Annotated in this window: 149 protein-coding genes, 1 pseudogene and 2 riboswitches; of the genes and pseudogenes, 82 read left to right on the plus strand and 68 right to left on the minus strand. The window is 72.1% G+C overall.

Translation table 11 applies throughout. The features are described 5' to 3' along the window. Window positions 1–97: 97 nt before the first annotated feature. Window positions 98–1153, minus strand: coding sequence for a chitinase (locus ABD437_RS33240; RefSeq protein WP_344652927.1), 1056 nt, complete (start codon window positions 1151–1153; stop codon window positions 98–100). 387 nt (window positions 1154–1540) lie between these two features. Here ABD437_RS33240 and ABD437_RS33245 point away from each other — a divergent pair, with 387 nt between their 5' ends. The 5 genes from ABD437_RS33245 (at window position 1541) to ABD437_RS33265 (ending at window position 5397) form a co-directional block, all read left to right on the plus strand. Then, entirely contained in the window at window positions 1541–2041 is a 501-nt protein-coding gene (locus ABD437_RS33245; protein WP_344652928.1) for a GNAT family N-acetyltransferase, read from the plus strand. 59 nt (window positions 2042–2100) lie between these two features. Next, window positions 2101–2985: an alpha/beta fold hydrolase gene (locus tag ABD437_RS33250; protein WP_344652929.1), complete on the plus strand. Its 885-nt coding sequence runs from the start codon at window positions 2101–2103 to the stop codon at window positions 2983–2985. Window positions 2986–2995: 10 nt separating this feature from the next. After that, window positions 2996–3424, plus strand: coding sequence for a hypothetical protein (locus tag ABD437_RS33255; RefSeq protein ID WP_344652930.1), 429 nt, complete (start codon window positions 2996–2998; stop codon window positions 3422–3424). A gap of 86 nt (window positions 3425–3510) precedes the next feature. Continuing rightward, the gene (locus tag ABD437_RS33260) at window positions 3511–4641 is read left to right on the plus strand and encodes an MBL fold metallo-hydrolase (RefSeq protein WP_425558299.1); all 1131 of its coding nucleotides are present in this window, start codon (window positions 3511–3513) and stop codon (window positions 4639–4641) included. A gap of 360 nt (window positions 4642–5001) precedes the next feature. Beyond that, entirely contained in the window at window positions 5002–5397 is a 396-nt protein-coding gene (locus tag ABD437_RS33265) for a hypothetical protein (RefSeq protein ID WP_344652931.1), read from the plus strand. A gap of 11 nt (window positions 5398–5408) precedes the next feature. Here the strand turns inward: ABD437_RS33265 and ABD437_RS33270 are convergent, their stop codons facing one another. From ABD437_RS33270 to ABD437_RS33285, 4 genes are all read right to left on the minus strand, one after another. Continuing rightward, a complete protein-coding gene (locus ABD437_RS33270; RefSeq protein WP_344652932.1) occupies window positions 5409–5870 on the minus strand; it encodes a pyridoxamine 5'-phosphate oxidase family protein in 462 nt (153 codons plus the stop codon). Between the two features lie 12 nt (window positions 5871–5882). Beyond that, window positions 5883–7925 carry a GGDEF domain-containing protein gene (locus tag ABD437_RS33275; RefSeq protein WP_344652933.1) on the minus strand — a complete coding sequence of 681 codons (2043 nt, stop codon included), beginning with the start codon at window positions 7923–7925 and terminating at the stop codon, window positions 5883–5885. Window positions 7926–8033: 108 nt separating this feature from the next. Beyond that, window positions 8034–9014: a S66 peptidase family protein gene (locus ABD437_RS33280; RefSeq protein WP_344652934.1), complete on the minus strand. Its 981-nt coding sequence runs from the start codon at window positions 9012–9014 to the stop codon at window positions 8034–8036. After that, window positions 9011–9532 (minus strand): YbaK/EbsC family protein, encoded by a 522-nt coding sequence (locus tag ABD437_RS33285; protein WP_344652935.1) that lies wholly within the window; start codon window positions 9530–9532, stop codon window positions 9011–9013. The genes ABD437_RS33280 and ABD437_RS33285 overlap by 4 nt, the downstream gene beginning before the upstream one ends. Window positions 9533–9573: 41 nt before the next feature. Here ABD437_RS33285 and ABD437_RS33290 point away from each other — a divergent pair, with 41 nt between their 5' ends. Beyond that, the gene (locus ABD437_RS33290; protein WP_344652936.1) at window positions 9574–10350 is read left to right on the plus strand and encodes an NAD-dependent epimerase/dehydratase family protein; all 777 of its coding nucleotides are present in this window, start codon (window positions 9574–9576) and stop codon (window positions 10348–10350) included. Here ABD437_RS33290 and ABD437_RS33295 read toward each other — a convergent pair. Beyond that, a complete protein-coding gene (locus ABD437_RS33295; protein ID WP_344652937.1) occupies window positions 10340–11305 on the minus strand; it encodes a Gfo/Idh/MocA family protein in 966 nt (321 codons plus the stop codon). The two genes, ABD437_RS33290 and ABD437_RS33295, sit on opposite strands and share 11 nt — an antisense overlap. Window positions 11306–11314: 9 nt before the next feature. After that, entirely contained in the window at window positions 11315–12460 is a 1146-nt protein-coding gene (gene nagA / locus ABD437_RS33300) for an N-acetylglucosamine-6-phosphate deacetylase (RefSeq protein WP_344652938.1), read from the minus strand. Between the two features lie 184 nt (window positions 12461–12644). Here nagA and ABD437_RS33305 point away from each other — a divergent pair, with 184 nt between their 5' ends. After that, window positions 12645–12941: a DUF3263 domain-containing protein gene (locus ABD437_RS33305; protein WP_344652939.1), complete on the plus strand. Its 297-nt coding sequence runs from the start codon at window positions 12645–12647 to the stop codon at window positions 12939–12941. Between the two features lie 7 nt (window positions 12942–12948). Here ABD437_RS33305 and ABD437_RS33310 read toward each other — a convergent pair whose 3' ends face one another. Together ABD437_RS33310 and ABD437_RS33315 are read right to left on the minus strand one after the other, a co-directional pair. After that, window positions 12949–14694 carry a sensor histidine kinase gene (locus ABD437_RS33310; RefSeq protein WP_344652940.1) on the minus strand — a complete coding sequence of 582 codons (1746 nt, stop codon included), beginning with the start codon at window positions 14692–14694 and terminating at the stop codon, window positions 12949–12951. 37 nt (window positions 14695–14731) lie between these two features. Next, window positions 14732–17101 carry an AAA family ATPase gene (locus ABD437_RS33315; RefSeq protein WP_344652941.1) on the minus strand — a complete coding sequence of 790 codons (2370 nt, stop codon included), beginning with the start codon at window positions 17099–17101 and terminating at the stop codon, window positions 14732–14734. 126 nt (window positions 17102–17227) lie between these two features. On the opposite strand from ABD437_RS33315, the gene ABD437_RS33320 reads away from it, so the two are divergent. The 6 genes from ABD437_RS33320 (at window position 17228) to groL (ending at window position 25954) form a co-directional block, all read left to right on the plus strand. Further along, window positions 17228–20038 carry a CocE/NonD family hydrolase gene (locus ABD437_RS33320; RefSeq protein WP_344653073.1) on the plus strand — a complete coding sequence of 937 codons (2811 nt, stop codon included), beginning with the start codon at window positions 17228–17230 and terminating at the stop codon, window positions 20036–20038. Beyond that, window positions 20035–20880: an ABC transporter permease gene (locus ABD437_RS33325; RefSeq protein WP_344652942.1), complete on the plus strand. Its 846-nt coding sequence runs from the start codon at window positions 20035–20037 to the stop codon at window positions 20878–20880. The genes ABD437_RS33320 and ABD437_RS33325 overlap by 4 nt, the downstream gene beginning before the upstream one ends. Window positions 20881–20978: 98 nt before the next feature. Beyond that, a complete protein-coding gene (locus ABD437_RS33330) occupies window positions 20979–21770 on the plus strand; it encodes a sporulation protein (RefSeq protein ID WP_344652943.1) in 792 nt (263 codons plus the stop codon). A gap of 103 nt (window positions 21771–21873) precedes the next feature. Then, a riboswitch (SAM riboswitch) is annotated at window positions 21874–22004 on the plus strand. 10 nt (window positions 22005–22014) lie between these two features. Next, window positions 22015–23286 carry a threonine synthase gene (gene thrC, locus ABD437_RS33335; RefSeq protein WP_344652944.1) on the plus strand — a complete coding sequence of 424 codons (1272 nt, stop codon included), beginning with the start codon at window positions 22015–22017 and terminating at the stop codon, window positions 23284–23286. A 440-nt stretch (window positions 23287–23726) separates the two neighbouring features. Further along, window positions 23727–23933 carry a cold-shock protein gene (locus tag ABD437_RS33340; protein ID WP_035848198.1) on the plus strand — a complete coding sequence of 69 codons (207 nt, stop codon included), beginning with the start codon at window positions 23727–23729 and terminating at the stop codon, window positions 23931–23933. A 392-nt stretch (window positions 23934–24325) separates the two neighbouring features. Next, on the plus strand, window positions 24326–25954 hold the full coding sequence (groL, locus tag ABD437_RS33345) for a chaperonin GroEL (protein ID WP_344652945.1): 1629 nt from the start codon (window positions 24326–24328) through the stop codon (window positions 25952–25954). Between the two features lie 156 nt (window positions 25955–26110). Here groL and ABD437_RS33350 read toward each other — a convergent pair whose 3' ends face one another. Further along, the gene (locus tag ABD437_RS33350) at window positions 26111–28621 is read right to left on the minus strand and encodes a S8 family serine peptidase (RefSeq protein WP_344652946.1); all 2511 of its coding nucleotides are present in this window, start codon (window positions 28619–28621) and stop codon (window positions 26111–26113) included. Between the two features lie 95 nt (window positions 28622–28716). Here ABD437_RS33350 and ABD437_RS33355 point away from each other — a divergent pair, with 95 nt between their 5' ends. Further along, window positions 28717–30441, plus strand: a complete 1725-nt coding sequence (locus ABD437_RS33355) for a glycerol-3-phosphate dehydrogenase/oxidase (RefSeq protein ID WP_344653074.1) — start codon at window positions 28717–28719, stop codon at window positions 30439–30441. Window positions 30442–30450: 9 nt separating this feature from the next. Here the strand turns inward: ABD437_RS33355 and ABD437_RS33360 are convergent, their stop codons facing one another. Beyond that, window positions 30451–30621, minus strand: a complete 171-nt coding sequence (locus tag ABD437_RS33360) for a hypothetical protein (RefSeq protein ID WP_344652947.1) — start codon at window positions 30619–30621, stop codon at window positions 30451–30453. A 222-nt stretch (window positions 30622–30843) separates the two neighbouring features. On the opposite strand from ABD437_RS33360, the gene ABD437_RS33365 reads away from it, so the two are divergent. Then, on the plus strand, window positions 30844–31380 hold the full coding sequence (locus ABD437_RS33365; RefSeq protein ID WP_344653075.1) for a type 1 glutamine amidotransferase domain-containing protein: 537 nt from the start codon (window positions 30844–30846) through the stop codon (window positions 31378–31380). A 213-nt stretch (window positions 31381–31593) separates the two neighbouring features. On the opposite strand, the gene ABD437_RS33370 is transcribed toward ABD437_RS33365, so the two are convergent. Together ABD437_RS33370 and ABD437_RS33375 are read right to left on the minus strand one after the other, a co-directional pair. Beyond that, window positions 31594–33039, minus strand: a complete 1446-nt coding sequence (locus tag ABD437_RS33370) for an aminotransferase-like domain-containing protein (protein ID WP_344652948.1) — start codon at window positions 33037–33039, stop codon at window positions 31594–31596. Window positions 33040–33319: 280 nt separating this feature from the next. After that, window positions 33320–34981, minus strand: a complete 1662-nt coding sequence (locus ABD437_RS33375; protein WP_344652949.1) for a DNA repair helicase XPB — start codon at window positions 34979–34981, stop codon at window positions 33320–33322. A 233-nt stretch (window positions 34982–35214) separates the two neighbouring features. Here ABD437_RS33375 and ABD437_RS33380 point away from each other — a divergent pair, with 233 nt between their 5' ends. Next, window positions 35215–35961, plus strand: a complete 747-nt coding sequence (locus tag ABD437_RS33380) for a L,D-transpeptidase (RefSeq protein ID WP_344652950.1) — start codon at window positions 35215–35217, stop codon at window positions 35959–35961. 16 nt (window positions 35962–35977) lie between these two features. Here ABD437_RS33380 and ABD437_RS33385 read toward each other — a convergent pair whose 3' ends face one another. After that, on the minus strand, window positions 35978–38341 hold the full coding sequence (locus ABD437_RS33385; protein WP_344652951.1) for a helicase-associated domain-containing protein: 2364 nt from the start codon (window positions 38339–38341) through the stop codon (window positions 35978–35980). Window positions 38342–38429: 88 nt separating this feature from the next. On the opposite strand from ABD437_RS33385, the gene yidD reads away from it, so the two are divergent. Both yidD and ABD437_RS33395 read left to right on the plus strand, forming a co-directional pair. Next, complete coding sequence (gene yidD / locus ABD437_RS33390) at window positions 38430–38894, plus strand: membrane protein insertion efficiency factor YidD (RefSeq protein WP_344652952.1); 465 nt, start codon at window positions 38430–38432, stop codon at window positions 38892–38894. Between the two features lie 63 nt (window positions 38895–38957). Then, a complete protein-coding gene (locus ABD437_RS33395) occupies window positions 38958–39143 on the plus strand; it encodes a hypothetical protein (RefSeq protein WP_344652953.1) in 186 nt (61 codons plus the stop codon). 3 nt (window positions 39144–39146) lie between these two features. Here ABD437_RS33395 and ABD437_RS33400 read toward each other — a convergent pair whose 3' ends face one another. Beyond that, the gene (locus tag ABD437_RS33400; protein ID WP_344652954.1) at window positions 39147–39422 is read right to left on the minus strand and encodes a hypothetical protein; all 276 of its coding nucleotides are present in this window, start codon (window positions 39420–39422) and stop codon (window positions 39147–39149) included. After that, a complete protein-coding gene (locus ABD437_RS33405) occupies window positions 39419–39601 on the minus strand; it encodes a hypothetical protein (protein WP_344652955.1) in 183 nt (60 codons plus the stop codon). The genes ABD437_RS33400 and ABD437_RS33405 overlap by 4 nt, the downstream gene beginning before the upstream one ends. Before the next feature lie 394 nt (window positions 39602–39995). On the opposite strand from ABD437_RS33405, the gene ABD437_RS33410 reads away from it, so the two are divergent. Further along, complete coding sequence (locus tag ABD437_RS33410) at window positions 39996–40619, plus strand: HAD family hydrolase (protein WP_344652956.1); 624 nt, start codon at window positions 39996–39998, stop codon at window positions 40617–40619. Here the strand turns inward: ABD437_RS33410 and ABD437_RS33415 are convergent. After that, window positions 40606–40866 carry a hypothetical protein gene (locus tag ABD437_RS33415; protein ID WP_344652957.1) on the minus strand — a complete coding sequence of 87 codons (261 nt, stop codon included), beginning with the start codon at window positions 40864–40866 and terminating at the stop codon, window positions 40606–40608. The genes ABD437_RS33410 and ABD437_RS33415 overlap by 14 nt on opposite strands. A gap of 158 nt (window positions 40867–41024) precedes the next feature. Here ABD437_RS33415 and ABD437_RS33420 point away from each other — a divergent pair, with 158 nt between their 5' ends. Next, a complete protein-coding gene (locus ABD437_RS33420; protein ID WP_344652958.1) occupies window positions 41025–41411 on the plus strand; it encodes a cold-shock protein in 387 nt (128 codons plus the stop codon). Here ABD437_RS33420 and ABD437_RS33425 read toward each other — a convergent pair. Genes ABD437_RS33425 through ABD437_RS33445 form a run of 5 tightly spaced genes read right to left on the minus strand, consistent with a single transcriptional unit; the run spans window position 41408 to window position 46678 of the window. Beyond that, a complete protein-coding gene (locus tag ABD437_RS33425) occupies window positions 41408–43399 on the minus strand; it encodes a hypothetical protein (protein ID WP_344652959.1) in 1992 nt (663 codons plus the stop codon). The two genes, ABD437_RS33420 and ABD437_RS33425, sit on opposite strands and share 4 nt — an antisense overlap. A 50-nt stretch (window positions 43400–43449) precedes the next feature. Then, window positions 43450–44280, minus strand: coding sequence for a 1,4-dihydroxy-6-naphtoate synthase (locus tag ABD437_RS33430; protein WP_344652960.1), 831 nt, complete (start codon window positions 44278–44280; stop codon window positions 43450–43452). A gap of 17 nt (window positions 44281–44297) precedes the next feature. Continuing rightward, window positions 44298–44906, minus strand: coding sequence for a futalosine hydrolase (gene mqnB / locus ABD437_RS33435; protein ID WP_344652961.1), 609 nt, complete (start codon window positions 44904–44906; stop codon window positions 44298–44300). After that, window positions 44906–45373 carry a hypothetical protein gene (locus ABD437_RS33440; RefSeq protein WP_344652962.1) on the minus strand — a complete coding sequence of 156 codons (468 nt, stop codon included), beginning with the start codon at window positions 45371–45373 and terminating at the stop codon, window positions 44906–44908. The genes mqnB and ABD437_RS33440 overlap by 1 nt, the downstream gene beginning before the upstream one ends. Before the next feature lie 21 nt (window positions 45374–45394). Further along, window positions 45395–46678, minus strand: coding sequence for an MFS transporter (locus ABD437_RS33445; RefSeq protein ID WP_344652963.1), 1284 nt, complete (start codon window positions 46676–46678; stop codon window positions 45395–45397). Between the two features lie 224 nt (window positions 46679–46902). Here ABD437_RS33445 and ABD437_RS33450 point away from each other — a divergent pair, with 224 nt between their 5' ends. From ABD437_RS33450 to ABD437_RS33460, 3 genes are read left to right on the plus strand one after another with little or no spacing between them, the layout of a single operon-like run. Beyond that, window positions 46903–47784, plus strand: a complete 882-nt coding sequence (locus ABD437_RS33450; RefSeq protein ID WP_425558302.1) for a DUF3027 domain-containing protein — start codon at window positions 46903–46905, stop codon at window positions 47782–47784. Beyond that, a complete protein-coding gene (locus ABD437_RS33455) occupies window positions 47784–50726 on the plus strand; it encodes a sacsin N-terminal ATP-binding-like domain-containing protein (RefSeq protein ID WP_344652965.1) in 2943 nt (980 codons plus the stop codon). Before ABD437_RS33450 ends, ABD437_RS33455 begins: the two co-directional genes overlap by 1 nt. Further along, complete coding sequence (locus ABD437_RS33460; RefSeq protein ID WP_344652966.1) at window positions 50723–52042, plus strand: TolB family protein; 1320 nt, start codon at window positions 50723–50725, stop codon at window positions 52040–52042. Before ABD437_RS33455 ends, ABD437_RS33460 begins: the two co-directional genes overlap by 4 nt. Here ABD437_RS33460 and ABD437_RS33465 read toward each other — a convergent pair. Next, the gene (locus tag ABD437_RS33465; protein ID WP_344652967.1) at window positions 52039–52362 is read right to left on the minus strand and encodes a type II toxin-antitoxin system VapB family antitoxin; all 324 of its coding nucleotides are present in this window, start codon (window positions 52360–52362) and stop codon (window positions 52039–52041) included. The genes ABD437_RS33460 and ABD437_RS33465 overlap by 4 nt on opposite strands. A 198-nt stretch (window positions 52363–52560) precedes the next feature. Between ABD437_RS33465 and ABD437_RS33470 the strand changes: the two genes are divergently transcribed. Further along, window positions 52561–53925 (plus strand): cryptochrome/photolyase family protein, encoded by a 1365-nt coding sequence (locus ABD437_RS33470; protein ID WP_344652968.1) that lies wholly within the window; start codon window positions 52561–52563, stop codon window positions 53923–53925. Here the strand turns inward: ABD437_RS33470 and ABD437_RS33475 are convergent. After that, a complete protein-coding gene (locus ABD437_RS33475; RefSeq protein WP_344652969.1) occupies window positions 53912–54832 on the minus strand; it encodes an aldose 1-epimerase family protein in 921 nt (306 codons plus the stop codon). The two genes, ABD437_RS33470 and ABD437_RS33475, sit on opposite strands and share 14 nt — an antisense overlap. A gap of 84 nt (window positions 54833–54916) precedes the next feature. Here ABD437_RS33475 and ABD437_RS33480 point away from each other — a divergent pair, with 84 nt between their 5' ends. From ABD437_RS33480 to ABD437_RS33490, 3 genes are read left to right on the plus strand one after another with little or no spacing between them, the layout of a single operon-like run. After that, window positions 54917–55543 (plus strand): UdgX family uracil-DNA binding protein, encoded by a 627-nt coding sequence (locus tag ABD437_RS33480; RefSeq protein WP_344652970.1) that lies wholly within the window; start codon window positions 54917–54919, stop codon window positions 55541–55543. Between the two features lie 46 nt (window positions 55544–55589). Further along, a complete protein-coding gene (locus ABD437_RS33485; protein ID WP_344652971.1) occupies window positions 55590–56492 on the plus strand; it encodes a zinc-binding dehydrogenase in 903 nt (300 codons plus the stop codon). A 14-nt stretch (window positions 56493–56506) separates the two neighbouring features. Further along, window positions 56507–57475, plus strand: a complete 969-nt coding sequence (locus tag ABD437_RS33490; protein ID WP_344652972.1) for a quinone oxidoreductase family protein — start codon at window positions 56507–56509, stop codon at window positions 57473–57475. On the opposite strand, the gene ABD437_RS33495 is transcribed toward ABD437_RS33490, so the two are convergent. Together ABD437_RS33495 and pdxH are read right to left on the minus strand one after the other, a co-directional pair. Next, window positions 57456–58748, minus strand: a complete 1293-nt coding sequence (locus ABD437_RS33495) for an MFS transporter (RefSeq protein WP_425558300.1) — start codon at window positions 58746–58748, stop codon at window positions 57456–57458. The genes ABD437_RS33490 and ABD437_RS33495 overlap by 20 nt on opposite strands. Next, window positions 58745–59404: a pyridoxamine 5'-phosphate oxidase gene (gene pdxH, locus ABD437_RS33500; RefSeq protein ID WP_425558301.1), complete on the minus strand. Its 660-nt coding sequence runs from the start codon at window positions 59402–59404 to the stop codon at window positions 58745–58747. Before pdxH ends, ABD437_RS33495 begins: the two co-directional genes overlap by 4 nt. A 283-nt stretch (window positions 59405–59687) precedes the next feature. Between pdxH and ABD437_RS33505 the strand changes: the two genes are divergently transcribed. The 3 genes from ABD437_RS33505 (at window position 59688) to sepH (ending at window position 63719) form a co-directional block, all read left to right on the plus strand. Beyond that, complete coding sequence (locus tag ABD437_RS33505) at window positions 59688–60791, plus strand: citrate synthase 2 (protein WP_344652973.1); 1104 nt, start codon at window positions 59688–59690, stop codon at window positions 60789–60791. An 84-nt stretch (window positions 60792–60875) separates the two neighbouring features. Then, window positions 60876–61985, plus strand: coding sequence for a phosphoserine transaminase (gene serC, locus ABD437_RS33510; protein WP_344652974.1), 1110 nt, complete (start codon window positions 60876–60878; stop codon window positions 61983–61985). 150 nt (window positions 61986–62135) lie between these two features. Beyond that, window positions 62136–63719, plus strand: coding sequence for a septation protein SepH (gene sepH, locus ABD437_RS33515; RefSeq protein WP_344652975.1), 1584 nt, complete (start codon window positions 62136–62138; stop codon window positions 63717–63719). A 125-nt stretch (window positions 63720–63844) separates the two neighbouring features. Here sepH and ABD437_RS33520 read toward each other — a convergent pair whose 3' ends face one another. Further along, window positions 63845–64651, minus strand: a complete 807-nt coding sequence (locus ABD437_RS33520) for a thioesterase family protein (protein WP_344652976.1) — start codon at window positions 64649–64651, stop codon at window positions 63845–63847. Between the two features lie 80 nt (window positions 64652–64731). Between ABD437_RS33520 and ABD437_RS33525 the strand changes: the two genes are divergently transcribed. Beyond that, entirely contained in the window at window positions 64732–65724 is a 993-nt protein-coding gene (locus ABD437_RS33525; RefSeq protein ID WP_344652977.1) for an aldo/keto reductase, read from the plus strand. On the opposite strand, the gene thpR is transcribed toward ABD437_RS33525, so the two are convergent. Then, window positions 65712–66227, minus strand: a complete 516-nt coding sequence (thpR, locus tag ABD437_RS33530; protein WP_344652978.1) for an RNA 2',3'-cyclic phosphodiesterase — start codon at window positions 66225–66227, stop codon at window positions 65712–65714. The genes ABD437_RS33525 and thpR overlap by 13 nt on opposite strands. Window positions 66228–66311: 84 nt before the next feature. On the opposite strand from thpR, the gene ABD437_RS33535 reads away from it, so the two are divergent. From ABD437_RS33535 to ABD437_RS33560, 6 genes are all read left to right on the plus strand, one after another. Continuing rightward, window positions 66312–66752: a MarR family winged helix-turn-helix transcriptional regulator gene (locus ABD437_RS33535; RefSeq protein WP_344652979.1), complete on the plus strand. Its 441-nt coding sequence runs from the start codon at window positions 66312–66314 to the stop codon at window positions 66750–66752. Then, window positions 66749–68017 carry an MFS transporter gene (locus tag ABD437_RS33540; RefSeq protein ID WP_344652980.1) on the plus strand — a complete coding sequence of 423 codons (1269 nt, stop codon included), beginning with the start codon at window positions 66749–66751 and terminating at the stop codon, window positions 68015–68017. The genes ABD437_RS33535 and ABD437_RS33540 overlap by 4 nt, the downstream gene beginning before the upstream one ends. Window positions 68018–68040: 23 nt before the next feature. After that, the gene (locus ABD437_RS33545; protein WP_344652981.1) at window positions 68041–68427 is read left to right on the plus strand and encodes a hypothetical protein; all 387 of its coding nucleotides are present in this window, start codon (window positions 68041–68043) and stop codon (window positions 68425–68427) included. Window positions 68428–68489: 62 nt separating this feature from the next. Continuing rightward, window positions 68490–68795: a DUF2530 domain-containing protein gene (locus tag ABD437_RS33550; protein ID WP_344652982.1), complete on the plus strand. Its 306-nt coding sequence runs from the start codon at window positions 68490–68492 to the stop codon at window positions 68793–68795. A gap of 71 nt (window positions 68796–68866) precedes the next feature. Next, the gene (locus ABD437_RS33555; protein ID WP_344652983.1) at window positions 68867–69817 is read left to right on the plus strand and encodes an ATP-binding cassette domain-containing protein; all 951 of its coding nucleotides are present in this window, start codon (window positions 68867–68869) and stop codon (window positions 69815–69817) included. Continuing rightward, a complete protein-coding gene (locus tag ABD437_RS33560; RefSeq protein ID WP_344652984.1) occupies window positions 69814–70641 on the plus strand; it encodes an ABC transporter permease in 828 nt (275 codons plus the stop codon). The genes ABD437_RS33555 and ABD437_RS33560 overlap by 4 nt, the downstream gene beginning before the upstream one ends. Here ABD437_RS33560 and ABD437_RS33565 read toward each other — a convergent pair. The 3 genes from ABD437_RS33565 to ABD437_RS33575 all read right to left on the minus strand — a co-directional run bounded on the left by ABD437_RS33565 (window position 70623) and on the right by ABD437_RS33575 (window position 76995). Continuing rightward, window positions 70623–73886 carry an AfsR/SARP family transcriptional regulator gene (locus ABD437_RS33565; RefSeq protein ID WP_344652985.1) on the minus strand — a complete coding sequence of 1088 codons (3264 nt, stop codon included), beginning with the start codon at window positions 73884–73886 and terminating at the stop codon, window positions 70623–70625. The genes ABD437_RS33560 and ABD437_RS33565 overlap by 19 nt on opposite strands. A gap of 105 nt (window positions 73887–73991) precedes the next feature. Beyond that, window positions 73992–74750: a DedA family protein gene (locus tag ABD437_RS33570; RefSeq protein WP_344652986.1), complete on the minus strand. Its 759-nt coding sequence runs from the start codon at window positions 74748–74750 to the stop codon at window positions 73992–73994. Window positions 74751–74832: 82 nt separating this feature from the next. After that, window positions 74833–76995, minus strand: a complete 2163-nt coding sequence (locus ABD437_RS33575; RefSeq protein ID WP_344652987.1) for an MMPL family transporter — start codon at window positions 76993–76995, stop codon at window positions 74833–74835. A gap of 216 nt (window positions 76996–77211) precedes the next feature. Between ABD437_RS33575 and ABD437_RS33580 the strand changes: the two genes are divergently transcribed. Continuing rightward, on the plus strand, window positions 77212–77799 hold the full coding sequence (locus ABD437_RS33580; protein ID WP_344652988.1) for a TetR/AcrR family transcriptional regulator: 588 nt from the start codon (window positions 77212–77214) through the stop codon (window positions 77797–77799). Window positions 77800–77849: 50 nt separating this feature from the next. Here the strand turns inward: ABD437_RS33580 and gabT are convergent, their stop codons facing one another. The 4 genes from gabT to ABD437_RS33600 all read right to left on the minus strand — a co-directional run bounded on the left by gabT (window position 77850) and on the right by ABD437_RS33600 (window position 81267). Further along, window positions 77850–79244, minus strand: a complete 1395-nt coding sequence (gene gabT / locus ABD437_RS33585) for a 4-aminobutyrate--2-oxoglutarate transaminase (protein WP_344652989.1) — start codon at window positions 79242–79244, stop codon at window positions 77850–77852. A gap of 73 nt (window positions 79245–79317) precedes the next feature. After that, on the minus strand, window positions 79318–80517 hold the full coding sequence (locus tag ABD437_RS33590) for an esterase-like activity of phytase family protein (protein WP_344652990.1): 1200 nt from the start codon (window positions 80515–80517) through the stop codon (window positions 79318–79320). Between the two features lie 70 nt (window positions 80518–80587). Next, complete coding sequence (locus ABD437_RS33595) at window positions 80588–80896, minus strand: DUF202 domain-containing protein (protein WP_344652991.1); 309 nt, start codon at window positions 80894–80896, stop codon at window positions 80588–80590. Further along, the gene (locus tag ABD437_RS33600) at window positions 80893–81267 is read right to left on the minus strand and encodes a YidH family protein (RefSeq protein ID WP_344652992.1); all 375 of its coding nucleotides are present in this window, start codon (window positions 81265–81267) and stop codon (window positions 80893–80895) included. Before ABD437_RS33600 ends, ABD437_RS33595 begins: the two co-directional genes overlap by 4 nt. A gap of 194 nt (window positions 81268–81461) precedes the next feature. On the opposite strand from ABD437_RS33600, the gene ABD437_RS33605 reads away from it, so the two are divergent. Next, entirely contained in the window at window positions 81462–82091 is a 630-nt protein-coding gene (locus tag ABD437_RS33605; protein WP_344652993.1) for an ACT domain-containing protein, read from the plus strand. 245 nt (window positions 82092–82336) lie between these two features. Continuing rightward, window positions 82337–82807, plus strand: coding sequence for a DUF4870 domain-containing protein (locus tag ABD437_RS33610; protein WP_344652994.1), 471 nt, complete (start codon window positions 82337–82339; stop codon window positions 82805–82807). Window positions 82808–82867: 60 nt separating this feature from the next. Here the strand turns inward: ABD437_RS33610 and rpsD are convergent, their stop codons facing one another. Further along, entirely contained in the window at window positions 82868–83482 is a 615-nt protein-coding gene (rpsD, locus tag ABD437_RS33615; protein WP_344652995.1) for a 30S ribosomal protein S4, read from the minus strand. A 63-nt stretch (window positions 83483–83545) separates the two neighbouring features. Here rpsD and ABD437_RS33620 point away from each other — a divergent pair, with 63 nt between their 5' ends. Genes ABD437_RS33620 through ABD437_RS33630 form a run of 3 tightly spaced genes read left to right on the plus strand, consistent with a single transcriptional unit; the run spans window position 83546 to window position 85965 of the window. Then, the gene (locus tag ABD437_RS33620; RefSeq protein WP_344652996.1) at window positions 83546–84355 is read left to right on the plus strand and encodes a DUF2470 domain-containing protein; all 810 of its coding nucleotides are present in this window, start codon (window positions 83546–83548) and stop codon (window positions 84353–84355) included. Window positions 84356–84409: 54 nt separating this feature from the next. Further along, complete coding sequence (locus ABD437_RS33625; protein ID WP_344652997.1) at window positions 84410–85132, plus strand: GNAT family N-acetyltransferase; 723 nt, start codon at window positions 84410–84412, stop codon at window positions 85130–85132. Further along, window positions 85129–85965, plus strand: a complete 837-nt coding sequence (locus ABD437_RS33630) for a lysophospholipid acyltransferase family protein (RefSeq protein WP_344652998.1) — start codon at window positions 85129–85131, stop codon at window positions 85963–85965. Before ABD437_RS33625 ends, ABD437_RS33630 begins: the two co-directional genes overlap by 4 nt. On the opposite strand, the gene ABD437_RS33635 is transcribed toward ABD437_RS33630, so the two are convergent. Further along, window positions 85891–87366, minus strand: a complete 1476-nt coding sequence (locus ABD437_RS33635; protein ID WP_344652999.1) for a glutamate-cysteine ligase family protein — start codon at window positions 87364–87366, stop codon at window positions 85891–85893. The genes ABD437_RS33630 and ABD437_RS33635 overlap by 75 nt on opposite strands. Before the next feature lie 123 nt (window positions 87367–87489). Between ABD437_RS33635 and ABD437_RS33640 the strand changes: the two genes are divergently transcribed. Both ABD437_RS33640 and ABD437_RS33645 read left to right on the plus strand, forming a co-directional pair. After that, window positions 87490–88185, plus strand: a complete 696-nt coding sequence (locus ABD437_RS33640; protein ID WP_344653000.1) for a DedA family protein — start codon at window positions 87490–87492, stop codon at window positions 88183–88185. 83 nt (window positions 88186–88268) lie between these two features. After that, entirely contained in the window at window positions 88269–89462 is a 1194-nt protein-coding gene (locus ABD437_RS33645) for a DivIVA domain-containing protein (protein ID WP_344653001.1), read from the plus strand. Between the two features lie 22 nt (window positions 89463–89484). Here ABD437_RS33645 and ABD437_RS33650 read toward each other — a convergent pair whose 3' ends face one another. Both ABD437_RS33650 and ABD437_RS33655 read right to left on the minus strand, forming a co-directional pair. Then, window positions 89485–89712 (minus strand): DUF397 domain-containing protein, encoded by a 228-nt coding sequence (locus tag ABD437_RS33650; RefSeq protein WP_344653002.1) that lies wholly within the window; start codon window positions 89710–89712, stop codon window positions 89485–89487. A 156-nt stretch (window positions 89713–89868) separates the two neighbouring features. Then, a complete protein-coding gene (locus ABD437_RS33655; protein ID WP_344653003.1) occupies window positions 89869–90411 on the minus strand; it encodes a DUF1707 domain-containing protein in 543 nt (180 codons plus the stop codon). A gap of 199 nt (window positions 90412–90610) precedes the next feature. Here ABD437_RS33655 and ABD437_RS33660 point away from each other — a divergent pair, with 199 nt between their 5' ends. From ABD437_RS33660 to ABD437_RS33690, 7 genes are all read left to right on the plus strand, one after another. Next, window positions 90611–91984, plus strand: a complete 1374-nt coding sequence (locus ABD437_RS33660; RefSeq protein WP_344653004.1) for a sensor histidine kinase — start codon at window positions 90611–90613, stop codon at window positions 91982–91984. Continuing rightward, window positions 91981–92661 (plus strand): response regulator, encoded by a 681-nt coding sequence (locus ABD437_RS33665; RefSeq protein WP_344653005.1) that lies wholly within the window; start codon window positions 91981–91983, stop codon window positions 92659–92661. The genes ABD437_RS33660 and ABD437_RS33665 overlap by 4 nt, the downstream gene beginning before the upstream one ends. Before the next feature lie 118 nt (window positions 92662–92779). Further along, a complete protein-coding gene (locus tag ABD437_RS33670; protein WP_344653006.1) occupies window positions 92780–93685 on the plus strand; it encodes an MHYT domain-containing protein in 906 nt (301 codons plus the stop codon). A gap of 144 nt (window positions 93686–93829) precedes the next feature. Further along, window positions 93830–94972, plus strand: coding sequence for an MHYT domain-containing protein (locus ABD437_RS33675; protein WP_344653007.1), 1143 nt, complete (start codon window positions 93830–93832; stop codon window positions 94970–94972). 87 nt (window positions 94973–95059) lie between these two features. Continuing rightward, on the plus strand, window positions 95060–95800 hold the full coding sequence (locus ABD437_RS33680; protein ID WP_344653008.1) for a DUF4230 domain-containing protein: 741 nt from the start codon (window positions 95060–95062) through the stop codon (window positions 95798–95800). An 11-nt stretch (window positions 95801–95811) separates the two neighbouring features. Further along, on the plus strand, window positions 95812–97314 hold the full coding sequence (locus ABD437_RS33685) for a fused MFS/spermidine synthase (protein ID WP_344653009.1): 1503 nt from the start codon (window positions 95812–95814) through the stop codon (window positions 97312–97314). Between the two features lie 42 nt (window positions 97315–97356). Beyond that, window positions 97357–98652 carry an NAD(P)/FAD-dependent oxidoreductase gene (locus ABD437_RS33690; protein WP_344653010.1) on the plus strand — a complete coding sequence of 432 codons (1296 nt, stop codon included), beginning with the start codon at window positions 97357–97359 and terminating at the stop codon, window positions 98650–98652. Window positions 98653–98702: 50 nt separating this feature from the next. Here ABD437_RS33690 and ABD437_RS33695 read toward each other — a convergent pair whose 3' ends face one another. The 3 genes from ABD437_RS33695 to ABD437_RS33705 form a co-directional block, all read right to left on the minus strand. Continuing rightward, complete coding sequence (locus ABD437_RS33695) at window positions 98703–98888, minus strand: hypothetical protein (protein ID WP_344653011.1); 186 nt, start codon at window positions 98886–98888, stop codon at window positions 98703–98705. A gap of 82 nt (window positions 98889–98970) precedes the next feature. Continuing rightward, window positions 98971–100260, minus strand: a complete 1290-nt coding sequence (locus tag ABD437_RS33700; protein WP_344653012.1) for a hydroxyacid-oxoacid transhydrogenase — start codon at window positions 100258–100260, stop codon at window positions 98971–98973. Next, the gene (locus ABD437_RS33705) at window positions 100260–100745 is read right to left on the minus strand and encodes an acyl-CoA thioesterase (protein ID WP_344653013.1); all 486 of its coding nucleotides are present in this window, start codon (window positions 100743–100745) and stop codon (window positions 100260–100262) included. Before ABD437_RS33705 ends, ABD437_RS33700 begins: the two co-directional genes overlap by 1 nt. A gap of 258 nt (window positions 100746–101003) precedes the next feature. Between ABD437_RS33705 and ABD437_RS33710 the strand changes: the two genes are divergently transcribed. Next, window positions 101004–101714 (plus strand): winged helix-turn-helix domain-containing protein, encoded by a 711-nt coding sequence (locus ABD437_RS33710; RefSeq protein ID WP_344653014.1) that lies wholly within the window; start codon window positions 101004–101006, stop codon window positions 101712–101714. Window positions 101715–101757: 43 nt separating this feature from the next. Here ABD437_RS33710 and ABD437_RS33715 read toward each other — a convergent pair whose 3' ends face one another. Together ABD437_RS33715 and ABD437_RS33720 are read right to left on the minus strand one after the other, a co-directional pair. Next, window positions 101758–101916, minus strand: coding sequence for a hypothetical protein (locus tag ABD437_RS33715; RefSeq protein WP_344653015.1), 159 nt, complete (start codon window positions 101914–101916; stop codon window positions 101758–101760). Window positions 101917–101931: 15 nt separating this feature from the next. After that, a complete protein-coding gene (locus ABD437_RS33720; RefSeq protein ID WP_344653016.1) occupies window positions 101932–102633 on the minus strand; it encodes a hypothetical protein in 702 nt (233 codons plus the stop codon). Window positions 102634–102837: 204 nt separating this feature from the next. On the opposite strand from ABD437_RS33720, the gene ABD437_RS33725 reads away from it, so the two are divergent. Together ABD437_RS33725 and ABD437_RS33730 are read left to right on the plus strand one after the other, a co-directional pair. Beyond that, window positions 102838–104358, plus strand: coding sequence for an AI-2E family transporter (locus ABD437_RS33725; protein WP_344653017.1), 1521 nt, complete (start codon window positions 102838–102840; stop codon window positions 104356–104358). 357 nt (window positions 104359–104715) lie between these two features. Next, complete coding sequence (locus ABD437_RS33730) at window positions 104716–105849, plus strand: family 8 glycosyl hydrolase (RefSeq protein ID WP_344653018.1); 1134 nt, start codon at window positions 104716–104718, stop codon at window positions 105847–105849. Here ABD437_RS33730 and ABD437_RS33735 read toward each other — a convergent pair. After that, window positions 105846–107849 carry a protein kinase domain-containing protein gene (locus ABD437_RS33735; RefSeq protein WP_344653019.1) on the minus strand — a complete coding sequence of 668 codons (2004 nt, stop codon included), beginning with the start codon at window positions 107847–107849 and terminating at the stop codon, window positions 105846–105848. The two genes, ABD437_RS33730 and ABD437_RS33735, sit on opposite strands and share 4 nt — an antisense overlap. A gap of 311 nt (window positions 107850–108160) precedes the next feature. On the opposite strand from ABD437_RS33735, the gene ABD437_RS33740 reads away from it, so the two are divergent. From ABD437_RS33740 to ABD437_RS33755, 4 genes are all read left to right on the plus strand, one after another. Continuing rightward, window positions 108161–109291: an ABC transporter substrate-binding protein gene (locus ABD437_RS33740; protein WP_344653020.1), complete on the plus strand. Its 1131-nt coding sequence runs from the start codon at window positions 108161–108163 to the stop codon at window positions 109289–109291. Window positions 109292–109355: 64 nt separating this feature from the next. Further along, complete coding sequence (locus ABD437_RS33745; RefSeq protein WP_344653021.1) at window positions 109356–110204, plus strand: ABC transporter permease; 849 nt, start codon at window positions 109356–109358, stop codon at window positions 110202–110204. After that, window positions 110201–110998, plus strand: coding sequence for an ABC transporter permease (locus ABD437_RS33750; RefSeq protein ID WP_344653022.1), 798 nt, complete (start codon window positions 110201–110203; stop codon window positions 110996–110998). Before ABD437_RS33745 ends, ABD437_RS33750 begins: the two co-directional genes overlap by 4 nt. Then, entirely contained in the window at window positions 110995–112035 is a 1041-nt protein-coding gene (locus ABD437_RS33755; RefSeq protein WP_344653023.1) for an ABC transporter ATP-binding protein, read from the plus strand. The genes ABD437_RS33750 and ABD437_RS33755 overlap by 4 nt, the downstream gene beginning before the upstream one ends. 3 nt (window positions 112036–112038) lie before the next feature. On the opposite strand, the gene ABD437_RS33760 is transcribed toward ABD437_RS33755, so the two are convergent. Together ABD437_RS33760 and ABD437_RS33765 are read right to left on the minus strand one after the other, a co-directional pair. Beyond that, the gene (locus ABD437_RS33760) at window positions 112039–112854 is read right to left on the minus strand and encodes a LuxR C-terminal-related transcriptional regulator (RefSeq protein ID WP_344653024.1); all 816 of its coding nucleotides are present in this window, start codon (window positions 112852–112854) and stop codon (window positions 112039–112041) included. Next, window positions 112851–115334, minus strand: coding sequence for a sensor histidine kinase (locus tag ABD437_RS33765; protein ID WP_344653025.1), 2484 nt, complete (start codon window positions 115332–115334; stop codon window positions 112851–112853). The genes ABD437_RS33760 and ABD437_RS33765 overlap by 4 nt, the downstream gene beginning before the upstream one ends. Before the next feature lie 543 nt (window positions 115335–115877). On the opposite strand from ABD437_RS33765, the gene ABD437_RS33770 reads away from it, so the two are divergent. Both ABD437_RS33770 and ABD437_RS33775 read left to right on the plus strand, forming a co-directional pair. Then, window positions 115878–117380: an expansin EXLX1 family cellulose-binding protein gene (locus tag ABD437_RS33770; protein WP_344653026.1), complete on the plus strand. Its 1503-nt coding sequence runs from the start codon at window positions 115878–115880 to the stop codon at window positions 117378–117380. Between the two features lie 164 nt (window positions 117381–117544). Then, on the plus strand, window positions 117545–117997 hold the full coding sequence (locus ABD437_RS33775) for a GNAT family N-acetyltransferase (RefSeq protein ID WP_344653027.1): 453 nt from the start codon (window positions 117545–117547) through the stop codon (window positions 117995–117997). 12 nt (window positions 117998–118009) lie between these two features. On the opposite strand, the gene ABD437_RS33780 is transcribed toward ABD437_RS33775, so the two are convergent. Continuing rightward, window positions 118010–118768, minus strand: a complete 759-nt coding sequence (locus ABD437_RS33780; RefSeq protein ID WP_344653028.1) for a PP2C family protein-serine/threonine phosphatase — start codon at window positions 118766–118768, stop codon at window positions 118010–118012. A gap of 333 nt (window positions 118769–119101) precedes the next feature. Between ABD437_RS33780 and ABD437_RS33785 the strand changes: the two genes are divergently transcribed. Next, window positions 119102–119488, plus strand: a complete 387-nt coding sequence (locus ABD437_RS33785; RefSeq protein WP_344653029.1) for a hypothetical protein — start codon at window positions 119102–119104, stop codon at window positions 119486–119488. Here ABD437_RS33785 and ABD437_RS33790 read toward each other — a convergent pair. After that, entirely contained in the window at window positions 119413–120090 is a 678-nt protein-coding gene (locus tag ABD437_RS33790; RefSeq protein ID WP_344653030.1) for a histone deacetylase, read from the minus strand. The two genes, ABD437_RS33785 and ABD437_RS33790, sit on opposite strands and share 76 nt — an antisense overlap. Window positions 120091–120122: 32 nt before the next feature. Between ABD437_RS33790 and ABD437_RS33795 the strand changes: the two genes are divergently transcribed. Then, entirely contained in the window at window positions 120123–120599 is a 477-nt protein-coding gene (locus ABD437_RS33795; protein WP_344653031.1) for an SEC-C domain-containing protein, read from the plus strand. 2261 nt (window positions 120600–122860) lie between these two features. Here ABD437_RS33795 and ABD437_RS33800 read toward each other — a convergent pair. The 6 genes from ABD437_RS33800 to ABD437_RS33825 all read right to left on the minus strand — a co-directional run bounded on the left by ABD437_RS33800 (window position 122861) and on the right by ABD437_RS33825 (window position 131981). Beyond that, the gene (locus ABD437_RS33800; RefSeq protein WP_344653032.1) at window positions 122861–123391 is read right to left on the minus strand and encodes a hypothetical protein; all 531 of its coding nucleotides are present in this window, start codon (window positions 123389–123391) and stop codon (window positions 122861–122863) included. Window positions 123392–123412: 21 nt separating this feature from the next. Next, complete coding sequence (locus ABD437_RS33805; RefSeq protein ID WP_344653033.1) at window positions 123413–124858, minus strand: HAD-IB family hydrolase; 1446 nt, start codon at window positions 124856–124858, stop codon at window positions 123413–123415. Beyond that, window positions 124855–127140: a glycerol-3-phosphate 1-O-acyltransferase gene (locus tag ABD437_RS33810; RefSeq protein ID WP_344653034.1), complete on the minus strand. Its 2286-nt coding sequence runs from the start codon at window positions 127138–127140 to the stop codon at window positions 124855–124857. The genes ABD437_RS33805 and ABD437_RS33810 overlap by 4 nt, the downstream gene beginning before the upstream one ends. Beyond that, the gene (locus tag ABD437_RS33815; protein ID WP_344653035.1) at window positions 127137–128585 is read right to left on the minus strand and encodes a wax ester/triacylglycerol synthase domain-containing protein; all 1449 of its coding nucleotides are present in this window, start codon (window positions 128583–128585) and stop codon (window positions 127137–127139) included. Before ABD437_RS33815 ends, ABD437_RS33810 begins: the two co-directional genes overlap by 4 nt. Window positions 128586–128602: 17 nt before the next feature. After that, a complete protein-coding gene (locus ABD437_RS33820) occupies window positions 128603–129904 on the minus strand; it encodes a hypothetical protein (RefSeq protein ID WP_344653036.1) in 1302 nt (433 codons plus the stop codon). Between the two features lie 109 nt (window positions 129905–130013). Beyond that, window positions 130014–131981: a UvrD-helicase domain-containing protein gene (locus ABD437_RS33825; protein ID WP_344653037.1), complete on the minus strand. Its 1968-nt coding sequence runs from the start codon at window positions 131979–131981 to the stop codon at window positions 130014–130016. Between the two features lie 75 nt (window positions 131982–132056). Here ABD437_RS33825 and ABD437_RS33830 point away from each other — a divergent pair, with 75 nt between their 5' ends. Then, window positions 132057–134300: a GmrSD restriction endonuclease domain-containing protein gene (locus tag ABD437_RS33830; protein ID WP_344653038.1), complete on the plus strand. Its 2244-nt coding sequence runs from the start codon at window positions 132057–132059 to the stop codon at window positions 134298–134300. Here the strand turns inward: ABD437_RS33830 and ABD437_RS33835 are convergent. The 3 genes from ABD437_RS33835 to ABD437_RS33845 form a co-directional block, all read right to left on the minus strand. Beyond that, a complete protein-coding gene (locus ABD437_RS33835; RefSeq protein ID WP_344653039.1) occupies window positions 134291–136327 on the minus strand; it encodes an MMPL family transporter in 2037 nt (678 codons plus the stop codon). The two genes, ABD437_RS33830 and ABD437_RS33835, sit on opposite strands and share 10 nt — an antisense overlap. 87 nt (window positions 136328–136414) lie before the next feature. After that, on the minus strand, window positions 136415–137875 hold the full coding sequence (locus ABD437_RS33840) for an alpha/beta hydrolase (RefSeq protein WP_344653040.1): 1461 nt from the start codon (window positions 137873–137875) through the stop codon (window positions 136415–136417). A gap of 24 nt (window positions 137876–137899) precedes the next feature. Further along, window positions 137900–141076, minus strand: a complete 3177-nt coding sequence (locus tag ABD437_RS33845) for an AfsR/SARP family transcriptional regulator (protein WP_344653041.1) — start codon at window positions 141074–141076, stop codon at window positions 137900–137902. Between the two features lie 78 nt (window positions 141077–141154). Between ABD437_RS33845 and ABD437_RS33850 the strand changes: the two genes are divergently transcribed. After that, window positions 141155–141754, plus strand: a complete 600-nt coding sequence (locus ABD437_RS33850) for a SecDF P1 head subdomain-containing protein (protein ID WP_344653042.1) — start codon at window positions 141155–141157, stop codon at window positions 141752–141754. On the opposite strand, the gene ABD437_RS33855 is transcribed toward ABD437_RS33850, so the two are convergent. Continuing rightward, complete coding sequence (locus tag ABD437_RS33855; protein WP_344653043.1) at window positions 141741–142145, minus strand: hypothetical protein; 405 nt, start codon at window positions 142143–142145, stop codon at window positions 141741–141743. The genes ABD437_RS33850 and ABD437_RS33855 overlap by 14 nt on opposite strands. A gap of 176 nt (window positions 142146–142321) precedes the next feature. On the opposite strand from ABD437_RS33855, the gene ABD437_RS33860 reads away from it, so the two are divergent. From ABD437_RS33860 to ABD437_RS33875, 4 genes are all read left to right on the plus strand, one after another. Continuing rightward, window positions 142322–143308 carry a glycoside hydrolase family 6 protein gene (locus ABD437_RS33860; protein WP_344653044.1) on the plus strand — a complete coding sequence of 329 codons (987 nt, stop codon included), beginning with the start codon at window positions 142322–142324 and terminating at the stop codon, window positions 143306–143308. A gap of 58 nt (window positions 143309–143366) precedes the next feature. Continuing rightward, window positions 143367–145382, plus strand: coding sequence for a methyl-accepting chemotaxis protein (locus ABD437_RS33865; RefSeq protein WP_344653045.1), 2016 nt, complete (start codon window positions 143367–143369; stop codon window positions 145380–145382). A 62-nt stretch (window positions 145383–145444) separates the two neighbouring features. Beyond that, window positions 145445–146227 (plus strand): SDR family oxidoreductase, encoded by a 783-nt coding sequence (locus ABD437_RS33870; protein ID WP_344653046.1) that lies wholly within the window; start codon window positions 145445–145447, stop codon window positions 146225–146227. Continuing rightward, window positions 146224–147291 carry a TIGR03885 family FMN-dependent LLM class oxidoreductase gene (locus ABD437_RS33875; RefSeq protein ID WP_344653047.1) on the plus strand — a complete coding sequence of 356 codons (1068 nt, stop codon included), beginning with the start codon at window positions 146224–146226 and terminating at the stop codon, window positions 147289–147291. Before ABD437_RS33870 ends, ABD437_RS33875 begins: the two co-directional genes overlap by 4 nt. On the opposite strand, the gene ABD437_RS33880 is transcribed toward ABD437_RS33875, so the two are convergent. Continuing rightward, window positions 147288–147833 (minus strand): hypothetical protein, encoded by a 546-nt coding sequence (locus ABD437_RS33880; RefSeq protein WP_344653048.1) that lies wholly within the window; start codon window positions 147831–147833, stop codon window positions 147288–147290. The genes ABD437_RS33875 and ABD437_RS33880 overlap by 4 nt on opposite strands. Window positions 147834–147843: 10 nt before the next feature. Further along, complete coding sequence (locus tag ABD437_RS33885) at window positions 147844–148701, minus strand: ATP-grasp domain-containing protein (protein WP_344653049.1); 858 nt, start codon at window positions 148699–148701, stop codon at window positions 147844–147846. A 24-nt stretch (window positions 148702–148725) separates the two neighbouring features. On the opposite strand from ABD437_RS33885, the gene hrpB reads away from it, so the two are divergent. Beyond that, window positions 148726–151194 carry an ATP-dependent helicase HrpB gene (gene hrpB, locus ABD437_RS33890; protein ID WP_344653050.1) on the plus strand — a complete coding sequence of 823 codons (2469 nt, stop codon included), beginning with the start codon at window positions 148726–148728 and terminating at the stop codon, window positions 151192–151194. Here hrpB and ABD437_RS33895 read toward each other — a convergent pair. Further along, on the minus strand, window positions 151184–151909 hold the full coding sequence (locus ABD437_RS33895; protein ID WP_344653051.1) for a TetR/AcrR family transcriptional regulator: 726 nt from the start codon (window positions 151907–151909) through the stop codon (window positions 151184–151186). The two genes, hrpB and ABD437_RS33895, sit on opposite strands and share 11 nt — an antisense overlap. 189 nt (window positions 151910–152098) lie before the next feature. Here ABD437_RS33895 and ABD437_RS33900 point away from each other — a divergent pair, with 189 nt between their 5' ends. From ABD437_RS33900 to ABD437_RS33925, 6 genes are all read left to right on the plus strand, one after another. Next, window positions 152099–154258 carry an MMPL family transporter gene (locus tag ABD437_RS33900; RefSeq protein ID WP_425558303.1) on the plus strand — a complete coding sequence of 720 codons (2160 nt, stop codon included), beginning with the start codon at window positions 152099–152101 and terminating at the stop codon, window positions 154256–154258. Between the two features lie 118 nt (window positions 154259–154376). Continuing rightward, entirely contained in the window at window positions 154377–156788 is a 2412-nt protein-coding gene (locus ABD437_RS33905) for a putative bifunctional diguanylate cyclase/phosphodiesterase (RefSeq protein WP_344653053.1), read from the plus strand. A 72-nt stretch (window positions 156789–156860) separates the two neighbouring features. Then, a complete protein-coding gene (locus ABD437_RS33910; protein WP_344653054.1) occupies window positions 156861–159188 on the plus strand; it encodes a helicase-associated domain-containing protein in 2328 nt (775 codons plus the stop codon). Between the two features lie 69 nt (window positions 159189–159257). Next, on the plus strand, window positions 159258–159800 hold the full coding sequence (locus tag ABD437_RS33915; RefSeq protein ID WP_344653055.1) for a PadR family transcriptional regulator: 543 nt from the start codon (window positions 159258–159260) through the stop codon (window positions 159798–159800). Next, window positions 159797–160588: an ABC transporter ATP-binding protein gene (locus tag ABD437_RS33920; RefSeq protein ID WP_344653056.1), complete on the plus strand. Its 792-nt coding sequence runs from the start codon at window positions 159797–159799 to the stop codon at window positions 160586–160588. The genes ABD437_RS33915 and ABD437_RS33920 overlap by 4 nt, the downstream gene beginning before the upstream one ends. A gap of 3 nt (window positions 160589–160591) precedes the next feature. Then, on the plus strand, window positions 160592–162007 hold the full coding sequence (locus ABD437_RS33925; RefSeq protein ID WP_344653057.1) for an FtsX-like permease family protein: 1416 nt from the start codon (window positions 160592–160594) through the stop codon (window positions 162005–162007). Here ABD437_RS33925 and ABD437_RS33930 read toward each other — a convergent pair. After that, complete coding sequence (locus tag ABD437_RS33930) at window positions 162004–162678, minus strand: maleylpyruvate isomerase N-terminal domain-containing protein (protein WP_344653058.1); 675 nt, start codon at window positions 162676–162678, stop codon at window positions 162004–162006. The genes ABD437_RS33925 and ABD437_RS33930 overlap by 4 nt on opposite strands. Before the next feature lie 70 nt (window positions 162679–162748). On the opposite strand from ABD437_RS33930, the gene ABD437_RS33935 reads away from it, so the two are divergent. Together ABD437_RS33935 and ABD437_RS33940 are read left to right on the plus strand one after the other, a co-directional pair. Beyond that, entirely contained in the window at window positions 162749–163399 is a 651-nt protein-coding gene (locus ABD437_RS33935) for a PadR family transcriptional regulator (protein WP_344653059.1), read from the plus strand. Between the two features lie 192 nt (window positions 163400–163591). Then, entirely contained in the window at window positions 163592–170773 is a 7182-nt protein-coding gene (locus tag ABD437_RS33940) for an AAA domain-containing protein (protein ID WP_344653060.1), read from the plus strand. 53 nt (window positions 170774–170826) lie between these two features. Here ABD437_RS33940 and ABD437_RS33945 read toward each other — a convergent pair whose 3' ends face one another. Continuing rightward, on the minus strand, window positions 170827–171273 hold the full coding sequence (locus ABD437_RS33945) for a MarR family winged helix-turn-helix transcriptional regulator (RefSeq protein ID WP_344653061.1): 447 nt from the start codon (window positions 171271–171273) through the stop codon (window positions 170827–170829). A gap of 177 nt (window positions 171274–171450) precedes the next feature. Then, complete coding sequence (locus ABD437_RS33950; RefSeq protein ID WP_344653062.1) at window positions 171451–172134, minus strand: transglycosylase family protein; 684 nt, start codon at window positions 172132–172134, stop codon at window positions 171451–171453. Window positions 172135–172315: 181 nt separating this feature from the next. Beyond that, a riboswitch (cyclic di-AMP (ydaO/yuaA leader) is annotated at window positions 172316–172465 on the minus strand. Between the two features lie 324 nt (window positions 172466–172789). On the opposite strand from ABD437_RS33950, the gene ABD437_RS33955 reads away from it, so the two are divergent. The 4 genes from ABD437_RS33955 to ABD437_RS33970 are packed head-to-tail and all read left to right on the plus strand — an operon-like array spanning window position 172790 to window position 177910. Next, window positions 172790–174283, plus strand: a complete 1494-nt coding sequence (locus tag ABD437_RS33955; RefSeq protein ID WP_344653063.1) for a glycoside hydrolase family 6 protein — start codon at window positions 172790–172792, stop codon at window positions 174281–174283. A 52-nt stretch (window positions 174284–174335) separates the two neighbouring features. Then, window positions 174336–175112, plus strand: a complete 777-nt coding sequence (locus tag ABD437_RS33960) for an MBL fold metallo-hydrolase (protein ID WP_344653064.1) — start codon at window positions 174336–174338, stop codon at window positions 175110–175112. After that, window positions 175109–175780: a DedA family protein gene (locus tag ABD437_RS33965; protein WP_344653065.1), complete on the plus strand. Its 672-nt coding sequence runs from the start codon at window positions 175109–175111 to the stop codon at window positions 175778–175780. The genes ABD437_RS33960 and ABD437_RS33965 overlap by 4 nt, the downstream gene beginning before the upstream one ends. A 6-nt stretch (window positions 175781–175786) precedes the next feature. Further along, a complete protein-coding gene (locus tag ABD437_RS33970; protein WP_344653066.1) occupies window positions 175787–177910 on the plus strand; it encodes a phage holin family protein in 2124 nt (707 codons plus the stop codon). Between the two features lie 33 nt (window positions 177911–177943). Here the strand turns inward: ABD437_RS33970 and ABD437_RS33975 are convergent, their stop codons facing one another. From ABD437_RS33975 to ABD437_RS33985, 3 genes and pseudogenes are all read right to left on the minus strand, one after another. Then, complete coding sequence (locus tag ABD437_RS33975; protein ID WP_035848384.1) at window positions 177944–178132, minus strand: hypothetical protein; 189 nt, start codon at window positions 178130–178132, stop codon at window positions 177944–177946. A 73-nt stretch (window positions 178133–178205) separates the two neighbouring features. Next, window positions 178206–178871, minus strand: coding sequence for a GOLPH3/VPS74 family protein (locus tag ABD437_RS33980; RefSeq protein ID WP_344653067.1), 666 nt, complete (start codon window positions 178869–178871; stop codon window positions 178206–178208). A 2-nt stretch (window positions 178872–178873) separates the two neighbouring features. Beyond that, window positions 178874–180227, minus strand: a pseudogene (locus ABD437_RS33985) (BTAD domain-containing putative transcriptional regulator); the annotation flags it as partial.

Genomic DNA, 180227 nt, shown 5'->3' on the forward strand with positions numbered 1-180227 from the left:
CCTGGCCACCCGCTACGCGAAAAGGATGGCCTACTACCAGTCAGAACTCATGCTCGCCGCGATCGTGCTCTGGCTGCGATGACTTACAGGACACTCGCTAGCCGGCGTCCGCGGTGCCGAGGAAGGCCTTGGTGAACGCGAACGGGTTCGGTGCGTTGCCCGCGCACGCGTCGGACTCGGCGTCGGCCTCGACGCCCGTCGGGCAGGGCCGGTCGCGCGTGATCGCCCACATCGAGAAGAACGCGGCGCCCTTCTCCCGTGCGAACGCGCCGACCTTGGCCGCGTCCTCCAGTGAGAACACCTCGGTGGCCGGTGAGTTCACGCCGATCAGCGGTGTCACCGCGATGCGCTTCCACGCTTCGGCCTCGCTGAGCCCGAACACGTCCCGGATCGTGCCGACGGCGTTCGTCATCGCCTGGGTGGCGTAGGTGCCCATCATCCCTTCGGGCTCCGGGGCTGCCCAGCGCCCGTAGTCCATCGCCATCACGTTCACCGCGTCGATCCGTGCGTTCGCCGTCGCGGCCGCGGTCAGGATGCGGATCGGGCTGGCGGTGAAGCCGCTCGGGTTCACCGGCAGCGTCAGCGAGACGTCCAGCTTCTTCCCCGCCGCCGCGGCGTTCTTCTGCAGCACGGCGATCGCCTGCCCGCGCCGGACGTGGCCCGGCGTGTCCCCGAGTTCGTTGCCCTCGACGTCGAAGTCGACGGCGGTGGCCGAGTACAGGTCGATGACCCGCTGGTAGGCCTCGGCCAGCGCGGGGACGGAGCTGCAGACGGCGGCGAGCTCGTCCCCGGCCGCGCCGCCGAACGAGATCCGGATGTCGCCGCCGGCGGCCCGGAAGTCCTTGACCCGCTGGATCACCTCGTCGTCGTCGATCGCGAGGTCGCCGTCCCAGCTGGGATTACATCCGTCTTTGGCGACGACGAAGCCGAGTATGTACCTCGACAACCCTGCCTTCATCGACCCGACCAGGTCGAACGGCGGGTAGTAGCCCACGTCGATGTACGGCTCGAACGGTGTCTCCGGTACGGGGAGCGGCGAGGCGGACGGGCTCGCCGCCGCGACCGGTGTCGACGCCGGGGTGGCGTCGCCCGGTTCGGTCAACTGTCGGTAGGCGGTGAAGGTGCCGACGACCAGCACGGCAACGGCGCCCACCGTGGCGGCGACGCGGAAAGCGGCGCTGCGTGGGCGCTTGTGCCGACCGCCGCGGCCGGGCGGAATCGGCGCCCCCGACGGTTGCGGCGACGAACCTCCACCCGCGCCCCACCCGACCGGCGCCACACTCACCGGCACCGAACTGACGGGTGCCGAACCCAGCACCCGCCCCGAACCGACGCGCGCCGAGCCGACGGACGCCGAACCCACGTGCGCCGAACCCGCCGGCGCCCAACCGACCGAGGCCCGGCCGCTCGCGGCACCCCTCGAACTCGGCGGCCAGCCGCGCTCAGAAGGGTGCATGGCACAACATGTTACGCCGCGTATCACAGCTGATTCCCATACGTTCAGGAACCTCTAATGTTTCGGCGCTGCAACGATGGAGCCGTGAATCATCGTGTGCGTCGGCTCCGTTCCGAGGATTGGCGGGAGCTCCGCCGGCTCCGCTTGGAGGCACTGAAGGATTCGCCGCTGGCGTTCGTCGAGCAGTACGACGACGCGCTGGCGCTGCCGGACAGCGCGTGGCAGGAGCGGGCCGCCTCGGTCGACCGGGTGACGTTCGTCGCCGTCGACGCGGACGACCGGCTGGTCGGCATGGCGGGGATTTTTCGCGAGGAGGCGGCGTCGGCGATGCTCGTCGGCATGTACGTCACCCCGGCGCACCGGGGAGGGGGCGCCGCTGCGGCGGTGATCGGCGCGGCCGTCGGCTGGGCGCGCGCCGAGCCGACCGTCGACCAGGTACGACTCTTCGTGCTCGACGTCAACGAGCGGGCCAAGTCGTTCTACCGTCGCTTCGGTTTCACCGAGACCGGCGGCACCATGCGGTACCCACCCGACCCGAGTTACCTGGAGCTGGAGATGGCTGTCAGCGCTCTATCAGCGTCCTAACAGGTCGCATCCGCACACTGATCCTCGAGCGTCGGTGAAGGCGAAGGGGAGCGCCGGTGATGAGCGAGGAAATCAGGAGCACCGTCCGGTCGGCCGACGGTACGGCGATCGGGGTGCTCAGCACGGGAGAGGGGCCCGGGCTCGTCGTCGTACCGGGCAACAACCGCCGGGCCACCCACTACCGAGCGCTCGCCGAGGAACTCGCCGAGGACTACCGGGTGCACGTGATCGATCGGCGCGGGCGCGGCGAGAGCGGCCCGCAGGGGCCGTTCTACAGCATCGAAGCCGAGGCGTCCGACGTCCACGCGGTGTTACGCGAGACCGGCTCCGACCTGCTGTTCGGGCACGGCCACGGCGGGCTAGTGGCGCTGCACCTCGCGCTCTGGCGCCCGGTCGACGCGCTCGTCGTGTACGAGCCGACGGTGAGCATCTCCGGTTCGTTCGACGCCGGCTGGGTGCCGGAGTTCCGTCGCCAGCTCGCCACCGGGCGGCACGGCGCGGCGATGGCGACGTTCCTCAAGGGCACCCGGATGGTGCCGCTGGGCAACGCGCCGATGATCGTCTACCGGGCGCTGGCCGAGCTGCTGCTCCACGGCGACGAGGGTGCCGAGACCAGGGCGATCATGGCGACGACCCCGGCCGAGGTCGACGAGATCGCCCGGCTGGACTCCGACGGGCGGCGGTACGCGGCGATCCACTCGCCCACCCTGCTGCTGGGCGGCGGGCGTTCGGCCGACTACCTGAACACCGCACTCCGCCGGCTGCACGAGCTGATGGCCGACTCCGAGTTCCGCGTCCGCCCGGAACTCGACCATTACGCTCCCGACTACTTCGCCCCGCGTGTCGTCGCGCAGGAAATAGCCGCGTTCATCACGAACCGCAACGCGGCACGCGTCCAACTGGGTATCAAAGGCGCGCTCGGGTCGCTGGTGGGCGAACACTAAGCTGCCCGGTATGCGGCAGCTCTCGATGGTGCTCGTCGTCGGGCTGCTACTGACGTCCGGCTGTTCGGCCCTGCGGTCCGTGCCGTCCACCGAGACGCACATCGTCTCGTTCGAGCTCGAGACCGTGCGCCCGTCCACCTACGTCGACATGAAGGCCAGTTACTCGCTGGAACCGCTGGCCGACAAGAAGAACACCGCGTTCGGTGCGTCGTGGAACAACGAGCTCACGTTCCACTACCCGGACGTGAGCCGGCTGACGTTGCTGGGCGAGGTGCGGGTCAAGGACAAGCCGCTGATCCCGCCCCCGAAGGCCGCGGTCGAGCTGCGGTGCCGCATCAAGGTCGACGGTGTCCTGGTCGCCGAGAACACCGGGTTCACGGTGTCGTGCACGCACACGATGACGGCGGGGCGGCAGCAGCGCTCCACGAAGTCGACGTGATGTGACCTACGTCGCGATCCGGTATCACGGCACCCGGTGACCCCTCTTGTTCGTTGTGCGACCGGTTAGTCGGAGGAGGAACCACCTTGTCATCGAATGAAGCGCCTCGCGGTGGGTCCGGTCCGTTATTCGCCGCGTTAGCCGTCACCGGCGTCGTGGCGTCGCTGGCCTGGGCCGCTCGGGACATTCCGTCCGCGCTCGGTGGGCGCCCGACCGGCGCCCGGCTGGAGCGGATGCGTCAGTCGCCGCGGTTCCGGGACGGCGCGTTCCAGAACGAGCAGCCGTCGACGCTGGCCGCCGTGCCCGGCGGTCGCGGCATGATCGGCGAGATGCTGTTCGGACGTCAGCAGCGGCGTCCGCGCAAGCCGGTGCCGATCGTCACGCCCAGCGTCACCGAACCGGCCGCCACCGGTCTGCGCACCACCTGGCTCGGTCACGCCACCGTGCTGCTCGAGATCGAGGGCCGTCGCGTGCTGTTCGACCCGGTGTGGAGCGAGCGGTGCTCGCCGTCGTCGCTGGCCGGCCCGCGCCGCCTTCACCCGGTGCCGCTCGACCTCGGCTCGCTGCCCCCCGTCGACGCCGTGGTGATCTCGCACGACCACTACGACCACCTCGACGAGACGAGCATCCGGGCGCTGACCCGGCTGCAGGAGGCCTCGTTCCTGGTGCCGCTCGGCGTCGGCGCCCACCTCGAGCGGTGGGGCGTACCGGCCGAGCGAATCGTCGAACTCGACTGGGACGAGACCGCCACGATCGCCGGTCTCGGCTTCACCGCCACCGCGGCCCGCCACTTCTCCGGCCGCCTCCGTTCCGACAACGCCACGCTCTGGGCCTCGTGGGTGGTGGCCGGAACCGACCGCAAGGTGTTCTACACCGGCGACTCGGGTTACTTCGAGGGCTACGAGACGATCGGCGCCGCCCACGGACCGTTCGACCTGACGCTGGTGCAGATCGGCGCCTACGCACCGTATTGGCCGGATATTCACATGACGCCCGAGGAGGGTGTCGCCGCGCACGTCGCGGTGAACGGTGGTCTGCTCGTTCCGGTGCACTGGGGCACGTTCAACCTGGCGCTGCACGACTGGTCCGAGCCGGTCGAGCGGTTGCTCACCGAGGCCGACGAGTGCGGCGTCACGGTCGCGGTTCCGCGCCCCGGCGAAGCGATCGACGTCGACGCGCCGCCGAAGCCCGACGGCTGGTGGCGCTCCATCGCCTGACCACCGGATTTCTCGGCTCCTGAACTCGCACCGCCCCCGCGCCTCCCCTCTCCGCGCGGGGGCGGTGCTGTATCCGTGCACCGGGGGCCGGGCGGTGCGGCACAGCGGCCCGCCGCCCGCCGGAGGGGCGGCCGCGGCCACCGTTCGGTGGCCGTCCGACTGAGGGGATGGGGTCACAGCTGACCGGATGGGGGAGCAGGCGGGGCTGCGCCACCTAACTCCACTACTTAGCGTAACTAGTTGAATCCGGACGGACCCGGATCGGGGCTAGGGGGAGGAATCGTGTCGAAGGGGTTACATCGTGCGAGGCGGAGACGGACCCGCCCGGACTCGCGGCGCCTCGGGGGACGCGCCGCGATCGTGGCCGGCGTGGTGGTGCTGGCCACGATCGTCGTCGGTTTTCCGCTGGCCGCCGCTCCGCGGACGGCGACCGGCAGCACCACCGACGGCGCGGCCGCGGACTGCGTCGCGGCCGCGGTGGGGGCGAACCTGGTGCGGATCATCTGTGGTGTCACCGACCTGAGCCGCGACGGCGACTCGGTCTACGTCGGCTGGCGGACGACGAGCGGTGGGGTCCGCTCGATCTACCACCGCGAGGGTGCCGGCCGCACGATCTCGGTGGCCGGCTACGCGCCGACCGCGGGCGGCGAGCCGCCGCACCGGGTGCTCTGGCGGGTCTGCCGCGACCGCCAGGCGCCCTGGCGGGACACGTGTTCGGAGTGGCGCACGGTCTGGGCGTCCCCGACCGCGGAGTAGCGGGGGAGGTCCTAGGCCCGTTCAGTGCGCTGGACGGGCCGACCGGGCCGCCAGAGTTCGACGACCATCACGTTGCGCTCGTGATCGACCGACGTGAGGACGGCGTCGAGGAGGTCGACGCGGAACAGGTGGAACGGCTCCGGCGGCTTCCGCTCGTCGAGGTACGCCTTCGTATCGACGACCTCGGCGGCGACGCCACTGATCTTGGCGTCGCCGCCGTCCATCGTCCCGTCACCCGGGTTGGCGTGCAGCGCGAGCCGGCCGTCCCGGCGCAGATCGAGCGCCTTGCGTGCCTGCCACATCGAGCCGAGCGTCAGATCGGGGCCGTAGAAGTCGATCTCCGTGCCGCTGACCCGCGGTGATCCGTCGGCGCGCAGTGTCGCCAACACGTGGTGCTTCGTCGCGGTGAACCGCGCTTTGATCTTCTCCGCCAGGTCCGGTGCCTCGGCGGAGAACTGCTCCCAAGTCGCCATGACGGCAGTCTGCTAACGAACCCTGACAGTTTCCGGCAGGGTTTCGAGCGCCGTCACGATGTCGGCCCGCACGGTCGCCACCAGCTCGTCGACGACGGCCTCGTCGAAGCCGATCGTCCGGTCGTCGGCCCGGGAGGCCGGCGGCACCTCGCGGACGCGGCTCTCGGCCCAGGTCAGGCAGGCCGAGATGATCCGCGAGCTGGCCGGGTGGCAGCCGGGGGCGTCGAGCGCCTCGATCAGCGCGAGCATCTCGGGGTCGGTCGTGTCCGACGTGGGGTGCAGCGCGGTGCGGTCGGTGCGTGACAGCGCCGGCGAGCGCAGAGCCGCCACGCGACCGGCCGCCACCACCAGACGGAGCTGGAACTCGTCCAGTCCGACCCGGTCCGCCACCTGGGCGCACAGTTCCGCGACCACGCCGGAGCCGTCGAACCCGTCGGTCGGGCGGACCGTACGAGCGGGGGTGCCCGGGGCGGGCTCGAGCGGCGCCTCGGCGATGGTCGAGGCACGCACCACGCGGTTCCGACCGGTCGCCTTCGCGTGGTACATCGCGCGGTCGGCGTCACGCATCAGCGCCTCGTCGTCGACCAGGCCGCTCGCGGACGCGACGCCCAGCGAACCGGTGACCGGCACCAGGCAGGTCTCGGACACCTCCACCGGCTCGGAGCAGAGCGCCGCCCGGAGCCGTTCGGCCAGGATCGCCGCACCGGTCTCGTCGGTGTCCGGCAGCAGCCAGACGAACTCCTCGCCGCCGAACCGCGCGACGACGTCGCCTCCCCGCGTGACGGCCTGCAGCCGGGCCGCGGCCTGCATCAGCGTCAGGTCACCGGCGTGGTGCCCGCGCTCGTCGTTGATCTTCTTGAAGTGGTCCAGGTCGAGCACGACCAGGGCGAGCGGACGCCCGGTCCGGCGGGCCCGCGCCACCTCGGTGCGCATCGTGTCGTCGAAGAACCGGCGGTTGTGCAGGCCGGTGAGCGGGTCGGTCACCGCGAGCCGCTCCTGCTCGCGCAGCGCGGAGGCGAGCTGCCGAGCCAGGTCGGTGCGGTCGCGGGTGACCAGGTACTGCCGCACCATCAGCCCGGCGACCACCACCAGGCCGACGACCAGCGCGGCGTAGTTCCCGCCGTGCTCGGCGAACTCCAGCGTCAGGCCCACCGAGGCGGCGGTGCCGGCGGCCAGCAGCGGGACGACCGTGAGGTCGCGGCCGACCGCGAGGCGGACGGCGTCGGGCTCCCGGTGCCGGGCGGCGACCACGCCACCGAGCGCGAGCAGCACGGCCGCGAGCTGGTAGCCGTTGTCGAGCCAGCTGCCGTCGTCGTAGGTCTGGTGGATCCGGCCGTACATGTAGAGGCAGTCGGTGACCGCGTAGACCAGGTACGCCCAGCCGGCCAGGCGCACCGAGACCGGCAGCCGGCGGTGGCCGGAGAGACCCAGCGTCAGCAGGCAGACCAGCACCAGGATGTCGGCGAGCGGGTACGCGGCGGTGACCACGAGCGAGAGGCCGGCGGTGTCGGTGAGCTGCGGCGCGGCCAGCAGGCGCCAGCCGAGCGCGCCGAGACCGACGAGCACCAGGGCGACGTCGAACAGCGCCCGGCCCCGGCGGGAGCGGTGGCCCTGCCCGAACGCCATGAAGAAGCCGGGGAGCACGACCAGGAACTGGGCCAGGAAGATGGCGTCGGAGACCGACGGGTACGAGATGTCGGGGTAACCGAGCCAGATCGCCTCACCGGCGAGCCAGAACGCGAACGAGACCGCGAACGCGATCCACGCCCGCCCCGTGCGGCTCTCCTTGGCCCGACGCCGGGCGGCGGTGGCCGCGGCGATCGCGGCCACCGCGATCGGCACCAGGAACAGCGCGTTGGCGACCGTGCGCAGCGGCGAGTGCTCGTCCCGAGCCACCCAGTTGAACACCGCGTAGGCGACGAGCCAGTACAGGCCGCCGATGGCCGCGAGACGGACGACGCGGTCCCCGCGGATCAGCCGCATCACGGCGACGCCGGGGCTGGTCTCGACGGGGTCGTGGCTCAACCCCTCGCGTTCCGCGGCGAACTTGTCCATCGCGACTCACCCATCCCCCGAACTCGGCGGGCGGTTGCCCGGTCGAGATCCCCATCGGCGTGTCGCCGTGCCCGCACGAGTGTTCCCGGGGCGTCTCCCGGTTGCGCGTCAGTGGCGGGTGAGCACGATCTCCACCGCGCCGGGCTCGGCGGCCAGGTAGCAGGAGCCGCCGACCGGGAACGTGTAGAGCGGGTTGGTGTGGCCCACGTCGACGTTCGCCAGCACCGGCACGCCGGCCAGCTGCGGAGCGGTGGTGACGACGTGCCGGAGCACCTCCTGCGTCATCCCGGTCCGCCGCAGGAACCGCCCGACGACCAGGCCGCGCACCGCGATGCCGGTCTGCAGGAGCGACGTGAGGCGACGCGCGAAGTCGTGGACGCTCGATTCGAAGTCGTCCTCGACGACGAGGATCGCCCCGTCGACCTCGGGCCAGTACGGAGTGCCCTGCAGGAGGGCGACAGTGCTCAGGTTGCCACCGACGAGTGGGCCGTTGGCGGTGCCGGGCTGCAGCACCCACCAGCCCTCGTTGCGCGCGGGTGCCTCCCGCTCGGCCAGCCGGTACCACTCGTCGTCGGTCCAGACCTCGGCCGGAACCCACCCCACCGGGGCCTCGCCGAACACCGCGCTCCGGAACGCCTCGATCGTGGCCTCGTTGTGGTCGCGCATCCCGAACGTCGAGAAGTGCGGCCCCGAGTACGTGACCAGGTTCGACCGCGCCAGCAGCGCGCACTGCAGCGCGCTGATGTCGGAGAACCCGCAGAGCACCTTCGGGTTCGCGCGGATCAGCTCGTAGTCCAGGTGGGGCAGCAGCTGGTTGACGTGGTAGCCGCCGATCACCGTCAGGATCCCGGCGACGTCCGGGTCCGCGAACGCCTCGTGCAGGTCGGCGACCCGACCGGCGACCGGCCCGGTGCCGAGCGGCCCGGTCTCGTCCACGTGGGCGCCGAACGTGACCCGCACTCCGAACTCCGACGTCAGCCGGTCGATCGCGGCGCCGCGGGTGGCGTCGGAGATGAGCTGGAGCGACGACGACGGCGCGACCACCCGGAGCTGGTCGCCGGCCGTCAGCTTGCGCGGGACCGTGGTCATCGGCCGAGTCCTTCCAGCACTTCCGCGGTTTCCAGCCCGGCCAGCGTGGCGCCGGACACCCGCAGCTTGGATTCGCGCCGACCGCTGCCGATCACCAGGCTGCTCCCGGCGGCCACCGCCGCGTCGACGAGCACCGGCCAGTCCGACGGCAGGCCGAGCGGGGTCACGCCGCCGTAGGCCATCCCGGTGACCTCGACCACCTCGTCCAGCGGCGCGAAGGACACTTTGCGGACGTCGAGGTGCCTGCGCACGAGCCCGTTGATGTCGGCCCTGGTCGTGGCCAGCACCAGGCAGGCCGCGTACTTCACCACGCCACCGCGCTTACCGGCGACGACCACGCAGTTGGCCGACTCCTCCAGCGGCTCGCCGTACCGGGCGCAGAACGCCTCGGTGTCGGCGTCGGTAGGGTCGATCGCCGCCACCCGGACGTCACCGAGCGGTTTCACGGCGGCCGCGACCGGCGGCGCCAGCAGTTCGAGGTGGTCGGCCGCGGGTAGCCAGGTAAGCGTCTCAGGCATGCTGCAACCCAACCACGAAAGCGTTCGGCGAGAGGAACCCCATGGCCGGAGTAGTGCTGGTGACCGGTGCGGCCGGGCTGATCGGCACGGCGCTGCGCACCCGGATGGGCCGGCCGGGGCGGACCCTGCGGCTGCTCGACGTGGCTCCGCTCGGCGACGCGGCGCCCGGCGAGGAGACGGTGCGTACCTCGATCACCGACGCCGACTCGGTCGTCGCCGCCTGCGAGGGTGTGGACGCGATCGTGCACCTGGCCGGGCTCGCCGGCGAAGCACCGTTCGCCGACATCCTGGCCGTCAACGTCGAAGGCACCCGGAACGTCTTCGAGGGCGCGCGCACGCACGGGGTGCCCCGGGTGGTGCTGGCCAGCTCCAACCACGCGGTCGGCTTCGCGCGGAAGGGCGCCGGGCCGCTCCCCGCCGACACCCCGTTCGCTCCCGACACCTGGTACGGCTGGTCGAAGACCGCGAAGGAGTCGATGGGAGCGCTGTACCACCACCGCTTCGGCATCGACGTCGTCTCGCTGCGCATCGGCACCTGCCGGGCCAAGCCCTCGAACACCCGGGCGCTGGACACCTGGCTCTCGCTCGACGACGCGGCCCGGCTCGTCGAGGCGTCGCTGAGCACTCCCTCGCCGGTCCTCACCCAGGTGTGGGGCGTCTCGGCGAACACCAGGCGCTGGTGGTCACTCGCCGAGGGCGAGGCGATCGGCTACCACCCGCAGGACGACGCCGAGGTCTTCGCGGCCGAGGTCACCGGCGACCCCACCGACCTCGTCGGCGGCCCGTTCACCACGGCCCCGCTGGGCGTCAAGCAGTGAACGACGCGCGGACGCGGTCGAGCGTCCGCGCGATCGACAGCGTCTCGTCGAGCGTCATCAGGTCGGACTCGGTGTGCCCGGCGCGGATGCGGCGCGCCACCTCCTCGGCCTGGAACGTGTAGCCGTTGCCGGGGAGCGTGAACGTCTCGTGCCGGGGCTCGGCGTCCCGGTGGTGCAGCGTCAGCTCGGTCGCGCGGAAGAACAGCGGTGCGAGCTCGATGCGACCGCGGGTGCCGGTGATCTCGGCCCGGGTGGGGGTGTCGCCGCGCAGCGAGCAGTGCAGCACCGCGACCGCGCCCGACTCGTAGCCGAGCAGGATGCCGGTGTTGGCGTCGACGCCGGTCGCGGCCTTGCCCGCGGTGGCCAGCACGGTCGAGGGCTCGCCGAGCAGCATCGAGGCCAGCGAGACCGGGTAGACGCCCAGGTCGAGCAGGGCGCCGCCACCGAGCTCCGGCGCCCACAGCCGGCCCTTCGGGTCGTAGGCCGCGGCGAAGCCGAAGTCGGCCTGCACGGACACGAGCTCGCCGATCGCGCCGTCGTCGACCAGCTCGCGCAGCAGCGCGATCGCCGGGTTGAACCGGGTCCACATCGCTTCCATGGCGAACACGCCGGCGGCGCGGGCCGCCGCGACGACCTTCGTCGCCTCGTCGGCGTCGAGGGCGAACGGCTTCTCCACCAGGACGTGACGCCCGGCGGCGATGCAGGTCAGCGCGGCCGCCGCGTGGCCGGAGTGCGGCGTGGCCACGTAGATGACGTCGACCCCGGCGTCGTCGGCGAGCGCCTGGTAGGAACCGTGGGCCCGAGGGATGCCGTGCTCGGCGGCGAACGCCTCGGCGGTGCCGGTGGCCCGGGACCCGACCGCGACGACCTCGTGGTCGGGCAGCGTCAGCAGGTCCGACGTGAACGTGCGGGCGATGCCCCCGGTCCCCAGAATTCCCCAGCGCAGCTTGCTCATATCGCCAGGTTAACGGGGTGCTCGGTGCCAGGCGCCGGAGACCATCACGCCGTCGATCTCCAGGCCGGGGCCGAGCACGAGCAGGTCGGCGGTGAAGCCGGGCACGAGCGCGCCGATGCGGTGGCCGAGCCCGAGCGCGCGGGCCGGCGTCGACGTCAGCGCGGTGACCGCCTCGGCGACCGGCACCCCGGCGTCGACAGTGCGGCGCAGCGCGGCGTCCTGGGTGAGCGTGCTGCCGGCGATCGCTCCGGTGCCCTCGACCAGCGCCACGCCGCCGCGCACCTCGACCTCGCGGCCGCCGAGCCGGTAGCGGCCGTCGCCGGCGCCCGCGGCGGCCATCGCGTCGGTGACCAGCGCGACCCGCTCGGCCCCGCAGAGCCGGAACACCATCGAGAGCAACGCGTCGTGCAGGTGGACGCCGTCGGCGATCAGCTGCACGGTCACGTCGGGGTGTTCGAGCAGCGCGCCCACCGCGCCGGGCTCGCGCTGGGTGGGGCCGGGCTGGGCGTGGAACAGGTGGGTGGCCAGCGACGCACCGGCCTCGATCGCGGCGAGCGTCCGCTCGTAGCTCGCGCCGGTGTGGCCGATCGCGACCTGGACGCCCTGCTCGACCGCGCGCTTCACCAGCTCCAGTGCGCCGGGCAGCTCGGGGGCGAGCGTCAGGACACGCAGGTGCCCGCGGCCGGCGCGCACCAGCCGGTCCAATGCGTCCGGGTCGGGGCCGAGCATCGCGGCCGGGTCCTGTTCGCCGGCGTGCGCGGGGGAGAGGAACGGCCCTTCGGCGTGGATGCCGGTGAGCGTGCCGGCGTCGACCAGGTCGGCGAGGGCCGCGGCGGACCGCACCATCTCGTCCAGCGGGGCCGTGGTGAGGCTGGCCAGCGACGTCGTGGTGCCGTGGGCGCGGTGCAGCGCGGTGATCGCGCCGGCGGTGTCGGGCCGGGCGCCGCCGTAGTCCTGCCCGCCGCCACCGTGGACGTGCAGGTCGACGAAGCCGGGGACGATCCACCGTCCACCCAGGTCGACGACGTCGGGATCGCGGGGGCGGGAGCGCTCCGGACCGCCGACCGCGGTGATCTCACCGGCCGACACCGCCACCCAGCCGCCCTGGACGACGCCGACCGGAAGGACCAGTGTGGCGTCGGACAGCACTGTCATGCCGCTCCTCCGCCAGACCGCAATCGTGACCGTTGGTCATCGTACCTTCGGCCAATTGTGGCCGACCGGGTGATCGGAGCTCACGTCAGACTGTGCACACCGCCCCGTCCGGGGGCGCATCGGTGGCTAGAGTGGGGTCGCTGCCGCTGTTGGCGACGCGACGCGCCGAGGAGACGAAGAGTCCATGGACCACGTGCCGGAGGAATCGGTGCTGACCGAGCGTCAAGAGTCCGGATTGAACGAGCGAGAGCTCGCGATCCTGGCCTTCGAACGGCAGTGGTGGCAGCACGCCGGGGCCAAGGAACAGGCCATTCGCGACGAGTTCTCGCTTTCGGCCACGCGCTACTACCAGCTGCTGAACGCGCTCATCGATCGGCACGAGGCGCTCGTGCACGACCCGATGCTGGTCAAGCGTCTGCGTCGGGTGCGTGCCGCCCGCCAGCGGCAGCGCTCGGCCCGCCGCCTCGGCGTCCGGCTCTAGTTCCGCGCTAGCCGCAGGGCAGGCTCACCCGCAGCCGGGTTCCGGCTCCGGCCTCGCTCTCGACGAGGGTCCGGCCGTGCAGAGCGCGGATGCGGTCGTCGATGCCCGCCAGTCCGCCACCCGGAACCACTCTGGCCCCACCCGGCCCGTCATCGGCGACGACGCCGTGCAGCCATCCGTCGGCCTCGGTCACCTCGATCCGCACCCGGGCTTCGGGCGCGTACTTGGCCACGTTCGTCAGTCCCTCGCAGAGCGCGAAGTACGCGGTGGCCTCCACGGCCGGTGGCTTGCGCCCGGCGTCGACCGCCAGCTGGACGGCCAGTCCGAGCCGGCCCGCCACCTCGTCCAGCGCGGCGCCGAGGCCGTCGGTGCGCAGCACGGTGGGGTGCAGACCACGGGCCAGCGCCTCCAGGTCCTCGATGGTGCCCACCACCTCGTCGTGACAGGACGCCACCACCGAGCGGGCCGGCTCCCCGAGCGCGTCGAGTCGGCGCAGCTGCTCGGCGAGCGCGGCCAACCGCTGCTGGGCCCCGTCACGCAGGTCCTTCTCCAGCCGCTGCCGTTCCGCGGTCTCCCGCTCCTCCACCCGCGCCTGCGCGGCCAGCACCTGTTCGAGCTGGGTGGTGGCCATGGCCTGCAGTTGCGCGGTGAGCAGCGCCTGCGAACCGGCGCGCAGCACGGCGTCGACCATGCCTCGGCGCAGCCGCAGCGCGTCGTCCAGCTCCACCAGGGCCAACGGCTGCCGATCGTCCATTCGCGCCTCGGCCAGCCACCGCCCGGTCGTCGCGGACGGGTGGAGCACCAGGTGGCCGCGCCGGTCGACGTAGCTGCGTTCGGTCGGCACCCAGAACAACAGGCGCAGCCGCGGGTCACGCAGCGCCGCCGCGAGCGCGTCACGCACGGTGGCCACCGACGTCGTCGACGAGGTCATCCGGATCACCCGGTGCGGCGCGTCCACTTCGCGCCAGCGTTCACGCAGTGCCCCGGAGAGCACCGCCAGCGCGAGCACGGCGGAGATCGTGTTCTGCACGACGTAGAGCGAGAGCAGCGCCTCCAGGTCGGTGAACGTCCGGGTGCTCGCGGTGGACGCGATCGCGGCGGCGGCGATTCCGGTGCCGATCAGCACCGGGATCGCGGCCGGGCGTTCGGTGGTGGAGAGCCGGCGACCGCGGCGGACGAGCAGGACGAGGTACCACCCCGCCAGGACGACCTGCAGGCCGATCACCGCGGTGATCGCGGCGTCGAACAACGCGCGGTTGGGCACCAGCGTCGGCCAGAACACGTCGGGGGACAGGTCGTTCCACTCGGGACGGGACACCAGCTCGACGACGAGCTCACCGACGATCAGCACGCCGATCGCGGCGTACACCCAGTAGCGGTCGGCCCGGTCGACGAGGCGGCCGGCCGGATAGGCCAGCACGGCGGCGCCGGAGACGGTCAGGCCGATGCCCTCGGCGTAGAACGCGAACGTCGGCCAGATCCCGCTGTCCCAGATCGCGGTCCAGGCGAAGGCCCCGAACACCGCCCCGACCAGCAGTAACTGACCGCTGCGCTGACGGCTGTCACCGGTGCCGAGCAGCAGCCCGCCGGCCGCTCCGAACACACCGGCGGCCGGTAGCGCGACGGCGGCCGAGGTCAGGTGTTCACGCCAGTAGGGCACCCCGCACAGGAACGTGAGCAGGCCGACGCCCGCCCCCACCAGGGCGGCCCGACCGGTGTGTCCCGGAACCGGTAGGACAGCGCGCATAGACACGGTGCCTCCGATCGTCCGTGCCGCATGATACTTCTCGCTACCGCGCTTCCCGGTGCTCCGCGTACGCGGCCAGGTGCGCGACCTGCACCGGGTCGAGCGACGGGCGCACCCGGCCCCGCGCGGTCTCCAGGTGGGCGGCGGTGACCTCGGCGGTGTCCATCGACTCGCGCATCGCGGCGAGGGCGGCCTCGCGCACCAGCGCCGCGCAGTCCGCGGACGAGAACCCGTCGAGTTCCTTGGCGACGTCGGCCAGCTCGATGTCGGTCGAGAGCGGCACCTTGCGCGACGCGGCCCGCAGGATGTCGGCGCGCGCGTCGGCGTCCGGCGGCGGCACGAACACCAGCCGCTCCAGGCGCCCGGGGCGCAGCAGCGCGGGGTCGACCATGTCGGGCCGGTTCGTCGCGCCGACCACCACGACGTTGCGCAGCCCTTCGACGCCGTCGAGCTCGGTGAGCAGCGCGGCCACCACCCGGTCGGTGGTGCCGCCGTCGGTGGACTGTCCGCGCACCGGGGCCAGCGCGTCCACCTCGTCGAGGAACACCAGCGTCGGCGCGGCTTCGCGCGCGCGCCGGAACAGCTCGCGCACCGACCGTTCGCTCTCACCGACCCACTTGGTGAGCAGCTCGGCGCCCTTCACCGCGAGCACGTTCGCCTGCCCGGTGCCGGCGAGCGCCCGCACCAGGAAGGTCTTGCCGCACCCCGGGGGGCCGTAGAGCAGCACCCCGCGCGGCGGGTCGACGCCCAGCCGGGTGAACGTGTCCGGGTACCGCAGCGGCCAGAGCACCGACTCGGTCAGCGCCTCCTTGACCTCTTTCATGTCCCCGACGTCGTCGAGGCTCAGCGAGGCCACTTCGAGCGTGGATTCGGCCATCGACGTGGGCCGCACCGACTGGGCGGCGGCGTCCAGGTCGGCCTTGGCGATCTCCGGGGTCTCGGCGTCCCGCTGGCGCATCGCCGCGCGGACGCCCGCTTCACGCACGAGCGTCCCCAGGTCGGCGGCGACGAACCCGGGCGTGCGTGCGGCCACGTCGTCGAGCGAGACGTCGTCGGCGACCGGCAGGTTGCGTGTGAACAGCGCCAGCAGGTCACGGCGTTCGGTCGCGTCGGGCATCGGTACCCGGAGCTCGTGGTCGAGCACGCCGGGGCGACGCAGGCCGGCGTCGACGTCCTCGGGGCGGCTGGTGGTGCACACCACGGCCGTCTTGCCGTCGCCGACCAACCGGGCGATCAGCTGGACGAGCACGGTGGCGATCGGCGGCGGGTCGGTGCGCGGCGCGAGCGCCTCGACGTCGTTGAGCAGCAGCACCGTCGGCTGCTGCTGCTCGGCCCGGGTGGCGGCCTGGCGCAGCACGTTGGCGGCGGCGTCCGGGGCCACCGCGGCCAGTCCCGGGCACCAGATCCGGAGCACGGTGGCGCCGGTGGCCTGCGCGACCGACCGCACGAGCGTCGACTTCCCGGCCCCGGGCGGCCCGGTGACCAGGACGCCGAGCTGCACGGTGGTCCCGAGGCGCTCCAGGACCTCGCCGTGGTGGAACGCGAGGTCGAACAGCTCGGTCAGGTGGGCGGCCTGCGTCTTCAGACCGATCAGGTCCTCCGCCGGCCGCGGTTCCTCGTCGGTCGCCGCTCCGGGCTCGGCGAACACCTGCTCCATGCTGTTGTCGACGTCCCGCGAGCGCGCCTTGGCGGCGGCGGGAGCGGCGGCGCCCGCCGCGCCCGACACGCCGGGCGAGAACGTCCCGGCGAAACCCGGGGTGCCGGTCGCGCGCGGAGACGCGGTGGGTCCGCCGACCCGGACGCCGGTGGCGCCGCGGGAGCCCCAGACCCCACCACCGGACGACTCGGACCAGGTGACGATCGTGTCCGGTGTGATCAGCGCGGCCGTCTCCGGCTCGGCGGTGACGACCGTGAGCAGCGCCGCGGTCCAGCCGCTGCCGACCGCGTTGGACAGGCTGCGCCGCGCGCTCTCGACCAGCGGCCGGTGCGGGTGCGCCGGGTCGAGGTCCTGCGGCAGCAGCGACACGTCGTCCCCGCTGGTGACCACCTTGCTCAGCAACGCCAGCCGGAGCATCTCCGGCGAGACGGCGGCCACCACGGTGGCGTCGCCGGACACCGTGATCGTGCGTGCCGCCTGGATCGGCGCGGCGCTGACGTCGACCGGCGCGCCGTCCCGGATCCGCAGGTTGCCCATCGTCAGGTCGTCGGCGAGCAGCAGCCCGCGCGCCGCGTCGCCGACCGCCGCGATGCCGGCCGACGTGCGCTCCGCGCTGCGCAGCAGCACCGGATCACCCGGGTTGAGGTCGAGGGCGGCGAGCACTTCCGGATGGAGCCGCACCACCCCGCGCCGCGCGTCGAGCACAGCTGACCGCAGGCTCGCGGTCAAGGTCAGGGAGGGAGCTTCAGAAGTCACCTTCTAAGTCTGCGTCGTCTGGCAAACGAACCGCTGAGTCGGGGCTGAGGAAGAAGGCGGCTATCCGGAACGCGGACCTACTGTGTGGCTGTGGAAACTGCTTCGGGGGACACCACCCCGCGTGGGATGCCGGGGCCGGCGCGGTCCGGGTGGCGTGCGGTCGTCACCACGCGGCGCGTCGTGACGACGCTCGTCGTGATCGGTGCCCTCGCCGCGCTCGTCGTGTGGATCCGCTGGCCGTCCGGAGAGCCCGTGCGCTCGACCGACGCGATGGTCACCGTGCGGTCGGGGCCGGCGCGCACCGAGCCCATCACGCTCGACACCACGATCTACGTCCCGGAGAGCGCCACCGCGTCGCATCCGGCGCCGGCGATTCTGCTCGCGCACGGCTTCGGCGGCAGCAAGAGCAGCGTGGCCGCGGACGCTCGCCGGCTGGCCGGCCAGGGATACGTGGTGCAGACCTGGAGCGCACGCGGGTTCGGGCGTTCCGGCGGCACGATCTCGCTGGACAGCCCCGACTACGAGGTCAACGACGCCAGGGCGCTCATCGACCGGCTCGCTCAGCGTGACGACGTCCGCCAGGACGCGTCCGGTGACCCCCGGGTGGCGGCGATCGGCGGTTCGTACGGCGGCGCGCTGAGCCTCCTGCTGGCCGGTTACGACCAGCGGGTGGACACGATCGTCCCGCGGATCACCTGGAACGACCTGGCGAACTCGTTCTTCCCGGAGGCCACCGGCGCCGGCCCGGCGGACGGCGTCTTCAAGCGCTCCTGGGCCGGGCTGTTCTTCGGCAGCGCGAGCGGCGGCGGCGTCAGCAGCGTCGGCGACCTGGCCGCGCTGCTCGGCGCCCGGCCGGACGCGAACGGTTCGATCGACCCGACGACCGTCGACGTGTCGAAGGCCGGCGAGCTGGTGCAGTGCGGTCGCTTCGAGCCTTCCCTCTGCCGCGAGTACCTGCAGGTCGCCACCACCGGCCGCTCCACTCCCGCGATCATCGAGCGGCTGCGCCGCTCCAGCCCGTCGACGGTGCTGAACCGGATCAAGGCTCCGACGCTGCTGGTCCAGGGCCAGCAGGACACGCTGTTCCCGCTCTCCGAGGCCGACGCCAACGCGCGTGGCATCGCGGCCAACGGCACACCGGTCCGGGTGGCCTGGTACGCCGGTGGGCACGACTCGAGCGCGTCGACGCGGGAGTCCGAGCGCGTCAACGAGCTGGAACTGTCCTGGCTGCGTCACTACCTCGACGGCCGCGGCCCGGCGCCGTCGGACGAGTTCAGCTACACCACCGCGGGCGCGATCAGCGTCCGGGACACCCGGCCGACCACCCGGGTCTACACGCTGGATTCGTACTCGGCGGTGGAGCCGGACTACCGCGTCCGGGTGAGCGGCATCAGCCCGCAGCCGATCGCGAACCCGCCGGACGGCACACCGGCCGGCGTCTCGACGCTCCCCGGTTTCGGCGCCCTGACCAGCAGTTTCGCCAGCGCGGGCATCGACGTGCCGGGCCAGTTCGCCTCGTACAGCGGCGTCGAGCTGGAGCGCGCGGTCGACGTCGCGGGCGCGCCGACGGTGCGGCTGGCGGCGGCGTCGCCGACCGGTGAGGCCGTGCTGTTCGTCAAGCTCTACGACGTCGACGCGGACGGGCGCGCCACGCTGCCCGGCGGTGCGGTGGCCGCGGTCCGCCTGACCGGGCTGCCGCGGACGATCGACTCCGCGCCGCTGGTCACGGTCTCGCTGCCGATGATCGGGCACCGGTTCGAGTCCGGGCACAGCGTCCGCCTGGTGATCGCCACCGCCGACCAGGCCTACGCCGGCCCGGTCGCGCCGGCCGTCTACCAGGTGGCCGTGCAGGCCAACAGCCTGCACCTGCCCGCGGTGGCGCCGGTGCCGGTCGCGAGCTCGACCGGGCTGTGGACGTGGGTGCTGGTCGGGCTGCTGGGCGCGGTCGTGCTCGGCGTCGTCGTCGCGGTGTTCGTCGTCCGGGCCCGGCGTCGGCGGCTCGACGTCTCGGTCGACCCGGACGCGGCTTCGTCGCCGCTGGTGGTGCGGGGCCTGCGCAAGGCCTACGGCGACGGCTACCTGGCCGTCCGGGACCTGTCGTTCACGGTCGAACCCGGTCAGGTCGTCGGCCTGCTCGGCCCCAACGGCGCGGGCAAGACCACGACCCTGCGCATGTTGATGGGGCTGATCCGGCCCTCCGGCGGCGAGATCCTGGTGTTCGGTCACCGGATCCTGCCCGGCGCGCCGGTGCTGTCGCGGATCGGAGCGTTCGTGGAGGGCCCCGGCCTGCTTCCGCACCTCTCCGGCCTGGACAACCTGCACCGCTACTGGCAGGCCACCGGCCGTCCGGCCGAGTCGGCCCACCTCGAGGAGGCACTCGAGATCGCCGGCCTCGGCGCGGCCGTGCACCGCAAGGTGAAGACGTACAGCCAGGGCATGCGGCAGCGGCTGGCGATCGCGCAGGCCATGCTCGGCCTGCCCGACCTGCTGGTGCTCGACGAGCCGACGAACGGGCTCGACCCGCCGCAGATCGCCGAGATGCGTGCGGTGCTCTCCCGCTACGCCACCGACGGGCGGGCCGTGCTGGTCTCCTCGCACCTGCTGGCCGAGGTGGAGCAGGTGTGCTCGCACGTCGTCGTGGTCAGCAAGGGCACCGGTGTCGCCGCCGGTCCGGTCGGGGAGATCGTCGGCGAAGGGCGGTCGGTGCTGGTGGAGGTCGCCGCCGGTGACCAGGACGCGGCGGTGGCCGCCCTGCGTGCGATGCCCGGCGTCGAGGTGGTGCACCCGAACGGTGCCGGCCTGGTCGTCGAGCTGGCCGGCGCCGAGCGCAGCGACGTCGTCCGCGAGCTGGTCGGAGCCGGGGTCGGCGTCGAACGGCTGGTGGCCAGGCGTCGGCTGGAAGACGTGTTCCTGGAGCTCGTGGGAGAGCAACGATGACCTCGGCAATTCACCGGCCAGGACGGACGCTGCGGTTCGGCGCCGAGTTCGCACGTCAGCTCACCCGCCGCCGCACCCAGATCGCGCTCGGGTTCCTGGTCGTGCTGCCGCTGATCCTGGTGGCGGCGTTCAAGATCGGCGTGCCCGACGACCCCGACTCGGCGCAGGAGGGCAACAGCCTCGCCGACCTGGCCACCTCGAGCGGCGCGAACTTCACGCTGTTCTCGATCTTCGTGGCGTCGAGCTTCCTGCTGCTGGTGGTGGTCGCGCTGTTCTGCGGCGACACGGTGGCCAGCGAGGCGAGCTGGGGGACGCTGCGTTACCTGCTGGCGTCGCCGGTTCCGCGGGGCCGGCTGCTCCGTCAGAAGCTGAGCGTCGGCCTGGCCTACAGCGGGTTCGCGCTCGCGTTGCTGCCGACGGTGGCGATGATCGCCGGGACGCTCGCGTTCGGCTGGGGGCCGCTGCGTACCCAGCTCGGCGTCGACATCCCGGCGGTCGAAGCGCTCGGCCGCATCGTTCTCGCGGTCGTCTATATCGCAATCACGTTGCTGCCCGTAGCCGGACTCGCGTTCTACCTCTCGGTGCGAACCGATGCGCCATTGGGTGCGGTCGGCGGCGCGGTGATGCTCTGGATCATCTCGAATATTCTGGAAGCGGTCACCGCGCTCGGAGATCTTCGCGCGCTGCTTCCGACCCGTTACGGAACGGCGTGGCTGTCGCTGCTTTCCTCACCGATCGAGGCCGAGGACATGGTGAAGGGCACGGTTTCGGCCGTGGCGTACACAACCGTCTTTCTCGCCCTGGCCTGGTGGCGCTTTCTCCGGAAAGACATCGTCAGTTGATCGGCATCCGGTAGTCGCATCCCTGACGAGTCCGCCCCTTTGCGGGGCGCGGACTGCGACCATGCAGCAGACCACCTTCGCACCCAAAGGATCGTGTGATGTTCAAAAAGCTCTCGGCGATGTTCGGCGGCGGCGCGTCCGTCGATACCGTGCTCGCCTCTCCGCACACCCGGCCGGGCGACGTGCTCCGCGGCGAGGTGCGGATCAGTGGCGGCAACGTCGAGATGGTCGTCGACCGGGTGGAACTCGAACTGGTCGCCAAGGTCGAGGTGGAGGGTGAGTCCGCCGGCGGGGACGACTACGAGTACAACACGATGCTGCCGTTCCAGCGCCTGCACCTCGGGCACCGGTTCAGCCTGCAGCCGGGCGCTCGGCACGCGGTTCCGTTCGAGCTCGCCGTGCCGTGGGAGACGCCGGTGACCACGGTCAACGGGTACCCGCTGCACGGCATGCAGCTCGGCGTGCGCACCGAGCTGGAGCTGGCCGGTTCGCTGGACAAGGGCGACATGGACCCGATCCAGGTCAACCCGCTGCCGGCGCAGGCCCGCCTGCTCGACGCGTTCAGCCGGCTCGGTTTCCAGTTCAAGGGCGCCGACCTGGAGCGGGGCACGCTCTACGGGTCGCGGCTGCCGTTCTACCAGGAGATCGAGTACTACCCGGCGCACCAGTACGCCGGTTCGATCAACGAGCTCGAGGTCACGTTCATCTCCGGCCCGCAGTCGATGGACGTGCTGCTGGAGCTGGACAAGCGCGGCGGCTTCCTGACGTCCGGCAGCGACGCCTACAACCGGTTCACCGTGCAGTACGCGGGCGCCGAACAGCTCAACTGGGAGCAGTGGCTCCACGAGCACCTGCAGATCCTGACGCAACGGAGGGGAATGTTCCACTGAGTCATGGCGCCCGCACAGTGAGCCAGGTAACTCCCACCGAGTGTGCGGAATCGATTTGGCTCGCTGGGCGGGCGCCGTAAACTGGGCGTCACAACTTCATAGGAACTCATCCAGAGGGGCAGAGGGATACGGCCCGGTGAAGCCCCGGCAACCATCGCATCCAGCGAATCGCGCACAGCGAGGTAGATGCGACAGGTGCCAACTCCGTCCCGGTTGAACCGGGAGAGATGAGGATGGCCTCGCCATGACGTCGCTGCTTGCTGCCCAGGACACCACCAGCCCCGCTCGCGTGCTGCGCTGCCGGAACTGCGGTGCGGAGTTCCCGCTCATCGCCATCCACGCCTGTGCCGAGTGTTTCGGCCCGCTGGAGGTCGGTTACGACGCCGACGCGCTCGCGTCGGTGACCCGGGAACAGATCGAGGCGGGTCCGCAGAACATCTGGCGCTACGCGCCGCTCCTTCCCGTCGGCCAGAACGCCGACGACCGGGTTTCGCTCAACCCGGGTCTGACGCCGCTGGTCCGCGCCGACCGGCTGGCCGCCGCGATCGGCCTGAACGCCCCGCTCTGGGTCAAGGACGACTCCGCGAACCCCACCCACTCGTTCAAGGACCGGGTGGTCTCGCTGGCGCTCACCGCCGCGAAGGGCCTGGGCTACAGCTCGGTGGCCTGTGCCTCCACCGGGAACCTGGCCAACTCGGTGGCCGCGCACGCCGCCCGCGTCGGCTGGCAGGCCACCGTGTTCATCCCGGCCGACCTGGAGCCCAGCAAGATCCTCGCCTCCGCGGTGTACAACCCCCGCCTGGTCGCCGTCGACGGCAGCTACGACGACGTCAACCGCCTGACCAGCGAACTGCAGGAGGACGACGCGTTCGAGTCGACCGCGTTCGTCAACCAGAACGTGCGGCCGTACTACGCCGAGGGCTCCAAGACGCTCGGCTACGAGGTGGCCGAGCAGCTCGGGTGGCGTCTCCCGGCGCAGGTCGTGGTCCCGATCGCATCCGGTTCGCTGCTCACCAAGATCGACAAGGCGTTCGGCGAGTTGGTGAAGGCCGGCATCGTCGCTTCCCGGGACTGGACGGTCTTCGGCGCGCAGTCGGCCGGCTGCTCGCCGGTCTACACCGCGTTCGCCGAGGGCCACGACGTCGTCCGCCCGGTGAAGCCGACCGGCATCGCGAAGTCGCTGAACATCGGCAACCCGGCCGACGGGCCCTACGTGCTCGACGCGGTGCGCCGTACCGGTGGCTCGATCGCCGCGGTCGGCGACGACGACATCCGCGACGGCATCCGGCTGCTCGCCGAGACGACCGGCATCTTCGGGGAGACCGCGGGTGGCGTCACGGTCGCGGTGCTGAAGAAGCTGGTGGAGTCGGGAGAGCTCGACCCGGACGCCGAGACCGTCATCTTCAACACCGGCGAGGGCCTGAAGACCGCCGACGCGGTCGAGGGCCGGGTCGGCCCCACCCACCGGATCGCGCCGTCGCTGCGCGGAGCGCGTGAAGCCGGTCTGCTCGGCTGAATCCGGACGTCCCGAACGACCCCGTGCCTCAAGTACGGGGTCGTTCGTCCGTCTGGAACTTGAGAGAGTGGTCTTCGTTCCGCGAAACTCGCAATAAAATTGCATAAAGCGGTACGAATAACGCGGTAGGTAGTAGAACTGATTAGTGGGGTCGGAAACGCTGACCGGTATAACCGGGGATAGCTCTTACTCAGACCAGTGAGGCTGGTGGTTCTCCTGGTTTCGGCGCCGATAAGTGCGCGAGAGCAAAAAGTTCCTTGGTGGAACTACCCTTTTCTGAGCGTCACTTTCGTACTGCCTAGAGGTCCGGTACCGTCCTGACCGGTCGTAGTTCTTGCCAGTGTTCGTGCGATCTGCAGTGCGGGGCTCTTGGACGAAGACCCGGAGCGCATGGTCAAGGAGTGCGTTTCGTGGGCACCAGCAAGTGAGGGAAGTGCACAGTGGCGCAGGGCACTGTCAAGTGGTTCAACTCCGAGAAGGGGTATGGCTTCATCGCTGTCGACGGCGGCGCTGATGTCTTCGTCCATTACTCGGCGATCATGATGGACGGGTACAAGTCTCTCGAAGACGGCCAGCGAGTCGACTTCGAAGTGACTCAGGGTCCGAAGGGTCCGCAGGCTGAACGAGTCACGGTCGTCGCGTCCTAGTTCCAGACTTCAGCGAGGCCCGTTCCGGTGGGTGCGACCGGAACGGGCCTCGTCTGTTTTGTTGAGCGGGCCGGCGCTATTCCTTCCGGTCAATTCTTGAATTCCGACGGTTGTTCGGATTCCCGGCCGCTCCTCGCCGAGGGGAGCGTGCGCGCCCGGCGGCCGCCGGTGGGACCCTCCACGTTTGCTTGCACTCGCCTGGGTCGAGTGCTAAACAGGAGATTGGCACTCGGTAGTCTTGAGTGCCAAGGTCGGAGAGGTGAGGCTCCCGGCGCGTCGGTCCGTGCCGGCGCAGTGGGGGGTCGTCCGTCGCGGGCACCGTTCCGACCGTGCAGTCTCCGGTTGTCCTGCGCGGCATCCGGGGGTCCGACACCATCGGAGGACATCACCGAATGGCCAAGTTGATCGCGTTCGACGAGGAGGCTCGCCGCGGCCTCGAGCGGGGCATGAACCAGCTCGCCGACGCTGTGCGGGTGACGCTCGGTCCCAAGGGCCGCAACGTCGTGCTCGAGAAGAAGTGGGGCGCGCCGACCATCACGAACGATGGTGTGTCGATCGCCAAGGAGATCGAGCTCGAGGACCCGTGGGAGAAGATCGGCGCCGAGCTGGTCAAGGAAGTCGCCAAGAAGACGGACGACGTCGCGGGTGACGGCACGACCACCGCGACCGTTCTGGCCCAGGCGCTGGTCCGTGAGGGTCTGCGCAACGTGGCCGCTGGTGCGAACCCGATCGCGCTGAAGAAGGGCATCGAGGCGGCCGTCGCGGCGGTTTCCGAGGCTCTGGGCAACGCGTCGAAGGAGATCGAGACCAAGGAGCAGATCGCTTCCACGGCCTCCATCTCCGCGGCTGACACCTCGGTCGGCGAGATCATCGCCGAGGCGATGGACAAGGCCGGCAAGGAAGGCGTCATCACCGTCGAGGAGAGCAACACCTTCGGGCTCGAGCTGGAGCTCACCGAGGGCATGCGCTTCGACAAGGGCTACATCTCGCCGTACTTCGCCACCGACACCGAGCGGATGGAGGCCGTCCTCGACGACCCGTACATCCTGTTCGTCGAGGGCAAGATCTCGACGGTGAAGGACCTGCTCCCGCTGCTGGAGAAGGTCATGCAGGGCGGCAAGCCGCTCGCGATCATCGCCGAGGACGTGGAGGGCGAGGCCCTCGCCACCCTGATCGTCAACAAGATCCGGGGCACCTTCAAGTCGGTCGCCATCAAGGCGCCGGGCTTCGGTGACCGCCGCAAGGCGATGCTGAACGACATGGCCATCCTCACCGGTGGCACCGTCATCAGCGAGACGATCGGCCTCAAGCTCGAGAACACCACGGTCGACCTGCTGGGCACCGCCCGCAAGATCGTCGTCACCAAGGACGAGACCACGATCGTCGACGGTTCGGGCGACGCGGAGCAGATCGAGGGCCGGAAGAACACCATCCGGGCCGAGATCGAGAACTCCGACTCGGACTACGACCGCGAGAAGCTCCAGGAGCGCCTCGCCAAGCTGGCCGGCGGCGTGGCCGTCATCAAGGTCGGCGCGGCCACCGAGGTCGAGCTCAAGGAGCGCAAGCACCGCATCGAGGACGCGGTGCGCAACGCCAAGGCCGCCGTCGAGGAGGGCATCGTCGCCGGTGGTGGCGTCGCTCTGCTCCAGGCGTCCACCGTCGCGTTCGAGAAGCTGGACCTCTCGGGCGACGAGGCGACCGGCGCGAACATCGTGAAGGTCGCGCTCGAGGCTCCGCTCAAGCAGATCGCGGTGAACGCCGGTCTCGAGGGTGGCGTCGTGGCGGAGAAGGTGCGCAACCTTCCGTCGGGCCACGGCCTGAACGCCGCCACCGGCGAGTACGTCGACCTGGTCGGCGCGGGCATCATCGACCCCACCAAGGTCACCCGCTCCGCGCTGCAGAACGCCGCTTCGATCGCCGGTCTGTTCCTCACCACCAACGCGGTGGTGGCGGACAAGCCGGAGAAGGCCGCGGCCCCGGCCGGCGACCCGAGCGGTGGCATGGGCGGCATGGACTTCTGAGTCCTGCTCTCACCCGCACCACGTAGAGGGCGGGCCCGGGTTTCCCGGGCCCGCCCTTTCGCATGTTCCCGGGCCTTCCGTGCCTACGGCGGGTTTCCGGGCCTACGGCCGGGAGTTCTACCCCGGGAACCCGTCGTAGGCCCGAGAACCCGTCGGTCAGCGGGGGCGGGCGGCTTCGCCCTGGCGGGCCAGGGTGACCGCGGCGGCGGCGTCGACGGTGCCGGCGCCGATGACGTTGCGCGCGCTGCCGCCGCACGTCGAGGCGGTGCCCAGCGTCGCGTCCTCGGCGCTGGCGCGCAGCAGTGCGGCGGTACGCACGATGTCGCCACGCAGCGACGGCGCGGCCTGCCAGACCAGCGCGACCACCCCGGCGACCTGCGGGGTGGCCATCGACGTGCCGGACAGCCGCGAGTACCCGCCCCCGGGCCACGCCGACAGCACGTCCACGCCCGGTGCCATCAGATCGGGCTTGGACTCCGCGTCACCGGGCACCGGGCCGCGGCTGGAGAAGTCGGCGATCACCCTCTTGTCGTCCACCGCCCCGACCGTGAACACCGAGTCGTACCGGCCGATCGGGTCGGTGATCGAACGGCACCGCGCGCCCTCGTTGCCGGCTGCGGCCACCACGAAGATGCCCGCGTCGCGCAGCGCGTCGACCGCCGGTTCGAGCGTGCCGGCGCCGCACCCCTCCACGTCGGGGCAGCCCCACGAGTTGCTGAGCACGTCGGCCGCGCGGGCCGGATCGCCGTCGGTGAACGGGTTGCCCCCGTCCCGGAACGGGGCCAGCATGAACTGCAGACAGTCCAGGTAGAGGCCGGGGTTGCCGAGCGGGCGGGCCAGGTTGGCGCACCCGATCCAGGTGGCGCCCGGCGCCACCCCGACGTTCTTGCCGACCGCGCTGCCCGCGGTGTGGGTGCCGTGGCCGTTCGGGTCGGTGGGCGTGGTGGTGTGGTTCCACGGGTCGTGCCAGCTGTCGGCGCCGCCCCGGTAAGTCGCACGCAGTGCCTCGTGGCGTGCGTCGACGCCGCTGTCGGAGAAGCCGACGACGATGCCGCGGCCGTCGGTGCCCTCGCGCCAGGCCTGCGGTGCCTTGATCGTCTCGAGGTTGGCCGGTGTGCCGGTGAGCGTGCGGGTGTCGGGGGAGCCGGCGGTGGCCGCCTCCGGGATCGGGCGGAGCTCGGGGTTCGGCTGCACCGAGGCCACGTCGTCCCGGGTGGCGAGCACGGCCCGCACGAGCGGGGTGTCGTCGACCTCGACCGCGTTGACCAGGTAATACGACGTCGGGTCGGCGCCGACTTTCCGGAGCGCCGAGAGCAGCGACGCCTGGGTGCGGCGGGCGTGGTCCACCAGGAGGCGGTAGACGGCCGTGCGCCGGGCGGTGAGGTCGGTGGTGGAGTTGCCCACCGAGGTGGTTCCGGCCTGGTTCTTCAGGACGACGAAGAGCCGGTCGCCGTGGAAGCCGTCCTGCCCGGGGCCGAGCCACAGCAGCCCCGACGAGACCACCAGCACCCCGATCAGCGCCCCGGCGAGCACCCGCCCACGCCGCCCGCCCGACCGCCCCGGCGATTCCGCTCCTTCGTCCCCATCCGGCGCGTCATCCGCATTCCGCGCTTCGTCCGGGGCCGGGGCTTCGTCCCCGGGCGGCGTTTCGGGCCCGGCCGGCTCGGTGGGACGCGTGGCGTGGCCGGGACGGGTGGCCCGGCGGGCCGCGATGGCCAGCACGAGCGCGACCACCGCACCGGTGACCAGGGCCAACCACGCGGAGATGCCGGTACCGATCGCGGCCCACTGCGGTACGTCGCTCGGCACCAGCAGGAGCGTGATCTCCTCGGCGTCGACGAAAGCCAGCGGACCGAACGCCGCCACTGCGACGAGCAACGCACCGGGCCACCGGCGGGCCGGGTCGGCACACGCCAGCGCCACGCAGACGGCCGGCAGCACGCCGAGCAGCAACAGCTGGGTGCCGGGCGCGCCGAACGCGCCGGCCAGCAGCGTGAGCGGCACCGCGAGCACCAGCGCGTCGAGCACCAGCCCGGCGACCGGGCCGCCCACCGGCACCCGGAGCGGCCCGGTGCGCCGCAGACGGGACACCAGCACACCGAGCCCGAACGCGGCCAGCGCGGCCGCCGCCACGTCGAGCGGGCCACCGAGCGCACCGACCCACCACCAGGGCAGCAGGACGACCAGCCCGCACGCGACCGCGACGGCCGTACCCACCCGAGGACCCCGCGCCGGCGACGCCACGGGCGCGGACGGCCACCGCCGGAGCGCGAACGCGAGGAGGAGCGCGACGACACCCGCCAGCGCGTCGGCCACCGCGTCGCCGGCCGACCAGGGCACCACCCGCACGAGCCCGAGCAGCGCCGCGCAGCACGCGGCGAGGGCCCAGAGCCGGGCGACCGCGCGGAGCACCGGCCGTTTCACCAGGAGCCAGGCCAGCGCGGCCGGCGCACCGGCGCCCAACGCGACGAGCACGCTCAGCCCCGGCCAGAACGCGCCGGGCACCCGGTAACCACCGATGACCAAGATCTCGTGCGCGACCCAGACGAACGGCGCGACCACGGCCGTGACCCCGACGGCACTCAACCCGGCCAGCGTGACCAGCGTGGGGGCCACCCAGCGGGGGACACCACCGGCCGGACGCGGAGCGGGCACGTTGGGCTGCATGCGCGCACCGTATCGGTAGGGGCCGACATGCCTGGTCCGAGCGGCGGCCGGAGGCGAACGCGACGTACCGTGGACAGGTGAGTCGTGATCCGCAGGTGTCCCGTTTCGCCGCCAGCCAGCTCGGTCCGCAGCAGCGCGCCGACGCACTCGCGCGGCTACGCACGGAGACGTTCGACGTCGTCGTCATCGGCGGGGGAGTCACCGGCGCCGGTGCCGCGCTCGACGCGGCGAGCCGTGGCCTCTCGGTGGCGCTGGTCGAGGCGCGCGACTTCGCGGCCGGCACGTCCAGCCGGTCCAGCAAGCTCATCCACGGCGGCCTGCGCTACCTGGAGCAGCTCAACTTCAGCCTGGTGCGGGAGGCGCTCGAGGAGCGCGGCCGGCTGCTGACGACGCTCGCGCCGCACCTGGTGCGCCCGACCCCGTTCCTGCTGCCGCTCAACCACCACGGCTGGCAGCGGCTCTACTACGGGGCCGGCGTGGCGCTCTACGACACGCTGGGCTCGATCCTGGGCACGGCCCGAGGCCTGCCGCGCCACAAACACCTCTCCCGCACGTCAGCAAGAAGGCTGTTCCCGAGCCTGCGCCGGGACGCGCTGGTCGGCGCGATCCGCTACTACGACGGCCACGTCGACGACGCCCGCTTCGTGCTGACGCTGGCGCGCACCGCGGCGTCCTACGGTGCGGTCACGGCCACCAGCACGCGCGTGGTCGACCTGCTGCGCAACGCCCGCGAGGTGGTCGGCGTGCGGGTGCGTGACCTGGAGAGCGACGAGGAGTTCGAGGTCCGCGCCCGCACGGTCGTGGCGGCCACCGGCGTCTGGAGCGACGACCTGTCGGAGATGCTGCACGAGCGTCCCGGCCTGCGGGTGCGCGCGAGCAAGGGCGTGCACCTCGTGGTGCCGCGCTCGGTGATCTCCGGCGACGTCGGGCTCATCCTGCGCACCGAGAAGTCGGTGCTGTTCGTCATCCCGTGGGGCGGGCACTGGATCATCGGCACCACCGACACCGACTGGGACCTCGACCGCGCCCACCCGGCCGCGTCCAGCGTCGACATCGACTACATCCTCGAACACGTCAACGCGGTGCTCGAACGCCCGATCACCCACGACGACATCGAGGGCGTCTACGCCGGTCTGCGGCCGCTGCTGGCCGGTGAGGACGAGTCGTCGTCGAAGCTGTCACGCGAGCACGCGGTCGTGGAGCCGATGCTCGGGCTGATGCTCGTCGCCGGCGGCAAGTACACGACGTACCGGGTGATGGCGGCCGACGTCATCGACAAAGCCGCCCACCGGCTGCGTAGCGTGCCGGCGAGCCGCACCCAGGACATCCCGCTGATCGGCGCGGACGGCTTCACCGCGATGTGGGCCAACCGGGCCGACCTGGCCCGGCGGCACGGGGCGACCGTCGGCGCGGTGGAGCACCTGCTGGAGCGCTACGGCTCGCTCACCACCGAGCTGCTCGCGAGCATCGACGCGGATCCGCGGCTGGGGCAGCCGGTCGTCGGTGCGCCGGAGTACCTGGCCGCCGAGATCGCGTACGCCGCGTCGCACGAGGGTGCGCTGCACCTGGAGGACGTGCTCACCCGCCGGACCCGGATCTCGATCGAGACCGCGCACCGCGGCCTGGACTCCGTCGAGGACGTGGCCGACGTGCTGGCGCCGACGCTCGGCTGGGACGCCGCCACCCGGCGGCGGGAGGTGGAGCACTACCGCGCCCGGGTGCTCGCCGAGCGGGAGTCGCAGCGGATGCCGGACGACCTCACGGCCGACGCCGCCCGGCTGGGCGCACCCGACGTCCGCAAACCGTCGAAGCGCCCCTGACACGGAGTCCTAGGCCGAGTGCACCTCGTCGAAGATCGAGTGCTCCTGGGCGCCCTCGTGGGCCGGCTCGAGGTCTTCCTCGTTCGAGCGCTTCCGGCCCCACATCGCCGCACCCATGATGCCCGCGATAACCGCAACCGTCAGTGCGGTGAAGAGCGTCAAAACCAGAGGTGTGCTCATAGTGCTCAGCGTCGGGTGTGAAAGCGCCATCGTCAAGCGCCCTGGTCCGTTCGGGTGAGGTCTTCGACCGGTCGTGGGAGCAGGCAACTCTGCGTCGTCGAAGCAATTAATCTGCGTCGGAATTTCGGTCACTGAGCAGTTTCCGTGGTCAGTTTGATGTTGGTTCCACCGGGAAATCGGCTCCGGACGGTAGAGGACGACAAAGACGACGAAAGGCTGACGATGGCTACGCAATTGAACGGTGCCCGGATCGCGTTCGTCGCTGCGGACGGCGTCGAGCAGGCGGAACTCGACCAGCCGTGGGCCGCGATCAGCGACGCCGGGGGACAGCCGGAACTGATCTCGCTCTCCGCGGGCAAGATTCAGGCGTTCAATCATCTCGACCACGGTGACACCCGTTCGGTTGATCGTGATCTGGATGCTGCGAATCCGGACGACTATGTCGCGCTGGTACTTCCGGGTGGAGTAGCTAACGGTGATTTCGTTCGGGCCGATGAGCGGGCTGTGAATTTTGTTAAGAGTTTCTTCACGTCGGGCAAGCCGGTCGGGGTCATCTGCCACGGCGGGTGGGTGCTGATCGAGGCCGGCGTGGTGGAAGGGCGCACGCTCACGTCCTGGCCGAGCCTGCAGACCGACTTCCGGAACGCCGGGGCGCAGTGGGTGGACCGGGAGGTCGTGGTCGACGGGAAGCTCGTGACCAGCCGGAAGCCCGATGATCTGCCGGCGTTCTCGGCCGCGGTGCTGGAGCAGTTGGGCTGAGCGTCACCAGCCGTCGGGGTACCGGTTCCGGGGGCGGGGGCGTGTCCAGGTAAGGCCGGATGTAACGGCTGAGGGTCGGTCGGCGACCGGGGCGGGTGATACCGGCCGCCCCGGTCCGACGTCGGCCAGGGGTGCCGGCCACTCCCGGCGCGGATGAACTGACCGTCCGCGGTGGAGATCACGACGGCCCCACCCGTACTGCGTCGTCAGGCGCTACACGACCGGGCGAAGGTTCGGCTCCCACGGGCCGTGGCGCTCCAGCTCGCTCCACGCGGAGGCGAAGCGGCGCACCACCTCGGTCAAGAAGTCCGCCGGGAAGCAGTACGGCAGCCGCAGGAACGAGTCGTGGCCGCCGGAGACGTCCATCGAGCGCCCCGGGATCGCCTCGACGCCGTGGCGCAGCGCCACCTGGCTGAACACCGCCGCGTCCACCCCCGGCAGCTCCACCCAGAGCGACGGCCCACCCAGCGGGGTGCGCCAGCGCCACTGCGGCAGGTGCTCGGCGAGCAGCGCCTCGATCGTCGCCAGTTGCTCCCGCCGTTCCGGCACGCGTCGCTCCACCAGCGACGAGAGGCCGGGCACGATGCGCGCGGCCACCAGTTGGTCGATGATCGGCGACCCGAGGTCGGCCAGCGCCTTCCGGCGGGCGAGCCGGCTGATCACGTCGGCGGAGGCGCGGGCCCAGCCGACCCGCAGACCGCCCCAGACCGACTTGGACAGCGACCCCAGCTGGATCAGCGTCACCGGCCGGTCGCCGGCCGCGGCGGCGAACGAGGGGAGCGGCGGCGGCACGTCGTGCCCGAGGCTGACGCCGGACAGCGTGTCGTCCGCGACCACGACGACGTCGTACTGGGCCGCGAGCTCGACGATCCGACGGCGGCGGGCGGCGGAGAGCAGCGCGCCGGTGGGGTTGTGGAACGTCGGCATCAGGTAGACGAGGTCGATCGGCGACTCGGCCAGCACCTTCGCCAACGCCTCCGGCCGGACGCCGTCCTGGTCGATCGGCACCGGCACCAGCGTGGCTCCGACCGCGCGGAACACGTCGTAGCAGGCCGGCCAGCCCGGAGCCTCCACCGCCACCCGCGAGCCCGGCCGCAGGTACAGCTGGGCGACCAGGTCGATGGCCTGGTGCGCACCGGTGGTCACCAGGATCTCGTTCGGCCTCGACGGGAGACCGAGGTCGGTGAGGTACCCGGTGATCGCCTCGCGGAGACGCGCGAGGCCGTGCGGCTGGTAGCCGGGGTCGAGCATGGCCTCGGCCAGGTCGTGGTGGAGCACCTCCTCCAGCGCGGCCGGCACCGCGACGTCGGCCATGCCGGCGGCCGACGCGAGTGAGAGCACGCTGCCGGGACCGTCGATCAGACGCTGGAAGAGCTGCGCGGAGTGGCCTCCGGGCACCCGGCCGTCGCCGATCCGGCCGGCTCGGGCGGTACGGGCGATCCGGGTGCCGCTGCCGCGCCGGCTCTCCACCGCGCCCTCGCCGCGCAGCTGGTCGTAGGCGGCCACGACGGTGGCGCGGCTGACCGCCAGTACCGCGGCCAGCCGGCGCTCGGCGGGTAGCGCGCTCCCGGCGGGCAGCGCGCCCTCCTCGATGCCACGCCGGATCGCGGCGGCCAACTGCTGGTAGAGCGGACCGCTACCGACGGACCAATCGCTCAAGACGTGCAGCAAACGATCGTCGTCGGAGAAACTCCGGTCCACCTCGGCGGTCATTGGCACTGTCCATTCCCTCGGATTGGCACCAAGCTTACGGCATTGGACCGGTCCAACAAGAGGAGTGGACTCATGATGCTGGCAATTTTGGTCTTCGCCGTGGTGATCGCCCTGCTCGCGCAGCGCTTCGGCGTCGACAGTCGCGACGGAATGGACTGGCGTCCCTACGAAGAGGCGTCGCAACGAAGGTGAACGTCGGGGTGTCGGCCGGACGGCCGACACCCCGTCAACCGACGTCGGGCAGCGGCGGGCCGATCACGTCGTCGGCGTCGACGATCGTGTACGCGTACCCCTGCTCGGCGAGGAACCGCTGCCGGTGGGCGGCGTAGTCGGCGTCCAGGCTGTCGCGGCTGACCACGGTGTAGAAGTGGGCCTGCCGCCCGTCGGCCTTGGGCCGCAGCACCCGGCCCAGACGCTGGGCCTCCTCCTGGCGCGACCCGAACGTGCCGGAGATCTGGATCGCGACCGCGGCCTCCGGCAGGTCGATCGAGAAGTTCGCGACCTTGGACACCACGAGCGTGTTGATCTCACCGCGCCGGAACGCGTCGAACAGCCGCTCGCGCTCCTTGTTGGTGGTCTTGCCCTCGATCACCGGCGCTTCGAGCTCGGCCGAGATCTCGTCCAGCTGGTCGAGGTAGGCGCCGATCACCAGCACCTGCTCGCCCTGGTGCTTCTCCACCAGCTTGCGGATGACCGGCATCTTCGTGCGCGCGGTGGCGCAGACCCGGTAGCGCTCCTCCGGCTCGGCGACCGCGTACGTCATGCGCTCGGCGTCGGTCATCGTGACCCGGACCTCGACGCACTCGGCCGGCGCGATCCAGCCCTGCGCCTCGATGTCCTTCCAGGGTGCGTCGTAGCGCTTCGGGCCGATCAGCGAGAAGACGTCGCCCTCCCGGCCGTCCTCGCGCACCAGCGTGGCCGTCAGCCCCAGCCGGCGGCGCGACTGCAGATCCGCGGTGAGGCGGAAGATCGGCGCCGGCAGCAGGTGCACCTCGTCGTAGACGATCAGCCCCCAGTCGCGGGCCCCGAACAGCTCCAGGTGCCGGTACTCGCCGTTCTTGCGTGACGTCATCACCTGGTAGGTGGCGATCGTGACCGGGCGGATCTCCTTGCGCTCCCCGGAGTACTCGCCGATCTCGTCCTCGGTGAGCGAGGTGCGGGCGACCAGCTCGCGCTTCCACTGCCGCCCGGCGACGGTGTTCGTCACCAGGATCAGCGTCGTGGCCTTCGCCTCGGCCATCGCGGCCGCGCCGACGAGCGTCTTGCCTGCTCCACAGGGCAGCACGACGACGCCGGAGCCGCCGGCCCAGAAGTTGTCGACCGCTTCCTGCTGGTACGACCGCAGCGTCCAGCCGTCCTGGGCGAGGTCGATCGGGTGCGCCTCGCCGTCGACGTAGCCGGCCAGGTCCTCGGCGGGCCAGCCGACCTTCAGCAGCACCTGCTTGAGACGCCCGCGCTCGGACGGGTGGACGGCGACCGTGTCGTCGTCGAACTTCTCCCCGAGCATCGGGGCGACCTTCTTGTTGCGGGTGATCTCCACCAGCACCGCCCGGTCGAGCGCGTGCAGCACCAGGCCGTGCACCGGCGAGTTCAGCAGCTGCAGGCGGCCGTAGCGGTCCATCGTGTCGGCGACGTCGACGAGCAGCGCGTGCGGCACCGGGTAGCGCGAGTAGCGCACCAGCGCGTCGACGACCGACTCGGCGTCGTGACCGGCCGCGCGCGCGTTCCACAGCCCCAGCGGCGTCAACCGATAGGTGTGGACGTGCTCGGGCGCCCGCTCGAGTTCGGCGAACGGCGCGATCGCCATCCGACACGCTGACGCATCGGGATGGTCGGTCTCGAGCAGTAGTGTTTTGTCCGACTGGACGATGAGCGGTCCGTTAGGCACGCATCAAGTGTCCCTCCTGTTCGCCGCACCCGCAGGTAGCCGGTCGGCTCGGCCGGACTGGCCTCTCTGGAGGGATGAATCACCGGTTCAACCGCTCTGCGTGACCAGTGTTCTACACAGAGCGTCGTGCGAACCGTCACAGACGTCAGCTGACCAGCGAAGATACGGCTGCGACAGAACGGAATGCGTTGGGGACTCGGCATTTGGTGTGACGCACGCGTAACCTTCTGCTCGTGCCTGGACGACATTCATCCTCAGCCGAGACCACGGAACTGATCTATATCGCTGAGGAAGCGCCACGCGGCAAGCACACCCGCAGCCGTGGGCGGCGCCGTCGGGAGAACCCGGCCGGCCGGGCCGCGAAGGTCGCCTTCGCCGGGGTCGCCGCCGCCGCGGTCGCGGGCAGCATCTCGTACGGCGCGGTCTCCATGGTCGCCAGCACCTCCGACAGCAGCAGCCCGTCGGCGCTGGCCGCGCCGGCTCGCGCCGGTGACGACCGGGCGTCCCGCTCCGGCGGCAACTGCGCCCGCACCGGCCCCGGTCAGGCCCGGGTCGAGCAGTACCTGGCCGGCCAGACGGCGCGGTTCGGCCCGATCACGATGGACGCGTCGCAGGACGCGAGCGACTGCGCCGCGATCAAGAAGTTCCAGACCGCGGTCGGCCTCACCACGGTCACCGGCTTCGCCGACGAGGCCACCGCCCAGATCGCCGACCGGCTCTACCAGTCCGCGCCGGCGTCCTGCGGAGCCGAGGACGACGCGACGACCGTGTGCGTCGACCTCTCGCACCAGACGCTGTGGGTGATGAAGAGCGGGTCGGTGGTCTTCGCCCCGGTCGTCGTGCGCGCCCAGGGCACCCCCACCGGTGAGTCGACGATCACCGCGGACTTCCAGCAGCAGTTCCACCTGAGCCTGCTCGACGGCGACGCGGCGAAGGTCACCGACCTGGCCCCCACCGGCGCCGAGGTCCACGTCTTCTAGCCGAGGTCCGCGCCTTCTATTCGGGCGTACGGATGGCGCTCACCACGCGGTGCAGAGCGAACGTGTGCTCGGTCTCGGTGCGGTCGTCCTCGGCACGGAGGTAACCCGCCCCGACCGAGACCGGCCGGACGATGCGTGCGGTGACGCCGCCGTGGGCGTCGACGTAACTGAGCCAGACGCGAGCCCGGTCGCGCGCGGCCTGCTGCAGGACGCTCAGCGCCGCACCCGGGTCGGCCTCTCCGAGCTGGGTGAGCACCGGCGCCCGACGTGCGGCCCGCGCGGCCTCGTCGCCGCGCCGGACCGCCACCGCCGCACCGGCCAGGTAGTCCTGGTCGAGCGAGATCTCGCTCGCGCCCCGCGGAGCACCACGGGGCGGCCGCGCCGGAGCCCGGCGCGCTTCGGGCCAGCCCAGGACGAGCCCACCGCTGGCGTCCTCGGCCGCCGGGACGTACCCGCAGGCACGGAGCGTCTCGATGACCCGGTTCACCGCGCTCGAACTCACCAGCACGGAGTCGGCGATGCGGCGGAGGTTCAGCTCGACGCAGCGCCGGTCGGCCAGCACGGTGGCGAGCAGCGCCGGATCGTCGCTGCGCAGGTACGCCGACGCCGCGCCGACACGCAGCCCGCCGTGCCGTCGCGCGACGTCGTCGATCAGATACGTGAGGGACTGCGGAACCGGCGTCCGCGACCGCTGGCTGAAGAACGCCTGGAGGTCGCTGCCGGAACGGCCGGCGTCCAACGCCCGGCGGACGCTCTCCGGCGTCACCCGGTACACCGTGGCGCCACCGGCGGACTCGACGTCCGCGACCAGCGCCATCTCGGCCGAGAGCGCGGGCTCCAGCGGCCCCGGGGCCACCACCGTGAGGTCGGCCTGCACGAGCACGTGGTCGACCGGCTCCGGCAGCAGACCGGCCAGCACCGCGACCGGATCGCCGCCGGTCACCACGGCCTTCCCGAACGTGGTGAGCGTCGTCTGCGCCAGCACGCCCAGCGTCGTCGCCTCGCCGAGCTGTTCGCTGACGACCTCGTCGCGCCGCCGCCCGCCCCGCCGCGGTGCGCGCCAGTCGAGGACACCGACGATGTCGGCCTCGCTGAGCGGACCCGGGTACTCGACCAGCACCTGCAGGATCTGCGAGCGCAGCGTCGGAGCCGCCGACCGGGTGACCTCGGCCGAGAGCGCCGCGACCGCCCGGTCCCGCTCGTCCCGGGTGCCGACGAGCGCGGGCATCCGCGCCATCGTCAACCAGGCGCCGGCCAGCTGGGCCCAGCGCCGTTCGGACGGGGTGGCCTGCCAGACGTCGAACGAGGACGTGGGCAGCCAGGTCGGGTCGGCGTCGGGGGTGCGGGCGAGCAGCCCGGCCTCGTGGGCCACCTCGAGCAGCAGCGCCGCGGTCGGCTCGTCCACCCCGGCGGCGCGGGCCAGCCGGCGCAGCTCACGGACGCCGAGGCCGCCTGCCTTGAGGACGGGCGGCGGGTCGTCGGCGCACGCGTCGAGCAGCGAGGCGGTCTGCCGGAGCACCTCGAGCACCTGCCCGGCGCCGGCGCCGTCGATCCGGTCCTTCGTCACCGGAGCGGCCGCGGTGGGAGCGGGCTCGGCCGGGTGCACCGGACCGAACGGTGCTTCACCGCGCAGTGCCAGCCCGACTTCGCGGGGGAGCTCGACGGTCGAGGCGTCCAGCGGCACCAGCAGCCCGTGGACGAGCAGCCAGCGCACCGGGGTGTCGGCGTCGTCGGGAACGGTCGGGCGGCGGACGTCCCGCAGCGCGCCCACCGGGTTGCCCCCGCCGGCCAGCCGCTCCAGCAGGGCGACCGCTTCGGGCGGGCAGGCGGCGAGCAGCGCGGCCAACCGCACCGGATCGCCGAACGCCTCGCTGATCAGCGCCGTGGCCTCCGGTTGCGGCACCGACGGCAGGTGCAGTGCCGCGAGCACCGGGGCGAGGTCGTCGGTGCGTTCGTCCCGGATCAGCGCCGCGATCGGGCGCCCGAGCCCCGCGGTGTAGCGGGACGCGACCTCGTCGAGCATCGACGGCAACCGGAGCGTGGTCTCGCCGTCCGGCCAGGCCAGCCCGAGCGTGATCAGGTGGTCGAGCACCCGCCGGACGGAGAAGTCGGGGGCGTCGCGCAGGAGATCGAGCGCCTCTTTGCGGTCGGCGCGGTGCTCGGGGCCGGCCACCAGGCGCAGGGCGTCGAGCACTTCGAGGTGGAACCGGTCGAGGTGGTCGAGCGCGCGGGCCACCGACATCCGGGAGTGCGCACGTTGCGCCAATACGGAGAAGTCGGACGGCACTGGCACGGCCAGATCCGGGCGCGCGGCGAACAGCCGTTCCAGCTGTTCGTCGGTCAGCGCGCGGAAGTGATCTGCCAGGCTCGCCGTACTCACCGAATAGACGCTAACCGGTTTCCGGCCCCAACGGTCCGCATGCCGACACGGACGGGCCCCACCTGCCGGTTTGTGTCACTCTGCGGCCGTGGCGAAGAGTGAAGCCGGTTGGGTGTTGTTGGCGGGGTGGCGGCGCTGGCGGGAGAGACGTCGGCACAAGAAGCGTCACCACCATGGGCGACGGGCGAACGCGCTCGACGGATGCAACTGCGACGGTTGTGACAGCTGTGATGGCTGCGACGGTTGCGACTGCAACTTCAACCTGTTCAGCCTCGGAACGCTCCTCCTGCTGGTGCCGTTCCTGCGTGCGACGCCCGACCTGCGACCCCGCACGACCGCGGCCGGCCACGGCGGCGTGGTGCTCATCCGCGGCTACCAGCGCCTGCTCAGCAAGCATCTGCCGACGCGGTGCCGGTACACGCCCTCGTGCAGCGAGTACGGCGCCCAGGCCGTGCGACGCTACGGCCTGCTCAACGGATCCCGCTTGATCGCTACCCGGATCAAGCGGTGTACGAGGGGAGTCCCGCTGGGTACCCCCGACCCGCTCCGGTGAGAAACTTGTAAGTGGTCAGCTGATGGGTCATCGTGTGCTCGTCAGCGTTAGCGAGGAGGAACGATGGCGTCCGAGGCCAAGCACACCAGCAAGAACACGGTGGTGAAGGACGGGCACTTGGCGGTCAGCGAGTTCCTCGGTGAGCACCAGGGGCCGTCCAGCCCGTTCGGTGACATCCCCCTGCCGCTGCCCGCCGACCGCATCGACTACGTGCACCCCGACAGCGGCGACGGCGCCGCCCACCACTGAACTTCAACGACCGAGAGACCTCTCGACGTTCTGCCAGATCGGGCACGGCCACTGGACGCGTGCCCACGTGCCGGAACACTCCGGGCACCAGGGGGAGCCGTCGCGCGGCTCGTGGAGGCGCAGGAACTCCGAGAGCGCGAGCGAGAGGTCGGTGAGGTCGTCACGCGCGTACGCGAGCAGCGTGAGGTCGTCGGCCTCACGCGCACGCGTGCGCGCTTCCCGTAGACGCTGCCAGACGGAGTAGTGGCGGCTGAGTCGCTCGGCGTCCTGCCCGATCACGGGTGCCTCCTGGGCGTTTCGCTGGTCGCGGGGCGCGTTCCCCCGCAGCGGCGGGTCTTGGTCGTGCTGGTCCGGCGGCCGGGGTAGGGACGGTGCGCGTTGCGCTCGGACTCCGCGCTGAAGGAGCCGCTTTCGTCCCAGAAATAGACGGTGGCGTACTCCAGGTAGTCGTTGCTCATAGGTCCTCCTGCACGGATCCGAAGCCGGGAGTTGCAAGAGAACTGTGACTCAGACAACGGCCGGATGTGATTACCGGTCGGATCCTCGCGATACCTGTGGGTATCCGTTGTTGATTGCACCCGAGCGCAGTGGTCAGGTCGTGACCACACATGAGACCTATGCTACATTTCGTGGCAAATGCCCGTTTCTGGGGTAGGGTCGCGCTCTTCGCCCAGCTCAGGACGGTCGTTCCGGCTCCTCGGGTAGCGGCAGACAACTGAGTCGTGGCTACTCGGGACGGCGGCGTCGCCTGGTCTGCAACGTGGCGGACCTCGGAGGGGCGCGCGGCGTCGCAGAGGAGGCGCGGCAGGCGGGCGCAGCTGACCGCCTCCCTGCCGCGCCTCCGACGATACGTTGGGGAATGTGGCTCTCCCTGCGCCGGTGATCGGCTTCGACCTCGACATGACCCTGATCGACAGTCGCCCCGGTATCGGCGCGGTGTACGACGCGCTCGCGGCCGAGACCGGGGTGCACATCGACACCGCGCTGGTCACGTCGCGGCTCGGGCCGCCGCTGCCGGCCGAGCTCGCGAACTGGTTCCCGGCCGACCGGGTGCCGGCGATGGTCGACCGGTACCGCGAGCTCTACCCCGCGCTGGCCATCGAGCCGACGATCGCGCTACCGGGTGCCGTGGAGGCGTTGCGTGCGGTGCACGCGCTGGGCGGCAGCACGGTCGTCGTCACGAGCAAGTTCGCACCGAGCGCGCGGTTGCACGTCGAGCACCTCGAGTTGCCGGTCGACGACCTCGTGGGCAACGTCTACGCGGCGGGCAAGGGGCCGGCGCTGGCCGAGCGCGGAGCGGTCGTCTACGTCGGGGACCACACCGCCGACATCGCCGCGGCCAGGGCCGCCGGAACGGTGTCCGTCGCGGTCGCCTCCGGCCCGTTTCCGGCCGACGCCCTGCGAGCGGCCGGCGCGGACGTCGTGCTCGAGAGCCTCCACGAGTTCCCGGACTGGCTGAAGGTCAGCCGCGGTTAAGGGCCTCGCGTGCGGCCCGGTTGTTGGCCCTGGCCTGGCGGACGATGCCCACGAGGACCAGCACGAAACCGACCGGGCCGAGCATCGTGCCGACCGCGGCGAGCGCCGGCTGGGCCGACGACCCGGCGAAGAACGGCAGGAAAACGATGCCGACGAACACCAGGCCGGCCAGGAAGCACGCGGCGCCCACACGCAGGAGCCAGCGCCCCGGCCGCCCTGCGCGCGGAGAAACATCGGTACTCGCCACGCGTACAGCGTACGAGCCGGAACCGCTCCCGAACGGCACCGGGTGACCAGGCCAACTCCGTTGGTTGTGGCGGGGTCGGGTCGCTAGCCTTATCCCGGGGGCAGGCGGGGCACCGCGGGCCCCCGTTTATCGCCACGAGACGAAAACGGGGTCAGGACGTGCCGACCGGCAAGGTGAAGTGGTTCGACCCGGAGCGTGGCTTCGGCTTCCTGGCCCGTGACGAGGGCGGCGACGTGTTCGTCCACAAGGGTGCGTTACCGCAGGGCGTCACCGAGCTCAAGCCCGGTACGCGGGTGGAGTTCGGCGTCGCGGCCGGCCGCAAGGGCGACCAGGCGCTGTCCGTGCGTGTCGTCGACCCGCTGCCATCGCTGGTGTCGCAGACCCGGCGCCCGGCCGACGAGCTGCACGGCATGGTCGAGGACATGATCAAGGTGCTCGAAGCCCGGGTGCAGCCCGACCTGCGCCGCGGCCGCTACCCCGACCGCAAGTCGGCCCGCAAGATCGCCGAACTCGTCCACGCCGTAGCCCGCGAGTTAGAGATCTAACGCTTCTTCCCGCCCGGAGGGGGTGGGAGGACCTTCGGCGCCGGGATCTGGGAGAAAGGTAGCTGGACTATCTCGATCTTCAGCTCCGGGCGCCGTTTCGCGATCTCGCTCAGGCCGGTGACCAGGTCGTCGCGGGCGACGACGAACCGCACCGGCCGCGGGCTCACCTCGGCGACGTGTTCCAGCGTCGCGATCTCCTTGGAGCCGTTGATGCCGCCGACCGGCAGCGCCGCCTCGCCGCCCTGGCGTCGGAACCCGGCCAGGTAGAGCGACGGCGTGTAGAGCCGGTAGGCGCTGATCACGAGCGTCACCCGGCCGTCGTCGCCGTTCGGGAACCGCCGGTACACGTTCACCGCCGCCTTGCCGTCGGTCGGCCGCCAGAGCTTGTCGCTGTGGAACGCCCGTCCCCGGCTGGTGCCGGCGGCCGGCTCGGTGACCCCGCCGCGTTCGGACGTGCGGGTCGCGAGCATCCGATCGGGCACCAGCAGCCCGTACGCGAACGCCACGACGACCACCGACGCGCCGGCCGGGAGCGCGAACGCGGCCAGCCGCCGCAGCGCCGCCGCGAAGCCACCCTGCCCGGCACCCCAGCTGAACGGGTCGCGCGGCAGCAGCAGCGCGACCGCGCCGATGCCGACGAAGCCGGCGACCAGCACACCGTGAACGGCCTTCTCGAAGTAGTACGAGACACCGCCGGTGGTGGCGAGCTGGTAACCGCCGATCGCGAACACCATCAACCCGGCCAGCACGATCTGCGCACCCACCGACCGCCAGATCGGAACCCGCCGCCCGGTGCGGGTGAGCGTCCCGAGCAGCACGAGCGCGACCAGCGTGAGCAGCAGCCGCTGGTCGACCTCCGGGATACCGACGTCGGGGATCAGCGCCTGGGTGGGTGAGACGCCGGAACGCACCGACAGCACCGGCCACACGAGCACCAGCGGCACGGCCAGTACCGCGATCGCCAGCGGGCCGAGCCGCCACGGCCCCCGCGTCCGCGAGCGGGCGTACACGAGCGCCCAGACCAGCACCGCGGCCCCGGCGACCGGCAGGAAGAAGTAGTACGTGAAGCTCACCCCGACCAGGGCGGCCGCCAGCAGCAGCATCTGCTCACGCGCACCACGCACCGGCCGCGCGGCGAGCGCGAACACCACCGCGAGCAGGGCCAGCCCGAGCGCCTCGCTGGGGTACCCCCGGTCGAACAGCGAGACCAGGTATCCGCCGCCGGTGCACCCCGTCACCACCGCCACCGCGGCGACCAGGCGCCAGCCGCGCAGAACCGGCCCCGCGACCCAGCGCAGCGCCCAGACCAGCGTGAACGCCAGGATGCCGTAGCCGACGAGGTTCCAGGCCAGGTAGTGGTCGAACGCGACCAGCCCGTCGCCGAGACCGGTCGACGACCGCACGAAGTTGTCCATCAGCGCGCTGAACAGGTGCGAGGCCTGGGGGTAGTCGACGACCCCGGGAATGACCTGGCGGGTGACCTCGTCGCGGTGGAACGGCAGGTACCCGCCGACAGAACGGATCGTGTCGAAGATCGTGAAGTGGCGGGCCAGGTCCTCCGCGCCGATCATCATCGCCAGCCGCTCGGCGGCCGACTTGTGCCAGAACGACGACCACAGGAACAGCGCGGGTGCGACGCCCCCCAGCACCAGAAGCGCGTCGCTCCAGCCGACCCGGAGCGGGAGCCGCGGCACCCGGCGGCTGATCAGCGCGGCGGCGATCAGGCTCAGGAACCCGGCCCTGGACACCGCCACCGGGTCGAGCCCCCACGGCCAGACCGAGAACACCAGACCGGCCGCGCTGAGCAGCCCGAGGAACAGGAACAGCGCCAGCGCGACGCGGTCGAGCAGGGTCCGGCCACCGCGCAGCAACGACGCGATGCCCAGCAGGAGCACGACCGGCAGCAGGCCGTCCACCCGGAGTTCGTGGGTGGCCCAGGGCAGGGCCCAGGCGAGCGGGATCGCGAGAACCGGTGCTGCTCTCTTCACTGCTTCTCCGCGATCGTCGGTCAGATGCCTAGGCAGGTAACACCGTGTACCTAAACAGTCGCCAACCGGGGGATGGCCACCGGGGGAACCAACCCGGCTTCGGCGGCCCGGCCGAGCAGCGCGTCGACCGCCGCGTAACCGTCGGTGCCCAGGTCGCGCGTGAACTCGTTCACGTACAGCCCGATGTGCTGGTCGACGACCGCGTCTTCCATCTCCTGCGCGTGTTCGAGCACGTAGGCCCGGCTCGCCGCCGGGTCGGCCCACGCTGCCTCCACCGAGGCGCGGACGAGCTTGGCCGCGGCCGCCGGCGTGATGCCGGTGCGTGCCTCGAGGTCCTTGCGGGCCAGGATCGCGCCCAGCGGGATCGGCAGGCCGGTGGTGGACTCCCACCAGTCGCCGAGGTCGGCCGCGGCGTGCAGCCCGTACCGCTGGTAGGTGAAGCGGGCCTCGTGGATCACCAACCCGGCGTCGACCTCACCGGCCGCCACCGCGGGCATGATCTCGTGGAACGGCCGGACGACGACCCGGGCCGGCGGGCGCTCCGCCGACCAGAACCGGAACAGCAGGTAGGCCGTGGTGCGGTCGCCGGGGACGGCGACGGTCTTGCCCTCGACGGAGTCCGAGCCGGTGGTGAGCACCAGCGGGCCGCAGCCGCGCCCGAGCGCTCCGCCGCAGGGCAGCAGCGTGTACTGGTCCAGCAGCCACGGCAGCGCCGCGTAGGACACCTTCACCAGGTCGTACTCGCCGCGCTCGGCGGCGCCGTTGGTCACGTCCACGTCGGCGAAGTCGACGTCGACCGGCGGCGCTCCCGGCACCAGGCCGTGCACCAGCGCGTGGAAGACGAACGTGTCGTTGGGGCAGGGGGAGAACGCCATCCGCATGGCGTCAACGGTAGCCGTCAGCGCTGAGTGAGGGCCGTCACCGCGTGCCGCAGCGCCTCGAAGGCCGCCGGGATGTCCCAGGCGCTCCGGTCGCGGCGCCCGATCAGGTTGCTCACCGCGCGGACCTCCGCCCACCGGACCCCGGCGGCCTTGGCCGCCCAGGCCACGCCGTACCCCTCCATCGCCTCGGCGATCGCGGACGGGTGGACGGCGGCCAGCTCGGCGCCGCGCCGGTCGGTGCCGGTCATCGTGGAGAGCGTCAGGATCTCGCCGGTCAGTGCCGGTACCCCGGCGGCGGCGAGCGTGTCGCTGGCCCAGCGGCCGCCGGTGGACGCCAGCACGTCCCCGCCGGCCAGCCCGAGCCCGGACAGGTCGAGGAACCCCTCGTCGGTGGCGGCGCCCAGGTCGGCCCAGCGGACGGTGTCCGCGACCACGACCGAACCGATCGGCGCCCGGCCGCTGAACCCACCGGCCAGGCCGGCCGACACGACCAGGTCGTACTTCTCGGCCGCCAGCGCCATCGCGGTGCTCACCGCGGCCGCGACCGGCCCCACCCCGCCGACCAGACCCGTGACGCCGGCCGCGTCCAGCTCGGCCCGGACCGCGGTGACGACCAGAACACGCATCAGTCGACGTCGAGCACGAACCGCCAGAGCCCGCGCGCCTTCTCCGCGTTCTCACCCGGGTGCAGCGCGAGCAGCTCAAGCACGTAGGTGCTGCCGCCGGACGCGTCGGTGGGCACCGTGAAGCGGATCCAGCTGGTGCCCTTGCGGACGAACGAGACCGGCGCGAGGTTGCCGTCCGAGCTGGCCAGCGCGGCCGTCCAGCCGTCCTCACCGACCGTCGGGGGCACGTCCACCTGCACGGTGGCGCCCGGCCGGACGTCGATGCGGCCCGCGTTCGACGGGCCGGCCTTGCAGTCGTCGCCGGGAGTGGACCCGTTGAACGTGCCGTTCTCGAAGCACCAGGCTGTGGCCTCACCGCCGGCGGAGTCGCCGCCGCTGGCGACGGTGGCGTAGGGCGCGGGCTTGTCGCAGGCCGCGACCAGACCGATCGAGGCCGCGGCCAGGGCAAGGGCGAAGGCTCGCTTCATACGGAGCACAGTAACCGGAGGTCAGCGTGCGCCTGACGTCGCCGTCCACTCGCTGGCCGGTGCAGTGGCGGGCGCCACCGAAGCCCGGTGCGCCGCCCACGCCCACGCGCTGACCCGCAACGTCACCGCCGCGACCACCAGCGCGACCAAGAACAGGCCCCACTGCCCGCTCACCGGGATCAGCCCGGCCGCGCCGCCGCTCACCCAGGCCAGCTGCTGCATCGTCTCCGAGTGCGCGAACGCGCTGGCCCGCGACTCGTCGGGGAGCCGCTCCTGGATCACCGCGTCCACCGCGAGCTTCGCCAACCCGCTGGCCAGCGCGGTGCCGAACGCCAGCAGCACGAGCGCGGGCAGCGAGTAGAACACCGCCGCGACCATCGCGCCGAACGCGACCCCGCCCACCACGATCGCGTCGAGGAGCAGGGGCCGGCGCAGTTTCAGGCGGGTGCCGATCAGCGTCGCGACGAACGCACCGGAGGCCAGCGCCGCCGCGACCGCGCCCAACGCGGCCAGCGGTGAGAGCAGCAGGTCGTCGGTGCGCACCCGGAACGCCATGAACAGCGCGAGGAAGCCGTACACCGCGCGGAGCGTGCCGCCCGCGGTGATCGCGGCCCACACCGGCAGGTTCCACAGCTTGAGCGCCTCTTTGTGCGCGAGCAGCGCGAACACCCGGGGGAGCACCTCGGGTTTGTCGGAGTCGACGCCGGCGGGCAACCGCAGCGAGAGCACCATTCCGACGAGGAACACGACCGTCGCCAGGCGCAGCGGCCAGCCGGCCCCGAACTGGGCGAGCGCGGCACCGATCCCACCGGCCAGCGCGCCGAAGATCGTGCCGGCCAGCGACCCGCGCGCGTTGGCCTCCACCAGCGTGATGCGTGGCGGCAACAGCCGGGGCACCGCGGCCGAACGGGCCACGCCGTACGACTTCGACATCACCAGCACACCGAACGCCGCCGGGTAGAGCACCCAGCTGTCGAGTTGGTCGGCGATCGCGTACGCCAGGAATCCGCGCGCCAGCATCGTCGTGGCCAGCGCGTACCGCCGCCCGTGGCGGAACCGGTCGAGCACCGGCCCGACCAGCGGAGCCAGCAGGGCGAACGGCGCCATCGTGATGAGCAGGTAGAGCGCCACCCGTACGCGGGCCTCACCCACCGGGACGCTGAAGAAGATCGTGCCGGCCAGCCCGACCGCGACCAGGGCGTCGCCGGCGCACGACAACGCGTGCAGATCGAACATCCGGTGCAGACCGGTCTGGTCGGCGCCGTCGGCGTTGCGGGCCCTCTGCACGCGGGACCACGCGGTCACCAAGGGGCGCCGTGAGCCCTTCCGCGCCTCGCTGTCCGCTACCACGCATCCATCGTTACCCACCCGGGGCCCCTGCAGTCACCTCACTGCGGAGGGTTCATCCGTCCGGATGATCTTTCGGATACTCAGTTCAAGCGAGAAACTGCACTACACGCCGATACGGCACCGTGGTTCCCGGCTTCCGGGGCACGTGAGGAAGAATGAGCAATGTGACGACCCGCACGGTGAACCGTCCAGGCGCCGTACCCCCACTGGAGTCTGTGGTGACCGGGAACCCAGAGGCCACTGACCAACCTCGGCCTGCGCGCCGGGCGCCTCGTGCTGTCAAACTCGATGCCGTCTGTGCCCAGGCCACCGACCTGGCCCTGGAAGCCGCCCGCGAGGTCGGCCACGAGATGGTCGGCGAGCCGGTCGGCGTCAGCGCCGACGGCGAGCGGCTGGTCACCCACCGGTTCGCGGCCCTGCAGCCGGGCTACTCCGGCTGGTATTGGACGGTCACGCTGGCGCGCGCCCCGCGCTCCAAGCACGTGACGGTCTCCGAAGTCGCGCTGCTGCCGGGCTCCGACGCGCTGCTCGCGCCCGAGTGGGTGCCGTGGAGCGAGCGGCTGCGCCCGGGTGACCTCGGCGTCGGCGACCTGCTGCCGACCGCACCCGACGACGACCGGCTGGTGCCGGGGTACGTGCTCTCCGACGACCCCGAGGTGATGGAGGTCGAGTACGAGATCGGCTTCGGTCGCCCGCGGGTGATGAGCCGGCTCGGTCGTGAAGAGACCGCCGAGCGCTGGCACACCAGCCGTTCCGGCCCGGAGAGCGACATCGCGAAGGCCGCGCCGGCCCGGTGCGGCACGTGCGGCTTCTACCTGCAGCTGGCCGGTTCGCTCGGCGCGGTGTTCGGGGCGTGCGGCAACCTGTTCGCGCCCGACGACGGCCGTGTCGTCTCGGCCGACCACGGCTGCGGCGCCCACTCCGAGGCCCTGGTCGAGCCGGCCCCGCCGGTGCCGCCGGCGCCGATGGCGCTCGACGACGACCTCGAGGTCATCCGCACCGTGCACACGCCCGGCTCGGTGGAGGACTCCACCGACGCGGAGCCGCTCGGGCACGGGTGATGCCGGACCCGTTCGGCCTGTCCGAGCGCCGGGCGGCGGTTCTCGCCTCGTGGGCCGGTGTCGCGACCCGGTTCCGCGAGGACGCGAACGCGGAGGAGGAACTCGTCCGCGGCGGGCTCGGCGGGTACGCCGACCGGCTCGTGGTGGAGCTCGCCCAGAACGCGTCCGACGCCGCGGCGCGGGCCGGGGTGCTCGGCGCGGTGCGCTTCACCTACGCCGACGGCGTCCTGTCGGTCGCCAACACCGGCGCGCCGCTGGACTCGTCCGGCGTCGACGGGCTCACGTCGCTGCGCGCGTCGGCCAAGACCACCTCGGGCGAAGCTCGACGAGCCAGCACGGTGGGCCGGTTCGGGGTGGGCTTCGCGGCCGTACTGGCGGTGAGCGACGAGCCGTCGGTGCACTCGCGCGACGGGGGCGTCCGGTTCTCGGCCGAGCAGACCAGGGCCGAGGTGGCCGCGCTCGGCGGAGCCGCCGCCGAGGAGCTGGCCCGCCGCGCCGGTGCGGTGCCGGTGCTGCGGCTCGCCTGGCCGGCCGATCAGCCGCCGCCGGACGGGTTCGAGACCGAGATCCGGCTGCCGGTACGCCCGGACGCGGTCGAGCTCGTCCGTGCGCTGCTCGCCGACGTCGAGCCGACGCTGCTGTTCGCGTTCCCGGGGCTGGCCCGGGTGGAGATCGTGCTCGACGGGGTCGAGCGGGTGCTCGAGCGGGTCGGGTCCACCGAGCACACGGTGGCGCTGGCCGCCGACGGGTCGGTCACGACGTGGCTGGTCGCCGCGTCCGACGGTGACGTTCCGCCGGAGCTGCTGGCCGAGCGTCCGCTCGAGGAGCGGGCCGCGCTGGCGCACTACTCGACGCTCGCCGCCGTGCCGCTCGACGGGGGAGCGTTGGCCGGCGGGACCGTGCTGCACGCGCCGTCGCCCACCGACGAGCCGCTCTCGTTGCCGGTGCACCTGGCCGCCACGTTCCCGCTCGAGGTGTCCCGCCGCCGGGTCGCTCCGGGTGCGCTCACCGACTGGCTGGCCGCCCGGGCCGCCGACACCGTGGTCGCGCTGCTCGTCGCGGCGCCGCCGAGCGTCGAGGCCCTGGCGCTGGTGCCCCGGCCGGGGCTCGGGCGGGCCCCGGTGGACGCCGCGATCTGCTCGCTGGTGTTGTCCGGCCTCCGGGAGACGCCGTTCCTCCCGCTCGAGAACGTGCCCGACGCGGTGTCGGTCTGGACCGACGACGACGTCGATTTACTGGCCGCCGGCTTCGCCGACGCGTTCGGAGCCCCGGTCGACGCCACCCGTGCGGACGCGCCGATCGGAGGCGCCGACGCCGGGGCCCCCGATGACCGCGCGCCTGACGCAGCCCTCGAAGGTGCGGTCTGGGAGCGGGTGGCGCCGGTGCGCGCGGTCACGCTCACCGCGGAGCTGGCCGGGTCGGCGAGTGAGCTGGTGGCGGCGCTGGCCGGCGTCGTACCGGGCCTGCTGCCGGCCGACTGGGCCGCCCGCGCGGCCGCACCGGCGCTCGACGCGCTCGGCGTGCGCCGGCTCGGCGTGGCCGACGTGGTGGAGGCCGTGGCCGGGCTCGACCGTCCGGCGGCCTGGTGGGGCGACCTGTACCACGCACTGGAGCCGTCCGGCCGCGACCTGGACGCGCTCTCCGCGCTCCCGGTGCCGCTCACCGACGGCCGCACCGTCACCGGCGTCCGCGGCACCCTGCTGCCCGGCCCCGACCTGGCCGCGCTGGCCCCCGCCACGCTCGAGCCACTCGGCCTGCGCGTCGTCCACCCCGACGCCGTCGGCAGCGACCTGCTGATCCGCCTGGGCGCGCGCCCGGCCACCGTGGCGACGATCCTCGCCGACGGCCGCGTCCGCGCCGCCGTCGCCGACTCGATCGAGGCCGACGACCCCGAACCGCTCGCGAACGCGATCCTCGCGCTCGTCACCGCCGCCGGTGTCCGCCCCGGCGAGGAGCCGTGGCTGGCCGAGCTCGCGCTCCCGGCCGACGACGACTGGTACCCGGCCGGCGAACTCGTGGTGCCCGGCTCGCCGCTGGTGCGCGTCCTGGCCGGTATGGACACCGACGACGCCCCGTTCGGCGTCGTCGACGAGGACTTCGCGAACGACGTGCTCGCCGCCCACGGCCCCGACGCGCTGCCCGCGATCGGGTGCCTCACCACGTTCACCGTCCTGGCCGCCGACGACCTGGATCTCGTCGACCTTCTGGACCTGGACGCCGACGACGCCGACCTCGACCTCGACGGCCTGGCCGAATGGGTCGACGCGGCGGTGGAGACGATCGACCCGACGGGCACGGTCGGCGCCCCGCCGGGCACCCGCATCGAGCGGTTCCTGGCGATCCGCGACCTGGACCTGGTCGACCCCGACGAGTGGCCCGCCGCGCTCGACCTGCTGGCCTCCGGGCCACCGCGCGAGGTGCTCGACGCGCCGGCCTGGGCGGTCACCCCCGACGGCACCCGCGTCGAGATCCAGAGCTACAGCCGCTGGTGGCTCGCGCGCGAGCCGGTGCTGGAGGGGCGTCCGCCCGGTGAGCTGCGCACGCCGGACGCGGTCGACCTGGACGGTCTCTACGACGTCGCCCCGGCCGACGTCGACGCGGCGTTGCTCCCGCTGCTGGGGTGCCGTACCGGCCTGCTCGACGCGATCGCGGCCGACCCGGCCGACCTGCTGCACCGGCTCGCCGACGCCGACCGCACGGCGGCGCCGTGGATCGTGCCGCTGGTCTACGCGGGGATCGCCGAGGCGCTGGCCGGGGCGCGTGTGCCGGCTCCGGCCCGCGTCCGGGTGGCCCCCGATGCCGTGGCCGACACCGACCAGGTCGCGATCCTCGACCAGCCCTGGCGCCTCGACGCGCTCGAGGGCCGGGCCCCGATCCTCGGCGGCGACGACCCGGTCTCGGTCGCCGAGCTGCTCGACGTTCCCCTGGTGTCGGAGTTGTGAGGTTCTTACGCACGCTGGTGGCGTTGGCGATCACCGTGTGCGTGGCGCTGCTGGCCGTCGCGATCGCCGGTTACGGCAGCAGCCAGAACATGGGTGGCGAGGCGAGCGCCCCGGCGGAGGTGTTCGAGCCGTTCGGCTGGCAGGCCAGCGTTCCCAAGTCGGCCCCGGGACCGGCGACGGTCCTGGTCAGCGGCGACGGCTGGGGTCTGCAGGGGCCGGTGTACGACAAGGTCGCGGTCGTCGCCGAGTCGGGCGTCTACCGGGTGCTGCGGTACAAGGTGGACGTCGAGGCCGGTGAGAACGTCCTGCTGTCCCCGGACGGCAGCATGGTCGCCGACGCCGAACCCCACCAGATCGTGGGCCCGTCCGGTTCCCCCACCACGCCGCCGAAGAGCAGCGAGCCGGAAGTCTGGGTCACCGACCTCACCACCGGGCGGTCGACCAGGTCGACCGTGCCGGGCAACGACACCGCCCGCCCGATCGCCTGGTCGCCGGACGGGCGGAAGCTTCTCGTCCAGGTGGGGTCCGCGCCGGAGCACGGGCCGTGGGTGGGCGGCGACCTGAACCTGCTCGACCTGGAGAGCGGCGACGTCCGGCGCCTGGCCGACCTCGGCTCCCGGCTCGTGCACCGGGCGCACCTGGCGGCGTTCTCACCGGACGGCCGGAAGGTCGCGGCCCAGGTCGGCGACGACCTGCGGGTGATCGACCTGGCCAACCGCACCACCCGGACGCTGACGCGGCTGGGCACCGACCGTCGGCTCGCCGGGATCGGCGCGTGGAGCCCCGGCGGCGACCGGATCGCGGTGCTGACGCTCTCGGGTTGCACGAAGCTCTGCACCCGGGCCGCGCTGGGCGACCGGACCTGGCAGATCGACGAGGTCGACGCGAACTCGGGCTCGTCGTCGGTCGGCGGGTTCGACCGGCTCACCGGGTCCGCGGTGCGCGTGCTCGGCCGTACCGACGGCGGTGAACTCGCGGTCGTGCGCTACCGCCCCGCCGACGACCTGAGCAGCGACACCAACGGCGTTCTCTCCGTCGACGGGAACGAGGTGGACGAGACCGACTACGCGGCCGTCGAGGGCGTCGAACTGCTCGGCCTCGACGCGTCCGGCGACCGTCGGACGCTGATCGAGCTCCCACCGGGCTCGCGACACGTCGACGTCGCCGCCGAGCTGGTGACCGAGGACCGCTTCGACGGCCGGTCGTCGCGCCCGATGCCGTTCCCGGCCCCGTTCTGGGTCACCACGCTCGTGATCCTGCTGCTGGTACTGGTGGTCTGGTTCGCGCTGAAGGTACGACGCCGGGCGCGCGCCTAGGCCGAGACCGGGGCGTCGTCGGAGGCGGGCTCGTAGAGGAGCACGCGGACGTGCATCGTCGTGCGTTGCTGCAGCGCGGCACGCAGTGCCCGGTGCAGGCCGTCCTCCAGGTACAGGGCGCCGTCGAACTCGACCACGTGGGGGAACAGATCGCCGTAGAACGTCGAGTCCTCGGCGAGCAGTTTGTCCAGCGCCAGTTCCCGCTTGGTCGTCACCAGTTGGTCGAGGCGTACCTGACGGGGCGGGATACGCGCCCACTCGCGTAGTGACAGACCGTGCTCGGGGTACGGTTTCCCGTCCCGGACCGCCTTGAAGATCACGGTCCTTACGCTCCTTTCGTCCCCGGCCACCGTCGGTTCAGCCTAGCGAGCAGCGCACGTCCCGGGGTGCCGACCGGGCGCAGGCGACCTCAACCGTCCGGACAGTTCTCGCCGAATATGGCTACTCGTGACGGAAATGTAACCTTCAGTAGTCGTCTCAGGTCGCGCAATCAGGTCACTCGGGTGAGGATCGGGCGCATGCCGAACACCGTCTTCTGGTTCCGCCGTGACCTGCGCCTCATCGACAACCCGGCGCTGCTCGAAGCCGTCAGCGCGGCCGGCGACGACGGGGTCCGCGCGTTGTTCGTGCTCGATCCGGTGCCGTTCCGGGCGTCGGGCGGGCCGCGGACGAGCCACCTCGCGCGTTCCCTGCGTGCGTTGGACGAGGCGCTCGGCGGGGCGCTGCTGATCCGGCACGGCGACCCGGTGACCGAGGTTCCCCGCGCCGCGGCCGAGATCGGCGCCGGTGAGGTGCACATCGCCGCCGACTACGGTCCGTACGGTTCCCGCCGCGACCAACGGGTGGAGAAGGCGTTGCTCGACGACGGCGTGACGCTGCACCGCACCGGGTCGCCGTACGCCGTCGCGCCGGGGCGGGTGCGCAAACCCGACGGCACCCCGTACCGGGTCTTCACCCCGTTCTCCAAGGCGTGGCGTGCGCACGGGTGGCGGGCGCCGGTGGACGCGCCGAAGACGGTGTCCTGGCTCCCGGCGAAGGACGACGACGGCCTCCCCGACGTACCCGACCTGCCCGACGTCGAGCTGCCGGAGGCCGGTGAGGACGCCGCCCGCGAGCGTCTCGCGGCGTTCCTCGACGAGAAGGTCCGCCACTACGAGTCCGATCGCAACCGCCCCGACCACGACGGCACGTCCCGGCTGTCGGTGCACCTGAAGTACGGGGAGCTGCACCCGCGGACGATCCTCGCCGAGCTGGCGAAACACCGCGGCGTCGGCGCGGACACGTTCCGGAACGAGATCTGCTGGCGTGACTTCTACGCCGATGTGCTGTTCCACCGTCCGGAGAGCGTCTGGGAATCGCTCGACCAGCGGGTCGGGAGCATCGAGTCCGACTCCGGCAAGGTGGCCGACGAGCGGTTCGAGGCCTGGGCGGCCGGCCGCACCGGCTACCCGATCGTCGACGCGGGGATGCGTCAGCTGCTCAGCGTCGGCTGGATGCACAACCGGGTGCGGATGATCACCGCGTCGTTCCTGGTGAAGGACCTGCACCTGCCGTGGCAGCGGGGCGCGGCGCACTTCCTCGACCTGCTCGTCGACGGCGACTACGCCAGCAACAACCACGGCTGGCAGTGGGTGGCCGGCACGGGCACCGACGCGGCGCCCTACATCCGGGTGTTCAACCCGGTGACCCAGGGCAAGAAGTTCGACCCCGACGGCGGCTACGTCCGGCGCTGGGTGCCCGAACTCGCCGACGTCAGCGGCGCGGCCGTCCACGAGCCGTGGACCCTGCCGACCCAGCCCGAGGGCTACCCCGAGCCGATCGTCGACCACGCGGCGGAGCGCCAGGAGACGCTCCGCCGCTTCGATGAGGTCAGACGGGCCTGACGCCCCAGGTGCCGGTCCAGCGCTCACCCGGCTGGAGGGTGATCAGGCCCTCCCCGGAGTTGAACGCGTCCGGCGGACAGGTCATCGGTTCGACGGCGATGGCCCGGTTGGCCTCGCCGCCGGGCCCGATGCCGTTGTAGGCCTGCACCCAGCCGAACGACGAGTCCTGCCAGAGCTGCCCGCCCCGCCCGTCGGCGTCGACGAGTTCGCTGACCGCGATGCCGTCCGAACCCCGCTCGGTCACCACGAACGGCGTGTCCAGCGACGCCGAACCGATCTTGCGACCCTCGCGGTAGTCCCAGTCGGTGCCGGCCACGTCCGCCAGTTCCCCGGTGGGCAGCAGCCGGTCGTCGACCAGGATCCGCTTCCCGGCCGGGAGCGTCAGCGTCGCCGAGTCGAGCGGGTCACCGCCCAGGGTCAGGAACGGGTGGATGCCGAGCCCGAACGGCGCCGCCGTCGGTCCGACGTTGATCGCCTGGTGCTCGACCTTCAACCCGTCCTTGCCCAGCGAGTACGTCACGCGGAGCACGAGCGCGAACGGGTAGCCCGGTCGCGGCTGGACGGTCCGAGCCAGCGTCACCGCGGTCGGGGTGTGGTCCAGCCGGTCCCACAGCTCCCAGCGGACCAGACCGTGGATCGCGGTCCGCTTGTCGGTCTCGTCCCAGCTGAGCTTGTGCTCCTGGCCGTCGAACGTGTACTTGCCGTCCCTGATCCGGTTCGGCCACGGCGCCAGGATCTGCCCGACGCCCTTCGACGCCATGGCGTCAGCCGGGTAACTCGCCAGGACGTCGCGTCCGTTCACCGTGTACTCGCGGAGCCCACCACCGACTTCGACCAGCGTCACGCGCTGGGTGCCCGCTTCGATCGTCCACTGATGGCCGGACGGGGTGTTCCACCGCGCCGTCATCGCGCCTCCACATCGTCGGGGGATCCGGACCCTCATTCGTCGAGGAATGCGTAACGCACTCCATCCGGGGCACGATATCGGTCGATGGACGCCAGCACTCTCATCCCCGCCCAAGCCGACCTTCCAGCCCTCAAGTCGGCCGCTGATCGATGCACGGCTTGCGAGCTCTACGAGCCGGCTACCCAGACCGTGTTCGGCAGCGGCAATCCACAGGCGAAAGTGCTGCTCGTCGGGGAACAACCCGGTGATGTCGAGGACCAGCGCGGGGTGCCGTTCGTCGGGCCGGCGGGCAAGCTACTGCAGCGCGCGGTGGCGGAGGCGGGATTCGGTCCGGGTGCGGTGTACGTCACGAATGCGGTGAAGCACTTCCGGTTCGAGCTCCGCGGCAAGCGGCGGATCCACCAGACGCCGCAGCCGGAGCACATCCGCGCCTGCAATCCGTGGGTGGCGGCGGAGATCGCGGCGGTGCGGCCGCAGATCGTCGTCTGCCTCGGCGCCACCGCCGTGAAGGCGCTCCTCGGGTCGACGTACCGCGTCACGAAGGACCGGGGCGCGCTGATGCCCTACCCCGGTCCGGGTGCGGAGCCGGAGACGCGAGCGCTGATCACGATCCACCCGTCGGCGATCCTGCGGATGCCCGACGACGCCAGGGAGCAGGGCTACGCCGACCTCGTCGCCGACCTGGCCGTGGTGGCCGCGGCTGTGGCGTAGATCTAATCACCCGGCAGTTCGTAGGAAATGAATTTACGCTGGTCAGGTGTCCGATTACGCGATTCGGTTAGACGCCACCGGCGGCCCGGAGGTCTTACGGGTCTCCTCGATCGAGCCGGCGCCGCCCGGCCCCGACGAGGTCCGGGTCCGGCAGACCGCGATCGACCTGAGCCACGACGACGTCCTGGTCCGCGCCGGCTCGGTACCGGCCACGCTGCCCACCGGCCTCGGTAGCTCCGCGGTCGGCGTCGTCGAGGCGGCCGGGCATCGGGCCGGCTTCGCCGTCGGGGACCGGGTCGCCTACGCGGTGGTGCCGTTCGGGGCCTACGCGTCGGTCCGGAACGTGCCCGCGGCCGCATTGGTCCCGCTCCCGGACGCCGTCGGCGACGAGGACGCCGCGGCGGTGCTCGCGAAAGGGCTGCTGGTCTGGGCACTGATCCGCCGGGTCCACCCGGTCGAGGCGGGGGAGACCGTGGTCTTCCGCGACGCGGTCGACGGTGTCGGGCTGGTCGCCGGTCAGTGGCTGAGCCATCTCGGCGCGCGGCCGATCGGCACGGTGAGCGCGGCGCACGACGTCCGGCTCGCGATCCACAACGGGTACGACGAGGTCGTCCTCGACCGCTCCGACGACCTGGCCGCCCGGGCCCGTGACCTCACCGACGGTGCCGGGGTGCCGGTCGTCTACGACCCGCTGGGCACCGCGACGGTCGAGAGCTCGACCGCGGCGCTGCGCCCGGACGGCCTGCTGGTAGCGCCCGCCCCGCCGCTGAGCGCGTACCTGCCCGACGCCACCGCGCTGCGTGCGGCGTCGGCGGAGGTGCTGGACCTGGTCGTGCGCGGGGTGATCCGGCCGAACCTGCGGCAGCGGTTCGACCTGGCCGACGCCGGGAAGGCCCAGGAAGCACTGGAGTCGCGGGCCACGGTCGGCGCTACGGTTCTTCTACCCTGACGAGGAGGCGCCGCATGGCTGACCACGGGATCCGATTCCACGAGACCGGTGGGCCCGAGGTACTCCGGTACGAGGAACTCGAACTGCCGCCGCCCGGGCCGGGAGAGGTGCGGATCCGGATCACCGCGATCGGCCTGAATTTCCGCGACACCTACGAGCGCACCGGGCTCTACCCGGTGTCGCTGCCCTCCGGGTTGGGCAGCGAGGCCGCGGGCGTCGTCACCGAGATCGGGGAGGGCGTCACCGGGTTGGCGCCGGGCGACCGGGTGGCCCGCGCCACCGGCCCGCTGGGCGCGTACGCCACCGCCCAGAACGTCCCGGCGAAGCACCTGGTGCCGATCCCGGACGGGGTGACCGACGAGGCCGCGGCCGCGGTGCTGCTCAAGGGCCTCACGGTCTGGTATCTGCTGCGGCGCACCTACCCGGTGCGGTCGGGGGAGACCGTGGTGTTCCACGCCGCGGCCGGTGGCGTCGGGCTGATCGCCGGGCAGTGGCTGCGCCACCTCGGCGTGCGGGCCATCGGTACGGCCGGCAGTGCCGACAAGGCGAAGGTGGCGTCGGAGAACGGCTACCGCGAGGTCGTGCTGTACCGGTCGGAGGACGTGGCGGCGCGGGTGCGTGAGCTGACCGACGGCGCCGGGGTGTCGGTCGTCTACGACTCGGTCGGCGCGGACACGTTCGAGAACTCGCTCGACTGCCTGCGTCCGCGTGGGCTGATGGTGTCGTTCGGCAACTCGTCCGGCCCGGTCACCGGCGTCAACCTGGGCGTCCTGGCTTCGAAGGGGTCGCTGTTCGTGACCCGCCCGACCCTCGTGGACTACATGGGGGAGCTCGAGACGGCGGCCGGCGAACTGTTCGACCTGGTGGCGTCCGGGGCCATCGACCCGAACATCGCCCAACGCTTCCCGCTCGCCGAGGCCGCCGAAGCTCACCGGGCGCTGGAGTCCCGCGCGACGACCGGCGCTACCGTCCTGGTGCCGTAGTGCCCTCGTAGCGCCGGAACTTGGGCACGGCCAGCGCGGCCGCGGCCACGAGCACCACGCACACGAGGCCGCCGCCGACCCAGGAGACGGTGGGGCCGAACCACGACTCGGTGACGCCGGCACGCAGGTCACCGAGGCGTGGCCCACCGGCGACGACCACGGTGAACACCCCCTGCATCCGGCCACGCATCTCGTCGGGTGCGTAGACCTGCAGGATCGTCTGCCGGTAGACCGCCGACACCAGGTCGGCGGCGCCGGCGACGGCCAGCAGCGCGACCGCGAGCCAGAGGCTGCGTGCGAGCCCGGCGGCGGCCACCGCGAGACCCCAGCACATCACGGCGACGGTGAGCGCCAGGCCCTGCCGCTTGACCCGGCCGATCCAGCCCGACGACAGCCCGGCCAGCACCGACCCGATCGCGATCGCCGCGAACAGCCAGCCGACGGCCTCCCCGCCGCCGTACCAGTCGTTCGCGACCTGCGGGAACAGGGCCCGCGGCATGGCGAAGACCATCGCGATGATGTCGACCGCGAACGACATCAGCAGCACCGGCTTGAGCGCGATGAACGCCAGGCCCTGCCCGACCGCGCGCAGCCCGGGGCTGACCCGTTCACCGATGGGTTCCAGGTGCGGCAGCCGGAGCGCCGCGTAGAGCGCGAACGTGAACAGCACCGCGTCGACGGCGTAGGCGACCGCGTACGACCACTGGGCCAGGATCAGGCCGGCCAGCAGCGGGCCGACGACCGTGCCGAAGTTGCTCGCGGTGAAGTTCAGCGTGTTCGCCGACGGCACCTGCTCGATCGGCACCAGCCGGGGGATGATCGCGCTCCGGGTGGGGCCGCTGACCGCGAACGCCGCGGACTGCAGCGCGGTCAGCGCGAGCAGCAGCCACGGGCTGTCGACGCCGAGCAGCGACTGCACGACGAGCGCACCGGTCGCCACCCACAGCACCACCGACGAGATCAGCAGCAGCGTCCGCCGGTCGATCGCGTCGGCGAACGCGCCGCCCCAGAGACCGAACAGGATCAGTGGCACGAGCCCGGCGATGCCGAGCATGCCGACCCAGAACGACGAGTCGGTGATCGCGTACATCTGTACGGGAACCGCGACCGCGGTGAGCTGGTACCCGATGAACGCGACGCTCTGGCCGAGGAACAAGCGCCGGTACGCGGTGTTCCGGAGCGGCCGGGTGTCGAGGAGGATGCGCCGCCAGCGGGGGGTCGGCGGGGGCGCCGCCGGAGGAGCGGCGCCGGCCCCGGTCTCCGGAGAACTCACGGGCCGAGCCGCTCGACGATCCAGATCTCTCCGTCGCGGCGGTACCGCAGCCGGTCGTGCAGCCGGTCGGGACGGCCCTGCCAGAACTCGACCGTGTGCGGCACGACGCGGAACCCACCCCAGGTCTCGGGGCGGGGGACCGCGTCGGGGTACCGCTCGGCGAGCACCTTCTCGGCATCTTCCAGGGCGGCCCGGTCCGGTACGACTCGAGACTGCGGGCTCGCCGCCGAACCCAGCTGGGAACCGTGCGGGCGGCTGTTCCAGTAGGCGTCCGACTCGGCCGGATCGACCCGGTGCACCGTCCCGGAAACGTTCACCTGGCGCTGGAGCGGGTGCCACGGGAAGAGCAGCGACGCCCGCGGGTTCTCGGTCAGTTCCCGGCCCTTGCGCGACGTGTAGTGGGTGTAGAACGTGAGGCCGCGCTCGTCGGCGTCCTTCAGCAGGACGGTGCGTGCGCTGGGCGTTCCGTTCGCCGCCGCGGTGGCCACGACCATCGCGTTCGGCTCGACGATCTCCGCCGCCGCGGCGGCCTCGTCGAACCACGTGGTGAACTGGTCGAACCAGTTGTCGGCGAGGGTCTCTTCGGTGAGCGTTCCTCGTTCGTACCCGACCCGCATGTCTCCGACCTGCGAGACGACTCCGTACTCCCGCTCCACCGCTCCTCCTGAAATCCGTGCCCGATGCAACCTTATGCCTGCCTCCGGTGGCCCTCGGAAGGTGTGGCCGCTGCGTGACGTCGATATGTCCCCGACGTGTCGTGCGTGGATGTGGGCTGCGACACGATCACAATGGGCTTGGTCCGGACTGACCTCGCGGACCTAGCGGGAACGGTAGGAAGATGTCAGAAATCGTTCCCGACTGGTGGAGGGCTACCGCCCACCCGCCGGTCGAGCCGGCCGGGGCGTACCGCCACCGAAGACCACTGGGAGCTGAGCCAGCATGTCGGACTTCAAACCGGGGCTCGAAGGCGTCGTAGCCTTCCACACCGAGATCGCGGAACCCGACCGGGACGGCGGAGCGCTGCGTTATCGCGGCGTCAACATCGAGGACCTGGTCGGTCAGGTCTCGTTCGGGAACGTCTGGGCCCTGCTGGTCGACGGCAAGTTCGGGCCGGGTCTGCCGCCCGCGGAGCCGTTCCCGGTGCCGGTGCACTCCGGTGACATCCGCGTCGACGTCCAGGCGGCGATCGCGATGCTCGCCCCCTACTGGGGCCTCAAGCAGCTGATCGACATCGGCCCCGAGCAGGCCCGCGAGGACCTCGCCCGGATCTCGGTCACCGCGCTCTCGTTCGTCGCCCAGTCCGCCCGGGGCATCGGCCTGCCCGCCGTCCCGCAGCGCGAGATCGACAAGGCGAGCACGATCGTCGAGCGCTTCATGATCCGCTGGCGCGGCGAGCCCGACCCGAAGCACGTCCAGGCCGTCGACGCCTACTTCATCTCCGCCGCCGAGCACGGCCTGAACGCCTCGACGTTCACCGCGCGCGTGGCCGCGGGCACCGGCGCCGACTGCGCCGCCTGCATCTCGTCGGCGATCGGTTCGATGTCCGGCCCGCTGCACGGCGGTGCCCCGTCCCGCGTCCTCAAGATGCTCGACGAGGTCGAGAAGTCGGGCGACGCGGAGGCGTGGGTCAAGTCGGCGCTCGACAAGGGCGAGCGCCTGATGGGCTTCGGGCACCGCGTCTACCGGGCCGAGGACCCGCGGGCGGCCGTGCTCCGCCGCACCGCCCGCGAGCTCGGCAGCACCCGCTTCGAGGTGGCCGAGGCGCTGGAGAAGGCCGCGCTGGCCGAGCTCCACGCCCGCCGCCCCGACCGGGTGCTCGCCACGAACGTCGAGTTCTGGTCGGCCGTCGTGCTGGACTTCGCCGAGGTGCCCGCGCACATGTTCACCTCGATGTTCTCCTGCGCGCGCACGGCCGGCTGGTCCGCGCACGTCGTCGAGCAGAAGAACCTCAACAAGCTGGTGCGGCCGTCCGCGCTCTACACCGGGCCCGGCCCGCGCAAGCCCGACGAGGTCGAGGGCTGGGACACGATCAAGCGCGCCTGAGCTCGGCCGAGGCGGGTCACCTGAACTGGGTGGCCCGCCTTTGTCGTGTCTCAACTCGTTAGCCACAGGTGGGAGGATCAACGCGTGACCATCACCATCCCCGCAGAGTTGTTGCCCGCTGACGGCCGGTTCGGTTCCGGCCCGTCGAAGGTCCGCCCGGCCTCGGTCGACGCCCTCGTCGCCACTGGGCGCAGCTTCCTCGGGACGTCCCACCGGCAGGCGACGGTGCGCAACGAGGTGGCCCGCCTCAAGTCCGGGCTCGCGTCGTTGTTCGCCCTGCCCGACGGGTACGAGGTCGTGCTCGGCGTCGGTGGCACCACCGCGTTCTGGGAGGCCGCGGTGTTCGGTCTGATCCGCGATCGCGCCCAGTTCCTCTCGTTCGGCGAGTTCGGCGCCAAGTTCGCCAAGGCCGCGAAGATCGCGCCGTTCCTGGGCGACCCGACGATCATCGAGTCGGCCCCCGGTGACGCGCCGGTGTTCGAGTTCGAGGACGGTGTGGACGTTTACGCGACGCCGCACAACGAGACCTCGACCGGCGTCGCGATCCCGGTGCGCCGGGTGCCCGGCGACCACCTGATGCTGCACGACGGCACGTCGGCCGCCGCGGGACTCGCGGTGGACGTCTCCGAGACCGACGTGTACTACTTCGCGCCGCAGAAGGGGCTGGGCAGCGAGGGCGGTCTGTGGCTGGCGATCATGTCGCCGGCCGCGCTCGCGCGGGTCGAGGAGATCAGCGCGTCCGGGCGGTACGTTCCGGCCTTCCTGGACCTGGTCACCGCGATCGACAACTCGCGTAAGGACCAGACCTACAACACCCCGGCGCTGACGACGATCTTCCTCGCCGCCGAGCAGGTGGACTGGTTCAACGAGCAGGGCGGTCTGGCGTGGACGACGCGGCGCACCGCCGAGTCGGCCCGGACGCTCTACGAGTGGGCCGAGGACTCGTCGTTCGCGACGCCGTACGTCAAGGACCCGGCGAAGCGTTCGCACGTCGTCGGCACCATCGACTTCGCGGAGTCGGTGGACGCCGCCGCGGTCGCGAAGGTGTTGCGTGCGAACGGAATCGTCGACACCGAGCCGTACCGGAAGCTCGGGCGCAACCAGCTGCGCATCGCGATGTTCCCGGGCATCGACCCGACCGACGTCGCGAAGCTGACCGCCGCGATCGACTACACAGTGGCCGCTCTGGGTTGATCCGCGCGTCGGACAGACAAATAAGACGTTTGGTGCGTAACGTAGGTCTGGCCGGAGAACGGCGCGCCCATTCGGCGTGGTATGCGGGGCACACGAGCCCTGTCGTCGTATGGTGGGCACGCTCGCCGGTGTCTGGAGAGGGAGGTCGCAATGCGACCGTTGCGGTTCGTCGCGCTCTCCGCTGACGGGCAGGCCATGATTCTGACCGACGAGGTCGGGCGGATGCTTTCGCTCGCCATCGACGACCAGGTGATCGCCGCCGTCCAGCGGGAGCGGACCGGTACCCCCGGTCAGCTATCGATGGATGTGGAGGCGACGTTGACGCCGCGTGACATTCAGTCCCGGATCCGTTCCGGTGAGTCGGCGGAACACGTCGCCCGCCTCGCGAACGTTCCGATGGAGAAGGTGCTGCGGTTCGCCGGGCCCGTGCTGCAGGAGCGCGCCGCGATGGCACAGCTCGCGCGGCGCACGCGTCTGCGTGGGGCCGAGAGCGGGCAGACGCTCGCGGACGTCGTCGACGCGCGGCTGCGTGCCCACGGCATCGACGTGGAGACCGTCGCCTGGGACAGCTACCGCCGTGAGGACGGCGGCTGGCGCACCACCGCGACGTGGCCGTCGGGCAAGGCCACCGCGCACGCCATCTGGGACCTCGACCGGGCCCGGTCGATGGTGTCGCCGGTCGACGAGATGGCGAACTTCCTCTCCAGCGAGAAGCAGGAAGACCTGCTGGTCGGGCCGGACGAGCAGATGCTCGCGTTCGGCGTGCAGCCCGGGAAGTTGCCGGAGGACGCCGACCCCAAGGAGGGCCCGGTCGTGCCGGCGCTCTCGATGCTGCGCCGTCGTGACGAGCGTCGGCGGGAGGAGCCGGTGGCGGCCGCTTCGGCGGAGGCCGTGGCGGCTCCGGCGCGGGAGGTTCCGCGTGAGCTGCCCCGCGAGGGCCGCGGTGATCTTCGGCAGGCGGCTCGGGAGAGTGGGCGCGGTCGCGCGCTCGATCCCCGTTTCGACGACTTCCGCCGGTCCGAGCCGTCGCGTGAGCACGCCCCGACGCCGAACCCGGAGCCGCCGGCCGCGGACGCCGGCACCGGTGCCGCGGCGGCCTCCACGGCCCCGACCATCGGCGGCACCGCCCCCGGCCTCGGCGGCACCCCCGGTCTCGGCGGCGCGCCCGGTCCCGGTCAGTCGGGCACGCCCGACCACGGCGGCGTTCCCGGCCACGGGGGAGCTCCCGGCGTCGGCGGTGCTCCCGGGCTCGGTGGCCGTGACGGGCTCACGGGCCGGCCCGGTCTGGCTGGGCGCGGTGGGCTCGGTGGCCGTGACGGGCTCGGTGGTCGTGACGGGCTCGGCAACGGCGGCCGTGACGGCGCCCCGGCCGCGGCCGACGGGCCGATCGGCGGGGGGCGGGCCGCCGGGTGGCTCGACGAGCCCCGGCCCGCCGCCGGCACCCGCCCCGACGAAGTGCGTCGACCCGACCCGTGGGGCGACGACCCGCGTCGCCCGGCCGGACGCCGCGGCGACGTGAGCACCGGCGATGCCACACCGACCTCCGGCGGCGGTTTCGCCGGGCGGAGCGACTGGCGCGAGCGCCTCGACCCCACCGGCGTCGGAACACCTCCCACCGCGGGCCCGGCGCGCCCCGAACCCCAGCCGCCCAAGGCCGGCAGCGGCCGCGGACGCAAAGCCGAACTCCCGAGCTGGGACGACATCTTGTTTGGCTCCGGCGCTCGCAGGCCCTAGTGGGCGGCCCGCTCAGGACGACGCTGACAGGCGAGCGCGAACCCTTGAGTATCAGCTATACGCGGCGGATTCGCGCTCGACTGCCAGCGTCGCCCTGAGCGGGCTCCAGGTTCAGACCTGAGAGCTCAGTTCTCGGTGGGTGTGGGGACCCGGGGGATCCGGGCTATCTGGCGGGACTGGGCCACCAGGCGCCCGGCCGAGTCGCGGATCGTGCAGTCCTCGTCGAACCAGCCGTTCGCGAGCACCCGCCCGCGGAGCTCGCACCGCAGCCACCCCGGCGCGGGCAGCACCCGCAGATACGTGGTCAGCTGCACGGTGGGCGCCCAGCCGTAGCGCCCGATGGTGAACGTCACCGGCGGGAACGCGTCGGCCGCGAGCAGGCACACCAGCGGGTCGGGATCGCGCCCGTCCACCATCCGCACCCACCCGCGCAGGGCCATGCTCCCGTCCGGCCGCCCCCGCACCACGTTCGCGAACTCCGGGGCGAGCCGGACGTCCACGTGGTCCATCAGCGCGAGGTTCGTACCCGGCATGACGTCCGAGCGGATCCGGGTGCACTGGTCGGGTGAGGGCAACTCGATCTGCGGCGCCATGTCGAGGTCCGGGCTGCTCGAGTCGAGCGTGCTCGTGACCACCGACGACACCAGGCACGGCTGACCGTCCTGGATGAGCGTGGCCCGGCTGGTGCCGATCGTCTTGCCGGTACGCAGCCGCTCCACCACGATCTCGGCCTCGCCGGCGTGCGGGGCCTGGAGGTAGTCGGTGGTGACCGCGACCGGGTGCGGATGCCCCTCCGCGGCGAGCACCGCTCTCACGACCGGCAGCTGAAGATAACCCCCGTTGAGCGACGAACCGATCGCCCAACCGCCGTCGATGAGCGTCGCGTACCGATCTGGACCGGTCTCCCGAATCTCGGTATGGATCTCCAGCACGTCCCCCACCCTGCCAGATCGCCGCGCGGCTGGATCGCCGTTGTCGGCCTAGGCTTCCGGGGGAGCACAGGAGGTGCAGCATGGAGTACGTCCGGCTGGGGCGGTCAGGACTCCGGGTCAGCAGGCTCTGCCTGGGCACGATGAACTTCGGCCCGGAAACCTCTGAACCGGACAGTCACCGGATCATGGACACCGCCCATGACCAGGGGATCAACTTCTTCGACACGGCGAACGTCTACGGGCGGAAAACCGGCGAAGGTGTCACCGAACAGATCATCGGAAACTGGTTCGCCAGCGGCGGCGGGCGTCGCGAGCGCACGGTTCTCGCCACCAAGGTCTACGGCGGAATGGGTGATTGGCCCAACCAGTCCAAGCTCTCCGCGCTGCACATCCGGCGCGCCTGTGACGAATCCCTCAAACGCCTTAAAACCGATTACATCGACCTCTACCAGATGCACCACGTCGATCGGGACACTCCCTGGGACGAGATCTGGGAGGCGATGGAGGTCCTGCGTCAGCAGGGCAAGATTCTGTACGTCGGGTCGAGCAACTTCGCCGGGTGGCACCTCGCCCAGGCCCAGGAGGCGGCCAAGGCCCGGCACTTCCTCGGTCTGGTGAGCGAGCAGTCGTACTACAACCTGCTCAACCGGTGGATCGAGCTCGAGGTGCTGCCGGCCGCCCGGCAGTACGGCATCGGGGTCATCCCGTGGTCGCCGCTCGACGGTGGTCTGCTCTCCGGCGCGATCCGCAAGCAGCGCGAGGGCAACGGCTCGCGCAGCAGCTCCGAGCGTGCCGCGGCCGGCCTGGAGAAGCACCGGACGACGCTCGAGGCGTACGAGAAGCTCTGCGCCGACCTCGGGCACGACCCGGCCGAGGTCGGGCTCGCCTGGCTGCTGGCGCAGGACGGCGTCACCGCGCCGATCGTCGGGCCGCGTACCGGCGAGCAGCTCGACAGCGGCCTGCGCGCGGCGGAGCTGACGCTCGACGCCGCCACCCTGACCGAACTCGACGAGCTGTTCCCCGCGCCTTTCCCGAACCCCGGCAAACCGGCCCCCGAGGCTTACGCCTGGTAGAGCGGCCAGGAGCCGAGCGACTGGTAGCTCCCCGCGCTGCTGCGCATCAGGTGGATCCGGTCGGCGGGCCAGGGCGGGCCCGCGTAGTGGCTCAGGGTGGCGACGTCGGCTCGGAGTTCCTCGCGGGTGACCCGGCCCCGGGGCCGGGCCAGCGTGAGATGGGGTCGGAACGGCAGCGTCTCCGGCGCGAGGACCCGGACGGCTTCGGCCGTCCGGGTCAGTTCGGCGACGTCGCCGCCGACGCCGGCCCACAACACGCGCTCGCCGAACCGCCCGCCGCCGGTGAGCGAGACCGTGCCGCTCCGACCGGCGGCAGCGCACTCCGCGACCCGGTCGCGAACCCGCTCCGGATCGGTGACCTCGCCGAGGAACGCGAGCGTGAGGTGCCACCTGTCCGGGCGCACGACGCCGGCATCCGCACCGGTCACGTGCAGCGTCCCGATCGCGCTCCGGAGGTGGTCCACGGCGAACGGGGGCGGCAGCACCGCGACGAGCAGACGCATGTCACCTGAATATCACTGGCGGAATGCGACGATCCGAGAGATCGTTACCTGAGGTAATGAGTTGTGTGAAACAACCTCGAGAAGGTGACACTCACGGATCCGCACGAGAACGACGAGTTGGCGGTCCGGCTCCGGTCGGCCACCGGGCGGTTCTTCCGCCGGCTCCGGGCCGAGCGCCCGGCGCACGGCCTGACGATGACCCAGATCTCCGCGCTGTTCAGCATCTCGAAAGGTAATGGCGAGCTCACGCCACGCGGGTTGGCCGAGGTCGAGCGGGTGCAGCCGCCGGCCGCCACCCGCACAGTGGCGGCGTTGGAGGAGCGCGGGCTGATCGGCCGGGCCCCGCACCCGACCGACGGACGGCAGATCGTGCTCTCGACGACCCCGGACGGCGACGCGTTGATCGCGGCCGACCGGCAGGCGCGGGAGGCCTGGCTCGCCGCCCGCATCGCCGAGCTCGACCGCTCCGACCAGGAGACGCTCCGCGCGGCGGCCGCCATCCTCGAACGGCTGGCCCGCGCATGAGCCCGGCACTGCGCACCATGTTCTCCTCCCTGAGCGTCCGGAACTACCGGCTGTTCGCGGGCGGCCAGATCGTCTCGCTCACCGGCACCTGGGCGCAGATGACCGCGCAGGACTGGCTGGTGCTCGACCTGTCGCACAACTCCGGTACCGCGCTCGGCGTCGTGACCGCTCTGCAGTTCACCCCGGTGCTGCTGCTGACGCTCTGGGCCGGAGCGCTGGCCGACCGGCTGGACAAGCGCAAGGTGCTGATCGCCACTCAGGCGGCCTCGATGCTGCTGGCGCTCGGCATGGGCGCTCTCGTCGTCACCGGTTCGGCGCAGTTGTGGAACGTCTACGTGTTCGCGTTGCTGCTCGGCACCGTGAACGCGTTCGACACCCCCACCAGGCAGTCGTTCATCTCCGAGATGGTCGGCCCCGACCGTCTGCCCAACGCGGTGTCGCTCAACTCCGCGACGTTCAACTCCGCGCGGCTGCTCGGCCCGGCCGTCGGTGGCCTGGTCATCGCGACGGTCGGCACCGGCCCGGCGTTCCTGCTCAACGGCGCCAGTTACGTGGCGGTGCTGATCGGCCTGCTCGCGATGCGGCCCGCCGACCTGCTCACCGGCGCGCGGGTGGAGCGGGCCAAGGGCCAGGTCGTCGAGGGCCTGCGGTTCGTCTGGGGCCGGAAGGACCTGCTGCTGGTCATCGCGATGATGTCGGTGCTCGGCACGCTCGGCATGAACTTCAACCTGACGCTGCCGCTGCTGGCCAAGGTGGAGTTCGACGTCGGCCCGGCCTCGTTCGGTCTGCTCTCGACCGCGTTCGCCGGCGGAGCGCTGATCGGTGCGTTGATCGGCGCCCGCCGCACCAAGCGCCCGTCGGCCCGCTGGGTGCTCAGCTGCGCCACGGTGTTCGGCGTGTTGGAGTGCGCGGTGGCGTTCACGCCGAACTTCGGGCTCGCGGCGCTCGTGTTGTTGTTCGTGGGTCTGGCCTTCATCGCGCACAACAACGCGGCGAACGCGCGCGTGCAGCTCGGCACGCCCGCGCACCTGCGTGGCCGCGTGATGGCGCTGTACATGTTGGTCTTCCTCGGAGGCACTCCGCTGGGCTCACTGATCGTCGGTCCGATTTCCGAGCGCTACGGCCCGCGGGCCGGTCTGCTGCTGGGCGGTGTCGCGGTGCTGATCGCCGCGATCACGCTCGCGGCCGCCCGCATGAGGGCACGAAATCGGGAGACCGCATTAGAGCGACAGAAGCTAACTTCTGTGGCGGCAGTGAGCAATTAGTGGAATACGGGGAAGGAAGCACGATGGCTCGACTCGTTCCGAGATTTGCCGGCGCCTCGCTGGCGGCCGCGGCGTTAGCCGGCACGATGGGCTGCTCGCTCGTCGGCGCCGACAACACGGAGGCGTGCAACAAGATCCAGACGGTGGTGCAGGAGTTCACCTCGTCGTCGGTGAAGAACGTCGACAACCCGGCCGCGCTGGGGGAGTCGTACCACAAGCTCGCGGACGACATCCGCACCGAAGGCGCGAAGGGCGACGGCGACCTCGAGGACGCCACCAAGGACCTGGGTGCCGCGTACGACAAGCTCGGTGACGAGGTCAGCAAGCTGGCCAACGACCCCAACCCGACGATCCCCGACTCGGGCGACGTCAACGCCGCCGGCGTGAAGTTCAAGGCTGCCTGCGAGTAACGGTGCGGTCCGGTGCGGCCCCTCTCCGCCGCGCCGGACCACTCCCGCGTTACGCTGCCGATATGGCTCGCCGTCCGACACGTCCGACGCCGGAGCCCCTGGATGTCGACGCGGTGAGCGTCGTCACGGCAGGCACCGTGCTCTGGGGAGTCGGCGGCCTCGTGCTGGTGACGTTCGGCCGCGGCTGGCTCTCCGACCACGACGACGAGTGGTGGATCTGGACCTGCGTGGCCGGGTTCGTGCTCGGTCTGGCCGGTATCGCGTTCGTGCGTCGCCGCCGCAGCAAGCTCGGGCGCGTCGCGGCGGCGCGCGCCGAGCAGCCGGTCGCCCCCTCGCCCCCCGTCGGGACCGAGACCGAAAAAGCCTGACAGCGAGCTGTGCGCGGCCTGACAGCGCACGCGCGCACCGTGGAGTCATCCAGCTGACAGGAGACTCCGCGATGTCCTACGCGATCGAGGCCGAGGGCCTCGTGAAGCGGTTCGGGTCGACGACCGCGCTCAACGGCGTCGACCTCGCCGTCCCGACCGGCACGATCCTCGGCGTGCTCGGCCCCAACGGGGCCGGCAAGACCACCGCGGTCCGCGTGCTGGCCACCCTGATCAAGCCCGACGCCGGCCGGGCGCGCGTCGGCGGCTTCGACGTACTCACCCAGGCGCCGTCCGTGCGGGCCCGGATCGCGGTGACCGGGCAGTACGCCTCGGTCGACGAGGACCTCACCGGCGCCGAGAACCTGACGATGATCGGCCGGCTGCTCGAGCTGTCCCGCCGCGACGCCAAGGCCCGCGCCCGCGAACTGCTCGAACGCTTCGAGCTCACCGAGGCGGCCGGCCGCTCGGCGAAGACGTACTCCGGCGGCATGCGGCGCCGGCTCGACCTGGCCGCGAGCCTCGTCGGCCACCCCGACGTCATTTATCTCGACGAGCCCACCACCGGACTGGACCCGCGCAGCCGCGGCGAGGTCTGGAACACGATCCGTGCGCTCGTCGCCGACGGCGTGACCGTGTTGCTGACCACCCAGTACCTCGACGAAGCCGATCAGCTGGCCGACTCGATCGCGGTGATCGACCGCGGCGAGTTGATCGCCACCGGCACCCCCGACCAGCTCAAGGCGCAGGTCGGGGACCAGACGCTGGAGGTGCACCCGCTCGACCCGGCGGACCTCGCCGACGTCGAGGCGATCGTCGCCGCGGTCACCCGCGTGCAACCCACCCGGAACGAGGCCCGCGGCCTGGTCACCGCCCCGGTCGCCGAGCCGACCCTGCTCGCCGACGTCGTCCGCCGGTTGGACGACGCCGGGATCGCGGTCGGCGAGCTGGGCCTGCGCCGGGCCAGCCTGGACGAGGTGTTCCTCACGCTCACCGGTCACCCGGCCGACGAGGACGCGGCATGACCGCGACGCTGGTCGCGACGGCCGCCTCGTCGCCGGTGGAGGAAGCCCCGGTCCGGTTCGGGCCGGTACGGACGCTCCGGCACTCGCTGACGCTCACCTGGCGCAGCCTGATCAAGATCAAGCACTCGCCGGAGCAGCTGCTCGACCTCACGCTGCAGCCGATCATCTTCGTGCTGCTGTTCGTCTACCTGTTCGGCGGCGCGGTGACCGGCGACCGGCACGTCTACCTGCAGTTCGTGCTGCCCGGCATCCTGGTGCAGAGCGTCGCGTTCGCCAGCCTCGGCGTCGGGCAGAGCCTGGCCGGAGACCTGCAGACCGGCGTGTTCGACCGGTTCCGCACGATGCCCATCGCCCGCTCCGCCCCGCTGATCGGCGCGGTCTTCGGCGACGTCGTCCGCTACCTGGTGACGATCACGGTCGTGTTGGGCTTCGGCGCCGTGATCGGGTTCCGGATCGAGACCGATCCCTTCTCCACGCTCGCCGCCTGCGCGCTCGTGCTGCTGTTCGCGTTCGGGCTCTGCTGGGTCACCGCGCTCGTCGGCCTGCTGCTGCGCAACCCGCGGACGGTGCAGGGCATCGGCGGGATGCTGATGTTCCCGCTGACGTTCGGCAGCAACCTGTTCGTGCCGACCGAGACGCTCCCCGGCTGGCTGCAGGCCTGGGTGAAGATCAACCCGGTCACGTTCGTCGTCGAAGCGACCAGGGGCCTGCTCACCGGTCACGGAGCGGTGGCCGGTCCGGTGGTCAAGGTGGTGGTCTCGGTCGCGGTGCTCTGCGCGGTGTTCGTTCCGCTCGCGCTGGCGGCCTACCGCCGGCGCACCTGAGTCAGGAGTTCGCGGGCCACGTCCGGCACGTCCGGTTTGGGCAGGGCCTCGCCGTCGCGGTACCGGGCCTCGAAGTTCGACGGTCCGAGCGCCTCGGCGGCGAGTTCCCTGGTCCGCAGCGTGTCCGGGTTGCCCAGGTCGGGCAGCCCGCGGACCAGGGCGGCGGCCCCGAGGAGCTTCGCCGCGCCGTCGGCGTCGCCGAGCGCGAGTACGACGGCCGCGGCGGCGTCGAGCGCGCCGCCGAAGACGGGGGAGTCGTGCGCCTCCGCGGCCTCACCCAGCGCCTCCAGCACACAATCGACGGCACGGGGTGTGTCGCCGGTGGCGACGAGCGCGTACGCGTAGTCGGCGAGCAGCAGCGCGTTGATCTGCGGCGGACCGTACGGACGCGTCTTGTACCGCTCGATCTCTTCCGTCAGCAGCTCGGTCGCGCCGGTGATGTCCCCGGTGAGCCGCAGCACGGTGGCCCGCGCCGCGCCCAGGAAACCCACCGCGTTGTCGTCGTCGCCGAAGCGGGCGATGTAGGTGGTGCTCTCGTCCAGGTACTCCCGCGCCCGCTCGAAGTCGCCGATCCGGGCCCACTCCAGCGCCAGCCAGAGCAGGACGCGGGGAAGGTCGTCGAAGCCGTTCAGGTCGTAGATCAGCGTCCGGGCCTGTTCCAGCGCCTCGATCGCGCCGCGGTGGTCCCCACGCAGTGCCTTGATCGACGCCAGTGAGCTGAGCACCGCACCGCGGCCCCAGCGGTCACCGATCGACTCGAACGCCGAGCGTGCGGACTCGTACAGCCGTTCCGCGCCGAGCAGGTCGCCGTCGTTCTCGTGCAGGTTCGCGTCGAGGAACAGCGCGAGCGCCCCGACCCACGGGTCGGGGTGCTGGTAGACCCGCTGGAGCTTCTGCTGGACCTGGTCGTTCCGGTCGCCGAGGAAGTGGATGATGCTGTCGGCCAGCACGAGCACCGGGTGGGCGTCCGGCGTCGTCGAGAACGGCTTGATCAGCTCGGTGACTCGCTCCGCCTCGCGCTTCGCCTCCTCGTACGTGCTGCGCAGGCTCGCCGCGGTCAGCCCGGCGAACGCGGTGACGATCGCGGCGCTGAGCGGGGGCGCCTGGTCGGCGAGGGGCAGCACCGCGGTGGCCCACCGGTCCGCCTCGCCGTGCGCGCCACGCAGCGCCCAGTACCAGGCCAGCCCGGCGACGATGCGTACGGCCGGGTCACCGTGCCGCTGGTCGACGGCCCAGCGCAGCGCGGCGGTGATGTTCTCGTACTCGGCGGTCAGCGTGTTCGCCCACCGGCGCTGCTCCGGGCTGCGGAGCAACGGCTCGGCCGTCTCGACCAGCTCGACGTAGTAGGCCACCAACGCGTTCCGGCACGTGGCCGTCTCCCCGGCCGCCTCGAGCTGCTCGGCGCCGAACGCGCGGACGGTCTCCAGCATCCGGTAACGGGGCGGCTCGGCCTCCGCGACGAGCTCCACCAGCGACTTGTCCACCAGCGACGCGAGCGTCTCCAGCACGTCGCCGGGGCGGAGCAGATCGTCGTCGGCGCACACCCGCTCGGCGGCGTCCACGGTCGCGCCCCCGGGGAACTGCGACAGCCGCCGCCACAGGGCCTGCTCCTGGTCGGTCAGCAGCTCCCAGCTCCAGGCCACCACCGCGTGCAGCGTCTGGTGGCGGGGGAGCGCGGTGCGGCTGCCCGCGGTCAACAGCCGGAACCGGTCGCCGAGCCGGGCCGCGAGCTGCTCCGGGGAGAGCGAACGCAGCCGGGGAGCGGCCAGCTCGAGCGCCAACGGCATCCCGTCCAGGCTCCGGCAGATCTCGACGATCGCGTCGACGTTCTCCGGGGTGAGCACGAACCCGGGCCGCACCGCGGCGGCCCGGTCGACCAGCAGCTGGACCGCCGGGTAGCGGGCGGCCTGGGCCGGCGTCAACCGACCGGGCGGCGGCAGCGCGAGGCTGGGCACCGGGTGCAGCCGTTCGCCCGGCACGCCGAGCGGCTCCCGGCTGGTGGCGAGGATGCGCAGCTCCGGGCAGTCCAGCAGCAGCGAGTGGGCCAGCGCGGCGACGGGTTCCAGCAGGTGCTCGCAGTTGTCCAGCACGAGCAGCGTCGGACCGGCGCTGAGCGCTTTGACCAGGATCGCGTCCACGTCCTGCGGGGTGCTGGCCTCGGCCGAGAGCTTCGTGTCGAGCAGGCCGACCTGCCGGCGACCGAGGCCGGTGAGCACGGCCTGCGGCACCTCGTCCCCTTCGCCGATCGGCGCGAGCGGCACCATCCAGACGCCGCCGGTGTTGCGGTCGGTGAGGCGGGCGCCCGACTCCTCGGCGAGGCGGGTCTTGCCGGCGCCGCCGGGGCCGATCAGCGTCACCAGCCGTTCGGTGGCGAGCAGGTCGGCCACCGCGGCGAGCTCGGTGCGGCGCCCGACGAAGCTGGTCAGCTGCGGGCGCAGGTTGCCCCGGGTGCGCGCTCCGTTCGTAGTGACCGGCCGGGGAGCGGTCGGCACGCGTGCCGGTGCCTTCGCCGGTACACCGGGGCCACCCAGCACGGTGGTGTACGCGCCTTTGAGCACCGCGCCGGGGTCGACGCCCAGCTCGTCGGCCAGGCGGCGGCGCACGCGGTCGAACGCGGTGAGCGCGTCGGCCTGCCGGGACGCGCCGTTGAGCGCGAGCACGAGCTGCGCGTGCAGACGTTCACGCAGCGGGTTCTCGGCGGTCAGCTCCTCGAGCTCGGCGACGACCTCCGCGTGCCGGTCGAGCGCGAGATCGGCGTCGACGCGGTCCTCGACGGCGGCCAGCCGGGCGTTCTCCAGCCGGGTGACCACCGCGGCCCGGAACGGCGCGTCCCCGACGTCGGCCAGCGCCGGGCCGCGCCAGAGGCCCAGTGCCTCGCGCAAGGTAGCGGCGGCGCCGGCCGCGTCGCCGCTCTCCAGCGCGCGGCGCCCGGCGGTGGCCAGGCGTTCGAACCGGTGGACGTCCACCGACTCCGGTGGGACCGCCAGCCGGTAACCGGCCGGGGCGGACTCGACCACACCGGCGGGCAGCGTCCGACGCAACCGGCTGACCAGGGACTGCAGTGCGTTACCCGAACCGGCGGGCGGATCGTCGCCCCAGACGGCGTCGACGAGTGTGCTGACCGTGACCATGCGGCCGGCATCGAGCGCGAGCCGGGCGAACGCCGCGCGCAGCCGGTGGCCACCGACGGAGACGCTCGAGCCGTCGACCGTGACCTCGACCGCACCCAGCAGCCCGATCTCCACCGTTCGCACCCCTCCGCCGTCCCCGCTCACCGACATTCTCTGCCTTCCTGGCTCCGGCGGCGACGGAGATCCCCGGGTGGCGGTTCGGCGGGCAGGAAAATGCCGTCAGGGGCGACGTCGATCGGTCCGCCGCCGGGGCCGTACGACGCCGAGCGTGGTTCCGGCGTGGCCCACGGTCAGGACGCGGCGCAGGGTCGAGACCGCGGGCGCGACCGGCGGAGCGGGGGCGGGCACCGGTCTCTCGGCGTCGGCGTCCTCGGCTTTGCCCGCGTGCCGCCGCCGACGCCGCCGGACCGCCCACCAGCCGATGAGCAGCAGCGCCAGCACGACCAGCCCGGTGTTGCCGATCACTTCCTCGACGCGGTGGTACGAGTCGGCCGCGACGTATCCCAGCAGCGGGGACCCGACGCCCCAGAGCAGGCCGCCGGCGAGCGCGGCCGGCAGGAACGTCAGCGGGGGCACCCCGGACGCGCCGGCCGCCGCGGGGGTGACCGTCCGCAGGAACGGCAGGAACCGGCTGGCGACGATCACGAGCGCGCCGTGTCGTCGCAACGTGGCGGTGGCGCGGTCGATCTGCGCGTGGCGTCGGCGCAGCAGCCGGCCGTTGAGCAGGGCCGGGCCGAACCGCCGCCCGAGCAGGTAACCGGTGGTGTCGCCGGCGATCGCCCCGAGCGCGACCAGCGGGAGCACGACCTCGAGCGAGATCTGGCGCTGGGCCGCGAGCACCCCGGCCACGATCGCCGCGGTCTCACCGGGCAGGAACATGCCCAGGAGCACCGCGGTCTCGGCGAACACGACCGCGAGGACGAGGGCGTAGAGGACTGGTGCGCGGATGTCGGTCACGAGTTCGACGACCGAGTCCATTACGCCTCCTTCCGCGCCGTCGCCGGACGCTCGTACTCCAGCGTCCGGCGACAGTCGATTGTGGGCAAGGGATTTAGGCCCCCTAGCCCACGGCCACCGGCTCGCGCTTCTCCTCCGGGCGCGGCGGGGTGACCGGCTCGTCGGCCGGCTCCACCGTCAGGTGCGGCAGCCAGCGGTCGAGCCACTTCGGGATCCACCAGTTGGCCCGCCCGAACCAGTGCATCAGCGCCGGCACCAGCAGCGTCCGCAGGATGAACGCGTCGATGAAGACGGCGCTCGACAACCCGATGCCGAACTCGGCGATGACGCGCTGGCCTTCGAAGATGAACGCGCCGAAGACGAAGATCATGATCGTCGCCGCGGCCGTGATCACCCGCCCGGTGCTGGCCTGCCCGACCGTGACCGCGCGCCGGTTGTCGCCGGTGTGCACCCACTCCTCGTGCATCCGGCTGACCAGGAACACCTGGTAGTCCATCGACAGGCCGAAGAGGATCGCCAGCATCATGACCGGTAGGAACGCCTCGACCGGCCCGGCCGCGCCGATGCCGAGCGCCTCGGCGCCCCAGCCCCACTGGAACACCGCGACGATCACGCCGAACGAGGCGGCCGCCGCGAGCACGTTCATCACCGCCGCGGTCAGCGGCACGAGCAGGCTGCGGAACGCCACCGTCAGCAGCAGGAAGCCCAGCGCGATGATGACGCCGAGGAACAGCGGCAGCTTGCTGGTGAGCACGTCGGCGAAGTCGTCGAAGATCGCCGTCATGCCGCCCACGTGCACCTGCATCGTGGTGCCGTCTTCGACGCCGGGCACGACGTCGTCACGGAGGCGCTCGATCAGGTTGCTGGTCTCCTCCGACTGCGGGGAGGACGTCGGGATCACCTGGACGATGCCGACCTCGGCGCCGGGCTGGGTGGGCACCGGGACGACCGCGGCGACCCCGGGGTCCTTCCGGACCTGCTCGACCAGCTCGTTGAGCGCGGCGGTGTCGGCGGGCGACTTCAGCTCGGCGACGAGCTGCAGCGGGCCGTTGAAACCCGGTCCGAAACCGTCGGCGAGCAGGTCGTAGGCCTTGCGCGTCGTCGAGTCGGCCGGATCGTTGCCCTGGTCGGACGCGCCGAGCCGGAGCGAGAGCGTCGGGATCGAGAGCACCGCGATGAGCGCGATCGCGATCGCGGCCAGCATCCGCGGACGCCGTTCCACGATGCCGGCCCAGCGCGCCCAGAACCCGCGGGCGTGCGCCTCGTGCGGTCCCTCGGCGGCCAGCCGGCGGCGTTCCCGGCGGGAGAGCACACGCATCCCGAAGAAGCCGAGCAGCGAGGGCAGCAGGGTGATCGCGGTCAGCACCGAGAAGAACACCACGATCGAGGCCGCGACGCCGACGCCGGTGAGGAAGTTCAGGTTCAGCACGAGCATGCCGAGCAGCGCGATGCAGACCGTGATGCCGGCGAAGACCACCGCGCGTCCGGACGTGTTCAGCGCGCGGACCGTCGATTCCTCGACCGACATGCCGGCCATCAGGCCGTTGCGGTGCCGGGTGACGACGAACAGCGCGTAGTCGATGCCGACGCCGAGCCCGATCAGCGCGGCCACGGTCGGCGCGATCGTGCCGATCGTCATCACGTGGCTGAGCAGGATGATCGACGTGGTGCCCGCGGCGAGCGCGAGTACCGCGGTGATCAGCGGGATCGCCATCGCCAGCAGCGAGCCGAACGCGATCAGCAGGATCACCGCGGCGGCGATCAGGCCGTACACCTCGGAGCTGCCCGGCGGAGCCTGCGTGGCCTGCTGGATCGCGTTGCCGCCCAGCTCGACCTGCAGGCCGTCGGTGCGTGCCTTCTCGGCGGTGGCGATGAGACTGTCGACGGCGTCGAGGTCGACCTCGTCCTCGACCGAGCCCTTGAACGTGACCGTCGCGTAGGCGGTCTTGCCGTCCTGGCTGATCTGTCCGGCGCCCTGCTCGGTGTAGGGGCTGGCCACGGACGCGATGTCGGAGCGGTCGGCCACCTGGCCGAGCATGCTCTCGATGCGCTGCTGGACGGCGGCGTCCTTCACCGAGCCGCTGTCGGTGTGCCAGACGATCGTGTCCGACTCGCCGGCCGCGTCCGGGAAAGCGCCCTGCAGCAGGTCCAGGGCCTTCGTCGATTCAGTACCTGGTAACGCGAAGCTATCGTTGTAGGCGGTGCCGGCGGTCTGGCTGGCGGCACCGAGGCCCAGCAAGCCGACGACCCAAAGGATCACCACCACGATTCGATGCTGATAGCACCACCTGGCCAGTGCGGCCATGGATCACACCCCCGCGGGCTGGAATTAATCGATCGGTCGGTTAATACTTTGGGTAGCCTACGGCTGTGTGTCAACGGTGTGGTGGTCGCCGTCACGTGGAATTCACAAGACCTGTCCGTTGGCGCGCGAAGTTCGTACGCTTGAGGGCCAGTGATCTCGTGGTGAGAGGGGTGTGACGTGGCGCGGACGGCTGGAAGCACGGCCGAGGGCACGCGGCAACGGATCCTCGACGCCGCGACGAAGCTGTTCGAGCAGCGTGGCTTCGCGGGCACGTCCATCCGCGACCTCGCGGTGCTCTGCGGCATGACGAAGGCGGCGCTGTACTACCACTTCCCGTCGAAGGAAGAGGTGCTGCAGGCCCTGATCACGCCGTTCCTGGACGACGTCGACCGCATCGTGGCCGCCACCGCGGCCGGGCAGTGGTCACGGGCCGAGCTGGTGAAGCGGCTGATCACACAGATGAACGAGCGCGGTGAGTTCCTCACCGCGGTGCTGAGCGACCCGTCGGTGAAGCACACGATGTTCGAGCGGCTCGGCATGCACGCACGCATGGAGCGGCTGTTGTCGGTGCTGGCCGGGTCCGACGATCCCGCCGCACTGCTGCGCGGGCGCTGCGCGATGGGCGCGCTGATGTCGGGCCTGCTGCATCACCAGAGCCCGGGCCAGCCGGGCCCGCTGCTCACACCCGACGAGCAGAACGTGGTGTGCACCGCCGTGCTGGCCGTCCTGGGCAGCGAGGAGCCGGTGCGGGCCGCCGCGTTCTGAGCGGAGGCACCCGGGGTGGGAGCAGGCGCCCCCGCCCCCGGGAGAGGTTCTCAGTCGGTGTCGGGCCGGGGCGACGGAGCGGCTTCGGCCGCCGGCAGGGACTTCGCGACCTCGTCGAACGCGTCGGTGATGAGGTCGAGCGCCTCCGTCAGGAGGTCCTCGCCGATGACCAGCGGCGGCAGGAAGCGGAGCACGTTGCCGTAGGTGCCGCAGCTCAGCGTCACCAGGCCACGCTGGTGGCAGGCCTTGTTCACGGCCCCGGCCAGCTGGGCCGCCGGCGTCGTGGTGCCCGGCTCCACGAGCTCGACCGCGAGCATCGCACCGCGGCCGCGGACGTTCCCGACGAACGAGTGCCGCTCGGCCAGCCCGGTCAGCACCGGCAGCATGATCTCGCCGATCCGGCGGGCCCGACCGGCCAGGTCACGGCGCTCGATCTCCTCGATCGCGGCCAGTGCCGCCGCGCACGCGACCGGGTTGCCGCCGTACGTGCCGCCGAGCCCCCCGGCGTGGGCGGCGTCCATGATCTCGGCGCGGCCGGTGACCGCGGCCAGCGGCATCCCGCCGGCGATGCCCTTCGCGGTGGTCACCAGGTCCGGCACGATCCCCTCGTGCTCGGATGCGAACAGGTGGCCGGTGCGGCCGAAACCGGTCTGGATCTCGTCGGCGACGAACACGATGCCGTTCGCCCGGCAGTACTCGGCGACGGCGGCCAGGAAGCCGGGCGCCGGCTCGATGAAACCGCCCTCACCCTGGATCGGCTCGATGATCAGCGCGGCCACGTTCCCGGCCCCGACCTGCTTGTCGAGGACGCTCAGCGCGCGGGCCGCGGCGGCCGGGCCGGACGCGTCGAGCCCGGCGTCCTCGTCGCGGTACGGGTAGGACATCGGCAGCCGGTACACCTCGGGCGCGAACGGCCCGAACGAGTGCTTGTACGGCATGTTCTTCGCGGTCAGCGCCATCGTCAGGTTCGTCCGGCCGTGGTAGCCGTGGTCGAACACGACGACGGCCTGACGCTTGGTGTAGGCGCGGGCGATCTTCACCGCGTTCTCCACCGCCTCGGCGCCGGAGTTGAACAGCGCCGAGCGCTTCTCGAAGTCGCCGGGCGTGAGGCGGTTGAGCGCTTCGCAGACCGCGACGTACCCCTCGTAGGGCGTCACCATGAAGCAGGTGTGGGTGAACGCGGCCGCCTGGGTGGCGACCGCGGCGGCCACCGCCGGGTTCGCGTTGCCGACGTTCACCACCGCGATACCGGAGCCGAGGTCGATGAGCTGGTTGCCGTCGACGTCGACGACGATCCCGCCGCCCGCGGCCGTGACGAACACCGGGAGCCCGATGCTGACGCCCTGCGCCACGGCCGCGTTGCGACGAGCGAGCAGTTCTTCCGAGCGCGGCCCCGGGATGGCCGTGACCAGCTTGCGCTCCTGTGGAACACCGGTCTGTGTCATCTGGCCCTCCCGAGGCGCTCGAGGTCGCGGAAACCGCAGTATTGCACGGCCTTTGCGACGGATCGAGTGGTAGTTAACGCAGTCCGGGGATGGATATCTCGATCAACTCGATGTCGTCGGCCTTACCCGCGATGCGGCCGTCGTTACCCGGGAAGTTGTTGTCGTTGGTGACGAACACCTTGTCACCGCGGAGCGGCAGGATCGTCTCCACCGACTGGAACGGGAACGCGAACGTCGGCCCCACCCCGAACTCGCCCGCGCGTGCCGGCGTCGAGATGCCCCGGGGGTCGGCGATCTTCAGCAGGTCGGCGACCGTCGTCGACGTCACCGCGCCCGACTTGTCGGCCCGGTCGAGGTCGGCGACGTGGATCCGCTTCACCTTCGCCTCGGCGCCCTCGAAGTTGTCACGCTCCAGCCAGGCGATCCGGCGCCCGTCGAGCACCTGCGCGTCGGCCACGAGCTGGCCGACCGCGCCGACGTTGATCGTCCACGTCCGACCGGTGTACTCGTTGCGGCGGATGTCGAACTCGTACACGACCCGGCGGGTCTTGTCGGCGTCGGCGACCTTCGGTCCTTCGAGGATCGGGTAGAGCGTCCTGCCGTCGGTGGAGATCGCCATCGCCTCGAAGCCGTTGCTGGCCGCGAGCGTCGGCGTCCCGCCCGCCTCCAGGTCCGGCGACTGCGGCGACTTGGTGCCGTCGGCCAGCGGGATCGGCGCCTGCAGCACCTTGCCCGTCCGGTCGACCTTGATCAGGTACGGGCCGAACTCGTCGCCGATCCAGAGGTTGCCGTGCGCGTCGCGCTGCAGCGACTCGATGTCGAAGTCCGCGCCGGTGAGCAGGCGCTCCTTCGTGGTTCCGTTCACGATCGGGAACTGAACCCTGTGGTCGGGGTCGCGGAAGCTGACGAACCCGTCGATCTTCACGTCGCCGTGCCGGTAGTCCGGCTCGACGTAGTACGCACGCAGCAGGAAGTCCGCCGAGTTGGTCTTGGCCCCGAAGCCGTTGTCGGGCATCGCGAGCAGGCGGCGGCCGGACTTGTCGCCGGCCGACGCGGTGATCGCCGCCGAGAAGCCGGGGATCGGCTGTCCCTTGAACGGTGGCGTGACGCCGTTCACTGTCGTCTTGTCCAGCGCGGCGCCGGAGTCCGGGCCGGGCTGGTAGTCGGTCGCGGAGATCGAGGCCCTACCGAGGAGCGTCACGGCATCCGAGTGGGCGGCCGCCGGGGCCGCCGAGAGCGCGGCCACGGCCACGGCCGGGACGGCGAGACTCAAGAACCTGCACCAGGGTTGCATGGCGAGTATCGAAGCGCTTTACCGCGAACAATGCATGAATCGGGGCAAGCTACCGAGCCAACACCATGCCCCCCAGTGCGGCCACCAGCACCGCCCCCGCGGTGATCGCGACGATCGTCGCCGGGCGCGGCGGCGCCGGACGGGCGCGCCGCAGCGCGATCCAGCGCCGTTCGCCGAGATAGCACGCGCCCAGTACGAGTGCGCCGACCACCGCGATCGCGACCGCCGCCGGCACCGGCGGCCAGTGCACGAGCAGGCCGCGCGAGACCAGCAACCCGACCCCGATCAGGCCGATCAGCGACCGCACCCAGGCCAGCGCGGTGCGTTCGGACGCCAACCCGGGTGGCCGCGGCCTCATCGGTCGATGCCCAGCAGCACCACGACGAGAAGGAGGGCCGCACCGGCGGCGACCACTATCGCGAGGATCCGCGGGTACGACGAGGGCGGCAGGTCGTTTCCGGACCGCATCTGGCGTTCGACACGCATCCAACGGATCGACGCGTGGATCGCGGTGGCCGCGCCGAGCACCAGCAGCACGGTGGCGATCGAGATCCGCAGCGCGGTGGGCCGGCCCAGTTCGGGAAGTAGCTGGTCGACGGCCAGCCCGCCGCCGACGAGCGCGAGCGCGGTCCGGATCCACGCCAGGAACGTGCGCTCGTTCGCCAGGGAGAACCGGTAGTCGAGTTCGTCTCCCGGATCGGTAGGCCTGGTGTCGTTTGGTTGGCGCACGTCTAATCCTACGAATGCCCGGTGTTTGAGCCCCCGGGTGCTGCGGGAACATGGGTGTCGGGGAGGGTCACCCGTTTTGCCGGTACTTCGGTACCGGCGTCTGCGCCCGCAAGGGCACGCGGTGGCTCTCCCTTCAATTGTGTCCCTGACCACCGGCAACACGCTGGTAACGCGGCCGTGGCAGGCTGGCTGACATGTTGCTTCGGGTGCGGGTTTCACTGCCGGACCGGCCGGGTGCGCTCGGTGCCGTCACCCGCACCCTCGGCGCGGCCGGCGCGGACATCCTCCAGGTCACGGTGCTCGAGAGCGTCGTCGGCCGAGCGCTCGACGAGTTCACGGTCTCGGTGGCCAACCCCGCGGTCCGCGAGCGGGTCGCGGCGGGGCTGGAGGCCGCGCCCGGCGTCCGGGTCGAGGGCATCTGGGAGACCGTCGAGCCGCCGGGGGCGCTCTCCGATCTCGGCGTGCTGTCCCAGGTCGCGGCGAACCCCGGCCGCGGACTGGCCACTCTGGTCGATGCGGCACCGGCGTTGTTCAGCGCGGGGTGGGCCGCACTCGTCGAAACCGATCCGTCGCTCACCGTGATCAGGACGAGCTGGCAGGCGCCGGAGAAGTTCACCTACCCCGAGCTGACGCCGCTGCGCCCGCGCACGCTCAGCGTGCCGGACGGCCCGCACCTGGCCGTGACCCCGCTCGACGGCACCACCACCGCGCTGGTGATCGCCCGCCAGGACGCGCCGGCGTTCCACGACGTCGAGCTCACCCGGCTGACGGTCCTCGCCGACATCGTCGGCGCGATCGTCGGCAAAGAGGCTCTCCCCGCCTAAGCGGGATTTCGCTGTGTTTCTCGCCATGTAATTGCTGTCGTTCGACCGACATCGATTTCGGTTGCGCGCGGTTGGATGGTTATGGAGGGGTGAACAGCCATCCGGGGTGTCCCCGGGGTTCGGCTGGGTACCCGACCAGGGCAAGAACCAGTGGGATCCCTGACGCCCTCGGACACCGTTCGCGAGCACGATGGGCGCACACCGGACGACAACGGGGGTCCGGGGGAAGTCGAGGAGGGGTTCGGATGAGCGTCATGACGCCGGTGCTCGACGGTGGTGTGCGGCCGGTACGGCTGCGCCCGTCGCGTCGCCCGGTCGCCGCCATCGCTCCCACTACCGTGCGTGAGCAGAAGGTCGCCGCGCCGGTGCGTGTGCGCACCACGCTCGCGCCGACCGCGACCGAGCGGGCCTGGGTGGTGCTCGCGCACCTCTCCGGTGCGGTGTCGAGTGCGGCCGGTCCGCTGGTGATCTCCCGGCTCGTCGGCGAACGGTCCACTTACGTCAAGGAGCAGGCGCTGGCCGCGGCGAACTTCCAGCTCGCGTTCCTGGCTGCGCTCGCCCCGATGCTGCTGCTCGGCGTGCTGACGTTCGGGCTCGCGGCGCTGTTCCTGGTGCCGCTGGTGCTGGCCTGGCTGCTCACCACGGTGCTCGCCGCGCTCTCGGCCGCCGGGGGAGAGCGGTACCGCTACCCGGTGGGGTTAGCCGTCCTGCGCTGACGCACGAACGAACTCGAGGGCGGCCCTACGGGGCCGCCCTCGTTCGTCGTGCGCACCGGGTCAGCGGGAGTAGAACTCGACGACCAGCTGCTCGTTGCAGATGACCGGAACCTCGGTGCGCACCGGGTCGCGCAGCACCCGCGCGGTGAGGTTGCTGATCGAGACGTCGAGATAGGGCGCCGTGGGCCCGGAGCCGACGTGTGCCCCCGCGGCCGCGGTGAGGAACGGTGTCATCGGACGGCTGCGCTCGTGCACCTGCACGACGTCGCCCTCTTCGACCCGGTACGACGGCTTGTCGACCCGCTTGCCGTTCACCGTGATGTGCCGGTGGGTCACGAACTGGCGCGCCTGGTAGATCGTCCGCGCGAAGCCGGCGCGCAGCACGGTGGCGTCCAGGCGGCGCTCGAGCAGCGAGACGAGCACGTCGCCGGTCTTGCCGGTGCGGTTCTTGGCGGCCTCGTCGAAGACCCGGCGCAGCTGCTTCTCGCCGATGTCGTACTGGAAACGCAGCCGCTGCTTCTCACGCAGCCGCAGCGAGTAGTCACTCTGCTGCCGGCGACGTCGGCCGTGGACGCCGGGCGGGTAGGGACGCCGCTCGAAGTACTCCACGCTCTTCGGCGTGAGCGGAATCCCCAGCGCCCGCGACAACCGGACCTTGGGCCGGGACTTGTTCATCGAACACCCTTCTAGGTTAGGCTTCGCTAACTAAGGTGAGCCTAACCGTATTTTGGAGGCGTGATGGAGCCGACCCCGGCAGAAGTCGCTCGTACGTTGGCGGCCGGGCATCTGCCGGCACGCATCCGCACGTCCGGTGAAACCGGCGGCGGATCGCCGGCGCCCGAGTTCGCGGTCACCCACGTCACCGACCGGATGGGTCGTGTGCTGCTGCTCCTCGCCGAGGACAGCCCGGTCGACCGGGCGCTGCGTCCGGTGGCGGCCGACGGCGACGCGGTGGCGCAGCTGACCGTGGCCGACCGGCAGCCGGTGACCGGCAGCCCGTGGCGCGGCCGAGTGACGATGTCCGGCTGGGCCACCCGCCTCACCGGCCTGGCCGCCCACCGCGCGGCGATGGACTTCGCCGAGGTGAACCCGATCGGTGAGCTGCTCGACATCGGTCGCGGCAGCGTGCTGTACCGGCTGGACCTCGCCGAGATCGAGTGGGTCACGCCCGGCTACGACGCCGAGGACACCGGCCCGGACGGCCTGCGCCGCACCGACGTCGACGTCGACGCGTTCCTCGACGCCGAACCCGACCCGTTCGCGCCCGAAGAGCAGAAGCTGCTCAACGACCTCGCCGACCACCACGAGGACCTGCTCGCCGAGCTGTGCGCCCAGGCCAGGGAGACCGCGGTGCCCGGCGCGAGCAACGCGCGTGCGCTCCGCCTCGACCGCTACGGCCTGACGCTCGGCGTCGAGGTGGCGGGGGAGGAGCGGTGGATCCGGGCCGGGTTCCGGCACCCGATCGGTGACCTCAAGGAACTCGCCGAGGTGTTCCACCTGCTGGCCTGCTGCCGGTGCCGTCCGGAGTCGCACCAACACACGCACTAAAGGTTCACCGGGCGTTCCTTACGCGCGACGTGTGTGCGGCGTTACACCTCGACCATGCCTTCTAGCGTTCTCGTCTCGGCGGGGTACTCGGTCGTGCTCGCGACCGAGGCCGCGGAGATCCGCGCAGCTCAGCAACTGCGGTACCAGGTCTTCGCCACCGAACTCGGTGCGGCGATCGACGGGCCGGGCATCGACGTCGACCGGTTCGACGCCCTCTGTGACCACCTACTGATCCGGGACGACGCGACCGGGGCCTGCGTCGGTACCTACCGGATGCTGCCACCCGGGCGCAGCGCCGAGCTCTACTCGGACGGCGAGTTCCGGCTCGACCGGCTGGCGGCGCTGCGGCCGGACCTCGTCGAGACCGGACGCTCCTGCGTCCACCCCGATCACCGCAACGGCGCGGTGATCGGCCTGATGTGGGCGGGCATCGCCCGTTACCTGCACCTGTCCGGTCACCGCTGGCTGGCGGGGTGCGCCTCGGTGTCGCTCGCCGACGGGGGCGTGGCCGCCGCCGCGACCGCGGCCGTGGTGAACGCCAGGTACCTGCCGCCGGCCGAGTTCCGGGTCGAACCACGCACCCCCTGGGTCGGCCCGGCCGCCGCGCCCCGGCTCCCGCTCGTGCCGCCGTTGCTCCGCGGGTACCTGCGTCTCGGCGCGAAGGTCTGCGGCCCGCCCGCCCACGACCCCGCGTTCGGCACCGCCGACTTCTTCGTGCTGCTGTCGCTGGCCGACACCGACCCCCGCTACCTCCGTCGGTTCCTGGGGGAACCGTGAGCTGGGCGCCGTACTCACCCTGCGCGGTCGGGTGCCTCACCGGCGACGAGGAGCGGGTGCCGCTCGCGACCACCCTGTTCCGCCTGGCCGCGCTGATCGTCACCGTGCTCGCCGCGATCCCGCTGGCCGTGTGCTACCCGCTGCTCGGCGCGGCCGGGCGGACCGCGGCCGTGCGCGGCTGGTGCCGGTCACTGCTGCGTGCGCTCGACGTCCGCCTGGTCGTCGACTCGCCGGACGAGCCGCCCGTCGGTGCGCTCGTGGTCTCCAACCACGTCTCCTGGTTGGACATCCTCGCGGTGGGCTCGGTCCGCCCCGGCCGGATGCTCGCGAAGTCCGACCTGCGGAGCTGGCCGCTGATCGGCTCGCTGGCCGCCCGCGGCGGGACGATCTTCGTCGACCGCAACCGGCTCTCGACGCTGCCCCGCACCGTCGCCGACGTCCGGGCCGCGCTGCTCGCGGGTGCCCGGGTGGTGGCGTGGCCGGAGGGCACGACCCGGTGCGGCGCCGAGACCGGCCGGTTTTATCCGGCGGTGTTCCAGGCCGCGATCGACGCCGGGGCCCCGGTCGAACCGGTCACCGTCGAGTACACCGCCGCCGGGCGGCCGACGACGGTCACGGCGTTCCTCGGCGACGACCCGCTCACCGCGTCGGTGTGGCGCATCGCGCGCGCCCGCGGCGTCGCGGTGGAGGTGCGGTGCCGCCCGGCCCTTCCGCCGGGCCGGGACCGGCGGATGCTCGCCGCCGCGGCGGCGAGCATCTCAGTCCTGACCCCACGTATGGACCGGCTCGTTGGAGTGCATCCGCGCCAGGTAGTCGACAGTCATCCGGCGTAGCGCCTCGTCCCGGCCGAGGCCGGAGCGCTCGTACGCCTCGACGGCGGCCACCTGCCAGTCCGAACCGGTGCGGTGGGACAGGCAGCGTCCTTCGACGATGCCGAGCAGCCGGTCGCGCTCGTCGGCGGACACCCCCCAGGCGTCCAGCCCCTGGGCCGCCATCGGCAGCAGGTGGCGCAGGACGAGTTCGGAGACCGGCACCTCACCGGCGCCGGGCCAGTACTGCCGGCTGTGGATCCCGTCGCGCGCGCCGGCGTGGAAGTTCTCCTGCGCCGCCGCGAACGACATCTGGCTCCACACCGGCCGCTCGGAGTCGACGAGCGCACGCACCAGCCCGTAGTAGAAGGCCATGTTCGCCGCGATGTCGACGACGGTCGGCCCGCCGGGGAGCACCCGGTTCTCCACCCGCAGGTGCGGTCGCCCGTCGACGACCGCGTAGACCGGCCGGTTCCAGCGCCAGATCGTGCCGTTGTGCAGCGTCAGCTCCGGCAGCGACGGGGTGCCGCCCGCCGCCAGCACGGCCTCGGGGTCCTCGTCCTCGCACAGCGGGAGCAACGCGGGGAAGTACCGGCTGTTCTCCTCGAACAGGTCGAACACCGACGTGATCCACCGCTCGCCGAACCAGACCCGGGGCCGCACGCCCTGTGCCTTCAGCTCGTCCGACCGGGTGTCGGTGGCCTGCTCGAACAACGGGATCCGGGTCTCGGCCCAGAGCCGGTGCCCGAACAGGTACGGGGAGTTCGCGCCCAGCGCCACCTGCGCGCCGGCGATCGCCTGGGCCGCGTTCCAGTACGCGCCGAACGTCGTCGGGCTCACCTGCAGGTGGAACTGGACGCTGGTGCAGGCGCCCTCCGGCGCGACGCTGTCGGCGTAGGTGTCGAGCTGCTCGACGCCGTCGATCCGGATCGGCAGGTCCTCGCCCCGAGCCGCGAAGATCTGTTCGTTGAGCAGCCGGTACCGGTCGTTCGCCGAGAGCGTGTCCAGGTTGACGTGCGACTCGCGCAGCGTCGGGAGGATGCCGATCAGCGCCAGCTGGGTGCCGAGCGGACGCGCTTTCTCGTCCGCGGCGTTGAGCGCGTCCCGGACCTCTTTCTCCAGCTCACCCGCACCGGCCGCGGCGAGTCGCCGCGGCGGCATGTTGATCTCCAGGTTGAACTGCCCGATCTCGGTGGCCCACTGGTCGTCGGCGATCGCGCGCAGCACCTCGGCGTTGCGCATCGCCGGTTGCCCGTCGGCGTCCACCAGGTTCAGCTCGATCTCCAGGCCGGTCAGTGGCCGGTCGAAATCGAAGCGTGACTCCGCCAGCATCTGCGCCAGCGTGTCCAGACATTGCCGGACCTTCTCCCGATAGCGGCGTCGGTCATCCCGAGTGAATTCCACCGCCGGTACGTCCCGACCCATGCTTCTCCCCTCGGTCAGGGCATCGGCCTCTCGTTCCCGATACCCGTCGCCGGTGGTGTGCGAACCAGTGACGCATCTCGCTTAGGGAACCATCGCACCCGGGTAACCCGTTGCGGAGTGGGAATGCCGCATCGGGTGAAGGGTGTGCTGCACGTGGCAGAAATGGTTCCCGCGCTGGCGGGTGCGCGAGCGACCGAACCCGCCGAACTCACCGGAATCTCCGGCTGGGTGGTGGACGTCGTCGAGCTCCTCGGCCCCTTCGGCGTCGGGCTCCTGGTGCTGCTGGAGAACCTGTTCCCCCCGATTCCCAGCGAGATCATCCTGCCGCTGGCCGGGTACCTGTCCGGTACCGGCCGGCTCAACGTGGTCACGGTCATCGTCGCGGCCACGCTGGGCTCGGTGATCGGTGCGCTGGCGCTGTACTGGCTGGGTGCCGCGGTGGGTGAGGACCGGATCCGGGTCTGGCTGCGCAAGTTGCCGCTGATGCAGGAGAGCGACCTCGACCGCGCGCAGAGCTGGTTCGACCGCCACGGCGGAACCGCGGTGCTGATCGGGCGGATCATCCCGGTCGTCCGGAGCCTGATTTCGGTTCCCGCCGGCGTTCAGCGGATGCCGGTCTGGAAATTCACGCTGTACACCACCATCGGTAGCGGCGTGTGGAACACGATCTTCGTCGTGTTGGGGTACGTCCTCGGCAACCAGTGGGAGACCGTCGGTCAGTACAGCGACATTCTCAACTACGTCGTGATCGGCGCGATCGTGCTCTCGGTGGTCTATTTCGGGTGGAAGCGCGTGCTACGCGTGCGCCATTCGGGGTAGTGGATCGTACCGTTTTGAACACGCGTCACGAGTCGGCGCGGAGCAGTCCGGTGAGCCTGGACGACCATGTTTGGATAGAGCCTATGGCCCAAGGCGAAGAGCAGAACCTGTTCACCCTCAGCGACCCCGCGACCGCCGAGGTCACGTTCGACCTCGCCCTTCGCGGCTACGACCGACGTCAGGTCGATCGGTACATCGCCCAGCTCGAGAGCGAACTGTCGCAGTTCGCCGCACGTCGCGACGACGCGCTGGCGCAGAACCACGCGCTCGCGGCCCAGGTGTCCGAACTGCAGAACCAGGTGGTGGAGGTGCAGCGGCGGCCCACCGCCGAGAAGCCGTCGTACAAACACCTCGGTGCGCGCGTCGAGCAGATCTTCGCCATGGTCGAAGACGAAGCGGCCGAGATCCGTTCGAAGGCCGAGGCGGACGCGACCGCGGTGCGCGCCAAGGCCGAGCAGGACATCGAAGCGGTGAAGGCCGGCGTCGAGAAGTCGTTCGCCGAACGCCGGGAGGCCATCGAGGCCGAGCACGCGCAGAAGGCCGCGCACGCCGACAAGTTGGTCGCCGAGGCCGAGAAGCGGGCCGCGGCGCTCCGCCGGGACGCCGAGGAGGCCCGCGCCCAGGGTGAGCGCGAAGTCGGCGAGCTGCGTGAGCGGACGAAGGCCGACGCCCGCCGGGTCCAGGACGACGCCAGCCAGTTCTCCGCGCGGGTCCGCGGGGAAGCCGAGAAGCACGCCGCCGACGTGCTCGCCAAGGCCGACGCGCACTCCGCCGACGTGCGGCGCAAGGCTGACGAAGCCGCACGTGGCGCCACCGACGCGGCCCGCCGCCAGGCCGAGCAGACGATCACGAACGCCCGCACCGAAGCGGAGGGCATCCGCGCGAGCGCGAAGGCCGACGCCGACCAGACCGTCGCCGAGGCCCGCCGGGTCGTGGCCGAGCTCGACGCCCGGCGCAAGCAGATCAAGCAGGAGATCGGCCGGCTGCGCGAGGCGGTCGCGCGGTTGACCGGCGGTGGCGCCGGTCTCTTCGGCGACGACGACGTCGAGGAGGTCGCGTCGGCGTCGGCGTTAACGCCAGAAGCCCCGGCCGGTCCGGCCGCCGCACCCGCCCAGCAGCCGAAGCCTTCGCCCCAGGCGGCGGCCGCGGCGACCACCCAGCGGATGGCGGTTCCCGGCCCCGGCGCTCAGCCGCCGACGGCCCAGCCGAACAACGGCATCGGCCCGCACCGTGGCGCTCCGACGAACGAGCTGCCGCGGGTCAGCGCCGAGAACTGACCGGTGTACGGAGAGGGCGAGCTCAGTTGGCGAGCTCGCCCTCTTCGTCGAGGTCGAATTCCCCATCGTTCACACCGGCCAGGAACGCGTCCCACTCCGCCTGGGTGAACAGGAGGACGGCGGCCGGGTCGGTGGAGTCGCGCACCGCGATCTGGTCACCGACGAACGCGACCTCGACGGTGGGACCTTCGTCCTCCGCGCTCCGCGAGCTGCGCAGCCACACGGCCTCGGAGAGGTCGACGTCGGACATGGAGCCTCCGGTTCTGCACTCCCCGTAACGAATTACGGGCGCTGACGCCGGAAGGGTACACCGTGCGTCACGTATGTCGCCGACCCCTCGGGGACGCCGCTGGGCCCCACCGAGGTGGTAGGCGAACAGCGCCGGGCCGGATCCCGGGAAGCCCATTTACCAGGAACGGTGCGCGTAGTCGTGGTCCCACCGGCCGCGGTGGTGCCGGGGCCCGCAGCGCTGGGCGCGGTACTCGGCGAAGTCGCCGGGGCCGTAACCGGCGGCGGCGAGGTGCGCACGCCACTGTTCGCGGCGGGTGCGGTGTTTGACGTGGAACACGGTCGTCAGCGCGAGGAAGCCGAGCGGGAACAGCGGCCAGAAGAACCCCGCACCGGTGAGCGCCCAGATCGTCGTGAGGATCGCACCGAGGAAGACGATGAACCCGACGCGTCCACCGAGCTCCGCGCGGCCGGCCCGGCGTTCGCGGGCCTGCTCCTCCGGGTCCGGCGGGATCAGCCCCCGGCCCTGGTCGGGCAGGTCGGCGACCAGCGGCGCGAGCTCGTCGCGGTACTGCGACTGGTAACAGGTGGCCATGCGCTCGTCGGCCTCGTCGAGCGTCAGGAGACCGGCCTCGGCCGCGGCGCGGAGGATCGAGACGATCCGTTCACGCTCGACCGTGGACGATCGGGTGCGGGGCGGAGGGGTGGGCTCGGCGGGCATGTCGGTCTCCGTTCGAGTAGGTCGGCGGGTGCCGACACCACCAATGCTCGGCCGGGATCGCACCGATTTCGTCGGCTGCCGGGCCGCTGTCGGTCTGCGCCGACGGGCGCAGGCGCGCACCCCACGTACTCCCGGAGTAGTACGTCCGCCGAGCCTCGCAGCCGATGACCGGCGCGATCACCTGGCCTACGGTCGAGCCATGAGCCGCAGGCAGCAGCGTTGGGAGGAGCGCACCCGACGCTGGGGTGAACGTGAGCGCCGACGCGCGGAGTGGCAGCAGCGGCACTGGGAGGACCACGTCCGCCAGCAGGCTCGCCGGTGGGAGAAGCACGCTCACCACGGGGAGAACCTGGCCCGGCGCTGGGAGGCCAAGGGCCGGAGCTGGGAAGCGCGCTGGGAGCACCGTCAGTCACCGGCGGGCGCCGCGGTGGGGGGCGTCGGGATCCTCACGGTCGGCGGCACGCTGCTCGCCGAGCAGACCTTCGAGGGCTTCCACGCGCTCGACTCCCGCGGCTGGGTGCTGCTCGTCCTCGCCCCGCTGCTGCTGGGCGCACGGCGGAAAGCGCCGATCGCGGTCGCGCTGCTCGTCACCGCGGTGCTGTCGGCCTATTACCTGCTGGGGTACCCGCCCGGGCCCGGGTTCCTGGCGGTGCTGGTCGCGCTGAACGCCGTGCAGACCGAGTCCCGGCGCTGGGCGGCGTGGACGATCGCGGTGGTCGGGTTCAGCGCGTTCACCGCGGTCGACCTCACGCTGGTGGAGGGCCCGACGGTTCCGGTCGGCGGCGTGATCGCGGCCGCGCTGTGGACCGCGCTGGTCATGATGGGCGCCGAGGCCGGTCGGGCCGGGCGCGAACGCGCGCAGGAGTACCAGGCGCGCCGGGCCGAGGCCGAACGCAGCCGGCTGGAGGGCGAGCGCCGCCGCGTCTCCGACGAACGACTGCGGATCGCCCGCGAGGTGCACGACCTGCTCGGCCACCACCTCTCGCTGATCAACGTGCAGTCCGGGGTGGCGCTGCACCTGATGGATGCCAGTGCGACGAGCGAGGCCGAGCTGCGCGCGTCGCTGTCGGCGATCAAACAGTCCAGCAAGGACGCGCTGGTGGAGTTGCGGGCCACCGTGAACGCGCTGCGCGGCGTCGACGAGGACGCGCCGCGGCAGCCGACCCCGACGCTCGACCGGCTCGACGATCTGCTGGCCGGCGCCACCGCCACCGGGCTGGAGGTGACGTTGACGCGCCGGGGCGAGCCACCGGAGGCGCTGCCCGCCCGCGTCGACCTGGCGGCGTTCCGCATCGTCCAGGAGGCGCTGACGAACGTGCGACGGCACGCCGGGCCGGTGTCGGCCGTTGTCACGCTCGAGTACGGCGAGGACACGCTCGTCGTCCAGATCGACGACCCCGGCCCGGACGGTGCGCGGCCGGACGTCCACCTGGATCGGATCGACGAGCCACCACCGGGTGGCGGAAACGGGATACCAGGCATGCGTGAGCGAGCCCAGTCGGTCGGCGGGACGTTGCAGGCCGGGCCGGCGCCCGACGGCGGGTTCCGGGTGCGGGCGGAGCTGCCGCTGTGAACGACGACGACGGCCAGATCCGGGTGCTGCTCGCCGACGACCAGGCGCTGGTGCGGGCCGGGTTCCGCGCGCTGCTCGACGCCCAGCCGGGCATCACGATCGTCGGCGAGGCCAAGGACGGCGCCGACGCGGCCCGGCTCGCCGACGCGTTGACCCCCGACGTCGTCCTGATGGACATCCGGATGCCCGGCGTGGACGGGTTGGAGGCGACCAGGCGGATCACCGCCAGCGCGCGGCTCTCCGCCACCCGGGTCGTCATCCTGACCACGTTCGACCTGGACGAGTACGTGTTCGAGGCGATCCGGGTCGGGGCCAGCGGCTTCCTCGTGAAGGACACCGAACCGGCCGACCTCGTGCAGGCGGTGCGGGTGGTCGCGCGCGGCGACGCGCTGTTGTCGCCCGGCGTCACCCGTCGGCTGATCGCGGAGTTCGCCGGGCACCTGCGCCGACCCGCGCCGACCGCCCGGCTCGACGTGCTGACCGACCGCGAGCGTGAGGTCGTCGCGCTGGTGGCGGCCGGGCTGTCGAACGCCGAGATCGCCGACCGGCTGGTGGTCTCCCCGGCCACCGCGAAAACCCACGTCAGCCGGGCGATGGCGAAGGTGAACGCCCGTGACCGGGCGCAACTGGTGGTGCTGGCGTATGAAACCGGTCTGGTACGCCCGCAAGCCAGGTGAACCCTGCTTCGTACCGCAGTGGGTTACTTGTCCGTCACGGATTGCGTGTGCCGTCGGCATTGGGTGACGATGCCCCGGTTCGTTACCGGGGGCGCGCCCGTGGCGAAGGAGAAGGGCCGTGGCCCACGTCCATCACTTCACGTACGGCTTGATCACGTTGTTGCTCGCTTACGCAGTTTCAGTCCTCGGCTGTCTGCTCGGTCTGATCTGTACCGCCCGAGCCCGCGACACGTACCGGGTTGCCGCCCGCGTGCGCTGGCTCGCGCTGGGGTCGGTGTCGATCGGCGGCACCGGGATCTGGCTGATGCACTTCCTCGCGATGCTCGGCTTCACCGTCTCCAACACGTTCGTCTTCTACGATCCGGCGCTGACCGCGCTCTCCGCGCTGATGGCGGTCGGGATCGTCGCCGTCGGCATCTTCGTCGTCGGGCTGGGACAGCCGTCGATGCTGAAAGTGCTGGTCGGTGGCGTCGTCACCGGGCTCGGTGTAGCCGGGATGCACTTCACCGGGATGGCCGCGATGCGGGTGCTCGACGGTGAGGTGATGTACAACCCGGCGCTGGTCGCGACCTCGGTGGTGATCGCCGTCGTCGCCGCGACCGTCGCGCTCTGGTTCACGATCGTCATCAAGAGCCGTCCCGCGCTGGCCGCCGCCTCGCCGATCATGGCGATCGCGGTGACCGGGATGCACTACATCGGGATGTTCGCGGCGAAGGTGCGGGAGATCGGCGGCCGCGGCCGGGTCGAGGGTGTGGACGTGACGACGCTGCTGATCCCCAGCGCGGTGATCGTCGGCACCGTGCTCATCGCGCTGCTGTACGCGACGCTGTCCGCGCCGGCGGCTGAGGAGCGAGCCGCGGAGGCGCTGATGACCCGGCTCCTCTATGCCAGCGAGGACATGCAGCCGCCGCCGGCCGCGCGGCCGACCCGCGCGACGATGCGCACCCAGCTCCGCCACCGGGTTGCGTTCCGTGATGCCCAGACGACCGATTCCGACGCACCCGCCACATCCGTACCGCGCTGAGGCGCGTAAGGAGTTTGGGGTTGTTTGAACCCCAGCGTTGAGTAATCGGTTCAGCACCCTCCGAATTGGTCCGATTTGGGACTTGAGAATGCGCCTGAGGTGAGCGAGCGTTCGGGCTCAGAGCTCTTCCCGGGAGGGTGCTCGATGGCGGAAGTCCATCACTTTGCCTACGGCTGGCTGGTGCCTGCCCTCGCCTACAGCGTCTCCGTGCTGGGGTCGCTGCTCGGGCTGGTCTGCATGGCGCGCAGTCGCCAAGCGCAGCTTCCCGCGAAGCGGTACGGATGGTTGGCGCTGAGCGCCGTGTCCATCGGCGGTACCGGTATCTGGATGATGCACTTCCTCGCGATGCTCGGGTTCGCGGTGGACGGCAGCGAGGTCCGGTTCGCGGTGTTCCCGACGCTGCTCAGCGCGTTCCTCGCCGTGGTCGTGGTGGGGATCGGCCTGCTGATCCTCGGCACCGGCGAGTTGAAGCTGTGGCGTGTGCTGCTCGGCGGGGTGTTCGCCGGTCTCGGCGTGGCCGGCATGCACTACACCGGCATGGCGGCGATCCGGCTGGACGGCACCGTCGGGTACGACCTCAAGTACGTCGCGTTGTCGCTGGTGATCGCCGTGGTCGCGGCCAGCGCCGCGCTCTGGTTCACGGTGGTCGCGCGCAACCTCTGGCTGGTGACCGGCGCGGCGCTGATCATGGGCGTCGCGGTCAACGGCATGCACTACGTCGGAATGGCCGCCGCGCAGGTGACGCTCGACGACACCCACAGCTCGGCCGACGGCGCGGACGTGACGACCGCGCTCCCGATCATCGCGGGTCTGGCCGGGGTCATCGTCGTCGTGCTGCTGTACTCGGCGCTCTCCACGCCGATCGACGAGGAGGCTCGCTCGGCGGAGAGCCGGCTCGGCCTGGCCGATGGGCCGGGAGCCGAGGCGGAGTCGTTCTGGACGCCCAAGTCGGCGGGTCGCCCGCAGCCGTCCGGGCCGGGCAGCACCACCAGGTCGTGGGCGGACGCACCGCCCACCGGCCGGCCCCAGCCACCGACGCCGGCCCCGACCGTGCCGGCTCAGAACGCACCGGCCCAGAGCGCACCGGCTCGGTACGGGGCAGCGCAGTACGGTGCGGCGCAGCAGTGGACGCCCGGTGGCGTGCCCGCCTCCGGGCCGGCGGCCGAGGACTCGCGCTGGGCCGCGCTGCGGCAGAAGCCGGCCGATCAGCAGACCGGGAACGGCCCGTGGGCCGACGCCGACCTCGCCGACGCGGCCCGCCGCCGCAACGCCTCCGATCCGTGGTGAGGTTCGCGCGGGCCCATTGACGGGTAGCTCCACACTGTCACCGGCCGGTGACATCGCCGGCCGACGACCGGGTGAGGTGAGCGACCCATGCCGAATGAGCACGAGTCCGGTACCGCGCGTACCGAGCCATTGCCTGAGTTGCCGCAGAACACGCCGAAAGACGCACCGCTCGACGTCGAGCGCCGGGGCGATCGCCGCTCCCGCATCTTCGGCCTGATCCTGCTGGCCGTGATCGTGCTGGTGGGCGTCGGTACGTTCCGCGCCTGCTCCTGGTGGAACAGCGACGACCGTCCGCTGGCCGAGAGCACCGTCGACCGGAGTGGTCCGGTGGTGCTCAAGTCGATCCAGGACCTGGCGCGGTTCCAGGCCGCGACCGGCACGTTCCAGGTCGTCGTCGACCTGGAGAAGGACACCAAGTACGTCCCCTCGTCGATCCTCGGCCAGCGGACGCTGTTCGTCGGCGTCGGCACGGTCGACGCCTACGTCGACTTCGCCGGGATCACCAGCGACGCGCTGACGATCTCCGAGGACCGGCGCTCGGTGTCGCTGCGCCTGCCGCCGCCGGCGCTGGAGAAGGTCAACCTCGACCAGGACAAGAGCTACGTCTTCGCCCAGGAGCGCGGCGTCATCGACCGGTTCAAGTCGCTCTTCGACGACGATCCGAACAAGCTCGGGGACGTCTACAAGGCGGCGGAGAAGAAGATCGGCGACGCCGCCAAGGAGACCGACCTCTCGAAGCGGGCGCAGACGAACACGCAGGCGATGCTCGAGGGCCTCTTCAAGTCGCTCGGCTTCACCTCCGTCACGGTGGCGTTCTCCGGTACCTGAACAATGGGGCGATGACGCCTCCCGACGGAAGATGGCAGCCGGGGCCGGTACTGGCGGGCATCCTGGTGGTGCTCGCCTCCGGCGCCGTACTGGTCCTGGAGATCCTGAGCCTGCGGCTGATCGCGCCGTACGTCGGGGTCACGCTGGAGACGAACACGGCGGTGATCGGGGTCGCGCTCGCCGCGATCGCGGTCGGCGCCTGGGCGGGCGGGGCGGTGGCCGATCGGCTGCCGCCCTCCGTTCTGCTCGGGCCACTGCTGCTCGGCGGCGGCGCGCTGGTCTTCGCCGTGACGCCGCTCGTCCGGTTCATCGGTGAGCTCGTCCAGGGCGCCGACGCCTCGGGGGTGCTGCTGGTCGCCGCCGCGGCGGTGTTCGCGCCGGCCGCGCTGCTCTCGGCGGTGCCGCCGATCGTGGTGAAGGCGCGGCTGGCCGACCTGAGCGAGACCGGTGCGGTCGTCGGCCGGCTGTCCGGGCTCGGCACGGTCGGGTCGATCGTGGCGACGTTCGGCACCGGGTTCATCGCGGTGGCGATGGTGCCGACGACCACGATCCTGACCGGCCTGGCGATCGTCCTGGTCGCGGCCGGGCTCGGGGTCGTCTGGCGCAGCCGGGGGGTGTCCGGTAAGCGCCTGGCCGGCCCGCTCGCACTGGCCCTGGTCGGCGCCGGCGCCACCGCGGCCGCGCCCAACCCGTGCGAGCTGGAGACGGTGTACCACTGCGCGAGCGTCAGCGCGGACCCCGACCGGCCCGACGGCGACGGGCGGGTGCTGCGCCTCGACACGCTGCGCCACTCGTACGTCGACTTGAAGGACCCGACGTACCTGCAGTTCGAGTACCTGAAGGTGATCGGCGCGGCCACCGACGTGTTCCGGCCGCCGGGCGCTCCGGTGCGGGCACTGCACCTGGGCGGTGGTGGCCTGACCCTGCCCCGGTACCTGAAGGCGGTCCGGCCGGGCAGCGACAGCCTCGTCTACGAGATCGACGCGGGAGTGCTGCGCATCGACCGGGAGCAGCTCGGCCTGCGGGAGGGCGACGGCATCCGGACCCGCGTCCAGGACGCCCGCGTCGGCCTGGACGAGCAGCCGAGCGACCGCTACGACCTCGTCGTCGGCGACGCGTTCGGCGGTGTCGCGGTGCCGTGGCACCTCACGACCCGACAGGTCGTCGCCCAGGTCGACCGGGCGCTCACCCCGACCGGCATGTACGCGGTCAACCTGATCGACCACGGGTCGCTCGCGTTCGTGAAGGCCGAGGTCGCGACGATCTCCGCGGTGTTCACGCACGTGGCGTTGATCGCCGAGACGGCCGCGTTCAGCGGTGCCGGCGGTAATCTCGTCGTGCTGGCATCGAACTCGCCGTTGCCGCTGGCCGCGCTGAAATCCGCGCTGGCGACGAAGGCGCCGGCGATGAACCTCGTCACCGGCGGCGACCTGAGCGGGTTCATCCGGGACGCAGAAGTGCTGACCGACGATTTCGCGCCGGTGGACCAGCTCGTCACGCCCTACCGTTCATGAGCGTCTCAGTGGGGTAAGCCCCGAACGAGCGAAGGAGCGTCAGTGGCTGACCGTAAGCGCATAGTTGTTGTCGGGGCCGGTTTCGCCGGGTTGCACGCCGCCAGGACCGCGGTGCGGCAGACCAAAGGCCAGGCCGAGGTCGTGGTCGTCAACCCCACCGACTACTTCCTGTACCTGCCGTTGCTGCCGGAGGTGTCGGCGGGGATCCTCGAACCGCGCCGGATCACGGTTCCGCTGATCCGGTCGCTCGGTGGTGCCCGGCTCGTCCTCGGCGACGTGGACGGCGTCGACACCGACGAGCGGCGGGTCTACTTCGAGAACCCGGAGGGCGACCGCGGGTCGATCCGGTACGACCGCCTGATCTTCGCCCCCGGCAGCGTCAACAAGCTGCTGCCGGTGCCGGGCGTCGCCGACCACGCCCACGGGTTCCGGAGCATCGCCGAGGCGCTGTACCTGCGTGACCACATCGTCCGGCAGCTCGAGCTGGCCAGCACCACGAGCGACCCGGCGGAGCGGGAGGCGCGCTGCACGTTCGTGGTGGTGGGGGCGGGCTACACCGGCACCGAGGTGGCGGCGGCGTGCCAGCTGTTCAGCGAGCAGGCGGCGAAGCACCTGCCCAACCTGCACCGGCAGAAGATCCGCTGGCTGCTGCTCGACCTCGCGCCGAACGTGCTGCCCGGCCTCGACCCGCGGCTCGGCACCGCCGCCGACGAGACGCTGCGCAAGCGCGGCGTCGAGGTGCGGATGGGGACGTCGGTCGCCGAGGCCACCGCGGACGGGGTGAAGCTGACCGACGGCGAGTTCGTGCCCACCCGCACGCTGGCCTGGTGCGTCGGCGTCCGGCCCGACCCGCTGATCGAGAGCACCGGCCTGCCGACCCAGGCCGGCCGCCTCACCGTCGACGCCTGGCTCAACGTCCCCGATCACCCGGACGTCTACGCGGCCGGTGACAGCGCCGCGGTTCCCGACCTCACCCGGCCGGGCGAGATCACGCCGATGACCGCGCAGCACGCGCAACGTCAAGGCGTGCAGGCCGGCAAGAACGTCGCGGCCTCGCTCGGCTTCGGCACCGGGGCCCAGTACAAGCACCACGACCTGGGGTTCGTCGTCGACCTCAGTGGAGCGAAGGCGGCGGCGAACCCGCTCGGCATCCCGTTGTCCGGCTTCCCGGCCAAAGTCGTCACCCGTGGGTACCACCTGCTCGCGATGCCGGGCAACCACCCGCGTGTGGTGGCCGACTGGATCCTGGACGCGGCGTTCCGCCGTCAGGTCAGCCAGATCGGCACCGTACGCGGCTGGGCGGTACCGCTCGACACGTCGACCGGCGCGGAGCACTGAACGCACTGATGCCCGGCAGCGCGAGCTGCCGGGCATCAGTACTACGTCGTTCAGCGACGCCGACCGCGCCACCGGCCCGGGTAAGCGGTGCCGAAGCCGCACATGTGCAGAGCGATGAACAACAGGCCCAGCGCGACGAGCGTGTTCCAGTTGAGCAGATCGCCGATGGGAAGCTGGTCGATCAGGTCCAGGAACAGCAAAAGCCCGAACGTGATCGCGGCCAGGATGGCAAACATGCAGGGCTCCTTGGGGGTTAGGAGTACTATGCCGCCCCAGTTCCCGCTCCGATCACGACCGAAACTTGCCCCGCTAACGGGGCTACCAATTCTCCATTGATGAGCGGAAAATGCCCGCGAGGTCGTCGGCGGTCGGTGTCCGCGGGGACACGTTCAGCAGCCGCTGCTGCTTGAGCGTGCCCTCCACCAGCGCGTCGACGTCGTTCTCGGCGAACCCGACGGCCGCCACCCCGGACGGGATGCCGATGTCACGCATCAGCGCCACCAGGGCCCCGGGAAGTCGTTCGGCCGGCGGTCCCTCCGGCTCGGCGTCGCCCGACAGCAGCGACGCCGCCCGGACGTGACGCTCGGGGTCGGTGGGGAACGTGAAGCGGAACGCCGCCGGCGCGGTCAACGACACCGACTGTCCGTGCGGGACCATCGCCTCCTCGGCGTCGTAACCCGCGGGGCGGTAGTCGCGCACCATGCCGGCGATCGGGTACGCGCACGCGTGTGGGATGTGGACGCCGGCGTTGCCGAAGCCCATCCCGGCGAACGTGGCCGCCGCCATCATGTCCGACCGCGCGTCGAGGTCGGTTCCGACCAGCACCGCGCGCCGGAAGCTGCGTGCGATGAGCGCGAGTGCCTTCTCCGCCCACACGTCCGAGACCGGGTTCGACCCGTTGTACGCGACCCGCGTCTCCGCGGTGTGCCGCAGGAAGCTGGTGTAGGGCCGCGCGGTGTAGGACTCCAGCGCGTGGCAGACGATGTCCATTCCGGCCGCCGCGGTCACCGCGGCCGGGAGGGAGAGCGTGACGAGCGGGTCGACGACCGCGAGCACCGGGCGCAGCGACGGGTGACTGATGCCGCTCTTCACTTTCAGGCCGAGGATGTCCAGGACGCAGACCGGCGTGCTCTCCGAGCCGGTTCCCGCCGTGGTGGGCACCGCGACCAGCGGTTTGGTGGGCTTGCTCGGGGCCTGTCCGGCGCCCACCGGCTTGTTGACGTAGTCCAGAACGTCGCCGCCGGACGTGCTGAGCAGGTTGACGGCCTTCGCGGTGTCGATCACCGAACCGCCGCCGACCGCGACGTAACCGTCGAACCCGTCCTCGCCGGCGAGCTCGTTCGCGGCGGTCGCGGCGGCACGCAGACTGTCGTCGGTGGGTTCGCAGTGCACCTGGTCGTAGAGCGCGTGGTCGACCCCGCTCGCCTTCAGCGACTCCGCGACCCGGGCCGGGAGGCCGGTCGCGGCGATCCGCGGGTCGGTCAGTACCAGAACGCGGCGGACGCCGAGACGCGCGACGTCGTACCCGATCTCGTCGACCGCGCCCGGGCCGAACTTCAACGGTGGGGCGCCCCAGGTGAACACGGATTCCGTCATGAGGTCAGTCATCAACGACTCCCTTCGAGCAGACCGGCTGCTTGGAACAACGGTGCGCTCTTCTCGGCCACCGGCGCCAGCACATCCCGGAGAACCGGTGGAATCGCCGATGTCCGTCGTGTCGCTCGATCGACATAGACGTGCACGAATCGTCCGAGCGCGACGGCCTCCTCGTCACCCTCGCGGAAGATCGCCAACCGGTAGACGACGCTGGAGGTGCCGAGTTTGGCCACCCCGATGCCGACGTCGAGGCGGTCGGGGAAGCTGATCGACCGGAAGAAGCGGCAGGACGTCTCGACGACCAGGCCGAGCGCCGGTAGCTCCCGGATGTCGGCGTCGGTGGCGTCCATCAGCCAGCCGTTCACCGCGGTGTCGAAGTAGGCGTAGTACACGACGTTGTTCACGTGACCGTAGTGATCGTTGTCGTGCCATCGGGTCGGCACGTCCCGGAGCACCGGAAACGTGGACCGGCTCGGAAGATTCGGCATGGGGGTCATCGTGCCCCGGACCGGCGGTCGTTGGCTATGTCTACCAAGCCGATAGGAATTGTTTTTCTGACCAGGATCTGAAAGACTGTGGTCATGCGCGACGCCTGGAACCTCACCGGTCGTCTTCACATCGACCTCGGTCGCGCGTCCAGCGCCTGGTGTCAGGCCTGACCCGCGCGGCCCCAGTCGGTCCTCGGCGTCGTTGACCGCTGCTCCCGCACCGTTCGCACGTGTTCCCGTGTTCTTCGTGTCCAAATAGGAGCAGCCATGACCGTTCACCCCGTCGCTCGGCCCCGGATGACCCCGCAGCGACCGCGCTCGCGCCCTCCCGCACCGGCCGCCTCGACGTCGGGGGCGACGATCTCGGTCGAAGTCGCGGTCGCCGGGCCGGAAGCGCTCGAGACCGCGACAAAACTCGCCGGCCAGATCCGCGATCTGGTCGACTCGGCGAACGCCGACGCCGGCCGCGTCGCGATCTCCGCGTCGGTCGGGCTGGAACTCGGTGCCGGTAACCGGGCCGGTCGCCCCACGCTCACCCAGGTCGGTCGTCCGGGCTGGGCTCCGGCCGGTGCGGTGCCGCTACCGGCGTTCGTCGCGCCCACCCCGCTGCCGGTGGAGCCGGCCGTGAAGGTCGCGCCGGTCGTCGAGAAAACCCCGGCGGTCGCGGCGGCGCCGCTGCAGATCTTCCCGGCGCGGCGGGTGGCGCTGCTCGACGGGGTCCAGCTCCAGCTCACCCGGCGCGAGTTCGACCTGCTGGTGTTCCTGTGCGAGCACGCCGGGCGGGTCTTCGACCGGCCCCAGCTGCTCCGGTTGGTCTGGGGTCACCAGGTGATCTGCGGCGAGCGCACGGTCGACGTCCACATCCGTCGCCTGCGTGCGAAGCTCGAGCGCACCGGGCCGCACATCTCCACCGTGCGCGGCGTCGGCTACCGGCTGGACGCGGCCGAGCGCGTGGCCGTCGTCCACGAGCGGTCCTGACGAAACCGCGAGGCCCGGGCTCCGAGCCCGGGCCTCGCGGTGTTCAGCGGTAGTCGTCCTCGTCGATCGGTACCGACTGGGACTGCTCGATCGCGTCCGCGTCCGGCGCCTCGGGATCCTCGATCACCGGCGTCGGATCGGTGTCCTCGTCGGCGACGGGCCGGTTCTGCTCGGCGACGTCGCTCAGGTCCGCTTCGGTCATGGGTTGCTCCTGGGTTCAGCGACTGGCGGTGGCACGCGGGCGACGACGACCGAACCGCCCGGTGGTACCCACCTGGATGGGGCTGAACGCGATCGTCTCCATGTCGCTCGGCGCGGGCATCGGCTGCGGGGCCGAGTCGGTGCGTGGCGTCGTCCGCATGTGCACCGCCAGGCCCGCGACACCCGTGGTCGCGACGGTGAGCGTGGCGAGCACCGCGAACCCGGCCAGCGCGGTCAGGTCGGAGAACACTCCGCCGCCGGCGATCAGGTGCTGGTAGGCCCAGTAGCCCTCGAGCGCGGTCGCGGAAGTGCCGATCGCGGCCACCACCGACCAGTGCAGCGGCTCCCGGCGCGACCGCTCGGCGTCCAGCACGCGGATCGTGTTCAACGTCAGCGTGATGTCGGTGGGCGTGTTCTCGATCGGGGCCGGGGTACGGGAGGCGCGGCGACGGGAAAACAGCACCAGCGCGTTCGGGGCGCCGTCGTCGCGGGTAGCCAGCGCGTGCCGGGTGAGGTGGTGCACGGCGTAGGCCAGCGAGGCCCCGACCAGAGCGAGGAGCAACGGCGGAACGCCGCTCATCAGCGCGAGACCGGCCGCGGCCGCGGTCCAGAGCGCGCCGCCGGTGACGGCGAGGGCGGTCAGTGTGCGTTTCTGGCCGGCGGTCACGGTAGTGGCGACAGCGACGGCCAGAACAACCATGGTGACGAAGAGAACCATCGAGGCTCCTCCTTCCTGAGCGGGGGTGACATCCGAATGGGAGGGTTGGGCTCATCTTAGGGGGTCCTTCACAGGGGAGTGTCAGACCCATCGCTGAAACACAGACTAGGTCGCGGTCGCAACCGACCGTCGGCGGCGCGCGGGGCGCCCCCTAGCAACCAGGGCTTAGTCTGCTGGGACCACGGGGCGGAGAGAGGACCGGGAATGGCCAAGCGCGAGCGTCGGCTCGCCGTTCCCGCCTACGCCCGGGCGGCCTGGCAACGGGTCGCCGTCGGGCGGGCGGGCGGTCGGCACCGTGATACCGCCGATCCGGCGGCCGGGTCGCCGGCACCGCCGTCCGCGCCCGATCCCGAGACCGAACACGAGCGCCACCACCCGCGCCGGGCCGCGTCCGTGGACGACCTCGGTGACACCGCGTTCGGGCTGGAGGAGGCGGAACGGCATCGCCGCACCGCCGCGGACCGCCGCCGCAACGATCAGATGCCGCGCTGGCTGCCCCGCGCGTTCGTGCTGGCCGCGCTCACCGTCTCCGGCTTCTTCCTCACCTGGTGGCTGCTGGGCCGCCTGCGTAACCTGATCGGCCTGCTGCTGCTGGCGCAGTTCCTCGCGTTCGCGCTGGAACCGGCGGTGAACTGGCTGGCCCGTCGCGGCTGGCGCCGGGGCGCCGCCACCGGCGTGACGATGCTGATCGTCCTCGCGTCGCTGATCGGGTTCATGGTGGCGGTCGGCTCGCTGCTGGTGTCGCAGGTGACGACGCTCTCCGCACGCTTCCCGCAGTACCTGGACCTGGCCGTCGCGTGGGTCAACGACAAGTTCGACACGAAGATCTCGATCCAACAGATCCAGAACCAGGTCGTGGCCGACGACGGCCCGGTGCGTCGGTGGCTGGAGGGCGTCGCCAGCAACGCGGTCGACCTCAGCACCAGCGTGTTCGGCGTCATTTTCCAGGCGTTGACCGTGATCCTGTTCGGCTACTACCTCTGCGCGGACGCGCCCCGGGTGCGCCGTTCGCTGTGCTCGGTGCTGCCACCGGCCCGCCAGCGTGACGTGATGCGTGCCTGGGAGATCGCGGTCGACAAGACCGGCGGGTACCTCTACTCACGCATCGTGCTGGCGCTGGTGTCGTCACTGGCGCACTACATCGTGCTGTCGATCCTCGGCGTCCAGTACTCGGTCGCGCTGGCGCTCTGGGTGGGGTTGGTCTCCCAGCTGATCCCGACCGTCGGTACCTATCTGGCGGCGGCGCTCCCGCTGCTCGTCGCGCTGGTCGCCGATCCGTTCGACGCGCTGATCCTGCTGGTCTTCGTCGTCATTTACCAGCAGGTGGAGAACTACCTGCTGCAGCCGAAGATCACCGCGCGCACGCTCGACCTGCATCCGGCGGTGGCGTTCGGCGCGGTGCTGGCCGGTGCCGCGGTGCTCGGGCCGATCGGCGCGATCCTGGCGATCCCGTTCACCGCGATCAGCCAGACGTTCGTCGGGTCGTACATCCGGCGCTACGAGGTCGAGGAGCACCCGATCCACGACCCGAAAGCGATGGCGAGGATCCCGATCGAACCGGCGCCCCCGGTGCCACCGCGGCACGGCGACGACGCCCCGCACCACGAGGACGGCTCGCTCGCGTCGCCGGCGCCGCCCGAACCGTCGATCGGTGAGCCCGCGGTGGCGCCCGATCAGCCCGTGGTCGTGCCCGACGACAACGCGGGGCCGCGAGATATGCCATAAGTAGCCTAAAATGCCACAAGATGTGGCATTCCTAGGCCTTCGGGAGGGTCCCCGATGCCGGCTACTGCCCCGTACGTTTACCGGCGCACCGACGACGAAGGCCCGCGAGCGCGCCGACGACGTCTCCAGCGCCGACGCCGCCGCACCGCGGCACTGGCCAGCGGGGTCGCCGCCCTGCTGATCGGAAGCGTTCCGGTGGTCGGCTCGCTGCTCGAGCACGAGCCGGAAGGGCACGGGCACGGGGGCGGTACTGTCTCGAGTGAGCGGTCTTCACGGCCGCGTGCGTCGGGATCGGCCCAGGGGGAAGCGCTGTATCCGCAGGGGAGCCAGGGATCCGTCGGAGTACCGTTCGGCAGTTTGCGGAGGGCGCACTACCGCGGTGCCGTCATTCGCCCGTCCGGGCACCAGAGCGACCTGAACGACGCGGTCGTCGCGTACTACCGCCAGTGGCAGTCCGCGTTCGTGCGCCAGCGTCCCTGCGGGCAGGATTGGGCCGCGGTCGCCTCGCCCGACGCCGACCTGCCGTACGTCGGTGAGGCGCAGGGCTGGGGCCTGGTCGTCACCGCGCTGATGGCCGGCGCCGACCCGAACGCCCACCAGCAGTTCGACGCGATCCTGCGTTACGTGATGGCGCACCCGTCGTCGATCGATCCGGACCTGCACGCCGCCGAGCAGAACGAGCGCTGCGAGAGCGTCAACGGCGGTGATTCGGCCGCCGACGCCGACCTCGACATCGCCTACGGCCTGCTGCTCGCGCACGAGCAGTGGGGCGGCACCACCTACCTCGACCTGGCCCGGCGCCGGATCGAGGCGATCAAGCGCAGCATCGTCGACCCGAAGTCGCACCTGGTGCGGGCCGGCGACTGGGCCCGCGACGGCGACGACGACGTCAGCCGGATCTCCCGTTCGTCGGACTGGATGCTCGGGCATTTCCGGGCGTTCCGCGCGGTCACCGGGGATCCGTTCTGGGACGTCGTGCTCGACGCCCACCTGGGGCTGATCACCCGGTTGCAGGTCGAGTACTCGCCCGGCACCGGGCTGCTGCCCGACTTCGTCGAGCGGATCGACCGCACGCCGCGGCCGGCCCACGGCGAGGTGCTCGAGAGTGAGAACGACGGCAGCTTCTGGTGGAACGCGTGCCGGGTGCCGTGGCGGATCGGCACCGACGCCGTGCTCTCCGGCGATCCGCGGTCGGTGGCCGCGGCCGCACACCTCAACACGTTCGCGCGGACGACGACCCGCGACGACCCGACCCGGATCAAGGCCGGCTACTCACTCGACGGCCGGGTTCTCGCCGACTACACCGAACCGGCGTTCGTGGTGCCGTTCGCCGTGCCCGCGATGCTCGACCGCAACGGTCAGCACTGGATCGACGCCGAGTGGCGGTACCTGACGTCGACGCCGGTGCGCCCGGACGCGTACTACCCGGCCACCATCGGCCTGCAGGTAATGCTGGTGCTCACCGGCAACTGGTGGACGCCGGGGCTCTAAGCAGCCGGCTGGAACGTGTTGGCGAACGTCTGGAAGTAGCGGTAGCCCTCGTCCCATTCGTCGGCCGGTGCCTCGAAGTACATCCCGTACGCCTGCGTCGGTGACGTGACGAATCCCCGGTTCAGCACGTGGATGCGCTGACCGCCCCGGTTGAAGAGGAACTGCCAGTCCGCCGCGGTCGAGTAGTTCCGGTACTGGATCTCCTCGATGCTGATGCGCTGGTAATTGCTCAAGCGAGCGCGGCGCGCCGACTCCTGGTTCTCCCAGTCCTGCTTGGCGTTCGGCTTCGGCTGGTTGCTCTGCTGGATGAGGAGGAAGAAGCCGTTGTTGCCGTCGATGCGGTAGCCATCACCGCTGTTGGAGGCGCTCCAGCCGTTCGGGACACCGATCGTGAAGCCGCCCGGCCCGGTGACCTTGCGCCAGCCGGCCGGTATCGGGGAACTGCCGGTGCCGGTGCCGGTCGACGCGCTCGGGCTCGGGCTCGCCGGTGCCGACGCGGACGAGCTGGTGCTCGGCGCCGCGCTCGACGCACCCGACGAGGGGGACGGAGCGCCCGCGGACGACGCCGAGGGTGCCGGTGTGGCCGCGTCGTCGTCGTTGCGATCGTTCAGCGCGTACACGAGGCCCGCGACGACGGACACGACGATCAGCAGCCCCGCGATGACGCCGATCAGGCGCCCACGCCCGGACGAGCCGTAGGCGGTGGCCGGCGGTGTGTCGCTCTCCGGCGGGAACGCGGCCCGGCGCGGTGTCTTGGTGCCGGGCTCGGACGCGAACCCGACCGGAGCCGGCGACACCGACTCGGCCGCGACGGCGTCGGGCGCGGCGGGGGAGACCGGGGCCGGACTGACCGCTGCTTCCTCCGGAGGGGTCCGCTGGGCGGGCGTCGCCGGAGCCGCCGCGGCCTCGGCCGGTGCGCCGCTGGTGGGCGCAGTGGGCTCCGCGGCCGGGCCGGCCGCATCGGGGCCACCGACCGCGGGGCTGACCGGTTTCGCCGCCGGGCTCACGGGCGCGACCGCGCCGACCGCCGGTGCGGCCGGACTGACCGGCCTGGCCGGGCTCACCGGCTTGGCCGCGCCGACGCCCTTGGCCGGCTTCTCCGACACGGAGTCGGTCTTCGGCATCACGGCGGTGGCGTTCAGGTTGCGCCGCCGCGGACGCTCGGGCGCCGGCGGCAGTGCGGCCAGCGAGATCTGGCGCAGCGCCAGCCGCGCCTCCTCCACCGACGGACGCTTCGACGGTTCGCGCTGCAGCAGCGCGGTGAGCACCGGCGCGATCGGACCGGCCTTCACGAACGGGTCGGGATCCTCCATCGCGGCCGCGGTGAGGATCGGCACGATGCCGTCGCGGTCGTACGGGGGACGCCCCTCGACCGCGGTGTAGAGCGTGGCGCCGACGGCCCACAGGTCGCTGGCCGGCCCGGCGGGCAGGCCGCGCGCGCGTTCCGGGGCGATGTAGGACGGCGAGCCGAGGATCAGGCCCGACCGGGTCATCGCCGGGTCGCCCTGGACGCTGGCGATGCCGAAGTCGGCGAGCACGACCCGGCCGTTGTCGGAGACCAGCACGTTGCTGGGCTTCACGTCACGGTGGAAGATGCCGGACGCGTGCGCGACGCCGAGCGCGTTGAGCAGCTGGACGCCGATCTCGGCCACCCGCTCGGGCACCAGCGGACCCTCGTCACGGACGATCTGGTTCAAGCCGCGCGCTTTGACCAGTTCCATGACGATCCACGGCCGGCCCTCCACCTCGACGACGTCGAAGACCGTCACGACGTTGGGGTGGCTCAGTCGGGCCGCGGCGCGGGCCTCGCGCTTCGTGCGCTCCATGAGGTCGTCGCGCGTCTCGTCGTCGACACCCGGGGGGAGCAGCACTTCCTTGACCGCGACATCACGATCCAGCAGCTCGTCGTGGGCGCGCCACACCGTGCCCATACCGCCGCGACCAAGCTGGTCGACGAGGCGGTAGCGGCCCGCCAAGACCGTCTGCTGCGTGTCGGCCATCGCTCTGAGGTACCCCCGAGTCAGTCACCGAAACGATACCGATTCTCCACTGTGTCCGTTGAACGGGGGATGCCTCGGTCTGCGGTCAGGACAACCGCCCTGGTCAGGATGCGTTGTCGGGTCAAGGTGCGGCGTGATCGAGCACACACTTCGGGTCCTAGTTTGCCGGGTTTGGGCCAACGCCGAGTTTCCGGTCGCTGAATGTCTGGCAAGTGCAGGTTCCAAAACGGAAACACTCCTGGAGTACGTGCGTCCTCAGCGGTACGAATTTCCTGGTCCCGCACTGCGCGGGCCACCGCGAAGGAGGACCTGTGCGTATCCAACTCGCCGCGCTCACTACCGCGGCTGCGCTCGCGTTGGCGGTCTCCGCCTGCTCGCCGCCGGCCGAGGACAACTCGAGTGACGGTGGTGACACCGCGAAGGCGGCGACGGCCACCAGCGCCAAGGACCTCGGCAGCCTCGACGACCTGGTCGAGGCCGCGAAGAAGGAGGGCGAGCTCAACGTCATCGCGCTCCCGCCGGACTGGGCCAACTACGGCAACATCATCAAGGCCTTCGAGGGCAAGTACGACATCAAGGTCAACTCCGCCCAGCCGGACGCCTCCAGCGCGGACGAGATCACCGCGGCGAAGTCCCTCAAGGGCCAGGACCGCGCGCCGGACGTGTTCGACCTCGGCAGCGCCGTCGCGGTCGCGAACACCGACCTGTTCGCGCCGTACCAGACCGAGAAGTTCGCCGACGTGCCCGCCGACCTCAAGGACCCCAAGGGCACCTGGGTCAACGACTACGGCGGCTACATGAGCATCGGGTTCGACTCGAGCAAGGTGCCGGCGCCGACCAGCCTGGCCGACCTGCTCACGCCCGCCTACAAGGGCAAGGTCGCGCTGAACGGTGACCCGACGCAGGCCGGCGCGGCGTTCAGCGGTGTCGTGATGGCCTCGGTCGGCAACGGCGGCTCCGCCGACGACATCGCGCCCGGCGTCCAGTTCTTCAAGAAGCTCAAGGACGTCGGTAACTTCCTGCCGGTCGACCCGACCCCGGCGACGATCGAGTCCGGCCAGACGCCGGTCGTCATCGACTGGGACTACCTGAACGTCAGCCAGGGCGAGAAGCTCAAGGGCAAGGTCGAGTGGAAGACCGTCGTCCCGGCGAACGCGGTCGTGGGTGGCTACTACGTGCAGGCGATCAACAAGGACGCCCCGCACCCGGCCGCCGCGCGGCTCTGGCAGGAGTTCCTCTACTCCGACGAGGGCCAGAACCTCTGGCTCGCCGGTGGGGCCCGCCCGGTCCGCGCCGAGTCGATGGAGAAGGCCGGAACGATCGACAAGGACGCGTTCGCGAAGCTGCCCGCCGTGACCGGCACCCCGGTCTTCCCGACCGAGGCGCAGAACACGAAGGCCAAGGAGTACCTCGCCGCGAACTGGGCGAAGGCCGTTGCCTGAGTTGGTCGCACCGGTCCCGCTCTCCACATCGGAGGGCGGGACCGGTGCCCGCAGACGCCCGAAGTTGCTGGACCTGCTGGCCGTCATTCCGTTCGGCGCCTACGTCGTCATCTTCCTGATCATCCCGACGCTGGTCGTCGTGATCGGGGCGTTCGGCGCCAACCCCGAGGACGGCGGCGGCGCGACGCTGGAGAACATCAAGGCGCTCGGCAGCCGGCAGGTCGTCGACGCGTTCGTCTTCAGCATCTCGCTGTCGGCCGCGTCCGCGCTGATCGGGGCGGTCCTCGGTGCGTTGCTCGCGTACGCGGTGGCGACGGCGAAACCGGACGGGCTGCTGCGCCGGATCGTCACGTCGGCCTGCGCCGTGCTCGCGCAGTTCGGCGGCGTCACGCTGGCGTTCGCGTTCTACGCGACGATCGGCCTCACCGGCTTCGTCACGGTCTACCTGGCCGACCACTTCGACGTGAACATCTTCTCCGGTGGCGTCTGGCTGTTCGAGCTGCCGGGCCTGACGCTCGTCTACACGTACTTCCAGATCCCGCTGATGGTGATCGTGTTCCTGCCCGCCCTGGACGGCATCCGCCCGCAGTGGCGGGAGGCGGCCGAGAGCCTGGGTGGCTCGACCTGGCAGTACTGGCGCCTGGTCGGTGGCCCGCTGCTGGCACCGGCGTTCCTCGGTTCGACGCTGCTGTTGTTCGCCAACGCGTTCTCGGCCTACGCGACCGCGGCCGCGCTGGTGAGTCAGGGCAGCCCGATCGTGCCGCTGCAGATCCGCGGCGCGCTCACCAGCGAGGTGCTGCTGGGGCAGGAGAACGTCGGCAAGGCGCTGGCGCTCGGCATGGTCGTGGTCGTCGCGATCGTCATGTGGCTCTACGCGCTGCTGCAGAGGCGCACGTCGAGGTGGTTGGGATGAACCGCCGACGCAAGCAGAGCCTGTTCCGCTGGGTCGTGCTCGTCGTCCTCGGGGTGTTCTTCCTGCTTCCGCTGTACGCGATGCTCGAGTTCACGACCCGCGGCGCGGACGGCCGCACCGCGGAGGTCTGGAAGACGCTCGTCGACTGGGGCCAGATCCAGGAGGACTACCCCGACCTCTCGACCGGCATCATCTACTCGCTCGAGCAGGCCGCGCTCACCGCGGTGCTGATGCTGGTGCTGTTGGTGCCGACGATGGTCTGGGTGCGGCTGCGGCTGCCCTGGCTGCGTCGGCCGATGGAGTTCCTCTGTCTGCTCCCGCTGACGATCCCGGCGATCGTGCTGGTGGTGGGCCTGGCGCCGGTGTACGCCTGGGTGACGTACCTGATCAGCGGCTCGTCGCTCTGGCTGACGTTCGCGTACGTGATCCTGGTGCTGCCGTTCGCGTACCGGGCGTTGGACGCGGGCCTCGCGGCGATCGACGTGAAGACGCTGTCCGAGGCCGCCCGTAGCCTCGGCGCGGGCTGGGGCACCGTGCTCTGGCGGGTCGTGCTGCCGAACATCCGGTCGGCGGTCCTGTCGGCAGCGTTCCTGAGCGTCGCGCTCGTGCTCGGTGAGTTCACGATCGCCTCCCTGCTCAACCGCGAGAACCTGCAGGTCGCCATCAACCTGCTGGGCAAGAGCAGCGCCACGATCTCGGTCGCGGTCTCGCTGGTCTCACTCGTGCTCGCGTTCGTCCTGCTGTTCGCGCTCTCGTTCGTCGGTGGTCGGCGGCGTTCCAAGGAGGTTTCATGACTGGCGTCGAGGTCGCGCTGGCCGGGCTGCGGCGGACGTTCGGCACGGTGCACGCGCTGGACGGCCTCGACCTCACGCTCGCCCCCGGCGAACTGGTCGCGCTGCTCGGCCCGTCCGGCTGCGGCAAGACGACCGCGCTGCGTGTGCTGGCCGGTCTGGAGGACGCCGACGCCGGCACGGTGACCGTCGGCGGCAAGGACCTCACCCGGGTCTCGGCCAACAAGCGCAACATGGGCATGGTCTTCCAGGCCTACAGTCTGTTCCCGCACCTCACCGCGGTGGAGAACGTCGCGTTCGGGTTGCGGCTGCGCAAGATCAGCGGGGCCGAGCGCACGAAGCGGGCGAACGAGGCGCTGGAGCTCGTCGGCCTGACCGCGCAGTCCGGGCGGTACCCGCACGAGATGTCCGGTGGTCAGCAGCAGCGGGTCGCGCTGGCCCGTGCGCTGGCGATCCGGCCGGCCGTGCTCCTGCTCGACGAACCGCTCTCCGCGCTGGACGCCAAGGTGCGCGTGCAGCTCCGCGACGAGATCCGGCGCATCCAGCTGGAGGTGGGCACGACGACGCTGTTCGTGACCCACGACCAGGAGGAGGCACTCGCGGTCGCCGACCGGGTCGGCGTGATGCGCGCGGGCAACCTGGAGCAGATCGGCCCGCCGGAGGAGGTGTACTCCCGGCCGGCGACCGCGTTCGTCGCCGAGTTCGTCGGGTTGAGCAACCGCCTGCCCGGTGTGGTGGCGGCCGGCGGCACCGTCGAGGTCCTCGGCCAGCAACTGCCACTGGCGCAGTCCGACGCCACGACGCCGGGCGCCGAGGTCACCGCGTACGTCCGCCCGGAGGCGGTGGAGGTGGCGGTCGACTCCACCAGCGAGGCCACGGTGGCCTCGTCCGCGTTCCTGGGCTCCAGCAGCCGCGTGACGGTCACGATGCCCGGCGGTGAGCTGATCACCGCCCAGGTGCCCAGTTCCCAGGTCTCGCAGCTGGCGCCGGGCACCGCCGTGCGGGTCACGTTCGCCCGCACGCCGGTGGCCGTCAGCTGAGCGTCACTCCGGTCGGGGGGTGCTGAGCACCCCGTCCTCGACGGCCCGGTCACGGAGCTCCAGCTTCGTCCGGGCCGCTCGACCGGCCTGCTCGTACTTGTCGCGCACCCGGTCCAGGTAACTCTTCGCGGTGCCCTGCTTGACGTTGAGCCGCCGGGCGACGCTCGACATCGTCAGGCCCGACGCGTACAGCCGCAGCGCCTCCCGCTCCTGACCGGACAGTTCCGGCACCCCGTAGGACCGTGCGCGCTGGATCAACGCGGCGTGGCTCTGCGAGACGTACCGCTCGCCGCGTGCCGCCGCGGCCAGCGCCTGACGCATGTCACCGGCCTCGCGCGACTTGCGGACGTAGCTCAGCGCGCCCGCCCGCCCGGCCTCGTGCACGAACCCGGCGTCGTCGATCGTGCTGCACGTGACCACGGCGTAGCCCGCCTTGATCAGCGCCTGGACGTTCTCGGCGACGCGCCTGCCGTCACGCAGACGCAGGTCCATCAGCGCCACCGGTGCGGCGGCCCGCGGCGTCGGCTCCTCGGTGTACGGGCTGGGGCGCATCGACGGAACACTCGCCCGGCCGACGTTCAGCGGTCGGTCCACCCCGTTGTTGCGGTGGAACGAATAGTTCGGCGGGGGCGCCGACGGCAGCCCCGGGCCGGGTCTGGACGCACCGGACAACAGGTCGAGCACCGACTTCGCCGTGGCCACGACCTGCACCTCGAGACCGTCCGGGGCGCCTCCGGAGTTCGGGTTGCCCTGGCAGAGCCAGGCCTCGATGCCGTGCAGCAGGATCTCGTCGTCGTCGACCACTGCGACGCGGATCACGCCACGCTCCTCGTGTCCCATGTCACCTCCAGCCATGCGGTGTTGGTCATGTCCGGTTCGATGTCCACCCGAATCTGACGGTCGGGCACCAACTGATTACCGACGCCGACCGCCACGGACTGCAGCTGCGGCGCGGGCGTACGGGTCGGGAAGCAGAACGTGATCGCGATCTCCTCCGGCGTCCCGCGCACCGTGAGGGTCGCCTCGCCGGGCAGTGCTTCGGCGAGCATTCGATCGGTGAGTTGCGCGAACGTGCGCTGCCAGCCCGGTGAGACCACGTCGAGGCCTTCGCCGAGGTGCACGATCGGCACGATGTCGCGCTGACGGGCGCTGCGGGTGACCGCGGCGACGGCGTCGAGCGTCGCGATCGGGGTGGTGAGGTCGTCGTGGTCGACGAGCGCGCGCACCTCGGCGGCGGCGAGTTCGCAGCGACGCCGGACGACCGGCGAGTCGGGGTTCGCCGCCCCGTTGGAGAGCGCGCGCAACAGCGGGAACAGATCCCGGCTGAGTGCGGCGTCGCGCTGGATCCGATCGGCGGTCACCGCGTCGCGGGCCGCGCGTGCGGCGTCCAACCGGTGCTGTTCGGCGAGGGCCGCCGCCGCGACGGTCGCGTGCCGACGCAGTTCGAAGACGATCACCAGCGCACCGACCTGCGGGATGCCGGCCCCGAACACGACGCCGAGCGCGATCGCCACGGCGGTGCTCGACCCGTTCCACTCGATCGCCACCGCGGTCAGCGCGGTGAGCGCGATCGTCAGCCAGGCGAGGTCGAACCACAGCGGGCGGCGCAGTGCGAACACCGAGAGGATCCAGCCGAGGACGCCGATCGGCCAGTTCGCCGGGGTGAGCAGGCCCGCCGACGTGCAGTCGAGCAGCACCGCCAGCGCCGCGGTCACCGACAGGACGGTCATCCAGCCGGCGTGCCGGTCGATCCAGTCCGACGGGTGGCCGCGCTTGCCCTGCAACGTGACCAGGTAGACCTGCACGAGCGTGACGACGAACAGGACGAACCAGCCGCCGAGCGCCACCCAGCCCGAGCGGTAGTCGGCCCAGTTGGTGATCAGCAGGCCGAGGCTCAAGGCCTGCCAGAAATGGCCGATCCAGGCGAGCGCCAGCAGCCCGTAACGGGTGTAACGATCGGCGAGGATGCGTTCCTCGTCGACCTGATTCGCCCCGGCGGGCGCCGCCTCGGAGGGCTCCTCGATCGCCGGCGTCGGCACGATGCCGACGTGGGCGGCCTCCTCGGCCGACCAGCGCAGGGTCACGACCGTGCCGCGGCCGATCGCCGACTGCACGCTCGCGGCTCCGCCGACCGCCGACATCCGCCCGGTGAGCGACTTCTTGAGCCCGAGGCCACCGCTGCGGGCGGTGGCCGGGTCGAAGCCGCGGCCGCGGTCGTGGATCGTCAGCTCCAGCCAGTTCTCGCCGCCGCGGGCCGCGATGCCGACCTCGGTCGTGCCCGCGTGCTTCTCGACGTTCGACAGGGCCTCCCGGCTCGCGGCGGCGAAGGCGGTGGTCACTTCGGCCGGCAGCGGGTCGGTGGGGGCGCCCTCGGCGACGTACACCCGCAGCCCCCGGTGCGCGGCCTGCCGGTGGACGACGTCGATGACCTGGCGGCCGGTGCGGACGGGTTCGTCCGCGCGTGGAGCGTGGGCGAGCGACTCCATGTCGTCGGTGCAGCGGGCGCGGACGACGTCGGCCCGGCCTTCCAGCCCACCCCGGGCGACCGCGGTGAGCGTCGTCAACACGGTGTCGTGCAGCAGGAGGCGGCGGACGCTGCGGTCGTGGAGCCGGGCGCGCTCGACCTGGTCGGTGCGGCGGGCGGCGTTGCGCATCCGGATCGTGCCGCCCGCGTTCAACGCGCCCAGCCGGACCAGGCGGACCAGCACCAGGCCGATCGCGGCCAGCGCCAGCAGCACGCCGGCCGCCTGCGCGGTGTCGGCGATCGGCCGGGCCAGCCCGAACGGTTCGGTGCTCTCGATCTCGGCGCCGGCCAGCTGGGAACCGAGCAGGTAGGCGCCGATCTCGGCCACCGCCACCACCCAGACCAGCGAGGCACGCAGCCGCCAGGACGCCAGCAGCACCGAGACACCGGCCCACCCGATCACCCAGCTCCCGGCGGCACCGGCGAACTCGGTCGGGACGAGCCGGACCGTCGCGATCAACAGCCCCGCCGACACCACGGCGTCGCCGAGCACCAGCCAGGCCGGGAGCCGGCCCGTCCAGCAGATCGCGGCCACACTCGCACCCCAGGCGAGCGCTCCGACGAGAAGCACGTGCTGCCAGACCGAAGGAGCCGCGACCGGGCCGCCGCCGTAGGCGACCGCCGGCAGGACGACGCACCAGGCGGCGCGCAGGACGGCGCCCGAGCGTGCGGCGATCGGGCCGAGGCCGACGCGCCCGGACAGCAGTGGGGTGGCGTCCGTCGCCGTGGGCTCGGCGGAATCGGACGCGCGCGCGTCCGGGAAGTCGGGCGGCACGTGCTCCGGTCTACCGCGTAAAGCGGAGACCAATGTCAGCGGCATCGCGAGGGCCCTTCGCTGTCGTCGGTCGCCGAATTCGCCGGGTATCCAGGCATAACACGCGACCGTGAACGGCGAAAACCTCCCATGTATCAGCTAGTCCCCGCTCAGCACGGGGCTACGCGGATTCGCGCGGGAGGTTTGGGCGGACGCGGTATCGGTCACTTCCGGGGCGGGTTCGGTCGGTTCCACTGGGGTGCGGGTCGGACACTGTGGATTCCCCGGAACCGGATTCCGCAATGACGTGGGGCGAGTATGCCCCCAAATCGACTGCAGCGGGGGGCACCCGCTGTGTGCAGGTGATTCGCCTCCGGGCCGAGGTGCCGCGGCTTAAGACATCCCCAAGGCGCGCCTAAACCGACGGTCCGGATCTGCCGTACTCCGCGTGCGCGCGGCACGATGACATCCGTTTAGATGTGCGTCGGCCGGTGTGGGATCGACGCGGAGCGGTGGAGGCAGAAGCTTGGTCAGCACGGCGTCGACCGACGAAGGCGTGCGGGCGTGACCGGCCCACGCTGGGAAGACGAGCCGATCGACGCCTGGGACCCGGCCGACACCGACTTTTTCGGTACGCCCCGGTCGAACGGCGGCAACACCGGCGAGTTCCGGGTCGTCGACGACGCGGATTCCGGGCGGGGCAAGCACCGGGGATCCCGTCGACGTGGGGTCGGTTCCAGCGCGGTGGCCGGGGTCGCGGGCGCGGTGGCGGCCCGCTCGGCGGTGGACCGGCAGGCCGATCAGGCCATGGACCGCCCGACCGTCGATCGGCCGGCTGCGGCTACCGAGGCGCGGGGATTCCGGCCGGCTGCGGCTACCGAGGCGCGGGGATTCCGGCCGGCTGCGGACGAGGTGCGCGGCCTGGATGCGGCGGCGGACGAGCCGCGGTCGGACGGGTGGCGGACGGCGCGGGGTGACGGGTTCGCGCCGGTCGTCTCGTCGTTCGAGACGACGGATTTCCGCGCCGGTGTGACCGCCCCGCCGCGGCCCGCGCCCAAGGCAGAGGGTCCGCTTGCGGGCTTACGCCGGGCCCTGCGGCGACGCTGGTTCGCTCCGAGCGTGACCGGCGGTGTCGTGCTCTGCTCGGTCGCGTTCGTCACCGGCGTGACCCAGTTCGCCGGAGCCGCCTGCGCCGCGGTGCCGCCCGCCGGGGTGGAGCGCAGCGGCGAGGCCACGTTCTTCGACGGCGGCGTCGGCAACTGCTCGTACCCCTCGCTCCCGGCCGACGACCTGTACGTCGCGCTCGGCCCGGCCGAGTACTCCAACGCGGGTGCGTGCGGCGGCTACCTCGACGTGACCGGGCCCTCGGGCAGCGTCCGGGTGAAGGTCGTCGACCAGTGCCCGGAGTGCGCGGAAGGCCACATCGACCTGAGCCGGGAGGCGTTCGAGCAGATCGCCGACCCCGAGGCCGGTGTGGTTCCGATCACGTATTCGGCGGTCGCCAACCCCGCGGTCGGCAAGCTCAGCGTCCGGGTGAAAGAGGGTTCGTCGCAGTTCTTCCTGTCGATCCTGATCGACAACCACGGGAACCCGCTGACGAACGTCGAGGTCGACGGCACGGAGCTCGACCGGACCACCGACAACCACTGGGTCGCGGAGAGCGGCCTCGGCGACGGCCCGTTCTCGGTGAAGGTCACCGACAACGCGGGCCGCACGGCGACGATCCCGAACGTCACGCTCAGCCCGGGTAGCGTGCAACAGTCGACGGTCGCGCTCGGCGGTGGCAACGCCGTGAGCGCTCCGACGACGAAACCGGCCGCTCCGACGTCGAAGCCGGCGTCGTCCGAGCCGGCGGCCGACGCTCCACCGGCGGCAGCTCCACGCGACACCTCGTCCGCCGAGGACTCGTCCAGCAGCACCGAACAGAACGACACCGAAACAGCAGTGAGCCCGGACGCCTACGCGTCCGAGGACATCGCAGCGAACCCAGCGCCGTCGTCGTCGGTCGCCGAACCACGTGCGACCGGATCGACGGCCGGATCAACGGGGCGGAACTCATGTGGCTAGGCCCAGGGGGGCGACGGCGGTTGGTGCCACGGCGGGGGCGTCGACGCCCACCGTTGGCCCGACGGGGTCCGATCGGTCCGAAACTCAGTCGTCCGCCGGCGGGACAGCCACGCTCGTCGCGCTGAACGGCTGACTCCGGCCGTGACGCGGCCGACAATGAATCCATGGCTGACGCCAGGGTCACCGTCGACCTGATCGTCCGCGATCTTCTCCACGAGGATCTCGCGGGCTGCGCGTGGACCGGGTCACCGACCCGGCTGCGCTTCATCGCCGCCGCGCTCGGTCGGCGGTCCGCCGGGGTGGTCGACTACCTGGCCGTGTGTGGTCCCAGCGACCTACCGCTGGGCATCGGCGGGGTCGACTACGGGCGCAGCCCCGGGGCCGGCTGGCTGTGGCAGGTGGTGGTGCACCCGGCGTTCCGCTCCTGCGGTATCGGCACGCTGCTCGTGCGATCGGCGGAGGAGCGTATCCGTCGGCGTGGGCTCGGGTACGCCGAGCTCGGTGTGGAGCCCGACAACACGGGTGCGCAGCGGTTGTACGCGCGGCTGGGCTATCAGGTCGTGGTGGAGGCCGGGCGCCGCGGTCACGGCGTGGTGATGCGGCGGCGGCTCGCCTGATCGATCTCGGCTTTAGTCGATCTCGGCGACTTTGAGCAGGATGATCGAGACGTTGTCCTTGCCGCCGCCTTCGAACGCGGCGTGCAGGAGCGCGTTGACGCTGTCGACCGGGTCGGCGTGCGGGTTCGCGAGGGCGGCCGGGAGGGCCTCGGGCTCGCTGTAGTCGGTGAGGCCGTCGCTGCAGAGCAGGAACCGGTCCCCGGGGACGACCCGGTGCACGGAGACGTGCGGGTGGATCACGCTCTCCTGACGGGTGCCGCCGAGCGTCTGCGTGACGATCGTCGTGAACCGGCGGCCGGAGGCCGGGTCCAGCGGGGGCGAGTCGTCGATCGAGAGCTGGTCGAGCGAGCCGTCGTCGCCCACCCGGTAACAGCGGCTGTCGCCGACGTTCAGGCAGAACGCGCGGTCCCCGTCGAGCACCAGGCCCACGACCGTGGTGCCCATCCCGTACCAGTCGGGGTTGTGCGCCATCTCGGCGAACACCGCGTCGCTGGCGCCACGGACCGCGGAGACGATCGTCTCCTCGTCGTGCAGCTCCGGCGTGGCGTCGCTGAGCAGCGCGGCCGCGAGCCGGCTGGCCCGGAAGCCCTCCACGTGGCCGCCCAGCCCATCGGCCACCAGGAACGACACCGGGCGAGCGGTGTTCACTTCCAGGCGCACCGGCTCGTTCTCGAACGCCCCGGAGAGGAACCCGGCCACCGCCAAGGTGTCCTCGTTGCGGCCGCGGACCAGGCCGCGATGCGTCACCGCGACTACGTCGACCCTGGTCACCGTGACCTCCTCGTACCGGCTCTGTGGCGACAGGCTATGCCCCGCCAGCATCCTGTGCCGCTTTCCGCGCCGCGCGGGCGGAGAAAGCAGCGACGTCCTGGACTCCGGGGCGATGCCCGTGCCCGGACCCGCGCTCACTGTGGACGCCGTTGACCGACGTCACCGCGCGGATGGTACCCACTCCACGCCACCGCGTCCGGCGGTGGCCCCGACGTGGCGCCTGTCAACCTCGATCCGCGAGGCCGTGGACGACGCTCGGCACCGGTGGACAACCGCCTTTCCCGGGCGTTCCGGGCGCATTCTCGATGCGTCCGATCCCCCTGGAGGTATCTCGTGAACATCGTTCTCGTCATCGTGTTGTCGCTCGTCGCCGGTTCCGGCGGCGGGCCGGTCGCGTTCGGCGTCCAGTACTTCGCCGAGGGCGGCAGCCACCAGACCTACCTCGTGGCCCGGCAGGGCGGCGGCGTGGCCGGTGAGGCCTGGCTGGATGCCGACGAGCACGACGGCCGGCGGGTGCGGGCGCTCTCGGTCTGCGACCGCCGGCCCGACGGCGTCCGGGTGGGGGCGCGGATCCACGTTCCCGACGGGCGGGCGCTCGACTACTTCGCGCCCGTCGGGAAACGGTGTTTCGGCCGGGAACTCGGTTATCGAATATCGCGCTGGCAACTGCTGTTCGGGTCGGCGGCGTCCGGCGAGGTCGTTCCGCCGCCGCTGGTGTGAGATCTGATCGCGTCCGGGCTCCAGTGCCCGCGGATGCCGGGCCGTTCGGCCAGGTACGCGGTGAGCGTCTCGGGGTCCCAGCCGTGCGCCTCCTGCAGGCCGCTGGCGATGATCCCCAGATAGCGCGGTGCCGGTGGGTTGAGCTCCACGTCGGCGCAGGCCCACGGCGCGGTGAACGTCAGCATCGGGTGCCCGTCGAGCACGCCGGGGCACACCAGCGTCTCGTAGCGTCCCGGGCCCAGCGTCGCGCGGCCGGTCGTGACCGCCTCGGTCAGGTCCAGGTCGACGTCGGGCCGCCGGGCCATCTCCTGCGCGGCGATGTCGGCGAACTGGCCGGCGCCGAGCAGGTATCCGCGTCCGGCGGCGCGGCCGGGTAAGCGCGGGTCGTAGAACGCCATGCCGCCGGTCCAGGTGCGCGACTCGAGCGCGAAGTAGATCCCGCCGTCGAGGAACACCGGTTCGGTGCGCCGCGGCGGGCTGGTGTCGCGGCAGCCCGGGTAGGTGCGTGCCGCGCCGGCGGGCCGGCCACCGGCGAGGTAGTAGCGCAGCCGGTCGGCGTGCATGTTCGAGCCGTACGCGACGTACCACACCAGGTCGTTCACACCACTCAGCCTGCCTGAGTACGCTCGACGACGTGACTGAGCCCGGACCAGCCGAGCCGACCCTGGACGCCCGGATCGACTCGTTCCTGCGCGGCTTCGCGCGTGTCCGCGGCCAGCGCAAGGGACGCAAACCGCAGCGCACCAAGAGCCTGCGCGTGCTGGTGTACTGGCCGGCCGACCAGTGGGACGCGATGGCCGCACGCTGGCCCCAGTTCGTCCCCGAATACGGCGACGACCACGCCACCCACCGCCGCAACGTCGAGGACATGCTCCGAGCCCAGTCCGAGGATTCGGAGGCGTCCTTCGGCGTGGCCGCGGTGACCGTGGAGGGTTTGGCGGAGTTCGCTCAGGAGCGGGATCTCGACGTCGTGGCCAGCGAAACCAGGGCGGCGTACGCGGCGGAGCTGGGAAGGGCAGGCCGGGTGACCTCATGGCCGCCGTCTCCGGGCCAGAAGTGCTGGTGCGGCTCCGGCGACCCTTACCGCATTTGTTGCGCGGCTAGTACCTGATCTGTTTCGGGGGCGCTTTGGGCTGCCCGATCGGGCACGGTCACCGGCCGACGTGACCCTCATCCCGGTGACGGGCTAGGCAGCCGGGCCTGGATCGGCCGTGTCTTATCGGCGGACCGATCGGTCGGGGTCATCGGCGAGGTGGCTCGGCCGGGTGGGTCGGCGGGGGAGATCGGCCGGGTGGGTCGGCGGTGGTGATCAGTCGGGTGGGTCGGCGGCGGTGACCAGGCGGGAGGGTCGGCGGGGGAGATCAGCCGGGATCGTAGGTGGGTGGTCAGCCGGGATCGATCGCGGGCTGGCTAGCCGGGTAGCTCGCGGGCCGGTGAGTTGTGCACGCACAGCGGGCGGGCTGGGCAATGGTGGGGGGCCGGGAGGTCGATGGGCTCTGTGTGACTGATGACTGGTCGGATGGGGCGAGGGCAGGAGGCTGGCGGGCTGCGTGTGGCCTGCGAGCTGCGTGCGGCCTGCGAGCTTGGTCGGATGGGCGCGATTTGAGCGCTGGTGGGTTGGTGAGCCAGGGGCCTTGGGCTGGGCTCGGCCATGGGAGGTGAGCTGGCCTGGACGGGGCTGGTGAGAGCGCACAGGCCTCAGCTTCTCCCCACGCCGAAGTGCTTAGCCCCGGAGGCTCACAGCACACCAGCCTGTATCCGCGCCCCGGTTTGAGGTGCGCCCCGTCTAAGTCGCGCCTGGTCTGAGTCGCGCCTGGTCTGAGTCGCGCCTGGTCTGAGTCGCGCCTGGTCTGAGTCGCGCCTGGTCTGAGTCGCGCCTGGTCTGAGTCGCGTCGGTCTGAGTCGCGTCGGTCTAAGTCGTGCCGGACTGAGTCGCGCCCGATCTCTAGCTGCGCGGCTATGGGCTGGTTAGTTGGGCTCGGGCCTCTCGGACTGTGTAGTCGACGATGGTGGTGACGATCAAAGGGGCCAAGGTGCCGCCGCTGCCGTCGGAGCCGGACCAGGTGACGGCCCACGTGATGCCGACCGTTGCGCGGTAGCGGGCGTTTGGCTGGTCGGCTGAGGTGCGGCGGTACGTGTGGCCACAGTCGGGTGAGCCTGCGCTGCCCTGGCGTGGATCGGTCAACGGGGTGCCAGGGCTGCGGCACACCACTGTTGTGCCGTCTCCGGGGTGCCAGACGATGCGCACGGGAGCCGCGCTGACCAAGGCTGACACCTCGCCTGCACGAGCTGAGCGGACAAGGGGAGTGCCGTTCGGGGACCAGTGGGTCGGGTCGGTCCAGAGCCAGGTCGGGGCGCCGGTGAGGCCCCCGGTGCGGCCGTCTTTGAACCGGACTCTCGGGCTCACGGTCGGAGCGGGGAGTGGGAGTGTCAGCCGGCTGCGGGCTTCGAGGGCCAAAGTGACGACGCTGTCGCCGCGCGGAGTGGTTCCGCCGGCTGCGGCCAGGCACGCGGTGCCATAGGCGCTGTTGCGTTCATGGCATTCGTCCCAGGCCTCGGGGGCGTCTGCGGCGGTCGGCCGGCGGGGTTTCGTGCGCCCCGCTGCGCCCGGTCCTTCGTCGCGGACCCGGATGTCCACCGAGCGCCGGTTGTCCCCGGTGACGGTCACCGGATCGTCGTCCGCCCACGCCGACCCAGCGGTCCCACACACCACGCCGGCCACGAGCACAGCCACGACCACGATCGCGGCTACGAGGCGCCGAGGAGCGGTAACGAGGGCCCCGTCCGCGATCGCAGGGCTTCTGCTGATGGCTGCAAGCGACGCGGCGGCAGCGTCGGTGCGCCCGATCGAGATGCAGACGGCGGCTCCAGCAGTGCCCGCCTCCGGATACTCGCGCGTCGTTGCGATGCCCCCGCGCGCAACCGCGGGGCGCCCGCCGGTGGCCGCAGTCGGTGCGGCGGCAGCTTTGGCATGCCCGGCTCCAGCGGCGCTGGCCCCCGGATACCCGCGCGTGTTCGCGAGGCGTCCAAGAGCGGCGATGAGGCCCCCGCGCCCGATCGCAGCCATCCGGCCGATGGCCGCAAGCCGTGCGGCGGCAGTCTCGGTACACCCGGTCCCGGCGGCTCCAACAGCGCCGGTCTTCGCAGGCCAGCGCTTGTCCGCGAGCCGTCTGAGCGTGGCAGCGAGGTTCCCGCGCGCAATAGCGAAGCTCCTGCCGTCGGGCACCACTTGCACGGCCGCAGCATCCGGGCAGCCCGCCGTATGCCCAGCGCCTCCAACAGTGCTCACGGCGCCGACCTCCGCACGCCCGTACGCGGCATGCCTAGCGCCCGCCGGCCACCACGCGAAGCCGGCCACGCCCCGCAAAAACCTCAACACGTCGTATCCCCGGGATACGTAACCGCCGCTACGCGCCAAATCTCGTCGGGGCCGCGAACCATCTCCACGCTCACCGGATTGCGCGCCACCCCCCGAGTGATCGGCTTTCCGGTGATCGCGTCGGCCACGCCCGAGCGGCTCGAATCCAGACAACCATCCACCTGCGCGGCCAGCCCATTCACCCGCACCGTCTGCGACACCGGCGCATCCGTGCCGTAACTCCGCTGCCCCTTCCCGTCGAGCACGGCCAAGCTCCGCACCAGATGCGTGAGCTCCGGCTCCGCGGTGACCGGAGCGAGCACCGCCCGCCGTAGCCCAGGCGCCGCCCCCGACGCGGCCGGTAACGACTCGGCCCAGAAGCGGCGGTACTGCGCGACGACGACCTCCGCCTCACCGCAGCCCGCTGCGGCACACGCCGCGGACGATGAATGCGCAGGCGGCGGCAGTGAGCCGTAGCTCTCGCCCGCACCGCACCCGCCCAGGGCGACGAGAGACACCGCCGCCAGCGCGCGCACCACCCACATCCCTCAACGGTAGCGACGCAACTACGGCCCGTTCCCACTTTCCACAGGCCAATTCCGCAGCGTGGAGTCGAACTGCGTGCGCACCGATTCCGCCAGCTTCTCGACCTCGTCCACCGGCCAGTCCGCGGTCTCGACGGGGGGAAGCACCGCGACGTCGACCGTGCCCGGGTGCACGAGCAGCGAATCGCGCCACATCAGGTCGCCGGCGTTCCGGATCACGATCGGCACGATCGGTACCCCGGCCTCGATCGCCAGGTAGAAGCCGCCCTTCTTGAAGCGGCCCAATCGGGGCGTCGGGGAGCGCGTGCCCTCGGGTGCGATCGCGATCGACGTGCCGGCCTTCAACCGGGCCACCGCGGGCTCCAGGGCGGCCCGGCCCCGGCCGGCCGAGCGGTCGACGTACGCCACGTCCAGCAGCGCGCCGATGGCGGCGAACCGCGGGTCCGAGCGCGCCTCCCGTTTCACCACCGCGGTGATGTCACGGCGGATCAGGCTGCCCAGCACGCCCAGATCGAGGCTGCTCTGATGGTTGAACATGAACACGGCCGGCCGCCGCGCCCACAGGTTCTCCTCGCCGTGGACGTTCACCCGCACCCCGGCCAGGGTCAGGGCCAGGTCGGGGCCGATCGAACCGGCCAGGTTGGCCGCGGTGGCGCGGGACCGGCTCAGCAGACCGACGCCGGCGCTGACCCCCACCGACCCCAACAGCGCACCCAGTGCGACGCCGGTGCGCACCACCGCGGCCGCGCTGAACCGGCTGCCCGGCGGGTCGAGGCGCAGGATCGGCCACTCGTGCAGGCGTGCCGCGGCCGGGAGGTCCCCGTCGGGGTTGAGCGCGCACGGGTAGCCGGCGAGCGCGAGGAACGGCACGTCCTCGGCGCCGTTGGAGTACGCGTAACTGTCGGCGAGGGAGACGTCGGCCCGCGCCGCGTACCCCTCGACCGCGCGGGCCTTCGCCGGGCCCCAGAGCGAGCCACCGTCGAGCTCACCGGTGAGCATCCCGTCGCGGACGCCGTGCCGGGTGCAGAGCACCTCGTCGAACTCCAGATCGTTCGCCACCGGGCAGGCCTGGAACCAGGTCGCCGACGTCGCCATGACGAGTTTGTGCCCGGCGCGCCGGTGCGCCTCCACCAGCAGCCGGGCGCCGGGGTAGACGAGACCGGCGATCTCCTGGCGGAACAGCCGCTCTCCCCACTCCTCGAGGTCTTCCTCCTGGCGTCCGGCCAGCGCGCCGACCGCGAAGGCGGCGAGCGCGTCGAGGTCGGCGCCACGCAGCCGCATGTCGAGCGCGAGCCCGAGCGTCTGGCCGAGCTCACGCAGGCCGACGTCGCGCTTGCGGATGCGGTCGCGGTAGACCGACACCGCCGTGTAGCCGTCGATGAGCGTGCCGTCGAGGTCGAAGAACGCGCCGACTCTCGGCCCCTGCGGTCCGGCGGCGATCGCGGCCAGCCGGTCGGAGAGCTTCACGACCGGGACACCCCGGGACGCCGGGCGCTCAGCGTCACCGCGGGCGCCACGTGGTCCGGCTCCGCCAGGGCCAGGGCCCGGACGGCACGCACGCGCCGCACCCACGCGTCGATCTCGGCGGCGAACGCCTCGCGGGCGGTGCGCAGCTCCTCGCGGCCCGGGTCGACCAGGTCGCGGTTGGCGGCCAGCTTCAGCGCGGTCGCGTACAGCTCGCCGGAGATCGACTCGGTGCTGGCCAGCTGCTGCTGCATCCGGAGCTGGCGGGCGACGTCCAGGCATTCGCGGGTGAACGCCTTGGTCTCCACCGGCGTCCGCGGGTCGCGGGCGGCCAGCCGCTGCGCCACCACCCAGTACGCCTCCAGGAACGGCTGCAGCACCCGGTGGGCCAGGTGCACCCGCAGCGACCCGAGCAACGTGGCGGCGCCGTCCGGATCGGCGATCCGCGAGCGCCAGGACGGGTCGATGAGCGCCAGCTCGCGGTGCAACTCGGCCCGGAACGCTTCCTTGTCGCTGAAGAAGAACTCGAACTTCAGCAGGTCACGCAGGGCCAGCGCCGCGTTCCACCCGTAGTCGAGCACATCGTCGGGAGACGCCTCGGACACGGCCTGCAGCATCAACTCGGCCACGGCCCGAACCACCAGGAAGTGGATCGTGTTGTTCCGGTAGAACGCCGCGACCAGGTGCTGATCCGGCCCCACCCGGTACACCGGCTCGATGCCCTTGTCGTAGCGCTCGACGACGCCGGCGCCGGCCAGGTCGTCGAGCGTCTGCCGGACGCCCCGGTCGTCGGCCAGCCCGAGCGCGGAGCGGTCCGCGAGCTCACGCGACGCGAAGTACGCCACCAGCGGGTCGAGCACCGACGCCACCTCGGCCACGGTGAGCGCGCGGTCCTCGATGCCGAGCAGTGCCAGCGTCACCAGCGACCGGGGCATCACCGGGCTGGCCTCGTTGATCCGGTGCGAGACCTCGAACGCGGTCTTCTGCACGGCCAGCCGGGTGTCGGGTTCGTCGGCCAGCGCGTCACGCAGCGAGAGCGGCTCCCCGAACCGCACCTGGACGACGCCACGCTGGCTGTCCTGCGCCCGGTTGAACCGCAGCAGCCAGGCGAAGCTCTCGGCCGGCTTGGTACCGCCGTGGGCCTCCTCGGCCATCAGCCCCACCTCGTAGAGCTGGTCGTAGCTGAGCGACACCGGCACCAGGTAGACGTCCTCGACGCCGCTCGAGCGGAACGCCTCGGCCAGGTAGGTCAGCAGCCCGTAGCGCGGCGGGCGGAGCTTGCCGGTGCGCGAGCGGCCGCCCTCGATGTACCACTCGAGGTTGAAGCGCTTGGAGAGCAGATAACCCATGTACTCGCGGAGCACCCAGCGGTACACGGCGTCGTCGGCGATGCTGCGCCGGATGAAGACGTAGCCGCTGCGCCGCGTCAACGGCCCGACCGGCCAGAAGTCGATGTTGACGCCGCCCATCACGTGGTTGAGCGGCAGCCCGTGGGCGAGCAGGGCCGGACGCAGCACCAGCGGATCGAGGTACGAGCGGTGGCTGGGCAGGAACACCAGCGGATACTTCTGCCCCAGCGAGCGCAGCGAGTCGGCGCCACGGTCGTCCACCACCAGCTTGTACGCCCGCGCGAAGTAGCGCCCCAGCCGGTTCCAGGCGTCGATCGCCCGCCGGCTCTGCGCCGCGACCATCTGGTTCAGCGCGGCCAGCGCCCGCTGCTGCACCTCGTCGACGGAGAGGTCCAACTCGTCGGCCAGCCGCTCGACGCCGGTGCGGAAGCGCGGCGACGCCGTGATCTCCTCCACCACGTACCGGGCGACTTTGTACTGGCTGCCGATCAGCGCCCGCTCGGCCCGGTCGAGCGCGAGCACGGCCTGACGCTCGACGAACCGGCCGAAGCCACCCCGGCTCCCGGACGACTCCCAGCGTGAACGCAGCTCACCGACGGTCGCCGGCTTCCCGACCAGGACCTGGTACCGATCGGTGCCGCCGCGCATGATCAGCCGCTGGGCACCGGACCGGGTACGCCGGTTGCCCCGCCGCGCGATCGCCGCCCCCAGCCGGGTCAGCGGCCGGTCGTCCTCGTTCTCCGGGAGCCAGACCACGCGCAGCGGCTCGACCAGCAGGTCGTCGGCGTCGGCCAGGATCTCGTGCAGTTTCTCGTCGGCGAGGTCGACGACGAGACGGCCGTCGTCGTCGGCCCGGTCCTCGAACTGCGTGGTGAGCCACGCGGCGATGATCTGCCGTTCCTGTGGGGTCTCCGTCTGCACCAGGTAAAGCTTCATCGCGCCCCCTTCTTGCGTGGCTTCCGGCGCCCCAGGGCCAGCACTTCGTCCAGACCCTCGGAAAGGCAACGCAGGAACAGGTCCGGCTCGGTCACCGCCGCGGTGTCGATCGTGACGCCGATGCAGCACACCCCCGTGTGCGAGACGAGAGTCGCCATCACACCGCACCCCGGCGCGGGTGCGAACGGGAACATCCGGTCGATCCGCGCTCCGGCCATGTATACCGGCACCGGGATGCCGGCCACGTTGCTGGCCTGCAGGTCGATCAGCGACGTCTGCCCGAGGTACCAGCGCGCGACCGCCGCCACCGGCAACCGCGACAGGGCCGGTGCGGCCAGCGACAGGATGTCGGCGGCGGGCTCGGCCCTGGCGTCGAGCACCAGCTCACGGACGCGCCGGATGCGCTCGGCCGGATCCGGCGTCCCGACCGGCGCCGCGAACCGCGCGACGCCGAACCGGTTGCCGCCCATCGAATCCGCCGATCCCCGCAGGCTGATCGGCATCCCGATCGGCAACTGCGTGACCGGCGCGTCCAAGGCCTCGTGGTAACGCCGGTAACCGCCGAGCAGCGCGGCCAGGTACGCGTCGTTGAGCGAGCCGCCGGCCGATTTCGCCGCCGCGCGCAACTCGTCCACCGTCACCTCGAGCGTGCCGAACCGGCGGCCCAGCCCGCGCGCACGCAGCAGCGGCGACGGCGGGCACGACGGGGGAGCGGCCATCCGCAGCAGCGACTGGGTGAACTCGATCGCGTTCGCCGGGCTGCGCACCAGCTGCAGCCCGGTGCGCACCGACGCGCTCATCGCCGACGGCAGCGTCCGTACCCGGTCGGTCAGCTGTTCCTGCAGCGCGCCCAGGCCGGTCAGGTGCTCGGGCGGCGGTGCGACGCCGGTCGGCTTGTGCGGGGTGGGCTCCCGGCGGCGGCTGTGCAGCAACGTGACCAGCTGCATGCCGCCCATGCCGTCGGTGATGCTGTGGTGGGTCTTGAGCAGGTACACCGCCCGGCCGTCGGCCAGCCCCTCGATCAGCAGCGCCTCCCACGGCGGCCGGGCGCGGTCGAACGGCCGGTCGACGATCGTGCGGCACAGCTCCAGCGCCGCCTCGAACGTGCCCGGCTCGGCGAGCTTCACCCGGCGGAGGTGGTAGCCCAGGTCGAACTCCGGGTCGACCGACCAGACCGGCTTGCCCAGGCCGAACGGCGGGTCGACCACACGCATCCCGAAGCGGGGGACGATGCCCAGCGCCCACTCGTGCGCGGCGACGAGCCGTTCCCAGTCGGGCGCGGTGTCCAGCACGTCGACCGCGGCGATCGTGGACCGTAACCGCGGCTCGGCGGTCTCCAGCCGCCACATACCGGCCTCGAAGTCCGACATCGTCCGGCTGGCACCCCAGCCGAGCGTGCCGTAGTCGACGTCGACCGCACTCGGCGGGAGTTGGAGCCCGGACACCACACCTCCCGAAGCGGTTATTTCGGTCGAGCGCGTCCCACTTTTCCCGCCCCGGATGTGGCGCGCAACACAGTTGACGAGATCGGTGTCCGCTGCGGCCAACTGTGCAGCTGAGCTGGGCGACTCGTCCGGAGATCGACGGTGTCGGGGCAGGTGTTGCGGTGGGCCACCGCGGCCGGTTCGCGGTAGGCCTCCGGGAACTCGTCCAGGATCTCCTCCAGCGCGGTCTCCAGCCACGTGATCGCGGCCGCGGACAGCCCCTGCCGGTGCCCGGCCCAGCGGATCCAGGCGGTCAGCACCGCGGGCATCGCGTTCTTCGCCGCGGCGTCGAGCAGTGCGTGGTCCGGGACGTCGACGAGCAGCAGCTCGTCGAGCACGCCGGGGCCCACCCTGGCCGGTGCGTCGGCGTGCGCCAGCGCCCGGTCGATCAGCAGGCGCGCCCACTGCTCGGCCTGGTCGCGGTCGGGCAGCTCGGCGGCCTCCGGCGCGTCGATGAACTCGGTGATCAGAGCGTCCGGCGACACGACGCCGCCCAGCGTGCCGGTCTCGATGCTCGGCGGGAGCTGCCGGATCCGGGCCAGCGCCAGCGCCCGGTGGGGCGCGAAGTCGTCGTTGACGCGCGGCTCGACCCGCGCGTCGGTCAGCGCGAACGCCCGCTGCAGGCGCCGGCGGGCCACGGCCGGTTCGATCGGCTCGAGGAACGCGACCGGCGTCGCGGCCAGTTCGTACTGCAGGTCGGCGAGGCTGTCGGCCACCGCCTGGGTGAAGAAGACGTCTTTCGCGATGCCGCCGAGCGTGTGGTCGACGAGCACGAGCATCGCGTGTTCGGTGCGGCCACGGCGGAACGCGCACAGGATCGTCTCCTGATCGCCGAACACGTCGCCGTAGTGCCAGCACTCCCCGGCGGAGACGGCTTCGGCGGCCCACGGCGGCGGTGCCACCCCGAGACGCTCGGCGGCCGCGGACGCCGCCCGCCGCATCGGCGAGCTCCCGGCCAGCATGCCCAGCACGGTCAGCGCGGCCATCCCGGCGTCGGGCGCCGTCGCCGGTCCGCCGGCGGCCGCGATCCAGGCGTCCACAAACGTCTCTTCGGCGGCCGGGTCACCGTCGGTGGCCGCCCAGACCGCACCGAGCACGTCGGAGCACCACAGCTCGGCCTGGATCGGATCGTTCTGCTCGGCCAGGTCGGCGGCCTGCTGGAACAGCAGCCGCACCAGGTTCTCCGGCAGCGCGTCGGCCGGGTGGGCCGACGCGGGTTCGGTCGGGGGAGTGGCCAGGGAGAGGTGTGACGACTTCCGCCGGCTACTCCGTTGGCTCATGAGCCAAGATCCTTCCACCGATTCTCGCGGTGCGACGACGACGCCCCGGTATCAATTGATAATCCCGGTTTTATCCGAGATATCGGGACGCTAGTGATACGAGGGCGTATCAGGGAAGTATTGAACTGGGTGAGCCCCACCAGGACACGCGGAGCACATCGCTCGCCCGGGTCGCGGCCACGAACAACACCGACCGCTCCTGCTGCAGGTCGAGCGCGTAGGCCACCGGGTCGTCGTCCTCCGGCGTCAGCGCGGCGGGGTCGGGCAGCGTTCCTCCGGTGACGCCGATCAACGCCACCCGGCGGAACTCCAGACCCTTCAGGTCGTGCATCGTGCCGACGGTGACGTCGGGGAGGCCCAGCGCGGAGACGGCACTGCGCGCGATCGACGGCGTCCGGGCGGCGACCCCGATGTCCGACCAGTCGACGCCGTCCGCGTGCCACGCACGCACCGTCGTGACCAGACCGTCGAGCTCGGCCGTCGCCGTCGGGTACCCCACCACCTCGGGCTCCGGACCGTGGCGCACCGACCGGTACCCGCGCATCGAGTCGATCCCGCCGTCGAGGTCGTCGGAGTCGGACTCGGAGAGCACCCGCATCGCCCAGTCCAGGATCTCCGCGGTCGTGCGGTAGTTCACCATCAGCCGCGTCGACCGCCCGCCGACGTCCACCCCGAGCCGGTCGAGCCGCACCCGGTACCCGTGGATGCGCTGGTGGGGGTCCCCGGTGAGGAACAGGTCGTCCGGCCCCGGCGCGACCGCGGCACGCAGCAGCCGCCACTGCGCCGGGTGCAGATCCTGCACCTCGTCCGCCACCACGTGCGCGAACGGTTTCTCCGTCCGCTCCGCCAGCAGCGCGGCGGCCCGGTCGGCGACGGTGAGCGGAGTCCACACACCGGTGGCGAGCAGCACCCGGCTCGCTTCGGCCAGCGCGGGCCAGAGCTGCTGCTTCTGGCCGGTGCTCAGCCGCCGGCCCCGGCCCCGCCGGTCGGCCGCGAGGTACCCGTCGAGGTCGGCGACGTCGTTGCCGAACACGACGCTCTCCCACTCGCGGCGGACGAACGCCGGCCCGTACGTGCCGCCGGTTCGCCGCGAGGCGTCCGCCCAGAGCCGGGCGTACTCCTCGTCGGTGAGCAGGCGCAGGGCGCCGTAGCGTTCGGTGACCAGTTCGGACGCGAACTGCCCCACGCTCGCGACCCGGACGGCGACCCGGTGCCGCTCGTCCAGGATCTGCGCGAGGTCACGCTCGGCCGCGACGCTCAACTCGTCGGAGAACGTCACGAACAGCACCGGCGACGTCGGGTCGCGCAGCACCAGGTGGCGGACGCGGTGGAGCGCGGTGACGGTCTTGCCGGTGCCGGGGCCGCCGAACATCGTGGCCGGGCCGGCGAAGCTGGGCCGGTAGGCCACGGCCTCCTGCTCCGGGTGCAGGAACGCGCGCTGACGCGAGGGGGCGATCGAGAGCAGGGCGTCGACGTCGTCGGTGAGGGCGATCCGGCCCTGGGAGCGGCGGATCGCCCCGGCCAGGTCGTCGAGGTCGAACTCGGGCCCGGAGGTGGTCGGAGGGAGACCGTCGCCGAGCAGGTGCAGGGTCGCGTACTGCGCTTCGGGCAGGATGCCGGCCAGCTCGCGCAGCTGCTCGAGCGTGCCGACCGTGCGGGCGACGGCGAGCACGTCGGGGCTGATGCCGGCGCCGCGCAGCTGGGCGTCGCTCAGCCGGGCGAACAGGAGCGTCGGCGCCTCGTCGGCGGCCTTGCGCAGGTCGGGAAGGAGGCGCTCGAGCTCGTCGGCGTCGGTGATCTCCAACACGCCCGAGGCCGCGTTCACCGAGAGCACGTGCGACCTGGCCCAGGCCTCGGCGTCGCGCCGAACTCCCAGGAGCAGCGGGACGTCACCCGGTGCGGCGACGACCGCGGAGAGCTCGTCGGTCAGCCGCGCGACCTCGAGCCGAGGGTCACGCGCGCCCGGAACCTGCTCCGGGGTGAGCCGGTCCAGGGCGGCCCGCACCTGGGCCCGTTGGCCGGGTTCGAGGCGGCCGAACTCGCCCAGGAACTCGACGTGTAAGGCCAGCTGTGCCACGAGATGCCTCCATCCGCTCCTTCTGTGCCCAGTCTGATAGACCAGGGGAGCCAGGCGAACACCCGGGGGAGACCGATGGCGAGATTGAGCACGATCCTCGACCAGATCGATGCCGGGTCGATGCTCCTGCCGGAGTTCCAGCGCGGGTACGTGTGGAACCGCGACCAGGTCCGCGGGTTCATGCGGTCGCTCTACCTGGGGTATCCGGTGGGGTCGCTGCTGGTCTGGGAGACCGACACCACCGACAAGGCCGTCCGCGGCGGCCCCGGCGGCGGCGTCCGGCAGCTGCTGCTCGACGGCCAGCAGCGGGTCACGTCGCTGTACGGCGTCACCCGGGGCCGTCCGCCGGCGTTCTTCGAGGGCGACCCGGCCGCGTTCACCGGCTTACGCTTCCACGTCGCCGAGGAGTCGTTCGAGTTCTACGCCCCGGTGAAGATGAAGGACGACCCGCTCTGGATCGACGTCACCGAGCTGTTCGTCCACGGTGCGGAACGGCAGATCGAACGGCTCGCATCGGACGCCAAGAACTGGCAGCACGTCGGCAAGTTGATGAAGCTGCAGAACCTGCTCGAGAAGGACTTCCACGCCGAGCAGATCACCGGGCCCGACAAGACGACCGACGTCGTCGTCGAGATCTTCAACCGGGTCAACTCCGGCGGCACCAAGCTCTCCAAGGGCGACCTGGCGCTGGCCAAGATCTGCGCCGAGTGGTCGGGCGCCCGGCCCACGATGCGCTCGTACCTGCACCGCTGGGACGACGAGGGTTACGACTTCACCCTCGACTGGCTGCTGCGCAACGTCAACGCGGTCGCGACCGGGCGGGCGCCGTTCTCCGCGCTCGACGACGTCTCGGCCGACGAGTTCGAGCAGGCCCTCACCGACGCCGCCGACCACATCAACCTCGTGCTCGACGAGATCGCGTCGCGGCTCGGGCTCGACCACGCCCGGGTGCTGCCGGGCCGTCCGGCGATCGCGGTGCTCTCCCGGCTGCTGTCGGAGAACGGCGGCGAGTTCGTCGATCCGCTGCAGCGCGACCGGGCGCTGTACTGGTACGTGCACGCGGCGCTCTCCGGCCGGTTCGCCGGCTCCACCGAGACGTACCTCAACCAGGACCTGGCGACCGTCTCCGGGCCGCGCGGTGTCGACGACCTGATCGGCCGGCTGCGGCGGTGGCGTCGGTCGCTGGTCATCAAGGCCGACGACCTGCAGGGCGCGGGCAAGGGCGCCCGGTACTACCCGCTGGTCTACCTGGTCGGCCGGGTGCTCGGGGCGCGTGACTTCGCGACCGGCGAGCGGGTCGGCGATTTCCAGGTGCAGCCGCTGTTCGGCAAGGCGCTGCTCTCCCGGGCCGGCTACCGGCCCGCGGAGATCAACGCGATCGCGAACTACGTGCTGGTGACGCCGGAGTCGGCGGCGGAGGTGGCGCGGCGTCGGCCCGAGGACTACCTGGGCGGCGCCGAGGAGATGTTCCCGGGGCTGCTGGCGTCCCAGTGCCTGCCCGACGACCCGTCGCTGTGGCAGGTGGACCGGTACCGCGACTTCCTCGCCGCGCGGCGGAAGCTGCTCGCCGCGGCCGCGAACGAGTTCCTCGACGGGTTGCACGCCGGGGCCCGGCTCGACGCGCCCCGCCTGCCGCGCGTCGCGGTGCGGTCCGGCGGTGACGACGAGATCGACATCCGCGCCGAGGAGGTCGGCGCCCTGGTGGAGGAGCTGATCCGGCTCGGGCTGGCCGCTCCGGAGCGCGACGCGGAGATCCCCGACCCGGAGACCGGCCGGGCGCTGTCGGTCGCCGAGGCGGTCTGGCCCGACGGGCTGCAGCCGGGCCAGGGCGCCCCGGTCGTGCTCGAACTCGACCCCGACGAGGCCGACCTGCCCCGGATGGCCGAACTCGGTTACGAGGTGTTCACGTCGGTCGAGGCGTTACGCGGCTACGCGCTGCGGCGTCGGCGGGAGGCCGGCGCGGAGCCGCCGCCGGAGGAACCGGTCGCACCGGCCGTCGGCCGGGTGCCGGTCGTGGCGGCCGACCCCGAGCAGGAATTCCACCAGGCCATGGTCGCGATCCACCAGAAGGCCCGCGACGAGACCGGCTACAACGCCACCTACCTGCTCTCGATGCTCGCCGAGGACGGCGCCGTCGAGACCGCGAAACGCCTGCTGGCCTCGGCCACCGTGAGCACCGGTTTCACCGCTCTGTGGAACAAGGGGCGCCTCGACCTCACCGTCGAGGCGCTGATCCTCGATCCCCGCTTCGCCGGCCTGTTCACGAGCGACGAACTCGACATCGCCCGCGCCCGACTGGCCCAGTTCGACTACGCGTGACGGCTGGGCCACCAGAAGCGGCGGCCGGTGTGGAGGGCCAGGGCCGGTACCAGGAGGGAGCGGACGACGAAGGTGTCGATCAGGACACCGACGGCGACGATCACGCCCAGTTGCAGGCTCGGCGTCAGCGGTAGCACGCAGAGGGCCGCGAACGTCGCCGCCAGCACCACGCCGGCGCTGGTGATGACGGTGCCGGTGCTCACCAGCGCGCGCTGCACCGAACGTTCCTCGCGGGCCCTGGTCATCAGGAAGATCGTGTAGTCGACACCCAGCGCCACCAGGAACAGGAACGTCGTCAGCACGATGCTGTACTCCAGCCGCGGATAGCCGAGCAGGTGCAGCACGCCGGCCGCCGCGCCGAGCGCGGCCGCGTACGAGAGCACGACGCTGAGGATGAGCAGCAGCGGGGCCACCAGGGCCCGCAGCAGTACGACCAGGATGACGAACACCACGCCGAGGATCAGCGGCACGAGCAGGCGGTGGTCCCGGTCGGTCGCCCGCTCGGTGTCGAGTTGGCCGGCGGTCTGGCCGCCCACCAGCGCACCGGTGCCGTCGACGGCGGCACGGAGCCGGTCGATCGTGTCCTCGGCGGCCTGGCTGTCGGGCGGGTCGGTGAGCGTGGCCGGGATCACCGCGGTGTCCCCGGAAACCCGCGGCGCACCGACCGCGGTGACCCCGTCGACGCCCCGCGCGGCGGCCACGACCTCGTCGGCGCGACCGGCGTCCACGACGACGTCGGCCGGGGCCGAGGTGCCCGCGGCGTAGTGCTGCGCGACCAGGCGCTGACCGGTCACCGAGCCGACCTCGCCGGTGAACGTCTCGTCGGCCGGGATGCCGAGGCTGAGCGTCGTCGCGCCCAGCGCCAGCCCGGCCAGGATCACCGCGGTCGAGCCCCAGACCCGGCCCGGACGCCGCCCGACGAACCGCGCGACCGCGCTCCACCCGCGGGAGTCCCCGGTGGTGTCACCGACCCGGGGCACGAACGGCCAGAACAGCCACCGCCCGCACACCACGAGCAACGCGGGGAGCAGCGTCGTCATCGCGACGAACGCGGCGGCGATCCCGATCGCCGCCACCGGGCCCAGCGCCCTGGTGCTGTTGAGATCCGCGAACAGCAGGCAGAGCAGCGCGAGCGAGACGGTGGCCGCCGACGCCGCGATCGCCGGGAACGACCGCCGCAGCGCGTTCGCCATCGCGCGGTGCCGGTTCTCGTGCCGGCGCAGCTCCTCCCGGTAGCGTGAGATCAGCAGCAGCGCGTAGTCGGTGCCGGCCCCGAACACCAGGATCGTCAGGACGTTCTGTGCCTGCAGGTCGACGCTCAGCCCGGCGTTCTTGGCCAGCAGGTAGACGACCGCGCTCGCCACCTGGCTGGCGACCCCGACGGTCAGCAGCGGAATCAACCAGAGCACGGGGCTGCGGTAGGTCACCAGCAGCAGGACCGCCACCACTGCCGCGGTGACGAGCACCAGCAGAACGTCCATGCCCTCGAACGCGTCGAAGACGTCGCCGCTCGCGCCGGCCGAGCCGGTGAGCGCGGTCTCCAGGCCCGCCGGCTCGCCGGTGTCGAGCGCGTCGCGGATGTCGGAGGTCGCGGCGGACTGCGTGTCCGGGTCGCCGCGCAGCGGGAACGACAGCAGCAGGGCCTCGCCGTCCTCGCTCGGCACGGCCGGTGGCACGCCGTCGATCGCGTACCGGGCGAACGAGGTCCGGTCGGCCTCCACCGCCGCGCGATCGGCGTCGGTGATGCCGCCGTCGCGGGTGTAGACGGCCACCGCCACCAGCGCGTCCGCGTCGGGGAACGCCTGCTCGACGCGCTGCTGCGCGCGGTAGGCCTCGGACGAGTGCGGTGCCGACGTCAGCGAGTCGTTGTCCTGGACGCTGGTGAGGCTGATCGCCAGCGGTGCCGCGACCCCGGCGAGCACCAGCCAGAACAGCACCACCAGGAACTTCGTGCGGGGCCCGACGAGCCGGGGTGGATCGGGCTCCGGGGCACGCGTCGATTCGGGCGATTGAAGTCGTGTGGTCATGCGCGGCAGCATCGGCCGGGCCGCGCACCGGCCACGCACGCACGACTGACGGCGCCCCGGAGGGCGCCGTCAGCGAGGGGGCGGGGTTCAGGCGACGTCGGTGCAGTCCAGCTGCTTCGCCGGGAGGCGGCCGCCGGCGAGGAACTCCACGGTGGCCCGGTCGGCGCACGCCGAGCCGGCGCGGTAGACGTAGTGCCCACCGTTGTCGACCCCGACGAACCCGGCCCGCTGCCCCAGCGCCTTCTGCAGGCCCAGGCCGCCCTCCCACGGGGTGGCGTTGTCACGTCGGTTCTGCAGGATCAGGACGTTGCGCGGACCGTCGTCGGTGACCGTCACCGGTGCCTCGATCGGGGCGTCCTTCCAGAACGCGCACGGCCAGACGTTGGCGGGCATGCCGCCGGTCAGCGGGTAGGCCTCGCGGTCGGCCGCGGTCCGGGCCGCGTAACCGTCGACGTCGTCCGACCACTCGGTGTCACCGCAGGTGAGGGCCAGCGCCATCGTGGCCTGGTTGTCGGCGGGAACACCGGGCGTGGTCGGCTGGGCGGCCGAGACCTGCGCGAGCACCGTGGTGTCGGCCGCGGTCAGGGTGCCGTCGGCCAGGTGCCGGGCGGCCGTCCAGACCTGGGGCACCAGCGGCAGCGTCTCGTTGTGCAGCAGCAGCCCGTAGGTGAGGGTGCGGATCGTCGTGCCGGTCACTGTCACCGGTGTGCCGGGGATCGTGGCGGGCCGACGGTCGAGCCGGTCGACGAGCGTCAGGTACTCGGTGGCCGCGCCCGGCGCCAGGTCGGCGAACCGGTCCTTCATGCCCTGGCCCCAGAGCGTGTACTGCTCGGCCCACACCTTGGTGGGGTCGACGTTGCCCTCCAGGATCACCCGGTCGGTGCGTGCGGCGAACAGCGACGAATACACCGCACCGAGGTATGTGCCGTACGACTGTCCCCAATAGGAGATCTTCTTTTCTCCGAGCGCCACCCGAATCCGGTCCAGGTCCCGGGCGGTGTTCGCCGTCGTGAAATACTTCAAATTCTTTCCCGACGCCGAGGAAGCGCATTTCTCCGCCACCGCACGAGCCGATTCGACGTTCTTCGTGATCGAGCCGTCGGCCGCCGGGTAGGGGAAGAGGCTCGCGAGATCCGGGGTGGGCAGGCCGCAGCTCTGCGGGGTGCTCCGGCCGACGCCGCGCGGGTCGAACCCGACCAGGTCGTAGCGGTCCAGCACGGATTTCGGCAGCGTGGACACGATCTGGCCCGGGGTGTCGAGCCCCGGTAACGCCGGGCCGCCGGGGTTGAGCACGAGCACACCGCGCCGCTGGCCGGGCTTCGCGGTGGAGATCCGCGAGACCGCGACGTCGATCGTCGGGCCGTCCTCGTCGGCGTAGTTCAGCGGCACTTCGACGGTGGTGCACACCTGGCGCGAGTCGCTGGGCTCGTCCGGGCACGCCCCCCAGCGCATTGTCGTTTCCGCGGCGTGGGCCGGCGCTCCCGAAACGGCGATTCCGCTCAGTGCGGCGAGGGTGATCACGGTCGCGATTCGCTTCGTCATCGACATGCGAAAAAATTAGCGAGAGCGGCCCTACCCGCACGTCCCTCCACGACGGACACCTTCGGGTAGCTCGCTCGGGGGACGGTTCAGCAGATCGGTCGCCTCGTCCCGGGAGAGCGCCGCGCCGAGGCCGTACGCCCGGTCGTACCCGGACGGGCCGAGCGCCTCGCGCGCGGCGTCGGCGATCGGCGGCAACCCGGGGAAGTTCGCCACCAGGCCGCCACGCAACACCGGCACCAGCCCGAGCAGCGTCGCCGCGGTGGCGGCGTCACCCTCGGCCAGCGCGACCGCGGCGAGCCCTTCCGCGACGTCGCCCGTGACCGGCGAGTACGACGGGGCGCCGGTGACCAGCGCTGACCGGTGCCGCTCCCGGGCCCGGTCCACGTCGCCGGTCGCGTACGCCACCCAGCCGAGCCCGATCGACAGCAGCCCACGCAACTCGTCCGCGATGTACCCGGCGCCGGTGAGCTCGGTCAGCCCCTGCTCGTACTGCCGACGGGCACCCTCGACGTCGCTCCGCAACCACCGCACGTGTGCGCTCCCGGCGAGCGCCCTGACCTGCACGTCGGACACGCCGGCCCGGCTGCCGAGCTCGGCCGCGCGCCGGTACAGCGCGTCGGCGGTGTCCAGGTCGCCGAACCGGGCGGCGTTGGTGGCGCGGCGGCAGAACAGGCCGGCGCGGTCCTCGTCGGACTCCAGCTCGACCGCGAGGCGCATCGCCTCCTCGTTCAGCTCGAGGAAGCGGTCCTGGTCACCGCGGGCTTCGGCGAGGTCGGCGAGCTCGGTCAGCGCCATCGTCCGGCCCCACCGCTCGCCGATCGCCCCGAACCCGGCCGCCGAAGCCTCCAGGCTGGCCACGGCCTCGGTGAGGTCCCCGGTCATCGCGCGCATGTACGCCAGGCCGAACAGCTGCAGCGCCGCCGTCCACGGGTCGAGGTCGGAGGCCCGGTACCAGTTCTCCAACTTCGTGTACTCGCTGTCCGCGGGTGGCCCGGCGCTCAGCGCGGTCAGCGCGTTCAGGAACGGCAGCCGGGGCGGGCGGTACAGCTCGTTCGGGTTCGCCAGCCAGCTCGCGTGGCCCGTCGACCAGTTGCCGTCGTGGCCGCCGAGCCGGGCCGCCAGGGCACAGATCGCGTGCTCCTCCTCCAGGCCGTGCGGTGGCCGCGGCCCGACCGACTCGAGCAGGTCACGGGCCAGCGCGGCGAACTCGCCGCGCCGCCCCCGGATCCAGGTGTACATCGCGAGCGCGGCGGCCAGGCGCAGCCCGGACGCCGGGTCGGCGGTGCCCGACCAGCGGGCCGCGGAGTGCAGGTTCTCCCGCTCCCGGTCGAGGACGGCGGCCCACCGCAACTGCTCGGCGGTACGCAGCGCCGCGTCGCCGGTCAGCGCCAGTTCGAGGAAGTACTCGGTGTGGGCCCGGTGGAGCTGCTTGAGCTCCCCGGATTCGGCCAGCCGCTCCTGCCCGAACGCCCTGATCGTGTCGAGCATCCGGTACCGGCCGTCGGCGAACTCGACGAGCGACTTGTCGACCAGTCCGGACAGCGAGTCCGGGTCGGTCGGCCCGCACACCTGCTCGATCGCCTCCAGCGTGGCGCCGCCGACGAACACCGTGAGCCGGCGGGCCAGCGTCCGCTCGGCGTCGTCGAGCAGATCCCAGCTCCACTCGATCGCGGCGCGCAGCGTGCGGTGCCGGGCCGGAGCCGTGCGCTCGCCCCGGTTGAGCAGCCGGAACCGGTCGTCGAGCCGGGACGCCACCTCACCGAGGGAGAGGCTGCGCAGCCGGGCCGCGGCCAGCTCCAGCGCCAGCGGCTGACCGTCGAGGGTACGACAGATCCGGAGGACGTCCGGTGCGCTCGTGGCGTCGACGGTGAAACCGGGGAGCGCCGCCGACGCGCGCTCGGCGAACAGCCGCACGGCCGGTGCGCTGCGGACGCGCTCCACCGGATCGCCGTCGGCGGGCAGGCCGAGCGCACGGACCGGCAGCAGGTGTTCCCCGGTGATGCCGAGCGGTTCGCGGCTGGTGGCCAGCGCACGCAGCGACGGGCACCGGCGCAGCAGGTGGTCGACGAGCGTGGCGGCGGCGTCGACCAGGTGCTCGCAGTTGTCGACGACGAGCAGGACCGGCCGGTCGGTGAGCGCGGCGATCAGGCGATCGAGCGGGTGCGCGGCCGGCGAGGTGGGCCGCAGACCGCTGTCGCGCAACCCGAGCGCGTCGAGCACGACCTGTTCGATCTCGGCGCCGGTGGTGACCGTCGCGAGCTCGACCAGGTGGCTCTCGGCCGGGTGCCGCTGGGCGGCCTCGATCGCCAGCCGGGTCTTGCCCGCACCGCCGGGGCCGGTGAGCGTCACCAGGCGCTGGTCGCCGAGCAGGTCGGCGAGGCGGGCCAGTTCGTGCTCGCGGCCGACGAAGCTGGTGAGCTGCGCGGGCAGCCCTCGCGGCGCCGGGGTGCGCGGCGTGGGCCGCCGTCGCGGCGCCGAGGTGTGCGGTTCGGACCCGCGCAACAGGGCCAGGTGCGCTTCGCGGAGCTCGGCCGACGGGTCGGCCCCCAGTTCGTCGGCGAGCGCACGGCGGGCGTCCTCGAACGCGAGCAGTGCGGCGGCGCTGTGACCGGTGGCGTGCAGCGCACGCATCAGGTGGACCCGGAACGGCTCGCGCAGCGGGTGCGCGCCGACCAGCGCACGCACCTCGGCGACCAGGTCGTCGGAGACGTCGCCGGCCTCGAGCCGGGCGGCGATGCGGGTGTCGAGTGCGGACAGCCGGGCGTCGTCCAGCTCGGCGGCGGTCGCCCGGATCAGCGTGCTGTCGCCGGCGTCGGCCAGTGCCGGACCACGCCAGAGGCCGAGCGCCTCGTCGAGCAGCGCCACCGGGTCGGCGACGCGCGCGGCCGCCGCGACGAGCCGGCGGAAACGATGGGCGTCGACCTGGTCGGGATCGACGGCCAGCCGGTAACCGGCGGGGTGGAACTCGACGACCGCGGCGCCGCCGAGCAACTGGCGGAGCCGGGAGACCTGTGACTGCAACGCGTTCGTCGCCCCCGCCGGAGGTGCGTCGCCGTAGACACCGTCGATCAGGCGCTGGGCCGGGACGATCCGCCCGGCTTCGGTGAGTAACACGGCGAGCGCGGCGCGCAGCCGGGAACCCCCGACGGGGACCGTTCGTCCGTCGGCCGTCTCGACCTGGATCGGCCCCAGGATCCCGAACCGCACGCCCGCGATTCTTCCGTAAGGCGGTCAAATTCGGTGGGCGGTGGTAAACGGGTGACACGAGTGTGCAGGATGGGATACGTGGAACAGACGAACAGCGTGCTGGTTCCCGCCCCCGAGACCGATCCGGGCGCGAACCGCATCGGCCCGCGCCCGGGGAGCGGCAAGCGGACGATCGTGGCGCTCGCCGGTGTCTCGGTCGCGATGCTGGTCGTCGCGATGGCCACGATCCTGCTGGCCGGGCTCTCGTTCTGGCGCTCGGCCGAGCCCGCCTCGGCCGAACCGGTGGCGAAGAGCTACTCCGGCAACCTCGCCGCCGACCTGCGGATCGCACCGGTGGTCAAGGCCAGCGAGAGCGGATGCACCGACGGCGGCACGCCCGGCCGTTTCGCCGGGTGCTTCACGCTCGGTGACGGCGGCATGGTGGTGACCGTCGTCGAGTCGGCGACCACCGCGGTTCAGGACGGCAAGTGGGTGCTGCGGCTGCGTTTCTCCAGCGCCGACACGGTGGCGCTGCGTGCACTGACGACGCAGAACGAGCGGATCGCGCTGGTGCTCGACGGCACCGTGCTCACCGCTCCGGCGGTGAAGGAGCCGATCACCGGCGGCGAGCTGCCGATCGCCGGGGACTTCACCAAGAAGGACGTCGACGCGATGTTCGCGGAGCTCACGAAGCGGTGAGCACGCGGTCCAACTCGCCGAACAGCACCCGGTCGAACGTCGAGCGGGTGCTGCGTACCGGGCGGTGGGCCCTGGCCGGCGCGACGACGCCACCGTCGACCACGATGCCGACGTCGGCGTAACCGCACTCGAGCCGGCAGAGCTCGCTCGGCGGCTCCGGGAGCACCAGTGCGACCGGCGCGAACGCCAGGCAGGCCCGCGCGATCGACAGCGCCTGACGCCACGACCCGCGCACCGGGACCAGCACCCCCGCGAGCACCGGCGGCCCGTCCTCGCCGTCGGAGACCACCACGGTCAGGTCGGTGTTCCGGACCCGGACGCCCTCCACCGGCGAACCGTGCCACCCGAGCGCCGCGACGACGCTCTCCTCACACGTGGGACTCGCGGTCACGACGCTCCTTCGGTTCTGGTTCGTGGCGGGCCAGTCTGCCGTACCGGCCGGTCGGTGGCGCAGCGGCTACCGGACGACTGCGCCACCGACCGGTAACCGGCACTACGTGGCGGAGGGCACGGACGTTCACGTTAAACCGTTAGCGAGTTGAAGAGTTCCCAACCGGGGGGAAGTGCATGCGGCGGCATCGAGTTGTTCTGCTCGCGACCGCGGTGGTCGTGATGCTCGGAGCGGGCGTCACCACGCTGTTACTCCGGGGCGGTTCGGAGCCCGAACGCCGCTCGATCTCGGTGCCGAAACTGCAGGGCCCGCTCTACGACGACGGTGGTCAGGCCGCGGCCTGGGTGACCGCGAACCAGGGCGACCCGGACGCGACGGTGATCAACGAGAAGATCGCGAGCGTGCCGCAGGCCGTCTGGATCACCGGCGGCGACGACCCGGCGAAGGCGACGACTCAGGTCACGCAGACCGTGGCGGCCGCGAAAACCGCCGGCGAGGTGCCCGCGCTGGTGGCGTACGCGATCCCCGACCGCGACTGCGGTGGGGCCGCCGCCGGTGGCGCGCCCGACGGCACCGCCTACCGCGCCTGGATCGACGCCGTGGCCGCCGCACTGGGGCCGGACCCCTCGATCGTCGTGCTCGAACCGGACGCGCTGGCGCAGGTCGACTGCCTCGACGCGGCCAAGCGCGGCGAGCGCAACGAGCTCATCACGTACGCGGCCCGGACGATCACCGAGAAAGCAGCCAAGGCGCAGGTCTACTACGACGCCGGCAACTCGAAGTGGAAGCCGGCGGCGGAGATGGCGAAGCGGCTCGAGGCGGCCGGTGCGGACGACTACGGATCCGGCATCTCGCTCAACGTCTCGAACTTCCGTCCCACGGACGAGGAGGTCGCGTACGGCAAGCGGATCCTCGACGGGCTCGGCGTCGACGGCAAGAAGATCGTCGTCGACACCTCACGCAACGGTGCCGGTGCCGCCGCCGACAACGAGTGGTGCGACCCGGCGGGCCGCAAGCTCGGCCGGACGCCGACGCTGGACACCGGGGACGACGAGGTGGCGGCGTTCCTCTGGGTGAAGCGCCCCGGCGAGGCCGACGGCTGTGCCGCCAACGCCGGCACGTTCGTCCCCGACCTGGCGACCGCGCTGGCCGAGGGCGTCTGAACCTGGTTTTGATCGGGTCAAATCCTCACGCCTGGCCGCCAGCGGCCGATGGGACGGCATGCGTGACGCTCCGGTCGGCCTGCGCCCGGTGCTCAACCTGCTCGATCGCCTGCGGACGACGGCCCGGCTGACGCTCGTCATCGTGCTGCTCGTCGTCCCGGGCGCGATCGCGACCGTTGAGTACGCACTCCGGGAGAGCGACCAGATCGCGTTCACGACCGCGGAACGCGACGGTGTCCGCGTCCTCCGGCCGACGTTGCACGCGATGGCGGCCGCGGTGGGCGGCAACGACGTCAACCTGGCCGCGATCCGGGACGAGTCCTCGCTCGGCCTGGAAGACGAGCTGAACGCGGTCAGCGACGCGGTGTCGGCGGGCCTCGACACCCCGGCCGCGCGGCTGGCCGCGGCCCAGGCGTTCAGCGCGCTCGTCACCGAGACCGGCAACGCGTCGAACCTGATCCTCGACCCGGACCTCGACTCGTTCTACGTCATGGACAGCCAGGTCGTGCAGGTACCGCGGATCCTCGAGGCCGCCGCGGCCGCGTCCGCGGCGACCGGCACGACCGGCAGCGCCGACCTCGTCGCGGCCAGGGCGGTGCTGGCCGGACAGCTGTCGACCGCCGCCGAGGCGCTCGAGACCGACGTGAAGACCGCGGTCGCGCAGACGAAATCGACCGGCCTCGAACCCCGGCTGGCCGGCCTCCAGGGCCTCGCCGACGAAGCGGCCGCGCTGGCCAAACGCCTGACGGCCGCGCTCGGCACACCCGGCGCCGACGTCGCCGGGGTGACCAGAGCCGCCGAGGGCGCGATCGACGCGTCGGAGCAGGCGCTGGACGGGCTGCTCCGGACCCGGGCGGACGGCCTGAAGGACGACCGGACCCGGGTGCTCGCGACCACGGTCGTCGGGTTCGCGCTCGCGTTCTGGCTCGCCGCGGCCGTCTGGTGGCGCAGCAGGCACGACGTCGCACTGGCCCTGTCCGGTGTGCGCGCAATCGCCGACCGCGACTACGGCCGGCACGAACTGCCCGGTGGCCGGGACGAGTTCGGTGACATCGGCCGCGCGCTGCTGCAGGCCCGGGAACGCCTGATCGAGCAGGACGAGGCGCTGAAAGCCGCGCAACTGCAGCACGAGCAGCAGGCCCGGGAGAACTTCGCCCAGCAGCGGCGGGCCGAGAAGCAGGCCAGGCAACTGGCCCAGCAGCTCATCGAGGAGAGCGCCGAGGCGCTGACCGCCGAGCTCAACGACGTCGCGGTGGCCGTGGACGCGGTACGGACGTCGGCCGGGTCGATCCACGAGCGGGTCGACACCGCCGACGGGGTGCTGCGGTCGCTGCTGGCCGACGCGAGCAACGCCGACGCGGTGACGACGGCGCTCGGGGAGCGGCTGCAGCGGGTCGCCGGGATGGCCAAGATCATCGCGTCGGTGGCCGACCAGACCAAGCTGCTGGCGCTCAACGCGACGATCGAAGCCGCGCGCGCCGGTGAGGCCGGCCGGGGCTTCAGCGTCGTGGCCGACGAGGTCAAGGACCTGGCCGCGACCACGGCCCACTCCACCGACGAGATCACCGGCACGATCCAGGCCCTGGAACGCGAAGCGACAGCGGTGTCGAGCATGATCACCGCGATGACGGCGGGCATCGGCGGCGTCGACGAGGCGACCGGGGCGCTCCTCGGCGTCGCGGACGAGCAGCGGGCGACCGTGGTGGGCATGGAGCAGAAGCTCACCAACGCACTGGACCGGGTCCGGGCGATCGGCGACCTGCGCAACCTGATGGAGCGGCGCGGCGACGAACGGGTGCCGCTCTCCGGCACGCTGGTGTTCACCGGTGGTGGGCGCCGCCTCGAGCTGCGGATCAAGGACCTGAGCCAGGGCGGCGTGCGTGCCGTGCCGGTGCCGGGTGACGTTCTCCCCGCCGGCGCCACCGGACAGGTGGAGGTGCCGGTACCGGGCGTACCGCCGCTCGACGTCGATCTGCTCCGGCAGTCCGCGGACGAGGTCGTCTTCCAGTTCCGGGCACTGCCACCGGCGGCCGCGGGCGCGCTCTCCGAGTTCCTCGAAGCGCAGCTGGTCTGACGTGTCACGAAGTGGGCCTCCCGTTCGTCCATCCGGAGAAACCCGAACGAGGAGGACTCACGATGGACGTCCTGGTGGTGGGCGGCACCGGCGCGGCCGGGCGCGCGACGGTGGTCGCACTGGTCGGCCGGGGGCACACGGTCCGGGTACTGAGCCGGTCGGGCACGACCGACGTGCCCGGCGCGATCGGTTACCGCGCCGACCTGAGCACCGGCGCCGGTCTCCCCGAGGCGGTGGCGGGCGTGGACGCGGTCGTCGACACGTTCAACGTCACCAGCCAGTCGTACGAGGTCGCGCGGAAAGCGTTCGTCGGCACCACCGAGCGGTTGCTGGCGGCCGAGGCCGAGGCCGGTGTCGCGCACCACGTGCTGCTCTCGATCGTCGCGATCGACGGTTCCGCGTTCGCGTACTACCGCGCGAAGGAGGCGCAGGAGCAGGCCGTGATCGCCGGGCCCGTGCCGTGGACGATCGTCCGCGCGACCCAGTTCCACGAGTTCGCCGGCCAGCTGGCCACGCAGACGAAGTTCGGTCCGTTCGTGGCGATCCCGACGTTCGTGACCCGACCGGTCGCGGTCGCCGAGGTCGGCGAGGCGCTGGCCGACGCGGTGGAGGCCGGCCCGAGCGGGCGGGCGCCCGACCTGTTCGGGCCGAAGGTCGAGAGCGTGCCCGACATGGCCCGCCGGACGCTGAAGGCCCGCGGCGTGCGTGCGTTCGTCGTCCCGGTTCCGCTGCCGGGGAAGGCCGGCGCGATGATGCGCTCCGGGGTGCTCGGCGGCAACGGCGTCGGTCAGCAGAGCAGCGAGACGTTCGACGAGTGGGTCCGGGGGGAACCGAGGAGGGCATGACCGTCTACGGCGTGCACGCGTCCCACGAACAGCTCCACCCGTCCGACCTGCTCGCTGCCGTGACCAAAGCCGAGCAGCTCGGCTTCACCGCGGCCATGTCCTCCGACCACTTCTCGCCGTGGAGCGCCCGGCAGGGCCACTCCGCGTTCGCGTGGTCGTGGCTCGGCGCCGCGCTGCAGGCCACCGACTTACCGTTCGGTGTCGTCAACGCGCCCGGCCAGCGCTACCACCCGGCGATCATCGCGCAGGCGATCAGCACGCTCGGCGCGATGTTCCCGGGCCGGTTCTGGGCCGCGCTGGGCTCGGGCGAGGCCAGCAACGAGCACATCACCGGTGACCCGTGGCCCCGCAAGGACCTGCGTAACGCCCGGCTGCGTGAGTGCGTCGACATCATCCGGGCGCTGCTCGCCGGTGAGGAGGTCAGCCACCGCGGGCTGGTCACCGTGGACCGGGCGCGGCTCTGGACCCGCCCGGAGGTGGAGCCGGCACTGGTCGGCGCGGCGGTCAGCGAGGAGACCGCCCGGTGGTGCGCGGAGTGGGCGGACGGCCTGATCACGGTCGGTGCCCCGGTGGAGAAACTGCGTCGCATGATCGACGCGTACCGCGACGCCGGTGGGCGCGGACCGATCAACCTGCAGATCCACCTCAGCTGGGCGGAGACGGCGGAGGAAGCCGAGGCGATCGCGCTCGACCAGTGGCGGAGCAACGTGTTCGATCCGCCGGTCTGCTGGGACCTGGACATGACCGACCACTTCGACGTGGTGTCGGAGGAGGTCGGCATCGACCAGGTGCGCCGGGTCGTGAACGTCAGCTCCGATCTCGGGCAGCACACGGGGTGGCTCGCGGAGTACGCCGCGCTGGGCGTCGACGGCATCTACCTGCACCACGTGGGGCAGGACCTCGACCCGTTCCTGGACGCGTTCGGGGCCAAGGTCCTGCCGCAGCTCGACGTCACGAAGGCGCCGGAGGCGCGCTCGCTGCACGAGAAGCCCGAGGAGTCCGGCGCCCCGGGCGGCCTCCCATCGGGCGAAGGCCCCCAGCCCACCGGCCGACCGGTGAGCTAACGGCGCGCCTTGCTCCTCTTCCCGGCCGGAAGCGCGGGAAGTCGGCGGTGAGCGGGCCACGTCACGGTCAGCTCGCCGCCGATGGGGAGGGCGCGCCAGCGCTCTTCGGCCCGGTGCAGGGCGGCGACGGCCAGTTCCACGGCCGGGAGGTCGAGGGTCTCGGATCGCGTGGCGAACCACTGGTGCCGGAGGGCGTCCAGGTCGGCGCCGGCCTGCGCGGCGGCCTCGATGAAGCCACCGATCAGCTCGGCGCGCTGCAGCCGGTCGCGGTTCGCCCGGATCAGCTGCGCGGACCGGTCCGCGGCGTGCGGCGGACGCCGCCCGGAGACGTGTTTCATGCTCTGGAACACCACTCCGCCGGCGATCGAGCCCCAGATCCCGTCCTCGATCCGCAGCGCGTCCTCGACCGTGAAGTGCACCAGATCGTGCGGGATCGCCGCCGTGATCGGGCCGGCGTGCATTCGGTACACGACGTGGTCGTCACGTTCGATCAGAACGTGACCCCACTCGTGGTCGGGCAGCCGTACAAAAGTGACCTTCACTCCTCAATGGTCACCCGGCGAGCAACTCCTTTACGGTCCTCAGCAGCCGGTCGGCCGCGCCGGGCGCGTGCTGCAGGAACAGGTGCGGCTCGATCAGCTCCGCCTCCATGACCACCGGCCGGCCGGTGTCGTCGAGCACCAGGTCGATCCGCCCGTAGAGGGGCGCCTCCGGCGCGACCGCCAGCGCGGCCAGCGCGACCTCGTGCTCGGCGGCGGTCGGCTCGTACGGCCGCACGTCGGGATGCGCGGTCTCACCACGCACGCCGGTCACCGACGAGAGCACGGCGCCCTTGACGATCGCGTGGCTGAACTCGCCGCCGACGTGGACGAGCGCGCGCTCACCGTCGGTCTCCACCCGGTGCTGGAACGGCTGCACCATCGCGGTGTGTCCCTCGGCGTGCAACCACCGGACGTGCGCCGGCGCCGCCGACAGCGTCCCGCCGCGGAACCGCCGAGCCATGCGTGCGCCCGAGCCCACCGTCGGCTTCACCACGAGGTCGCCGAAGCCGGGCAGCTCCACCGGCTCGCCGGGCGCCAGGTAGGTGGTCGCCACCGTGGGCACCCCGGCCGCGACCAGGTCGCCGAGGTACGTCTTCACCGAGTTCCAGTGCACGATCGCCGGGCCGTTCACCAGGCGGGTCACGGCGGCGGTCGCGTCCGCCCAGGCGCGGAAGCGCTCGAGGTGCTTCGGGTAGTTCCACGTCGACCGGATCAGCGCCAGGTCGTAGCGGTCCCACTCGATCGCCGGGTCGTCCCAGCAGGCCACGTCCGCGGTGAGGCCGGCGCGGCTCGCGGCCGCCTGCAGCACGGGGAGCTCGACGTCCTCCGGTACCGGAAGTTCGGTGGCGGTCACCAACACGATGCGCATGGACTCGACGTTACGGTGCGAACCGTGGGTGACTTCCCTGACCTTCCGGTCCGTCCGGCGCTGCCGCGGATCGTCGACGCGCTCGCCGACGGCGGGGCCGCCGTGCTCGTCGCGCCGCCGGGCAGCGGCAAGACGACGCTCGTTCCGCTCGCGCTGGCCGAGCGGATCGGCGGCCGGATCGTCGTGGCCGAGCCCCGCCGGGTGGCCGCGCGGGCGGCCGCGTCGCGGATGGCGTCGCTGCTGGGGGAGCGGGTCGGGGAGACCGTCGGGTACACGGTCCGCGGTGATCGGAACGTCGGTCCGCGCACGCGCGTCGAGGTCGTCACGACCGGGGTGCTGGTGCGGCGGCTCCAGCGTGACGCCGAGCTGCCGGGCACGAGCGCCGTGATCCTCGACGAGTGCCACGAGCGGCACCTGGACTCCGACCTGGGGCTGGCGTTCACGCTCGACAGCCGGGCCGCGCTGCGCCCCGATCTGGCGCTGCTGGCGACCTCGGCCACGGCGGCGTCCGAGCAGCTGGCGGCGGTGCTGGGCGGCGCGGAGGTGCTCGAGGTGCCCGGATCGCCGTACCCGGTGCGGACCGAGTGGTGCCCGCCGCCGGTGCCGCTCGTCGGCCGATCGGATCCGCGTCTGCTCGACCACGTCGCCGCGGTGGTGCGGCGGGCGCTCGGTGAGGCCGACGGCGACGTGCTGGTGTTCCTGCCGGGGGTGTACGAGATCACGGCGGTGGCCGGCCGGTTGGCCGGCGTCGGCGTTCCGGTGGTGACGCTGCACGGCCGCCTGCCCGCCCGCGAGCAGGACGCCGTGCTGCGGCCGGGGTCGGCGCGGCGGGTGGTGCTGGCCACCGCGGTCGCGGAGAGCAGCCTGACGGTGCCCGGCGTGCGGGTGGTCGTTGACGCCGGGCTGGCCCGGGTGCCCCGGCTGGATCAGGGGCGCGGGCTCGGGGCGCTGGTCACGGTGGCGGTGTCGCGGGCCACCGCGACCCAGCGTGCCGGCCGGGCGGGCCGCGAAGCGCCGGGGACGGTGTACCGCTGCTGGTCGGAGGCCGATCACGACCGGTTGCCGCCGTGGCCGGAACCGGAGATCGCCTCGGCCGATCTGACCGCGTTCGCGCTCGACCTCGCGTGCTGGGGCACGCCCACCGGCGAGGGGCTGGCGTTGCCCGATCGTCCGCCCGCCGCCGCGATGGAGGTGGCGACCAGTACGTTGCGTGCGCTCGGGGCGGTGGACCCGGACGGCCGCGTCACGCCGCGCGGCCGGGTGCTGGCCGGGATGGGTGTCCACCCGCGTCTCGCGCGTGCCCTCCTCGACGGTGCGCCCGCGGTGGGGGAGCGCCGGGCCGCCGAGGTCGTCGCGCTCCTGGCCGACGACACGCTCACCGGCAACCGGGGTGACCTGGTCGCCGCCCGGCGTGCGCTGCGCGACGGCTCGCTCCCGGCGCTGGCCCGCCGCTGGCGCGACGAGGTGAAGCGCCTGATCCAGGCGGTGCCCGCGGACGCGCGGGGAGCGGGCGACGGCGCGCTCGGCGACGACCTCGCGGCGGGGCTGATCGTCGGCATGGCCTATCCGGAACGCCTGGCCACCGCACGCCAGAAGGGTGGGCGGACGTACCTGATGGCCGGTGGCACCGCGGCCGACCTGGGCGACGGGGCCGGGCTGGCCGGGGCGGCGTGGCTGGCGATCGCGGTGGCCGACCGTTCGCCCGGGCACGCCAACGCGCGGATCCGGCTCGCGGTCGCGATCGACGAGGCCACCGCGGTGGAGGCCGGAGCCGCGCTGCTGACCTCCGCGGACGAGGTGCGCTGGCACGACGGTGAGCTCGTCGCCCGCACCGTGGACCGTCTGGGCGCGATCGAGCTCGCCGAACGGCCGCTGGAGCCGGACGCCCACCTCCGGGCGCAGGCCGTCCGGGACGGCGTACGGAAGGAAGGGCTCAACCGGCTGGGGTGGAGCAGCGACGCGCGCGCCCTGCGGGAGCGCCTGGCGTTCTGCGCCGCGGCCATCGGGCCGCCGTGGCCGGCGATGGACGACGAGTCGCTGCTCGCGCGGGCGGACGACTGGCTCGGTCCGGACCTGACCACCGTGCGCCGCCGCGCCGACCTGCAGAAGATCGACGCGGGCACCGCGCTGCGCCGACTCCTGCCCTGGCCGGAGGCCGCGCACCTGGACGACGTCGCGCCGGAGCGGATCCAGGTGCCGAGCGGGTCCCGGATCCGGGTGGACTACGGCGATCCGTCCGCGCCGGTGCTCGCGGTGAAGGTGCAGGAGGCGTTCGGCTGGGCCGCGACCCCGACGGTCTCCGGCGTGCCGGTGCGCCTGCACCTGCTGTCGCCGGCCGGGCGGCCGGTCGCGGTCACGTCCGATCTGGAGTCGTTCTGGCGCAACGGCTATCCGGGCGTTCGCGCGGAGCTGCGCGGCCGGTACCCGAAACACCCCTGGCCGGAGGACCCGACCACGGCGGTGGCCACCCGCCGGACGAACGTCAGGCGCTAGGCGGCCGGTACTCCCCGCCGAAGCCGAGCATGGCGCCGAGCGAGCGCAGTTCCGCCTCGAACATCGGGCCGGCGTCGGACAGCGCGAACTTGAGCTGGCCGAACACCTCCATCGAGACGGTTCCGTACAGGCGGATCCAGCAGGTCAGGAAGGCGTGGGTGACGCCGAGCGGCAGCGGCTGCGGGAAGCAGTCGTTCCACTCCTGGAGCTGGTCCTTCAGCAGGGTGTCGATCTCGTCGTCGGCCAGGATCGGGAACGGCCGGGTGAGGTAGAGCTCGGTGATCAGCTCACCGAAGACGTTGCCGAACCGCTCGCCGGTCGGGTCGACGCTGCCGTCCTCGCGCGGCCGGTCGAGCCCGATCGCCGACGAGGTGAACACCAGCGTGAACTCGGCCGGGTGGGCCATCGCCCAGCGACGGAACTCCCTGCTGCACTCCAGTAGCTTCCCGACCAGGTCGGGCTGGGCGTCACGCACGGTCTCCAACGCGGTGGTGAGCTCGATCTTCAGCTCGTCGACGAGAGCCGAGATCAGCTCCTCGCGGCTCGCGTAGTAGCGGTACAGGGCCGGTGCCGACATGCCCATCGCCCGCGCGATGGCGCGGAGCGAGAGCCCGTCGTACCCGTCGGAGACCAGCATCCGGCGAGCCGTGGTCTGGATCTCCTCGACCGTCTCGGCCCGGAGCCGTTCCCGGCGGGTGAGCGGGGCGGTAGTCATCCGGTCCTCCTTCTGGTGACGCGACCTGCAGCCTAACGCGATCGCGAACACCTGTCATGTAGCGAACGACAATCGCCGTGCGAACGGGATTGCTTTAGTTAACAATGTATGCAAGATTAGCGCTCGTACAGCGGCTTACGGTGTTCGCGCTGCGATCAGGGATCGCACTTAATGCCCGAGGGGGCAGTGATGTTCGAGCGGTTGGGACGGACGATGGTCCGTCGACGGTGGTGGGTCCTGGGTCTGGCCGTGGCCTTCATCGCGTTCGCCGGCATTTGGGGCACGCAGGTCTTCGGCAAGCTGGTCGGCGGCGGGTTCGACGACCCGGCGAGCGAGAGCTCCCGTGCGCTGACCCGCGCCGAGGCCGAACTGGGGCGGGAAGGCAACGACGTCGTCGTGCTCTACCGGAGCGCGACGCTCACCGCCGACGACCCGGCCTTCCAGCAGGCGGTCACGTCCACGCTGTCTGACCTGCCCTCCGACGTGGTGACGGGCTCGGCCACCTACTGGTCGACGAAGAGCCCGACGTTCGTCAGCAAGGACAAGCACGAGACGTTCGCCGTGCTGACGCTCGCCGGCGACGACGAGGAGACCCGCACCGACCAGCTCGAACAGATCGAGGGTGACCTCGCGGCGCCCGGTCTCGAGTCGGAGGTCGGCGGGAGCACCGCGATCAACCGGGACATCAACGAGCGGGTGTCGGCCGACATCGCGAAGGCCGAGACGCTCTCGATGCCGGTGCTGCTGATCCTGCTGGTGATCATCTTCGGCAGCCTGGCCGCGGCGAGCCTGCCGCTGGCCGTCGGTGGCCTCGCGATCCTCGGTGCGTTCACCGCGCTGCGTGGGCTGAGCTACCTGACCGACGTGTCGATCTTCTCGGTGAACGTGGTGACGATCCTCGGGCTCGGCCTGGCGATCGACTACGGCCTGTTCATGGTGGGCCGGTTCCGGGAGGAGCTCGGCCGGGGTCTCTCGGTCGAGGACGCGGTGGCCCGGACGATGGGCACGGCCGGTCGTACGGTCGCGGTCTCCGGCGTCACGGTCGCGGTCTCGCTGGCCGGCCTGCTGATCTTTCCGATCACGTTCCTGCGCTCGATGGGGCTCGGTGGGCTCTCCGCGGTGCTGATCGCCATGGTCGCGGCGCTGACCGTGCTGCCGGCGCTGTTCGGGGTGCTCGGGCACCGGGTGGACGCGCTGTCGGTGCGGCGGTTGTTCCGCCGGAAGGCCACGGTGTCGGCGGACGTCGAGCACGGGTTCTGGTACCGCCTGGCCCGCAGCATCATGCGTCGCCCGGTCGTCTACACGGTGGGTGTGCTCGCGGTGCTGCTGATCGCGGCCACGCCGTTCCTGCGGGTCGAGTTCGGTGGCATCGACGCCAGGGCGCTGCCCGCGGGCACCGAGAGCCGGGTCGTCTCCGAGACCCTCGACCGCGACTTCGTCCCGAACAGCCAGTCCCCGATCGACGCGATCGTGACCTCGTCCTCGGGCCTGGACCAGTACGTGGCCGACGTCCGGAAGGTCGACGGGGTCACCGGCGCTTCGGTGACGGCGCAGGAAGGGAACACCGCGCGGGTCTCGATCACCTACGACGGCGACCCGATCTCGGCCGAGTCCCGCGAGCTGGTGTCCCGGATCCGTGAGGTCCCCGCGCCCTCCGGCGGCGAGGTGCTGGTCGGTGGGCAGACCGCGGCGCTGGCCGACCAGCTGAAGACCGTCGGCGACCGGTTGCCGTGGATGGCGCTGATCGTCGTCGGAGCCACGTTCGTGCTGCTGTTCCTGGCCTTCGGCTCGCTGGTGCTGCCGGTGAAGGCGATCCTCATGAACGTGCTCTCGCTGGGCGCCTCGTTCGGTGCGCTGGTGCTGATCTTCCAGGAGGGGCACCTGTCCGGGCTGCTGAACTTCACCTCGACCGGGACGCTCGAGGCGACGCAGCCGATCCTGGTGCTCGGCATCGTGTTCGGGCTCTCGATGGACTACGAGGTGTTCCTGATGTCGCGGATGCGTGAGGAGTACGACCGCACCGGCGACAACACCCAGGCCGTCGCGGTGGGCCTGCAGCGCAGCGGCAAGATCATCACCAGCGCCGCGCTGCTGATCCTGGTCGTGATCGGGCTGTTCTCGATCTCCGGCATCACGTTCATCAAGCTGATCGGCGTCGCGATGCTGATCGCGGTGCTGGTGGACGCCACGATCGTGCGTGCGCTGCTGGTGCCGGCCACGATGCGGCTGCTGGGGGACCTGAACTGGTGGGCACCGGGCCCGCTGCGCCGCCTCTACGCCCGCTACGGCATCCACGAGGAGGGCTCCGCGACCCCGCCCGCGCCGGTTCCGGCCGGTGTCGGCAGCTGACCCCACCGCCACCCGCGGCCCCGCGCTCGACGAGCGCGGGGCCGCTTCGTGCTCGAAGTACTTAAGTCGCCCAGCAGGCGGACGAACGTGACGAAGAGAAGTATTCGGGGGAGGGTGGATGAGCTCGCAGCCCTCGGCCCAGGCCCCCGTCGCGGCGTGGTCGGAACCGGCCTCGGCGGCGACCGGGTGGGCCGCGCGGCGATCCTGGCCGGTCACGTTCGCCTGGTGCCTGGGCGCCCTGGTGATCGGCGTCCACTCGATCTGGGTCTACACCGGGCACTCCGAGGCGTCCCCGGCGCGGCTCTGGTCGACCGGCGCCCCGTTCGCGGTGACGCTCCTGCTGGCGGCCGCGGTGCTCGCCGCCCGCGCGATCACGGTCGGCCATCAGCGCCTGGCCTGGACGTTCTTCGCGGTCGGCGTCGGACTCAACGGCGCCGGGTACTTCGTCTACGACATTGTCGGCTGGGTCGACCGGGTGCCCTCCGCCTCGCTCGCGGACGTCGTCTGGTTCCCGGTGCTGCCCTGCTTCACCGCCGGCATCTGGACGCTGGCCCGGGCGCGGGTCGGTTCACTGCGCCCGGACGTGTACGTCGGCGCGGGCGCGGTGGCGCTGCTCTCCGCGTCGATCTTCGCCGCCGGGGTGGGACACGAGGTGCTCGCCTGGGACTCCGACGGTCTGCGTGACACCGTCGTCAACCTGTACTACCCGACCGTCGACATGGTCATCATCGGCTCGGTCGCCGCGGTGATGACGCTGGCCGGCGGGCGGCTCGGCCGCGCCTGGGGGCTGATCCTCGCCGCGGTGTTCCTCACCGTCTTCGGCGACGCCCTGCTGGCCCGGATGGTCGCCGAAGGCGGAACCGGGGTGGAGGTACTCGACCCGCTCTGGTCCTTCGCCGGGCTGTTGATCGCCGCGGCCGCCTGGCAGCGTCCGCGCCGCCTCACCCACCAGCCGCTGGGGCTGCCCGAGCTGCTCACCCCGCTGGTGGGCATGGTGCTCGCGGTCCTGGTGCTGGTGGTCGCCGAGTTCGCCCAGCTGCCGTCGACAGTGCTGCTGCTGGCCGCCGGCGCGATCCTGCTCTCCACCCTCCGGATCGCGCTGAGCCTGCGCTCGATGCTGGTCGCCGCGGAGTTCCACCGGTTGGCGCTCTCCGACGACCTGACCGGCCTCTACAACCGGCGGGGCTTCCTGCGCGGCGTCCAGGAGGCGCTGGCCGGGCGGGCCCCGACGGCCGGTGTCCGGGCCGTGCTCATGCTCGATCTGGACCACTTCAAGGACATCAACGACGGGCTCGGCCACCAGACCGGCGACGGGGTGCTCTCCGCGGTCGGGGCCCGGCTGTCCGGCGCGCTCGGCCCCGAGGATCTGATCGCCCGGCTGGGCGGCGACGAGTTCGCGATCCTGACCACGGTGCCGGCCGGACAGTCGTTCGAGGCCGTCGTCGCGGGGCTGATCCAGGCCGTGCGCCAGCCGCTGCAGGCCGGCCGGATCTCGCTGCCGATCGACGTCAGCATCGGGGTGGCGGTCGAGTCGGACGCCCCCGACGGGACGCCGTCGGAGCGCGCGCTGGAGTTGCTGCGCTGCGCGGACATGGCGATGTACCGGGCCAAGGCCGAGCGTCGGGGGTGGGCCCGGTACGACCCGCTCGGCTCCGACCAGCAGCGTGACTCGCTGGAGCTGGCCGGCGAGCTGCGCGCGGTGCTCACCGGCACCCCGACGACACCGGCGGTGGCCGCCGACCCGGAGCGGTCGCTGGCCCCGCACAGCGCCGACTGCGGCTGGCTCGAGCTGCACTACCAGCCGCTGGTCGCGGTGTCCGGGGCCGAGGGGATCCGGGCCGAGGCGCTGATCCGCTGGGTGCACCCGCGCTACGGGATGGTCCCGCCGGACCGGTTCGTCGGGCTGGCCGAGCGCATCGGCCTGGTGCCGTACCTGACCAGGCACGTACTCCAGCTGGCGCTCGACCAGGTCGCCCGCTGGCGGGCGGAGGGTGCGCCGGTGACGGTCTCGGTGAACCTGTCGGCCTCCGACATGGCGTCACCGACGCTGATGGACGAGGTGCTCGACGGGCTGGCCGCGCGGGAGCTGCCCCCGGAGGCGCTCACGGTGGAGATCACCGAGCAGACCGCGATCGGCGATCTCGACAACGGCCGGGACGCGCTGGCGGTGCTGCGCCGGGCCGGGCTCGGCGTCGCGATCGACGACTTCGGCACCGGGTACTCGGCGCTCTCGTACCTGCAGCGGTTGCCGGCCACCGAGTTGAAGCTGGACCGGTCGCTGACCACCAAGATCCTCGAGGACCCGGCCGCGGCGGCGATCGTCCAGGCCTGCATCGACCTGGCGCACACGCTCGGGCTCGAGGTCGTGGCCGAGGGCATCGAGACCCAAGAGCTGGCCGACGCGCTCGTCGACCGCGGCTGCGACTGGCTCCAAGGCTGGCTCTTCGGGCGGCCGACGCCCGCCGGCCCCACTCCCGCGACCCCGGTCTACACCCGCACGACCCCCAGCCCGGCGGCGTCCCGGGCCTGACTCCGCGGGCCGACGGCCGGTTCGAGCGCGCGCTACCGTGGGTGACCGGACGTCGGAAGCCGAGGAGACCGCGTGGACCACCTGGTCGCCCACGTGCGCGGGCTCGACCGGGCGGCACTGGCCGAACTGATCGCCGCGCGCCCCGACGCCGTGTCGTGGCCGGAGCCCCGGTCGCTCACCGACTTCGCCGAGCGCCTCGGTGCGGTGCACTCCGTGCAGCGGGCGCTCGCCCGCGTCGACCGTGCCGGACTGCAGCTCGCGGAGGCGATGGCGGCGCTCGGTGGGGCCGCCACCGAACCCCGGCTGGCCGAACTGCTCGATGTGGACGACTCCGGGCTGTTCCGGCGCACGCTGGACTCGCTCGGCGCACTGGCACTGGTCGTGCGCGCCGACGACGGGTCACTGGTGCTGGTCGCGCCGTTGCGTCTGCTCGCCGAACCGCTCGGGCTCGGGGTGCGGCTCGGTGGTGTGCTGCCGCTGCTCACCGTCGACCGGCTCCGCGCGGTCGCCGAGCTGTGGGTGCCGTCGCCGTCCCGGCGCCGCTCCGAGCTGGTCGAGCAGGTGCTCGACGCGGTGGCGGACCCGGCCCGGGTGCGCGAGGTCGTCGCCGGGCTCCCCCCGGACGCGCAGGAGCTGCTGCGCGACCTGGCGTGGAACGGCCCCCGGGCGGCGTCGCCGGACCGGTCGTACCACTGGTGCGTCGAGCGCGGTCTGCTCACCCGGATCAGCTGGGACTACGTGGAGTTGCCCGGGGAGATCGGGCTGGCGCTGCGTGGTCCCGACTACCGCGCCCCGTTCAGCGTGCCGCCTCCGTCGCCGGTGTCCGGCACCGTCGGCGAGGAGGACCTGCTGGCCGCGGGCACCGCGGCCACCACCCAGTCGCTCGCCGACACCGAACGCCTGCTCCGGCTGTGCGAGGAGAGGCCGCTCGCGACGACGAAGAGCGGACGCGTGACGGTACGGGAGGCGAAGCGGGCCGAGAAGGCGATCGGGGCCGGGGTGGACACGCTGCTGTCGGTGGCGTTCGCGGCCGGGCTGCTCGGTACCGCCGACGGCGTCGTGACGCTCACCGAACGGGCCGACGCCTGGCGGGACGCCGAGCCGGCCGTGCGGCTGGCGACCCTGCTCGCCGGGTGGTGGGGCGAGCCCGACGGCGCGGTGCTCCGCCGGCGGTTCGTCGGCTACCTCGCGGAGCTGTCCGACGGCGCGCGGGCGGACGACGTCGACGCGGTCGCGGCGGTGCTGTCCTGGCGTCACCCGATCGAGATCGCGCCGACGCCGGTCGACCAGGAGACGGTCGCGGCACGCACCGCGGTCGTGCTGGTCGAGGCCGAACGTTTCGGTGCGGTCGCGCTCGGTGCCGCGACCCCGGTCGCCCGTGCGCTGGTCGCCGCGTCCGGGCCGGGCGCGCTGGTGGCCGCGGCGGAACGGGTCGTGCCGGCGCCGGTGACGACGGTGACGTTCCAGTCGGACCTGTCGGCCGTGGTGGCCGGAGTACCGACGGCCGAGCTGGCCACCCTGCTCGACGGCGCGGCCGAGCGCGAGGCCGCCGGGGCGGCGTCGACCTGGCGGTTCTCGGCCGCCAGCGTCCGCGCCGCGCTGGACGGTGGGGTTCCCGCCGACGCGTTGCTGGCCGAGCTCTCCGCGGTGGCCACCGGGGAGCTGCCGCAGGCGCTGGTGTACCTGGTGGGCGACGTCGCCCGCCGCCACGGGCACGTGCGTGTCGCCGCGGCCGGGAGCGTGGTCTGCGCCGACGACCAGGCGCTGCTCGCCGAGCTGGTGGCCACGAAGTCGCTGCGTGCGCTGCGGCTGCGTGCGGTCGCGCCCACCGTGCTCCTCTCGGCGGCCGACCCGGACGAGACGCTCGCCGCGCTGCGTGCCGCCGGGTACGCCCCGACCGGCGTCACCGAGGACGGGATCGCCCGCGTCGAGCGGCGCTCCCACCCGCGGGCGGACGCTCCGCGGCCCTGGGCGCCGGAGTCCGAAGCTCCGGAGGTCGATCCCGGGGCCGTCGCCGATCGTCTCCTCGCCGCCCCCGTCACCGTGGTCCCCGAGGTCACCGACCGGGAGTCCGTCGCCGAGCGCCGGAGCTCCGACCCGTGGGCCGGTGCGCCGCGTACCGTGGCCGAGGCCCGGGCCGACCTGGCCTCCCGGCACCCCCGCGTGGTGGTGGAACGCCAGGCCGGCACCCTCTCCGCCCCGGAGCGCGCGCTGCTCCTCGACGCGATCGAGACCGGTGCGCCGGTACGCATCGACTACGTCGGCGCGACCGGCCGCGCCACCTCCCGGGTGATCGAGAGCGCCGAACTCACCGGCGACGCCGTGATCGCCTGGTGCCACCTCCGCACGGCCGAGCGCATGTTCGTTCTGTCAAGAATCCGAACTGTTTCGCCGGCCTGACCCACCCGTCTGCGACTATTCACTGAGTTAGTAGTTGCGCTTTCTATTCACTCAGTGAATAGTGGAGCCGTGTCCACGCCACAGGTTTTGCTCGCTCTGCTGTCCGCGGGGGCTCGTCACGGCTACGACCTGAAGCGGGCCTACGACGTCCGGTTCCCGAAGGCTCGCCCGCTCGCGTTCGGGCAGGTCTACTCGACGCTCGAACGCCTCACCCGCGACGGTCTCGCCACCGAGGCCGGCGTGGAACGGGTCGACGGTCCCGACCGCACGGTCTTCGCGATCACCGACGCCGGCCGCGAGTCGCTGCGCGACTGGCTCGACGTCGTCGAACCGCCCACCCCGCACGTGACGAACGCGCTGTTCACGAAAGTCGTGGCGGCGCTGCTCGTCGACGAGTCGCCGGACGGTCTGGCGGTCACCTACCTGCGTGCGCAGCGCCGGGCGCACCTCGCCCGGATGCGTGACTTCACCCAGGTCAAAACCGCCGACGGAGTGTCGGTCGGCGAAGTGCTCGCGGCCGACTACGCGCTGGCCCACCTCGACGCGGACCTGCGCTGGATCGACCTCACCCTGTCCCGCATTTCCGCACTGCGCCAGGAGGTACTCGCATGACTGCCACTGTCCTCACCGGCATCGATCTGGAGCGCGCCTACGGCAAGACGCCCGCGCTCCGTGGAGTCTCCTGCGCGGTGCGAGCGGGTGAGATCGTCGCGATCACCGGCCCGTCCGGGTCCGGGAAGTCCACGCTGCTGCTCTGCCTGGCCGGCGTCCTGGTGCCCGACGCCGGAACGGTCACCTACGACGGCCGGCGCATCGACCAGCTCCCGGAGGGCGAACGCTCCCGGCTGCGCCGCACCGAGCTGGGCGTGCTGTTCCAGTTCGGGCAGCTGATTCCCGAACTCCCGGTGGCCGAGAACGTCGCCCTGCCGCTGTTGCTCTCCGGAGCCCGCCGGAAGGCGGCGCTGGCGACCGCGACGGAGTGGCTCGACCGCTTCGGCGTGGCCGATCTCGCCGCCCGCTACCCCGGCGAACTGTCCGGGGGTCAGAAGCAGCGGGCCTCGGTGGCCCGCGCGCTGGTCACCGACCCGCGGGTGCTCTTCGCCGACGAACCGACCGGCGCGCTCGACTCGCTCGCCGGCGAACAGCTGCTCACCCAGCTCACCCGGGTGGCCAGGGAGAACGGCACCGCGGTGCTGATCGTCACGCACGAGGCCCAGGTGGCGGCGTACGCCCAGCGCGAGATCGCGCTCTGGGACGGCGCCGTCGTCGACGACGGCCTGACCGACGCGCCCACCGCCGGTGCGCGCCGCGGCTCCCGGCTGGCCGTCGACGACGCGCCGCAGCCGGTGGCCACGTTCGACGACTCCGACGCTCCGTCCATCGAACCGGGGAAGGGCTGAACCATGCGACTGCCCGTGTTGCTCCGGCTGGCCGTCACCGGCGGCCGGCTCGACGGTCTCCGCATCGTGCTGACCGCATTCGGCGCGCTGCTGGCCACCCTCCTGCTCCTGTCCGCGGCCACCGTCCTCGCGATCGAGGGCGAGGGCGGCTACACCAACGGCCTGCTGGCCGAGTCCGGGCTGCGCCCCGGCGTCGTGACCGCGCTGATGCTGCTCGGCGTCCCGGTGCTGTTCTTCGTCGGCCAGTGCGTCCGGGTCGGCGCGCCGGCCCGGGACCGGCGGCTCGCCGAGTACCGGATGGCCGGCGCGACGCCCGGCCAGGCGATGAAGCTCGCCGCCACCGAGACCGGCGTGTCCGCCGCGGTGGGCATGGTCGTCGGGTTCGCGGTGTTCCTGCTCGGCCGGGTCGTGCTCGACCGGCCCGACCCGCCGCGTCCACTCCCGACCGACGTGCTGCCGCCCTGGTGGGCCCTGTTGCTGGTCGCGCTGGTGGTGCCGCTCGGCGGTGCGCTGCTGGCCGCGCTCGCGCTGCGCCGGAGCACGCTCAGCGCGTTCGGGGTGGTGCGTAACCGGCCGGCGAGGGCGCCCAAGATCGCGCCGGCCGTGATGTTCTTCGGCGGCGGTGCCGCGCTGGTTGCCCTGGTCTCCGTCGATCGCTTCGTGACCGAGGGATTCAGCTGGCTGGTGGCGCTGCTCATCTTCCTGCTGCTGATCGTGACGCTGCTCGGGCTGGTGCTGGGCGGTGCGGCGCTCTCGGCGTGGATCGGCGGGCGGGTCGCGTCCCGGGCGAAGAGCCCCGCGCTGCTGCTCGCCGGGCGTCGGCTGGTGGCCGACCCGTGGGCGGCCAGCCGGACGCTGCCCACCGTCTTCGCCGCGGTGGTGATCGGGGCCGGTGCGTTGACGATGCGAGCGGGGTTCGTCGCGGACCGGGCCGCGCAGGCGCGGCTCTACCCGTCGGACTCGGCCGTGGTGGACCCGTTCTACGACCGGGCTTTCGCTCTCGCCCAGCTCGCCGTGTGGGTGGCGGTCGTGGTCGCGGCCGGCGGGCTGCTCGTCGCCACCGCGGAACAGATCCTGGAACGACGCCGGACGCTGGCCGCGCTCACGGCACAGGGCACCCCGACCGGCGTGCTGGCCCGGGCTCTGCTCTGGCAGACCGCGCTGCCGCTGATCCCCGGTGTGGTGCTGGCGACGGCGGTCGGGGCGATCACCGCGCGCGCCGTGTCGTCACCGGTGAGCTCCTACTCGCAGGAGGACGCCACCGGCCGCATGGTCGAGGTGCACCTGGAGAACCTGACGCCCTGGCTCGGGCTGATCGTGCTGATCGTCGGCACCGTGCTGGTCACGATGCTGGTCTGCGCGCTCGGGCTGCTCCTGCTGCGCCGGGCCACCGCGGTGGACGAACTGCGCACCACCTAGAACGGCCGGAGCGCCCGGCTCAGGGCGACCAACTCGGGGGTGGTCGGCGCGGTGCGGCGGAAGAACGTCGTGAGCGCACCGACCGGGTCGTCGGAGGAGGCCGTGGCGGCGAGCGTGTGCTCGCCGCCCGGCTTCAGCCACGGGGAGAAGATCGGCGGGCCGCCGTCCGGGCCCGGCAGGCTGCTTCCGGCCAGCACGAGCGCGGCCTCGTCCGGCGGGATCACCCACTCGGCGCCGGTGGCTTCGGCCAGGTCCCGGCCGTGGATCAGGATCTCGGCCAGAATCACCGAGCTGACCGGCGTCACCGTGGTGCGGGTGCCGCCGTGGAATCGGAAGCTCAGGTCGGACGGGAAGCCGCTGAGCACCGCGAAACCGGCCGGCCCGTCCCGGTCGAGCAGGTCGGCCAGGGTCGCCAGGTCGCGCTCCGGCGTCTCGGCCAGGACCGTCGCGTTGAGCGCGGCGGTCTCCTCCGGCGACGAACTGCGTCGCCGGTCGCCCAGCGCGCGCCGGTAGACGGTCAGCACGTGGGCGGCGAGGTCGGCCACCGACCACTCCGGGGTCGCCGGCACGGTGCGGTGGGCCCGGTCGGGATCGGTCCGGCGCACCAGGTCCACCAGGCGCGAGTTCGCGCGGGGAAGTGCTGCCTCGAGCTCGGCACGCAGGTCGGCCACGATTCCTCCGATACTCCAGAGTTGAGCAAGCATCAGCTTCTACTCAACTCTGGAGTAGTGTCAAGCGTCGATGCCTACCGAACCCACCACCAGCTCGTACGCGCTGCTCGGCCTGCTCGCGCTCCGCCCGTGGACCGCCTACGACCTCACCCGCCAGGCGAAACGCAGCATGCGGCTGTTCTGGCCGCGTAGCGAAGCCCACATCTACGGCGAGGTGAAGCGCCTGGTGGGCTGGGGATACGCCACCGCGGCCACCGAGCGCAGCGGCAACCGTGAGCGCACCTCCTACGCGATCACCCCGTCCGGCCGCGACGCGCTGCGGAGCTGGCTCGCGACGCCGCCGGCCGGGCCGCAGCTGGAGATCGAGGGCCTGCTCCGCCTGCTCCTGGCCGACCAGGGCGACCGGGCCGACGCGCTGCGAGCGGTCCGGGCCACCCGGGAGGCGGTCGCGACCAGCTACGGGATCGGCGTCGAGCAGATGCGTGCCTATGTGGACGGCGAGGGCCCGTTTCCGGACCGGGTGCATCTCGTCGCGCTGCTGGCCCGCTTCTACGCCGACTTCGCCGAGACGATGCTCGACTGGTGCGACGCCGCCGAGGCCGAGATCGAGGCGTGGCCGGACGTCCGCGGCGTCGGCCTCACCGACGCGACCCGCCGGTCGCTGGAGGACGCGATCGCGCGGTACGACCGCCGTGCGTCGAGCACGCCTCGGATGACGTAAATTCTCGCTCGTCGCAAGGCTGCGAACTCTGGTAGTGCATACCATCCAGCGTTGGTCAGTCAGGCGGCCCACGGGACCTCATCCGGGCGGACGAGGAAGCGCTGGACCCCTGCCGTCCGGACGGGGTTCACCGGTACGGTCGGCCGGAGGCCGGTGGGGGATCGAGAGGCGCTAGTGACGGCGGTGTTTCCAGTGGCGGCGGCGACCGACCGGATCGAGTCATTACGTACTCGCGTATCCCGTTTTTCCGACTACCTATCCGCTGTCCGTGCGCTCTCGGCCCGTCCGGCCCGCACCCTCGAGGCCGCCGAGACGGTCGTCTGGCAGACCGCGTTACCCGCGGGCAAGCCCGGCTGCTGGATCGCCGGCACCCCGTCGTCGGGCGACGACGACGAGCAGTCCCGGGCCGAGGAGTGCTGGCTCGAACTGCGCCGTCCGCCCCGGCCGCGTCCGCCGGACCTCCCGGCCGTCGTCCGGTCGCTGCTGGACGGGCCGGTCGACGACCCGCGCCGGGAACCGGCGCTGCGTGCCGGCTGGCGCGACATCGCCGCCGAGCGCGACGCCGACCTCGACCTGGACGCCGTGGAACCGGCCGTCGACGAGTGGCTGCAGCGGCTCTGGCGTCCGTGGGCGGTCACCGCGGCCGAGGCCGACGCCGTGCGCGGCGCCTACTCGCGGCTGGTCGAGTTGCGTCAGGCCGCCGTGCGGCTGGAGGCGTCCCACGAGCTCGTCTGGGGTTTCGGCGTGTTCAGCGGCGTCATCGGCGACGTCGGTGTGGAGGACCCGCTGCTGGCCGCACCGATCAGCATCGAGGTGGACCCGGAGAGCGGTGCGCTGACCGTCGTCCCGACCGGTGAACTCCGCCTGCAGACCGACGCGTTCGAGGCGTTGCCCGACGGGCCCGACGCCCGCCTGCACGATCTGGCCGGGCCCGGCGGCGCGGTGACGCTCGACCCGTGGGAGCAGTCCGGCCGCACCGAGTTCTACCGGTCCGCGCTGCGCCGGCTCGGGTTGCCGCCCCGGGTCGTCCGCGAGGACGCCGAGATCGAGGAACCGCACGTCCGCGACACCGGCATGATCCTGCTGCGCCCGCGCCGCACCGCGCTCTCCGGGTTCCTCGCCGACCTGCGCGCCGCGCTCGCGGCCGGCCACGTCCCGTCCGGTGCGCTGGCCGCGTTGCTGGCCGACGACCCGTCCACGCTCGACCTGCCCGACGACCCGTCCGAGCAGTGGCAGCCGATCGGTGAGCGCCTGCTGTTCCCACTGCCGGCCAACCTCGAGCAGGAGACGATCGCGCGCCGGCTGGCCCGCCAGCGCATGGTCGCCGTGCAAGGCCCGCCCGGCACCGGCAAGACGCACACGATCGCGAACCTGATCTGTCACCTGGTGGCCCACGGCCGGCGGGTGCTGGTCGTGTCGCACCGCGACGAGCCGCTGGCCGAGGTGCGCGACAAGCTGCCCCCGGCGCTGCGTCCGCTGGCGATCAGCGTGATGGGCTCCAGCGCGAAACAGCTCGGCCAGCTGGAGACCGCGGTGCGCCAGCTCCAGGCCGAGGCCGGCGCGCTCGACCAGGACGTGGCGGCCGAGGCCGTGGACGAACTGTGGGCCGCGCTCGACACCGCCGAGCAGGACCTGTCGGCCAAGTACCACGCGCTGCGAGCGGTCGCCGACCGGGAGAGCGGCACGTTCCTGCTGGACGGCGTCGAAGCGACAGCGGTCGAGGTCGCCGAGTGGCTGTGGGCGAACGAGTCCCGGCTGGCGTTCGTACCGGACACGATCGACCCAAACACCCCGTTCCCGCTGAGCGACGCCGAGCTCGCCGAACTCACCGAGCTGACCAACACCTACCGGCCCGAAGACCTGGTCGACGCCCAGCGGCGGCTGCCGGAGCGCGAGTCGCTGCCGGACGGCAACCGGCTCGCCCGCGCCGACGAACACGCGGAGGCGCTGCGTCAGCGGCTCGGTGCGCTCGCCTCGCTGGGCGTCGACGTCGCGGCCGTGCGCAGCGCCGGGAGGCCGGTGGTCGCCGCGCTCGCCGACGAGATCTGGCGGATCGCGCATCGCGCCCGCTCGTACCAGCCCTGGCAGCTGCGGCTGGCCGGTCGGCTCGCGGTGTCGCCGGCCTGGCGCGAGACGTGCCAGGCCGAGGTCGCCGGGTGCTCGGAGATGCTCACCGAGACCGCACGCTGGCGCAGCGTGCTCGCCGGGCGCGCGGTGCAGATCCCGGACGAGCTCTGGGCCGATCCCCGCCAGTTACGCGCCGACCTCGACATGCTGCGGATCCGCCTGGTGGAGGCGCGTGGCGTCAGCCGGCTGATCCACCGGCGGCTGGCCCAGGTGCGCGACGACATCCGGGTCGACGGGGCACCACTGCGCACCGTCGACGACGTGGACGCGGCGCTGGCGACGGTCCGCCTGGACTGGGCCCGGCGGCGGCTCACCGAGCGTTGGAACCACTTCGTCGCCGAGCTGGACGGCCCGCAGGCGCCGGACGACCCCAGCACGGTCGAGGTGATCAGCGGCTACCTGCGCGAGGTCGGCGACGTCGTCGACATCGGACTGCGTTACTGGCCGACGCTCCGCGACCGGCTCGCCGTATTCCTGCGGGCCGGCTCACCGGGCGAGGCCGACTGGGCCGACCCCAACGCGCTCGCCGGTGCGGCCGGCCGGGCCGCCGAACTCGTCGCCGTGTTCGAGAGCGACGAAGCCGAGCGCGAAGGCATCCAGGTCCGCGCGCTGCTCGACGAGGCGCTGCTGGACGCGAACGCGTCCCCGCTGTGGCGTGAACTCGACCGGTCCTGGGCCGTCGGCGACTACGCGGCCTGGGAAGCGGCGCTGGCCGGCGCCGACCGGCTGCGTGCGGCCGGCCCGGCGATGCAACGCTGGCAGGAACTGCACGCCGGGCTCTCCACGATTGCGCCGCTCTGGGCCAGCCGCATCGCGCTGGAGGGTGACCTCCCCGACCCGGCCACCAGCCAGCAGGCCTGGAACTGGCGGCGCGCCGACACCTGGCTGCGCATCGTCATCGGCGTCGAGGACACCGGCGCGCTCGGACGCCAGGCCGACGCGCTGCGTGACCGTGCCCGCGAGCTCGTCGGTGAGCTGGCCACCCGGTCGGCCTGGCTCGCCGCGGCCCGCCGGATGGACGACCGCGCCCGCGACGCGCTCGCCGGGTGGGCGTCGGCGCTGCGCAAGGTCGGTAAGGGCTCCGGACGCCGGGCCGCGGGCTGGACCGCGCTGGCCCAGCAGCACATGCGTGAGGCCGTGACGGCGGTACCGGTGTGGGTGATGTCGGTCGAGCGCGCGCTGCAGCAGTTCACCGGCGGCACGACCCCGTTCGACGTGGTGATCGTCGACGAGGCCAGCCAGTGCGGGCTGCTCTCGATGCCGGTGCTCTCGCTCGGCACCAGGGCCGTCGTCGTCGGCGACGACCGGCAGATCGGCCCGTACGCGATCGGACTGGCCCACGACGACGTCGCCCGCCTCGGCCAGGAGCATCTCGGCGACCTGCCGTCCTGGCCGCTCTTCGACGTGACGACGAGCCTCTACGACCACGCCGTGCGACGCTCGCCCGAACCTTTGATGCTCACCGAGCACTTCCGGTGCGTGCCGGAGATCATCTCGTTCTCCAGCGACCAGTGGTACGACGGCACGGTGCAGCCGCTGCGCGCGGACCGCGGCCGGTTGGATCCGGTGCGCGTGGTGCGGGTGCCCGGCACGCGTGAACGGCGCGACCGGTACGGCGAGGTCAACCTGGCCGAGGCCGACGCGCTGGTCGCGACGATCTCCCGGCTGGCTCTCGACCCCGACTACGCCGGCCTGACGTTCGGCGTCGTGAGCCTGCTGGCCAGCAGCGGGCAGGCGCAGTACATCAACGAGCAGCTGGTGCGTCACCTGGGCGAGCAGGAGATGGCCCGGCGTTCGTTGAAGGTCGGCGACTCGTACACGTTCCAGGGCGCCGAGCGCGACGTGATGTTCATCAGCCTGGTCGTGTCCGATCGCGACGACCACCGGGCCGCGTTCACCGGCGCGGACCACCACCGCCGGGTCAACGTGGCGGCTTCGCGGGCGAAGGACCAGATGTGGGTGTTCCACTCGGTCGGCCCGGAGAACCTGCATCCCGACGACGCCCGGGGCGCCCTGCTGCGGTACTGCGCCGCGCCCCGGCTGGGGTTGGCCGCGCTGGCCGCGGAGCCGGTGCCGGACGAGACGCTCTACGCGGCGTGCGAGTCCGAGCTCGAGCGGTCGGTGCTGCGTGAACTGCTCAACATCGGGATCCGGCCCGCGGTGCAGTACCCGATCGGGCGGCACCGCGTCGACTTCGTGATCCCGACCGCGGACGGGCGCCGCCTCGCGATCGAGTGCGACCACGGGCGGTACCGCGGTGCGGCCCGGTGGGCGGAGGAGATGCGCCGCCAGGCCGTGCTGGAGCGGGTCGGCGGGTGCGTGTTCTGGCGGGTGCGGGGCACGCTGTTCGCGCGCGATCCCGATGCCGCGCTGGCCGGGCTGTGGCCGTTGATGGACGAGCTCGGGTTGTTGCCCGAGGAGTATCGGGAGTATCTGCTCGGCCGGGAGACGTTCGAGGACCCCGAGCCTTTCACCGAGCCCCAGTCCTTCGAGGAATTCCCCTCCATCGAGGGGGAGCGGTCCTTCGAGGGGGAGCGGTCGTTCGAGGGAGAGCGGTCGTTCGAGGGGGAGCCGTCTTCGGTCGGGGAGGCGGGGGAGAGCCTCGAGGAGTGGGTCGAGGACGACGGGTGGGACGAGAACGGCGAGTGGGTGGAGGACGTCCCGGCGCCGGCTCGGGCCGGGCTGACCGATCTCACCGTGGTGCTGCCGTTCGTGCGCCTGCCCGAGGACGAGGCCGAGCCGGATCCCGCCGACGAGTCGGATGCGCCGGGGGACGCGGAGTCCGATGAGGACCAGTGGGCTGGTGACGCTCCGACGATCGTCCGGCTGGAAGACCTAACCGGTGAGGTGCCGTCGCCACTGAACCCCTGGGTCGGGGACGCGCCGACGATCCCGACGATCGAGCACCTCCCCCCGGACCACCCGGCCCGACGCCTGCTGCCCGGCCTCATGTCACGCACCCCCACCGAATCGCCCTATCCGGTCTCACCGGCCGCCCAGGAGCCCTACCCGGTGTCGGCGCCGGCCGAGGAGGCGTACCCGGTCTCACCGGCGGCGGAGCGGTCCTATCCGGTCTCGCCGGCGGCGGAGGGGGCCTATCCGGTCTCGCCGCCCGCTCGGGAGCCCTACCCGGTGCCGTCGGCGGTCGAGGAGCCGCACCCGGTTTCACCGGCGGCGGAGGATCATCCCGTGTCGCCGGCCGCGGCGGGGATGGACCGGCCGGTCTCACCGTCCTACCCGGACTCGCCAGCGGGTCAGCCGACGTACCCGGTGCCGCCGGGCCGGGACGCTGTTCACCCGGTGTCTTCGGGCCGGGACGAGGGCTACTCGGTGTCGCCGGGCCGGGACGAGGGCTACCCGGTGTCGCCGGGCCGGGACGAGGGCTACCCGGTGTCTTCCGGACGCGACGAGGTTCACTCGGGGGCGTCAGGTCGGGATGAGGGCTACCCGGTGTCGCCGGGTTCGGGTGAGGTTGTGTCGTCCGTGTATCCGGTGTCGCCGGCGGGTCAGTCGGTTTATCCGGTGGCGCCGGACCCGGCCGGTGAGGATCAGCCCGATTCGCCCGCGGAGGAGCCGGTCGCTCCGGTGGCACCGGCCGCGGCGCGGCTCGTGCCGCATCCGGCTCAGCGCGCCCGCCAGATAGCCCAGCAGGCTGCCGCTGCGTCTTCTTCGCCGCAGAAGCCGCAGGTGCCGGTCGAGCCGCCGTCACAGGCCGGGGTGTACGGGGTTCGGATGGAGGACTCGGCATCGCAGCCGGAGGCGCCATCAGTGCCGCCGGGCGTGCCCGGTTTGCCCACGCGACGGCCCGTGACGGTGCCGCCGCCGGAGGACCTCAAGCGGTTCGAGTCAACCGAGCCGCCCTTGCCGGCCGCGGGGTCCCCAGCCACTCCGCCCCACACGGCCCCGCAGTCCCAGGCACACGTGCCGCCCCACCAGGCCCAGACACATCACCCTGCCCATATGCAGCACCAGGCCCAGGCTCCCGCCTACGAGGCCGAGGCGCCCCAGCCCCACGGCCAGCACCAGACCCACGTGCCCGCCTACGAGGACCAGGCGCCCCAGCCCCACGGCCAGCACCAGACGCAGGTGCCCGTGTACGGGGCCGAGGCGCCCCAGCCCCATGGTCAGCACCAGACGCAGGTACCCGTCTACGGGGCCGAGGCGCCGCAGCCCCACGCCCAGCACCAGACGCAGATGCCCGCCTACGAGGACCAGTCGCCGCCGCCCCACGGCCAACACCAGGTCCAGGCTCAGCATCCGGCCCAGGTGCCTGCCTACGAGGCGCAGTCGCCGCAGCCCCAGGAGCCGCCCCAGTTCCCCGCGCCTCGCCAGGCCCCTGGGCCTCACCAGGCCTCTGCGCTTCACCAGGCCTCTGCGCCTAACCAGGCCTCTGCGCTTCACCAAGCCTCTGCGCCTAACCAGGCCTCCGCGCCTCACCAGGCTCCTGCGCCTCACCAGGCTCAACTGCCACACCAGGCCGCTGCGCAGCACCAGGCTCATTCCTACGAGTCCCAGGCGCCCCAGCAAACCGAGGCGCCCCAGCAGGATCAAATGCCCCAGCCCGCTCAGATAGCTCAGCAGCAGGCTCCGGCGACCCTCCAGCAGCCTCAACCGGCCCCACTGCCGTCCCGTTCGGCTCAGCAGCCGCCGATGCCGTCACAGCCGCCTCAGCAGCCGCACGCGTCCCCTCAGCAGCCGCACTCGCCCTCTCAACCGCACCAATCGATGGCACAAGCGCCGCTCCTGCCGCCTCCGAACGCGCAGATCCCCGGCGTGGCGCAGGTGGCGCCGACCTCGCCGGGCGGATCACCGGTCAGCTGGTGGGAGGACCGTCCCGCCGCGCCGAGCCCTCACTTCGAAACCACCCGTCCTCTACCGCTCCTCACCCCGCCCGAGCCGGCCAATTACCAGGAGATCGGTGCGATCCGCGCGGACGAGGCCCGCGCCGCCCTCCAGGCCTACCGCTCGGGTGTCGACACGCCGGTGCAGTCCGGCGGCAAGATCGTCGGCTGGGCGTGCTTCTACCCGGACGACTCGATCGAGGCGCAACGCAACCGGGCCAACGTCGAGGTGATGCGTCAGGAGGAGGCGCTCACCGAGACCGCCGGCTGGCTCACCAACCCGGAGGCCGCCGCGATCGTCGCCGCGTCCGAACAGCGCCGGGACGTCCCCGTCGTCGACCCCACCTACGGCGAAGTGGGCCTGGTCCGCTTCGCCCCGGACGCCTTGACGCTCCTACGCCGCTGAACCCCGAAGCCACTGAACCCCACGCCGCCGAATCCAACGCCGCCGAAAGCCACCTAACCCCCCAGCAACACCAGCAGCCGGTTCAGTGCGGGTAACGCGGCGGCCAGCGCCTCGACGTCGGCCTGGTCCAGTTGGTCGGCGGCCGAGATCGCGATCCGGCGCCGCCGGTCGGTGTAGCCGTCGATCAGCTCGGCGGCGCTCGGCGTCAGCGTGAGCCGTACCGCCCGCCGGTTCTCCGGGTCGGGGGTCCGGTCCAGGTATCCACCCGAGGTGAGGTCACCGACGAGCGTGCTCACCGTGTTGGGCGCCGTGCCCAGCGCGGCCGCGACCGCTTTGACGCCGATGCCGGGCTGCGCGCGCACGACCCGCAGCACCTCCGTCTGGGCGGCGGGCAGCGGTCCGTCCGGCTGGTCGCTCCGGGCGGCTCGGCGCAACGTCCGATGTAGCCGACCGAGTAACGCGCTCAACTCGTCGGCGACCGCTCCGGGGGTGGCCGCCATGGCACTCCTTTGTGGTCACGTGGCGTGCACGATCGCCGAGGAGGCCCCCGCCGACCTGCGAGAAGGGAATGATGGCGGGATTCTGCGTCCGGCGGCAGTCGTCCGTTCAGTCCAGATCGTCCACCGGAACGCCAGCCGGCCCCGCTCCGCTGCGGAACGGGGCCGGCTGGGGACGGCTCACCCGATGAGGATTCGCATCCCGGGGTGGATCACGTCCGGGTTCGCCCCGATCGCGTCCTGGTTCTTCTCGTAGATCGCCTGCCAGTCGGCCTGGTGGGCCGCGGCGATGCTCGCCAGGCTGTCGCCTGACTGCACGAGGTAGCTCAGCGCGGGTGGAGCGGCGACCAGTGGACGCTGGTCGCGGGTGAACTGGCGCTGGGGTACGAAGTCGAGCACCTCCGCCGGCTGCACGGCCACGGTGTGGGTCGTGCCCTTCTTCGGCACCGCGAGTGCGGTGTACCGGTGCTTCTTCGTCCAGGTCCGGTGCGACCGGTTCTCGGTCGGCCGGCTCTGCCAGGACTTCTTGGCGTACGAGCGCTTGCTCTTGGTCCAACCGGTGTGCTCAGCGGAGGATTTCTGCCGCTTGTAGCTCCGGCTGGCCTGCTCGGAGCCGTCCCGGCTCCGGTGGTAGCCCTTCCGGCCGCAGGTGGGCCAGGCGCCGATCCCTTGGCCGCGGAGCACCTTTCTGGCCACGGCGATCTGTTCCGTCCGGCTGGCCTGGTGGGCGCTACCGGCGTACCGCTGTCCTCCGTAGGCTCGCCACGTCGACGGGCTGAACTGCAGTCCGCCGTGGTAGCCGTTGCCGGTGTTGATGTTCCATCGACCACCGGATTCGCACTGCGCAATCGCATCCCAGTTCACGTCCGCGTTCGCCGGTGTTGCCCCGACTACCAGCGGTGTGATTCCCGCAAGGCCGGTGACCACGGCGAGTGCCAGGCCCCGACCGAGCGGGCTCAGGCGCCCTGGCGCCCGATGCCGTCCACCCGCACGAGGCGAGCTTCCGGCGCTGAGCTGGGTGGGATGGGAAGACTCCTTAGACATATCCGACCCTCTCCACGCCTACGAGGTGAGCTGTCGGGTTCGGGCTGAGTCGGCCCGGCCACGCGATACGTGGCTTCACCCCGAGGCGTCCAACTGCGACGCCGGAAAAGTGGGTCCCCCGCTCCTGCCCGAGGTTCAGAGTCCTCGTCGCCCGGGGCAGGATTCGGCGTAGCCGGGCGCGAGGTCCGCGGTGTACGGACGAAAACGACAGAACCATAAAATGGGATGAATGCCAAGTTACCGCCCCGTGATACACGAAAAGTTTTGTATCGGGTCATTAAGGTTGCGGCTGCTGTAGAGGATCGGCGGTCAACGTGCGACACAGCGAATTGGATCGGTCTATGGGTTTCGCCCGAATCGATCGTGTAACTCTTCGAAGCTGGTTCACTTCGCCGAGTGAAGCTGCCTTAATACCTCACTAAGTGACGCCTGTGCCTCTGGGCGTGAGTTGTTTGCGCCGGTCAAGATGGCTTCCATGACCGACGCTCCACGTGCCGGCCTGCTTTCCCAGGCCGGTCTCCGCGCCGGCCCGTACCTCGCTCGGCACCGCCGTGAACGTGCGAACGGCCGAGCTCGCACCGCCGCAGTGGGCGCCGCCGCGCTCGGCTCCGTCGTGGTGATCGGTGGTACCAGCCTGGTCGCAGCGAACGCCACCGCCGACCCCGACCATTCCTGCACGGCCGCCTACACGGTGCACCGGTCGTGGTCGACGGGGTTCTCCGCCGAAGTGGCCGTGCAGAACACCGGCGAAGACGCGGTGAAGAACTGGAGCGTCAACTGGTCCTTCCGCAGCGGCCAAGCCGTCGTGAAGGGCTGGGAGAACGGCGACTGGACGCAGGACGACGGTCGGGTGACCGTGCGTGCCAACGAGGACAGCGTCCGCCTGGAGCCCGGTAAGACGCTGACGTTGCGGTTCAGCGGTTGGCATCCGAAGGGCGACGCGCCCGAGGCCTCGGACTTCGCGCTGAACGGCGTCGAGTGCGGTGTCGGCGACGACGACCAGAAGATCGAGCAGCCGAAGGAGAGCGCTTCCCCGGAGGAGTCCTCGATCGCGTTGCCGCCCGGCTTACCCGGGCGTCCGGTGCCGACCCCGACGAAGAAGCCGCCGACGTCCGGTCCGCTCGGATCGCTGTTCGTGGACACCGAGGGCCAGGCCGTCGAGTGGGTCGAGGGGAACTCCGGCGACCCGCGTGCCGCGGTCATCCGCGACCGCATCGCCGAGCAGCCGCAGGCGCACTGGCTCGCCGCGAACAACCCCGGCGAAGTGAGCGGCGACGTCCGCTCGTACGCGTCCAAGGCGCACGCGCGGGGCAAGGTGCCCGTGCTCGTCGCGTACAACATGACCAACCGTGACTGCGGCGGCGCGAGCGCGGGCGGCGCCGACAGCGCCGACGACTACCGCACCTGGATCAGCAACTTCGCCTCCGGGCTCGGGTCCGGCGCGTCGATCGTCGTGCTGGAGCCGGACGCGCTGGGGCACCTGACCACCTGCCTCTCGTCCGACCAGCAGCAGGAGCGGCTCGACCTGCTGCGGTACGCGGGCAAGGTCATCAAGCAGTCCAGCCCGAAGGCACGCGTCTACTACGACGTCGGGCACTCCGCGTGGATCGCCGCGAGCGAGGCCGCGGACCGGGCCCGCCGCGCCGGTGCCGCCGATTACGGCGACGGAATCGCGCTGAACACGTCGAACTACAACGTCAGCAGCCAGGAAGTGTCGTACGGCAAGCGGATCCTGGCCGCGCTCGGCCGCGGTCAGATGGTCGTCGACACCTCGCGCAACGGCGCCGGCCCGGCCGGTGGCGAGTGGTGCGACCCGGCCGGTCGCAAGTTGGGCCGCAACCCCACGACGGCCACCGGTGACGCGAAGGTCGCCGCGTACCTGTGGGTCAAGCGTCCCGGTGAATCCGACGGCTGCAGCGGCGCGGCCGGCCAGTTCATCCCGGACACCGCCTACGACCTCAGCTCCTGACGCACGCGCGGAGTACCTTGGTCAGTAGCGTCGGCCAGGGAAAGAGGGGGCAGTGAACAGCGACGCCCCGCTTCCCGCGATGTACTTCCTCGGTCACTCCACCGTGCTGGTGGAGACCGAGGGCGTCCGTGTGCTCACCGACCCGGTTCTGCTGCCCCGGGTGGCCAACGTCCTGCGCCGGGCGGCCGCGCCGCTCGATCCGGCCCTCCACTCCGACGTCGACGTGGTCTGCATCTCGCACCTGCACGCCGACCACCTCGATCTGGCTTCGCTGCGTCGCCTCGGCCGGGACACGCTGCTGGTCGTGCCCGAGGGCGCCGGTGAGCTGCTGCACCGCAAGGGTTTCCGGGAGGTCGTCGAGCTCTCGCCGGGGAAGTTCCACGACGTCGGCGCGGTACGCATCACCGCCACACCGGCCGTGCACGACGGTCTCCGTACCCCGTTCGGCCCGCGTGCGCTCGCGGTCGGCTACCTGATCGAGAGCGCGACGACACGCGTCTACTTCGCCGGGGACACCGATCAGTTCGACGAGATGGACGACCTGGGGGCCCTCGGTCTCGACGTCGCGTTGATCCCGGTCTGGGGCTGGGGCCCGAACCTCGGCCCCGGTCATCTCGATCCGCGCGGTGCCGCCGAGGCCACCGGGCGGCTCCGTCCCCGGTTCGCGGTGCCGATCCACTGGGGCACGCTGCACCCGTACGGCATCGGCCGCTGGATGCGTGCGCACCTGATCGACCCTCCCCGCCGCTACGCGCAGGCGGTCACCGAGCTCGGCCTGCCCACCCGTGTCCTGCACACGGAGCCGGGGCGCCGGGTGGAGGCCCGATGACGGCCGCTCTGACGTCGGCCGAGGTGCTCGCCACCGCCTGGCCCGACCGGATCGCCGACGCCGCGTCCGCGAGTTACCCGGTCCTGGTGGTCGCGGTGCTGCTGGGCGCGATCGTGCCGGTGATCCCCACCGGCGCCGCGGTGAGCGCGGCCGCGGTGCTGGCCGTGCACAACGGCGGCGTGTCGCTGATCCAGGTGATCGTGTTGGCCGCCGTGTCGGCCTGGCTCGGCGACTGCGTGGTCTACGCGCTGTTCCGCTGGGGGCGTCGGGGCGTGACGCGGTTCATCGCGCGCCACCCGATCGACTCCCCGGAGGCGAACGACCGGTTGGAGGAGACCCGCCGCCGGTTGACCGAGAACGGCACCCAGGTGCTCGTCGTCTCCCGCCTGATCCCCGGTGGCCGGCTGCCGACGATGTTCGCCGCGAGCGCGATCCGTTACCCGTGGCCGCGGTACGTGAGCGGCGCGGGCGTGGCGGCGCTCGTCTGGGCCATCGCCTACGCGGTGATGGGTCTGCTCGGCGGCAGCCTGTTCGCCAACCCGCTGGTGGGCATCGCGGTGACGGTGGTCGCCACGCTGCTGGTCTCGCTCGTCGCCAGATACGTCCAGAGATGGCTGGCCAACCGGCAGTCGGCCAGCGAGGGTTCGGCGACCGGGCCGGTCGGCTGACCCGGCGTGACGTCCTTCCGGCTGCTGCGTCGCGGCGGACGCCGCCTGGTGCGAGGCGGTCGGACCGCCACCCGGATCGTGCTGGTCTGGTCGGTGGGCGCCGGTTCGGTCGGGGTGCTGTCGGTGGCGCTGCCCGGCTTCGACATCGGGCGGCCGATCAACGCGCTGATCGTCTCGGCCACGCTGAGTGCCCTGAACGCGATCGTCTGGCCGTTCCTGATGCGGTTCGCGCTGGTGATCTCGGTGCTGACGCTCGGCCTCGGCTCGTTCGTCCTCAACGGACTGCTGGTGTACGTGGCGCTCGGCGAGATCCCCGACGTCCGGCTGCCGGGAGCGCCCACCGGTGTGCTCGTCGCGTTCGCCGTCTCGGCGATCACCGGGGTGACGAGCAGCCTGGTCGGCGTCGACGAGGACGAGTTCTTCCACCGCCGGGCCCGGCGCCGCGCCAAGCGCAGGCTCGGCACCCCGACCAACGTCCCCGGTCTGGTGATGGTGCAGATCGACGGGCTCGGGCACGACGTGCTGCAGCGGGCCATCCGGGACGGGGACGCGCCGACGCTCGCGCGGTGGCTCTCCGCGGGCAGCCACCGGCTGATCCCGTGGACGACCGACTGGTCCTCGCAGACCGGCGCCTCGCAGTGCGCGATCCTGCACGGCTCGAACCGCGACATGCCGGCGTTCCGCTGGTACGAGAAGGACCACGGCCGCCTGCTGGTGAGCAACCGCCCGGCCGACGCGGCCGAGATCGAACGGCGGCACTCCGACGGCCGCGGGCTGCTGCACGACGACGGGGCCAGCCGGGGCAACCTCTTCACCGGCGACGCCGCTCACAAGAGCGTCACGCTCAGCAGCGCCGGGCGACGCAAAGGCAAACTCGGCGCCGGTTACCAGGGCTACTTCGCGAACCCGTTCAACGCGGTGCGGACGCTCACCGGCGCGCTCGTCGACGTCGTCCGTGAGCTCGTCGCCGCGACCATCCAGCGGCAGCGCGACGTGCGGCCGCGGGTACCGCGCGGCGGCGTCTACCCGCTGGTGCGCGCGCTGGCCACGGTGGTCACCCGCGACCTGGTCGTCGAAGGCATCCTGGACGACATGATGGCCGGGCGGTCGGTCGTCTACGCCGACCTCACCGGCTACGACGAGGTCGCGCACCACTCCGGCATCGAGCGGTACGACGCGCTCGCGGTGCTGCGCTCGATCGATCAGCAGATCGGGCGGCTGGCCCGTGCGGCCGAGTTCGCGCCCCGCCCCTACCGGCTGGTCGTCCTGTCCGACCACGGGCAGAGCCAGGGCGCCACGTTCGCGCAGCGCTACGGCATCACGCTCGAGCAGATCGTGCAGACCTCCTGCGGTCGGCAGCCGCGCAGCATCGAGGACAGCGTCACCGGGCCGGACGGCAGCGCGCTGGGCTTCGCCGCGCGTGCACTGCGTCGCCTGGTGCCGGCGGCCGAGCACAAGCCCGCGATGGCCGGGGAACGGGTACGCAGCGCCGAGGAGGAGGCCGCCGCCGAGGAGGGTGTGCTCGTGCTCGGCTCCGGCAACCTCGGCCTCGTCTACTTCACCGAGCACACCGGGCGGCTGACCGTCGAGCAGATCCAGGCGACCTACCCCGACCTGCTGCCGACGCTCGTCGAGCACCCCGGGGTCGGGTTCCTGCTGCTCAGCACCGAGTCGCGTGGCTCGGTGGTGCTCGGCCGCCACGGCGCCCACTACCTGGAGACCGGCGAGGTGCTCGGCGTCGACCCGCTGGCGCCGTTCGGGCCGCACGCACCGGCCCAGGTGCGGCGGGCCGACTCCTACCCGCACGTCGCCGACATCATGGTGAACAGCCTGCACGATCCGCAGACCGACGAGGTGGCCGCGTTCGAGCCGCTCGTCGGCTCCCACGGCGGGCTGGGCGGCCCGCAGACGACCGCGTTCCTGCTCTACCCGGCCGACCTGCCGACGCCGGTGGAGCCGCTGGTCGGACCGGAGGAGGTGCACAAGGTGCTGCGTGCGTGGCTCGCCTGGCTCGGCCACGACGCGTACGCCGACGCGGTGGCCGCGACCGCGGCGGTCGAGGAGCCGGGGCCGCCGGTCGAGACCCTCGAGCTGGGTCACCTACCGGTGGGCGAGGCGAAGCTGCTGTAAAAAAGGCGGGCCCGAACGGGCCCGCCTTTTTTGTCAGCTGGCGCGACGCTTGCGGCCGCCGCTCCGCCAGGTGAACGGACCCGGCAGGTCGTAACGCTGCTCCTTGGTACGGGAGTTCCACGACCAACGACCCAGCTTGAACGACCACGACGACATGCCGTTCTGAGTCATGTTGATCTTGAACGGCCCGAACGAATGCTGCTTCCGGTACTGAACGGGCATCGGTCTCTCCTCTTCACGCCGCTGACTGACTTGAAGCTTCAGTACCCCACGTCGCATGTGGCCGAACATCAGTTCACGTCGTCGTCACCGTCGCCGTCACAGCGGCCGTGGTGGCGGCCATCAGCGCCACCTGAATGGCCTGGATCGCGTCCTTGATGGCCTTGGCCGCCCAGTCGCCCTCGGAGATCCGGGTGAGCCGTGCCTTGACCTCCTTGGCCGGCAGGTCGGGGAACAGCTTCGGCCCGAGGTCGATGGCGTGCACCAGCGACGCGAGCGCGGCGGTGTGGCGTCCGGAGAGGTCGTCGTGCCGGATGGCGGCGTCCAGGCGGCCGTGCGCCGCGGTCTCGGGGGCCGGGTTCAGCGCCGGGTAGCGGACCGTCCGGAACAGGCCGAGCACTTTGCTCTCCTCGCGTTCCACGACGCCGGTCTCCACCAGCCGGTCGAGGATGCGGTTGCGGAGTCCCTTGCCCAGCGGCATCAGCCAGCTCTTGGGGTCACGCTCCCGGCTGGACGCGCGGATCCGGTCGAGAGCGGCCTCGGCGATCGGGTCGTCGACCGGCGAGGGGTCGACGACCCTGACTTTTTTGCCCTCGACCGCGATCCGGCCGGCCAGGGCGAGCTCGACCAGGACGGCCCCCGCCAGCCCCAGGTCGAGCGTCGTGGTGGAGACCAGGGGCTTGCCGGCCGCGTCGTCGTAGGCGAGCAGCAGCAACTCGTCGGGCAGCGGAAGAACAGTCATGCTCACACGGTAAGTGGGGGAGGCCATCGGAGCCGCTCGCGGGCGGCTTCGGCCCAGTGCGTCGCCCCGAGCCCCTCCGCGACGCGCAGGGCGTCCCGGTAGTGGTCGTGGGCGGTGTCCGGCTCGCCGAGGAACGCGGCCAGGTCGCCGAGGATCGCCGCGGTCGGCCCGAGCGTGATCGATCCGCTCGCCAACCCGGGAAGTGTCCCGGCGTAGGGCAGCAGCGCCCGGTAGCAGTCCGCGGCGACGTCCGGTGCGCCGAGGCCGAGCGCGTTCTCGGCCCGGAACGCCATCCAGAGCAGCCAGTAGTAGTCCGGCGGGACCGCCGACGTCGGCTGCCAGACGGCACGCGCCTCGTCGACGCGTCCGGCGTGCAGCAGCAGGCGGGTGTAGGGCTCGGAGATCAGGCGGGTCTCCTGGGCGTGCAGCGCCCCGATCGGTTCGACCAGGCCGAGCAGCTGCTCGTGGTCGCCGCGGGCCCGGCCGACCGCGTACAGCGTCAGCTGCTCGACGCCGGTCGCGTTCGGCGCCCCGATCTGACGCATCTGCGCGATCACCGCGGCGTACGCGTCCGCCGCCTCGTCGAACCGGCCCGCGACCAGCGCACGCAGGCCCCGGAACATCCGCACGACGCCGAGTGCCAGCCCGAGCTGGCCGGTGTCGGAGTACTCGACGGCCCGGTCGGCCTCGTACTGGGCCGGCTCCAGGTCGTCGAGGTAGGGGCGGCTCAACGCGTGCTGGAACAGGATGTGGTGCGCCTGGGCGCGGTAGCCGGTCAGGCCGGCGCGCACCGCGGTCTCGCGCAGCTGGGTCCCGAGCTCACCCAGGCGGTGCCGGCTGTCCGGCGCGACGTCGACGTAGTAGCGCGCGCTCAACGCCCGGCAGAGCAGCTCCGGATCGTCGAGCCCGCGCGCGATCGTGAGCGACTCGTCGCTGCTCCGCGCGGCCAGCCCGGGATCGACCCCCTCGATCTCGACGGTGAGCGTGGCCAGGAGCTGGGCGCGCCGCGCGACCTCGGCCGCGGGGAGGTCACGCAGCACCGCCTCCAGGCCGTCGACGAACGGCCGGTCGACGCTGCGGTTCTCACGCACGCTCCAGATCACCGGGGCGTCGAACGACGCGTAGGCCTGCGCGAGCGCGCCGACCGTCCCGATCTCCCGTGCGACAGCGATCGCACGCACCCGGGTGACCCGGGCCTCGATGACGTTCCCGGCGTAACCCTGTGCGGACACCAGCGAGCACAGCAGGTCCAGGCGGAACCCCGGCTCGACCGGCCCGTCCGCCCGGGCGAGCACGCTCAGCGCACGCCCGAGCAGCGTCGCCGCCTCCTGGTGGGCGAACAACGCCGACGCCGAG

This window comes from Cryptosporangium japonicum, assembly GCF_039524755.1.
Taxonomy (GTDB): domain Bacteria; phylum Actinomycetota; class Actinomycetes; order Mycobacteriales; family Cryptosporangiaceae; genus Cryptosporangium; species Cryptosporangium japonicum.

Bases quoted from the DNA above. Each gene is read 5' to 3' on its own strand.
- ABD437_RS33695 (WP_344653011.1), bottom strand. From the start codon at position 98,888: ATGTTTGCCATCCTGGCCGCGATCACGTTCGGGCTTTTGCTGTTCCTG.
- ABD437_RS33430 (WP_344652960.1), bottom strand. From the start codon at position 44,280: ATGCGGATGGCGTTCTCCCCCTGCCCCAACGACACGTTCGTCTTCCAC.
- ABD437_RS33550 (WP_344652982.1), top strand. From the start codon at position 68,490: ATGGCTCGCCGTCCGACACGTCCGACGCCGGAGCCCCTGGATGTCGAC.
- ABD437_RS33775 (WP_344653027.1), top strand. From the start codon at position 117,545: ATGGCTGACGCCAGGGTCACCGTCGACCTGATCGTCCGCGATCTTCTC.
- ABD437_RS33320 (WP_344653073.1), top strand. From the start codon at position 17,228: ATGCCGGGGCCGGCGCGGTCCGGGTGGCGTGCGGTCGTCACCACGCGG.
- ABD437_RS33560 (WP_344652984.1), top strand. From the start codon at position 69,814: ATGACCGCGACGCTGGTCGCGACGGCCGCCTCGTCGCCGGTGGAGGAA.
- ABD437_RS33255 (WP_344652930.1), top strand. From the start codon at position 2,996: ATGCGGCAGCTCTCGATGGTGCTCGTCGTCGGGCTGCTACTGACGTCC.
- ABD437_RS33645 (WP_344653001.1), top strand. From the start codon at position 88,269: ATGGCCCAAGGCGAAGAGCAGAACCTGTTCACCCTCAGCGACCCCGCG.
- ABD437_RS33840 (WP_344653040.1), bottom strand. From the start codon at position 137,875: ATGTCGATGACGAAGCGAATCGCGACCGTGATCACCCTCGCCGCACTG.
- ABD437_RS33455 (WP_344652965.1), top strand. From the start codon at position 47,784: ATGCCGGACCCGTTCGGCCTGTCCGAGCGCCGGGCGGCGGTTCTCGCC.
- ABD437_RS33350 (WP_344652946.1), bottom strand. From the start codon at position 28,621: ATGCAGCCCAACGTGCCCGCTCCGCGTCCGGCCGGTGGTGTCCCCCGC.
- ABD437_RS33395 (WP_344652953.1), top strand. From the start codon at position 38,958: ATGGCGTCCGAGGCCAAGCACACCAGCAAGAACACGGTGGTGAAGGAC.
- nagA (WP_344652938.1), bottom strand. From the start codon at position 12,460: ATGACAGTGCTGTCCGACGCCACACTGGTCCTTCCGGTCGGCGTCGTC.
- ABD437_RS33640 (WP_344653000.1), top strand. From the start codon at position 87,490: ATGCCGCATCGGGTGAAGGGTGTGCTGCACGTGGCAGAAATGGTTCCC.
- ABD437_RS33885 (WP_344653049.1), bottom strand. From the start codon at position 148,701: ATGCGCATCGTGTTGGTGACCGCCACCGAACTTCCGGTACCGGAGGAC.
- ABD437_RS33705 (WP_344653013.1), bottom strand. From the start codon at position 100,745: ATGACCCCCATGCCGAATCTTCCGAGCCGGTCCACGTTTCCGGTGCTC.
- ABD437_RS33365 (WP_344653075.1), top strand. From the start codon at position 30,844: ATGGCTACGCAATTGAACGGTGCCCGGATCGCGTTCGTCGCTGCGGAC.
- sepH (WP_344652975.1), top strand. From the start codon at position 62,136: ATGCGACCGTTGCGGTTCGTCGCGCTCTCCGCTGACGGGCAGGCCATG.
- ABD437_RS33505 (WP_344652973.1), top strand. From the start codon at position 59,688: ATGTCGGACTTCAAACCGGGGCTCGAAGGCGTCGTAGCCTTCCACACC.
- ABD437_RS33900 (WP_425558303.1), top strand. From the start codon at position 152,099: ATGTTCGAGCGGTTGGGACGGACGATGGTCCGTCGACGGTGGTGGGTC.
- ABD437_RS33475 (WP_344652969.1), bottom strand. From the start codon at position 54,832: ATGACGGCGCGGTGGAACACCCCGTCCGGCCATCAGTGGACGATCGAA.
- ABD437_RS33655 (WP_344653003.1), bottom strand. From the start codon at position 90,411: ATGCCCGCCGAGCCCACCCCTCCGCCCCGCACCCGATCGTCCACGGTC.
- ABD437_RS33700 (WP_344653012.1), bottom strand. From the start codon at position 100,260: ATGACTGACCTCATGACGGAATCCGTGTTCACCTGGGGCGCCCCACCG.
- ABD437_RS33715 (WP_344653015.1), bottom strand. From the start codon at position 101,916: ATGACCGAAGCGGACCTGAGCGACGTCGCCGAGCAGAACCGGCCCGTC.
- ABD437_RS33490 (WP_344652972.1), top strand. From the start codon at position 56,507: ATGGCTGACCACGGGATCCGATTCCACGAGACCGGTGGGCCCGAGGTA.
- ABD437_RS33830 (WP_344653038.1), top strand. From the start codon at position 132,057: ATGGCGAGATTGAGCACGATCCTCGACCAGATCGATGCCGGGTCGATG.
- ABD437_RS33685 (WP_344653009.1), top strand. From the start codon at position 95,812: ATGACGCCTCCCGACGGAAGATGGCAGCCGGGGCCGGTACTGGCGGGC.
- ABD437_RS33675 (WP_344653007.1), top strand. From the start codon at position 93,830: ATGGCGGAAGTCCATCACTTTGCCTACGGCTGGCTGGTGCCTGCCCTC.
- ABD437_RS33270 (WP_344652932.1), bottom strand. From the start codon at position 5,870: ATGGCGACTTGGGAGCAGTTCTCCGCCGAGGCACCGGACCTGGCGGAG.
- ABD437_RS33755 (WP_344653023.1), top strand. From the start codon at position 110,995: ATGACTGGCGTCGAGGTCGCGCTGGCCGGGCTGCGGCGGACGTTCGGC.
- rpsD (WP_344652995.1), bottom strand. From the start codon at position 83,482: ATGAACAAGTCCCGGCCCAAGGTCCGGTTGTCGCGGGCGCTGGGGATT.
- ABD437_RS33800 (WP_344653032.1), bottom strand. From the start codon at position 123,391: ATGTGGGTGGTGCGCGCGCTGGCGGCGGTGTCTCTCGTCGCCCTGGGC.
- ABD437_RS33470 (WP_344652968.1), top strand. From the start codon at position 52,561: ATGCCGAACACCGTCTTCTGGTTCCGCCGTGACCTGCGCCTCATCGAC.
- ABD437_RS33965 (WP_344653065.1), top strand. From the start codon at position 175,109: ATGACGGCCGCTCTGACGTCGGCCGAGGTGCTCGCCACCGCCTGGCCC.
- ABD437_RS33725 (WP_344653017.1), top strand. From the start codon at position 102,838: ATGGCCAAGCGCGAGCGTCGGCTCGCCGTTCCCGCCTACGCCCGGGCG.
- ABD437_RS33360 (WP_344652947.1), bottom strand. From the start codon at position 30,621: ATGAGCACACCTCTGGTTTTGACGCTCTTCACCGCACTGACGGTTGCG.
- ABD437_RS33980 (WP_344653067.1), bottom strand. From the start codon at position 178,871: ATGACTGTTCTTCCGCTGCCCGACGAGTTGCTGCTGCTCGCCTACGAC.
- ABD437_RS33865 (WP_344653045.1), top strand. From the start codon at position 143,367: ATGCGTGACGCTCCGGTCGGCCTGCGCCCGGTGCTCAACCTGCTCGAT.
- ABD437_RS33275 (WP_344652933.1), bottom strand. From the start codon at position 7,925: ATGGACAAGTTCGCCGCGGAACGCGAGGGGTTGAGCCACGACCCCGTC.
- ABD437_RS33920 (WP_344653056.1), top strand. From the start codon at position 159,797: ATGACTGCCACTGTCCTCACCGGCATCGATCTGGAGCGCGCCTACGGC.
- ABD437_RS33250 (WP_344652929.1), top strand. From the start codon at position 2,101: ATGAGCGAGGAAATCAGGAGCACCGTCCGGTCGGCCGACGGTACGGCG.
- ABD437_RS33635 (WP_344652999.1), bottom strand. From the start codon at position 87,366: ATGGGTCGGGACGTACCGGCGGTGGAATTCACTCGGGATGACCGACGC.
- ABD437_RS33480 (WP_344652970.1), top strand. From the start codon at position 54,917: ATGGACGCCAGCACTCTCATCCCCGCCCAAGCCGACCTTCCAGCCCTC.
- ABD437_RS33875 (WP_344653047.1), top strand. From the start codon at position 146,224: ATGACCGTCTACGGCGTGCACGCGTCCCACGAACAGCTCCACCCGTCC.
- mqnB (WP_344652961.1), bottom strand. From the start codon at position 44,906: ATGCGTGTTCTGGTCGTCACCGCGGTCCGGGCCGAGCTGGACGCGGCC.
- ABD437_RS33750 (WP_344653022.1), top strand. From the start codon at position 110,201: ATGAACCGCCGACGCAAGCAGAGCCTGTTCCGCTGGGTCGTGCTCGTC.
- ABD437_RS33860 (WP_344653044.1), top strand. From the start codon at position 142,322: ATGCGGCGGCATCGAGTTGTTCTGCTCGCGACCGCGGTGGTCGTGATG.
- ABD437_RS33605 (WP_344652993.1), top strand. From the start codon at position 81,462: ATGTTGCTTCGGGTGCGGGTTTCACTGCCGGACCGGCCGGGTGCGCTC.
- ABD437_RS33720 (WP_344653016.1), bottom strand. From the start codon at position 102,633: ATGGTTCTCTTCGTCACCATGGTTGTTCTGGCCGTCGCTGTCGCCACT.
- ABD437_RS33680 (WP_344653008.1), top strand. From the start codon at position 95,060: ATGCCGAATGAGCACGAGTCCGGTACCGCGCGTACCGAGCCATTGCCT.
- ABD437_RS33820 (WP_344653036.1), bottom strand. From the start codon at position 129,904: ATGAGCCAACGGAGTAGCCGGCGGAAGTCGTCACACCTCTCCCTGGCC.
- ABD437_RS33935 (WP_344653059.1), top strand. From the start codon at position 162,749: ATGCCTACCGAACCCACCACCAGCTCGTACGCGCTGCTCGGCCTGCTC.
- ABD437_RS33895 (WP_344653051.1), bottom strand. From the start codon at position 151,909: ATGACTACCGCCCCGCTCACCCGCCGGGAACGGCTCCGGGCCGAGACG.
- ABD437_RS33295 (WP_344652937.1), bottom strand. From the start codon at position 11,305: ATGAGCAAGCTGCGCTGGGGAATTCTGGGGACCGGGGGCATCGCCCGC.
- ABD437_RS33810 (WP_344653034.1), bottom strand. From the start codon at position 127,140: ATGAAGCTTTACCTGGTGCAGACGGAGACCCCACAGGAACGGCAGATC.
- ABD437_RS33305 (WP_344652939.1), top strand. From the start codon at position 12,645: ATGGACCACGTGCCGGAGGAATCGGTGCTGACCGAGCGTCAAGAGTCC.
- ABD437_RS33325 (WP_344652942.1), top strand. From the start codon at position 20,035: ATGACCTCGGCAATTCACCGGCCAGGACGGACGCTGCGGTTCGGCGCC.
- ABD437_RS33610 (WP_344652994.1), top strand. From the start codon at position 82,337: ATGAGCGTCATGACGCCGGTGCTCGACGGTGGTGTGCGGCCGGTACGG.
- ABD437_RS33555 (WP_344652983.1), top strand. From the start codon at position 68,867: ATGTCCTACGCGATCGAGGCCGAGGGCCTCGTGAAGCGGTTCGGGTCG.
- ABD437_RS33620 (WP_344652996.1), top strand. From the start codon at position 83,546: ATGGAGCCGACCCCGGCAGAAGTCGCTCGTACGTTGGCGGCCGGGCAT.
- ABD437_RS33595 (WP_344652991.1), bottom strand. From the start codon at position 80,896: ATGAGGCCGCGGCCACCCGGGTTGGCGTCCGAACGCACCGCGCTGGCC.
- ABD437_RS33945 (WP_344653061.1), bottom strand. From the start codon at position 171,273: ATGGCGGCCACCCCCGGAGCGGTCGCCGACGAGTTGAGCGCGTTACTC.
- ABD437_RS33735 (WP_344653019.1), bottom strand. From the start codon at position 107,849: ATGGCCGACACGCAGCAGACGGTCTTGGCGGGCCGCTACCGCCTCGTC.
- groL (WP_344652945.1), top strand. From the start codon at position 24,326: ATGGCCAAGTTGATCGCGTTCGACGAGGAGGCTCGCCGCGGCCTCGAG.
- ABD437_RS33285 (WP_344652935.1), bottom strand. From the start codon at position 9,532: ATGCCTGAGACGCTTACCTGGCTACCCGCGGCCGACCACCTCGAACTG.
- ABD437_RS33650 (WP_344653002.1), bottom strand. From the start codon at position 89,712: ATGTCCGACGTCGACCTCTCCGAGGCCGTGTGGCTGCGCAGCTCGCGG.
- ABD437_RS33570 (WP_344652986.1), bottom strand. From the start codon at position 74,750: ATGGACTCGGTCGTCGAACTCGTGACCGACATCCGCGCACCAGTCCTC.
- ABD437_RS33280 (WP_344652934.1), bottom strand. From the start codon at position 9,014: ATGACCACGGTCCCGCGCAAGCTGACGGCCGGCGACCAGCTCCGGGTG.
- ABD437_RS33835 (WP_344653039.1), bottom strand. From the start codon at position 136,327: ATGACCACACGACTTCAATCGCCCGAATCGACGCGTGCCCCGGAGCCC.
- ABD437_RS33710 (WP_344653014.1), top strand. From the start codon at position 101,004: ATGACCGTTCACCCCGTCGCTCGGCCCCGGATGACCCCGCAGCGACCG.
- ABD437_RS33625 (WP_344652997.1), top strand. From the start codon at position 84,410: ATGCCTTCTAGCGTTCTCGTCTCGGCGGGGTACTCGGTCGTGCTCGCG.
- ABD437_RS33440 (WP_344652962.1), bottom strand. From the start codon at position 45,373: ATGAAGCGAGCCTTCGCCCTTGCCCTGGCCGCGGCCTCGATCGGTCTG.
- gabT (WP_344652989.1), bottom strand. From the start codon at position 79,244: ATGACACAGACCGGTGTTCCACAGGAGCGCAAGCTGGTCACGGCCATC.
- ABD437_RS33330 (WP_344652943.1), top strand. From the start codon at position 20,979: ATGTTCAAAAAGCTCTCGGCGATGTTCGGCGGCGGCGCGTCCGTCGAT.
- ABD437_RS33545 (WP_344652981.1), top strand. From the start codon at position 68,041: ATGGCTCGACTCGTTCCGAGATTTGCCGGCGCCTCGCTGGCGGCCGCG.
- ABD437_RS33540 (WP_344652980.1), top strand. From the start codon at position 66,749: ATGAGCCCGGCACTGCGCACCATGTTCTCCTCCCTGAGCGTCCGGAAC.
- ABD437_RS33660 (WP_344653004.1), top strand. From the start codon at position 90,611: ATGAGCCGCAGGCAGCAGCGTTGGGAGGAGCGCACCCGACGCTGGGGT.
- ABD437_RS33905 (WP_344653053.1), top strand. From the start codon at position 154,377: ATGAGCTCGCAGCCCTCGGCCCAGGCCCCCGTCGCGGCGTGGTCGGAA.
- ABD437_RS33975 (WP_035848384.1), bottom strand. From the start codon at position 178,132: ATGCCCGTTCAGTACCGGAAGCAGCATTCGTTCGGGCCGTTCAAGATC.
- ABD437_RS33955 (WP_344653063.1), top strand. From the start codon at position 172,790: ATGACCGACGCTCCACGTGCCGGCCTGCTTTCCCAGGCCGGTCTCCGC.
- ABD437_RS33405 (WP_344652955.1), bottom strand. From the start codon at position 39,601: ATGAGCAACGACTACCTGGAGTACGCCACCGTCTATTTCTGGGACGAA.
- ABD437_RS33525 (WP_344652977.1), top strand. From the start codon at position 64,732: ATGGAGTACGTCCGGCTGGGGCGGTCAGGACTCCGGGTCAGCAGGCTC.
- ABD437_RS33870 (WP_344653046.1), top strand. From the start codon at position 145,445: ATGGACGTCCTGGTGGTGGGCGGCACCGGCGCGGCCGGGCGCGCGACG.
- thrC (WP_344652944.1), top strand. From the start codon at position 22,015: ATGACGTCGCTGCTTGCTGCCCAGGACACCACCAGCCCCGCTCGCGTG.
- ABD437_RS33925 (WP_344653057.1), top strand. From the start codon at position 160,592: ATGCGACTGCCCGTGTTGCTCCGGCTGGCCGTCACCGGCGGCCGGCTC.
- thpR (WP_344652978.1), bottom strand. From the start codon at position 66,227: ATGCGTCTGCTCGTCGCGGTGCTGCCGCCCCCGTTCGCCGTGGACCAC.
- ABD437_RS33290 (WP_344652936.1), top strand. From the start codon at position 9,574: ATGGCCGGAGTAGTGCTGGTGACCGGTGCGGCCGGGCTGATCGGCACG.